Genomic DNA, 202,546 nt, shown 5'->3' on the forward strand with positions numbered 1-202,546 from the left:
CGCCATCGGGGCTGGTGGGCTCGTCGTTGCCGCAGGCGGCGAGCAGGAGCGCGCCGGCGCTGGCACCGGCGATACCCAGCAGCGATCTGCGGGAGAGGTGCGCGGTCATAGCCGTCCCTTCGAGGTACTGGCATGTACTCGGGTGCCGACCGTGGTCGGCCGTGGGGGATGAGCTGAGCAATACCGGTTCCGAAACTTTCAGCATCGAGCCGGTCGTTTTCAAATGATGGCGGGCACGTTACGACCCTTGTATGTCAACGGTCAAGGGCTGTTGCAATCGCGATGAGATCGCTATGGTGGGCGAGAATTCCGGGCGACCTCCTCCGAAACTTCCGGAGCCAGGTCGGAAGCAGGTACGTCAGAGGAGACTGAACATGTCGACCGACTTCGCAGACGTCGTGACGGCCGCGCGGTCCATCCGCAACCCGGTCCTGACCGGGTTCCACCCGGACCCGTCGATCCTGCGCGTGGGCGACGACTACTACCTGGCCACCTCGACGTTCGAGTGGTACCCCGGCGTACGCGTGCACCACTCCCGCGACCTGGTCCACTGGCGCCCGCTCGGCGGCATCATCAACGAGAAGCGCCTGCTGGACCTGCGCGGCTGCGGCGACTCCAACGGCGTCTGGGCCCCCGACCTCACCTGGCACGACGGCCTGTTCTACCTGGTCTACAGCGACGTCGCCAGCTTCGCCTCCGGCTTCTGGGACCCGCAGAACTACCTCACCACCGCGCCCAGCATCGACGGCCCCTGGTCGGACCCGGTCAAGCTGCACTCGCACGGCTTCGACGCGTCGCTGTTCCACGACCCCGACGGCACCACGTGGCTCCTGGCCATGTCGGCCGACTGGCGCCCCGGCCGCGACCGCTTCGGCGGCATCGAGATCCAGCGCTACGACCGCGACAAGCGGCAACTCGTCGGCACCGCCCAGATCATCTACACCGGCACCGACGCGGGCCTCACCGAAGGCCCCCACCTGCACCACCACGACGGCTGGTACTACCTGCTCACCGCCGAGGGCGGCACCAGCTGGCAGCACCAGGCCACCATCGCCCGCTCGCGCAACCTCCACGGCCCCTACCTCGCCGACCCCGGCGGCCCCCTGCTCACCTCCCACGGCCACCCCGACCTGGCCCTGCAGAAAGCAGGCCACGGCAGCCTCGTCCAGACCCAGAACGGCGACTGGTACCTCGCCCACCTCGTCGGACGCCCCTACACCCCGCTGGGCAACTGCGTCCTCGGCCGCGAGACGGCCATCCAGAAGGTCGACTGGCCAGCGGGCGGCTGGCCGTCCATCCCCGGCGGCATCCCCGCCGAGGAGATCCCGGCGCCGGACCTGCCGATCCACCTCTGGCCCGCGGAACCGGCCACCGATCACTTCGACGCGCCGACCCTCGGCCCGGCCTGGTCCACGCTGCGCCGACCCGCCACCCCCGACTGGATCGACCTCACCACCAGGCCCTCGCACCTGCGCATCCGGGGCGGTCAGTCACCCGTGGGCAGGCAGGCCCCGAGCCTGGTCGCCCGCCGGGTCGGTGCCACCCGCTGCGCACTGGAGACGGTCGTCGAGTTCGACCCGGCCGACCACCGCCACCTGGCCGGGGTCACGGCCTACTACAACACCGCCAACTGGCACCACGCCTACCTCACCCGAGCCGACGACGGCCGCCGCACTCTCGAACTGCTGACCTGCGACCACGGCCGCCTCACCGCGTATCCGCACCTCACCGTCGACACGAGCGAAGCCGGCGGCGTCGGCCTGCGCGCCACCTTCGACGGGCCCACCGTCCACTTCGCCTACAACCTGGGCGCGGGCTGGCACAGCATCGACCACCGGTTCGACGCCACGATCCTGTCCGACGAGCACGCCGCCACCGTCATCGACGGCGAACCCGCCGCCTGGGGCTTCACCGGCGCCTTCCTCGGACTCTGGGTCCAGGACCTCGGCAACGACGGCATCCACGCCGACTACGACCACGCCACCTACCACGAACACTGACGCACCAGGGGACACCCGGCAGTTTCGGGGAAAGTGCAGGAATCGGCGCCATGAATCCTGCACTTTCCCTGGAAGTGCACCAACCCACATCCGGAGCGGATCCATCGGCGGGCTGGGCCGGGTCCGCGTGATCGCCGACTTGCGGTCCATCAGGAAGGACATCCACATGAACGTCAGACGGTGGCTCACCGTCGGCGCCGTCGCCCTCGTCGCGGCCGGTGCCCTGAACGCCATGCCCGCCACGGCCGGCCACGTGACCGACCCCGCCGACCAGAGCCTGCGCACCCTCGGTATGCGCCACGACCTGTTCATCGGCACCGCCGTCGACATGGCGGCCCTGGCCGACCCGGCCGACCCGCAGTACCGGGAGAAGGTCGCCGCGGAGTTCTCCTCGGTCACCGCGGAGAACGTGATGAAGTGGGAGAGCCTGGAGCCCACCCGCGGCACCTACGACTGGGGACCGGCCGACGAGCTGATCGCCTTCGCCAAGCAGAACAGGCAGCGCGTGCGCGGGCACGTGCTGGTGTGGCACAACCAGCTCCCCGGCTGGCTGACCGCCGGGGTCGCCGACGGCACGATCAGCGACACCGAGCTGCGCGACATCCTGAAGAACCACATCACCAACGTGGTACGGCACTTCAAGGGCAAGATCTGGCAGTGGGACGTGGTCAACGAGGCCGTCAGCGACCCGTGGGACAACCCGCCGACGCTGCACTACAAGGGCTTCTGGGCCCAGCACCTGGGCGAAGGGTATGTCGCCGACGCGTTCCGCTGGGCGCGTGCCGCCGACCCGAAGGCGCTGCTGTTCTACAACGACTACAACATCGAGGCGTTCGGCTCGGGCAACCCGGCCGATGACAAGACCCAGTTCGTGTACGACATGGTCAAGCAGCTGCGCGACAGCGGTGTGCCGATCGACGGGGTGGGCAGCCAGGGCCACCTGGGCACCCAGTACGGCAACTACGACACCTTCCAGGTCGCCGACGCGCTCAAGCGGTTCGGTGATCTCGGTCTGGCCACGGCGTTCACCGAGGTGGACGTGCGCAGCCAGCTGACGGAGAAGGTGCGGGCGGGCGACTCCAACGAGATCAACCCGCGGCTGCAGGCCTCGGCGGGCAACTTCAGCGTGCTGCTGCAGGCATGCCTGTCCAGCCGGCACTGCCTCTCCTTCACGGTGTGGGGCTTCACGGACAAGCACTCGTGGGTGCCGACCTGGTTCACCGACCCGCCGGAGGGCCTGGCCACCCTGTACGACGAGAACTACCAGCCCAAGCGCGCGTACAACATCGTGAAGGCGGACCTGGTCTTCGCCGGCGCGCCGTACGTGCTGCCGCGCATCCCGCAGCGGCCCCGCCGCTGATCCGCTTCCGGTAGCTCGTGCGTCAGGCCGCCGTGGCGACTCGCCCGGCGGCCTGGACCGCGTGCCGTGATGAACCGAATAAGTCCTGATGGAGACGCCTTTTGTGCGATCAGGACGGACCGATACTTTTCCGGAAGTTGTTGACGCTGTTACGGGCTCGTGTTCAGAATGAGGTCCGCCGATCACATAGCCCGGTGTCCATGTTCGGGCTCGTCGGTGTGCGATGCGGTGACTCCCTACCGCCGCAGCGCGTCAATCCTCACTGCCCGAGGAGGTACCCATGTCATCCGCGCAGCTCCTGCGGCGGCGGGCGCTCGTCGCCCTCACCGCGGCCGCGACCGTCGCCGCGGGCGCGGTCGCCGTGCTGGCGACGGCCAGTCCGGCGGCGGCGGCCACCTGCAGCGCCGGATACGTCGCGCTCACCTACGACGACGGCCCGATCGCCGGGACCACCGGCAACCTGCTCAACGCGCTGACCGCCAACGGTGTGCGCGCCACGTTCTTCAACATCGGCCAGAAGGCTCAGGCCAACCCGTCGCTGGTGCAGGCGCAGAAGAACGCCGGGATGTGGATCGGCAACCACAGCTGGACCCATCCGCACCTGACCCAGCTGTCCACCGCCCAGATCACCTCGGAGATCAGCCAGACCCAGCAGGTGCTCCAGCAGGCCACCGGCGTCGCGCCGAAGCTGTTCCGGCCGCCTTACGGCGAGACCAACGCGACGCTGAAGTCGGTCGAGTCGCAGTTCGGGCTCACCGAGGTGCTGTGGAGCGTCGACAGCCAGGACTGGAACGGCGCGAGCACCGCCCAGATCGTGCAGGCGGCCGGGAACCTCGGCAACGGCGGCGTGATCCTGATGCACGACGGCTACCAGAACACGGTCAACGCGATCCCGCAGATCGTCGCCAACCTGAACAGCCGCAACCTGTGCGCGGGCATGATCTCGCCGAGCACCGGCCGGGCCGTCGCCCCCGACGGCAGCACCCCGCCCAGCGCCAGCCCCACGTCCGGGGGCGGCGGCGGTGGCGGCTGCACGGCGACGTACCGGGAGACGCAGCGGTGGGGGGACCGGTTCAACGGCGAGGTGACGGTCCGGGCGGGATCGACCGCGATCACCAGCTGGACCGCGACGGTGACCGTACGCGCGCCGCAGAAGGTGTCGGCGGTGTGGAACGGCAGCCCGAGCTGGGACAGCAGCGGCAACGTGATGACGGTCCGGCCCAGCGGCAACGGCAGCCTGCCCGCGGGCGGGTCCACCACGTTCGGGTTCACCGTGATGGCCAACGGCCAGTGGGCCGCGCCGACCGTCTCCTGCCGTACTCCCTGATGACCCGCCCGGTCGGCGGTCCGGTCCAGGACAGCGGACCGCCGACCGGGCGCCCCTGCCAGGAAAGGCCGATCATTATGCTCCTGCCGACCCGCGGTCTGCCACGTGCCGCGATCGCGCTCGGCGCGCTCAGCCTCGCGCTGGGTGCGGCCGGTCCCGCCGAAGCCCGCCCCCGCGCCACCGCCGACATCGTCGACACCGCGCGCGGACACGGCGACGTCGTCAGCTTCACCTTCGACGACGGGCCCAACCCCGCCGACACGCTGCGGCTGCTGGACGTCCTGCGCCGCCACCACGTCAAGGCCGTGTTCTGCCTGTGGGGCGACCACGTCGTCGAGCACCCCGACGTCGTACGCCGAATCGTCGCCGCAGGTCACACCCTGTGCAACCACAGCATGCACCACGACGACCTGAGCGCCCTGACGCCCGAGCAGATCGAGGCGGACCTGGCCGAGACCAGTGCGGCGATCCGCCGGGCGGTGCCGGGAGCGCGCATTCCCTACTTCCGCGCCCCGTTCGGCGCGTGGGGGCAGACGCCGGAGATCGCGGCGCGGCTGGGCATGCAGCCGCTCGGCTGGCGCCTGGCCATCAGCGACTGGGAACCGCCGGGCACGGACGTGCTGGTGCAGCGGCTGCGCGACGGCATCACGCCCGGCGCGGTGGTGCTGATGCACGACGGCGGCGGCGACCGCAGCCAGACCGTCGACGCCGTGGACCGCATCATCCCCGAGCTGCGCGCCGACCACTACCGCTTCACCCTGCCGCAGCCCCCCGGCCACGCCTCCTGAACCCGTCCGGGCGCGGACGGCCCTGCCCACCGCCCGCCCCCGGACGCCCCGCCCGCCCGGCCCCCGGTCGAGGGTGCAGTTTCGGGGAAAGTGCAGGAAAGGGGGCCAAGATTCGTGCACTTTCCCCGAAACTGCGGCGATCACGGGGACGGTGCGGCGATCACGGGGACGGTGCGGCGGGCGCGACGTGGCTGGGCGGGCGCGGGTGGAGGGTGGCGGGGGAGGGGCGGCGGTGGGCTACCGCGAAGGAGAGCAGGCCCATGAGCGCCGCGATCACCGCCGCCACGGCGTACACGGTGGGTAGTCGGACGCCCGCGGCCAGGACCGGGCCGACGCCGAACGCGGCGATGCCGTAGCCGAGCTGGTAGCAGGCGATGACGCCGCCCGCGACCGCACCGGAGATCGGGGTCAGCTCGGCCTGGCCGAAGCTGATGGTCAGCGGCAGCAGCGCCGAGCAGCCGATGCCCGCCATGCCGAACGCGAGCACCGCCAGCCCCGGCATGCCCGAAGGCAGCAGCGCGATCAGCACGAACACGGCCGCGAGTAGGAACGGCAGGCTGTGGTACACGGTCCGGGCGCCGATGACCGAGTGCGCGGCGGCGAAGCCGATCCGGCCGAGCGTGACCATCGCCCAGAACGCGGTCAGCGCGAGCGCCGCCGTGGTCGCCGACCCGCCCAGGCTGCCGGTGATGTCGAGGGTGGACCAGTTGCCGTTGACGGTCTCGCACATGCCGTAGAGCACGGCGAAGGCGGCGTACGCCCAGAACCGGGCCGGAACGGCCGACCGGCCGCCGGCCGCCGGTGCCGCGGTGGCGGTGCGCATCGGCAGCGGCAGGCTCACCAGCAGCAGGCCGACCAGCAGCAGGGTCGACAGCACGGGCAGGCCCCACCAGAAGCCGAGCCCGACGAACAGCGCCACGAACACCGGCGCCAGCGCGGTGCCCAGCCCCAGCAGCGCGTTGAGCACCAGCACCGCCGAGTCCACGCGGCCCGGGTGGAACGCGGCGGCCAGCGAGTTGAGCGCCGGGACGGCGAGGCCGAACCCGGCGCCCAGCGCGGCGGTGGCGCCCAGCAGCAGCGGGTACGCGCCCGCCTGGTGCATCACCGGGATGCTGGCCAGCAGCAGCACCATGGACAGCAGCGAGCAGCCCAGCCCGGCCAGGTACACCGGCTTGGTGCCCCAGCGGCGCGACAGCAGCGCCCCGAGCAGCGAGGCGGTGATGGCCAGCACCACCTGCGGCAGGAACATCCCGCCGTACCGGGTGCTGGACAGCCCGTACTCCGCGGGGTCGGTGAAGATGGTGCTCGCCGCCGGGATGGTGACCAGGACGATGCCCTGGACCACCCCGGCGATGTTGACGACCAGCCCTTCGGTCCGGGTGGCCATGGCGGGTCAGCGCACCTGGTCCTGACCGGCCGCCGTGGTGGCGGGTGCGGCGGCGCCCATCCGCTGCAGCAGGTGGTCGCCGACGCGCAGGGCGTTGGCCATCGCCGTCAGCGCCGGGTTGACCGCCCCGATGCTCGGGAAGCAGCTGGTGTCCACGACGTACAGGTTGTCCAGCTCGTGGGCCTTGCAGTTGGCGTCGAGCACGGAGCTGTTCGGGTCGTCGCCGAACCGGCAGGTGCCCGCCTGGTGCGCGACGCCCGCGATCGGGATGTCGCTCTTCATGTACGCGAACCGGTGGATCAGGTGCCCCGAGTGCATGCCGAGGTGCCCGAGCATCGACTTGAGCTGGTGGTACAGCCGCTCGGCGGCGGTCGGGTTGCTCTTGCGGTACGCCAGCCTGATGTTGCCGTCCGGCCCGAGCGTGACCCGGTTCTCGGCCAGCGGCAGGTCCTCGGTGGACAGCCAGAAGTCGACCGCGTGCCGGGCGACGTCGGCCAGCGCCCAGGTCGGGGCGAGCTTGGTGGCCAGCGGCTTCTCGCCGCGGAACATGTCCGGCTGCGACTTGCCGATCATCTGGATGTTGCCCATGGGGTAGTCGAAGTCCGGGCCCCGGAAGTAGAAGTCGTTGACGCCCAGCGTCTTCTGGAAGACGGTCGGGTTGGGCTCCTTCGACAGGGCCAGCACCGCCTGGCTGTCGTGGAACATGTAGTTGCGGCCGACCTGGTCGGAGCCGTTGGCCAGGCCGCGCGGGTGCTTGTCGGTGGCCGAGGCCAGCAGCAGCTTGGCCGAGTTGGCGGCACCGGCGGACAGCACCACGATGTCGGCGCTGTAGCGCTCCTCGTGGCCCTCGTGGTTGACGACGACAGTGGTGACGGACGTTCCGGCCGCGTTGGTCTCCAGCCGGACGACCTCGGCGTGGGTGAGCATCTCCACGTTCGGCTGCTCGAGCGCGGGGCGTACGCCGAAGACCTCGGCGTCGGACTTGGCGTGCAGCGGGCACGGGAAGCCGTCGCAGCTCTGGCAGCGGACGCAGACGCTGTAGGGCATGTTGTTCTCGATGAGGCGGATGCCGCACGGGGCGTGGAACGGGTGGTAGCCCGCCGCCGCCAGGTCGTCGGAGAGCTGCTGGATGCGCGGCTCGTGCGAGACGGCCGGGAACGGGTACGGCGCGCTGGCGGGCGGCTCGGTCGGGTCCTCGCCCCGGGCCCCGTGCACCTGGTACATCTGCTCGGCGAGCGTGTAGTACGGCTCGATCTGGTCGTAGCTGATGGGCCAGGCCGGCGACACCCCGTCGTGGTGCTGCAGCTGCCCGAAGTCCTCGCGGCGCAGCCGGTACAGCGCGGCGCCGTAGAGCTTGGTGGCCCCGCCGACGAAGTAGTGCACCTGCGGCTGGAACGGCTTGCCGTCCCCGCTGTACCAGGTGTCCGGCGAGATGTACCGGTTGTCGATGAAGACGTCGGCGGCGCTCCAGTTCTCCGGCTCGCGGGGCAGCCAGTCGCCGCGCTCCAGCAGCAGGATGCGCTTGCCCGAGCCGGCCAGGTGCCGGGCCAGCGTGCCGCCGCCCGCGCCGGTGCCGATGATGATGACGTCGTAGCTGTCCACGGTCATATCTCCTCGAGTAGCTCGGCCAGGATGATCCGCCCGGCCGCCTCGATGAGGGCCAGGTGGGAGAACGCCTGCGGGAAGTTGCCGAGGTGGCGGCCGGTGTCGACCTCGAACTCCTCGGCGTACAGGCCCAGCGGCGAGGCGACGGCCAGCAGCCGCTCCATCAGGTCGCGGGCGCGGTGCATGTCGCCGACCGCGGCCAGCGCCGACACCAGCCAGAACGAGCAGATGAGGAAGGTGCCCTCCTTGCCGCTCATGCCGTCGTCGGTCTCGTCGGTGCGGTAGCGCAGCACGAACCCGTTCTCGCTGAGCTCGTCGGCGATGGCCTCGACGGTCTTGCGCAGCCGCTCGTCCTCGGGCGGCAGGAAGCCGAACAGCACCGCGAGCAGGTTGGACGCGTCGAGGGCGTCGGTGTGGTAGTGCTGGCGCAGCACGCCGCGCTCGCTCACGCCGTTGGCGAGGATGTCGTCGCGGATCTGCTCGGCGACGTCGCGCCAGGCCGCGCCCTGCGCCTGGTCGCCGCGGATGTCGGCCAGGGTCGCCGCCCGGTCCAGCGCCACCCAGCACATCAGCTTCGACGACACGTAGTGCTGCGGTTCGCCGCGGGCCTCCCAGATGCCCTGGTCGGGCTGCTGCCACACCTTCGCGGCGCACTCGGCCTGGGACTGCACGATCGGCCACAGCCGCCTGGGCAGCCGCCGGCTGTGCCGGGTGTGCAGCAGGATCGAGGCGAGCACGGCGCCGTAGACGTCGTTCTGGCGCTGGTCGAAGGCGCCGTTGCCGATGCGCACCGGGCGGGCGCCGTCGTAGCCGGACAGGTCGTCGCGGGTGGACTCGGTGAGGTCGCGGCGGCCGTCGATGCCGTACATGATCTGCAGGGAGCCGTCCTCGGTCGCCTCGACGTCGGCGATGAACTGCATGAACTCGTCGGCTTCCCAGTTCAGGTTGAGCCAGTGCAGCGCCTTGAGGGTGAAGGTGGTATCGCGCATCCAGGTGTAGCGGTAGTCCCAGTTGCGCTCGCCGCGCGGGGTCTCCGGCAGCGAGGTGGTCAGCGCGGCGACGGTGGCGCCGGTGGGCATGTAGGTCAGGCCCTTGATGACCAGCGCGGAGCGCTGCAGCGCCTCGCGCCAGCGGTGGTCGGGCACCCGCGCCCCCGCCAGCCAGGTGCGCCAGTAGTCGGTGGTCTGCTCGACCATCTCGTAGGCGCGCTGCTCGCCGGGCAGGTCGCGGGTCGGTGCGCCCCAGGCCAGCACGCAGTACGCCTGCTCGCCCTGGTGCAGCACGTGGCGGCCGCGGACCCGGCCGCCCTCGATGCCCAGCGCGAGGTCCGAGCGCAGGCGCAGGGTCTGGCCGTGGCCGGCGGTCGCGGCGGTGGAGTCGTCCAGCAGCGTCCACGCGGCGGGGGTACGGCCGTAGTCGAACACCGGCTCGCAGATCAGCTCCAGTTCGACCTGCCCCTTGAGGCACCGCGCGGTGCGTACCAGCACGTGCGCGGCGTCGTAGTCGGCCGGTGGCCGGGTGTGTGGGGTGACCTCGCACTCACCGGTGCGCTCGGTGACCACCAGCGCGTCGGTGACCACCATCCAGCCCGACGGGGTGCGCCACGTCGTCTCCAGCACGAGCGTGCCGGGCAGGTAGTAGCGGGCCGACGGATGTGCGATGCCGTAGGGCGCGAACCGGAACGTGCCCGCCTCGCGGTCCAGCAGGCTGGCGAAGACGCTGGGCGAGTCGAAGCTCGGCACGCACAGCCAGTCGACCGAGCCGTCGGCGGCGATGAGCGCGCCGGTGTGGCAGTCGGACAGGAACGCGTACTCGGCGATCGGCGGGAACGGCGAGACCGCCGCGGCGGTCGGCTGCTCGGTGGTGGCTGTGTCGACCGCGGTCATCGCGGCCGCCTGGGGTCAGTGGTTCGCACGGCGCCAGCCTATGACCGCATATGACAGTTATTCAGAAGAACTGGGGCTTTGGTCGGACTCGCCGTGTGAGGATGGCGGGCAGGACCAGGGCACCAGTCTTCAACCAGTCACGGGGCGATGATGGATGCGGACGTGAGGGTAGTCATCGTGGGCGGCGGCTTCGCGGGCGTCGCCTGCGCCAAGCGGCTGGCCGACGAGTCCGGCGTACGGGTCGAGCTGCTCGACAAGGCCGGCTACCACCAGTTCCAGCCGCTGCTGTACCAGGTGGCCACGGCGGAGCTGACCTCCGACGACATCCGGTTCGACCTGTGCCACCTGTTCCGCGACAGCCCGAACGTCACCGTGCGCAAGGCCGAGGCGACCGCCGTCGACCCGCACTCCCGGACCGTCACGCTCGACGACGGGCAGCTGCTGGAGGCGGACTTCCTGGTGCTGGCGGCCGGTGCCCAGCCCGACTTCTTCCGCACCCCGGGCGCGGCCGAGCACGCGTTCCCGCTGTACAGCGTCGAGCAGGCCCGTGCCGTGCGCGGCCGGATACTGACCATCCTCGAAGACGTCAAGCAGCGCCCGGAGCTGGTGGACCAGGGCGCGCTGAACTTCGTCATCGTCGGCGGCGGCCCCACGGGCGTGGAGACCGCCGGCGCGCTGGGCGAACTCATCCACGACGTGCTGCCCCACGCCTACCGCGGGCTGCCGCTGGACCGCGCCCAGGTGATCCTGGTCGACGCCGGACCCGCGCTGCTGACCGCCTTCTCCGACCAGGCCGGCGGCTACGCCGCGAAGCAGCTGGCCAAGCGCGGCGTACGGCTGTGCCAGAACACCCGCGTCAAGCAGGTCGACCCGGACCAGGTCACGCTCTCCGACGGCGAGGTCGTCAAGACCAGGCTGGTGGTCTGGGGCGGCGGCGAGAAGGCCGCCGACGTCGCCGCGACGGGCGGTCTGCCGACCGGCCGGGGTGGGCGGGTCGACGTCGGCACCGACCTGACCGTGCCCGGCTTCCCGCGCGTGTACGCCCTCGGCGACGTCGCGAACATCCCCTCCGGCGGCGAGTCCGCGCTGCCGCAGCTGGGCAGCGTCGCGCAGCAGTCGGGCCGCTGGGCCGCCGACAACATCCTGGCCGAGGTGCGCGGCCGGTCGCCGCACCCGTTCCACTACCGGGACAAGGGCATCATGGCGATGATCGGCCGGAAGGCGGCGATCGCCGAGGTGGGGGCGCACCGGCACGAGATCCACGGCGACTTCGCGTTCGCGGCCTGGCTGGGCGTGCACATGCAGCTGCTGGACAGCATCGGCGCGCAGCTCAAGGCGTACGTCGCCTGGGCGCAGGAGTTCTACCTGCGCCCCGACCACCGCTCCGCCGAGCTGCTGGAGCCCTCCCGCATCGACAGCCCCCGCATCGACTGGGACCAGAAGAGCTGACCGGCGACGGTGACATCACTGGCGGAAGGAACGAAGACATGCGGGTAGTGGTGGACCTGACGAAGTGCGAGGGGTACGCGCAGTGCGCCTTCCTGGCGCCGGAGGCGTTCCGCATGGTCGGCGACGAGGCGCTGATGTTCGACCCGTCGCCCCCCGACGAGCTGCGGGAGAAGGTCCTGCGGGCCGCCGCGGCATGCCCGGTGCAGGCGCTGCAGGTCGACTTCGCCGATCTGCCGCCGCACTCCCAGGGCGAGTCGACGGCCTGGCACGGGGAGGGCAGGCTGGGGCAGGACGGGCGCGTCGTGATCGTGGGCGCGTCGCTGGCCGGCCTCAAGGCGGCCGAGCAGCTGCGCGCGGAGGGGTTCCCCGGCTCGATCACGATGATCGGCGACGAGCCGGAGGAGCCCTACGACCGGCCGCCACTGTCCAAGCAGGTGCAGACCGGCTGGGCCCACTCCGCGGACACCACGCTGCCCCGGCGCCGGGAGATCGACGCGGACTGGAAGCTCGGCGTCGCCGCGACCGCGCTCGACCTCGACCGCAAGACGGTGACCCTGGCCGACGGGCAGGAGGTCGGCTTCGACCGGCTGCTGATCTCCACCGGCGTACGGGCCCGGCCCTGGCACGTCCCGGAGGAGGCGGCGCTGGACGGCGTGTTCACCATCCGCACCCGCGCCGACGCGACGGGGCTGCGCGAGCGGCTGATGAGCAAGCCGAGCCGGGTGCTGGTGATCGGTTCGGGCTTCACCGGCTCCGAGATGGCGTCGGTCTGCGTCGAGCTGGGCATCCCGGTGCTGGTGGCCGAGGCGGGCCCGGCGCCGCTGGCCGGGGCGCTGGGCGGCGTGATCGGTCGGATCGCGGGCGGGATCATGCGCGAGCACGGGGTCGACCTGCGTACCAACACGATGGTCACCTCGCTGCAGGGCGAGGACGGCAAGCTGCGGCGGGCGCTGCTGTCCGACGGCACCACCGTCGACGTGGACGTGGCCGTCGTCGCGCTGGGCGGCATCCGCAACGTGGAGTGGCTGGAGAGCTCGCGCCTGGCCGTCGGCGTCTGGGGCGTGGCCTGCGACGCGGGCTGCCGCGCGTTCGACGCCAACGGGCTGGTCACCGACGACGTCTTCGTCGCCGGTGACGTGGCCCGCCAGCCGCAGCCGATGTTCGGCTACCAGTTCCTGGCCATGGAGCACTGGGGCAACTCGGTCAGCCAGGCCGAGGTCGCCGCGCACAACATGATCAGCGGCGAGAGCGACCGCTGGCCGCACCTGGAGGTGTCGGCGTTCTGGTCGCTGCAGTTCGGCAACAACATCAAGTCGGTGGGCGTGCCCGTGATCGCCGACCAGGTGGCGATCACGCAGGGGTCGGTGCAGAAGCGGCAGTTCGTCGCGGCGTACGGCTACAAGGGCCGGATCGTCGGCGCGGTCAGCTGGAACCAGGGCAAGTGGCTGGACTTCTACGAGCAGCAGATCGAGCAGGCCGCGCCCTTCCCGCCGCCGTACGACATGACCAACCCGCCCGAGGACCCCACGCCGGTGGCGGCGGAGTTCCCGGAGCGGACCTACCCGGGGCGCGAGGCCACCGTCATGGTCACCGGCCACGACCCGAGTGAGCGCCGCGCCACCCTCGTCCGCAACGCCCGCCGCCGCTGATCAGGAGCCGAGACCATGACCGAACCCAGCCTGTACGACCAGGTCCTCGACTACGAGAACCGGGCCAACCCGTGGCCGCTCTACGAGAAGCTGCGCTCGCAACCGGTATGGCAGGAGGCCGATGGCACCTTCGTCGTCAGCACCTACCGCGAGGCGCTCGCCCTGCAGCACGATCCGCGGGTGAGTTCCGACCCGGCCAACCTGCTGCCGGAGTTCGCCGCCATCCGCCCGCCGGGCGAGGGGGACGGGACCGCGACCGGCTTCATCCGCACGGATCCGCCCCGCCACGACGTGCTGCGCCGGATGGCGATGCGCCAGTTCGGACCGCCGCACCGCCCCGACTTCGTCGACAGCTTCACGCCGACTCTCCAGACCATCGTCGCGAAGCTGATCGACAAGCTGGCCGACCGGCAGCAGGCGGACATCGTCGACGACGTGGCGTACCCGCTGCCGGTGGCGGCCATCTGCCGGATGCTCGGCGTGCCGCCCGAGGACGAGCCCACGTTCAGCGCGTGGGTGGAGCCGATCGTCAACTCGCTGGGCAATCCCACGCCGGAGCAGTTGCAGGAGCGTACGCACGCGATCCAGGCCATGGCGAACTACATGTTCGAACTGGCCCAGCGCCGCCGGGCCGAACCCGGAGACGACATGATCTCGGGGTATGTGACCGACGACGGTCCGGACGGGCGGCTGGAGGGCGCCGACCTGTTCGGCACGCTGGTCCTGCTGCTGATCGCGGGGCACGAGACCACCGTCAACCTGATCACCAACGGCTGGCTGACCCTGCAGCGCCACCCCGAGGTCCTGCAGCGGCTGCGCACCGAACCCGCGTTCGTCATCCGCCTGGTCGAGGAGCTGCTGCGCTACGAACCGCCGGTGCACATCCTGCCGTTCCGTACGCCGACGAACGACATCGAGATCGGCGGGACGACCATCCGCAAGGGGCATCCGGTGGCGATCATGCTCGCCTCGGGCAACCGCGACCCGCACTGCATCCCGCACGCGGACCGGTTCGACCCCGACCGGGTCGGCAACGTGCACCTGTCGTTCGCCAGCGGCGTCCACTACTGCTTCGGCGCGCCGCTGGCCCGGCTGGAGGCGCAGGTGGCCCTGGTCGAGCTGGCCAAGCGGCTGGAGAACCCGCACCTGGTGGCCGACCCGCCGCCGTACCGGCCGAGTCCCGTGCTGCGGGGCCCGATCCACCTGCCGATCACCTACGACCGCGTCAGCCCGCGCTGACCCGAGGGCATGTCCGCAAACCGGAAAGGCACACCGTGATGAGCACCGCAGCGGCCCCGGCCGGCACCCCGGCCGACGTCTTCGTCATCTTCGGCATCAGCGGCGACCTGGCCAAGGTGATGACCTTCCACTCGCTGTACCGGCTGGAGGCGCGAGGCCTGCTCGACTGCCCGATCATCGGCGTGGCCGTCGACCCGTGGAGCGAGCAGGACCTGCGCGAGCACGCCCGGGCCGCGATCGAGACCAAGGGCGAGAAGATCGATGAGGACGCCTACGAGCGGCTGATGGGCCGCATGTCCTACCTCGCGGGCGACTTCTCCGACGCCGACACGTACGCCCGCGTCGAGGCCGCGATCGGCGACGCCCGGACCCCGGTCTACTACCTGGAGATCCCGCCCTCGCTGTTCGGCATGGTCATCAAGGGGCTGGCCGGCGCGAAGGTGATCCGGGACGGCCGGGTCGTGGTGGAGAAGCCGTTCGGTCACGACCAGCAGTCCGCCAAGGCGCTCGCCGACGAACTGCACCAGTACGTGGCCGAGCCGCAACTGTTCCGCATCGACCACTTCCTGGGCAAGATGGGCCTGGATGAGCTGCTCTACCTGCGGTTCGCCAACACGTTCCTGGAACCGGTGTGGAACCGCAACTACGTCGAGTCGGTGCAGATCACCATGGCCGAGGACTTCGGCGTGGAGGACCGGGGCCACTTCTACGACCCGGTGGGCGCGCTGCGCGACGTCGTCGTCAACCACCTGATGCAGGTGGTGTCGGCGGGCGCGATGGAGGCGCCGGCCGGACCGGACCCGGACACCATCAAGAACGCGCAGGTGGCGCTGTGGAAGGCGGTCGCCACCGCCGACCCGGCCCGGTATGTGCGCGGCCAGTACGACGGCTACCTGGGCATCGACGGGGTGGCGAAGGACTCGGCCACCGAGACGTACGCCGCGCTGCGGCTGGACATCGACAACTGGCGCTGGTCGGAGGTGCCGTTCTTCATCCGTACCGGCAAGTGCCTGTCGGTGACGCAGACGGAGTTCCGGCTGGTGTTCAAGAAGCCGCCCCGGCTGGGGCTGCGGCTGCCGTTCGAGCGCAAGCCGGAGGCCAACCAGATCGTGGTGCGCCTGGACCCGGGCACGGGCATCCGGTACCGGTTCGACGCCAAGCGCGCCGACGAAGCCGCCCCGCAGGCGGTCACCGCCGACGTCGAGTTCTCCCGCGAGGGCGGCGAGGGCGCCACCCCGTACGAGGTGCTGCTGCACGCGGCCCTGACCGGCAACAGCATGCGGTTCACCCGGCAGGACGGGGTCGAGGAGACGTGGCGGATCATGCAGCCACTGCTGGACTCGCCGCCGCCGGTGCACCCGTACGCCAAGGGCGGCATGGGCCCGCAGGCCGCCGACGCCCTGGTCGCCGACTTCGGCGGCTGGCGTGAGCCCTGGATGCCCTGACCTTCGGCATAACGGCCTCGGACAGTCCTTCTGTCTTTATTGTGTGGTTAAGGGCGAAAAGATCGCCCGGGGACAGGAGAGACGATGCGTGACTGGCTGCTTTCCGACCAGCCCGCGCAGCTGCTGCCCGCGCGCAGCCAGATGGCGTTCACGCTGATGTTCCACATCATCTTCGTGCCGCTGGGCGTGGCGCTGCCGGCGCTGATGCTGATCGCCAACTACAAGGGCCTGCGGCGCGGCGACCAGGTCGCACTGACGCTGGCCCGGCGCTGGTCGCACGTGGCGGGGCTGACCTTCGCGGTCGGCGCGGTGTCGGGCACCGTGCTCTCGTTCGAGATGGGCCTGCTGTGGCCAGGGCTGACCGGCGTGTTCGGCGACGTGTTCGGGCTGCCGTTCATGATCGAGGGCATCGCCTTCTTCCTGGAGGCGATCCTGGTCGCGATCTACATCTACGGCTGGCGGCGCCTCAAGCCCTGGACCCACTTCTGGCTCGGCCTGCCGATCCCGTTCATCGCCATCCTGGGCGCGTTCTCCATCATCGCGGCGAACTCGTGGATGAACACCCCGGCCGGGTTCACCATGGGCGCCGACGGCCTGCCGACGAACATCGACCCCGTCGCGGCGATCTTCACCGACGCACTGCCGTACGAGCTCTCGCACTTCCTGCTCGCCATGTACATGGCCGCCGGTTTCATGGTCGCCTCGGTGTACGCGGTCGGCTGGTTCAAGGGCCGCCGCGACCGCTACCACCGCCTCGGCTTCCTCATCCCGTTCACCGTCGCCGCGATCGCGACCCCGCTGCAGTTCATCGCCGGGGACACCATCGCCCGCTGGCTGGCCGGGGCGCAGCCGGTCAAGTTCTCGGCGATGGAGGTGGTGACCCAGTCCGGCACCGACCAGCCCGAGATCATGTTCGGCCGGTTCGACGCCGCGACCAACACCGTCACCGGCGGCCTCAGCATCCCGGGCCTCAACTCCATCCTCGTCGGGTTCAGCACGGACACCTACGTGCAGGGCCTCAACGCCGTACCCGCCGGCGACTGGCCGTCCAACGTCAACATCGTGCACTGGGCCTTCGACATCATGGTCACCATCGCCTCGCTGCTGGGGGTGCTCGCGCTCTGGTTCGCCTTCCTGTACTGGCGCAAGCGCGAAGTCCCCAGCAACAAGCTCTTCCTCTGGTGCGCCATCGCCGCGGCGCCGCTCACCGTCCTGGCGGTCGAGTCCGGCTGGATCGTCACCGAGGTCGGCCGCCAACCCTGGATCGTCTACAACGTCATGCGCACCGCGCAGGCGGTCACCCACGCCGAGGGCATCTGGATCAGCTTCACCGTGGTCGTGCTCCTGTACGCCTTCCTCGCCACCGCCACCATCACCGTGCTGCGCGTCATGGCCCGGCGCTGGCGCGGCACCCAGCACACCGACGACACCGCCGCCGTCTACGGTCCCCGGCCCGACCTGGACCGCACCGGGACCGCGTCGTGAGCGCCGCGGACGGCGTGGCGGCCGTACTCGTCCTGGTCATCACCCTGTACGCCTGGTCCGGCCTGGCCGACTACGGCGCCGGGTTCTGGGACCTGCTCGCCGGCGACCGCGCGACCGGGCGGCGCCCGCGCCAGCTCATCGACGCCGCGGTCACCCCGATCTGGGAGGCCAACCACGTCTGGCTCGTCTTCATCCTGGTCGTGGCCTGGACCGCGTTCGGCATCGCGTTCGCCTCGATCATGACGACGCTGTACATCCCGCTGTTCCTGGCGGCGCTGGGCATCGTGCTGCGCGGCGCGAGCTTCGCGCTGCGCAAGGACGCCGCCCGCGAGGGGCGCCGCCACGTGGCCGGATGGCTGTTCGGACTCGGCTCGATCCTCACCCCGTTCTGCTTCGGCACGGTGCTGGGCGCCCTGGCCGCCGGGCGCGTACCGGTCGGCAACGCGGCCGGCAACGAGATCACCAGCTGGTGGAATCCGGTGTCGATCCTGACCGGCGTGCTCGCCGTGGCCTCCGGCGCGTTCCTGTCCGCGGTCTACCTGGTCGCCGAGGCGCGCCGCCGGGACCTGCCCGACCTGGAGCGCTACTTCTGGACCCGCGCCATCGCGGCGGGGGCGGTCGGGCTGGTCGCCGGTGCCGCCGCCGCGATCGCGCTGCACGGCGACAACCCGCAGATGTTCGACCGCCTCGTCAGCCGCAGCATCCCGCTGCTGCTCATCGGGGTGATCGCGCTGGCCGCGACGATGTACCTGGCCCGCCGGGCGGTGGTGCGCGGACTGCGCGTGGTCGCCGCCGTCGGCGTCGCCGCGCTGATCTGGTCCTGGGCGGTCGCGCAGGCGCCGTACCTGCTGCCGTTCACGCTGACCATCGACGACGGCGCCGGGGCCGCCCCGACCCTGCGCTGGGTGCTCATCTGGACGGTGATCGCGCTGCTGGCGATCATCCCGGCGCTGGCCCTGCTGTACAGCCTCGACCAGCGCAGCACCGACCTCGGCGAGGACCCGGCCACGGCCCGTCCCGAAACCGACCTGAGCCGCTAGGCCGCCGCCATGGAGTCGCTGCGTACCGCCGGTTCGAAAGCCTGGTCGCTGGTCGGCATCGGACTGGTCCTCGCCGCGGTCGTGTTCCTGGTCATCCTGCTGAAGCCGCTGGCCATCGCGATCGGCGCCGCGCTGTGCGTGTCGCTGGCCCTCACCCCGGCGGTCGACGCGCTGGTCCGGCGGGGGCTCAAACGCACCCTGCTCGCCGCGCTCTCCATCCTGCTGCTGCTCGCGGTCGGTGCGGGCGTGCTGCTGCTGGTGGTCAAGGGGCTGGCCAGCCAGTGGGGCGAGCTGTCGGCGGCGGTGGCCAAGGGCGTCGACCGGCTGCGCGAGGTGCTCGCCTCGCTCGGCATGCAGGAGTCGATGGCCGAGGAGGCCCGCGAGTCGCTGAGTTCGCACGCCGGCAGCCTGATCTCCGGCCTGGGCCCGCCCCTGGACCACCTGCTCGGCGGCCTGGCCACCGTGTTCATCATCGGCTTCGTCTTCCTGTTCACCACGTTCTTCATGCTCAAGGACGGCCCCGGCATGGTGCGGACGGCGGTGCCGTGGGTGCCGCTGGGACCGGCGTGGCTGGCCCAGGTGGGCCGGATCATCCGGGGGTACGTGGTCGGGCTGACCCTGCTCGGGGCGTTCAACGCCGCCGTGGTCGCGCTGGGCGCCTTCGCCCTGGGCGTGCCGCTGATCGGCACCCTCGTCGTGGTGACCCTGCTCGGCAACTACGTGCCCTACCTGGGCGCGTGGGTCGCCGGGGCGTACGCGGTGCTGATCGCGCTCGCCTCGGGCGGCGCGCAGACCGCACTGATCATGATCCTGGTGGTGTGCCTGGCCAACGGCACCCTGCAGACCATGCTCCAGCCCTTCGCGTACGGCGCCGCCCTGCGCATGCACCCGCTGACCATCCTGCTGGCCACGGTCGTCGGCGGCCTGCTCGCCGGCATCATCGGCGTGATGATCGCCGCCCCCGTCGCCGCGATCATCCAGCACACGGTCCAGATGCTCCGCACCCCGCCGACACCGGTCTCGTCCCCCGAACCCGAGTGACCGCCCCGGCCAAACCCATCTCGGGCGGGTGGAGACGGCTAGGCTCGGCGGGACTGTTCCCGTTTTGGAGGCCGAGATGCAGGTATCCGGCGCTGCCGCGCTCGTCCCCAGCGGCACCGAACGACCGCTGGTGGTCTACCGCGACGAGGCCACCGGGGAGCGGGTCGAGCTGACCGCGGCGGCGCTGGCCGAGGGCGTGGCGCGGACGGCGGGCCTGCTGCGCGACGGGTGCGGCCTGGGGGCGGGCGACCGGATCGCCGTGCTGCTGCCGCCGCACTGGCAGACGGCGGCCGTGGTGCTCGGCGCCTGGTCGCTCGGCGTCGCGGTGTCCTACCGCTCCTGGGCGACGGCGGGTTTGAGCAGCTCCGACGGCGCGGAGCCGCTGGACGCCGCGTTCGTCGCGCGCGACCGGGTGGACAGCTGGCTGGAGACCGTGCCACCGGCCCGCCACCGGTTCGTGCTCGGCCTGGGCGCCCGCGGCGCCGCGCTGGCGGAGGTGCCTGACGGCTACCTCGACTACGCCGCCGAGCTCGGCCGGTACGCCGCGCACGCCCCGGCGTACCGGGCGGTGCTCGACACGGACGCGGCCACCCCCGACGGCACCACGTTCCAGGAGTGGGCGCGGGTCGCGGGCGGCATCGCGCACTGGCTCGAGCTGCGGTCCGGTGACCGCCTGCTCGTCGACGTGGCCAGGCACGCCGACCCGGTGAGCTGGCTGCTGGCACCGCTGGCGGCCGGGGCCACGCCGGTGATCGTCGCCAATCTCGACCGGGACGCCGTGGACCGGGTGGTCGCCGCCGAGGGCGTCACCCGCGTGCCCTGACCGGCCTCAGCCGAGCTCGACCCGGTACTGGTCGTGCCGGGCCCACAGCTCCACCCACTCGTCGTCGGTGAGGGTGCGGCCGGACGCCCCGATCTCGGCCAGCTCGCGGAAGTACTGCTCGCGGGGCGGCGCCGGGGCGAACAGCACCAGCATCGACGCGGGCTCGTCGGTGTCGTTGCGGAAGCCGTGCGCGACCCCCTCGGGCACGTGCAGGAAGTCGCCGCTGCGCGCGGTGACCCAGCGGGCGCCGTCGTAGACGGTCAGGGCTCCGGCCGTGACGTAGAACGACTCCGAGAACGTCCTGTGCAGGTGGGCGTCGGTGCCGCCGGTGCGGGGCGCCGCGACCCATTCGAACAGGCCGAACCGGCCCTGGGTGGCCGCGCCGGGCGCGACGAACCGGGCGGTGCTGCCCGTGGCCATCGTGACGCCCTCAGCGGCGTCCGACGGGTGGAACCCGGCCCGCGCCGGGTCGGTGAAGTCGGTCATCGTGGTCCTCCTGTTCGGATCGACTCTATTGGTTGCCGGGCGCCGGTTCGGCACCCGCCAGGTAGCCGGCCACGACACCGTCGAGGTGGCCGCGGCAGGCCCGGTGCAGGTACGGGCCGAAGCTGATGCGGGCCACCCCGAGCGCGGCCAGCCCGCGCAGCTCGCCCGCGTCCCTGGCCAGCACGTTGACCGGTGCTCCGGCCCCGGCCACGAACTCGGCGACGGCGGCGTGGTCGGACAGCCCGATCGGGTACACGCAGTCGGCCCCCGCGGCCCGGTAGCGCCGGGCGCGCTGCAGGGCCCCGTCCAGCAGCACGGTGGTGCCGCCCGCCGGGCGCAGGTACGTGTCGATGCGGGCGTTGAGCACCAGGTCGACGCCCCGGTCGCGGGCGGCGGCCCGCACCTCGGCCAGGAAGTCGGCCTGCCGCCCCGGGTCGACGAGTTCACCCGTCGCGGGATCGGAGTCCTCCAGATTGCACCCGGCCGCGCCGGTGGCGGCGAGCCGTTCGACCAGCTCGGCGGGGCGCATCCGGTAGCCGCGTTCCAGATCGGCGGTGACCGGGACCGGCACCGCCGCGGCGATGCGGGCGACCGCGTCGAGCAGCTGCCCGACCGGCGCCGTCTCGCCGTCGCGGTGGCCGAGGCTGTCGGCCATCGCGACGCTGCTGGTGGCGACGGCGGGCAGCCCGGCGGCCACGACCGCGTACGCCGAGGTGCAGTCCCACACGTTCGGCAGCAGCAGCGGTGTGCCGGGGCGGTGCAGGTCGCGCAGCACGGCGGCGTGCCGGTTGACCGTGGCGGCGGGGTCGCTGGTCTGCCCGCCCTCGGCGGCGGGGGACCAGCGGCCGGGCGGGGTCACGACAGCGGCCAGGGTCGGGCGGCGGCGCCGAGCCGGTTCCAGGCGTTGATCACCGTGATGGTCCACATCAGCTCGGCCAGTTCGACCTCGCTGAAGTGCTCGGCTGCCGCGGCGACGACCTCGTCGCCGACCGGGGCCTCGCTGAGGCGGGTCATCGCCTCGGTCAGCGCGAGGGCGGCGCGCTCGCGGCCGGTGAAGAACGGGGTGTCGGCCCACACCGGCAGCGCGTACAGCCGCCGGGGCTCCTCGCCGCCGGTCAGCGCGTCGCGGGAGTGGGTGTCCACGCAGTACGCGCAGCCGTTGAGCTGCGACGCGCGGGCGCGGACCAGCTCCAGCAGCCCGGCTTCCAGGCTGACCTCGCGGGAGGCGGCGTCGAGGGCGTTCATGGCCTTGTTGATGTGCGGGGCCAGCGTCCCGACGGCGACGCGGACGGGGATCTCGGTGCTCGTGTTCGTCATGACCTTCACGCTACGAGGCGAATGGCTCCATACTAAGGTCCACTTGTGTGAACATTGAGTGGGCCAATTCCGTCGATCTGCACCTCGACCTGGAGGCGGCGGGCGGGCGGCGGCAGGCGCTGGAGCAGGCACTGCGCGAGGCGATCCGGTCCGGACGGCTGGCGCCGCAGACCCGGCTGCCCTCCACCCGCGCGCTGGCGGCCGGGCTGCACCTGGCCCGCAACACGGTCGCCGCCGCGTACGAGCAGCTCACCGCTGAGGGCTATCTCAGCGCCCGGGTCGGTTCGGGCACCGAGGTGGCGGGCGCCCCGCCGCGGCCCGCCCCCGCGAGCGTGCCCGCGGCACCGGCCGCCCCCCGGTTCGACCTGCGCCCCGGCAGCCCCGAGGTGGGCACCTTCCCGGTCGACGCGTGGCTGCGGGCCACCCGCCGGGCGCTGGCCGGTGCGCCGGTGTCGGCGTACGACTACGGCGACCCGCGCGGCCGCCCCGAACTGCGCGCCGCGCTGGCCGACTACCTGGGCCGCGCCCGGGGCGTGCTCGCCGACCCCGAGCGCATGCTCATCTGCTCGGGGTACGTGCAGGCCCTCGGCCTGCTGGCCCGGACGATCGGCGGTCCGATCGCGCTGGAGGACCCGGGGCTGGCGTTCCATCGCGAGGTGGTCCGCCACCACGGCGCGGAGGTCCTCGCGCTGCCGGTCGACGAGCTGGGCGCCCGCACCGACCTGCTGGGCCGCGACGGGCTGCTGTCGGCGCGGGCGGCGGTGCTGACCCCGGCGCACCAGTACCCGATGGGCGTGACCCTGCATCCGGCCCGGCGCCGGGCGGCGGTCGCCTGGGCGCGGACACACGACGCGGTCGTGGTCGAGGACGACTACGACGGCGAGTTCCGGTACGACCGCCAGCCCGTCGGCGCGCTCCAGGCGATGTCGCCGGAGCATGTCGTCTACATCGGCACCGCGGCCAAGACGCTGGGCCCGGCGCTGCGGCTGGCCTGGATGGTGCTGCCCGAGCGCCTGATGGAGCCGCTGACGGCGGCCAAGCGCCTGGCCGACCTGCACACGGAGTCGATCGGGCAGCTCGCCCTGGCCGACCTGATCACCTCGCACGCCTACGACCGGCACATCCGCTCCTGCCGCCTGAACTACCGGCGCCGCCGGGACCTGCTGATCGACCGGCTCGGCCGCCGCCACCCGCTGGGGGGCGTCGCCGCGGGGATGCACGCGGTCATCGACCTGCCCGCCGGCGGCCCCGGCGAGGCCGATGTCGTGGCGAGCGCCGCCGCGCGCGGACTGGCCGTCGGGGCGCTCGGACCGCACTGGCACACCGCGCCCGCCGCGCAGGGCCTGATCATCGGGTATGCCACGCCGAGCCGGGCGAGCTATCCGGCCGCCGTCGACCTGCTCGCCCGCACCCTGCACGGGCGCTGACGGCCGTCAGCGGACGACGTGGAAGACCTGCTTCTGGATGCCGTTGGCGTAGGTGTCGTGCTCGACCAGCGCCAGCTTGCGGGTGTCGGTGTCGGCGGCGCTGAACAGGCGCTTGCCCGCACCGAGCAGGAGCGGGAACACCAGCAGGTGGTAGCGGTCGATCAGGCCGGCGTCGGACAGGCTGTGGTTCAGGGCGGCGCTGCCGTGCACGATGATCGGGCCGCCCTCGGTCTCCTTCAGCGCGGCCACGTCGTCCATCGAGCGCAGGATCGCGGTCTGGCCCCAGTCGGAGACCAGGTCGCCCTCGGCCAGGGTCGTCGAGACGACGTACTTCGGCATGGCGTTGTAGGCGGCGAACTCCGCCATGGTCGGCCACACCGGGCTGAACGCCTCGTAGCTGGTCCGGCCCAGCAGCATCGCGGCGGCCTCCTCCTGCTCCCGGCCCTTGAGCTCGTACGCCTCGGGGAGGAAGTCGACCTCCTTGAAGGTCCAGCCGGAGTTGCGGTATCCGGGCTCGCCGCCCGGACCCTCCATGACGCCGTCGAGCGAGATGAAGGCGGTGCTGATCAGAGTGCGCATGTCGGTCTCCTGAATCCGGTTCGCCGGGCGGTGCCCCGTGCAGGACTCAGCTTGCTACCGACAATAAAATTTGTCAAGGCACATTAAGTTGTCGGTGAGCCGCGGGGTCAGGCGGCGGGCGGGGGCGGGGCCAGGCGGGCCAGGATCTGGCGGGCCTGATCGGCGTGTTCGGAGGTGACGCTGATCGCGTACTGCCCGGCCTGCAGCGACTCGGCCGAGGTGAAGTCGCGGCGGCCCCGGGTCATCGCGTGCGCGACGGCGCCGAAGATCGCGCCCCAGATCGCCGCCACGACCACGGCGGTCAGCACGACCGCGAGCCAGTTCGCGCGGGCGAAGATGCCGAACAGCAGGCCGATGAACAGGCCGAACCAGGCGCCGGCACCGGCGCCGTACAGGGCGGCCCGGCCGGTGGTCATCCGGCCCAGGATCTTCTCGACCAGGCGCAGGTCGGTGCCGACGATGGCGGTGTGCTCGACCGGGAACCTCTGGTCGGACAGGTAGTCCACCGCCCGCTGGGCATCGCGGTACTCGGTGTAGCTGGCCACGGTCACCATCGCCCGGGTGGGGTCGGTGGGCCGGGTGGACGGCAGCGGTGTGGTCATGTCCTGATCTTCACACCTTCTTGCTGTATTACCCCGGTACATGGAGAAAGTCCATCGATGATCGGCGGGCAGCGGGCGGCCCCGGAGCCGTGGGAGGAGTGCACGGATCCGGGGCCGCCGCGCGGTCAGCGGTGCCCGCCGCCGTGTCCGCCGCCGAGCACCCCCGCCTGCGCGGCCTTCACGATGGCGTCGGCCTCCGCCTGCGTGAGCTTGCCGTCCTTGACCGCCTGGTCCAGCCGCTCCTTCAGCCGCGCCGCGCGGTCGGCCTGGGACTGCTCGCCGGTCCTGCCGTCGTCGCCGCGCTCGGAGCGCAGCTGCTCGCGTACCTTCGTCAGCGCGTCGGAGACCTTCTGCTCGTCGACGCCGAGCTCCTTGGCCAGCGCCGCGGCGAACGCCGCCTGCCGCGCGTCGCGGTCACCCGTGCCGGGCGACGTCGACGCCGAGGTGGACGGCGACGGGCTGGGGTCGGTCGCGTACGCCACCCCCGGCACCGCCACGCCGAGCGCCAGCACGCCGGCCGTCCCTAGCAGAGCCAGCTTCTTCTTCGTCGGTTTCACCATCGGAATCGCTTCCCTTCCCGATCGCCGGTCGATCGGCTCGCATCCGACGGTGACCTCCCAGCCTCGAAGAACTGCCTGGTCAACCTCAAAGGAGCCTGGCAACTGATCCTGATACGCACAGGTATGCACCTGTTGCCGCCGGGCAGCCGGGCGCGCATAGGCCAGGTGTGGCCTGGCGGCTCGCCGGGTACGGAAGTGGCGGAGGCACGATGACCGGCACCGATTTCGACGCCGTTGTGGTCGGCACCGGCCCGAACGGCCTGGCCGCCGCGGTCACCCTGGCCCGCGCCGGGCTGCGGGTGGCCGCGTACGAGGCGGCCGACAGCGTCGGCGGCGGGGCGCGTACCGAATGGCTGACCCTGCCCGGCTTCCGGCACGACCCGTGCTCGGCGGTGCACCCCCTGGGCGTCAGCTCGCCGGTGCTGCGCGCGTGGCCGCTGCACGACTACGGGCTGACCTGGCTGGACTCCGAGGTGGCGCTGGCGCATCCGTTCCCGGACGGGACGGCGGCGGTCCTGGACCGCTCCGTCGCGCGCACCGCCGCCTCGCTGGGCGCCGACGCGCAGCCGTACCGGCGGCTGGTCGCGCCGTTCCTCGGCCGCTGGGACGAGCTGGCGCCGGACGTGCTGCGGGCTCCGCTGGACGGCCTGCCCCGGCATCCGCTGCTGCTGGCGCGGTTCGGCACGCGGGCGGCGCTGCCGGTGGCGCTGCTGGCGCACCGGTTCGGCGGGCCCCGGGCCAGGGCGCTGCTGGCCGGGCTCGGCGCGCACGTGATGGCGCCGCTGACCTCGCCCGCGACCGGCGGGGTGGCGATGCTGTTCGCGCTGGCCGCGCACCGGTTCGGCTGGCCCGCGCCGCAGGGCGGGTCGCGGCGGCTGGCCGAGGCGCTGTCGAGCTACTTTCAGGTGCTGGGCGGCAAGGTCTTCACCGGCCACCTGGTGACGGCGCTGGACGAGCTGCCCACGGCGCGGGCGTACCTGCTGGACGTGTCGCCGCGCGCCCTGGCCGACCTGGCCGGGGACCGGCTGCCGGACCGGTTCGCGCGGCGGATGCGCCGCTACGAGCCGGGTCCGGGCGTCTTCAAGCTCGACTACGCGCTCGCGGGACCGGTTCCGTGGACGGCGCCGGCGTGCCGGCAGGCGGGCACCGTCCACGTCGGGCCGGGCTACGCCGACATCGACGCGTCCCTGCGTGCGGTACGCGGCGGCCGCGCACCCGAGCACCCGTACCTGATCGCGGCGCAGCCGAGCCTGGTCGACCCCACCCGCGCCCCGACCGGGCAGCACGTGCTCTGGGTGTACGCGCACGTGCCCAACGGCTGGACCGGCGACCTGACCGGGCCCATCGAGGCGCAGCTGGAACGGTTCGCGCCAGGGTTCCGTGATCTTGTACTGGCGCGGGTCGCGGCCGGTCCGGCCCAGGTCGCGCGGCGCAACCCGAACAACATCGGCGGCGACATCGCCAACGGGCGCGCCGACGGACTGCGGTTGCTGCTGCGTCCGACCGCGGCACCGGTTCCGTACGCCACCCCGGACCCCGCCGTGTTCCTCTGCTCGGCGGCGACCCCGCCCGGCCCCGGCGTGCACGGCATGTGCGGCTACCACGCGGCCCGCACCGCGCTGCGCCGCGTCTTCGGCATCGACCTCGACGGACCGTGACGGTGGACTGGTTCACCGCACCGGAGTACTGGTGGGGCAGGCTGCTGTTCCAGCGCGGCCTGGCCGGGCTCTACCTGGTGGCGTTCCTGGTGGTGGTGAACCAGTTCCGGCCGCTGCTCGGTGAGCGCGGGCTGACCCCGGTGCCGGACTACCTGGCCTACACGCCGTTCTCGCGCGCCCCGAGCCTGTTCCACTGGCGCTACTCCGACCGGCTGCTGGCGGCAGCGGCCTGGACGGGGACGGCCGTGTCGGCGCTGCTGCTGCTCGGCGTCGGCGACCTGGTCCCCGTCTGGGCCGCGATGGCGCTGTGGCTGCTGCTGTGGGCGCTCTACCTGTCCATCGTCAACGTCGGCCAGCTCTGGTACTCGTTCGGCTGGGAGAGCCTGCTGCTGGAGGCCGGGTTCCTGGCCGTGTTCCTGGGCAACGCGCGCGTCGGGCCGCCCGTGCTGGTCCTGTGGCTGCTGCGCTGGCTGCTGTTCCGGCTGGAGTTCGGCGCCGGGCTGATCAAGCTGCGGGGCGACCGGTGCTGGCGCGACCTGACCTGCCTGTACTACCACCACGAGACGCAGCCGATGCCCGGCCCGCTCAGCCGCCTGTTCCACCTGCTGCCGCGGCCGCTGCACCGGGTCGAGGTCGCCGCCAACCACTTCGTGCAGCTCGTGGTGCCGTTCGGCCTGTTCGCGCCGCAGCCGGTGGCGACCGTAGCGGCGGCCTGCATCATCGTGACGCAGCTGTGGCTGGTCGCCTCGGGCAACTTCTCCTGGCTCAACTGGATGGCGATCATCCTGGCCGCCTCGGTGCTGGACCTGTCGGCGGTGCTCGGCACCGGTCCGACCGCGGCCGCCCCCGCCTGGTACGCCGCCGTCGTGCTGGCGGTCACCGTCCTGGTGCTGGTGCTGAGCTGGCGCCCGGCCCGCAACCTGCTGTCGCGCCGGCAGCTGATGAACGCCAGCTTCGACCGGCTGCACCTGGTCAACACGTACGGCGCGTTCGGCAGCGTCACCCGGGTGCGCCGCGAGATCGTCATCGAGGGCACCGACGCGACCGAGCTGACCTCCGACACGGTATGGCGCGAGTACGGCTTCAAGGGCAAACCCGGCGACGCGCGCCGCCTGCCGCCGCAGGTCGCGCCGTACCACCTGCGGCTGGACTGGCTGATGTGGTTCGCGGCGCTGTCGCCCGCGTACGCCGAGCCCTGGCTGCCGCGGCTGCTGCACAAGCTGCTCGACGGCGACCGGCCGACGCTGCGACTGCTGCGCACCGACCCGTTCCCGGGCAAGCCGCCCGTGTACGTGCGCGCGCAGCTCTACCGCTACCGCTTCACCACCCGGGCCGAGCGCCGGGAGACCGGGCAGCGCTGGCAGCGCACCCTGATCGGGGAGTTCGTGCCCCCGATCGCCCTGAAGCAGGGCCGCCGCCGCGTCCGGTGAACCACGGGCGCCCCGGCCCGGCAACGGCGCGGCCGCCGGGTCCGGGTGGACACGGCGGCCGCGGGCTGCGGCGGGGGTCAGATGTCGGTGCGCTCCTCCACCCGGTACCCGGACGCCGAGTCGCGCGTGACGACGGGCTCGCGGGTCACCACGGTGCGGCGGTTGCGCGGACCCCAGATGAACGCGGTGAAGATCAAGCCCAGGGCACCGCCGATCATGAGGATCCAGCCGACGACGTCGATGTCCACGCCGCCGATGTGGAAGTCCAGGGCGAACGCGAAGATCGCGCCGAGAACGATGAGGAAGATGCTGGCGCCGATACCCATGGCGGCCTCCTTTGCTGACTGCGAGCGTGGTTTCGTCGTTGCGATACCCGCGTTCGCGGCCGGGAAACGGAGAAGCCGCCGCCGGTCACTCGGCCGAGGTGGGGGCCGGGGTGCGCGGCAGGCGCCCCGCCACGACGAGGGCGACCAGTGCCACCACGCCGAGCACGGCCATGGCCAGCCCGTACGACCGCTCCGGCGTCACGGTGATCCCGGCGACGAGGATGGTGCCCGCCACGGCGGTGCCCAGCGACGAGCCGAGGTTGGAGACGCTGCGCGAAAGTCCGGAGATCTCACCCTGCAGGCTGTCGGGGAAGGCCGACTGCACCACGTTCACCGACGGGGTCAGCATCATGCCCAGGCCCAGGCCGATGAGCAGCAGGCCGGGCGCGAACGCCCACGGGCTGGGCGAGCCGGTGACCAGCGCGAGCAGCGCGGCGACGCCGACCGCGGTCAGCACGAACCCGACCTGGATCAGCAGGCGCTGCGGGCGCCTGCGGGCGAGCCGCTCGGCGGCCAGCGACGAGGCGAGCAGACCGGCGGTGGTGGCGGTGAAGATGATGCCGGTCTGGATGGGGTCGTAGCCGCGGACGACCTGCAGGTAGGCCGAGACTACGAAGGAGGTGCCGGTGAGCAGCAGCCACTGCGCGTTCTGGGTGACCAGGCCCAGGTTGGAGGTGCGGTTGCGGAACAGCGCGGTCGACAGCAGCGGCTCCTGCCCGGCGCGCTCCTTGGTCCGTACCGAGCGGAAGAACAGCGCGAGCAGCAGCACGCCGGCGGCGATCAGGGCCACCATGACCCACAGGTTGTCGTCGGCGGCGAGGATGCCCGCGACGATCAGCACCAGGCCGAGCGCCGACAGCACCGCGCCCTTGGTGTCGAACGGCTTGGCCGGGTCCGGTGGCAGCGGGTCGTGGATCTTGCGGCTGAGCAGGACGATCGCGGCGATCACGGCCGCCTGGAACACGAACGCCCAGCGCCAGCCGAGCGTCGAGGCGATGAGGCCGCCGATGAGCGGGCCCGCGGCGGCGCCGATGCCGCCCAGCGCGCTGATCGCGCCGAACGCGCGGGCCCGGGTGGTGACGCCGGTGAACACCAGCGTGGTGAGGATGTAGACCGGCGGGATGAGCAGTGCGGTGCCGACGCCCTCGAAGATCGAGTTGCCGAGGATGAGCACGCCCAGGCCGGGTGAGACGGCGCTCATCAGGGCGCCGATGCCGTAGAGGATCAGCCCGGCGAGGAAGCAGCGCTTGCGGCCGTACTTGTCGGTGAGCTTGCCGCCCGGGATCATCAGCGCGGCCATCACCAGCAGGAAGATCGTGATGGCGATCTGGACGCCCTGGACCGTCGTGTTCAGGTCCTGGCTGATGTCGTTGATCATCACGTTCATGTTGGATCCGGCGAAGCTGCAGATGAACTGTGCCAGCGCCAGCGGCACCAGGATCTGGCGCAGCTCGGGGGAGAACCGCCCGCTCCGTACGGGCTCTGCCGCAGTCATGGCAACCTCACGGGTGAGCTGGTCTTTCGTCCAGCATCACCGCGAGACGTCCACTATGCCCCCCGAATACGCAATTTCCCGGCCAGCACCCCGGGGCTACCGGGACCGGTTCGCCGCGCGGCGCCGCTTGCGCTCCGCGGCCAGGATCTCCTTCGCCTCCGCCTGCGAGAGTCCCAGCTCGGTGAGCAGGCGCCGGTGCGGAATGATCAGCAGCGCGCCGATGCCGACGCCGAGCAGCGGGCCGACCCGGAAGTCCAGACCGGCGGCCACCAGCGCCGCCGCCAGCCCGAGGATGATCACGATCACGATCAGGGCGGCCAGCTTGAGCCGGCGGTTCGACTGGATCAGCCGGTCGAGGTCGACGGGGCTGAGTTCACGCATGATGGCCACGGCCTTTCGGTTCGGGTGCCCACGAGGGAGGCGGCTCGGGGCGAGTCCGCCGGTCGTGACGCTAGGTCGGGCGCCGTGCCGGGGCGGTCCGACGATCGCGGCGGTGACGGACCAGGCCCAGCTCAGACGGCCGCCGCCGGCATGCGGAAAGTCCCCGGTGCGGCCCGCCCCGGCAGCCCGGCGGTCGCGGTCGGATCGGGGCGGCCCGCCTAGAATCGTGATCGGACCGTCGCTGGAGGAGGATGTCGCAGGTGGGGCTGGTGCAGCACGGCGACGGCGAACCGGCCGACCCCCGGGCCGGGTTCGCGGCGGCGCTGGCGCAGCTGCGCGCACTCGTGCCCGACGCCTCCGACGAGGTGATCGCCAGGCGGGCCGGCTCGATCGCGCTGCCGTCGGGGCGGCGCGTCGCCGTCAACGCCCGCCGCCTCGGCGAATGGGTCAACGGCAGGTCGGTGCCGCGCGACTTCGAGCAGGTGCTGGCGCTGGTGCAGGCCGTCGCCGCGATGACCGGCGGCACGGCGGCCGGGGCGGCGCCGCTGCCGTCGCCGGAGCGGTGGCGGCGGCTGTGGCGGGCCGCGCACGAGCACCGTACCGAGCGCCCGGCGCCCCGCGCGCCCGCCACCGCCGATCTCGTCGTCGGCCGCCCGCCGAGCGACGCCGTGTCACTGCGGGACCGGACCGGGCTCGCCGCGGCGATCGACGCGGCGCTGGCCGACCCGGCCGTCCGGCAGGTGGTGCTGACCGGCCCCGGCGGCTCGGGCAAGTCGCAGCTGGCCGCCGCCGCCTTCCACCGGTCCCGGGGCGGCGGCGGGGTGTACGTGTGGGTCACCGCCTCCTCCCGCCAGGCCGTGCTCACCGCGTACGCCCGCGCCTGGCGCGCCCTGGCCGCCGCCGACCGCGAGCCCGGCTACGGCCACGACGAGGAGACCCAGGCCGACCTGCTCGTGGCGTGGCTGCGCGGAGCCCGGCGGCCGTGGCTGGTCGTGCTCGACGACGTCGACGACCCGGCCGACCTGGACGGGCTGTGGCCGATCGGCGACCGGGGCCGCAGCATCGTCACCACCCGCCGCCGCGACGCACAGGTGCTGCGCCCCGACGCCCGGGTGCTGCCGGTCGGCATGTTCAGCGCGGCCGAGTCGGTCGACTACCTGCGCAGCCGCCTGTCCGTACCGGCCGGTCCGGACGCCCCGAGCGACGCCGAACTGGCGGACCTGGCCGAGGCGCTCGGCCATTTCCCGCTGGCGCTGTCGCAGGCCGCGGCCTTCCTGATCGACAGCCGGACCGGGGTGGCGGCCTACCGGCGGCTGCTGGACGACCGGCGCGAGCGGCTGGCCGACCTGTTCCCGCCGTCGTCGCGGGCCGACGGGCACGACCGGACCGTGGCGAGCACCTGGCAGCTGGCCGCCCAGCGGGCGGCGGCGCTGGCCAGACCGGGCGCCGCCCTGCGGATGCTGGAGCTGGTGTCGGTGCTGGCGCCGGAGGGCGTGCCGCAGGACCTGCTGCTGACCGGCGCCGCCTGCGCCTGGGCCGGCGGCTCGCCCCGCGAGGCGCTGGCGGCGCTGCGCGCGCTGCACCGGCTCAGCCTGGTCACCCACGACGGCGCGACCGTGGCCACGCACGCGCTGGTGCAGCGGGCGGTGCTGGAGACGGTGCCGGAGCAGGCGGCGCTGGCCCAGGCCGCCGCCGACGCACTGGAGCAGCTGTGGGCGGCCGATGCCGGCAGCGGCCTGCCCGCGCTTTTCGACAGCGTCACGGCGCTGCGGCGCGCCGTCGGTGAGCAGCTGTGGCGCGACGGCATGCATCCGGTGCTGCGCCGCGTGGGAGAGCACCTGCTCGCCCTCGGCCGGACGGTCGCGGCCCGGGAGGTGGTCGGCGTGCTGCTGGCCCAGGCCCGCGAACGCCTCGGCGAGCAGCACCGCGACGTGTTGTTCCTGCGGATGCAGCTGGCGTGCGCCACCGGTGAGCTGGGCGAATCCGCGGCAGCCCACGCGGAGCTGGTGGTGGTGCGCCGCGAGGCCCAGCGGCTGCTGGGCGCCGTCCATCCGGACACCTTCGAGGCGCGGCTGAACGAGGCGCGGCACCAGGTGGATCTGGGCGACGCCGTGGCCGCCCAGGCCGACCTGGCCGTGCTGATCGACGAGGCGGCCGCCGCGCTCGGGCCGCGGCACCTGACGGTGCTGCTTGCCCGGCGCAGCCTCGCACTGTGCCAGGGCCTGTCGGGTGATGCGGACGCGGCCCGCGCCGGGTACGCCGCGATCACCGCCGACCTCGCCGAGTCGCTGGGACCCGCGCACCTGGACACGCTGATCGCCATGTCGCAACTGGGCAGGTGGGTGGGGGAGACCGGCGACGCCGAGGGCGCGGTGCGGACGTACACCGAGGCGGTGGCGGGAATGGCGGAGTCGGTCGGGCGGCTGCACCAGGAGACGCTGTTGGCCCGGCACAACCTGGCCTACTGGCGGGCGCTGGCCGGAGACCTGACCGAGGCGGTGTCGGAGTTCGCCACGGCCGTCGCCGACGCGCAGGCGGCGCTGGGGCCGCGGCACCCGACCACGCTGACGTGCCGGGCCAACCTCGCGTACTGGCGCGGCCGGTCCGGGCAGCCGGCGGAGGCGGAGCTGGCCGAGGTCGGGGCGGCGGTGGGCGAGGTGATGGGTCGGGACCACCCCCGTACGCTGCGGATCCGCCAGCAGCTGGCCGAACTGCGGCACGCGGGCGGGGACCCGGCGGGGGCGGTGGCCGACCTGACCGAGGTCCTCGCCGACATGCGGCGGGTCCAGGGGGCCGACCATCCGCGTACCCGCGAGGCGGTCGAGCTGCTGGCGTGCTGGGACTGAGGCCGGATCAGGTGGCCGGTGTGGTGACGCAGGCCCACTCATGCTGCGGCGCGGGAGCCCAGGGCGACACTCCGGCGGAGTTGCGTGCCCGGACCTTGAAGCACTTGTAGGTGCCGGGGGCCAGGCCGGTCCAGTCGAAAGTGGTCACGTTGGCGCCGACCGGCCTCGATTCGAGGCTGTCCATCACGCTGAACCCGTCCTCGTCGGACGAGTTGTCGACCCATCGCAGGCGGATCGTGCCCGAGTCCACCGCGGTCGCCGTCAGGTCGGTCGGCGCGGTCGGCCCAGAGCCGTCCAGGCTGACCGCGCAGACCCACTCGGTCTGCGCGGTCGGGAAGTACGGCGAGACGCCTGTGGCGTCGAAAGCGCGTACCTTGAAGCAGGAGCGGCTGGCCGGTGCCAGACCGGTCCAGTCGAGGGTGGTGATGTTCGCACCGACGTCCTTGGACAGCATGCCGTCGATGACGGTGAAGCCGCGTTCGCCGCCGGACCGGTCCTTCCACCGCAGCCGGATCGTGCTGGCGCTGATCGGCGTCGCGGTCAGGCCGTTGGGGGCGGTGAGCCCCGTCGCGGCGCTCGGCTTCGGGCTGGCGGCGCCGGGGCTCGGCACCGCGGTCGCGGGGCTCGGAGTCGCCGCGGCGCTGGTGGCGACGTCGACCGCCGCCGGGCTCACGGCCTCGGCGCTGGGACTGGGGCTGCTCGTCAGACTCTGCGGTGGTGCCTGCGCGGGGCGGTTGGCCACGAACGCGGTGACGGCGGTGGCCGCGACGACCAGACCGACGGCCGCGAAGACCAGCGGCCGCCTGGTGCTGCGCCGACCGGTGGCGGTCCGGCGGCCGGTGGGCACCGCCGCGACCGCCTGGGGCCGGGTGGGTGCGGTCGCCACGCCGGGCCGGTAGCGCGGCTGGTCCTGCGCCGACAGGCGGCGGGCCGCGTGGGCCAGGGCCTCGCCGGAGGGCCAGCGCCGGGCGGGGTCCTTGGCCATCGCCCGCTCCACCACCGCGCGGACGTCGGCGGGCACCTCCGGCGGCAGCGGCGGCGGGTCGTCGTGGACGTGCCGCATCGCGATCTCGACCAGGCTCTCCCCGGCGAACGGCAGCTGGCCGGTCAGGCACCGGTAGGCCACGACGCCGAGGGAGTACAGGTCGGACGCCGGGGTGGCCGGTCGGCCCATCGCCCGCTCCGGCGCCATGTATCCGGCGGTGCCGATCAGCAGCCCGGTCGTGGTGTGGCCGGTGGTGTCGGCCGAGCGGGCGATGCCGAAGTCGGTGACCAGCGCGCTGCCGTTCGGTCGCAGCAGCAGGTTGCCGGGCTTGATGTCGCGGTGGGTGACGCCCCGCTCGTGGGCGGCGTGCAGGGCCTCGGCGGCCTCGGCGACCAGCCGCATCGTCGCCGCCGGGCTCAGCCGGCCCTCGCGGGCCAGGGTGTGCGCCAGCGACTCGCCCTCGATGAACTTCATCACCAGGTAGACGCCGGTGGCGGGGTCGTCGCCGAAGTCGTACACCTCGACGACGCCGGGGTGGCTGACGGTGGCCATGATGCGGGCCTCGGCGCGGAACTGGTCGACGAAGCTCGGCTCGTCCGCCCCGCTCAGCAGGCACTTCACCGCCACGGTGCGGCTCAGCACGCGGTCGAAGGCCCGCCACACCTCGCCCATGCCGCCGCTGCCCACCCGCTGTTCGAGCTGATAACGCCCGGCCAGCACCGTTCCCGCACGGACCACCGCGACCACCTTCGCGAGCCGAATCCCTTCCCGACTCGCAGTAGGGTACGGCGCGGCCCCGCGTCCATCGAGGCGGGTCCCTGCCGCCTCAGGGCTGCTTCGACCTGGGCTGGGCGCGCAGGTGCGCCCGCTCGCCCTGCCGGCCGAACAGGCTGAGGAACTCGACCGGCTCGGACTCGGCCGGGCCGAACCAGTGCGGCACCCGGGTGTCGAACTCGGCCGCCTCGCCGGGGGCGAGCACCAGGTCGTGGTCGCCCAGGATCAGCCGCAGCCGTCCGTTCAGGACGTACAGCCACTCGTAGCCCTCGTGCGTGCGGGGGTCGGGTCCGCCGGACCGGTCGCCGGGCGCCAGCACGATCTTGTACGCCTGGATGCCGCCCGCGCGCCGGGTCAGCGGCAGCATGGTCATCCCGTGGCGGGTCACCGGCCGCAGGTGGATGCGCGGATCGCCGGTGGGTGGCGCGTCGACGAGCTCGTCGAGGGTCACCCCGTACGCGCGGGCCAGCGGGAGCAGCAGCTCCAGGGTGGGTTTGCGGGTGCCGGACTCCAGCCGGGACAGGGTGCTGACCGAGATGCCGGTCTCGGCGGACAGGTCGGTCAGCGTCACGTCCCGCTGGCGGCGCAGCGCCCGCAGGCGGCCGCCGACCGCGTCCAGGGCCTGATCAAGGTCGTGGTCCATGCCTCCAGTTTGCCAGATCAGCAAGAGCGTTTGCGGATTCGGTACGGCTCGCGCCAGGGTTGCCGTGGAGGTGGTCAGGATGACTGAGCAGCTGGCGGACAGCTATGACGTGGTGGTGGTCGGAGGCGGCGCGGCCGGGCTGAGCGGGGCGCTGATGCTGGGCCGGTCCCGCCGGTCGGTGGTGGTGCTCGACGCGGGGCGGCCGCGCAACGCCCCGGCCGAGGGCGTGCACGGGCTGCTGGCCCGCGACGGCATGCCCCCGGCGGAGCTGCTGGCCCGCGGCCGCGACGAGGTGCGCGGCTACGGTGGCCACGTGGTGCCCGGCGAGGTCGGGGCGGTCGCCAAGGGCGGGGACGGGTTCACCGTGACGCTGGTCGACGGGCGGACCGTCGCCGCGCGCCGCCTGCTCCTGGCCACCGGCCTGGTCGACGAACTGCCGCCGGTGCCGGGGCTGCGGGAGCGGTGGGGCCGGGACGTGGTGCACTGCCCGTACTGCCACGGCTGGGAGGTCCGCGACCGAGCCGTCGGCGTGCTGGCGGGCAGCCCGATGTCGGTGCACCAGGCGCTGCTGTTCCGGCAGCTCAGCGCCGACGTCACCTACTTCGCGGGGACGGTGCCGCTGGCCGGCGAGCAGGCCGAGCAGCTCACCGCGCGCGGTGTCACCATCGTGCCGGGCACGGTCGCGGCGGTGGAGACCGCCGACGACCGGATCGCGGGGGTACGGCTCGACGACGGCACCGTCGTCGCCCGCGAGGTGCTGGCCGTGTCGACCCGGATGGTGGCCCGCGCCGAGCTGCTCGCCGCGTTCGGGCTGCACGCGGTGGCCCATCCGTCGGGGATGGGCGAGCACGTCCCGGTGGTCGACCCGACCGGCCGCACCGAGGTGCCCGGCGTCTGGGCGGCGGGCAACCTCACCGACCTCAGCGCGCAGGTGGGCGCGGCGGCGGCCGCCGGCGCCCTGGCCGGTGCGGCGATCAACGCCGACCTGATCGCCGAGGAGGCCCGGGCGGCGGTCGCGGCGCTCAGGGGCTGACCGCGAGGGCGGCCAGGAACGCGTCGGTCAGCTCGGTCTGCCGTGCGGCGGTGAACCGGTCCGGGTCGAACAGCGCCTGCACGACCAGCCCGTGCGTGAACGACAGGGCGGTCGCGGCGACCTGGTCCGGGTCGCCCTCGGGCAGCTGGCCGAGCCGCTGGGCGTCGGCGGCGCAGTCGCGCAGCACCTGCCGGATGCGCTCGTAGCGGGAGGTCTGCGCGGCGAACAGGTCGGGGTCGGACAGCGCGACGTCCCAGGAGCCGACCCAGATCCGGTTCATCGCCGCCCCGTCGGGCGTCAGCGGCAGGATGTTGAGCAGGTGGGTGCGCAGCGCGGGCAGCCCGGGGGCGGCCGGGGCCGGGCGCGGCCGGTGCGCCGTGCGCGTCTCCAGGATGTCGAGGGCGTGGGCGATGAGTTCGCGCTTGCCGCTGAAGTAGTGGGTGACCAGGCCGGTGGAGGCGCCCATCGCGGTGGCCACCGCGCGCAGGGTCAGCCCGCCGAAGCCGTGCTCGGCCAGCACCTGCCAGACCGCGGCGGAGACGGCTTCGCGGCGGGAGTCGTGGTCGGCGCGGGCGGGTGGCATGCGTGCTAGCGTACATACCAAACGTTTGTTATGCACTTGAATGCCGCTCCGGAGGATCCGATGTTCGCGCTGCCCCTCACCGCCACCGCCCAGCTGCGCCCGCTGGAGCCATGGCACGCCGAGGAGTTCCTGGCCAACCTGGACCGGTGCCGCGACCACATCAGGCCCTGGGTGGGCGCGTCGTTCGTCGCCGACGACCTGCCCCAGGCCCGCCACGTGCTGGAGCGCTACGCCGACCGGCGCACCCGCGACGACGGCGGCATCTGGGGCATCTGGGAGGAGGACCGGCTCGTCGGCGGCGTCATGTTCGTGTCGCTGGACGCCAAGCGGGGCGTCTGCGAGGCGGGCTGCTGGCTGGAGCCCACCGCCGAGGGCCGCGGCCTGGTCACCCGGGCCGCCGAGCGCATTCTGGACTGGGCGATCCGCGACCGCGGCATCCAGCGCGTCGAGTGGCACGTGACAGCGGGCAACGTGCGCAGCATCGCCGTCGCCAAGCGGCTGGGCATGAGCCGCGACGCCGTGCTGCGCTCGACCCACCCCGACGGCCGGGGCGGGCGCAGCGACAGCGAGATCTGGTCCGTGCTGGCCCCGGAGTGGCTGGCCCGCCGGGCCGCCGGCGACGCGGACCGGGAAGAGCTCGACCGCCTGGTCGCGGCGTTCTTCGCGCTGTTCGCCAACGCCGACGGTGCCGTGCCGGACCTCGGCGCGATCCACCGCCTGTTCGTCCCCGGCGGCGTGATCGCCAACGGCGGGCCCGCGCGGCAGCTCTGCGACCTGGGCTCGTTCATCGCGCCCCGGCAGAAGCTGCTCACCTCGGGGGAGCTGACCGGATTCAGCGAGGAGGAGACGTGGTCGCAGACGGTGGTCTTCGGTGACGTCGCGCAGCGGCTGAGCCGCTACCGCAAGCGCGGGGTGCTGCGGGGCGAGCCGTTCACGGGCGGGGGGACGAAGAGCATGCAGTTCCTGCGTACCCCCGAAGGCTGGCGCTTCACCGCGGCGACCTGGGACGACGACCGCCCGAACGCCTGACCTGCCGGCCGGTCCAGGCGAGCAGCCGCGCCACCGGCCAGGTGTTGACGACCCGGTCGGCGGTGATGCCGCACCGGGCCGCCCGCTGGCAGCCGAAGGCCAGCCAGTCCAGCTGCACCGGGTAGTGGGCGTCGGAGTCGATGGCGAACAGGCAGCCGGTCTCGGCGGCCAGCCGCAGCAGCGGCTCCGGCGGGTCCAGCCGGTCCGGCCGCGAGTTGATCTCCACGGCCACGCCGTGGCGGGCGCAGGCCGCGAACACGGCCGCGGCGTCGAACGTGCTCTCCGGCCTGGTCTTGACCGTGGTACGGCCGCTGTCACGGCGCAGCACCCGGCCGGTGCAGTGGCCGAGGACGTCGGTGTGCGGGTCGGCGACCGCGGCGAGCATGCGCGGCGTCAGCACCTCGGCCGGTGCGCGCAGGTGGCTGTGCACGCTGGCGACCACCACGTCGAGCCGGTCCAGCAGCTCGGGGGTCTGGTCCAGGCTGCCGTCGGCGAGGATGTCCACCTCGATCCCGCTGAGCAGCCGGAACCCGTCACCGCCCCGCTCGGCGTTGTACGCGGCCACCACGTCCAGCTGCCGCGCCAGCTGTTCGGCGCTCAGCCCGCGGGCGATGGCCAGCCGGGGCGAGTGGTCGGTGAGCACCTGGTACTCCCGGCCCAGCGCCCGCCCCCTGTCGGCCATGGCCTCGATGCCGGCGTTCCCGTCCGACCAGTCGGAATGGGTATGGCAGTCGCCGCGCAGCTGTTCCAGCAGCTCCCGGGCGGCCGGTTCGAGCGGTACCCGCTCCTCCCGCAGCCGCACCAGGTACCCCGGCTCCTCGCCGGTCACCGCCTCGGCCACGACTCCCGCCGTCACCGGCCCGAGTCCCGGCAGCTCGGCGAGCGTCCCGGCGGAGATCCGGCCGACCAGTTCGACCTCGGTCAGCGCCCGTACCGCCTCCGCCGCCCGGTGGAACGCGCCCACCCGGTACCCGGCCCGCCCGAGGCGCTCCAGCTCATCGGCTATGCCGACCAGGCACGCCGCCGCCCGCTCGCGGCCCGCGGTCGCTGCCGTCACCGGCCACCTCCCTCCCGGTGATCTGCTACCCGCCCGTGGGGACGGGCAATCGGAGTGCCCGCCGCCGGGGACAGATATGGCGAATCGGTTTATTCCGGTGCGGGGTGGGAACCTGAACTGCCATGACTCAGACCCCGGAAGACGGCGCTGGTCAGCGCATACGTGAACGTGACGAACTCGATCCCCGCAGCTGGGACGCTCCTGGCCGGAGCACCGCGGTCGCCGATGACGAGCGGGATCCAGACCGGCGCGAACTGCGGGCCCTGATCGGCCAGTACGTCTCGCTGGCGGGCTTCCCGGCCGACGGCCGGCGGCTGGTTCAGTTCGCGGTGGAGCGGGACGCGCCCGAACTGGTACTGGAGCAGCTCGCCACGCTGGAGCCGGACCGGTCCTTCGAAACCGCCCGCGACCTGTGGCTTGCCCTCGATCTCGAAGCCGAGACCCGCTTCTGACAGGCGTCCGGCCCACCCGCCCTTGTTCCTGACCGCAGGTGGCGATCAACGGCCTCCTCGGCCCGTTGATCGCCACCTGCGGTCGCTCTGCGTACTTCAAAGCCACTGTTGGACCGCAGCCCGTGATCTACGGGGGGCGGGGTGGGAGTGATCGCAGGTTGCGGTCGCATTACGTGGCGGGGCAAGCCGCATGCGGGGCCAGCCGCGGGCCCGGTGCGGCTGGGTCTCGCCTTGTCCGTGCGGCGGAGCTTGATCGCTATTCCGGGACCGCGCCCGCGCCCGCGCGCGACGCGTAGACGCCGACCGGTCTCGGCACCGCAGCAGGGGCGTCTGTACGGCGGGCCGACCGCGGACCACGATCTTTCTGACTTGATCGCAGTCTGCGGTCGACTTCTCACCGGTTCTGGGCGGCGTGGCCGCGTCGTCTATCGGATCGGGCGTGCTGAACGTGGCGACTTCGTCGCCGGTCAGCATTTGCGGCCAGAGTGGGGCCTCTGGCACGGCGGGCTGACCGCGGATCGCGATCTTGCTGGCGTGATCGTAACCGGGGGGCGATCTCCTCACTCGGAGCGGGCGGCGCGTTCCTTGCTTGGAGCGGGCGGCGCGTTCCTTGCCTGGAGCGGGCGGCGCGTTTCTGCTTGCGGCGGGCGGTGCGGCGGCCTTGCGTATCGGGATCGGACGCGGTGAACGGGGTTCTGCGCGCTGATCGTCGGTTGTGGTCGTGGTGCGGCCTGGGGCCGGAGGGCGTTGCCGCAGAGCGTGATCTTCTCCGGGGTGACCGCTGCGGTCGGCTGGTCGGTCTGCGGGAGGTGGTCGCCCGACGGCCGGGTGGTCGACTCTTCGCGGGAGGAGCGGATCGGCCGTTCGGTCGTGCATCAAGCGGCAAATCGGAAACCGAAGTCCATCTCGACCGGGCGCCCAGACAAAGTCTTGAAACCCTAGCGGTTTAGTGGGATATTCATGGCGTGGTCGAGCCGGACCGCGCCGTCATCCGACGGATGCGCCCGGAGCGCGGCATCGGTGCTGCGTGAGGTACCTCGGTCGACCACCTGTACCTAGTCAGCCGTACCCCTTTCATTGCTGAAAAACCGACCGCGCCGGGGAACCGGTGGGGATCGGTGCGCTTCTGCGCGCCCCGAGGAGGACAGGTTCCGCATGAAGAACCGGATCAGAGCTACCGCCGCACTCGCCGTCGCCGTTGTACTGGCGCTGTCGGCGTGCGGTGGCAAGGACGACAACACCGGCACCCCGGCGTCCGACACCACCCTGCACATCGTCGGTTTCGCGGTTCCCGAGCAGGCCAACAAGGCGATCGCGGCGGAGTGGAACAAGACCGACGCGGGCAAGGGCGTCAAGTTCCAGACCTCCTACGGCGCCTCCGGCGACCAGAGCCGTGCCGTGGTCAACGGCCTGAAGGCCGACTACGTCCACTTCTCCGTCTCCAGCGACGTCACCCGCCTGGTGGACGCCGGTCTGGTGGAGAAGGACTGGAACGCCGGCCCGAACAAGGGCATCGTGTCCTCCTCGATCGTGGTGCTCGCGGTCCGGCCCGGCAACCCGAAGAACATCCAGGGCTGGGACGACCTGATCAAGCCGGGCATCGGCATCGTCACCCCGAACCCGGCCTCCTCGGGCGCGGCCCGGTGGAACGCGCTCGCCGCGTGGGGCCACATCACCGCCAACGGCGGCACCGACGCGCAGGCCACCGAGTTCCTGACCAAGCTGTTCGCCAACGTCGTCGCCCTGCCGGGCAGCGGCCGCGACGCCACCACCGCGTTCCTGGGCGGCACCGGCGACGTGCTGCTGGCGTACGAGAACGAGGTCGTCCTGGCCACCCAGGCCGGCGAGAAGTTCGACTGGGTCGTCCCGGCCACCACGATCCTGATCGAGAACCCGGGCGCGATCACCAAGAACGCCGACCCGAAGGCGAAGGACTGGCTGAGCTTCGTGCTGAGCAAGGACGGCCAGCGCCAGTTCGCCCTCAAGGGCTTCCGCCCGATCATCGAGGGTGTCGACACCTCCGGCATCAAGGGCGTCAAGGATGCGGCCAACCCGTTCCCGGCCCCGGCGAAGCTGCTCACCGTAAGCAAGGACTTCGAGAGCTGGTCGGCCCTGTCGAAGAAGTTCTTCGACGAGAAGGAAGGCATCATCGTCAAGATCATCGCGGCCTCGGGCAAGGCCAAGTGACGGCGACGGCCCTCACGACGGATCGGCCGGCGGTCTCCCGCCGGCCGATCCGGCATGGACGCCCCCTGACCTGGGTTTCCGGGGTCGGCTTCGGCGTCACGATGATGTGGTTCAGCCTGCTGGTGCTGATCCCGCTGGCCGCTGTCGTGGCCACCGCGGCAGCCGGCGGCTGGAGTAATTTCTGGGACGCTGTCACCAGCGAGCAGACGCTGGCCGCGATCGAGCTGACCGTCGGCACCGCGTTCGGGGTGACCGTGGTCAACGTGTTCATGGGCACCCTGATCGCCTGGGTGCTGGTCCGGGACCGCTTCTTCGGCAAGCGCGTGCTGGAGGTCCTGATCGACATCCCGTTCGCCCTGCCGACCATCGTCGCCGGCCTGGTGCTGCTGGCGCTGTACGGGCCGATCACCCCGATCGGCGTCGACATCGCCAACACCCGGGGCGCCGTCTTCCTGGCGTTCCAGTTCGTCACGCTGCCGTTCGTGGTCCGCACGGTCCAGCCGGTGCTGGCCGAACTGGACCGCGACGTGGAAGAGGCGGCGATGTCGCTGGGGGCGAGCCGGTTCACCGTGTTCCGCCGGATCATCCTGCCCAGCCTGACGCCGGCCATCGCGGCGGGCGCGGCCCTGTCGTTCGCCCGGGGGGTCAGCGAGTACGGCTCGCTCGTCCTGTTCTCGGGCAACCTGCCGATGAAGACGGAGGTCGCCTCGGTGCGCATCCTCAGCAGCATCGAGAACGACAACCTCGACAGCGCCGCCGCGGTCGCCACGATCCTGCTGGTGATCTCGTTCATCGTCCTGGTCGTCGTCGACACCCTGCAGCGGAGGCTGGTGCGCCGTGGCTGAGCTGTCCCACCACCGCACCCGCGCCCGCCGCGGTCCGATCGCCTACCTGATCCGCCTGCTCGTCATCGTGTACCTGTTCTTCCTGGTGGCGTGGCCGGTGTACCTGGTCGCCAAGAACACCTTCGCCGACGGTGTGGACAGCCTGACCGGCCTGCTCGAGGACCCGGACATCGTGCACGCCCTCGGCCTGACCGTGCAGGTGGCGCTCATCGCCGTGGTGATCAACACGGTGTTCGGCGTGGGCATCTCGATCCTGCTGGTCCGCTACGCCCTGCCGGGCAAGCGGTGGCTGAGCCCCCTGCTCGACCTGCCGCTGTCGGTGTCCCCGATCGTGGTCGGCCTGTCGCTGATCCTCGTCTACGGCGGCCGTACCGGCTGGTTCGGCCCGGCCCTGGAGGACGCGGGTTTCCAGATCATCTACGCCACGCCGGGCATCGTGCTGGCCACGGTGTTCGTGGCGCTGCCCCTGGTGATCCGCGAGGTCGTGCCGGTCCTCGAAGAGGTCGGCGAGGAGCAGGAGCAGGCCGCGCGCAGCCTCGGCGCCAACGCCCTGCAGACGTTCTGGCGCATCACCCTGCCGTCCATCAAGTGGGGCGTCATCTACGGCGTCGTGCTGAGCCTCGCCCGGTCGCTGGGCGAGTTCGGCGCGGTCAAGGTGGTCTCCGGCAACGTGCTCGGCGACACCCGTACCGCCACGCTGGTCGTGGAGGAGAAGTACCTCAACTTCGACAAGCCCGGCGCGTACGCCACCGCCTTCCTGCTCGCCCTCGTGGCGGTGGCCTGCATCATCGTCGTCTCCGCCCTCCGCCCTAAGGAAGACCGTTGAGCATCGAGATCACAGGAGTTTCCAAGCGGTTCGGGGACTTCGTCGCCCTCGACGACGTCTCCGTCAGCATCCCCTCCGGCGGGCTCACCGCCCTGCTCGGGCCCTCCGGCGGCGGCAAGTCGACGCTGCTGCGGATCATCGCGGGCCTGGAGACGGCCGACACCGGCCGGGTCGAGATCGAGGGCGTGGACGCCACCCGGCTGTCGCCGCAGAAGCGCAACGTCGGCTTCGTGTTCCAGCACTACGCCGCGTTCAAGCACCTCTCGGTGGCGCGCAACGTCGCGTTCGGACTGGAGATCCGCAAGAAGCCCAAGGAGGAGATCCGCGCGCGGGTCGACGAGCTGCTGAAGCTGGTCCACCTGTCGCAGTTCGCCGACCGGCTGCCCGCGCAGCTGTCCGGCGGGCAGCGCCAGCGCATGGCCCTGGCCCGGGCGCTGGCGGTGCAGCCCAGCGTGCTGCTGCTGGACGAGCCGTTCGGCGCCCTGGACGCCAAGGTGCGCAAGGAGCTGCGCGACTGGCTGCGCCGCCTGCACGACGAGGTCCACGTCACCACGGTCTTCGTCACGCACGACCAGGAGGAGGCGCTCGAGGTCGCCGACGAGATCGTCGTGATCAACGAAGGCCGCGTCGAGCAGGTCGGCTCGCCCGACGAGCTCTACGACCAGCCGGCCAACGACTTCGTCATGCGCTTCCTCGGCCCGGTCACCGAACTCGGCGACCGCCTGGTGCGCCCGCACGACCTGCAGCTGCTCACCGACAGCACCGACCCCGGCGCGGTGTCGGGCCGGGTCAAGCGGATCACCCGCATCGGGTTCGAGATCCGGGTGGAGGTGGCGGTCGGCGAGCAGGACGTGACGGTGACCCTCACCCGCAACGAGTTCCTGGCGCTGGACCTGCGGGTCGGGTCCGAGGTCCAGGTGCGCGTCGCGCCCGAGGTCGGCGCGGTCCAGGGCCGGCCGGAAGCGGTCGGCGCGGTCTGAGTCGCGAATGGAGTACGCGGGCCCGCGGGCCGGCGGTGGACGTTGGAGTCGCCCACCGACGAACCCGCGGGCCGCTTCGTGCGGCGCGCCGACCGGGCGTCAGCCGCTCGTCTCGGTCAGCCGCTCGAGCAGGTCGCGCAGCGTGGTGCCGTCCAGCATGCGGCCGGTCGCCGAATGCAGCGACTGCCAGAACCGCGGCAGCGCCCGAGCCGCTCCGACGTAGGTGATCGAGCTGGCCGGGCGGCCGCGGATGCTGCTCAGCTCGCCGCTGACCGCGCGCATGACGTCGCCGACGGAGATCCGTTCCGGGGGCCGGGCCAGGCAGTATCCGCCGTCGGTGCCGGCCCGGCTGCTGAGCAGCTCGGCCCGGCGCAGGTCGTACAGCAGCGGGGCGAGGTAGGTCGCCGGGATGCCCTGCAGCGCGGCCAGTTCGCCGGTCGTCACGTGCCCGCCGCCGACCGCGGCGATGGCGAGCATCGCCTGCACCGCGTAGTCGTGCCTGGCCGTGATATGCACTGCTCCGCACATTCCCGTTCGGACGGTCGGAAGTATTCCTACTATTTCTATAGATTATATGGGTTGCCTGGCCCCGCGGGCAATGGCGCAGCCCGTATGTCAGGGGAATGTAATTAACATTTCGCCCGAAGTATCTTCGCCACCCGCTAACAACGACTGATCAGCATGTTCGACATGCATCGATTCAACCGCCGGATGGTCGCAGGTCTCGTCGTCGCGAGCCTCACCGCACTGGCAGCCTGGAACCCCACCCCCGCCGCCGGCACCGACCAGCCCGGTGACGGCGCCCCGCTCGCGGCCGCGACCCCGCCCAACATCGTGCTGGTCCTCACCGACGACCTGGCCTGGAACCTGGTCCAGTACATGCCGCAGGTCCAGCGGCTGCAGCAGGACGGTATGACGTTCACCAACTACACCGTCACCGACTCGCTGTGCTGCCCGTCCCGCTCGTCCATCTTCACCGGCGAGTTCCCGCACGACACGGGCGTGTTCACCAACGGCGGCACCGACGGCGGCTTCGCGGTGTTCAAGGGCCGGGGCAACGAGGACCGCACCTTCGCCACCGCCCTGCAGAGACAGGGCTACGCGACCGCGATGATGGGCAAGTACCTCAACGGCTACCTGCCCGGCGACACCCAGGGCGGGGCCCTGCCCTACGTTCCGCCCGGCTGGTCGGACTGGCGGGTCGCGGGCAACGGCTACCCGGAGTACGACTACGACCTCAACGAGAACCACACGGTCGTCCACTACGGCAGCTCACCCGCCGACTACCTCACCGACGTCGTCTCCGGCAAGGGCCGCGCCTTCATCCGCGACTCGGTCGCGGCGGGCAAGCCGTTCCTGCTGGAGATCGCCACGTTCGCGCCGCACGGGCCGTTCACCCCGGCGCCGGAGGACCTGACGGACTTCCCGGGGCTGACCGCACCGCGCACCCCGGCGTTCAACAAGCTGCCCGCCGATGCCCCGTCGTGGCTGGCCGGCAACGAGCCGCTGACCGCCGCCGAGAAGACCGCCATCGACACCAACTTCCGCAAGCGCGCCCAGTCGGTGCAGGCCGTCGACCGGCTCATCCGGGACGTGCGCACGCAGCTGGCGGCCAGCGGCGTCGCCGGCGACACGTACCTGGTGTTCACCTCCGACAACGGGTTCCACATGGGGGAGTACCGGCTCACCCAGGGCAAGATGACCGCGTTCGACACCGACGTCCGGGTGCCGCTGATCGTGATCGGACCCGGCGTCGCCGCGGGCAGCACCCGGCCCGAGATCGTGCAGAACATCGACCTGGCGCCGACGTTCCAGCGCATCGGTGCGGCCGCGGTCGACCCGAACATCAACGGCCGCAGCCTGCTGCCGCTGCTCAACGGAGAGCCGGCCACCGGGTGGCGCAACGCCTCGCTGATCGAGCACCGCGGCCCGAACCAGGCCGCCGACGACCCCGACCTGCAGGCGGTGCGCGCCGGCAACCCGGTCACCTACTCGGCGCTGCGCACGGCGAGCTACACCTACGTCGAGTACACCGACGGCGAGCGGGAGTACTACGACCGGACGGCTGACCCGTACCAGCTGAACAACCTCGCGGGGACGCTGACCGCGACGCGCCGCGCGGCCCTGCACGCGGCGCTGGACGCGCTGGTGAACTGCCACACGCAGAGCGCCTGCTGGACCGCCGGGCACGTGACCGCCTGACCGGCCGCCGGTGCGGGACCGCCCCGGCCGTCCCGCACCGGCGCTGTAGCGACCTTGTACCCCAGGTGTAGTGACCAGGGCTACGGTCGGCCCGACATCGACGCGGGCGGGTCCGGACCGGGCTCGCCCAAGCTGTTGGGGAGGCCCGATGCTTACGAGAAGACGCCTGGTCACGGCTGGGGTGACCGCCGTCCTGGCCGCCGGGGCATGGACGGCGCCGGCGCGGGCCGCGCTGCCCACGGTCGACATGGAGGCGGTGGTGAAGGCCGCGCAGATCGACCCGCGCCGCGCCGACACGGCCATCACGCCGGGCAGCAAGGACAGTGTGCTGCTGGTGGAGCGGGCGCTGCGGGATCTGGGCCTGCTCGCGGCGACCTATGTCGACGGGCACTTCGGCACCAGGACGATCGAGGCGTACGCCGCCTACCAGCGGTCGCTGGGCTACACCGGGCTGGACGCGACCGGACTGCCCGGCCCGACCTCGCTGCGGCTGCTCGGCGAGCAGCGCTACACCGTGATCAGGTCCATCTCGCCCGGGGCGCAGTCGACCTTCCGGGGTGTGCCCGTCAACGCCCGTACCAAGGCGATGGTGCTGGAGGCCGAGCGGCTGCTCGGGTTCCAGCTGGCGTTCGACCAGGGCTCGTACAGCCCGGGCAACGATCCGACCTCGGCGGGGACCCACGACGGCGGCGGGGCGCTGGACGTCTCCGTCGCCGGGATGACGGCCGCCCAGCGGACCACCGTGGCCAGGCGGCTGCGGCAGGTCGGCTTCGCGGCCTGGGTGCGTACGCCCGCGCAGGGCGACTGGCCGTACCACATCCACGCGATCGCGCTGGCCGACACGGACCTGTCCACCCCGGCCCGCAACCAGGCCGGCGACTACTACCTGGGCCTCAACGGGCTGGCCAACCGGGCGCCCGACGACGGTCCGGCGGTGACGCCGAAGCTGACCTGGGAGGAGTACCAGCGCCTCTGACGGTCGTCAGCCCGGTTCGACCTCACCGGCCACCCACGCGAGATAAGCGGGGTGGCCGGCCGTGACCGGCAGGCACAGGATCTCGGGCACGTCATAGGAGTGGTTCTCCCTGATGACACCCTCCAACCGGGGGTACGCGGCCGCGCTGGTCTTGAACGTGATCCGCCACTCCTCGGCCGTCTCCACCGCCCCCTGCCACCGGTAGGTGCTCGTGACCGGCCCGTCCACCTGCGCACAGGCCGCGGCGCGCGCCTCGACGCCCGCGGCGGCGAGCGCGTCCGCGGCCGCCCGCGAGTCAGCGGTCGTGACGACCTGAACGAAGTGATCCACCGCGACATCCTGCCACGATCGGCCCCCGCCGGCCGCGACCGATACGACCTACGGCCCTCAGGATCTCGCCGGGCGGGCGGCGGCCACCGGGGTGGTGGGCCAGGCTCGGGCGGCTTCGGCGCTCATGGGGCGGGCGAACAGGTAGCCCTGGCCGTAGGGGCAGCCCGCGCGCAGCAGCTGGTCGAGTTCGGACTGCTGCTCGACGCCCTCGGCGACCGCGTCGAGGTTCATCGTGCGGGCCAGGGTGACGATGCCCGCCACCAGGTCGGCCTGGTGCTGGGAGGTGGTGCTGCCGCTGGTGAAGACCCGGTCGAGTTTGAGCACGTCCAGCGCGGTGTGGCGCAGATAGTTCAGGGCCGAGTAGCCGGTGCCGAAGTCGTCGATGGCCACCCGTACCCCCGCGTGCCGCAGGCTGGCCAGGTCGTGCCAGACCTGCTCGTCGTCGCGCAGCAGCAGCGTCTCGGTGATCTCCAGGAGCAGGCGCCGGGCGGGCAGGCCGGTCACCTCGAGCGTGTGCAGCACGTGGCCGGCGAACCCGGCGGCGCGGAACTGGCGGGCCGAGACGTTGACGCTGACGTACGGCGCGGTGCCGTCCAGGCCCGTGGGCCAGGTCGCGGCGGCGGTGGCGGCCTCGGTCAGGGCCCAGTTGCCGATGGCCACGATCGCACCGGTGTCCTCGGCGATCTCGATGAACCGGCCCGGCATGAGCCTGCCCCGGGTGGGGTGGTCCCAGCGCAGCAGCGCCTCGAAGCCGACGGTGGCGCGGTCGGCCAGGCGCACGATCGGCTGGTATTCGAGCAGGAACTCGCCGTTGGGCAGGGCCTGCTCCAGCTCGGCGCGCAGCTGCAGGCGTTCGGCGGTCTGCGTGTCCAGGCTGGGGTCGTGCCGCAGCCACCGGCCCTTGCCCTGGGCTTTGGCGGCGTACAGGGCGACGTCGGCCTGGCGCAGCAGGTCCGCGGCGCTGTGCCCGTCGGCGGTGAACGCGACGCCGACGCTGGCGCGGCCGGAGACCAGCCGCCCGTCGAGGTCGAACGGCCGGGCCAGGGCGGCCACGATGCGGTCGGCGACGGAGTAGACCGTCTGCGGCGCGGTCGCGTCCTCCACCAGCACCGCGAACTCGTCGCCGCCCAGCCGCGCGGCGACGTCGTACGGCCGCAGCTCGCCCACGATGCGCTCGGCCGCCAGGCGCAGCAGCCGGTCGCCGGCCTCGTGCCCGAGGCTGTCGTTGACCAGCTTGAAGTCGTCGAGGTCGAGGTAGAGCACGCCGGCGTGGGAGCCGAGGCGCTGGGCCCGCGCGGTGGCCTCCGACAGCCTGCGCCGGAACGCGGTGCGGTTCATCAGCCCGGTCAGCGAGTCGTGGTAGGCGTGGAACTCCATCTCGCGCTGCAGCCGCCGCTGCACCGTCACGTCGCGCAGGGTCACCACGATGCCCGCGATGGCCGGTTCGCCCCGCAGGTCCCGGCAGATCGCCTCGGCCTCGACGCGCTGGCCGTCGCAGCGCAGCACGGTCCAGTCGGCGACGCTGCCGGTCGGGCCGCCCGGGGCGGTCTTGAGCTGCTCGCGTACGGCGGCGCGGCCGTCGGGGCCGGTCTGCTCGACCAGGTCGGCGCCCAGCAGCTCGCACTGGCCGAACATGCTGGGCGCCGACGGGCTGGCGTAGCGGACGCGCAGGTCGTCGGCGTCGAGGATGAGGATGACGTCGGTGGCGTTCTGCACCAGGGCGCGGAAGTACTGCTCGCTGTCGCGCTGGGTGATCTGCCGGGCCAGGGTGACCCGGTCGAGTGCGAGCGCGGCCTGCGCGGTCAGCGTCTCGACCGGCGCCTGGAGCAGCTGCAGCAGCTCCAGGTCACCGCCGACGAGCACGGCGCCCTCCTCGGCGCCGCTGTCGCCGTCGCGGTCCAGCCGGATCGGGCAGGCCAGCGCGTGGCTGAACGGCGCGATCGCGGTCGCGGCGACGGGCGGCAGGGTCGCGGCCTCGACGAGGTCGCAGGTGGCGGCGATCCGGTCCAGGTCGGGCCGCCCGCGCGGCCCCATGATCATGCGGAAGGTGTGCGGGCTGCCCCGGGCCAGGCGGTGCACGGCCGTGGCCAGCGTGTCGCGCACGCTGTGCGCGTCGTGGGCGGAGACCAGCCCGGCCGAGGTGGTGCGCACGATGTCGGCGCGGGCCGCGTAGTCGCGGCGGTCACTGATCATGGTGGAGACCCGGGCGGCGACCAGCAGCGTGGTGATGCTGGCGCAGACGGCGATGGCGGGGGTGTGCAGGACGCCGCCGCGGGCGGCCTCGTACACGAGCAGGGCCGAGGGCAGTAGGGCCGCGCCCAGCAGGGAGAACTGGCGGGCGGTGCTGAGCCGGCGCGGTGCGGGCAGCGGCCGGCCGAGTTCGACCATGGACGGGTGCAGGGCGGCGGCCGCCCAGCCGCCGTAGAACAGCAGCCAGCCGAGGTCGACGGGCCCGCCGACGGGTCCGTGGCCGCGCAGGCGCGACAGCGCGTACACCAGATCGGTGACCAGCAGTCCGGCGGCGCCGACGGTCATCAGCAGCACCGCCGGGGTGAACCGGCGTACCACGATGAGGCGGCCGATGGTGGCCAGGACGAGCACGTCGCCGACCGGGTAGGCCACCGACAGCAGGCGCTGGCCGGTCGACAGGCTCGGGTCGGCCAGGTGCGGGGTGACCAGGAAGACCCACATGAGCAGCCCCAGGCCGCTGACGAGGATCATCGTGTCCAGCGGGACGGCGGCGCGGGTGCGGCGTCGGCCGGGCCGGGCCAGGCCGAGCAGTCCGGCGGCCAGCGCCGGGTACATGGCCAGGTAGAACAGGTCGGCCGAGGACGGGAAGAGCTCCGCCGCGTGCCGGTAGCCGAGCACCAGGTCGTAGTCGGTGTCGCCCAGGAACAGCAGCGTCACCGCCAGGCACAGCAGCCACCAGGGCCGGGCCGGCTCCGGTCGGTTGCGCAGCACGCCGTAGCCGATCGCGGCGGCCGAGAGCGCGCCGATCGCGGCCCATACGACGTCGTCGAAGGGGCTGGGCAGGGCGAAGAAGCCCACCATTCCCATGATCCACAGTCCTGCGTAGATCATGACGGGTTTCGGGAGCATCGTCCCTCCCTGGCGCGGGGGTGTGGTGCGCTGATCGCCGCCCGTGCCCCACGCCGTCCGGTTCCGGGCGCTTCTGACCTGCGCCGCTGCCTAAAGCAGGCGTCAACCTCTACCTGCGATAACTGAGAGTTACCTGAACATCGCCATCAGCAACCGCCCACCCGCTACCCCGTGCGGACCGTGGTGCAGTTTCGGGGAAAGTGCGGGAATCTTGGACCGTTTTCGGGCAGTTTCCCCGAAACTGCACCCTCCCGGTTCACGCGTGGGTGGGGGCGGGGGCGGGGTGGTGGTCGGTGCGCAGTGCTGCGTACGCGGTGGTGGGGTCGTCGGCGAAGAAGCGGATCGTGTGCACCTCGACCTGGCGGCCCAGCGGGCGGGTGGCCGGCACGGGTGCGGAGAGTTCGACGACCAGGTTGGTCTGGCTGTTGACGGCCAGCGCGAGCACGCCGTCCTCGACCCGGAGCATGCCGGTCTCGTTGCGGTTGACCCGGTGCCGCGCCGCCTTGACCAGCGTGCGGGGGATGCGCAGGTCGAAGAAGGCGCCGTGCCGGATCCGGATCTCGTCGGCGGAGACCACGTGCGGGCGGGTGACGTAGCAGGCGATCACGGCGAGGGCGATCAGGATGCCGTACGCGTCGATCCCCAGCACCACGGCCCGCAGCCCGCCGGGCGCGTGCCACGAGCGCAGCAGGATCTCGACGCCGACCAGCTCGATCACCGACGCCGTCAGGAAGCCGAGCATCAGCACGGTGACCTCGCGGTAGTACGACACCGCGGTCGCGCCGGGCGGCACCCCGTGGCGGCGCCGGGTCACCCACAGCACCAGGCTGACCATGCCCTGGGCGTCGAAGCTCATCAGCCGCCGCACCTGCACCGGCACCAGCTGCTCGTACGCCCCGCGCAGCGCGGCCCGCGGATCGTCGCCGCCGCGCCGCCGCGTGCGGTACACCTGCCACAGGGCGGCCGCCTCCAGCAGGAGCACCCCCAGGACCAGCACCTCGACAGCCGTCACGACCGGCGGCGGCAGCGCCACCCCGGACACGAGCAGCACCATGATCCCCGCCTCCAGGGGCAGCGCCGTGTACAGGGCGGCGCGGGCGGTCCGCAGCATCATGCGCGCTCCTTCAGGGCGGTCACCATCAGCCGCAGCACCTCGGCCTGGGCGGGGGACAGCTCGGTGCTCATCAGCTCGAACCAGCGGCCGTGCTCGGGGTCGTCCAGGCTGGCCACCGCGGCCGCGGCCATCTCGGCGGGCAGGTGCGCGGCGAGCTCGGCCGCCAGCGCGGCCACCCGGGGATCGGCCGGGTCGGCGTCGGCCAGGGCGTCCATCCGGGCGGTGAGCGCATGCCCGCGCTCACGGGCGCCGGGCTCGGTGAGCGGCTGGAACATGGCCAGGACCTGTTCGCGTACGGCCGGATCGGCGCCGGTGTCGATCAGCGAGATCACATCGCGGTCCAGCGCCGCGAACGCCGAACCGGCCGGGTGCAGGTCGCGCAGCGCGTCGGCCAGGTCCGGCGCCACGGTCGCGTCGGGGTCGAGGTCGCCGTCGGCCAGCAGCGCGGCCAGCCGGGCCCGGCGCACGGTGATCGCCTGCTGCTGGCGGGCCAGGTCAGCGTCGAGCTCGGTCAGCACCTCGCGCAGCTCCCGCCCCCGGTCGTCGGCCAGCACGTCGCGGATCTCGTCCAGCGACAGGCCCAGCTCGGCCAGCCGCCGCACCCGGGCCAGCGCGACGGCGTCCCGCAGCCGGTATTCGCGGTAGCCGGCGGGGGTCCGCTCGGGTTCGGGCAGCAGCCCGAGGTGGTGGTAGTGGCGCACGGTCCGAGTGGTGACCCCGACCAGCGCGGCCAGCTCGCCGATACGCATGGCCACCATTAGAGACGTTGACGCTACGTCAAGGTCAAGTCGGCCTGCCCGCGCGTTTCGTGCAGTCTCGGGGAAAGTGCGCGAAAGTGGCCCCAAGATTCCAGCAGTCTCCCCGAAACCGCACGCCACGGGCCGCGGCGCGCGGCCGCGCGGGGATGTCGGTTGCCGGTCGCGGCGCGTGCGGGTACGGTCGGGGGCGATGTGAGCCGTTGACACCTTCCCGCACCCGCGCCCGAGGCACCGCCCGGCGGGTGATCGAACCGACCTTCCTCGGTGGTGTCAACCATGTCCGCGCCCCTGCTCGCCCATGATCTCGTCCGCACCCTCGGCACGCGCCGGGTGCTGGACGGCGTCAGCCTCACCGCCGCCCCCGGCCGCCGCATCGGCCTGATCGGGGAGAACGGCACCGGCAAGTCCACGCTGCTGCGCCTGCTGGCCGGGGTCGACGAACCCGACGGCGGCACCGTCGTACGCCCCGCCGACCTCGGCTTCCTGCACCAGGAGATGCCGTTCGAACCGGCGGCGACCATCGCCGCCGTGCTCGACGACGCCCTGCGCGAGGCGCGCGCCGACCTGGCCGCCCTCGACCGGCTCACCGCCGAGATCGCCGCCACCGCGCCGGACGCACCCGGCTACCCCGAGCTGCTGGCCGCGTACGGCGAGCGGCTGGACAGCGCCCAGCGGCACGACGCCTGGGACGCCGACCGGCGCGCCGAGCTGGTGCTGGCCGGGCTGGGGCTGGGCGCGCCGGCTCACGACCGTGCCCTGGGCACCCTGTCGGGCGGCCAGCGCGGACGCCTGGCCCTGGCCGCCCTGCTGGTACGCCGCCCGGCCGCGCTGCTGCTCGACGAGCCCACCAACCACCTCGACGACGAGGCTGCCGCCTTCCTGGAGGGGCAGCTGCGCGCGCTGCCCGGCACGGTGGTGGTGGCCAGCCACGACCGGGCGTTCCTGGACGCCGTCTGCACCGACCTGATCGACCTCGATCCGTCGGCCGAAGGCCCGGTCCGCTTCGGCGGCGGCTACACGGCGTACCAGGCGGAGAAGCGCGCCGAGCGGGACCGCTGGCAGCGGCGCTTCGAGGCCGAGCAGGAGGAGCTGACCCAGCTGCGCCGCGCCGTCGACGTCACGGCGCACCAGGTCGCGCCGGGCCGGGCCAGGCGCGACAACGAGAAGATGGGGTACGGCCACACCGCCGGCCGGGTGCAGAACCAGATCTCGCGCCGGGTCCGCGACGCCGCCCGCCGCCTCGACGAGCTGGAACGCGTCCAGGTCCGCAAGCCGCCGACGCCGCTGCGGCTGCGCCCCGGCGGGCTGGCCGCCGCGTCGGCCGACGGGCTGCTGCTGTCGCTGCGCGACGTCGCCGTGCCCGGCAGGCTGCGGCTGGACCGCCTCGACCTGCTCGCCGGTGACCGGCTGCTGGTCACCGGCCCGAACGGGACGGGCAAGTCGACGCTGCTGGCGGTGCTGGCCGGGCGGCTCGACGCGGCCGGGGCGGTCACCCGCCGGCGCGGGCTGACCGTGGGCCTGCTGACGCAGGACACGGCCGTGGACCACCCCGACCGGCCGGTGCAGCGGGCGTACGAGCTGGCGCTGGGGCCCGAGCGCGCGGAGGCCGTACCCCTGCGCAGCCTGGGGCTGCTCGCCCCGCGCGATCTCGGTGCCCGGGTCGGCGACCTGTCGGTGGGGCAGCGGCGGCGGCTGGCGCTGGCGCTGCTGGTGGCCGACCCGCCGGAGTTGCTGCTGCTGGACGAGCCCACCAACCACCTGTCGCCGCGCCTGGCCGACGAGCTGGAGGACGCGCTGGGCACCGGGCCGGGCGCCGTCGTGGTGGCCAGCCACGACCGGTGGCTGCGCCGCCGCTGGGCAGGCCGCGAGCTGCGGCTGGACCGGTAGCGGCGGTCCGTGCCGGGTGGTCGGCCTTGGCCCCGGAAGTCCGGATGCGAGGCCGCGGTCTGGCCCGCTGCGGCGGTGGATTCGCTGGTTGGCGACCGGTTCCCAGGTTCGGGGGCGATGCTGTGGGCATGGCCGACTACGAAGAACCCGAGGTCGTCACGCATCCGGTCAAGCCGCCTCCGGCACCGCCGCCACCGCCCGCGGCCGCGGCCGCGCCGGTCCCGGTCCACCGGCACTGGGCGCTGCCCGCGGTGCTGGCGGGCCTGCTCGGCCTGGTGCTGGGCTGCCTGCTGGGCGCCTGCCTGATCGGCGCCCTCGCGCACATGCACGGCCGCTACGGCGACCGCGACGACTACCGCCACCAGGACCGAGAGCACTACCGGTACGACGACGAGCGGCGCGGCCCCGGCTACCCGGGACAGCCCGGCTACCCCGGCGGCTACGGCTACCCGGGCGAGCCCGGCTGGCGCATGCCGCCCAACCCGCAGGGCCCGCGGATGCCCGCCCCGCAGCAGCCCGCCCCGCAGCAACCGGCCCCGCAGCAACCGTCGCCGTCCCCGTCGGCCCGCTGACCGCCCGGTCGGGCGCGGCAACCGGAGCCTGGGCGGTACGCGCCGATAATGACCTATATGTACGGCAGGACGGGATGGGACGAACGGGAACGGGAGCTGGCCGCGGCGCTGTACGCCGAGATCGACGTCATCCGCCGCGGCACTGAGCTGACCCAGCGGCTGTGCCGGGTCCGCTTCGCGGTCGAGCGCATGGAGCGCGTCCTGGTGGCGCTCTCCGGCCGCGACGGCCCCCTGGCCGCCGCGTGCCAGGCCGCCATCGACGAGGGCAACCTGCGTGCGCTGGGCGACCTGGCCGACGACTTCTGGTCCGATCAGGTGCTCTACCAGGCGCACCCGAATCTGGACGCGGAGCTGGCGCTGGCCGAGCGGCGCCTCGACTGCTTCATGCGCCTGCTGGCGGACGCGGCCGCCCTGGCGGGAGCGCCGCCGAGTTGACGGCTCAGGAAGCCGGGCCGGGCGCGGCTGAACGGGCGTAAAGTGATCAAGCGCAGGAACCGCCCGGATCGCAGCGAGGGGAGCCGGACATCGGCCCGGACGTCACCGACGAGGTCGTCGCGGCCATAGCCGACTGCGACTCGGCGATGCGCGCCTGCAACACGGTCGTCTCGGTGCTCAACGCCCGCACCCGCGCCCCGGTCGACGTCCTGCTCCTGAACGGCGGCCACCTGTCGCTGGTCGCCAGCGGCGGCGCCTGGCAGGCCCCGCACAGCGTGCCGGTGCACTACGGCATCGTCGGCCGGGTGCTGGCCACCGGCCGTACCGTCTCCATCGGCGACGCGTCCATCGCCTACGCCGGCCTGCACCACCGCCGCCCCGTCGGCTCCGTGGTGTGCGCCCCGATCAGCTGCCCGTCGCTGGGCCCGATGGGCGTGCTCAACCTGGAGTTCGACCGGCTGGTGCCGGGGCTCGGCCGCTGGCGCGGGGAGCTGACCGAGATCGCCCTGCGGCTGGGCGCGCGCATCGCCGAACTCGGCGGTCCGCCCGCCGAATCCGGGGCCGAGCGGCTGCTGCGCCACACGCTGGCCTTCGCCGCCGCGCAGGACCGGCGAGTGCTCGCCGAGCTGGCCTGCCGGGCGGCCGTCGAGACCTCCGGGCTGTCCAGCGCGGCGCTGCTGGTACGCCGGGTCGCCGACACCAGCACCTGGCTGTCACCGGATCTCGCCCTCGGCATGAGCTACACCGTCCCCGGGGGCGCGCCGCTGACGGAGCACCTGGCGAAGCTCGACCGGCGCGGGCTGTCGGAGATGATCGACGCGGTGTGCCGCCACGGCGCCTCGCAGACGCTGGGCGACCCGAGCCTGATCGACGCGCGCGGGTTCGAGCAGCTGGTGGACGCGGGGGTGCGCACCCTCATCGCCGTGCCGGTACGGGGCATCGGCGTCAAGAGCCCGCTCGCCGACGCCGCGATGCTGGTGATGGACCAGCTCGCCATCGGGGTCGACCCGACCGTGGTGAGCGTGCTGGAGCTGCTCATGGCCAACGCCGCGATGTGCTACGAGCGCCTCTACCACCTGGCGCGGCTGCGGGATCTGGCCGACTCGGACCCGCTGACCGGCCTGCCGCACCTCGGCCCGTTCACCGAGCGGCTCGCCGCGGCCAGCGCCGGGCGCACCGCGCTGCTGGTGATCGACGTCGACGACTTCAAGCAGGTCAACGACACCCTCGGCCACGCCGCCGGGGACCAGCTCCTGATCCGGCTCGCCGATGCGCTGCGCGACGCGCTGCGGGCCGGGGACGAGGTGTTCCGGGTCGGCGGCGACGAGTTCGTCGCGGTGCTCGACGTGCCCGACGAGGCGGAGGCGGTGCGCATCGCCCGGCGGCTGGCGGCCGCCGCGCACGGCGTCGGGAACGGCATCAGCGTCGGGGTGGCCCTGCGCCGCCAGGACGAGCCCGCCGAGGCGACGCTGCGCCGCGCCGACGAGGCGATGTACCTGGCCAAGGAGGACGACCAGGTCGAGGTGCGGCTGGCGGTCTGAGCCGGCCTAGCCGGTCGGCGGGCCGCCCTGGGGATCGGCCGGGGCGGGCGGGTGCTCCGGCGGCAGCGGGGTGCGCAGCTCGACCAGGACGGCCTTGACGGTGGCCGCGATCGGGATCGCCATCAGCGCGCCGACCAGGCCCAGCAGCCCCGCCCCGAGCAGGCTGGCCAGCAGCACCGCCAGCGACGGCATGTCCAGGCTGCGCTTCATCACCCGGGGCACGATCCAGTAGTTCTCGATCTGCTGGTACACCAGCAGCCAGCCGACGATCCCGACCGCCGTCGGCCACACGCCCGCGGCGATCGCGGCGACGATGCCGCAGACCGCGGTGCCCAGGGTCGCGCCGATCAGCGGGATCAGGTCGGTCACCGCCACGACCAGCGCCAGCGGCAGCGCGAACGGCACCTGGAGCAGCACCAGGCCGAGGTAGGCGACGATGCCGGCGATCAGCGAGATGAACAGGTTGCCGATCATGTACGAGCCGACCTTGTCCACCGTCGTGTCGACGATGCGCCGGGTGCGCTCGCGGTAGCGGTCGGGCGCCATGAGCTGTACCCGGCGCCGCAGCCGGGGCATGTCGGCCAGGAAGTACAGCGACAGCACCAGCACGGTCAGCGCGGCGGCCAGCCCGCCGAGGAACGTCTGGAACAGGCTGAGCAGGCTGGTGCCCAGCCGTTCGGGCACCGACGCGGCCAGTTCGTTGAGCCGGTCGCCGAGGCCGTAGCGGGCGCTCAGCTCGCGGAAGGCCCGCGAGCGCTCGTCGAGGGAGTCGATGTAGCCGGGCAGGTCCGTGCCCAGCTCGCCGGCCTGGCGCGCCAGCGGCGGTCCGATCCCGGCGAGCAGCGCGCCGACGAAGGCGAGCACGGCCAGCAGGATCACGGTAACCGCGTACGGGCGGCGCACGTGGTGGCGGACCAGCCAGCGCACCGCCGGATCCAGGCTCACCGCCACGAACAGCGACACCAGGACCAGGACCAGGATGCCGCGTACCGCCCAAATCGCGGCCAGGCCGAGCCCGACCAGCGCCACCCCGCAGGCGGCGGCCACCGCCCAGCCGAAGACGTCAGACCGGGTGATCCGTCGTCGGTTCGTCACCGAGTGTGGTTTCCCCGGCCGGGCCGCCGCCCAAACGTGGGCGGCGGTGCCGCGGGCCGGGGCACCGCGGCACCGGCCCGGATCAGGTCAGGCAGTAGCCGACCTCGGAGTGGTCGTAGACCCAGGCGCCGTAGGTGCCGATCCAGACCCACTTCTTGATGTGCCAGTAGTGGTAGTCGTACTCCAGGTACCAGGACAGGAACGGGACCAGGCCGGTGCGGGAGCCGACGTACTGCTCCAGCACGGTCGAGGTGGTGCCGGGGCAGCGGTCGGCGTTGCCGCTGGTCGGGTTGAGGTCGGCCGACCAGGCGATGGTGTCGCCGCTGCAGCGTACGACGTAGCTGCGCTGGTAGAGCTCACCGCCGGTCGGCAGCACGACGTGCCAGTAGCGGTAGCTGCCGACGGTGCCGACCAGCCAGAACGTGGTGGGGGTGCCGCCGATGACCCGGCTGTAGCTGCCCGCGGCGGAGCAGGCGATGGAGTCGGGGGCGGCGTTGGCGGCGGCGGGCGCCACGAAGATCGAGACGAGCACCGCGGCGGCGGTGGCGAGGGCGATTCGCAACTTCATACCCGTCGATGCTATGGCTGAGGCCGGCGACCGCCCGCCGCCGAGACGCCATGCCGACACCGCCTCAGCGGATCAGCCCGGCGAACAGGTTGATCGCGCCCGCCACGATCACCACCCCGAACAGGTACGACAGCAGCGAGTGCACGATGATCGTGCGCCGGATGCGCGGATCGCGGATCGCCGTGTCCGACACCTGGTAGGTCATGCCGATGGTGAACGCGAGGTAGGCGAAGTCCAGGTAGGTGGGGTGCGCGCCGGTGCTCGGGCCGAAGTCGATGCCGGTGCTGTCCGGCGAGTACTGCAGGTCGGCGTAGCGCAGCAGGAAGACGGTGTTGACCACCACCCACGACAGCAGGATCGTGACCACCGCCAGCGCGATCAGCGCACCCTTGCGCGGGCCGTGTTCGTCCGCCGCCGAGGGCAGGGTCGCCGCGACGCCCAGGATGCTGCCGACGCTGGCCGCCAGCAGCACCAGCGTGGCCGCGGTGCGGGTGTCGTCCTCACGGGAGGCCATCTCCTCGGTGGCGTGCGCGTCCGAGGTGAGCACCATCGGCCAGACGGCGGCGAGGAAGGCCAGCGCGGTGGCGTCCCAGCCGCAGACCAGGGCGATCCGCCACGTCGCGACGGTCATGACCGTCGCCGCCGTGGCGACCCCGAGGCAGACGGCCGTGAAGGCGCGGCGCAGCGCCGGTGCGTGGCGGCCCATCAGCCGGTGCGAGGCCCTCATGCGCCGCTGACCTGACCAGCCTCACCAGAACGTCTGCGGCCGCGTCGGCAGCATCCGGCGCAGCAGCGGCCGGGCCGCCTCGACCACCACGCGGCGGTCGTAGGTGAGCACGTAGTCGAACGAGCCCTCGTCCCGCTCGGTGCCGAACAGGCCGCCCGCGAAGTCGGCGCCCAGCACGACCACCGTCCACTCACGGGTCAGCGGGTCGTCCTCGGTCAGCGGGACGCCGCTCAGGTCGTCGTCGAGCGTGTCGGCCAGCCCGCCCGCGAACACCGCGGTCAGCGCCGACCGCTCGGCCAGCGGCGCGTACCTCTCGCGGGTCGGCTGGTCGAAGCGGTCCGCGTGCTGGAACGCGGCCAGCAGCACGGGCGGCTCGGTCAGCCGGAGGCACTGGTTCTCCAGGTGGCGGCTGAGGTGGTATAGGTTGTCGCGGTCGGTGCGGTGGACGGGCCGCTGCCCGGCGGCCGCCGTGAACGGCGTGTTCGCCGCCGCGCCCACCGGCACCCGGGACAGGTCGCGGCCCGGCGCGGGCAGCTCCTCCGGCAGCGGCTCGGGCCGGCCGAAGAACCAGCCCTGGCCCAGCGTCGCGCCCATGGCCCGGGCCGTGGCCAGGTGCTGCTCCGACTCGATGCCCTCGGCGACCACCGTCGCCCCGGTCCGCTCGGCCTCGGCGAGCACCGCGTTGACCACGGCCGACACCGTGGGCGTGGTGCGGTCCTGGACGATGGCCCGGTCGAACTTGATCACGTCCGGGCTGAGCAGCGGCAGCATGGCCAGCGCGCTGTCGTCGCCGACGTCCTCCAGCACGACGCGCAGGCCCGATTCGCGTACCCCCGAGATCGCCGCGAGCAGCCCGGCGGGGTCCTCGGCCAGCGACCGGGCCGAGATCTCGACCACCACCTGCAGCTGCTCGGCCGCCGCCTGGAACGTCTCGGCGAGCTGGGCGGGGGCCGGGGTGGCCAGCGCGGCCGGTTCGGTGTTGACGAACAGCGGCACGTGCGGCGGCAGGCAGGAGGCGATGGCGGCCCGGCACACCGCGGCGCGGCAGATCCAGTCCAGCTCGGCCAGCCGACCCGCCTTGGCGCCCTGCCGGAACAGCCGCTCCGGCGTGGCGAAGGCGGTGCCGGAGGGCCCGCGGATCAGCGCCTCGAAGCCGACGGTGTCGCCCGTGCCCAGGTCCACGACCGGCTGGAACACGGGGTAGAGCGCGGCGCGGGAGATGACCGCGTCGAACTCGGCCTCCGAGGATCGACCCTCGGCCATAGACGACTCCCCAGGGGCGTGCCCGCCCGGTCGGCGACAAAGTTGATCTTTCTTGCGGTGCTCGTGTCTCAGGGTAGTGGGGGGTTCGTATGGTTTCGGGGAAAGTGCGCGAAAGCGCCGCATTATTCGTGCACTTTCCGCGAAGCCGCACGTCGCGCGGCGGGTGCGGGGCACATACCGACCGGTCAGTATTGACAGGGCGGCGCCTGCGGGGTGGGATCGGAGGCGTCACCGGCCGGACTCCTGGGAGATGCCGCAGATGAGCCACTACCGCAGCAACGTGCGCGACCTCCGCTTCAACCTGTTCGAGGTGCTCGGCACCGGAGCCGCCCTCGGGCACGGCCGGTTCGCCGAGCTCGACGGGCAGACGGCCGCGACGATGCTGGACGAGGTCGACCGGCTCGCCACCGGCGTCATCTCCGACTCGTACGCCGACGGCGACCGCAACCCGCCCCGCTACGACCCCGCCACCTACTCGGTGACCATGCCCGAGTCGCTGCGCCGGGCCTACCGGGCCTACATGGACGCCGAGTTCTGGCGGCTGGACCTGCCGGTCGAGGCGGGCGGCACCGCCGCGCCCCGGGCCCTGTGGTGGGCCCTGATCGAGCTGGTCCAGGGCGGCAACGCACCCGTCTACATGTACGGCGGCGGCCCCGCCTTCGGCGGCCTGCTGCACACCATGGGCACCCCGGACCAGCGCCGCATCGCCGAATACATGATCGAGAACGGCTGGGGCGCGACCATGGTGCTGACCGAGCCCGACGCGGGCTCCGATGTCGGCGCCGGGCGCACCCGCGCGGTCCCGCAGCCCGACGGCTCCTGGCACATCGAGGGCGTCAAGCGGTTCATCACCTCGGCCGAGCACGACATGGCCGACAACATCATGCACTTCGTGCTGGCCCGGCCGGTGGACACGCCCGGCGCGGGCGGCCCGGGCACCAAGGGGCTGTCCATGTTCCTGGTGCCCAAGTTCCACGTCGACCCGCAGACCGGCGAGCTGGGTGAGCGCAACGGCGTGTTCGTCACCAACGTCGAGCACAAGATGGGCCTGAAGGTCTCCACCACCTGCGAGCTGACGTTCGGCGCGCACGGCGTGCCGGCCAAGGGGTGGCTGGTCGGCGACGTGCACGACGGCATCGCGCAGATGTTCAAGGTGATCGAGTCGGCCCGGATGCAGGTCGGCGTCAAGGCGATCGCCGCCCTGTCGACCGGGTACCTCAACGCGCTCGACTACGCCCGCCAGCGGGTGCAGGGCGCCGACCTGACCCGGATGACCGACAAGACCGCCCCGCGCGTCACCATCGACCACCACCCCGACGTGCGCCGCATGCTCATGCTGCAGAAGGCGTACGCCGAGGGCCTGCGCGCGGTCTACCTCTACACCGCCGACTGGCTCGACCGCGGCCACGAGCTCGGCGCCAGCGTGAACGACCTGCTGCTGCCCATCGTCAAGGGCGTGGGCTCGGAGCGGTCCTACGAGCTGCTGTCGCTGTCGCTGCAAACCCTCGGCGGCTCCGGCTTCCTGCAGGACTACCCGATGGAGCAGTACCTGCGCGACACGAAGATCGACACGCTGTACGAGGGCACGACCGGCATCCAGGGCCAGGACTTCTTCTTCCGCAAGGTGGTGCGCGACCGGCGGGTCGCCTTCGACCTGGTCACCGGCGAGATCGACGAGTTCGTGAGCGGGCTGGAGCAGCGCGGCGAACTCAAGACCGAGGCCGCCGCGCTGCGCGAGGCGCTGGCCGAGGTGCGGGCCATGGCCGCGACCATGCTCGGCTGGACGCGCGACTCCGCCGAGAGCCCGACCGAGATATACCGCGTCGGTCAGAACACCACCCGGCTGCTGCTCAGCTTCGGCGACCTGCTCATCGGCTACCTGCTCACCAGGCAGGCGGCCGTGGCGGGTGCCGCGCTGGCCGCGGGCGGCACCGAGACCGCCTTCTACACCGGCAAGCTCGCCGTGGCCCGGTTCTTCGCCACCACCGTGCTGCCGGAGCTGTCCGCGCGGCGGGCGGTGCTGGAGCGGACCGACAACGCCCTGATGGACGTACCGGCGGACGCCTTCTGATGGACGACGCGCGCTCGCGCCTGGTCGCCGCCGCCATCAGCGTCTTCGCCGAGGCGGGCTACGACGGCGCGTCCGTGCAGCAGGTCGTCAACCGGGCCGGGGTCACCAAGGGCAGCTTCTACTACTACTTCCCGTCCAAGGAGGAGCTGCTCTTCGAGATCTACGGCTCGGTGCTGGCGGCGCAGCTCGCGGGTTTGGAGGCGATCCTGGCCCGCGGGCTGGCGCCGGAGGCGGCGCTGCGCGCGATCGTCGCCGACGTCGTGGCCAGCACCGCCGAGCACATCACCGCCGCCACGATCTTCAGCCGGGAGTCCAGCCGCCTGGACCACGCGCACTGGCAGACCCTGCGCGACCGCTGGCGCCGCTACCTGGACCTGGTCCGCGAGGTCATCCGCGACGGGCAGCGGCGCGGCGACTTCTCCGCCGAGGCGTCCCCCGAGACGATCTCGTGGATGATCTTCGGAGTCACCACGAGCATGCCGACCTGGTACCGCGCGGACGGCCCCAAGACCCCGGCGCAGATCTCGGCCGAGATGTGCGCGGTGGTCTTCACCGGCCTCACGCGCGGACCAGCAGCTCCGGCGTGAGGTCGGCCAGGGACGCGCACCCGGCCAGGGCCATGGTCAGGTCCAGTTCGGCGCGCAGGTTCCGGATCACCTCGCGTACGCCCTGCTCCCCGGCCAGTGCCAGGCCGTAGAAGTAGGGGCGGCCCACGCACACCGCCCGCGCGCCCAGCGCCAGCGCCTTGACGACGTCGGCGCCGCCGCGCACGCCGCTGTCGAACAGCACCGGCACCCGCCCGCCGACCGCGTCCACGATCCCGGGCAGCGCGTCCAGCGAACCGGTCGCGCCGTCGACCTGCCGTCCGCCGTGGTTGGACACGATCACACCGTCCATCCCGGCGTCGAGGGCCCGGCGGGCGTCGTCGGGGTGCTGCAGGCCCTTGAGCACGATCGGCAGCTTCGTGCGCGCCCGCAGCCGCGCCAGATCGCCCCAGGTCAGATCCTGGCGCGAGAAGAGGTCCAGGAACGTCTCCACGGCCGCCCTGGGCAGCGGCGACACGAGATTGCGCAGGGTGGGGCCCGGATGGCGGCGGGCGATCGAGACCAGCGAGCCGATCGCCGCCGGGGTGACCCGCGGCGCCGGGCCGGTCTTCGGCTGGGCGGCCCGCTCGGCGGCCAGCCGCCGGAACACCGGATCGCTCGTGTACTGCGCGATGCCCTGCCCCCGGCTGAACGGCAGCGACCCGAGGTCCAGGTCGCGGGCGCGCCAGCCCAGCAGCGTGGTGTCGAGGGTGACCACCAGCGCCTCGCACCCGGCCGCCTCGGCTCGCGCCAGGAAACTGCCGACCAGCTCCTCCGACCGGCTCCAGTACAGCTGGAACCAGCGCGGCGCCGCGCCCGTCGCCGCCGCGACCTCCTCCATCGGCCGCGACGCCTGCGTGGACAGGATGTAGGGGACTCCTTCGGCGGCGGCCGCCCGCGCCACCGCGACGTCGGCCCCGGTGTGCGCCAGCTCCAGCACCCCGATCGGGGCCAGCAGCAGCGGCGATTCGAGCCGCCGACCGAGCAGCTCCACCGAGGTGTCCCGGGCCGACACGTCGCGCAGCATCCGGGGCACGATCCGCCACCGGTCGAACGCCGCGCGGTTGGCCGCGTCGGTGGACTCCATGCCGGCACTGCCCGCCGCATAGGCGTACGCCTTGCGCGACAGCATCCGCTCGGCCCGCTCCCGCAGTGCCGGGTAGGCGGTCGGCACCGCCGGGGTCCGGCCGCTGACGCCGTCGCGGTAGACCGCGCCCTGGCGCTGCCTGCCGAAACCGCCGCCGGGCAGCGCCGGGTCGGTGGGAGAGGGGTCGGTCATGGCTGTTCCTCGCTGGCGGCGGGTGGGGCGGTCATGGTAACCGGGGCAGTACGCAGTAGGCGACCGTCGCGTCGTCGGGGGCCGCGCCACCTGGGCGGCGCTCGGCCTCCCGTACCCGGTCGACGACCTCGGCCGGGCCGTGCGTGCCGAGCAGGCTCAGCACCTCGGGCCAGTCGGCCAGGGCGTACCGGTCGGCGATGCGGCTGGCCCCGTTGCTGAGCAGCGCCGCGGCGGTCAACCCGGTCACCGGCAGGCTGCCGGTGACCGCCTCGGCGGCCGCGCCCGGCTCGTCCTTGGCCACCCAGAAGCCGCCCGGGTGGTTGCGGTTGGCCCGCATCACGGACACCCCCTCCGCCCGCACCCGCTCGTACGCGGCCGAGCCCGGCTCGTGCGCGCCGAGCGCGTCCAGCAGCGGCTGCCGGAACTCCACCTCCCGCCGGTCGGTGACGACCAGGGGCTCGCGGCCGATCCGGTCGAGCAGGATCACACTGTCGCCGAGCAGCAGGTATTCGACCTGTTCGGCGTCGAAGCGCAGCATGGCCACGGTGGCCGACGGGCTGCTCGGGTCGGTCACGTCGCAGGTGTCGCGGTGCGCGTCGGTCAGCTCGCCGATCGCCTCGGCCAGCAGCTCGGCCAGGTCGCGGCCGTCGTCGACCGACAGGCGGTGCAGCAGCGCGCCGCCCAGGCGGTGGGTGTACCAGGCGACGCCGTGGCGGCAGATCGCCTCGGCGCCCCGGATCCCCGCCCCGTCGAGCAGCACCACGGCGTGCGCGACCGCCCCGGCGAAGTCCTCATTGACCCGGCCGGGCTCCTGGCCGCTGGTCGCCATGCCCACCTGTACGGCCGCTCCCGCGCGCCGCCGCCCGGGACCGCCGGGTCCAGACACGTCGTACCCCTCTCCGCACGTCGAGGCGGAGGTGAGCATACCGTCGATGTCTCGCCTGACAGGCACCCTCGGTTCGGGTAAATGTCCGATTACAGTAATATGTTCCGAATGGACCTTACGGGGGAATATGTGCCGGGTACCTGGGCGAGCTCGGCGAAGCAGGTCGCCGCGTATGAGGCCAGCGACGGTGCCAAGGGCAACAAGCTCATGGGCAAGCCCGTGGTCATCGTGACGATGCGGGGCGCCAGGTCCGGCAAGATCCGCAAGACCCCGCTGATGCGCGTCGAGCACGACGGCAGCTACGCCCTGGTCGCGTCGGTCGGCGGAGCCCCGAACAACCCGGACTGGTACCACAACATCGCGACCAACCAGACGGTCATGCTGCAGGACGGGCCGGTACGCAAGGAGTACAAGGCGCGCCTGGTCAGCGGGGCCGAGCGGGACCAGTGGTGGCGCCGGGCCGTCGAAGCCTTCCCGACCTACGAGTCGTTCCGGAAGAAGACCGGCCGCGAGATCCCGGTCTTCGTCCTCGACCCGTCCTGAGCCGCGTCCGTCGGACCCGGCCCCTATCCTGTGCCGCATGGAGCTGCGATTCGAGGGCGAGATCTGGTTCTGGCGGGGCCCGGCGCCGTGGCACTTCGTCACCGTGCCGGACGAGCAGTCGGCCGCGCTCGAAGCGGCCTCGGCACAGGTGACCTACGGCTGGGGCATGATCCCGGTCACCGCGCGGATCGGCGCGACCGACTGGACCACCTCGCTGTGGCCCAAGGACGGCGGCTACCTCGTCCCCGTCAAGGCCTCGGTGCGCCGGGCCGAGCGGCTGGAACTGGGCGACACGGTCACCATCCGGCTCGGCGTCGACATCTGACGCGGCCCAGGATAGCGGCCGGGTGTCGTCATCGGACATCCGGTCGGAGTGACCTGTTCAACCCGCGCGTTCATTGACGTCGCCGCCTGTCGGCCCACACCATGGACCGTGGCCTCGATCCAGTTCGGGGCCACTGTGCGACGGGAGAGGCAGTGGAGCAGCAGGGCGGCATGCAACGCGGCATGCAGCGGCCGGGCCAGGACATGCCCGTGCCGGAGGGGGCAGCCCAGCGGCTGGCCGTGGTGGCGGAGTCGGCGGCGGGCGAGACCCGCGTGGCGGCGACCCCGGCGACGGTCAGAGCGCTGGTGGACCTCGGGTACGAAGTGGAGGTCGAATCCGGCGCCGGTGCCCGGGCGAGCTTCGCCGACGAGGCGTACACCGCCGCCGGCGCGAAGATCTGCGACCGGGACGAATGCTGGCAGGCCGACGTCATCGTCAAGATCGACCCGCCCACGCCCGACGAGATCGCCAGACTGCGCCCTGCCACGACCCTGATCAGCCTCATCGGCCCGGCGATCCGTCCCGAGCTGGTCGACGCCCTCGCCCGGCGCCCGGTCACCGTGCTGGCCATGGACGCGGTGCCGCGCATCTCCCGGGCCCAGTCGATGGACGTGCTCAGCTCGATGGCCAACATCGCGGGCTACCGGGCCGTGGTCGAGGCCGCGCACGCGTTCGGCCGCTTCTTCGCCGGCCAGGTGACCGCGGCCGGCAAGGTCCCGCCGGCCAAGGTCCTGGTCGCCGGGGCCGGGGTCGCCGGGCTGGCCGCGATCGGCGCCGCCAAGAGCCTCGGCGCGATCGTCCGCGCCACCGATCCGCGCCCCGAGGTCGCCGAGCAGGTCCGCTCGCTGGGCGGTGACTTCCTGACCGTCGCCGCCGCGCAGGAGTCCAGCACCGACGGCTACGCCAAGCAGACCTCCGCCGAGTACGACCGCCGCGCCGCCGACCTCTACACCGAGCAGGCCGCCGACGTCGACATCATCATCACCACCGCGCTGATCCCGGGCCGCCCCGCCCCGAAGCTGATCACCGCCGAGCAGGTGGCGAGCATGCGGCCCGGCAGCGTCATCGTCGACATGGCCGCCGCCCAGGGCGGCAACGTCGCGGGCACGGTCGCGGGCGAGGCCGTCGTCACCGCCAACGGCGTCACCATCATCGGCTACACCGACCTGGCCGGGCGCCTGGCCACCCAGGCCTCGCAGCAGTACGGCACCAACCTGGTCAACCTGATGAAGCTGCTCACCCCCGGCAAGGACGGGCGGCTGGCGGTCGACTTCGACGACGTGATCGTGCGCGGCATGACCGTCGTGCGCGACGGGGAGAAGACCTGGCCCCCGCCGCCGGTGCAGGTCTCGGCCGCACCCGCCGCGGCCCCGCCCGCGCCGCAGCCGGCGGCCGTGCCCGCCCGGAAGCCGTCGCGGACGTACACGCTGGTCGGAGTGGCCGCCGCCGGGCTGTTCGCGGTCACCGCGTTCGCGCCGCGCGAGTTCGCCGGCAACTTCACCGTCTTCGTGCTCGCCGTGGTCATCGGCTACTACGTCGTCGGCAAGGTGCACCACGCGCTGCACACCCCGCTGATGTCGGTCACCAACGCCATCAGCGGCATCATCGTGGTCGGCGCCCTGCTGCAGATCGGCCACGGCGACCCCACCGTCACCGTGCTGGCCTGCGCGGCCATTCTGCTGGCCACCATCAACATCGTCGGCGGGTTCGCCGTCACCCGGCGCATGCTCGGCATGTTCTCGAAGGGCTGATCACACCATGACCGCCGCCACCGCGGTGCAGGCCGCCTGCATCGTCGCCGCTCTGCTGTTCATCCTCAGCTTCGCCGGACTGTCCCGGCACGACAGCGCCCGCGCCGGGGTCGTCTTCGGCATCAGCGGCATGGCCGTCGCTCTCATCGCGACGGTCGCGCTCGCCTCCCGCAGCATCGACGCCACCGCCGGAGCCGTGCTCGCCGCCGCCATGCTCGTCGGCGGTGCGATCGGGCTGTGGCGCGCCCGCGTCGTGCAGATGACCGGCATGCCCGAGCTGATCGCCATCCTGCACAGCTTCGTCGGCCTGGCCGCCGTGCTGGTCGGCTGGAGCGGCTACCTGGAGGTCGAGGCCGCCGACCACACCGAGCTGGCCGGGGCGATGCTGCGCATCCACCACGGCGAGGTGTTCGTCGGGGTGTTCATCGGCGCCGTCACATTCACCGGCTCGATCGTGGCGTACCTGAAGCTGTCGGCGCGCGTGTCGTCCAGCCCGCTGATGCTGCCCGGCCGCAACCTGCTCAACCTCGGCGCCCTGGCCGGATTCGCGGTGCTCACCGGCTTCTTCGTGGCCGGGCCGACACTCGGGCTGCTGATCGGGGTCACCGTGCTGGCGCTGGCACTGGGCTGGCACCTGGTCGCCTCCATCGGCGGCGGCGACATGCCGGTGGTGGTGTCGATGCTCAACAGCTACTCCGGCTGGGCCGCGGCGGCCTCCGGCTTCCTGCTGAACAACAACCTGCTCATCATCACCGGGGCGCTCGTCGGGTCGTCGGGCGCGTACCTGTCGTACATCATGTGCCAGGCCATGAACCGGTCCTTCATCTCCGTCATCGCGGGCGGGTTCGGCATCGAGGCCGGGCCGGCCGACGACACGGACTACGGCACGCACCACGAGACCAGCGCGATCGAGACCGCGGCCCTGCTGGGCGACGCGACCTCCGTCATCATCACGCCGGGGTACGGCATGGCCGTCGCCCAGGCGCAGGGGCCGGTCGCCGAGCTGACCCGGCTGCTGCGTGCCCGGGGGGTGCAGGTGCGCTTCGGCATCCACCCCGTCGCGGGGCGGCTGCCCGGACACATGAACGTGCTGCTGGCCGAGGCGAACGTGCCGTACGACATCGTCCTGGAGATGGACGAGATCAACGACGACTTCGCCAGGACGTCCGTGGTCCTCGTCATCGGCGCCAACGACACCGTGAACCCGGCCGCGGCCGACCCGGGCAGCCCCATCGCCGGGATGCCGGTGCTGCGGGTGTGGGAGGCCGAGCACGTGGTCGTGTTCAAGCGGTCCATGGCCGCCGGGTACGCGGGCGTGCAGAACCCGCTGTTCTTCCGCGACAACACCTCGATGCTGTTCGGCGACGCCAAGGCGCGGGTGGAGGACATCGTCCGGGCCCTCGGCCCGGCGGTGGCGACCCAGCGCGACGCGGCTGAGCCGGAGCGCAAGAAGGCGCTCGCCGGAGTCGGCTGAGCCCGGATTCCCTCATCCGGGCCCGGCCGCGGGCTATCGTCGAGCACATGGCCGAATCGGTGTGGGACTACCCGCGTCCGCCGCGCGTCGAGCACGCGCCGCGGCACATCGTGGTGACCCACGCCGGTCAGGTCGTGGTCGACAGCCGGGACGCGGTGCGGGTGCTGGAGACGTCGCACCCGCCCGTGTACTACGTGCCGCCCGGCGACGTCCGGGTGCCGCTGCGCCGCCTCGACCACGCGTCGTTCTGCGAGTTCAAGGGCGCGGCGACGTACTGGGATGTGACCGTGGGCGACGAGGTGGTGCGCCGGGCGGCGTGGTCGTACGAGCGTCCCGCGGCCGGATACGAGCAGCTGGCCGGGCTGCTCGCGTTCTACCCGTCGAAGTTCGACCGGTGCACCGTCGACGGCGAGCCGGTGACGGCGCAGCCGGGCGACTTCTACGGCGGCTGGATCACCGCCGACCTGGTCGGCCCGTTCAAGGGCGCGCCGGGCACCATGGGCTGGTGAGCGACGTGCCTTCCGTGATGTCCGGGCTGGTCCTGCTGCACGGATACGGCGACGACCGGGACGGGCTGCTCGCGCTGGCGGAGCTGCTCAGCGCCCCGGACCGGCTGGTGGTCGTCCCCGACGCGCCGCAGCCCAGCCCGGTCGGCGGCCGCCAGTGGTGGCCGCTGGACGGCGACGACCGGCCGACCTGGGCCTGGCACGGCACCCCGGCCGCCCCCGGCCCGCGCCACCGGGGCGTCGAAGCCGCCCGCGCCCGGGTCCTGGAACTGGTCACCGACCTGCGCCACCGGTACGACGTACGCCAGGTGTCCCTGGCCGGGTTCTCGCAGGGCGGCATGCTGGCCTTGGACGTGGCGCTCGGGCCCGGTTCCGGTGTGGACCGGGTCGCGGCGCTGTCGGCGGTGCTGCTCGCCGACACCGAGCGGCACCTGGACGACGGCGGCCGCCCCAGAATCCTGCTGGCGCACGGCGAGTCAGACGACCAGATCCCGTTCGCGGCGGGGCAGAGCACCCGCGACCTCCTGGCCGGGCACGGGCACACCGTCGACTGGCTGCCGTTCCCCGGCGGCCACGACATCCCCGACGAGGTCGTCTGCGCGCTGGCGGCGTTCCTGGCGCTGTGACCGCCGCGGTCAGGGCGGGGTCGGGCGGCTCTCCGCGATCGCCGTCGTGTCGGAGGATGTCGCGGCAGGGCTTCTTGACGCGGGTCGTGGCGGCGCATACGGTACGCGCGACAACCGAATATCTCGCTGAACGAACCACGGCGGGAGAGTCCCGGCACCACCGGGACGCCGAAGGAGCAACTCTCCCCGGAATCTCTCAGGCCCATGTACCGCCGCGGCGAGGCGAACTCTGGAAAGTCGGGACCCGACGGTCCCGCGCCCACGGTGCAAACCGTCCTGTGACGGTGAAGCTCTCAGGCTCCGATGACAGAGGGGGAGGCCCACCATCACGGTGCCGCGTGCGCGGCACCCGGACCAGGGAGCCTCCCGTGAGCGCTGTCGCGCCACCCGCTGCCCTGCCCTGCTCCGAGCAGGGCGCAGCCGGGTCTGAACCTGTCGCCCGAACCACTCCGCTGCATGAGGCGCACGTCGCGCTGGGTGCGGTGCTCACCCCGTTCGCGGGGTGGACGATGCCGCTGCGCTACGGCAGCGAGCTGGCCGAGCACCACGCCGTACGCGGGGCCGCAGGGCTGTTCGACCTCAGCCACATGGGCCAGCTCGAGATCGACGGGGCCGACGCGGCCGCACTCCTCGACCACGCGCTGGTGGGCCGCCTGTCGGCGGTCCAGCCGGGCCGGGCCCGGTACACGATGATCTGCGCGCCCGACGGCGGCATCCTCGACGACCTGGTGGTCTACCGGCTGGAGCCGCACCGCTACCTGGTCGTCGCCAACGCCGCCAACACCGCCGCCGTGTTCACCGCGCTGACCGAGCGGGCCGCCGGCTTCGCGGCCGAGGTGCGCGACGTGTCGGCGCGGTGGGCGCTGATCGCGGTCCAGGGGCCGCGCGCCGCCGCGATCCTCGCCCCGCTGACCGGTGCCGACCTGGGGTCCCTGCGCTACTACGCGGTCGACCCGGCCTGGCTGGCCGGGCGGCCGGTGCTGCTGGCCCGTACCGGTTACACCGGCGAGGACGGGTTCGAGATCTACTGCGCGCCCGAGGACGCGCCCGGCATCTGGGCGGCGGTGGCGGCGGCGGGCACCCCGCACGGGCTGGTCCCGGCTGGGCTGGCCTGCCGGGACACGCTGCGGCTGGAGGCGGGCATGCCGCTGTACGGCAACGAGCTGACCGCGCGGGTCAGCCCGTACGAGGCGGGGCTGGGCCGGGTGGTGGCGCTGGACAAGCCGGACTTCGTCGGCCGGGCGGCGCTGGCCGCGCGCCGCGAGCAGGCGACCGAGGTGCTGGTCGGGCTGGTGTCGGGCGGACGCCGCGCGCCCCGGCACGACTACGCGGTGCTCGATCCGGACACCGGTGCCCGCGTCGGCACCGTCACCAGCGGCGCCCCGTCGCCGACGCTGGGCCGCCCGATCGCCATGGCGTACGTGGCCGCCGACCGCAGCGCCACGGGCACCGTGCTGGCCGTCGACGTACGCGGATCCCGCGAGACGGTAACCGTCGTGGAGCTGCCGTTCTACCGCCGTACCCAGGAAGGGCGCTGACCATGATCCCGCAGGAGCTGAAGTACACGCGCGAGCACGAGTGGCTGGCCGCCGACGGCGGTGAGGCGACGGTGGGCATAACCGCGTTCGCGGCCGACGCGCTCGGCGACGTCGTCTACGTCGAGCTGCCGCGCCCCGGCCAGGCCGTGGCGGCGGGGCAGCCGTGCGGCGAGGTGGAGTCGACCAAATCGGTCAGTGAGCTGTACGCCCCCGCCGACGGCGAGGTGGTCGCGGTCAACGAGGCGGTCGTGGCCGACCCGGGGCTGCTCAACTCCGACCCGTACGGCCAGGGCTGGCTGTTCCGGCTGCGCCTGGCCTCGGCGCCGGAGCTGCTCGACGCCGCCGCCTACGCGGCGCTGACCGGGGAGGCGGCATGAGCGTGCTGGACCGGCCGCTGGCCGACTTCGACCCCGAGGTGCACGCGGCGCTGCGCGCCGAGCTGGACCGCCAGCGCGACACCCTGGAGATGATCGCCAGCGAGAACTTCGCGCCGCTGGCGGTGCTGCAGGCGCAGGGCTCGGTGCTGACCAACAAGTACGCCGAGGGCTACCCGGGCCGCCGCTACTACGGCGGCTGCGAGCACGTCGACGTGGTCGAGCGGCTCGCCATCGAACGGGTCAGGGAGCTGTTCGGGGCCGGGTACGCCAACGTGCAGCCGCACTCGGGCGCGCAGGCCAACGCGGCGGCGATGATGGCGCTGATCCAGCCCGGCGACACCATCCTGGGCCTGGACCTGGCGCACGGCGGGCATCTCACCCACGGCATGCGGATCAACTTCTCCGGCCGCCTGTACCGCGCGGTCGGCTACCGGGTCCGCGCGGACGACGGGCTGGTCGACTTGGACGAGGTGGCCCGGCTGGCGCGTGAGCACCGGCCCGCGCTGCTGATCGCGGGCTGGTCGGCGTACCCCCGGCAGCTGGACTTCGCGGCGTTCCGGGCCGTGGCCGACGAGGTCGGGGCGCGGCTGATGGTGGACATGGCGCACTTCGCGGGGCTGGTCGCCGCGGGCCTGCACCCGAACCCGGTGCCGTACGCCGACGTGGTGACCACCACGACCCACAAGACCCTGGGCGGTCCGCGCGGCGGGGTGATCCTCACCGACCACGAGGACGTCGCCCGCAAGGTCGACAGCGCCGTCTTCCCCGGTCAGCAGGGCGGACCGCTGGAGCACGTGGTGGCGGCCAAGGCGGTCGCGTTCCGGATGGCGGCCCAGCCGGAGTTCGCCGACCGGCAGCGCCGCACCCTGGCCGGGGCCAGGCTGCTGGCCGCGCGGCTCACCGCACCCGACGTCACCGGGGCCGGCGCGGCCGTGCTGACCGGCGGCACCGACGTGCACCTGGTCCTGGTCGACCTGCGCCGGTCGGAGCTGGACGGGCGCCAGGCCGAGGACCGGCTGCACCGCGTCGGCATCACCGTCAACCGCAACGCGGTGCCGGGCGACCCCCGGCCGCCGATGGTCACCTCGGGCCTGCGTATCGGCACCGCCGCGCTGGCCGCGCGCGGGTTCGGCGACGAGGCGTTCGCCGAGGTCGCCGACATCGTCGCGGCGGCGCTGCTGCCGACGTACGACGAGGTGTCGGCGGGGGCGCTGCGGGCGCGGGTCGCCACGCTGGCCGCGGCGTACCCGCTGTATCCGGGGCTGTGACGCGACGGGCCGGGCCGTGGCGGGGCACCCGCCACGGCCCGGCCCGGCTAGGGTGTTCGCGGTGCGTAGACCATTGGACCGCATCGCGCTGATCTCCGACGTGCACGGCAACCTGACCGCCCTGGAAGCCGTGCTCGACGACATCGACGCCCGCGGCATCACCCGGATCTTCAACCTCGGCGACTACGTCGGCAAAGGGCCGCGCGGCCGGGAGGTGATCGACCTCTGCCGGCAGCGGTGCGAGGTCAACATCCTCGGCAACTGGGACGATTTCCTGCCCGACCCGGACCGCGCCCTCGACTCCCCGGCGCTGGCCTGGTGGCTGGCGCAGCTGGCGCCCGGGCAGGGCGAATGGCTGCGGGCGCTGCCGTTCAGCCACGACTTCACCATCAGCGGCCGACGGGTGCGGCTGTTCCACGCCTCGTCCGCCTCGGTGCACACCCGCATCCGGTTCGACCACGACGAGCAGCAGTTCCTGTCGCTGTTCGCCAACACCCCGGCCACCGGCGACGGCCCGGAGCCGACCGTGGTCGGCTACGGCGACACCCACGACCCGTACTACGAGGTCGACCGGGCGCGGCGCACCGTCTTCAACACCGGCAGCGTCGGCAACAGCATGGACGACCCCACTCCGGTGTACGTGATCCTCGAAGGCGTCTACGGCTCCGAGGCCGAAGCGCCGTTCTCGATCCAGTTCGTGCGCGTGCCCTACGACGCCGAGGCCGAGCTCGCCGCCGCCCGCGACCTGGGCATGCCCGAGTACGGCGGCTACGAGTCCGAGCTGCGCCACGGCATCTACCGGGGCGAGAAGGGCGAGCCGACGTACCACCGCCAGCCGTACCCGGGGTAGAAAAACCGTCCTGCGGCACAACCGGTCGCCGGGGTGCCCCGATCGAAGGGTGGAGTGAGCAGAGGAGTCGTATGCGGGCAGAGCACGAACGGGCCTTCACCGAGTACGCGCAGGGCCGGGCCCTGGAGCTGCGGCGCACCGCGTACCGGCTGTGCGGCAGCTGGGACGAGGCGCACGACCTGCTGCAGAACGCGCTGGTGCGGCTCTACCGGCACTGGGAGCGGGTGTCGGCGGCCGACTCGCCCGACGCGTACGTGCGCCGGATGCTGGTCAACGTCTACCTGGAGCAGCGGCAGTCCTGGTGGTCGCGGGTGGTGCGCGCCTACGCCGAACCGCCCGACCGGCCCGCCCCGCCCGACGGGGTCGACGGGCGCCTGGACCTGATGGCGGCGCTGGCCAGGCTCGCCCCCGGCCAGCGGGCCGTGCTGGTGCTGCGCTACTGGGAGGGTCTGGACGTGGCGGAGACCGCCAACGCGCTGGGCTGCTCGACCGGCACCGTCAAGAGCCAGTCCGCGTACGCCATCGCCGCGCTGCGGCGGCTCATGCCCGACTATGTGGGAGGCGGCAAGTGAACGACCAGCAGCTCACGGACCTGTTCGCCGCCGCGGCGCCCGTCGTGGAGCCGCCGCTGCCGCCGGGCCACACCGAGCAGGTGCTCGGCGCCGCCCGCCGCGACCGGCGCCGCCGCCGGGCCACCGCCGCGCTCGCCGCGGTCGCGGCCCTGGTGCTCGGCGGTGCCGCGACCCTGCTCGGACCGGGGCTCGGCGGCACCGCCGTCGACCCGGCCGGGGGCAGGCCGGGCCTGCCCGACCGGATCGCGGGCTACTCGCCGCTGACCGGCAGCGTCAGCGACGCGCCGCCCGGCCGGGCGCTGCTGCTCTACGGGTACGGCAACGGCGAGCTGTTCCACACCTTCCAGGCGCTGGTGCTCGGCGCCGACGGCGACGTCTACCGGCAGCTCGACGCCGCGCCCGACCAGTCCGGGTCGTGGCTGCTGGCACCCGACGGACGCAGCGTCGTGCTGGCCGATTCGAGCCGCAAGTCCTCCTCGGTGCGGATCGTCGACCTCGCGACCGGCCGTGTCGACTCCGTGCCGCTGGGCCGGACCGGCGGCGTCTACCCGCTGGCGCTGTCGCCGGACGGGCAGACCCTCGCGTACGGCATCGTCGACACCCCGCAGCTCGACCAGGATCTCGCGCAGGGCGTCGGCAACGCCATCACCTCCTACGGCTCAGGCTTCGGCACGCTCGTGCTGCTGAACCTGCGTACCGGTCAGTCGGTCGCGACCGACGTCACTCCGGTCACGGCGGTGGCGTTCTCGCCGGACGGCGGGCGCATGGCGGTGCAGACACGGCTGGAGACGTGGCTGGTGGGGGCGGACGGGCGCCGGGTCGAGCAGGTGCGGGTGCCGCAGGGGTACGGCATCACGCCGCACAACGCCTGGTCGCCCGACGGCACTCTGCTGGCTCTGACCTGGTGGCATCGGGACTCCTGGAGCACCGGCGGCGGGGGCGTCGGTGAGGCGTTCTACCCCGACGTGTCCGTGGCCGAACCGTTCGGCGTCGTGCGGCTCGACCAGCCGGACCGGATGATCGTCAAACCGGACCGGGTGGAGACGTTCCTGGGCTGGCTGTCCGGTACGGAGCTGCTGAGCCTGTCCTGGGACTACGGTGCCGATACGGGCGCGCTGTGGGCCACGCCGGTCGACGGCGGGGCGGCTCGCCCGGTCAGCCACTTCGACAGCGGCCACCGCTGCGAGTACGGGACCCAGCGCTGCGTGCCGTACGACGTGATGGTGGCGTCGCGGCTGCTCGACGGGGCCTCGGTGCGGGTGGCGGGCGGGCCTGACCGGGGACCGTGGCCGGTCGGCTTCCGCTGGGCGGCCGCGGTGCCGGTGCTGGCCGCACTCGGCCTGGTCCTGTTGATCCGCCGCCGCAGGCGCCGCCGCTCGCGGGGCACCCCGGCCTGACCCGCGGTCCGGGCCCCGCCCGCCCCGCCCGCCGCCCCGCTTTGTATTGACGCTGGCCTATCCAGAGCACGGATTTCGCGAAACCGTCCTCTGGATAGGCCAGCGTCAATGCTAAGGCGGGTGTGGCTCGGACTGCTGGGCTGGGGCGGGGCGCCCGTCGGGCGCGGATTCCGGGCGGTGGTGCGATGCTGGGGCGATGGCACGGATTCGATCGGTCGTACTGCATGTCGGCGACATTCCGAGGGCGGCGGCGTTCTGGACGCGGGCGCTCGGCTATGAGGCCGCACCGGACAACCCGGCGTTCCTGAGCCCGACCGACGGCGACGGCCCGGCACTGCACCTGGACGAGGACGACCGCACCCACCTCGACCTGGAGGTGGCCGACGCGCAGGAGCAGCGCGCCGAGGTCGAGCGGCTGATCTCCCTCGGTGCGACGAAGGTCGAGTGGGACTACCCCGACGACGCGGACTTCGTGGTGTTCGCCGACACCGAGGGCAACCTGTTCTGCGTGGTCGACACCAGCGCGTGAGAAAGGCCCCGGACGTCGCCCGGGGCCTGGTGCGGTGCGAGTCGTCAGCAGGTGGCGAGCATGCCGTTGAGGGCCGCCTTCTCCGCGCTGTCCACGGAGAGGTTGTAGTAGTACTTCACCTGGATCCAGGCACGGGCGTAGGTGCAGCGGAACGATGCCAGCGACGGCTGCCACTCGGCCGGGTCCTTGTCGCCCTTGGACTGGTTCACGTTGTCGGTGACCGCCCACAGCTCCGGTCCGCCCAGGTCGTTGGCGTAGGTCTGCCGCTTGGCGGTGGTCCACGCCCAGGCGCCCGACGCCCAGGCCTCGGCCAGCGGCACCATGTGGTCGATGTCGATGTCCGAGGCGTTGGTCCAGGTCGCGCCGTCGTACGGGCTGTACCAGGAGCCGGAGGTGGCCGCGCAGCTGCTGTCGACGACCACGCCGCTGCCGTCGCGCTTGAGGACCTGCTCGCGGGTGTTGCACGCGCCGCTGATGGTGATCCAGTGCGGGAACAGGTCGCGGTTGTAGGTCGAGCCGTGCGACTCGGCGGCGACGGTCAGGGTGGCCAGTCGGCTGACCGCGGTGCTGTACGACGGGATGTTGGGCGGGGTGGCGTGGGCGGGGCTCGCCGGGGTGAGGACCGCGACGGCGACGACGGTCGCCGCGACGGCCACGGCCGCCCTGAGGGTGCGGACCACGGGGGACTCCTGACTGTCCGCCGTCGCGGCCGGTGAGGGTGGCCGGCAGGGGGCACGACAGGCGGGACGGATAGACGATCCCGTATACCGGCGATCCGAGCACGATCTTGTTATGAAATTGGCACGAACGTCGTGTGAAGACAGAACCTGATCGCGGCGGCCCTGCGCGGTATCTCCGTTGCCGCGTACGGGCCGGGCTGGGAGCATCGACGCGGGCCGGTGGCCGAGTCAGGTCGATGGCGAGCCCCGGGTCGTTGGCCGTGCACGCACGGCGACCCGGGGCGTGTGGGGGTAGCTGGCGTGCCGGTCCCCACCGCGGGTTCGAATCCCGTCCGGCCCGCTTCAGCTACCGCCCGCGTTCGGGTGGGCCAGGGCCGAGGGCGTCCGGCAGCCCACGATGGCCGGCGCTTCGTGGACCAGGCGGTCGTTCTCCAGCGCCGCCACCATGAACAGCGCGAAGTCCACGCGGCGGGTGATGTTGCTCCTGAGCGGGGGATCACCGACGTGCCGGCTCCATACGGGCAGGCCCTGGCTCTCGCCCTCCTCCAGGTCGCTGCCGCGGACCACCGTCCACCGGGTGTCGCTGGCGAACACCCGTCGGCATGCCTCTATCTGATCGTCGATGTCGGCGAAGCGGGCCGCTCGCGCCACCACACCGAAGACCTTGGCGAACGCTCTGAGCGTCCAGCGGTAGACGTCCTGGCCGTCGCGTGTGATGTGCCAGCCGCACGAGAAGACCAGGCGTGCGCCTCGGGGTGCGAAGTCCAGCACCGCCTGCGCCGTTCCCGTCGAGTAGCCGTGCACGCCCCACGGGACCAGGACGGTCAGGACACCGTCGCAGCCGGCGACCGCACGTCGGATGACGTCACGGTCGTCCGTCGGGCCCGCGACGACGGTGATCCGCTCCTTGACCGGGTCCAGCTTGCCCACGCTGCGCGCGCGGCACACGCCGACCACCTCGTAACCCCGGTCCAGGGCGTGCCGCACCATGTACCGGCCGAGCTTCCCTGAGGCCCCGACGATACAGACCTTTTTGATCACACGACTGTCCGATTCGATCTCTGGCATCTCAATCCGTCCCCTCGTTCGCGGACGGCTCCTCGGGGTACTGGAAGACCTGGTCCAGCGGCACGCCGAAGGCTCGGGCGATCTGGAAGGCCAGCTCCAGGGACGGTGAGTAGCGACCCTGCTCGATAGCGATGACCGTCTGCCGCGTGACGCGGATGCGTTCGGCGAGTTCGGCCTGCGTCATCTCGCCGTGGGCGAAGCGCAGGGCGCGGATGCGGTTGGTGACCCGCGTGGGTTTAACCATGGAAGGTGCCGTGATAGGCGCGGATCTTGGCGATGGACCCGAGCGTCGCGCCGACCGAGCCGATCAGGAACAGCGCGTTGCCGATCCAGAAGTGGTCGGCCTCGACCATGACGAGCACGAGGACGGCGGCGGTCCCGAAGGCGGTGACGGACTGGGCCAGCCGGTCACCGTGGCGGTCGATCTGCTTGTCGCGCACGTCCTCGCCGGACTCGAGCACACCGCGGTTGGCGATGCCCGAGGCGATGGAGACGAGGATGAAACCGATGATGGTACCGACCATCGTGGCGCCGATCGTCCACAGCATCGGCGCCACCCAGGACACCTCTGCCGCGGGCTGGACGCGCAGCCGCGGGAGGACCACCGCGAAGTAGGCGATGGTGGCCGCGGGCATGACGAACGCGGCCACCCACGCGTTCCGCTGTCCGAACGTCATGGCGACGCGTTCTTCCCGGGGAGTGTCGGGGGTCATCTTCCCACCTTCCATGTCAAACATTATTGACACATCGAAGGTAAGGTATTGCCGACACCGAGTCAAGAATTCCTTACACCAATCTGGATGGCCGGACAGTCCGATGCGGTCGGTCCGTATTCCCGCGGACTTCTTCCATCGGGCGCAGTCGCCGTCGGTGAACGGTGCTGGCCAGCGTGTGCCGCCGGGTGCGCGCCGCCGCGCATCACCGAAGAACACGCGCGGGCGCGCGGCCGGTACTTGTGGACGTACACCCCCAACCCCCAAGTGAGGGAGTACACCGTGCACAGGCGAACACTGATGGCCGCGGCACTGGCCGTACCGGTCGGGGCCGTCGTCGGCGCCGAAGCTGCTCAGGCGCACCGTCCCGGACCCCGCCTCCCGGCCACCATCGCCCTGCCCGACGGCTTCTGCCCCGAGGGCATCACCCACGGCACCGGCGGCAAGGCGTACATCGGCTCGATGCGCGACGGCGCGATCTACTGCGCCGACCTGAAGACCGGCCACGGCATGCCGCTGGTGGCGGGCACCGAGGGCGGCAAGGCCACCGGTCTGGCATTCGACGCCGAATGCCGGATCTGGGCCGCCTGCGGCACGATGGGCGGCACCGCCGTCTACGACGAGTCCGGCACCTGCCTGGCCATGTACCACCTCGGCGGCAACGTCCACGGTGTCGCCGCCACCTCGAAGAACGTCTTCTTCACCGACGCCGACCAGGGCAACGTCTACTGCGTCGGCCTCGGCCGGCACGGCAGCCTGCCCGGCGGCGACGCCGTCATGACGCTGGCCCTGCCCGGCGGCCTCGGCGAGGCCGGGGCCTGCAACAAGGGCATCGTCGCGGCGTGGAACGGCTGCCTGATCATCGTGCAGGCCGCCGCCAACCGCCTGTACGCCTTCGACCCGACGACCCGCATGGCCAAGCGCATCGACATCGGCCGCGCCTCGGTGGCCGGCGCCGACGGCCTGCTGCTGCGCGGCCGCACCCTGTACGTCGTGCGCCCCGGCAAGGACCGGGTGTCGAAGTTCCACCTGAGCCACGACCTGTCCCGGGCCACGCTGGTGGACCGGATCACCGACGCCGACCTGGACTGCCCGTCGACGGTCACCGCCTTCGGCGGCTCGCTGTACGCGGTCAACGCCCGGTTCAGCACCCCGCCCGCGACCAGCACCGAGTACTGCCTGGTCCGCCTGCGCGACTGATGACTCGGCGGGGGTCACCCGGGCCGTGGCCCGGGTGACCCCCGCCGACTACGGCAGCTCCGCCAAGTAGGTCCGCAGGGCCCGCGCGAACGCCTCAGGCTCCTCGATCCAGGGCAGGTGCCCGGCGGAGGGGAACGTCACCCGGTGCACCCGCGGCAGTGCCCGGAACAGCGGGTCGACGGCGTCCCGGGGCCTCGGGTCCTGCGCGCCGTCGAGGATGAGCGTCGGCACGGCCAGCCGCCCGCACCGCGCCAGCAGTCCGCTCTCGTCGAGCCGTCTCACCTCGGCGCCCAGGGCCCGGTTGCACTCCCAGTTGATCGGGAACCAGGGGGTGGCCAGCTCCTCGGCCCGGCGCCGCGCCGTTTCGGGTACCGCGAAGTCGACCGTCCAGGACAGGACGGCCAGTTCGCGGTCCTCCGCCTCGGTGCGCTCGCGGCCTTCGAGGTCCGCGAGCCGGGCGGTGGCGGGCTCGTCCCGCCGCGCGGCGACGTTGGCGTGCCACTGCTCCTTCCAGCCCTGCCCGGTGCCGACGCCCGACACGTAGATCAGAGCGCGCACGCGGTGCGGTAAGGACAGCGCGTAGAACAGGGCCAGGCTGGCGCCCCACGAGTGGCCGAGCAGCACGACCGGGCCGTCGGACACCGAGTCGATGACCTGGTCGAGGTCGCCGGTGAACCGGTCGATCGTGTACGGCCCGGTGCGTTCGGAGCGGCCGCAGCCGCGCTGGTCCCACCGTACGACGTGGGTGTGCCCGTCGAGCAGCGCCGCCACCGGGCCGAGGTAGTCGGCCAGGCCGGGGCCGCCGTGGCACAGGACGACCGGGTCACCCGTGCCGGTGCGCTCGGTCCAGAGGCGGCAGCCGTCCTCCGTGACCACGTCTGTCTGCGGCATCGGGCCAGTGTCGCACCGATGCCCTGCCGCCGCCCGGCAGCCGGAGCGCGGTCTGGGACAGTGCAGGGATGCGGATCGTATCGCTGCTGCCCGCGGCCACTGACATCGTCGCCTCGCTGGGTGCCGTGGACCGGCTGGTGGGGCGCACCCACGAGTGTGACTGGCCGCCGGGGCGGCTCGACGGCGTGCCGGTGGTGACCCGGACGGGGCTGGCGCACGGGCTGGCCATCCGGGAGATCAATCTCGCGGTGGCCGGGGCGCACCGCGGCTCGGGCATCTACGACCTGGACCATGACGCGATCGAGGCGCTGCGGCCGGACCTGATCCTGACCCAGGACCTGTGCGACGTCTGCGCGGTGTCGTACCAGACGGTCAACGAGGCGGTCCGGGTGCTGCGGCTGGACACGACCGTGGTGTCGCTGCAGCCCCGGACGATCGAGGAGATCCTCACCGCGGTCACGACCGTGGGGGACCTGATCGGTGCGGCGGACGCGGCGGCCGGGGTGGTGGCCGGGGCCAGGCGGCGGCTCGCGGCCCTGCCCGGGCCGGATCCGCAGGGGCCCCGGGTGCTGTTCGTGGAGTGGCTGGAGCCGCTGATGCCGGGCGGCCACTGGGTGCCGGAGCAGATCGCGTACGCCGGGGGCCGGTCGCTGCTCACCTCGCCGGGCGAGCACAGCACGCCGTACCCGCCGGAGACGGTCGCGGGGCTCGACCCGGACGTCATCGTGGTCGGCCCGTGCGGTTTCGCGCCCGAGCAGACCCGCGCAGAGCTGGCCGTGCTCGCCGACTCGCCGGGATGGGCGGACCTCGCCGCGGTCCGCTCCGGCCGGGTGCACGTGGTGGACGGCCCGGCCTACTTCAACCGCCCCGGCCCCCGCGTCGTCGACGGCGCCGAGCTCCTGGCGCGCCTGCTGGCGCGCTGAGCGTGCAGTTTCGGGGAAAGTGCGGGAAATCCGGCCCGGCATTCGTGCACCTTCCCCGAAACTGCACCAACCCCGGGCGGTGCGGAGAACGGGCCTAGGGAAAATGACACACGCGTGTTATTTTCTCGCGCATGTCGATCGGGACCCTCGCCGCGCCGCCCACGAGTTGGCGTACCAAGGTCGCCTACGGCTGGGGGAGCCTGGGCAACAACATCGTGTACGGCTTCATCGCCACCTACCTGGCCGTCTTCTACACCGACCACTACGGGCTCGCCCCGGGCGACGTCGCGCTGCTGTTCTTCCTGGTACGCACCGCCGACGCGCTGCTCGACCCGGTCATGGGCGCGCTGGTGGACCGCACCCGCACCCGCTGGGGCCGGTTCCGGCCGTACCTGGTCTTCGTGCCGCCGGTGCTCGCGGCCGCGACCGTCGTCTGCGTCAGCGCCCCGCAGCTGGGCGGCGGTGGCAAGCTCGTGTTCGCCTACCTCAGCTACCTGCTGTGGGGGATGGCCTTCACGGCCATGGACGTGCCGTACTGGTCGATGTCGGCGGCGCTGAGCACCGACGCGCAGGACCGCACCGCGATCGTGATGGTGCCGCGCACCCTGGCCAGCGTCGGCTACATCGGCGTCAACATCGTCACGCTGCCGCTGGTCGGACTGTTCTCCGGCGGCGGCGAACTGCGCGGCTGGCTGCTGGTCGCGGTGGTCTACGGCGCCGCCGCGACCGCGCTGACCTGGCTCACCGCCGCCTCCGTCCGCGAGCGCCCGGCCCCGCCCGCGCAGCCGTACGGCCCGCGCACCATGCTGCGGCTGCTGGGCGCCAACCGGCCGCTGCAACTGGTGCTGGCCGCGATGCTGGTCACCGAGCTGGTCTTCGCGGTACGCAGCATCGTCCCGATCTACTACCTGACCTACAACTTCGACGCCCCGGGCCTGGTGCCCGCCTTCATCGGCGTGTTCGCGGTCGCGACCATCATCGGTTCGCTGGCCAGCCCGCTGCTGGCCCGCCGCTTCGGCAAGCGCCGCCTCGCCGTGGCGGGCATCGCGCTGACCTCGCTGACCTCGATCGCGGCCTGGTTCACCGGGTACGCCACGCTCGGGCCGGTGCTGGCCTGGACGGCGGTCGGCGGCGTCGGGTTCGGGCTGGCCAACATCACGCTGCTGTCCATGCTCACCGACACCGTCGAGTACGGGCAGTGGCGCACCGGGCGGCGTACCGAGGGCCTGGTCTTCTCCGTGAACATCGTCAAGACGAAGATCGCTTCGGCGCTGGGGGCCGGGCTGTCGCTGGCGGTGCTCGGCGCGGTCGGGTACGTCGCAAACCAGGAGCAGACGCGGGCGGCGCTGGACGGCCTGCACCTGCTGATGACGCTGGCACCGGGGCTGGGCGGCCTGCTGGCCGTCGCGTTCCTGGTCCGGTACCCGCTCAGCGAGCAGCAGCACGCCGACCTGGTAGCCGAGCTGCGGGGCCGGGAGGCCGTCGGAGGGGTAGCCGAGCTGCGGGGCCGGGAGGCCGTCGGAGGGGTAGCCGAGCTGCGGGGCCGGGAGGCCGCCGCGTGAGCGGCTGGCGGGACGCGCTGCGCCGCGACGTGGAGGATCCGGCGACGGTCGGCCGGGGCAGGCTGCCCGCCCGCGCCGACACCGAGTGGACCGACGCCGCCCGGTGGACGGTCGAACTGGACGGGCGCTGGCCTTTCCACTGGTCACCGCGGCGTGACCAGGTCCCCGAGGGCTTCGAGGCGCCGGAGTTCGACGACGGCGGCTGGGGCACCGTGGCGGTGCCCGGCGTGTGGGAGCTGCAGGGCTACGGCACGCCGTACTACCTCGGGTTCGGGTTCCCGCCGTCGCTGGGCGTACGCGGGCGGCGGCTGGGCACGATCGATCCGGCCGACAGCCCCACCGGTGCGCACCGCACCTGGTTCCAGGTGCCGCCGCAGTGGTCCGGCCGCCGCGTCGTGCTGCGCTTCGGCGGGGTGAAGGCCGCGATGCACGTGTGGGTCAACGGGGTGCCGGTCGGCTACAGCGAAGGGTCGATGACGCCGGCGGAGTTCGATGTCAGCGGGCTGGTGCGCCCCGGCGCGAACCTGCTCGCGGTGCTGGTGCACCGCTACTGCACCGGTTCGTTCCTGGAGGGCCAGGACATGTGGTCGCTGTCCGGGATCACCCGCGGGGTGACGGTGACGGCCGAGCCCGCGTACGCCCCCTGGGACCTCGCGGTCGAGGCCGACCGCGACCCGGCCGGCGGCGACGGCACGCTGGCCCTGACCGTGACCGGCGGCACCGGCCGGTGCCGGGTGCTGCTGACCGACCGCGGCACCGGCGCCACCGCGGAACTCGGCACGGCCGACCTCGACGGAGCGCAGACCCTGCTGCGGTACGCGGTCGCCGGTACGGCCCCGTGGAGCGCCGAGGCGCCGCACCTGTACGACCTGACCGTCGAGCTCGTCCGCGCGGGCGAGGTGTGGCGGGCGACCCGGGCCGTCGGCTTCCGCCGCGTGGAGATCGCCGGTACGGAGATCCGCGTGAACGGCCGGCCCGTAATCTTCCACGGCGTGAACCGGCACGACTTCCACCCGCGCCGGATCTGGGACGTGCCCTCGGCGGTGCGCCGCCAGGACTTCACCCTGATGAAGCGCGCCAACGTCAACGCCGTGCGGATGTCGCACTATCCGAACCCGACCGAGGTCTACCGGCTCTGCGACGAGCTCGGCCTGTACGTGGTGGACGAGGCGGAGATCGAGTCGCACGGGGTGCGCCGCCGGGGTCTGCCCGGCGCCGATCCCCGCTGGCACGCCTCGGTCGCCGACCGGATCGAGCGCATGGTGCGGCGCAGCCGCTCGCACCCGAGCGTGGTGATGTGGTCGCTGGGCAACGAGGCGGGCGACGGCACCGCGTTCGACCTGGCCCGGCGGACCGTGCTGGCGCTGGACCAGACCCGGCCGGTCCACTACGAGGGCGACACCGACCTGCGCAACAGCGACGTGCTGTCCATGATGTACCCGACCCCCGACGACGAGCGCGTCCTGGGCGAGCGGCGCGACCTGCGCATCACCCTGGTGCAGCGGGCGCTCAACGTGATCGCGGCCGACCACAAGTCCTTCCGCGCCGACCAGTACGCCGACCGCCCGATCCTGGCCTGCGAGTACGCGCACGCGATGGAGAACAGCCTGGGCAACCTCGCCGAGCACGTCGAGAACTTCCACCGCTACCCGAACTGGGCGGGCGGGTTCATCTGGGACTGGGTCGACCAGACCATCGACGTGGACCTGCCCGACGGGCGGGTGCGCCGCGCATACGGCGGGGACTTCGGCGACCGGCCCAGCGACCGGTACTTCTGCGCGAACGGCCTGGTGGCGGCCGATCGTGAGCCGCATCCGGCGCTGGCCGAGGTGGCGCGGGTGTACCAGCACGTCGTCTTCGAGCACGGCGACGGCGGGCTGCGGCTGCGCAGCCGGTACGCGTTCGACGACCTGTCCGGGTTCGTGCTGCGCTGGCGGGCCGACCGGCACGGCGAGCCGCTGCTGCGCGGCGAGGTCCCCGACGTCCGCACCTGCCCGGGCGGGCAGCTCCTGGTGGCGCTGCCCGAGCTGCCCGGCGACGCCACGACGCTGACCGCGAGCCTGGTGCACCGGGGCGCGACGGCGTGGGCCGAGGCCGGGTTCGAGCAGGCGTGGGCGCAGTTCCGGCTGGGCGATCCGGCACCGGCACCGCTGCCGCTGGTCGCGGCGGCCGAAGACGCGGGCGGCTGGGAGCTGAGCCGGGCGGGGCATCTGATCACACTGTCGCGCGGGCCGCGGAGCATCACGTTGGACACCGCCGCCGCGAGGATCACCGCGCTGCGGCTCGGGGGCCGCGAGCTGCTGACCGAGCCGCTGCGGCTCAACCTGTGGCGGGCCGAGACCGACAACGACCGGGGCTGGGCGAACTTCAAGCCGGTGCTGGCACCGCTGATCCCGGCCCGGCGCTGGCGGCGGGCCATGGACCGGGTACGCGGCCGCCGGGCGCGGGTGCGGCGCGACGGCGCCGATCACGAGGTGGTGGTGCGGCTGGCCGTGCCCGGTGCGCGGGGGCGGCTCAGCGTCGCGACCCGGGGCGGTGAGCTGCTGCTCGGCCTGGAGCTGGTGCCCCGGCGCGCGCCGGTGCGGGTGGGCTGGCTCGGCACGTTCGCCCCCGAGCTGACCGACGTCGACTGGTACGGCCGCGGGCCGCACGAGAACCACCGCGACCGCAGCACCGGGGCGCGGCTGGGGCGCTGGTCGGCGCCGGTGTCGCAGCTGCCGCACGGGTACGCCCGGCCGCAGGAGAACGGCAACCGCACCGACCTGGACTGGCTGCTGCTGCACGGGGGCGGGCTGGCGGTCGGGTTCGGCCGGGTCGAGGGGGAGCCGTTCGAGGCGTCGGTGCGGCCGTACCCGCAGGAGCTGCTGGCGGCCGCCGAGCACGCCGACGAGCTGCCGGTCGCGGGGCCGCCGACGGTCTCGCTGGACATCGCGCAGCGCGGGGTGGGCGGCGACCAGCCGGGCGAGTTGGCGCTGCGGGAGTACGCGCGGCTGCCGGCGGGGCGGCGCTATCGTCTGACCATGGCGCTGCACTGGCAGGAGTCGGCGTGACCGCCGTCCGTTCCGAGGTACGGCCCCCGGTGGAGAACGCCCGGCTGCGCGCCCGCCGCCGGGCCGACCTGCTGGCCGCCGCGCGGGCGCTGTTCCTGGCGCACGGGGTGGACGCGGTCACGGTCGAGCAGATCGCCGACCACGCCGCGGTGACCCGGCGGACCGTGTACCGCTACTTCCCGAGCCGGGACCACCTCGCGCTGGCGATCGAGGCCGAGATCCTGGAGCGCTGGGCGGGGCTGGCCGAGCAGGCCGCGCAGGCCCTGGCCGGTGACGGCGCGCAGCGGCTGGCCGGGTACCTGGGCCGGGTGGAGGCGCTGGTGGACGGGGCGGCCGAGGAGATCGGCTTCACCCGGGTGTTCGACGCGACGGCGCTGGGCGTGCGCGAGGACTGCGCCGAGGCGGCCGCGTACGCGGCGGCGATCCGGCGGCTGCAGGCACCGCTGGTCGGCATCCTGCGGACGGGGGCCGCCGACGGCAGCCTGGCGGTGCCGGAGCCGGTCGAGCTGACCGCGGCGACCATCGCCAACGGGTACCTGGCGCTGGCCCAGCGGGTGCACGGGCGGGGCGAGGCGATCACGGGTGAGCAGGGGGTGGTGGCGCGCGACATGCTCACGGCGTACGCGGCGCTGATCCGGCGAGGGCTGAGGCCCTGACCACTTCGCATAGTAGCCTGGCGGTGACCGTGTGTGACGTCGGCTCGTCCGGCGGCTCAAGGAGGGCCAGGGGTTATGGATCTCAAGTTCGAAGCGGTGGTCATCCCGGTATCGGATGTGGATCGCGCGAAGGCTTTCTACGCCGACACGCTGGGCTGGCGCGAGGACATCGACTACTCGGCGGCGAGCTACGGCGAGGCCATCGGCTTCCGCAACCCCGGCGCCGACAGCTACCGGATCATCCAGCTGACCCCGCCCGGCTCGGCCTGCTCGATCCACATCGGCAAGGGCGTCAGCCGCGCCGAGCCCGGCTCGTTCAAGAACATGCACCTGGTCACCTCGGACCTGGAGGCCACCCGCGAGGACCTGGTCAAGCGCGGGGTGGCCGTCAGCGAGCCGTTCCACTTCGGACCTGAGGGCAGGACGCCCGGGCTCGAACCGTCGCGCGCCGACTACAGCAGCTACCTGACCTTCGACGACCCGGACGGCAACACCTGGGTGGTGCAGGAGATCGTCAAGCGGCTGCCCGGCCGGGAGTGAGACCGCGCGGTGGAGTTCCTCGTCGTAGACGGTCGCACGGACGCCGTAGGTTGAGCGGCTATGCGCAGCGAACCGGTCCGCGACCTCGGACTCACCCTGCCCGTGCTCGCCGCGCCGATGGCGGGCGGCGCGGGCACCCCGGCGCTGGTCGAGGCGGCCGCCCGCGCCGGCGGGCTGGGCTTCCTGGCCGCCGGATACCGTACGCCGCAGCAGCTCGCCGAGCAGATCACGGCCACCGCCGCGACCGGGCTGCCGTTCGGGGTGAACCTGTTCGCCCCGAACCCGCTGCCCGTCGACCCCGCCGCCCTGCGCCGCTACGCCGAGCTGATCGCCGTCGAGGCCGACCGGCTCGGCGTCGCGCTGGACACGGCGGCGCCTCCGGTCGAGGACGACGACGGCTGGCAGGGCAAAGTCGACGTGCTGCGGGCGCAGCCGGTGCCCGTGGTCAGCTTCGCCTTCGGCATCCCGCCCCGGGCCGACCTGGCGGCGCTGCGCCGTACGGGTGCGCTGCTGGTGCAGACCGTCACCACCGCGGCCGAGGCCCGCGCCGCCGCCGAGGCCGGGGTGGACGCCCTGGCGGTGCAGGCGCCCGTGGCGGGCGGCCACTCCGGCACCCTGACCCCGACCCGGCCGCCGGCCGACATCGCGCTGGACGACCTGGTCGCGGCGGTGCGCCACGCGGTCGACCTGCCCGTGATCGCCTGCGGCGGACTGGCCACACCCGAGGCGGTTGCCGCGGCGGTACGGGCCGGGGCGCAGGCTGTCGCCGTCGGCACCGCGCTGCTGCGCAGCGACGAGGCCGGCACCTCGGCGGCGCACCGGGCCGCCCTGGCCGAGCCGGACCGGACCACCGTGCTCACCCGCGCGTTCACCGGGCGTCCCGCCCGCGCGCTGCGCAACGCCTTCACCGACCGGTACGGCCCGGCCGCCCCCTACGGCTACCCCGCGCTGCACCACCTGACCGGCCCGATCCGCCGGGCCGCCGCGGCGGCCGGGGACGCCGAGCGCCTGCACCTGTGGGCCGGGACCGGGTTCCGCCACGCCGCCGCCCAGCCGGCGGCCGTGATCCTGCGACGCCTCGCCGACCAGCTGTGATTCCGCACCGACAGTCACGGAGAACGCCATGAGCAGCCAAGAGCACGAGATCCTGCGGCCGCTGCTGGAGCGGTGGCAGTCCGGGGTGGACGGGCACGAACCGGACGCGATCGCGGCGGTCTTCACCGACGACGCGATCTTCCAGGGCCTGCACCCGTACAGCGTCGGGCCGCGGGGCGTGGCGGCGTACTACGCCGCGCAGCCGCCGGGGCTGAGCGTCACGTACCAGGTCCGGGAGGTCCGGCGGCTGGCCGAGGACGTGGTGCTGGGCTACCTGGCCGCCGAGTTCGCCTTCACCGACGGCCGCGAGCCGCTGCCGGTGCACCTGTGCGTGATCGCACGCCGTACCGGTGCGGGCTGGCGCCTGGCCCATTACCAGGTGTCCCGGCTGAACTGACAGTGCCGGGCGCGAACAGCCACTCATCCGAATGAAGCATGTTTGCCCGATATCGACATCTCGTGTGGACACACCCTAGATTTCCGGTATGGCGACGGAGATGCAGCTACGCAAACTGGACAAGGCCTTCAGCCACCTGGACGCCGACGGCAGCGGCTATGTCGAGCAGCAGGACCTCAACAACCTCGGCGTACGGCTGCTGGCGAACTTCGGCGTGGTCCACGACGCGCCCAAGGCCCAGCGCCTGGCCGAGGACTTCGGCACGTTCTGGCAGGAGCTGGCCAAGGTGCTCGACGTCGACCACGACCGGCGGCTCAGCCCGCAGGAGTGGCGCGACGGGATGACCTCGGCGTTCGTACACGGAGACGCCTTCGACCGCAGTTTCCGCCCCGGCGCGCTGGCGGTGCTGCGGCTGGCCGACACCGACGACGACGGGCGGGTCAGCCGCGACGAGTTCGCCACCATGCAGCGCGCCTTCGGCACCCCCGTCGGCGAGATCAACATCGCCTTCGACAAGCTCGACGCCGACGAGGACGGCTACCTCACCATCGACGAACTGATGACCGGCGTACGCCAGTTCTACATCGGCGCCGACGAGACCGCCCCCGGCAACTGGTTCTTCGGCACCATCTGAACCCGAGCCGAGTCGAAGACCGCTCAAGTCGCCCGGCGATCGGGGGTGTCCTGGTCCGGATACCCCGATCGCCGGGCGACTCCGGCCTGGTCATGGGCTTGGCGGCCGGGGCGGGCCCTAGGATGGGGCGGGTGTGGACGATCGAAGGGCGGGGGCGCCGTGACGCGTGCGGCCGACGAGCACCGGACTGTCGCCGGTGCCTTCACCGATCGCGTGCTGGGCGCGGCACCGTCGGCCTGGGACGCTCCCGCGCCCTGCGCCGGGTGGGCGGCCCGCGACGTGGTGCGGCACCTGGTCGAGTGGTTCCCCGCGTTCCTGCACGCCGGTGCGGGGGTCGACCTGCCGAAGGGCCCGTCGGCGGACGAGGACCCGGTGGCCGCCTGGACCGTGCACCGCGACGGTGTGCAGGCGCTGCTGGACGACCCGAGCACGGCCCGGCGGACCCTGACCAACCCGCACGTGGGCTCGCTGCCGCTGGATCAGGCGATCGACACGTTCTACACCGGCGACGTCTTCCTGCACACGTGGGACCTGGCCCGGGCCACCGGCCAGGACGAGCGGCTCGACCCGGCCAGGTGCGCGCGGATGCTCGACGGCATGCTGCCGATGGACCAGGCGCTGCGCGAGAGCGGCCACTACGGACCCCGGGTCGAGGTGCCCGCCGACGCCGACGCGCAGACACGGCTGCTCGCCTTCATCGGGCGGGTCGTGTGATCCCACCCGACCGCCGGTGACCGCCGGACTGGCCGCGCCGGTCCAGGCCGGCGCCGGGGCCACCGGGGTGGCCGTCGACCTGTTCCTGGTGTGCGGGCAGGTCGGCGAGCTGTCGGCGGCCGCCGCGCTGCGGGCGGCGACCGGGTACGCCCAGGCCGCCGAGGCCGCGGGCTTCGACGGCGTATGGCTGGCCGAGCACCACTTCATCAGCTACGGCGCCTGCCCCTCGGCGGTGGCGCTGGCGGCCTTCCTGCTCGGCCGGACCAGCCGCATCCGGGTGGGCACCGCCGCCGCGATCCTGTCCAACCGCCACCCGGTCGCGCTGGCCGAGGAGGCGATCCTGCTGGACGTCGTCTCCGGCGGCCGGTTCGGCCTCGGTGTCGGCCGCGGCGGCCCCTGGGTCGACCTGGAGGTGTTCGGCACCGGGCTGGACCGGTACGAGCGCGGCTTCACCGAATCGCTGGACCTGCTGCTACGGGCGCTGTCCGGGGACGGCGCCGTCGGCGCGGCCGGGCCGACGTTCGCGTTCCGGCCGGTGCCCGTGGTGCCCGCGCCCGTGCGGCCGGTGCCGGTATGGGTGGCCGCCACCTCGCCCGCCACCGCCCGGACGGCGGCGCAGCGGGGGTTGCCGCTGCTGCTCGGCGTGCACGAGGACCTCGCCGGGCGCCAGAGCATGCTCGCGGAGCACGCCCGCCACTGCGGCACCCCGGTCGAGCACGTGTCGGCGCACCTGGCCCTCACCGGCGATCCGGCGCGGGCGCGGCACACCCTGACCGCCTGGCTGCGGCGCACCGGCGAGTACGTGCGCCTCGCACCGTCCGCGACGGCCGCCCGCGACCTCGACGCCTACGCCGACCGCCTGCTCGACCTGCACCCGCCCGCGCCCGCCGCCGGGCTGGCCGAGCGGCTGGCCCTGGCCGCCGAGGCCACCGGCGTGCGGCGGCTGATGCTGATGGTCGAGGCGGCGGGCGACCCGGCCGAGGTCGCCGACGTGATCGGTGAGCTCGGCGGCGAGGTGCTGCCGGTGCTGCGCGCCCGCCGCACCTGACCCGGTCCTACGGCTGGAGTGAGGCCAGGTCCGGCGGCACGTCCACCGCGTGCGGCCGCAGCACCTCCAGCGGGATGATCTCCAGTGCCCGCTCGTTGGTCGAGGCGAGCACCACCGGCGCCGCCGCGCCGTCCTTGAACGCCTGCAGCCAGCGCACCGCCACCACGCACCAGCGGTCGCCGGGGCGCAGGCCGGGGAAGTCCCACTCCGGCCGCGGGGTGATCAGATCGTTGCCGACCCGTTGCTGGTGGGCCAGGAACTCGGCGGTGACCACCGCGCACACGGTGTGGCTGCCGATGTCCTGCGGCCCGGTGGTGCAGCATCCGTCCCGGTGGAAGCCGGTCATCGGATCGGTGCCGCACGGTTCCAGCTCGCCGCCGAGCACGTTGCGATCGGTCATGCCTGCAAGCTTCCCATCCGGATCAACCCCGGCGGAAAGGGCATCCCGGTCGGTGCGCCGAAGCTGGGCCGGGCGGGCCGACGCAGCCCCTGATCAGGGCCGTCGGGCCGAGCGGGGCCACGCCGATGGAGAGCACGAACGAAGGCGCCCGTCGCCGGCGCGGTCCGCCGCGATCGCCACGCCACGGTGGAGTCGTGGGCGGCGACCGCGGCGGGTGGTCAGACGGCGGCGGCGACCGCGGCGGCGATGAAGAGGACCTGCAGGACCGTACGCTGCGGCAGCGGGGTGACCGGCTTGCCGCCGAGGCTGAGTCCGCGGCGGGCGGCCGACACGTTGGCCGGGAACATCGCCGCCATCAGCAGCGCCAGCCCGGCGGCGGCCAGCGGGGCGGTGCGGGGGACGAGCAGCCCGGCGGCCCCGGCGAGTTCGAGCACGCCGGTGACGGTGACCAGCAGGTCCGGGCGGGGCAGTCGCGACGGGACCATCGCGATCATGTCGCGGCGCCAGGAGGGTATGAAGTGGACCACCCCGGTGGTCACGAACATGAGGGCCAGTCCGCCGCGCAGTGCGGGCTGCCAGGCGTCGAGGGCGTCCACTCCGGACAGGCCCAGCAGGCGCAGCAGCACGGTCCCGGCGACGAGTGCGATGAGGGGAGCCATTGCCTTCTCCAATCTTGTCGTTGACAAGATTGCGCTCTCCATCCCATCTTGTCAACGACAAGATTGGTGAGCCGCGACACGGCGGCCGGGATGCGGCGGGCCGGAGCTCCGAAGTGGGAGGTCCGGCCCGCGCGGTCAACCGCGGATCAGTAGGCGATGGTGCCGTAGATCGGCCGCCCCACCGGGCCGCCGAGCAGCTTCACCTTGAACGCCGCGCCGTTCGGGATGCCGGAGCCGCCGCTGGGGACGACCCAGCTCGTGCCGACGCTGGTGTAGCTCGAGCAGTCGGACTGCCCCTGGTACGTGCGGATCACGCAGGCGCGGAACGCGGAACTGGTGGTGTGGATGTTCACGTCGTTGCAGTGCGTCGACCCGTACAGGGTCGGAGTGAGCACGTAGTCGCTCGACGTGTCGACCATGAAGCCCAGCGGGTAGGTCACGGCGGTGTAGCAGTCGCCGGCCAGGGTGGTGGCGCCGCCCGCGGAGGCGGGTGCGGCCAGGCCGGTGAGGGCGAGGGCGGTCGCGGCGGCGACGCCCAGGACGCGCTTGATCATTCTGTCTCCCTCGTGTGGTGGCGATGTGCCGCGCACGACGTTTCCACGGGCGGCCTGGGCCGACAACGCCCGCTCAATCGACATGCATAGATGTTCCGAACTGCCGCCCGGAACTGCCGCCTGGGCGGCGTACGGGCAGGTCGGCAGTGATCTGCCGGTCAGCCCAGGCGGCTGCTCGCCTCGTCCGCGCGAGGATGCCCGAGCTGGTCGAAGATCTCCCACGCCGCCCGCCACGCCGAGCGGGCAGCCGCGCCGCGCCCGGCGGAGGCGTACGCGTCACCCAGGTGGAGCAGCACGTCCGCCTCGTTGAACCGGTCCCCGGCGGACCGGAACACCGCCAGGGACTGCCGCAGGCAGCGCACCGCCTCGGTGTGCTCGCCCAGGCGGTGGTGGGCCACGCCCAGGCTGTCCCAGATCGCACCCCGGCCGTACCCGTCGTCGACCTGCTCGTTGCGGGCCAGCGCCTGCCGGCACAGGGCGAAGCCCTGGGCGACGTCGCCGAGGTTGAGGTGGGCCCAGCCCACCGCGTTGAGGGTCCGGGCCTCGCCGATCCCGTGGCCGCGTCGGCGGTAGAGCGCCAGCGCGGTCTGCCGCTGCCGCAGCGCCCGCTCGTGGTCGCCGTGCATCTCCGCCATCCAGGACAGGCTCATCAGGGTATGGGCGTGCCCGACCGCGTCGTCGAGGTCGGCGTAGCACCGCGCGGCGGCCCGGTAGTGGTCCGCGGCTTCGGCGTACCGCTCCAGCTGCGTGTAGCCGCGCCCGAGGATGCGGTGGGCGTAGGCCTCGCCGCGCCGGTCGCCCGCGCGTACGGCCGCCCGCAGGGCGATCTCCTCCACCGCGATCCAGTCCGTCCAGTGGCCCTGATGGTCCAGGTAGTCCAGCAGGGACCAGGCGAGATGCCAGGCCTGCCGGTCCTGGCCCAGCGCCTCGGCCTGCGCCACCGCGGCGACCAGCGTCGGATGCTCGGCAGCGAGCCACGCCATCGCCGCGTCGGCGTCAGCGGGCTCGGCCGGGACCGGGCCGGCGCCCTCCGCGCCGATCGGCTCCCGGTGCGGCTCCACCAGCACCGCCGCCCGGTGCGCGGTCGCCTCGTACCAGGCCAGCACGCGCAGCGCCGCCGCCGTACCCTCCTCGGCGGTCAGCAGCTGCCGGGCATACGCCCGAAGCAGGTCGTGCAGCCCGAATCGGCCCGGCGCCACCTCACTGACCTGATGCGCGCGCACCAGGTCCTCGATCACCGCCCGCGCGCGCGGCACTGGCCAGCCGGCCAGCGCGGCCGCCCCGGCGGCGGTGAAGTCCGGGCCGGGATGCGCGGCGGACAGCCGCAGCAGGCGGCGCGCGTCGGCGTCCAGGCGCGCGTACGACCAGTCGAACGCCGCCCGCACCGCGCCGAACTCGTGCCCGCTCGCGTGCAGCTGCTCGGCGACCAGCCGCAGCGGCACCTCGGGCCGTCCGGCCGCACGCGCGGCCACGACGCTGATGGCCAGCGGCAGCCGGGCGCAGTTGGCCGCGATCTGGTCGGCCGCGGCCGGGTCGCCGGCCACCCGCTCGGCGCCCAGGCGCCGCGCGAGCAGGTCGCGGGCCTCGCCGGGGGACAGCAGCCCGACGGTGATCGGGGCGACCCCGGTCGCCGCCGTCAGGTCGATCAGCTGGTCGCGGCTGGTCACGATGGTCCGGTTGCCGGGGCCGCCGGGCAGCAGCGGCAGGAGCTGCGCGCCGTCGCGGGCGTTGTCCAGCACGATCAGCACCCGCCGGTCGGCCAGCAGGCTGCGCAGCAGCCCGGTCTGCCCGTCGACCCGGGCCGGGACGCGTTCCGGGGCGACGCCCAGCGCGTCGAGGAACCCCCGCAGCACCGTCTCGGGCGCGACCGCGACCGCGTCCGGCGTGTACCCGCGCAGGTCGGCATAGAGCTGGCCGTCGGGGAACGAACCGCGCTCGCGCTGCGCCCAGTGCACCGCCAGGGTGCTCTTGCCGACCCCGGCGCTGCCGACCACCAGCGACAGGGTCTCGTCCTCGTCGAGGCGCTTGAGCAGGTCCTTGCGGCCGACGAAGCCGGTGACCGCGGCAGGCAGCTGCGCCGGCAGCGGCCAGGCCGCCGCGGCCGGAGCCCGCCCCAGGACCTGCGCGTACGTGTGCTGCAGCTCGTCGCCGGGTTCGGCGCCCCACTCGTCGGCCAGCCGACCCGTGATCTCCGCGTACGCCAGCAGGGCGCCCGCGCGGTCGCCGAGCTCGGCCAGCGCCGCCATCAGCGCGGCGTGCACCTGCTCGTGCAGCGGAACGTCCCGGGCCAGCGCCCGCAGCGGCTCGGCGGCGGCCGGGGCGTCCAGCGCGGCCAGCGCGAGCGCGGCCGCGATACGGCGCTGGTTCAGCGCCGCCGCGGCCGGATGGTTGCGCAGTGCCCCGCCGAGCAGCACGGGTCCCCGCCACAGGTCCAGCGCGGCGGCCAGCGCGGCGGCGGCCGCCGGCGCGGGCTGTCCGTCGGCCTGGCGGACCAGGGTGTCGAACCGGGCGGCGTCCAGGTGCGGCCCGGCGGCGAGGGCCGGTCCGCCGCCGTCCCCGGTGACGCGGGACCCGTCGAGCAGCCGGTCCAGCGCGGTGATGGCGGCGCGGACCTGCCTGGCGGCGCTGCGGGGCGGGGCGGTGCCCCAGTGCGCGGCGGCGATGTCGGCGACCGGGACGGGTTCACCGGCACGCAGTGCCAGCAGTGCCAGCAGCGTCCGGTGCAGGGGCGGTCCCAACTCGACGGCGGCCCCGCCGCGGCGGGCGCGCAGCGGCCCCAGGATCTCCACCTGCACGGGCCCGGTGCTCGCGGGCGGGGCGAGCGCCTCGTGCTCGGCGGCGGTCAGGCCCAGCGTCTCGGCCAGCCGCCGCACGGTCGCCGGGCGCGGGTGCGCGCGGCCGTTCTCCACATCCCGGATCGCCCGCAGGCTCAGACCGCTGCGCGCCGCCAACTCCTGCTGCGTCATGCCTGCCCGGCGGCGGTGCTCCCGCAGGCGCCCGCCCGCCCCGGGCGGCTGGACAGTGCCGCTCACGGTGATCCTCCCCGCCGGGAAGCCTACCCGCGCGCGGCACCGTCGACTGCCCGCTCCGTCCGGGATGGACGGAGCGGAGAGGTGGTCCGGGCACCGGCCGGCGCCCGGACCACACTGCCGGTCACGGCAGGGCGTACTTGGACTTCAGGTAGTTCTGGGTGGAGACGCGGGCGGCGTCGGTCAGGGCGCTGGAGTAGACCAGCAGCTCGGCCAGGTCGCCCTGCATGAAGTACGACGAGTAGTACGCGCCGATCTGGTTGATCGCCCAGCCGCCGCTGGCCGACCCCGACGTGGTGCTGTAGAGCGTCCCGTCGCGGTAGACCTTGAGCGTGGCGCCGTCGTACCGGATCACCAGGTCGTGGAAGACCCGGGTGTTGCCGATGGTGGTCGTGGCCGTCGGCAGGCCGTTGGAGCCGTAGACCAGCGCCTGGGTGCCGTTCTCCCAGCGCAGCTGGTTGTTGGCGCTGTCCCCGCCCGGCCCGAGGATCATGCTGAACGACTCGGTCGTCTTGGTGTTCTTGCCGACCACGAAGATGGTGAACGCCGACGGGTTGATCGCGGTCAGCGCCAGCGACTGGCTGCCGCCGAAGCGGATGACCGGCTTGCCGTTGACGACGCCGCTGACCACGGTGGGCTGGCGGGCGGCGACGGTCATGCTGGCGTGGTGCGCGGTGCCGCTCTGGTCGGCCCAGTTGCTGACCTTGCCGGCGCTGCTGGTCACGCCCGCGTCGGCGCGCAGCCAGACCAGGCTGCCCGCGACCGGCCCGGTGGCGCACGGGTCGGTGCCGACCACGTTGACCGCGGCCCAGGCCAGGTGCACGGCCTTGTGCTCGGTCGAGCAGGCGCCGTAGAGGTCGGCCGCGGCGGCCAGGGTGTGCGTGCGGGCCTGCGCGTACGTCTCACTGGTCACGAAGTACACGTCCAGCGCCCGGTACCAGATCTTCTCCGCCTTGGCCCGGCCGATGCCGGTCACCGCGGCGGCCGACCCGCAGATCGGGCTGGTGCCGTACGCGGTGGCGCCGGTGCCCTCGGCCAGGTCGAAGTAGAAGTGGTTGGCCACGCCGGAGGAGTAGTGCGGGTCGGCGCTGCCGATGCCGGAGAACCAGCAGCCGTACGACGAGCCGTCCAGCGGCGGGTTGTACATGTAGCGCAGCGGCGCCCCGGTGCCGAAGATGTCGATCTTCTCGCCGACCAGGTAGTCGCCCGGGTCGGCGGCCACGCCGGCGTAGAACTCCACCATGTTGCCGAAGATGTCGCTGGTCGCCTCGTTGAGGCCGCCGGACTCGCCGGAGTAGACCAGCCCGGCCAGCGCCTCGGTCACGCCGTGGCTCATCTCGTGGCCGGCCACGTCCAGCGCGGTCAGCGGCCGGAGGTTGCTCGAGCCGTCGCCGTAGGTCATCTGGGTGCCGTCCCAGAAGGCGTTGACGTAGTTGCTGCCGTAGTGCACCCGCGAGGTGACCCCGGCGCAGGCGCCCAGGATGCCGCAGCGGCTGTGCACGTTCTTGAAGTAGTCGTAGGTCTTGGCGGCGCCGAAGTGGGCGTCGACCCCGGCGGTCTGCGGGCTGCTCGTCGCGCCGTTGCCCCAGATGTTGTCGGCGTCGGTCATCACCGCGCAGGTGCCGCCGGTGAGGTTGCTCATGCTGCAGACCTTGTTGTTGCCGTGCGACGGGTCGATCAGCGAGTACACCACCGGCGACACCGAGGTCTGCGTGGTGTCGATCGAGACGGTCCCGGAGTACTGCGAGTAGCCGGTGCCCAGCACGGACTCGACCTCGTCGAAGCTGCCGCGCACGGTGCCGGTCAGCGCGTCGGTCAGGACGTGCAGCACCGAGGGGGTCTGGCCGTCGGGCGCCCACCCGCGTACGACGGTCTCCCAGGCCAGCCGCGGCGCGGCCGGGGTGCTGGCGTCGACGAACAGCTCGCTGCCGCCGACGGAGGTGATCCGGCCCTCGAACGCCTTGGCTGCGGCGGTCTGCGCGGCGGCCGCGGTGACCTTGGGCAGGACGCCGAGGGTCAGCGGCGCGGTGAGGCCGGTCGCGGCGCCCGCGAAGGCGCCGTTCGGGGCGGTGTGCACCACCAGGTCACCGCCGTAGACCCGCAGGCCGTGGTAGCTGCGCTGGTAGCGGACGTGGCCGGCGCCGGAGGTGTCGGCGATGACGCGCCCGGCGGTGTACGTCTCGGCGTCGGTGCCGTGGATCACGTCGCGGTGCTGTGCCAGCGCGGCGGCGGCAGTGGCGGCCAGGCTCGGCGCGCCGGTGGGCGCGGCGGCGGACGCGGCCGCCGGCAGCGGGGTGAGCAGGGCGGCCAGCAGGACTGCGCCGGCGGCACCCGCGAGGGTACGTCTCATGTGTGTCCTCTCCAACTCGTCAACCGCCGCCGATGAATTGACGGCAGTTGATATCTATCGAAGAAAACGACAGTTGTAAATATAGATGAATGGCGCTCACTCAGCCTCGGGTGGCGGCGGGGCCGGCAGTGCCGGACCCCGCCGCCACGGCTCAGCGGTTGCCGGTGCGGTCGAGGCTGAGCTCGGCCGCGGCACCGGTGAGCGGGCCGGCGGCCGACACCTCGACGGCCCGGCCGCCACTGGCGGGCAGCGCGCCGCGCTGGTGGCGGCCCGGTCGCGACGGCCACCAGAACCGCTGCCCCAGCAGCATGGCGATGGCCGGGACGACCAGGGTCCGCACCAGCAGCGTGTCCAGCAGTACGCCGATGCCGACGATGACGCCCAGCTGGGTCAGCACGATCACCGGCAGCACGCCCAGCACGGTGAACACGGCCGCGAGCAGCACGCCCGCCGAGGTGATCACTCCGCCGGTGGCCGACAGCGCCTTCAGCATGCCGGCGCGGGTGTCGCCGCGCTGCTCGGTCTCCTCCCGGGCCCGGGTGACCAGGAAGATGTTGTAGTCGACCCCGAGCGCCACCAGGAACAGGAACGCCAGCAGCGGGACGCTGGCGGCCAGGGCCGGGATGTCGAGCAGCTGGAACACCAGGCTCGCCGCGCCGAGGCTCGCGGCGTAGCTGACCACGACGGTGAGCAGCAGCAGGAGCGGGCCGACCAGCGAACGCAGCAGCACGATCAGTACCAGCAGGACCACGGCCAGGACCAGTGGGGCGACGACCATGTCGTCGCGGGTGTTGGCGTCGCGCTGGTCCAGATCGGCGGCCGGCTGCCCGCCCACCAGGGCCTGCGCGCCCGGCACGGCGGCCAGCCGCTGGCGCAGCGCGGTGACGGTGCGGTCGGCGGCGGCGGTGCCGGACTCGTCGGCCAGCTGGATCGAGAACTGCGCGAGGGTGCCGTCGAGCGAGACCTCGGTGCGGCCGACGGCGGTCACTCCCGGCGTCTGGCGGGCGGTGTCGGCCGCCGCCGGGGCGGTCTGGGCGGTGGTCACGGCGACCACGGGCTGCGCCGATCCGGCCGGGAAGTGCCGGGCCAGCGTCTGCTGCGCGCGTACCGACTCGACCTCGGTGCGGAACTGCTCGGTCTGCGACAGCCCGATCCGGGTGGTGAGCAGGCCGGCGGACAGGGCCGTGAGGATGACGACGGCGACGGCCAGGACCGCTGCCGGGCGGCGGCTGACTAGCCGGGCGATACGCGCCCAGAGCCCCGACTCGGTGGTGTCGGCGCTGCCGGGGGTGGGCGTACGCGGCCAGAACGCACCGCGCGGCACGCAGGCCAGCGCGGCGGGCAGCACGATCAGCCCGAACAGCAGCGCGACGGCGACCCCGGCCGCGGCGGCCACGCCGAGCGTGCGGTTGCTGGTCAGCACCGCGGTGAGCAGGGTGAGCAGCGCCAGGATGACGGTGCCGGCGCTGCCGATGATCGCGGGTCCGGCCGACCGGACGGCGGTGGCCAGCGCCGCGCGCCGGTCGGGGGTGCGGCGCAGCTCCTCGCGGTAGCGCGAGATGAGCAGCAGCGCGTAGTCGGTGCCCGCGCCGAACACCAGCACCGAGACGATGCCCGCGACGGAGGCGTCGGTCGGTTCGCCGATGAGTCGCCCGATGCCGGGCAGCAGCTTGGCGGTCACCTGGTCGGCCAGGCCGATGACGGTGAGCGGGATGAGCCACAGGATCGGGCTGCGGTACGTGATGAGCAGCAGCACGGCCACGACCGCGGCGGTGGCGGCCAGCAGCGTCACGTCCGCGCCCTCGAACGCGGCCGAGATGTCGCGCCCGAACGCCGCACCGCCGGTGACCTGCGCGCTGACCCCGGTGGGCAGGCCGTCGCCGGTGCTCAGCCGCGCGCGCACCTGGTCGACGGTGGCGTTGACCGTGTCGCGGTCCAGGTCCGGTGTGAAGGGCAGCACCACCAGGGCCGCCCGGCCGTCGTCGGAGTACCGCGCGGGCGGTGCGTCGCCGATGCCGTCGAGGCCGGTCAGCGCGGTGGCGGTCGCGGCCAGCGCGGTGCGGTCGGCCTCGGTGAGGGGACCCTCGGGGCGTTCGAACACGACGATGGCGGAGGTGGCGCGGCCGCTGGCGAACCGGTCGAGCAGCGCGGTCACGCGCGTGGACTGCGCGCCCTCGGGCAGGCCGTCGGTGGGGCTCGCCTCGGGCTGCGCCGGTGTCATGAGCAACGCCAGTGTCGACAGGGCCACCGTGGCCAGCAGGACGAGCACGGCTCCGATCCGGCTGGTGATCCAGGTGGCGATGCGCTCACCCATGATGTGTGCACTCCTCATATTTATTCGCTGAACGAAAGGTTCGATCGCCGAAATGATAGACTCACCGCCATGGTGCGGCAACCTGAGCCCCCGGCCGAGCGACCGGCGGCGCTGGCGGAGCTGATCTCGGCCCTGCGCGAGAGCAGCGTGGAGAGCGACGTCTTCGTGGACGTGTTCGCGCGGGCGCACCGGCTCGGCCGCAGCGACCTCAACGCCGTCATGTGGATCACGTCGGCGGCGCAGGAGGGCACCCCGCTGACCGCCGGGGAGCTGGCCGCGCGCCTCGGGCTGGGCGCCCCCGCGACGACTTCGCTGATCGACCGGCTGGAGGCGTCCGGGCACGTGGAACGCACCCGCGACCCGCACGACCGGCGCCGCGTCACGCTGGCCATGAAGCCGTCGGCGCTGCTGATGGCGTACGACTTCTTCCAGCCGCTGGGCGCCCGGATCGAGACCGCGCTGACCGACCTGCCCACCGCCGACCTGCTGGTGGCCGCCGCGGTGCTCAGGCGGATGACCGCCGCCATCGTCGAGTCGCGCGAGGCCGCACGCGCCTGAACCGGCCGCGTCTGGACGACGCGCCCCCCGCTGCCCACACTGGAGCCCGGCTGAGGAGGGCCGCATCGTGCTGTGGGTGAACTTAGCGGTCAGCGGGCTGGCCGCGCTGGCGGTGGTGCTGGCGGCGTTCGCCGTCGGCGTCGGCAAGGGCCTGCACCGGGTGGTGGACGTGGCCTGGGGCCTGGGCTTCGCCGCGGTGGCGGTCACGACGTACGCGCTGTCGGCCGGGCACGGCGATCCGGTCCGGCGGGCGCTGGTGACGGTGCTGACCGTGGTCTGGGGTGTCCGGCTGGCGGCGCACATCGCCTGGCGGGGGCGCGGCCACGGCGAGGACCCGCGCTACGAGAAGCTGCTGTCGCGGGCCCGGGGCAGCCGCACCTGGTACGCGCTGCGGACGGTGTACCTGCTGCAGTGGGCCATCATGTGGTTCGTCTCGCTGCCGGTGCAGGTCGCGCAGTACGACGCCGATCCGCCGACCTGGTGGCTGGCGCCCGGCGCGGCCCTGTGGGCGGTCGGGCTGTTCTTCGAGGCGGTCGGCGACGCGCAGCTGGTGCGCTTCACCGCGGACCCGGCCAATCGCGGCAAGGTGCTGGACACGGGCTTGTGGCGCTATACCCGGCACCCGAACTACTTCGGGGACGCGTGCGTGTGGTGGGGGCTGTGGCTGCTGGCCGCCGCGAGCGGCTGGGCCGGGGCGGCCACGGTGCTGTCGCCGCTGCTGATGACGTGGCTGCTCGCGGCCAAGAGCGGCAAGCCGCTGCTGGAGGCCGGGCTGCTGCGGCGGCGGCCGGGCTACCGCGAGTACATCGAGCGGACCAGCGGCTTCGTGCCCCGGCCGCCCCGGCGGCGGTAGGTTGCCGGGTGCCCGGGTGCGGAGCAGCCGCGCTAGCGTGTGCGGGTCTGTCTCCTTCCACGATCGGTATTGCGATGAGCCAGCTCGAAGACGTAGGCGACCAGGACGGCTGGCGCTGCTGGGTATGCGACGAACGGGTCGACCCCGGGGTCTCGGTGAACGACCCGCGCGGGCCGAGTGTCGACAGCAGGACCGCGAACCCGAAGTCGGCGAAGAAGGGCGGCGGTGACTACGCGGGCGGGGAGCGGCTGGCCCACCGCGCCTGCAACACCCGCAAAGGCGCGGTGACCGCGGTGATCCCGTGGCCGGTGGAGCTGATCGTGTTCGACCCGGCGCCGCTGACGTCGGTGGCCGAGCGGCTGGACCGCAAGGGCGGCCGCGAGGTCGTCGCCCGGTGCGCGGACCGCGCCGACGCCCAGCGGGTGGCCGACTGGCTGGTCGACCGCTTCTCCCGGCTGGCGCCCGCGCTGGACGTCAGCGCGAGTGTCGACCCGGGCGGCGGCCAGTTCCTGGTCGCCCTGACCACCGGCCGCCGCCGCTGATCCCACTCGTCTCCACCCGCTCACGTTGAACCCGTCGAGCGTTGAGAAGGGTCCCTTCTACGTCGGATTCCGATAAGAAGGGACCCTTCCTTCGTGTGCGGCGGGGGTCAGGGGCAGGGCTCGGAGGTGATCTCGTAGTACGAGGTGTAGGCGCCCCAGTGGTAGCTGGGGTCGCCGGGGCACTCGCTGAAGGTGGAGGCGCCGACGAGGTTGCTGTGCGCCGCGTCGTCGAAGTACGCGACGAAGACGATGTTGCCGTTGGCCTGGGCGGGCGTGGCGCCGGCGACCAGGCCGAGTCCGGTCACCGCGGCGATGGCGGCGAGTCGTACGGCGATCCGGGTGCGGGTTCGTGACCTGCGCATTGGTGCCTCCTGAAGGCAGACGGATAGCCAATCATACATTCAAGTACGCCGATGCGCATGGTGGATCAGGCGGCGCGCTTGTGCTCGGCGGTGGCGGGGGTGCCGGAGTGGACCCGGACCGGCAGCGGCAGCACCGGGGCGAGCGGCCCCTCGTCGTCGGGCCCGGTGTCGCCGAGCCGCCAGGAGCTCCCCGGGCGGCGCAGGCTGCCCGGCGGCCGCCGCCCGCCGAACCGGGGCAGGTTGAGCAGCAGCAGGAGCGCGTACCCGGCCAGCACCAGGCTGTGCGAGAGGATCCGGGCCGCCTCGACCCGGCCGAAGACGGCGTCGTTGGCGGTGAGCAGTCCCAGCACGACCACGAACGCCGTCATCACCGGCAGCAGCCCGTTGGGCCGGGTACGCCGCCAGGCCAGCCAGGCCAGCGCCGCGCCGATGGCGACGTTCCAGGCCGCCGACTCGTGCCACAGGTGCCCGGACGACACCGATCCGAACCCGGCGTGGTGCGCGTCGGCGGCGGCGAGGCTGCTGATCTGCGCCACCCCGAGCAGGAACTGCGCCAGGCCCACGGCCAGCAGCGCCAGGCGCAGTGCTCTCTCGGCCAGCGGGCTGCGCCGGGTGGATCCGGTCGCCGGGGGCGCGACCGGGGCCGCGGCCAGGATCGTCGCGAGTGCGTCGGGGCCGAGCGCGGGGGCGGGGAGTGCGGCGGCGGTACGGGTCAGGCGGGTCACCTGGTCGGCCCGCTCGGCCCAGGCCGTACAGCTCGCGCACCCGGCCGCGTGCGCGTCGACCGCCGCCGAGGCGGCCGGGTCGTGCTCGCCGTCGAGGCGGGCCGACAGCTGCTCGCGTGCCTGCGCACAGTCCATCCCCACTGCCATGCCCCCCATTGTCGTACCTGCCCGCCGAAAAGTTCCCAGCCGGGCGTGTGACCTGCGCTGCCGCCGCGACCCGGCCCATCGCATCGACGACCGTCCAACGATACGATTCCCGGCATGTCCTACGGCGCCCACGACGACCAGACCACGGCCCTGGCCCTGGCCGCCCGCGCGGGCGACGTACGGGCGGCCGAGGCGTTCGTCGCCGCGACCCAGCGCGACGTCATCCGGTTCCTGGCGCACCTGGCCGGTCCGGCCGACGCCGAGGACCTGGCCCAGGAGACGTTCCTGCGCGCCATGCGGGCGCTGCCCGGGTATGAGGGCCGCTCGAGCGCCCGCACCTGGCTGCTGTCCATCGCCCGGCACACGGCCATCGACCACCTGCGCGCGCTGACCCGCCGTCCCCGGACCGCGGACCTGTCCGACTGGGCCGCCACCGCCGACGCGGCCCGGACCGCCCAGGGCCCCCGGTTCGACGAGCAGGTGCTGATCAACCGGCTCATCAGCCAGCTCGATCCGGACCGGCGGGAGGCGTTCGTCGCCACGCAGGTCCTGGGCCTGTCCTATCTCGAAGCCGCCGAGGTGGTCGGCTGTCCGGTCGGGACGATCCGCTCGCGGGTGTCGCGTGCCCGCGAGGACCTGGCCGCCGCGCTGGCGGCAGACAACGCTCCGCACCGGCATCTGCGGGCCGTCTGACCGGCCGGCAGCCCGCCGGGCGGCGGGCTGCCGACGCGCGGTCAGGCTGCCGCGGGCCTGCGGCGTACTGCCACGACCAGCGCGGCGAGGGCGACGACCAGCGCGGCGATGCTGAGACCGAGGGGCCAGCCGTCGCCGTCGTCGCCGGTCGCGGGGCTCGCGACGGCCGCCGCGGTCGGGGCGGCCGAGGCGGGCGCGGCGGGCTTGGGCAGCACCTTCAGCACCGGCGCCGGGTGGTCGACCTCCTCGCCGGGCTTGGCCTCGTCGATCCAGCGGACGACCTCGCCGTCGGAGTACGTCTGCAGCGCCTTGAACACGATCTGCGGCACGTCCGGCACCGGCCCGGCCGAGACGTCGAACTCCTGGAACTGGCCCGGCTTGATCGCCGACGCGGCGTCCGCCGTCCAGATGATCTTCGAGACGGCCTCGGTGATCTCGGAATCGTGGCTCTTGATCGGCGTGGCGAGCTGCCGCTTCTCGACCGTCGCGGTCCAGCCGGGGACGGGCTTGACCGACACGCTCGCGAACGGCGCGTCCTCCGGCAGCACGACCTCCAGCTTCACCGTCGAGGCGGCGGGCTTCTCATTGGGTACGCGGAAGGTCAGCTTCGCGTAGCCACCGACGGTGGCCTCCTTCGGGTTGACGGTCACGTGCGCGGCGGCGGGCACTGCGGCGAGTGCGACGATCGCCGCGACCAGGGCGGTCACGACGCCGGCCCGCCGACGGGCGGTTGCACCGAACTTCATCGGCTGTCCTTCGCGAATGGGGGGACGGGGCACGCGGAGGTGCCCCGGCGGGCCGTAACGGCCCGCGACCACACGTGTCGACCGCGGCCGGGCTCCGGTTCCCGCTGTGCGGGCCGTCACTCGCGGTTCGCGGGACTGCGGCGGCCGGGCTGCCGTCACCGCCGTACACGATGGTGCTGCTCGGTCGTTCTTCTCGGAAGTCGGAGGCGGTCGGAGCTTTTTCGGGCCGGGATGTCGATCTGCGGCGGGCCGGTTCGACTGACTGTTGGAGAGGGCCGTGCGTGCGGCGCTGAACAGGGGGAGATTGTGATGGGTAAGGTCACCTGCGACATCTCGGTGTCGGTCGACGGATACGCGGCCGGTCCGAACCAGCGGCTGGAGGCGCCGCTCGGTGACGGCGCGGAGCGCCTCCTGCACCGGTGGATGTTCGAGGACGTGGAGAGCAACCAGGCGGAACTCGCGGCGATCACGGCGGCGGGCGCCTTCATCATGGGCCGCAACATGTTCGGCCCCGGCCGGGGCGAGTGGGACCTGGACTGGACGGGCTGGTGGGGCGCTGAGCCGCCGTACCACGCGCCGGTGTTCGTGCTGACCCACCACGAGCGGGACTCGGTGCCGATGCGGGGCGGCACGGTCTTCCACTTCGTGACCGGCGGGGTCGGCGAGGCGCTGGCGCGGGCGCGGGACGCGGCGGGCGGGCAGGACGTGGCGGTCGCGGGCGGTGCCGCCACGGTGAACCAGTTCCTGGCCGCCGGGCTGCTCGACGAGCTGCGGCTGCACGTCTCGCCGGTGCTGCTCGGTCGCGGCGAGCGGCTGTTCGAGGGCCTGGGGCGGACGGAGCTGGTCCAGGTGGGGGTACGCCACACCGACCTGGTCACGCACCTGCGCTACGAGCCCGTGCGCGGGTAGCCGCTGAGAACTATCGGTCCCGGGAACCGATAGTTTCCGGAATATGTTGACGCTTCGCGATGTCCTGCTCGACCCTTGGACATGCCATGGCATCCGTGTCTGTCTATCACGCATGCCGCTTCCACTGCCCGGAAGGAGGCTTCCATGTTCATCAGCCCGGACCGCGCCCGCATCCGATCCGCGATCGTCGCACTCACGGTGTCGGCGATCGCGTTCGCGGGCGCGGTGACCCTCGCCCGGTCCACCACCGCCGCCGCGGCCGCGCCCCTGGCCGCCGGGGTCGAGGACGAGGGCGCGGACTGCGCCGTCAACCTGCCCGGCACCACCACGGCCGGCGCCAAGCTGCCCGATCCGTTCAAGAGACTGGACGGCACCCGCGTCACCACCAGATCCGACTGGCGCTGCCGCCGGGAGGAGATCAGGAAACTGTCCGAGCGGTACGTCTACGGCACCAAACCCGCCCGCCCGGCCGGCGTCACCGGCACCGTCTCGCGGACCGGCATCACCGTGAACGTGTCCGACGGCGGCCGCAGCGCCGGCTTCTCGGCCACCGTCAGCGTGCCCGGCGGCACCGGACCGTTCCCGGCCGTCGTGGTCGTCGGCGGGCTCGGCGCCGACACGGCCACCATCCTGGCGGCCGGGGTCGCCGTGATCAACTACGACCCGCTCGCGGTCGGCAAGGAGGGTACGGCCCGCGGTAACAAGCAGGGCGCCTTCTACTCCGTTTACGGCGCGACGAGCAGCACCGGGCTGCTGGCCGCGTGGGCGTGGGGCGTCAGCCGCATCATCGACGTCATCGAGCAGTCGGGCGGCACCGTCCTGAAAGCCGACTCGCTGGGCGTCACCGGCTGCTCCCGATACGGCAAGGGCGCCTTCGCCATCGGCGCCTTCGACCAGCGCATCGCGCTGACCATGCCGATCGAGTCGGGCAGCGGCGGGGTGCCCGCCTTCCGCGCCATCGCGGGGGAGTCCGGCGCCCAGCCGCTGAGCAGCGCGTACTCGGAGCAGCCGTGGCTGGGGGACGCGTTCGGGCCGTACACCGGCAATCCGGCCGGGCTGCCGGTGGACCAGCACGAGACGGTGGCCATGATCGCCCCGCGCGGGCTGTTCATCATGGAGAATCCGCGCATCGACTGGCTGGCGGCCCGCTCCGGCAGCGTGTCGGCGCTGGCCGGGGCCGAGGTCTACAAGGCGCTGGGCGCGGGCGACAACATCACCTACTGGTCCGACGTCGCGGACGGAACCCATTGCGCGGTACGGCCGGAGTGGCGCACCCCGCTGCAGCAGCACCTGCAGAAGTTCCTGCTGCGTACCGGCAGCGCGGCGGGCACCTTCCGGATCTCCAGCCTGAAGGCGGGCAACCTGGCCGAGTGGCGCGACTGGCAGACGCCGGTGCTGACCGATACCCCGCCGTCCTCGCCCCCGCCCTCGCCGTCGCCGTCCGGGGCCTCGCCCTCGCCGTCCAGGCCGCCCTCGCCCTCGCCGTCGGCGTCCTCGTCGCCGCCGCCGACCGGCGCCTGCGTGGCGGCGTTCCGGACCGTCAACTCGTGGCCGGGAGGGTTCCAGGGTGAGGTGACCGTGACCGCGGGCGCCTCGGCGATCAGCGGCTGGACCGCCGCCTGGACGCTGGGCGGCGGTCAGAGCATCAGCCAACTGTGGAACGGCACGCTGACCGTGACCGGTTCGGCGGCCACCGTGAAGAACCTCTCCTGGAACGGGGCGCTCGGCGCGGGCGCGTCGACCGCGTTCGGGTTCCTCGGCACCGGCAGCCCGGCCGCCTCCGGCCTGGCCTGCACCAGCCCCTGACCGCGGACGGGCCGTCCCGCCCGGCGCGGCGACGGCCCGTCCACCGGACTCGCGTACGGCCGATACCGTGCGCCGACGTCCGTCGACGAGACCACCGCACGAGCGACCGCCGGGCGGCAGCGGGACGCGGCGGGCGCCGCGACGGCCGCTAGGATCCTCCCCGTGGATCTGGACGACATCGCCGCTCGCCTCGCAGTCCCCGTCGCGGAGGTCGAGCGCGTGCACCGGCTCGCCGGGGACCTGCCCTCGGCCCCGTTGCCCGCCAAGGCCGACGCGCCCGCGATCCTCGACCGGCTCGCGGTGCACCCGGACGATGCCGCCGAGATCATGGCCGGCTGGCCCGATCCCGACTCTCCGCTGTGGACCCCCGAGCTGCGCTGGCTGCTCGACCGAGTGATCGCCCTGGTCCGCGCCGATCTGGGCGGCCACGGCTGGCTGCCGCCCGGTCCGGAGCTGCCGCGCGAGCGCGGCCACGCCTGGCGGCACCTGTACGTGTACGCGTACCTGGCCCTGGCCGACGTCGCCATGGGATACCACCGCGACCACGGCATCTCCGCCGACGTGTCCTGGACGACCCTTGCCGACCTGGGCCGCAACCTCGCCGTCGACCGGCGGATGAACGGCGAGGGCTGGCCGGTCATGCAGAGCTGGCTGACCCTGCACGCGCGCGGCGGCCTCTACGAACTGGGCCGGCTCCAGCACCATCGCGGCGACACCGACATCAGCCTGCACATCCCCGACGCGGGGCCGCTGACCCCGGAGGCGGTCTCCGCCTCGCTCGACCAGGCCCGCGCGTTCTTCCCGCGCCACTTCCCCGACGAGCACTACACGCACTTCGCCTGCGGTTCCTGGCTGCTCGACCCGCAGCTGCTGGAGTACCTGCCGGAGGACTCCAACATCATCCGGTTCCAGCGGCGGTTCGAACTGGAGCCGTACGAGGAGCCCGAGGGGCTGGACCCCGACGTGGAGGTGCTGCGCTTCGGGTTCCGCACCCTCACCACGCCGCTGGACCAGCTGCCGCGCCGCACCGCGCTCCAGCGCGCGATCATCGACCACCTGCGGTCCGGCCGGCACTGGCACTGGCGCCGGGGCCGCTTCCCGATCTGACCGTCCGTCCTAGCCGCGCAGCTCGTCCATGTGCCGACCGGCCGCGCCGACCGCCTCGTCGGCGGACCTGCCCTCGGCCCGCGCCACGATGTACGGCGCGTACCAGTCCGACCAGTGGTGGGCGGGGGCGACGGCCTCGTACGCGCCGTGGTGCTGCTCTGCCTCGCGCAGCAGCTCACTGAGGGTCGCAACGTCCATGGTGACCTCCTCGTCGCGGCGACACGGCCATTGTCGCCGGTCGGCGGCGCGCGGCGGCGGCTTATCGAGCAGCAGGCCCGTCCGGCGCGAGCGCGGGTCAGCTCTGCCGTCGGGCCCGGTCGAGCACCTTCGTGGCGAACTCCAGCGCGTGCTGGGCGCTGGTCAGCGATTCCCCGGCGCACTGCTCGTCGACCTGGCGGGCCCGCTGCCGGGGCAGGCCGAGGCTCTCCCGCATGGTCCGGGCGAACTCCTCGACCGATACCAGGTTGACCTGGTTCGGCGTCGGGGACAGGTAGCCGAGCTTGAAGAAGGAGCCGGGCAGCCGGGCCGCGCAGCGGTAGAGGCAGGTCAGCAGGGGCAGCCGGTAGTTGTAGAGGCGGCGGGCGCGCTCGGTGGCCAGCAGCGCGTGCAGCGACCACTGCTCGATCCGGCGGGACAGGTCGCGGATGTCGCGGCTGGTCGACTTGTCGCCGCCGTTGCCGCCCGACATGCCGGTGGCCCGGTCCCACAGCCGGGCGAAGCGCTGCGACAGGTCCAGGTCCCGCGCCTGCCACGACTGCGGGTTGGCCCGGGAGCTGTCGCTGAACTCCTCCAGGCTCTCGGTGGAGGAGTCGCGCATGAAGTGCCACAGCTCGTCGTAGCTGGTGCGGAACCGGCTGGTGCCCAACCGGCCCACCCGCAGCAGCCAGCCGAGCATCAGCAGCGCGGAGGCGAGCAGCAGCGCGCCGAGGAACAGGCTCAGCCCGGCCGACCAGGCGGCCACGCCCTCGGTCGCCAGCCAGGACACCGGCTTCATGTCGACGGTGGCGTCGGCGACGGTGACGACACCGACCAGGGCGATGCTGATGCCGAACAGCATGCTCGCCCGCTGCAGCGCGTCGCCCTCGCGGACCCGGCGCTCGTCGAAGGCCTTGGTGATCGCGTCGAGCAGGCTCTGGTAGTTGCGCTGCACCACGATGGCCTGGGCGGCGACCTCGTCGCTGCCGCGGACCAGCTTGCTGATCAGGCCGGTCTCGGTGAGGGCCGCGCGTACGCCGCCGGTCTGGCCGGTCAGGTGCCGCTCGGTGATCGCGTCGTCGTAGATGTCGCCGAGCTCCGCGGCGGTGGCGCTGACCTGGGCCCGGCAGCTCTGGGTCAGCCCGGCCAGGTGGGACAGGTCGGCGATGCCCTGCAGCAGCACCTGGTGCATCAGGTCCATCGACCCGTGCACCTTGCCCAGCTTGCGCCACTGCAGCACCGGCAGGTGCGTGGCCAGCGAGTCCCACAGCCGGGCGCCGCGCCCGGCGACGGTCTGGTACACGTCGAGGTGGTTGCGCCAGACGTAGAGGTCGTGCTGCACGTCGTCGAGCAGGTCCCCGGCGCGCGCCTCCAGGTCGGCGAGCTTGAGGACCAGCCGGTGGACGCCGTGCTCGACATCGGCGTCAGCGCCGCCGCAGGCGGCCGGGACGATCAGGTACAGCGGCGCGTACTCGGGGTCGTTCGGGCCGGGCTTGCGGCTGATGCGGCGCAGGGTGAGGAAGTCGCCGTTGAGCACCGAGGTGGTGACGACGTCGTCGCGCATGTCGCCGACCATGAGGACCTTGCGGGTCAGCTCGTTGATCGTGCTGCTCTGGATCGGGTCGCAGACGTAGTCCGCCGGATCGGCGGCCGTGTTCGCCGGTACGCCGATCCAGAAGTCGGCCTGCAGGTAGGTGCGGTCCAGGACCCGGAACGTCGCGTGGTCGAGGAATTCGCGCAGCAGGTCCTCGGCCTTGCGGGCGGCGCGGGCGAACCGCTGGCGGCATTCGGCGGCCGAGCCGCTGACCGGCTGCGCGCCGCCGTCGGCGAGCTCCTGCGGGCGGTGCTGCGGGTGGTGGGGCAGCCTGCTGTCGACGGAGATGCTCGCGTGCCAGCGCAGGTCGGTGCGGATCTGGTACAGGCGCAGGTCGAAGGTCACGTACCGGATGTCGGGGTGGGTGTCGACGCCGGTGAGGGCGGCGAACCTGGTCGCGTCCATGAACACCCGGTGCCGCAGCTGGGCCACGGCGGTGTGGGTGTCCTGGACCGAGTCGCCGCCCGGCAGCTTCGCGAGCAGGGTGCGCAGCTGGTCGGTGAGCCGGTCGACCAGGGTGTCGGCGTCCTCGCCGCTGAGGTAGGGGACCGGGGCCGGATCATCGGTGCCGACGCGGGGGTCGGCGCAGATCCAGGCCTGGCCGTGCGGGCTGCCGTGCAGCAGGCGCTGCAGCAGCTCCCGCAGCCGCGACGGCGGGTCGCCGCCGGTGACCCCGTCGCCGGAGACGAGCCAGGCCGAGGTGGCGACGACGGTCAGCCGGCGCAGGGGGCTGGTCGTCGTCGCGGCGGTGGAGTCCATGCTGGCCCGTCCCTATCGCGCTCGGGTAACGACATGAGCGCTCATAGTAACGACGGGTGTCCACGCGGCCGCATCGCCGGATCGTTTGTGGACGGTCGACCGGAAGGTCAGTCCTCGGCGACGACGATGACGCTGTCCTCGGCCGTGAAGGTGACCAGGTCCGCCTTTGCGGGGTTGAGCACGACGCGGTCGCCGGACTCGGTGTCGGCGCGGGCGATGCGGTAGCCGATCGGGGTCTCGTTCCGGCGCCGCGCGGCCTCGATCACCGTCGCGTACGTGACGGGCGTGCCCGCGGTGATGTAGTCGGCGGCGGGCTTGAGGTGGATCTCGGAGCCCTCGGGGTCGAACAGGTCGGCGAAGACCGACAGCAGGTGCGGGTTCTCCGACAGCTGGGTCATCAGCAGGCTGATCAGCCGCGCCGAGACGATGAAGTCGTCGGCGCGGGTGACCTGGGCGACCTCGCGGTTGGAGTCGTCGTTCATCTCGGTCACGATCGAGTACGGGTCGCCCAGCCGGTCCTCGATGTCGCGCAGGTGCAGCAGCGTGACCAGCGTCCGGTCGTCGGCCCGGTCCGGGTCGGCCGAGTCGTCGGCCAGCACGACGATGCGGGTGTAGCCGCCGGGGTCCAGGGTCTCCAGCGAGCGGCGGCTGGCCGGCTCGCAGCGCTTGTACCCCACGGTCAGGTGCTTGAGCTGGTCGAACGTGTTCTCCGGCGGCTGCGGCGCGGCGACGTCCACGATGGAGTCGGGGATCGCGTTGCGGTCCAGCAGGTTGATGATCTTCTCGGCCCGGTCGTTCCAGCCGATCAGCAGCGTCCGGTCGGGCTGGGCCCGGCCGACCGGCTCGGCGACGATCGCGCCGGTGTCGACCGGCACCGGCTCCAGCGCCGGTTTGATGAGCAGGTCGTCCTCGGCGATCAGCACGATCTGGTCGCCCGCCTCGACCGCGGTGTCCATCGGCGGATTGAGCACCACGTCGCCGTCGGCCCGGCACAGGCCGATCGGCGCGCCCAGCTCGAAGTAGTCCAGCGCCTCGCCGTAGGTCCGGCCCGCCAGCCGCGGCTCGGCGCGCAGGTAGATCTCGTTGCCGGCGAAGTCGAGCAGGTCGGTGCAGACCGCCGACAGGCCCGACTGCCGGTGGGACTGGGCGACCAGCCGTACCGCGATGTCGTCGGCGTCGATGATGTGCGCGAGCGGGCCGCCGGCCAGGCGCGCGGCGGCGATGTTGGCCGACTCCTGCACCGCGGCGATCACATGCGGTCGGGCGGTCGGCCACGGGCGGTTGTTGAGCAGCAGCAGGACCTTGATGACGTCGATGTCGGGGTCGCGGCCGGGCGGCGTCATCACGATCACCGAGCGGGCCGTGTCCAGGCTGGTCAGGTCCAGCGCCGCGCGCTTGAGCGGGCTGCCGGAGCGGCAGATGACCCGGGTGCGCCCGGTGTCGCCGACCCGCACCCGCAGCTGCTCCTCCATGTCTAGCTTGTCGTGGTCGGCCAGGACCACCACCGCCGACCTGGTCCGCCCCGCGTTGGCCCGCGCCAGCTCGGCGATGACCGTGAACACCTGGTCGGACCAGCCCAGGATGACGGTATGGCCGCGCTCGATCACCCGCGACCGCCCCCGGCGCAGCTGGGTGATCTGGTTGTCCAGCCCGGTGGTGAGCACCCCGATCAGCGACGACACCAGGAAGATGCCGCCGATGGTCACCACCAGCATCAGCGCCAGGAACGGCGCGCTGCCCGTGTCGGCGCCCATCGTGCCCGGGTCGAGCGTGCGCAGCAGGCTCATCCACAGCACGCCCAGCCAGCCCTTGTTGGCCGCGACGTCGTCGCCGGTCAGCAGCCAGGCAGCGAACGTGACCACGACGATCAGCGCCAGCGACGCGATGCCCAGCCAGCCGATCAGGGCCGGGGTGCCGCGGTCCATGGTGGAGTCGAACCACGACCGCAACCGGTCACGCGTCCGCATCTTCACGTCGCCTCCCACGCCTTCCATGCCGGCAGTGCCGGAGGAGTCCAGGCGCGCCACGACCGCAAGAACCTATCAACCCGCGCGGCGGCGGCGAAGCGGCCGGTACGGTTCTTCCTTCCGCCCTACCGTCCACTCTGGATCGCCGCTCCGGTCCCGCGCCGGGGCGGTTGGGAAGGGACCCTTCTTCGTCATGAAGCGATAAGAAGGGTCCCTTCCTTACCCCGGGGCGGGGCGAGTGTCGTCGTGGCGACTCCGGGAGCGGTGCGGCAGATCATGGCCATAGGGTGCGGTGACCCATCGTCATCGCACCGAAGGACACCACCCATGCCGCACCCCCGCCGGCGCCCCGTACTCCTGCTGCTCGCGTCGACTCTGCTGCTGAGCCCGCTGGCCGCCTGCAAGAAGACCGACGAGCCCGCCGCCGCGCCGTCGGCGGTCACCGTGGTCAGCCAGCCGCCCGCCGCGAGCCCGGCCGCGCCGAAGGTGCCCGCGCCGACCTGCGCCGAGGTCCGCGACGCCGTGGTACGCGGCCTGATCGACCCCTACTACGCCTTCGGCGACGACGGCGCACCGCTGCAGGAGGGCCAGCACGCGGGCGAGGACGGCCTGGTCCTGGCCGTGCAGCAGCCCTGCGCCACCGGAGACCTGGGCGGGGAGCTCGGCGACGTCACCGTCGGCACCATCATGAGCAGCGTGGTCGACACCACCGGCCGCTTCTGGGCGGTCATGGTCTGCACCAAGCCCGCCGACCGGGCGCAGTGCACCGTGCACTTCATGCTCGACGACCGCGACCCGATCGAGTCCGTCGCCATCGCCGACCACAAGCTCACCCTGGTGTACCTCACCCGGCCCGCCGACGGGGCCTCGGCCGGGGTCGCCGTGAAGCGGACCGCCGTGTACGCGGTCGAGGGCAGCATCCTCAAGGAGCTGTCGCACACCGACGAGCCGTACACGCCGTGACCGGGTGCGGCCCGGCAGGCCGTCGGGGCGTGCCGGGCCGCGTTCGCGCGGTGCCGCTACCGTGAGCGCATGCCGGTGCGCCACTCCCACTGCTCGTACTGCGGAAACGCCTTCACCGCCGACCTGCCCTGGCCGCGCCGGTGCGCCGGGTGCGAGCAGGTCAGCTACCTGAACCCGGTACCGGTGGCGGTCGCCGTGCTGCCCGTCGGCGACGCGCTGCTCGGCGTGCGGCGCATCATCCCGCCGGGCGCGGGGCGGGTGGCGCTGCCCGGCGGCTTCATCGACTTCGGCGAGGCGTGGCAGGACGCGGTCGTGCGCGAACTGTGGGAGGAGACCGGCGTACGCGCCGACGCCCGCGACGTCAGCCTGTACGACACCCTCAGCGCGCCCGACGGCACCCTGCTGGTCTTCGGCCTGCTGCCCCGCCGCGAACCCGTCGACCTGCCGCCCTCGGCGGCCAACGCCGAATCGGCCGGCTGGGAACTGGTCACCCCGGCGACCCCGCTCGCGTTCAGCCTGCACACCGCGGTCGCGGCCCGCTACTTCGCCGGTACGCCGGAGTCCGGCCCCGCGCAGGCGGCGGCGTAGGCGGCCGGTGCCATCCCGACCGTGGCCGTGAAGTCGCGGACCAGATGCGCCTGGTCGCTGTAGCCCAGCTCGGCGGCGAGTCCGGCCCAACTCGCCGCCGGCGCGGCCTGCGCCAGCGCCTCGTGGATCCGGTACCGCAGCAGCACCCACTTCGGGCCGACGCCGACCCACGCCACGAACAACCGCTGCAGCGCGCGGACCGACAGGCCGGCGACGTCGGCCACCTGGTCTACCCGGCGCAGCGTACGGTCGGTGCGAATCCGCTCCACCAGCGCCGTCGCCGACGCGGCGGCCTCCGATGCCACCGGACCGACCCCGCGCAGCAGGCTGTCGAGCGCGCGGGCCCGGCCAGGGTCGTCGGCCGCCGCGACCACCGCGGGCACCGCCGCCTCGGCCGTCGGCAGCTCGTCGCGCAGCGGCACCCGCCGGTCGGTCAGCGCTGCGGGCGAGCGACCCGAGAACGGCCGGAAGCCGCCGGGCCGGAACTGCACGCCGCGCACCCAGCCGCGCCCCGCGAGGGTGATCGAGAACGTGCCACGGACGACCCCGGCCACCTCGGCGCTCACCTGCGGGTTGCCGTCCGCGCCCAGCAGCACCAGGTTGACCGACGGGTGACCGAGGACCAGCTGCTCCCGGGGTACGGCCAGGTCCCAGTCGATGAACCAGTAGTGCTCCACCAGTTCGGCCAGCTCCCGGGCCGGGGCCGCCCGCCGGAACGAGACCCGGTCCAGCAGGCCGCCCGGGTCGACGATGCCCCGGGTGTCGCGGCGCGGCTGTCGCATTTCTTCAATAACTCCTGCCCGGTACGAGGTTAACGTGGTCCGATGACGACCGTAGCGAACCTGCTGCGCCGCAGCGCCGACGCGGCCCTGCCGGTCCTGCGCGGCATCGGCGACAACCAGCTGGACCTGCCGACGCCGTGCGCCGAGTACCGGGTGGGGGCGCTGATCGACCATCTCTTTCTCGTGGTGGTCAACTTCCAGGGGCTGGCGCGGCGCGAGCCGGTCGACTTCTCCGCCACCCCGGATGTGCTCGGCACGCCGTGGCGCGACCGCTTCGCGACCGAAGCCGAGGCGCTGGTCGGGGCGTGGTCCGAACCGTCCGCGCTGGACGGGGTCTCGCCGGGGATGGGTCTGCCGCAGCCGGTGGTCGGGCAGATGGCCCTGCTCGACCTGACCCTGCATCCGTGGGACCTGGCGGTGGCCACCGGGCAGCCGTACCAGCCGGATCCGGGGGCGGTCGCGCAGCTGCACGAGCTGGTCGACCTGATGGGCGACCGGGCCCGCCAGATGAAGGTGCTCGGCGCCGAGGTGCCGGTCGCGGCCGATGCGGGGCCGTTCGAGCGCCTACTCGGCCGCGCCGGCCGCGACCCGGACTGGACCGCGGCCGCGTAGCCCGCGACCGAGCCGGCCACCAGCCCCCGTTCCTCGCTCGACGATCATCGCCACCGGAGCCTCGAAGATCCCAGTTCTGGGTCAGATCGGCGCTGCCGGGCCGCGCTTTCGACCCGAGACGGTGATCATGATTCGCTGCCGTGGTCAGGAGGGGCAGGTGGCCGGGATGCCGCGGTGGATCGGTGCGGCCGGGTGGGGCGGCTTCGGCGGCCTGCGGGTCGTGGCGGCGGCGGTGACCAGGCGCGGGATGTCGCCGGCCGGGACGGCGGGGGAGAGGAGCCAGCCCTGCATCAGGCCGCAGCCTGCCGCGCGCAGCCGCTCGCGGGTCTGGACGTCCTCGATGCCCTCGGCGACGGTACGCAGGCCGAGCGTGCGGGCGAGCGCGATGACCGAGGTCACGATCGCGTCGTCGTGCCGGTTCGTGGTCATACCGCTGACGAAGGATTTGTCGATCTTGATTTCGTCGAGCGGGATGCGCCGCAGGTGCTGCAGCGACGAGAAGCCGGTGCCGAAGTCGTCCAGGGCCAGGCCGACCCCGATCTCGCGCAGCGCCATGATGGTGCGCATGGCGCGGGTCGGATCGGCCATCAGCGCGCTCTCGGTGATCTCCAGCTGCACCGAGCCCGCCGGCAGCCGGTGCGCGGCGGCGCTGCGGCGCAGGTTGGCGACCAGGTCGTCGCGGAACAGGTCGCGGATGCTGACGTTGACCGAGGTGCGCAGCTCCAGCCCGGCGGCGCGCCAGCGGGCGGTCTGGGCGAACGCATCGTCGATGACGCGGTCGGTGAGCTGGTGCATGACCGGGCTGTGCTCGATCATCGAGATCAGCACGTCCGGCGGCACGGGCCGCCCGTCCGGGCCGGTCCAGCGCAGCAGCGCCTCGACGCCGACGATCTCGCCGGTGCTCAGGTCGGCCTGCGGCTGGTAGTGCAGCGCGAAGGCGGTGCGGTCATCGGTCGAGATCGCGTGCCGGACCTGGTCCAGCACCTCCAGGCGCTGGGCGTGGCGGTCGGTGCCGGGCAGGTACAGGGCCACGCCGCCGTGGTCGCGCTTGGCGTCGTACATGGCGATGTCGGCGTGGCGCATCAGGGAGGCGAAGTCGTCGCCGTGCTGCGGGCTGACCGCGACGCCGACCGCCGCCGCCACCTCGACCTCGAGGCCGCCGAGCTGCACCGGCCCGTTGACCGCGGCGCTGATCGCCTCGGCGGTGCGGCGGGCCCTGCCCGCGTCCGACTCGCGCAGCAGCACGCCGAACTCGTCGCCGCCGAGCCGGGCCGCGAGCGCGCCCTCGGGCAGGGCGGCGGTCAGCCGCTGCGCGACGGCGGTGAGCATCTGGTCGCCGGTGTCGTGGCCCAGGGCGTCGTTGACGTACTTGAAGCCGTCCAGGTCCATGAGCAGCAGGGACGGGCCGCGGCGGTGGCGGGGCCGGTCGGCCCGGATCCGCGCGAACGCCGTCTGCAGGCTGGCCCGGTTGCCCAGGCCGGTCAGCGCGTCGGTGTGCGCGGCGCGCTGGCGGTCCTGGGAGAGCCGGGCCATCCGCTGCACGGCGTACAGCGGCACGATGACCAGGGGCACGAAGCCCAGGCTGACGTGGCCGGTCACGGCGAGCACCGGGCTGAGCATGGTCAGCGCGGTCAGGTGCACGGCCGGGTCCTTCAGCCCGGCCAGGCGCTCGCGCACGCCGCCGGTGCTCGGGGAGCGCGGTCCGCCGGCGAGCACCGACCAGCCGTACGCGGCGGTGAAGACGAGCGACGCGATGCTCACGGCGGCGGTGTCGTTGGCCAGGTCGGTCAGCGAGGAGCTGTGGAAGGGGTCCGGCTCGCCGATGAGCAGCACGAGGTAGGCCGCGCCGAGCGCGACGAGGTAGCGGGCGCCGCTGAGCACGGCCTCGGGCAGGCTCTGGCGGGCCCGGATCGCGATGATCGCGACGGTGAGCGCCTGGATCGCGATGGCGGGACCGAGGTCCCAGCAGAGCAGGATCGCGAAGGTGAAGCAGAGCGACGGGCTGACCACCATGCCCCGGATCGGCCGGCCCGGCGGCAGGTAGGTGACCGCCGCGGCGGCCAGCGCCAGCGCTGTCATGACCCAGAACGGGGTCTCGTGCAGTGCCGCCGGCACCTGGCCGATCGTGGCGATGGTCAGGGTGATCGCGGTGGCGACCAGGGCGATCGGGATCGCCGCTCGTCGCAGGGCTGCCATTCGTCCCGTTAGTGGCGTCAGCGCCACTGGCAGCGGAGTCACATCGCCTCCTCCGGCGTCGGCTGGTGGCACACGAAGCCGCCAGCTTATCCGACAAAAACCTGAAAACGAGCAATTCCCACGTATCGGACATCGATTCTGGCGGGTGGAATGCGCCTGTATTCCGTTTTGCCCGAGTAGTTGATGGGCAGTACATAGGCTCTGCGACATGGGGGCCTGGCTCAAGGGCCACTCCGGCGACGCTTCCGTTCGTGCTGCGGGAGTCGAGATCTCCGCGCGGTACGCCGCTGGCGGCCGCCCTCGTCGTGTTCGGTCCGCCTCGACTCCGGTCGTCGGCTACGTCCTCGATGAGGACGGCGGCTGGTTCACGGTGATGCTGGAGGACGATCGGCGGGTGGTGACCATACCGGCGGCGCAGATCGCGCAGCGGGAGCCGTGTTCGCGCGGAGACGAGCGGACGCCGCTGGTCCTGCTGGTGCGGCCGAGGGCGGCGGAGTACCCGGACTGCTGAGCGGGCGCGGGGTGCCGCGCCGGCGGCGGACTGCCCGCCGGCGCGGCTACCCGGGTGTGCCTATCCGGTCAGCACCAGCCGTTGATCGGGCCGTTCAGGCCGGTCCAGGCGAAGGCGTCGCTGATCCAGGTGCCGTCGGACATCTTGTTCCACAGCGCGGTGGTGCCGTACCGGCCGGTGTGCGAGGTCCCGTTGGCCGAGCACGCGACGGTGAAGGTGGCGCCGTCGGCGATCGAGCCGACCACCCCGTAGCCGGTGCCCGGACCGGACCGGCGGTTGACCGTGCCGCCGCCGAACGCGTCGACCAGGCCCTGGTTCAGGCCGAGGGCGCCGTAGTTGTACAGCGCGCCGCCCGCGTTCACCTGGACGCTGCCGTGCAGCGCCGAGCCGGCGTACGCGGAGCCGCCCTGGTTGAGGACCCACTTGCCGTAGTTGTGCCCGGTGACCGCGACGTACGCGGAGTTCTGGCGCAGGGCGAAGTGGACGTGGGCGCCGTTGGCCGAGCCGCCGCAGGAGACGTCGGTGCCGGTGTTGCCCAGGAAGGTGCCCTCGGACACGGCGAGCCCGTTGGCGGCGATGTTGTTGAACAGGTGGTAGTAGTCCGTCGCGTAGCCGCGGTCGTGGATCACCCGGATCCAGCCGCGCCCGCTGGCGCACATCGTGTACGCCGTCCCGGCCCGCGCCGCGAGCACCCGGCCGTCGCCGCCGGACAGGTCGATCGAGCTGTACGGGGTGTCCGACCCGCCCCAGCCGTGCGGGCCGCCGCCCATGTACCAGGACTGGCCGACGGTGAACGGCAGCCGCATGCCGGTGCGGAAGTCGCCGCCGGCGAAGGCGGGCGCGGCCCCGCCGAGCTGGCCGAGCAGCCGCTTCTCGGTGCCGTCGGTCAGCGGCGTCTGCCGGCTGAGCTGTGCGAACGCCGGTTCGCCTTCGAAGGCGACCTGCCACGTCCGGCCGTCGCGGCGGGCGACGAACAGCCAACCGAGCGGGTGGGCGTCCGCGGTGTGCGGTGCGGTGAGCACGGCCGAGCCGAAGGCCCAGCCTGAGGCGCTCTGGCGCAGCAGGTTGACCTGCGTGGTCGCGGCGAGGCCGCGCTGGTCGGCGGCCGCCGCGTAGGTGTGCAGCTTCGCGGTGACGGCGCCGCCGAGGTCGGTCGGGGCGGCCTGGGCGGCGGGTGGCGCCATGGCGATGAGGCAGGCGGCGAGCAGGCCGCCGATGCTCAGTCGCAGGGTGGGGGTCATGGGGTGGCCTCCTTCTCGCCGGGCGCTGGGGTGGGTGGCCCGGCCTGGCGGTCGGCGGTCGCCGACACTGGGGAAAGCCATAATCTTAAAAACATAGATTTAACGATGCAATATATGCGGGTACGGGCGTACCGGGGCAGGTCGTGGCGGGCCCGGTGCGTAGCATGGCGCCGCAGTTCTTAGCTCCCGCTTCGCGTCCTCTTAGCCGCGGCGGCGAGGATGTGGCTGGCCCGAGGAGGACGGCGTGCGGATCTTGGTGGTCGACGACGACGCGGCGGTCCGCGACTCCCTCGCGCGCAGCCTGCGCTTCGAGGGCTACGCGGTGGAGACGGCCGCGGACGGCACCGCCGCGCTCGCCGCGATCACCGCCGCCGAACCCGACGCGGTCGTGCTGGACGTCATGATGCCCGGCACCGACGGCATCCAGGTGTGCCAGACGCTGCGTGAACGCGGCATCGTCGTGCCCGTCCTGATGCTGACCGCCCGCGACAGCGTCGGCGACCGGGTGGCCGGACTCGACGCGGGTGCCGACGACTACCTGGTCAAACCGTTCGCGCTGCAGGAGCTGCTGGCCCGGCTGCGCGCCCTGCTGCGCCGCGCCGTGCGCACCGCCGCGGGCGCGGCCGAGGAGGTGCTGCGCTTCGCCGGGCTCGCCATGAACCCGGTCACCCGCGAGGTGGTCTTCGCGGGGCAGCCGCTGCGGCTCACCCGTACGGAGTTCAGCATCCTGGAGGTGTTCCTGCGCCACCCGCGCCAGGTGCTCACCCGCACCGCGCTGTTCGAGCAGGTGTGGGGCTACGACTTCGGCGAGGGCTCCAACAGCCTGCACGTCTACCTCGGCTACCTGCGCCGCAAGCTGGAGGCCGACGGGCAGGACCGGCTGCTGCACACCGTACGCGGGGTCGGCTACGTGCTGCGGGAGACGCCGCTGTGAACCTCACGACCCGCCTGGGCACCATCGCCGCCGGGGCTGTCGCCGTCGCCGTGGTCGGAGTCGGCGCGCTGGCGTTCGTGCTGGTGCGCGAGGAGCTGTACCGGCAGCTCGACACGCAGCTGGCCAGCGACGCCCGGACCGTGGCCGCCCAGCCGGAGCGCTGGATCACCCGGGTGCCCGGCCCCGGCCCCGGCCCCGACCCCGGCCCGCTGCCCGTGCCGTCGCGGCAGCGCCGCGGCTTCAACGAGAACGACCTCGGCCCCCGCTGGCAGGTGCTCAGCCCGGACGGGCGCCCCTACAGCGCGGCGCTGCCGGTCACCGACGGGGCGCTGGCCGTGGTGGCCGGGCGGGCGGGGCGCCGGGTGGAGAACGTACACGTCGAGGGCGAGCAGCTGCGGATGATGACGCTGCCGATGACCGGCGGCGGGGCCGTCCAGATGGCGCAGCCGCTGGAGCCCGTACACCACACCCTGGCCCGGCTCGCGGCGCTGCTGGCGGTCGGCTGTCTGGGCGGGGTGGCGCTGGCGGCGCTGCTCGGTCGCAGCGTGGCCCGGGCCGGGCTGGCCCCGATCCACCAGCTGACCGGGGCGGTGGAGCGGGTCGCCCAGACCGGCGACCTGGCCGTGCCGATCCCGGTGCGCGGTCAGGACGAGGTGGCGCGGCTGTCGCGGGCGTTCAACGGGATGCTCGGCGCGCTGACCGAGTCGCGGGCGGCGCAGCGGGCACTGGTCGAGGACGCCGGGCACGAGCTGCGTACGCCGCTGACGAGTCTGCGTACCAACATCGAGCTGCTGGCCCGTGCCGAGCAGGAGCCGGCCTCCGGGCGGGTGCTGCCCCCGGCGGACCGGGCCCGGCTCATGCAGGACCTGCAGACCCAGGTGGTGGAGCTGACCCAGCTCACCAACGAGCTGGTCGACCTCGCGCGGGAGGAGACCAGCCCCGAGCGGGCCGAGGCGCTCGACCTGGCCGAGGTCGTCGCCGCCGCGGTCGACCGCTGCCGGGTACGCGCCAGCGTACCGATCGACGCCGACCTGGCCCCGGCCGGGCTGCTGGGCCGTCCGGCGGCGCTGGAGCGCATGGTGCTCAACCTGCTGGACAACGCGGCGAAGTGGAGCCCGCCCGGCGGCCGGGTCGCGGTGCGGCTGCGCGCGGACGCCGAGCTGGTCGAACTGACCGTCGCCGACGCGGGGCCGGGCATCGACGAGGCCGACCGCCCGCGAGTGTTCGAGCGGTTCTACCGCGCCCCGGCGGCCCGGTCGATGCCGGGGTCGGGCCTGGGGCTGGCCATCGTGGCGCAGACGGTGGCCCAGCACGGCGGCACGGTCACCGCCGAGGCCGCCACCGGCGGTGGCGCGCTGCTGCGCGTGGTGCTGCCGTCGGATTCATCGCGTTTTCTTAGCCGGGAGGGTGGCGCGATTTAGTTCGCCGCGCGAGCCTGTGCTGCGTGACATCCTCCCCGCCCTAAAGGACGGGGATTCCCTTGGTCGCCCTCGGGTGTTCCTGTTTCGCCGACGACTGCCCCGTCCGAGAGGATTCTCGTTGAGGTCTTACATCGTCTCCGCAGGCTGTCACCGCCAGTCCGGCGGCCAGGATGTTGCGTGCGGCGTTGACGTCGCGGTCGTGGAGGGCCCCGCAGCGGCAGGTCCATTCCCGTACGTCCAGGGGCATCGGTTGTGCGAGTGCGCCGCAGGTCGAGCAGAGTCGGGTCGAGGGGAACCAGCGGTCCACGGCGATCAGGGTGCGGCCGTGCCAGGCCGTCTTGTACTCCAGCATGGTGCGCAGTTGCCGCCAGGCCGCGTCCGAGATGGCGCGGGCCAGGCGGTGGTTCTTGACCATGTTGCGCACGGCGAGGTCCTCGATCACGATCGTTTGAGTTTCACGAACGAGCCGAGTCGTCAGTTTGTGCAGGTGGTCATGTCTGCGGTCGGTGATGCGGGCGTGGATGCGGGCGAGTTTGATCCGGGCTTTGGCCCGGTTGGCCGAGCCTTTCTGCTTGCGGGCCAGGTCGCGTTGGGCGCGGGCCAGCCGTTTGCGGTCGGCGCGTTCGTGCCGGGGGTTGGTGATCTTCTCGCCGGTGGACAGGGTGAGCAGGCTGTCGATGCCGGCGTCGATCCCGACCGCGCCGGCGGCGGGGGTGGGGGTGATCGTGTCGTCGCAGAGCAGGGACACGAACCAGCGTCCGGCCGCGTCCTGCGACACGGTCACCGTCGAGGGCGTACAGCCCTGCGGCAGCGGCCGCGACCACACGACGTCGAGGGGTTCGGTCATCTTGGCCAGGGTCAAGGTGCCGTCGCGCCACCGGAACGCGCTGGCGGTGTACTCCGCCGACCGGCGCGAGCGCTTCTTGGACTTGAACCTCGGATGCTGGGCGCGTCTGGCCCAGAAGTCGGTGAACGCGGTCTGCAGGTGCCGCAGCGCCTGCTGCAGCGGCACGGACGAGACCTCGTTGAGAAACGCCAGTTCGTCGGTCTTCTTCCACGCGGTGAGCAGGGCCGAGGTGGCGTTGTAGTTGATCCGTTCCCGGCGCAGGGTCCATGCCTCGGTCCTGGCCTGCAAGGCCATGTTGTAGACCAGCCGGACGCACCCGAACGTCCGCGACAACTGCGCGGCCTGCGCGTCGGTGGGGTAGAAGCGGAACTTGAACGCCCGCTTCACCGCCCTGGTCACACCGAACATCCTAAAAGGACAGACGGCGAACCTCGGGGCGAGGTGTGGGTGGACGCCGGTCCGCCATGGCGGCGGATCGGCTTTGCCTGTCCTGCTCCGCAGGGGCTCCGTTTCCTCTCCGGCCTGAAGGCCGGAGTATCCACGGAAGGAATCTGATGACGACAGAGCCTGAGAAGGCAGCAGACGAAGACCCCACCGAGGTGGCGGCGCCCGCCCCGCCGCCCGCCGCCGAGCCCGTCCGCCCGAGGACCTCGCGGCGTCCGTCCGGCCGGATCGTGCTGGCGCTGGCCGGGGCGTTCCTGGCCGGAGCGGTCTGCACCGGGTGCGTCGGGGTCGCCCTGGTCGCGGTGGCCCACCACCACGGCCACGAACGCGGCGACGACTTCCGGCGGCACGACCGCGGCGACGACCGCTTCCGACGCGACGGCGACGAGCGCGGACCCCGCCGGGTGTATCCGGTGCCGGAGGGTCGGCCGGGCCGCCCGTTCCCGCCCGGGACCGAGGTCTGGCCGGTGCCCGGCGACCGGCTGCCGCAGCTGCCGCAGGACCCGAACGGCCCGACGACCGTGCCGGCGCCCTCACCGTCCTGACCGGACGGTAGTGCCACCAACGAGCGCCGGATCCGCCGCCACCTGGCCGGTTCCGGCGCTCGCGCCGGTGGGAACGCGTTTGCGCCGGTGGCGCGCGGCGTGCAGGATGCCGCCCGTGATCCGCAAGTCGTGGCCCTGGCCCTCCCTGCTCCTGCTCAGTCTGGCCGTCTTCGTGTCGGTGACCACCGAACTGGTGCCCACCGGGCTGCTGCTCGGCATGAGCCGGGACCTGGGCGTGTCCCCGTCCCGACTCGGCCTACTGGTCACCGGGTACGCGGCGATGGTGGCGCTGTTCGCGGCCCCGCTGGGCACGCTGACCGCGCGGATGCCGCGCAAGCAGCTGCTGGTGGCGGCGCTGGCGGCGTACACGGCCAGCAACGCGATCATGCTGGTCGCCCCGAACTACCCGGTCGCGTTCGGCGCGCGGCTGCTCGGCGGGGTCACCCACGGGCTGTTCTGGGCGGTGGTCAGCGGCTTCGCCGCGCGCCTGGTCAGCCCCGACCGGCTCGGCCGGGCGGTCACCATCGTCTCCTCGGGCGGCAGCATGGCGGTGCTGGTCGGGGTGCCGACGGCGACCAGCCTCGGCACCGCGCTGGGCTGGCGGGCCGCGTTCGCGCTGCTGACCGCGCTGGCGGTGGGGCTGACGCTGCTGGCGTGGCGGCTGCTGCCGCAGGTGCCGGGCAGCAGCGCGCCGGTGCGCACGCCGATGCGCGAGGTGCTGCGGGTGCCGAGCTTCCCGCCGCTGGTGGTGATGACCGCGGTGACCATGCTCGGGGCGTACCTGATGATCACCTATATCGCGCCGCTGCTGCAGCACGCCGGGCTGCGCGAGACCCAGATCGCGCCGGTGCTGTTCGTGAACGGCCTGGCCGGCACGCTGATGCTGCCGGTGGCCGGGTGGGTCGCCGACCGGCATCTGCGTACCGGCGTGGTGGTCGCGGGAGGGCTGCTGGCGGCGTCGCTGGCGCTGCTGTGGTGGCAGGGGACCTCGGCCTGGGCGGCGGTGACCGCGGTGGTCCTGTTCGGGGTGGGCATGGGCCTGCTGCCGATCCTGATGCAGGCCGCGACGCTGACGGTGGCACCGCAGTACACCGAGCAGGCGTCGGGGATCAACGCCAGCGCGTACAACGTCGGCGTCGCCGGCGGCGCCCTGGCCGGTGGGTTGACGCTGGACGCCTGGGGTCTGGGCGGGATCCCGCCGCTCGGCGTCGGCCTGGTCGCGCTCGGCATGGCCCTGTACGTGCTGGGCACCAGGCGGCCGGTCGCGCCCGCGGCCGCCTGACCCGCGCGCCCGTCACTCGACGATGACCACGACCTTGCCCGGCGCGTGCCCCTGCTCGACGAAGCGGACCGCGTCGGGCAGCTCGGTGAACGGGTAGCGGCGGGCGACCACCGGGGTGACCGCGCCGCTGTCGAACAGCGGGGTCAGCTCGGTGAGGTCGCGGGCGCTGGCCGCGCCGATGCGGACGGCGGTCACGGCCACCGGCTGCCGGGAGAGCTTGCCCATGAGGGCGGCCCCGATCATGTGGTCCACCGGCCGGACCCAGCGTCCGGCGTCGCCGCCGACCACGATGTATCCGCCGCCGGGCCGCAGCACCCGGCGGGCCGCCCACACCGACGGGCTGCCGGCCACGTCGATCAGCGCGTCGAAGCCGCGGGCGGTACGGGTGAAGGCCTGGGCGGTGTAGTCGATCACGTGCGCGGCGCCGATCGACCGGACCAGCTCCACGTTGCGTCCACTGCAGACGCCGGTGACCTCGGCGCCGAAGGCCCGGCCGAGCTGCACCGCGAACGTGCCCACGCCACCGGAGGCCCCGTTGACGAGGATCCGCTGCCCGGCTGCCGTCCTGGCGTCGTCGCGCAGCGCCACCAGCGCGGTCACCGCCGCCATCGGCACGGCGGCGGCCTGCTCGAAGGTGAGGCTCTGCGGCTTGGCCGCCAGGTGCTCCTCGGCGACGAGGACGTACTGCGCGAAGGCGCCGTGGGGGACGAGCGCGTAGACCGGGTCGCCGGACCGGAAGCGGGTGACGCCGGGGCCGACCGCCTCGACCTCGCCCGCGACGTCGCAGCCGAGGATCGGATGCCCGGGGCGGTGCCCGAGCCCCTTGTCCATGAACCGGGCGATGACGGGCTCGCCGCGCATGTGGTGCCAGTCGTACGGGTTGATCGAGGTGGCCCGGACCCGGACCAGCACCTCACCCGGGCCGGGCGACGGCTTCTCGGCCTCGCCGAGCCTCAGGTTCTCCGGCGGTCCGAACGAGTCGAGCAGGTACGCCTTCATCGAGCACTCCAACCTTACGTCGTAAGTCTTACGCTGTAAGGTAGCCTTACGCCGTAAGGCGGTCAAGGAGTGCGCCGTGCCGACCTAGATGCCGCAGGTGGAGGCGGTCAGCGCAGGCGGTCGAGGCCGTCGAGGATGATGTCCAGCCCGAACTCGAACTCGGTCTGGTCGTCGCACCAGCCGACAGTCGAGTCGGGATCGTCGTGCACGACCTCGGCCAGCATGCCCATCAGGTTCGGCAGCCGGGGAGCCATCGCGACCGCGACCGGGTCCGGCTCACCCGTGGCCGGGCCGTCACCGGGGGCGAACAGCTCCTGGGTGAAGCCCAGGGCGCGGCTGCCCAGCGCGTGCATCGCGTGGTGGGCCAGGTCGTTGGAGAAACCGCCCGCGCGCATGATGCCGATCAGGCCGTCGAAGTAGAGCAGCGCCTCGGCACTGGTCGACTTGCGCGACTCGAACACCGCCGGTGCCCAGGGGTGGCGCAGCATCACCAGCCGGGCGGTGAGGATGCGCTCGCGCGCCGCGGCCTTCCAGCCCGCACCGGTCGCGGGCGGACGCAGGCGCGAGACGGCTTCGTTGATCTCGGCGGTGACCGCGTCGACGACGCCGTCCAGGATCTGGTCCTTGTTGGCCACGTGGTGGTACAGCGACATCGCCTCGGCACCCAGCTCCTCGGCCAGCCGGCGCATCGTCACGGTCCCGAGGCCGCCCTCGTCGGCGAGCCGGACCGCGGTACGCAGCACCAGGTCCCGGCTCAGCGGTGTCCGCGACTCGGCGCGCCTGCCACGGGTAGCCAACGACATCAGACCCTTCACTCGCAGGTCATCGTACAAGGCGGGCGGGCGGTGGCCGGGGTGCCGGGCGATCAGGCGGCCGGCGGCTCCTCCGGCTGCGGCTTGCGCAGCAGGTAGGCCAGGCCGTTCTTCGCCGAGTCGACGGCGACGGCCCCGGCCACGCCCAGCGCCAGCCAGCGACCCGGCACGCTGGCGGTGACCGCGTTCCACAGCGCCAGGCCCGGCTGGGCGAGCAGGTCGGTGAGCCAGGCGAACAGGCGGCTGACCGCGTCGTCGCCGTAGAACTCGGCCACCCGCGTGGACAGCGCCCCGGGCGACAGCCGGGCCCCGGCGTCCCACCAGGACGCGAGGTCGTCATCGGACCCGGCGCGCCCGAATCCGAACGCCACCGCCAGCGACGCCAGCAGGGCCAGGGCGAGCGTACGCATGATGGCGCGGGCGCGCGGGGTGACGGTCACGGCGACGAGTATGGCGGGTGCCGGCAGTCGGCCGATCGGTGGCGGCCGCGTGCCGCATCGGACACCGCCCACTCAGCCGATCGAGTACTGGCCACACCTGGTGCGGCGGCTACGCTTCACGATCACCATGACCCCTCTTGCCTCGGCGCCCCCGACCTCGCGGCGCTCACCCCTGCTCCGGCCCGAGTCGCGGGCCAGTGCCGCGGCCGTCTCCGTCGTCCTGGCGATCGTCGCGGCGGGTGCCGCACTGGACCCGTCCGGCCTGCTCTCGACCATCGGCGGCCGCGGACTGCCGCTGGCGGGCGCCGGCGGCGCGTACCAGTGGACGCCGCTGGCAGTCGGCCTGCCGATCCTGCTCGGGGGCACGGCCGTGCCGATCGCCGTGCTCGCCGGCCGGGCTGCGGCGACCGCCCGCTGGGTCTTCGCGGCGGCCTGGGCGGCCGTGGTCGGCGCCGCCGCGACGGCCGCCGCCGCCACCGGCTTCGCCGCCTGCCTGCCGCTGCTCGGACCGCACCTGTCGGCCGAGGCGGCACTGCGGTTCGCCCTCGCCGCCGGCGGCTTCGCCGCCATCAAGTTCCTGCTGGTCGGCCCGCTCGTAGCCGGAGCCGCCGCGCTGGCGTTCCGGATCGGGCCCCGCCGCGCGGCCGAGCCCGACCAGGATGAGGCGAGCGGGGCGACCGGGACCGCCGTGATGGCCGCCGCGACCGTGACGGCCCTCGTCGCGGCCGAGTTCGGTGCGGGGTGGTGGCGCGGCGGCCCGGTCGGCTACGCGTTCACCGGCCCGCTGGTCGCGCCCACCGCGGCCGCCGGGGTGCTCGGGTTCCTCGGCGGCGCCGCACTGTTCGTCGCCGTCCTCTGGGTGACCGTGCGAGCGCTGCACCGGCGGCTGGCCGCCGCCTCGGCCCCGGCCGTGGCGGCCTCGGTCTGGCTGGCCGCGATCGTGGCCGGACTCGCCCTCGGGGTGGTGGACGCGCTGGTCGCCGCGCTGGCGACGGACGCGCCGCCGCAGGCCGGGCCAGACGACTGGTGGATCGCCACCACGCTGCTCAGCGTCGGCACCGGGCTGGGCTTCGGCGCCACGGTCGGACTGTTCGCCGGGCCGCTGGCGGGCCTGGTGCGGCGGCTGGAGCCGCGGCCGCGCCGTACCCCGCGCGCGTGGCAGGCGGGCGTGCTGGCCGTGGTCCTGGTCGCGCTCGTGCTGGTGGCCGGCGCGACGCCCGCGCCCGGACCCGCCGCCGCCGCGACGGCGGCACCCTCGGGCGGCCTGGAGCGGCTGCGGCTGCTGCCGGGCCGGGACTGGACCGGCCTGCCGGTGATCGGCGACGCCGCCGGGCGCCAGGTGGTGCTGCGCGGGGTCAACGTGAACCAGCTCATCGACTACTACCTGCGCGACCCGGGCAAGCCCGCCACCCAGGCACTGACCGACGACGACTTCGCGCAGATGGCCGCGATGGGCTTCAGCGTGGTACGGCTGGGCATGTCGTGGTCGCGGCTGGAGCCGCAGCGGGGCGTGTTCGACGAGGCCTACCTGCGGCAGATCGCCGCGGCGGTGGCCTCGGCCAAGGCGCACGGCATGTACACGGTGCTCGACCTGCACTCCGACGCGTGGGGCAACGCGCTGGCCAAGCCGGGGCAGCAGTGCGACGGCGGCACCTCGCCCACCACGGGCTGGGACGGCGCGCCCGCCTGGGCCACCATCACCGACGGCACGCTGCACTGCCAGTTCATGGCCCGCGACCTGGCCCCGGCGGTGGCCACGGCGTACGCCAACTTCTACACCGACCGCGACGGGATCCAGTCCGAACTGGTGCGCACCTGGGCCCGGGTGGCCAAGGAGTTCGCGAACGAACCGGCCGTGGCGGGCTTCGACCTGCTCAACGAGCCCGGCATCGGGGCACTGCCGCCGACCACATCGGGGCTGCTGCTGGGCCGCTACTACGACGCGGCCATCACCGCGATCCGGCAGGCCGAGCGCGACGGCGGCGGATTCGCGCACCTGGTCTTCTTCGAGCCGAGCGTGCTCTGGTCGGGGCTGGCCTTCGACGTGACGCCGCCGCCCGGGTTCACGCAGGACCGGCAGCTGGTGTTCGCGCCGCACCCGTACAGCGAGTCGATCACGATGGACCAGAGCCTGGGCCTGACCATCGCCTCGATCGAGCGCAACCTCACGGTCTCCTCGCACGCCGCGCGCTCCTACGGTGCGGCGCTGTGGACCGGTGAGTGGGGCTGGTTCGGCGATCCGGCCGTGGACGGTGCGAAGGTGCGCCGGTTCGCCGCCGCGCAGGACCGGCTGGGCATCGGCGGCGCGTTCTGGGTATGGCGGCAGGGCTGCGGCTCGCCGGAGACCGGAGACGATGCGGTGACCTCGGGAAACCTGGTCAAGGTGGACTGTGCCACGGGTGCCTCGCTCGCACCTGCGGCCGGGTTCGCGCAGCCGCTGTCGCGGGCGTACCCCCGGCTGTTCCCCGGCCACGCCGATCGGTGGGAGTCCACCGGCGACGGACGCGGCCTGGCCTTCACCGCCGTCGCCGACCCGGACGCGGACTGCCACCTGGAGGTCTGGGTGCCCGGTGACGCGGCGCCGAGCATCTCCGCGGCCGGGGTCGACGAACTCGCCACGGTGCGGGTGCCCGGCGGCTGGCGGCTCACCGGCTGCGCGCACGGCCGGTACTCGGTGACCGTCACGTCCTGAGCGTGCCGACCTGGCGAACGTGATCCACTATGGAGCCATGACCGAACCCACCCCTACCCCGTGGACCGCACCGGCCGAGGTGCGGCCCCCGCGGCCCGCCTCCGGTCGTCGCGCGCTGCTCGCGCACGGCGCCTGGGAGGCGCTGCTCGCGGTGGCCGCCCTCGGCCTCTGGGCATACCTGCTGATCAGCAACGATTCGAACCGGCTGCTGCCGAACCTGCTGGCCGTGGCTGGCACCAGCGGCCTGATCGCCTGCGCGGTGGCGCTGTCGCTGCGCACCGGCACGCCGAACCTGGCGGTCGGATCGCTGGCCGCGGCCGCCAGCGTGATCACCGCACAGCTCCTCGCCGACGACCGCCCGGTCGCCGTGGCGCTGCTGCTCGCGGTGCTCGCCACCGCTGCCATCGGGCTGCTGACCGGGGTCGCCGTCGCGCTGCTGTCCGTCCCGGCCTGGGCGGCGACGCTGGCCACCGCCGCGATCGTCGACGCCGTGCTGCTGGGCACGACGGACGCCCGGTTGATCGCCGCGACCGGGTTCGACCTCGACAGCTCGCTGTGGTTCGCGGTGTTCGTGCTGGTCACGCTGGCCGGTGGGGCGCTGTGGCTGGTGCCCGGCGTGCGGGCCGGGCTGAGCGGCGCCCGCGGGGCGGCCGCGGTGACCGGGCGCTGGGCCGGGGTCCGGCCCGGACTGGGCGCACTCGTCGGACTGGCCGGCTCCGGGCTGCTCGCCGGGGTGGCCGGGGCGGCGCTGACCACCCGGCTGCACGCCAGCCTGGTACCCGGCAGCGGCCTGTCGCTCACCCTCGGCGGGTTGGCGGCCGCGGCGCTCGGCGGGGTGAGCCTGTTCGGGCGGCGTGCCGGGGTGACCGGCACGCTGTTCGCCGTGCTGCTGCTGACCGCGGTGGGCCAGCTGCTGGCGCTCGAGGGCGTCGCCTACTGGGTGCAGGCGCTCGTGCTCGGCCTGGCCCTGCTCGTCGGCCTGCTGGTGACCCGGGTGATCGAGAGCGTCGGCGGGCCGCTGCCGCTGGCGGCGGCCCCGGTGCCGGCCGACCCGCTGCCTGCGCCGACCTCACCTGTCCAGCCTGGACAGAGCTGACCGGAATCGAAACCCCGTGCCCGGACCGAGTGGTCCGGGCACGGGGCTGTGCGAGTGACTCCGGCGAGGTCCGGCTCAGCTCGCGGTGCAGCGTACGGTCGGCGTCTCGTTGGCGGTGTTGTTCCAGCTGGCGAGGAAGCCGAACGAGGTGGACGCCCCGGCCGCCAGGGTGCCGTTGTAGCTCACGTTGCGAGCGGTCACGGTCGCCCCGCTCTGCGTGATGGCGGCGTTCCACGACTGGGTGACCTGCTGGCCGTTGGCGTACGTGAACACGGCCGTCCAGGCCGACAGGGTGGCCGCACCGCTGTTGCGTACGGTCACCTCGCCCTGGAAGTTGCCGCCCCACTGCGAGCTGACCTGGTAGGTCGCAGTGCAGGCGGCCCCGCCTGAGGTCGGCGACGCCGACGGCTTGGGACTGGCCGACGGCGACGGGCTGGCCGACCGGCTCGGGGAAGGGCTGGCGCTGGCCGTCGGGCTGGGGGTCGTGCCGCCCAGCACCCGGGCCAGTGCCGGGTAGAAGCGGTTGGCCATCTTCTGGTAGCCGGTGTTGTTGGGGTGCACCCCGTCGCCGGTGTCGACGGCGGCGTCGAAGCCCGTCCACTGGTCCACCAGCGTGATGGGCGACTGGGCGGTGGTCAGGCCCGCAGCCCAGGCCGGGAGCGCGCTGTTGAACTCGACGATGTCGGCCGGGCAGGTCGAGCAGGCCGCGGCGGTCATCGGGATGATCTGCGAGACCAGGATCTTCACGTTCGGGTTGTTGGCCCGCATCTGCCCGACCAGCTTGGTGAACGCGGTCAGCTTGGTCGCGGTGGGGATGTAGTGGCCCCACATGTCGTTGGTGCCCAGGTGCACCAGGACGATGTCGGGCCGGGCGGCGGTCAGCCAGGGCGGCAGCTGGTTGTTGTCGGCGATGCCGGTGGCCGAGTAGCCGCCGTGGCCCTCGTGGTCGAAGTCGTAGCTGTAGCCGGGGTTGCAGCCGCCGCCGTCGGACACCCCGCCGACGAAGTCGATGTTCGTGTACCCGGCGAGCTGGAGCTGGTGCCAGAGCATGGCCCGCCAGCAGCCGGTGCCGGCGGTGATGGAATCGCCCAGCGGCATGATCCGCACCGGGACGGGCGCGGACAGGGCGGGGCGGGCGAGTGCGAACGTGGCCGCGACGAGCAGCGTGGCCAGGGCCGCGACGAGGGCGGCGGACAGGGAGGACTTGCGGAGCATGGCGACCCCTCCAAGGAGCGGGACCGGATGGGGGGAGCGGCCCGGCACGGGTGGTCCGTGCCGGGCCGTCTGTTCAGGTGCTGACCTGGCTCAGCTCGCGGCGCAGGTCACCGCGGGGACGCTGTTGGTGCCGTTCCACGAGCCCAGGAAGCCCCAGGCGGCGCTGGCGCCCGCCGCCAGACTGCCGTTGTAGCTGACGTTGCGCGCGGTCACGGCGGCGCCGGACTGGGCCACCGTGGCGCTCCAGAACTGCGTGACGGTCTGGCCGTTGGCGTAGGTCCAGGTCACGGTCCAGCCGGTGATCGCCGACGAACCCGCGGTCACCTTCACTTCGGCCTGGAACCCGCCCTGCCAGGAGTTGAGGATCGTGTACGTCGCGGAGCACGTCCGTCCGGGCAGCGGGCTCGTGCTCGGCGACGGGCTGGCCGACCGGGACGGGGACGGGCTGGGCGAGGCCGAGCGGCTGGGCGACGGGCTCGGGGAGGCCGAGCGGCTGGCCGACGGCGACGGGCTGGCCGTACCGCCGTAGATCGTGGCCTCCTTCGAGGTGGCCGTGATGCCGTTCGGGCCGTTGAAGATCCGCAGACCCCAGGTGCTGAGCTGGGCGGGGTCGAAGTTGTTGGTCATGTCCAGGTACGGATCGTTGTTGCCCGCCCAGGACCAGCCCAGGTAGCCCAGGCCGCGGGCGTTGGCCTCGGCCAGGATGGTCTGGTCGTCGACGTTGTTGGACGAGCGCTGCCAGCCGAACTCGCCGATGACCAGCGGCCAGTTGTTGGTCTGGAACCGGTTGAGGTAGTCGGTGATCGAGGCGGCGGTGTTGAACACGTCGTACATGTGGATCGACAGGACCGTGTTGTGCTTGGTGTCGGCGTCGAGCACGGTCTGCGCGTTGTCGCGCATCACGTACTGCCAGTCCTGGCCCCAGTTCGGCGCGTCGACCATCAGCAGGTGCTCGAAACCGTTGGTGCGCATCTTCTGGATCGCGCCGACGGTCGCGGCGGTCCACTGGGCGGCGTTGGTGTTGCCGATCGGCTCGTTGCCGATGTTGATGACGACGTAGCTCTCCTGGCCGACCAGGTTCGCCTTCTGGCTGATCCAGTAGTTGACCGCCTCGTCGAGCGAGGCGGCGGCGCTGTCCTCGCCGTACCCGGTGGTGTCGTGCACCTCCAGGACGCAGATCAGCTTGTTCTGCTTGCACAGGGTGATGATGGCCGGGACGTCGTTGGACGGCCCCCACCGCTTGCCGCTGCCGAGCACGACGCGGACGGAGTTGGCGCCCTTGGCCTTGATGTTGGCGAACGAGCTGGTCTGGCCGGTGAACCAGACGTGCTCGTGGTTGACGCCGCGCATGACGAACTTCTGGCCGTTGGCCTCGACGATGTCGCGGCCGCTGGTGTGCAGGCCGACGGCCGCGCTGGCGGGGCTGACGGCGACCAGTACTGACGCGGCGAACGCCACGACGGCGACGCCGGTGGCGGTGAGCAGTCTTCTCATGACCTACCTCAGGCAGGAAGGCCCCAGGACAGGGGCTGGACGTGTGACGGAGCCAAGGCGTGAACGCCTGACCGCTGGTCGCTGCCCAACTCACCCGCGCGCACCTCAGCCTAGGTCTATTCGTATGGACGCGCAACTTTGTCGCCGGCTGCTCCGGCTGCCGGTCGGCGCCGCGTCGAGGAGCACCCGGTTCGGCGGAGCACTCAGCACATTCCCAGCCGGCGGTCCCCCCGATTCCACTCCGGACCGGTAGCTTCGGCTTGTGACGCAAGAACAGACCGAGAAGCGCAAGAAGTCGGGTTCCTTCTGGCGGGAGCTGCCGGTCCTGCTGGTCGTCGCCCTGGTCGTGGCGTTCGGGGTGCGCCAGTTCGTGGTCCAGACCTTCTACATCCCGTCGGAGTCGATGGAGCACACCCTCGACCGCTACGACCGGGTGCTGGTGAACAAGCTGGTCTACGAGTTCCGGGCGCCCGAAGAGGGCGAGATCATCGTCTTCGAGTCGCCCGAGAGCTGGCGCAACTCGATGGAGGAGAAGGACTTCATCAAGCGCGTCATCGGCGCTGCGGGCGACCACGTGGTCTGCTGCGACCCGCAGGGACGCATAGAGGTCAACGGCCATGCCCTGGACGAGCCGTACGTGTACCCGGGCAACAAGATGGCGCCCTCCGCATTCGACATCACCGTGCCCGCGGGCAGGCTCTGGGTGATGGGCGACCACCGGGAGGCCTCCAGCGACTCGCTGGCCAACTACAACAGCCACGGGCACGACCTGCAGCAGGCCACCATCCCGGTGGACGCGGTGATCGGCCGTGCCTTCGTGCTGTTCTGGCCGTTCGACCGGTCGACTTGGCTGACCAGGCCGGAGACGTTCGACGGGATACCGCACTGACCCCATGCGGTCGCGGCTGAACCTCCCTCGCGGCGGTGCACCCCGGTCGTCTTTGGACGCGGTATAGACTCCCGGGTCATGCGCGACACCCCGCGCTTCGTCGGCCGGAACCCGGAGCTGCAGGCCCTGCACCTCGCCTGGGCGGCAGCCCGACAGGGCCAGCCCAGGGTCGTCGCGATCGAGGGCGAAGCCGGAGTCGGCAAGACCGCGCTGCTGCGCCACTTCCTGACCACCGCCGGGCCGCGCGGGCGCCGCTGGGCCTCCGGCGACCCCGACGAGGCCACCCTGCCGTGGGCGATGCTCGGGCAGCTCGTCCCCGGGATCGAGGCGGCAGACGTCGCGTACGCCGGCCGGGCACTGGCCCGCGAACTCGACCGGGCCGGGGAGCTGCTGCTCGTCGTCGAGGACACGCAGTGGGTGGACGAGCCGTCGCTGACCGCGCTGCGGCTGGCCGTGCGTGCCATGGTGAGCGAGCCCGTCCTCGTGATCGTCACCAGCCAGCACGACGCGGGCTGGGCCGCCGACGACGGCTGGCGCCGGCTGATCGACGGCGAACGCGGGCAGCGGCTGGCGCTGCGGGGACTCGACGTGGCGGAGCTGACCAGGTTCGCGCTGGCCTGCGGGCATCCGGACCTGTCCCCGGCGGGCGCGGCCCGCCTGCACGAGCACACCGCCGGGCATCCGCTGCATGCCCAGCACGTGCTGGACCGGGTGCCGCCGCACGTGCTCGCCCACGGCGACGGGCCGCTGCCCGCCCCGGCGGGCGTGTCGGCGGTGATCGCCGAACGGGTCGCCGTCCTCACCCCGGCCGCGCGGCGGCTCGTCGAGGCCGGTGCGGTGCTGGGTACGGAGTTCCCGCTGCACCGGGCCCGGGAGGTGTCCGGCGTCTCCCCGGCGGCGCCCGCGGTGGCCGAGGCGGTCGCGGCGCGCCTGCTCAGCGAGATCCCGGGGACCGGCGGGCGGGAACTCGCCTTCACCGCGACGTTGACGCGGGCAGTGGTCTACCAGGCGCTGGACCCGCGAGAGCGCCGTGAGCTGCACCGGCGGGCGGCTGAGGTGGACCACGTCCGCGCGGTGGCCCACCTGATCGCGGGCGCGGACGGCCCGGACGAGCAGCTGGCGCAGCGGGTGGCCGCGCAGGCGGCGGTGCTCGCGGCCGAGGGGCGGGCCCAGCAGGCGGCGGCGTACCTGCGGCACAGCGCCGATCTCACCCCGCCGGGCCCGGCCCGCGCGCCGATCCTGTTCGCGGCGTGCGAGGCGCTGCTCGTGACCGGCGACCTGCGGGGTGCCGACGGGTACGCGGCTGAGATCCAGGCGTCGCCGCGCGGCCCGTGGCGCGACTATATTTGCGGATACCACGCGCTGGTCAGCGGTCGCACCGCCGAGGCCACCCGACTGCTGACGCGGGCGCTGGCCGAGGCCCCGCCGGAGCTGACCGCCCGCGTCGCGGCCCAGCTGGCGATCATCGCCATCCTCGACACCGACTACGACGCCATGGTCGGGCACGGGCAGGCGGCGCTGGCGGCGGCCCGCGAACCGGCGGTGGCCTCGTTCGCCTGGTTCGCCCGCGCGGTCGGGCTGACGCTCAGCGGCCAGGGGCAGCGTGCCCTGGCCGAGCTCCCGCCGGATCCGCCGGGGCTGGACGGGCTGGTGGCCCGGGGGATGGTCCGGCTGTGGACCGACGACCTCGACGGCGCGTACACGGACCTCAGCGGCGCGGTCGAACGGGCCGTACGCGGCGAGCCGCTGCGCGTCGGGCAGGCCCTGGCCTACCTCGGCGAGACGGAGTACCGGCGCGGCAACCTGGCCGAGGCGGCGCTGCACACCGCGCTGGCGGTCGGCGACGCCGAGGCCAACGCCCGGGTCTGGGACTATTCGCTGGTCCATGCCCTGGCCACGTATCCGCTGGCCGCGCAGGGCGATCCGGGCGCGGTGCGGCACCTGGAGCAGGCGCGGGACTGGTCCCGGCGGATCGGCTCGCGCGCGGCGCTGACCTACGCGGCGCTGGCGCAGGCAGCCGTGTGCGACGCGGCCGGGGACACCGACGGGCTGCTGGCGGCCGCGACCGCGTTCGAGGAGGTCTACGACTGCCGCGAACCGGGGACCCACCTGTTCGGACCGCTGCTGGCCGACGCGCTGGCCCGCGCGGGGCAGGCGGTCTCGGCGCAGGAGGCCCTGGACAGGTTCACCGCCCGGCCGGTCGCGCGGGTGTCGGCGCGGGCGGCGGTCGCCCGCGTACAGGCGATGATCTGCGCCGGGCGCGGCGACCTGGCGGAGGCGGCGGCGCAGTGTGCCGCCGCGCGATCGCTGGCCGAGGCGGCGGGGCTGCCGCTGGAGGCGGCGCGGGCCGCCGCGCTGGGCGCCGGATTCCTGGCCGCGGTCGGGCGCCGCGCCGCCGCCGAGCGGGCCTGGCGCTTCGCCCACGACCGCTACGCCGACCGGGGCGCGCACGCTTTCGCCGCCCGGGTAAGGGCCGACGCCGACGCGGCCGGGCTGCCCCTGACCGAGGGCGTGACCTGGCCCAACCTGACCCCGGCCGAGCGGGCCGTGGTCAACCTGGTCTGCGCGGGACTGTCCAACCGCGAGATCGCGGCCCGCCTGGTGCTCAGCCCCAAGACCGTCGAGACGCATCTGAGCAGCGCCTTCCGGCGCCTCGACGTGACCGGAAGGGCCGAGCTGCGCGCGCTGGCCGCGGCGACCCCAGGGTGGTCGGCGCCGAACTCCGGGGTCTGACCCTGAGGCACGCATCGGCTGCCGTCCCTACGCTGCCGGGCATGCATATCTCTGCCAGAGTACTGTCACCGCTGGTCGCCGCCGTGCTGGCGGCGGGCGCGGTCACGGTAACGCCCACTCCGGCGGCCGCCGGGCACCGGCCGGCGCCCACCAACGGATTCTCGCGGTCGGGTCCGTGGAACACGAAGCTGCCGCGCAACGTCGCGCTCGATCCGCGCTCGGCGCAGATCGTGCACAACATCCAGCTCGACAAGGAGAACAACTACGGCACCTGGGCCGTCAACACCGACACCTACTCCACGCCGATCTTCACCGTCGACCGGCGTACGCCGCGGACGCGGTGGACGTTCTCGGACTGCCTCGGCATACCCGAGGCGGGACCGGTGATCGCCGACAGCCTCGCGGCGGTGCCGACCCCACCGGACCTGTTCGCCTCGCTGGGCACCGACGCCGCGATCACCATCTACGAGCCCGACACCGACACCTACTGGGACTTCTGGCGGGCCGAGAAGGACGCGGCGGGCAACTGGTCCGCGTGCTGGGGCGGCAAGATCTCGCACTACTCGCGCAACCCCGGGATCTTCCCGAACCCACTCGGCGCGACCGCCACCGGGCTGCCGATGGGCGCGTTCACGATCCGCCTCGACGAGCTGCGGCGCGGCCGCATCGACCACGCGATCAACATCGCCACGGTACGGACCAAGGCGGGCTGCCACTCGTGGCCCGCGACCCGCGACGACGGCAACACCGTCGGCGAGGACCTGCCGTGTGAGGGGCAGCGGTTCCGGCTCGACCCGGACTTCGACGTGGACACGCTGCTCAGCCCGGCCGCACGCACCATCGCGCGGGCCATGCAGGAGTACGGCGTCATCATGACCGACAAGGCCGGGGCCGTGGTCACCTACGCCGAGGACCCGCGCATCGAGATGGCCGCCAACGGCGGGATCGACCCGTACACGCTGCTCATCGACCCGGACAACCTGGTGCCGGACGGCCTGGAGAAGTACTACCTGTTCTACGACCTGCCGCTGGAGCGGCTGCAGGCGCTGCCGCTGGACTACGGCAAGCCCTGCCCGTGATCCGGTCGCCGGCGGCGCGTGATCAGTCCAGGTAGGCGCGGAGCCGCTCGGCCGGACCGGCCGGGCGGCTCCGCGACCCGGCCGGACCGTCGGCGGCTCGCGCGTCGCGCGGTTCACATGACGGTGCCGGCGCGCGCCGCTCGGGCGTAGTCGCGCAGCTCCTGCGGCGCGTCGCGGTTGCGGGCCAGCCAGCGGTCCACTATCGCGGGGACGTGCTGCGGCACGTGGCGGTGGGCGTGGCCCAGCCCGTGCAGGGCGGCCCGCTGGCAGGGGACCGACTCGAGTGCCAGCACGTCCTCCATGACGTCCAGCACGGTGTCCTCGGCCAGGTCGACGGGTGCGATCTCGAAGAACATGAAGCACACGTACTCCAGGTCCGACCGGCCCTCGACCTGCTCGACGAGGATCCGCGGGGCGAACACCTCGGCGAACAGCGTGGTGATCGCGCGCAGGCCGCGGGTGCGCAGCACCGTCGGCACGTCCCTGCCGCCGAGCACGTGGATGTCGCCCCCGCCGACGAGTTGGACCAGACCCCGGCCGACCTGCTCGTCGCGGTAGCCGCCGAGCAGCGTGCCGGCCTGCCCGAACAGGTGCAGGATCCGTTCGGCGACGGCGACCGGGGTGTCGTGGTGGGCGTACCGCTCCAGCCACTCGGGCTCGGGTTCGTCCCACGGGGCGCCGCGTCGGTGGTACTCGTACTCGAACAGGTACGTCATCCAGGCGTCGAAACCGTCCACGGATGTCGATTGAACTGCGCGGACCCGGGTCTGTCGAGGCGATTGCGCCCGGTTGGGCCCGCGGCTGGGCCGCCCCGATTCTGTCCCAGACGCCGGAATCGGGCCCTACGGAGCAATTTGGAAGACGTCGCGGGCGCGACGGGCATGAAGAATTCATTAAAAGATTTCACGAGAGGTGGCGATAAATGTCTGTGACCGCGCTGGAGTCCTCCGGTGTCCAGGAACCCTGGCTCAACCTCGGTGGGTACGAGCTGACCTCGCGGCTGCTGGTCGGCATCGAGCAGTACACGTCACCGAGCCTGGTGCGGCAGGTGCTGGAGGCGAGCGGTTCGCAGATCTTCATCACGACCGTCGACCCCGACAACAACCGGCCCAGCCTGCTGCTGTCCGATCTGGAGGACGAGCTGCCGCTGGAGCGCTACCTGTGGATCGGGACCACGTCGTTCGCCCGGTCGGGGGCCAGCGCCCTGCACACCGCGCACATCCTGCGCGACTCGTACGGCATCGACATCCTGAAGCTCGACGTCCGCGACGACGGCAACCGCCCGGACAACAAGACCACCATCGAGATCGCCGAGGTGCTGCGCGCCGAGGGGTACAGCGTGCTGCCGTTCATCCTGCCGGACCTGGACGACGCCCGGGCGCTGCAGGACCTCGGCTGCTCGGCGCTGCGGATCATGGCCGCCCCGGTGGCGTCCGGCCGGGGCATCCCGGAGCCGCGCCGCATCCGCGAGATCATCGACGGGGTCGACCTGCCGGTGATCGTCGAGGGCGGACTCGGCACCGCGCGGCACGTCACGCTCGCCATGGAGATGGGCGCGGCCGGGGTGCTGGTCAACACCGCCCTGGTCGACGCGAAGGAGCCGCTGCTGATGGCCGCCGCGATGCGCGCGGCCGTCGAGGCGGGCCGCCTGGCGCACCTCGCGGTCGCGATGCCCGGCGACGAGGACTCGGTCGGGGGTGACCGGTGATGGAGGTCCTGGTCGAGATCCCGACGGTGTTCCTGTCCCACACCAACGGCTCCAAGCGGGTCACCGCGTACGGCGGCACGGTCGCCGAGGTGCTGGCCGACCTCGACTCGCGGCACCGGGGCATCCGGTCGCGGGTGGTCAACGCCGACGGCACCCTGAAGCGGTTCGTCAACGTGTACGTCAACGAGAAGGACGTCCGCGCCGCGGACTCGCTCGACACCCAGGTCGCCGACGGCGACTCCATCCTCATCCTGCCCGCGGTCGCGGGCGGGTGAGCGCACCGCTGTTCGACAGCGCCCTGTTCGACCTGGACGGGGTGCTGATCGACACGCAGGACGCGATCGTCGCGCTCTGGCGCGACCTGGCCGCCGGCCACGGATTCGAGCTGAGCGGGCACGACGTCGACAGCCACGTGCTGGGCTGCTCGCCGGAGCACACGGTGCGCGCGGTCTTCGGCGGCCTGGACGACGGCGGCCGGGAGCGGGTGCTGGCCGCGGTCCGCGCCGCCGAGCCGGAGCTGGCGTTCAAGCCGGTGGCCGGGGCCGCCGAGCTGGTCACCGCGCTGCGCGCGGCCGGGGTGCGGCTGGGCCTGGTGACGGGCGCCTCGGCGTACCGGGCCGGGCGGGTGCTGGCCGAGCTGGGCGTGCGGGACGCGTTCGGGGCGTGGGTGACCTGGGGCGAGGTCGAGCACGGCAAGCCCGCCCCCGACTGCTACGAGCTGGGCGCGCGCCGGCTGGGCTGCGTACCGGCGCGGTGCCTGGTGTTCGAGGACGCGCCCAGCGGGGTGACCGCGGCGGTGAGCGCGGGCGCGGTGTGCGTCGGCGTCGGCGCCGATCCGCGCCTGGCCGCCAGCGGCGCGGTCTGGACGGTGCCCGACCTGGCCGCGGTCGGCACCCGGCCGGGCGATCAGGGCGTGGTCCTGGCGCTGTCGGCGGTGCCGGTGGCCGTGCTGCGCCGCGAAGGAGCGGGGGCGTGAGCCGCGAGGTGCGCGGCCGGACCGGACCGCTGCGCGTCCACTTCGCCACATCGGAGGTGTTCCCGCTGGTAAAGGTGGGCGGCCTGGGCGACGTGGCGCAGGCGCTGCCCAAGAGCCTGGCCCGGCGCGGGCACCGGGTGGACCTGTTCCTGCCCCGGTACACCGGCCTGCCCGCCGGGCGCCGGGTCGCTGCACTCGACGTCGCCGCGGGCACCGCGCGGGCCCGGTTCGAGGTCGCCGACCAGGGCGAGCACGACGGCGTCCGCTACTACACCGTCGGCACGGCCGAGCAGCTCCCGTGGGACCGCCCCGAGGGGTACGTGGAGAAGGACCTCGCCTCGTTCGTGCTGTTCTCCCGGGCCGTGGCCCGGCTGGCGGCCGACTGGCGCCCCGACGCGGTGCACTGCAACGACTGGCACGTCGGGCACGTCCCGGCCTACCTGCGCACCCTGAACGCGCCCTGCCGCAGCGTGCTCACCATCCACAACCTGGCCTACCAGGGGCTGTTCCCGCACAGCATGGCGGGCGAACTGGGGCTGACCGAGTACGGCACCGGCAACCTGCTCGCCCAGGGCATCACCCACGCCGACGCGGTCACCACGGTCAGCGACCGCTACCGCGACGAGACGCTGTCGCCGCTGCGCGGCTGCGGCCTGGACGGGCTGCTGCGGGAGCGGGGCGGCGCCTACTCGGGCGTGCTGAACGGCGTCGACTACGACCAGTTCGACCCGGGCGCCGACCCGCACCTGCCGGCCCGCTACGACGTGGGCGACCTGGCGGGCAAGGCGGTCTGCAAGGCCGAACTCCAGCGGACGAGCGGCCTGCCCGTCGACCCGGCGGTGCCGCTGGTCGCGTTCGTCGGCCGGCTGGTCAAGCAGAAGGGCGTGGAGCTGCTGCTGGAGGCCGTCGACGAGCTGGCCGCGCTCGACGCGCAGTTCGTCTTCGTCGGCCGGGGCGACCGCTTCGAACGGGCCTTCGCCCGCGCGGCCCGCTTCTACCCGAACGTGGCGTTCCACGCCGACAGCCGGGAGCCGGTCGCCCGGCTGGCCTACGCCGGCTCGGACATGTTCCTGGCCCCGTCGGAGTTCGAACCGTGCGGGCTGGCCCCGCTGATCGCGCTGCGCTACGGGTCGGTGCCGCTGGTGCGGCGGGTGGGCGGGATGGCGCAGACGGTGGCCGACCCCGGCCTGGGCCTGTCGTTCACCGGCAACGACCGGGCGCAGCTGCTGGGCGCGCTGTGGGACGGCATCGAGCGCTACCGCGGCGGCCAGGGCTGGGCGCGGCTGCGCGAGCGGGCGATGCGGGCACGGTACACCTGGGACGAGGCCGCGGCGAGCTACGAGCGGCTGTACCGGCCGCCGGCCGCCGACCGGGAGAAGGGGCATCGGCGTTGAGTCTGGTCCGACGCAGCGGCATCCTGCTGCACCCCAGTTCGCTGCCCGGCCGCTACGGCATCGGCGAGTTCGGCCCGGCCGCCGCCGAGTGGCTGGAGTTCCTGGCCGGGGCCGAGCAGTCGGTATGGCAGATGCTGCCGCTCAACCCGGTCGACGGCGACGGGTGCCCGTACCAGTCGTACGCGACGATGGCCGGGAACACGCTGTTCGTCAGCGTGGACCGGCTGCTGGACGCCGGGCTGCTCGACCGGTCCGACCTGGCCGACCTGCCGTCGCTGCCCGGCGGCGCGGTGGACTATCCGGCGGCGGCGCAGGTCAAGGACAAGCTGCTCGCGCGGGCGTTCGCGAACTTCACCCCGACCGCCGACAGCGAGCGGTTCGTACGCGAGCAGAGCTGGTGGCTGGACGACTACGCCCACTACATGGCGCTGCGGCGCCGGTACGGCTGGGCCTGGACGCAGTGGCCGCAGCCGCTGGCCCGCCGCGACCCCGGCGCGCTGGCCCGCTCGGCCGAGGAGCTGGCCCGCGAGCTCGACTACCACCGGTTCACCCAGTACCTGTTCGGCAGCCACTACGCGGCGCTGCGGGAGCAGGCCCGGACGCTGGGCATCGAGATCCTGGGCGACGTCGCCATGTTCGTCGGCACGCACAGCGCCGACGTGTGGGCCCGGCCGGACCTGTTCCAGCTCGACGCCGCCGGTCGGCCCACCTTCGTGGCCGGCTTCCCGCCGGACGAGTTCAGCCGCGACGGCCAGGTCTGGGGCAACGCCCTGTACCGCTGGGACGCGATGGCGGCCGAGGACCACCGGTGGTGGATCGACCGGGTACGCCGGATGGGGGACCTGTTCGACATCGTGCGGCTGGACCACTTCCGCGGCTTCCACCGCTACTGGGCGGTGCCCGTGCCCGGCGACGCCACCCAGGGCCACTGGCAGGACGGTCCGGGCGGCGACCTGTTCACGGCGATCCGCAAGGAGCTCGCCGACATCGACATGATCGCCGAGGACCTCGGCCCGCCGTCGCAGGACGTGCAGCGGATGCGCATCGACGCGGGCATCCCCGGCATGCGGCTGCTGCAGTTCGCCTTCTCCGGCGACGAGAACCAGCACCTGCCGCACCACTACCCGGCCGACTGCGTCGCCTACACCGGCACCCACGACAACGACACCACCACCGGCTGGTGGGACACGGCCACCGCCGACGAGCGCGACCGGGTGGAGCTGTACCTGGGCGGGGTCGGCGACGGCATCTGCTGGTCGTCCGCGCGGGCGATCTTCGGCTCGGTGGCGTACCTGGCGGTGCTGCCCATGCAGGACGTGCTGCAGCTGGGCAGCGAGGCCCGGCTGAACACCCCCGGCCGGGCCGCCGGGAACTGGCAGTGGCGGCTGGACGAGCGGTCGCTCACGCCCGGGGTCGAGTTCCGGCTGCGCCGCCTGACCGAGGTGTACGGCCGCGACCGGCTGGCCACGCAGCGGCGGGCGCGGGGGTTCACCGGCTGATGGCGGCTCCCTCCTCGACCTACCGGCTCCAGTTCGGACCGCACCTGAGCCTGACCGGGGCCGCGCCGGTGGCCGACTACCTGGCCGCGCTGGGCGTCGGCGCGCTCTACAGCTCGCCGCTGCTGGCCTGCGCGCCGGGCTCGACACACGGCTACGACCTGGTCGACCCGGCGCGGACCGACGCCGACCGGGGCGGCGACGACGCCCGGCGCGACCTGGCCGACCGGCTGCGCCGGGCGGGGCTGGGCTTCGTGGTCGACGTCGTCTGCAACCACATGGGCATCGCCGACCCGCCCGCCAACCCGTGGTGGTGGGGTGTCCTGCGGGACGGCCGCGACTCGCCGTACGCGGGGTTCTTCGACATCGACTGGGCGGCGGGGCCGCTGCTGATCCCGGTGCTGGCCGACGACGGCGACGGCGGGGCGGCCGCCCTGGCCGACCTCGCGGTCGACGGCGATGAGCTGCGCTACTACGAGCACCGGTACCCGCTGGCGCCCGGCACCGGCGGCGGCGCCCCCGGGCAGGTGCACCAGCGCCAGCACTACCGGCTGGTGTCCTGGCGGCGCGGCATGGCCGAGCTGACGTACCGGCGCTTCTTCAACATCGACACGCTGGCGGGGCTGCGGACCGAGGATCCGCGCGTCTTCGCCGCGGTGCACGCCGAGGTGCTGCGCTGGGTGCGCGAGGGCCAGGCCACCGGCCTGCGCATCGACCACCCCGACGGCCTGGCCGACCCCGGCGGCTACCTGCGCCGCCTGCGCGCCGCCGCGCCCGGCGCCTGGATCGTGGTGGAGAAGGTCACCGCCGTCGGCGAGCCGCTGCCCGCCTCCTGGCCGGTCGACGGCACGACCGGCTACGACGCGCTGCGCGAGGTCTGCGGCGTCTTCGTCGACCCCGGCGGCCGCGACCTGTTCGAGGCCAGGCAGCGGGCCTCGGCCGCCGAGGTGGACGCGGCCTGCCGCCGGCAGATCGCGCTGACGCTGCTGCCGATGGAGGTGGGCCGCGTCGCCGGGCTCATCGGCGCCCTGCTGCCCGGCGAACCCGCGCCCCGGTGCCACGACGCCGCGCTGGAGCTGCTGACCGCGTTCCCGGTCTACCGCAGCTACCTGCCCGAACACCGGTGGGCGCTGGACCGGGCCGTCGCGACCGCGCGGGGCCGCCGCCCGGACCTGGCCCCGATCCTGGCGGCCGTCGCCGCGCGGATGACCGCCGAGCCGACCGGCGAGCTCGCCGTCCGGATCCAGCAGACCACCGGCCCGATCATGGCCAAGGGGGTCGAGGACACCGCCTTCTACCGGTACCACCGCCTGGTCTCGCTCAACGAGGTCGGCGGCGACCTGGAGCGCTTCGCCGTGCCGCCGGGCGAGCTGCACGCGGCCAACACGGCCCGCCAGGCCACCTGGCCGCACACCATGACCACCCTGTCCACCCACGACACCAAGCGCTCGGAGGACGTACGGGCCCGGCTGGCGGTGCTCAGCGAGGTGCCCGGGCAGTTCCTCGCCGCGATGGACGGCTGGGAGGCGCGCTGCCCGCTCGGCTACCCGGAGCTGGCGCCGCTGGCCTGGCAGACCCTCGTCGGCGCCTGGCCGATCGAGCCCGAGCGGCTCAGCGGCTTCCTGTTCAAAGCCGCCCGCGAGGCGCGGCAGCACACCGACTGGACCGATCCCGACCCGGACCTGGAGCGCGCGGTGACGGGCTGGCCCCAGCGGCTGGCGGCGCACGCCGAGGTGGCCGCCGACGTCGCCCGGTTCGTCGACCGGATCCGGGACGCGGGCTGGTCGAACTCGCTCGGGCAGAAGCTGCTGCAGCTGGCCGGGCCGGGCGTGCCCGACGTGTACCAGGGCACCGAGCTGTGGGACTGGTCGCTGGTCGACCCGGACAACCGGCGCCCGGTGGACTTCGCGGCCCGCCGCGAGCTGCTGGACAAGCTCGACAGCGGCTGGCGGCCCGACGTCGACGACACCGGCGCGGCGAAGCTGCTCGTGGTCGCCACCGTGCTGCGGCTGCGCCGCGACCGGCCCGAGCTGTGGCCCGGCTACGCACCCGTGTACGCCGAGGGCCCGGCCGCCGGCCACCTCGTCGGCTTCGCCCGCGGCCCGCGCCGCGACGTGGTGGCCGTGGCGACCCGGCTGCCGGTGGGGCTGTCGGCGGCGGGCGGCTGGGCGGACACCGTGCTGCCGCTGCCGTACGGCACCGGCGAATGGACCGATCTGATCAGCGGCGAACCGGTCGACACCGACCCGCCCCGGGTCGCCGAGCTGCTGCGGCGATACCCGGTGGCCCTACTGGTACGGGGGAAGCATTGACGACGACGACCACCACCCGGCTCGCGGTGCCGGACACCCGCCGCCGACCGATGGCGGTGCTGTTCACCGGCTCGGCCGCCACCAACGTGTCCATGGTGGGCGCCAGCACGGTCAGCACCCTGCTCGGCGCGCAGCTGCTCGGTCCGGTGTGGAGCGGCATACCCAACGCGGCCGGGGTCATCGGCTCGGCGGTCGGCACGCTGACCCTGGCCGCGGTGATGGCCCGGCACGGCAGCCGGATCGCGCTGGTGGTCGGGTACGCGGTCGCGGTCGCCGGGGCGGTGGTCGCCGGGTACGCCGTCGCGGCCGACTCGGCGACCGTGCTGATGACCGGCATGCTGCTGCTCGGCATCGGCAACGGCGGCGCGCAGCTGTCGCGCTACTGCGCGGCCGACCTGTACCCGCCGGACCGCAAGGGCTTCGCGGTCGGGCTGCTCGTCTGGGGCGGCACCGTCGGTGCGCTGATCGGCCCGAACCTCATCGAGCCGCTCACCCGGCTGGCCGGTGGGCTGGGGCTGCGGCCGTACGCGGGACCGTATCTGCTGGCACTGGTCTGCGCCGCGGTGGCGGGCCTGGCCTCGACGGCGCTGCCCGCCACCCGGACCCGCCGCGGCGGCGTGGCGGCCGGACCGGCCCCCGCCCGCGTCTGGCGCCTGCCGGTGGTGCGCGCGGCGATCGTGTCGATGGCCGGCGGCCAGGTCGCCATGGTCGGCGTGATGACCATGACGCCGCTGCAGATGGAGATGCACGGCCACGGGCTGGGCGCGGTCGGCGCGGTGCTGAGCGCGCACCTGCTGGGCATGTTCGCGCTCGCGCCGCTGTCCGGGCACCTCGCCGACCGGTTCGGCGCCCGGACCACGATCGTGCTGGGCATCGGGGTGATCCTGGCCTCGGCCGCGGCCGCGCTGTGGCCCGCGACGGCCGCGCTCTACGTGGCCCTGTTCCTGCTCGGGTACGGCTGGAACCTGACCTTCGTCGGCGGCAGCAGCCTGCTCACCCAGGCGCTCACCCCCGACGAGCGCCTGCACGTCCAGGGCGGCGTCGACGCGATCGTGTGGACCGCCTCGGCCGTGTCCAGCATCGGCGCCGGCATGCTGCTCGGCGTGGTCGGCTACCCGGCCGTGGTCGCCTGCTCGGCGGCGGTGGTGCTGCTCCCGCTGCTGTTCCTGTTCGGCCACCGGGCCAGCGCCCCGGCGGCGGGCCGATGACCAGCGCACCGGAAAGGCCGGGGACGGAGGACACGGTGACGGCGCGGACGTACAGGTTCTCGGTATGGGCACCGCTGCCCGCCCGCGTGGCCGTCCGGGTCGCCGGGCAGGACCACGCCATGGCCGCCGGCGCCGACGGCTGGTGGCACGCCGACGTGCCGGACGTGCCCGCCGACGCGGACTACGCGTTTCTGCTCGACGACGACCCCACCCCGCTGCCCGATCCCCGCTCGGCCTGGCAGCCCGACGGCGTGCACGGCCCGACCCGCCGCTACGACCACGGCGCCCACCGGTGGCAGGACGCGCACTGGCACGGGCGGCCGCTGGCCGGCGGCGTCGTCTACCAGCTGCACGTGGGCACCTTCACCGAGCAGGGCACCTTCGACGCCGCGGCCGAGCGCCTGGACCACCTGGTGCGGCTGGGCGTCGACTTCGTGCAGCTGCTGCCGGTCAACGCGTTCGAGGGCGAGGCCGGCTGGGGCTACGACGGCGTGCTCTGGTTCGCCGTGCACCAGCCGTACGGCGGCCCCGACGCGATGAAGCGCTTCGTCGACGCCTGCCACCGGCACGGCCTCGGGGTGCTGCTCGACGTGGTGCACAACCACCTCGGCCCGGCGGGCGCCTACCTGCCCAGGTTCGGGCCCTACTTCGCCGACCAGACCAAGTGGGGACCGGCGCTGAACCTCGACGGCCCCGGCTCCGACGAGGTCCGCCGGTACGTGCTGGACAACGCGCTGGCCTGGCTGCGCGACTTCCACCTCGACGGGCTGCGCCTGGACGCCGTGCACGCGCTGCGCGACGGCCGGGCCGTGCACCTGCTGGAGGAGCTGTCGGTCGCCGTCGACGCGCTGTCGGCGCACCTCGGCCGCCCGCTGGCGTTGCTGGCCGAGTCCGACCAGAACGACCCGCGCCTGGTCACCGCGCGCGAGGCGGGCGGGTTCGGGCTGACCGCGCTGTGGAACGACGACGTGCACCACAGCCTGCACGCCGCGCTGACCGGCGAGCGGCACGGCTACTACGCCGACTACGGCCCGCTGCGGGACCTGGCCGACGCGCTGCGACAGGTGTTCCTGTTCACCGGGCGGCACTCGACGTTCCGCGGGCGCGGCTACGGGCGGCCGGTGGACACGGCCCGCATCCCGGCCAGCCGGTTCCTGGTCTACGTGCAGTCGCACGACCAGGTCGGCAACCGGGCCGAGGGGGACCGGATCGGGGCGGCGCTGTCGCCGGGGCTGCTCGGGTGCGCGGCGGCGATCGTGCTCTGCTCGCCGTACACGCCGATGATCTTCATGGGGGAGGAGTGGGGCAGCCGGGGGCCGTGGGAGTTCTTCGTCTCGTTCCACGACGAGGGGCTGCGCGCCGCGGTCCGCCAGGGGCGGCGGCGTGAGCTGGGCGCGACCTGGGGGCTGGAGGTCTCGTCGGACCCGGGCGACCCCAAGACGTTCCTGGCGTCGAAGCTGCGCTGGTCGGAGCTGGCCGAGCCGGAGCACCAGCGGATCGCGGAGCTGTACCGCGACCTCATCGCGCTGCGCCGCGCCCGCCCCGAACTGACCGACCCCAGGCTGGACCGGGTGGGCGTGGACGTCGACGAGGCGCGGCGGTGGCTGGTGGTGCGGCGGGGTGCGGTGAGCCTGGTGTGCAACCTCGCCGCCGAGCCGCAGCGGGTGCCGCTGGACGCGCCCCCGCGCGAGCTGCTGCTGTCCTCCGGGCCGGCGGACTGGCACGGCAGTGGGCTGGAGTTGGCGGCCGAGTCCTTCGCGGTGGTGGTGACCGGGGTCGCGTGACCGCCTGGCGGTCGGACCGGCGTGCGATGCTGGGTGGATGAACCGGGACGATCTCGTCCGGCTGCGCCGGGCCCGCGACCGGATGGACCGCGACTTCGCCCAGCCGCTGGACGTGCCCGCGCTGGCCCGCGAGGCGCTGATGTCGGCGGGCCACTTCTCCCGCAGCTTCCGGGCCGCCTTCGGCGAGACGCCGTACAGCCACCTGATGACCAGGCGGATCGAGCGGGCCAAGGCGCTGCTGCGCCGGGGCGACCTGAGCGTCACCGACGTGTGCTTCGCCGTCGGCTGCACCTCGCTCGGCTCGTTCAGCTCCCGCTTCACCGAACTGGTCGGCGAGTCGCCGAGCGCGTACCGGGCGCGCGAGCATGACACCGGGTCGGCGATCCCGGCCTGCGTGGCCAAGATGATGACCCGGCCGGTACGCGGCGGGCAGGCTCCCGCCGGGTCCTGACGCCGTATGGTGAGCTGCGTGGACATCAGGGTTTCGCACTGCTTCATCACCGTGGACGACCATGAGCGGGCGCTCGGCTTCTACCGTGACGCGCTCGGGCTCGAAGTCCGCAACGACGTCAGCTTCGAGGGCATGCGCTGGGTGACGCTGGTGCCGCCGAGCCAGCCGGAACTCCAGATCACGCTGGAGACGGTCGGCGCCGGACCGGGCGCGTCGCCCGACGACCGGCGGCGGATGTCGGAGCTGCTCGCCAAGGGTCTGCTGCGGGGGCTCATCTTCGCCACCGACGACGTCGACGCCGCCTTCGACCGCATCCAGGCCACCGGCGCCGAAGTCCTCCAGGAGCCGATGGACCAGCCCTACGGCGTACGCGACTGCGCCTTCCGCGACCCCGCCGGCAACATGGTCCGACTCAACCAGACCAAGTAACCACCCCGCACCCAGGATCGGGCGTGCAGTTTCGGGGAAAGTGCGCGAATCTCGACGACGATTCCTGCACTTTCCCCGAAACTGCCGCAACCTACGCGCCGCTGACGGTGCGGAAGTCGGCGCAGTAGGCGGGCCAGGCGGGGCGGTCCTCGTCCTTCCAGGGCAGGACGCCCGTGGTGGCGGCGCTGAGGACGTCGGCGTGGGTGACGTAGGCCAGGGGCGGCCGGTCCGCCGTCGGGGCGCAGCGGATCCGGCCGGTACGCAGCAGGTACACCGCCTCGTACGCGCTCAGGCGCGGTGCCGCGAACGAGGTGCCGTGGCTGCCGGGCAGCAGCGCGGACGGCCCCTCGCCGTCGAGCCTCACCTCACCGGAGTTCGAGTACGGCATGATCCCGCCGGCCGGGTTCGCCGCGCTGACGCTGACCACGCCGTCCCACAGGGCCGGGGCGAACGGGAACCGGAACGACGCCCGGCGCTCCTTGCCGCACCGGATTCCGTTGCCCGCCGCGCCGACCGCGACCACCGCCTGCGCGTCCTTCGACTGGCCGACCGAGTTCTGGAACCGGGCCCAGGCCGCGTCCTCGACCAGGCGACGGCCGATCGGGCTCTCGCCGAGCTTCTGGCCCCGCTCGACCGCCCGGTAGACGCCGTCGACCAGGCAGCCGCGCAGCGGCCCGAGCCGCGGCTCGGTCAGCACCGCCTTGTCCACGTCCGACGTCCGGCGGCTCAGCGCCGCCAGGTCGAGGCCGTCGGCCGGGATGCCCAGCGCGTCCGACAGCCCGGCGAGCAGCTCCGGATCGGCCGCGGCCAGCTCCAGGTACGACTCCAGCAGCGCCCGCTGGTCCGTTCCGGTCAGCAGCGCCAGCGGGTCGCAGGGCAGCACCACGAAGCTGAGGTTCAGCACGAAGCGGTGGAAGCCGTCCTCGGCCAGCTTGCCCAGCATGTCCTGCAGGCCGCCGACGACGTCGGCGGTGGTGTGACCGGGGGCGTCCACGGCGACCAGCCGGATCCGGTAGTCCCGCCCGCCCTCGGGCAGCTTCCACTCGGCGCTCGTCTCGACCGTGCGCGGCGACCCCTTGGGCAGGGCCGGGGCCGGTTCGGTCGTGGTGACCGGAGCGGTGCTCACCGAGGCGTCGAGGGAGTCGCGCAGCGTACGGTAGACCAGCTCGCCATGGGTGACGGCGGTCAGCGGCAGGTCGTCGCCGGCGCCGCCGGAGCCGACCACGTTCGCGCCCACGGCGCAGTTTTCGGCGGGTCCGCCCGGCGGCGACGTCGCCGGGCCGGTCAGCTGGAAGTCGTCCACCACCAGCACCGCCACGTCGGCCGGGCTGCGCTCGGCGGGCTTGGGGCCCGGTGAGGTCCGGTCGGCGGGGGTGCCGCTGGGGGTGCAGGCGGTCAGGCCCAGCGCGAGCAGTGCCGCCAGGGCCGCGGTACGGGATCTGCGCTTGTGCATGTGTGTCCTCCGTGATGGGTGGCGGGCGCCGGGGTCACCGGTTGGCCCGGACGTGCAGTTCCGCGCGCCAGGCGGCGACCTGCTGCTGGAGCGCGGTGTCCTCCGGCTGGGCGGCCTGGAGGCGGTCGAGGGCGTGCAGGGCGTCGCGGGTGCGGCCGAGGGCCGGGCTGACCGAGACGAGGTCGCGGCAGGCGCGTTCGCGCAGCGCGGCCAGGTGCTGCGCGCCGGCGCGTACGAAGTCCTGGTCGTGCAGGCCGAGCAGCGGCCGCTCCCGCCACAGGCCCAGGGCCTGGATCAGCAGGTCCACCGCGACGTTGTCCCAGCCCGCCCCGGCGCGCCAGACGAGGTCCTCGAACCGGTGGATGTCCACCTGGTTCGGGTCCAGGATCAGGCGGTAGCCGGTCGTGGCGGCGCGCTCGGTGAACAGCACCTCCTGCGGCGCCCGCCCGCCCGCGGCCAGGCACATCCGGATCATGTGGATCCGCTTGTGCACCGCGACCCGGTGCTCGCGGCGCATGATGCGGACGGGGTCGGGCCAGCAGTCGCGGTAGAGGGTGTCGGCGTGCACCAGCCCGCCACGGGCCAGCACCAGCCGGGCCAGCACGGTGGTGGCCAGCGGCGGCAGCGGCGAGGCGGCCCCGTCGACCTCGGTGCGGAACCGGCCGAAGGCGTGCAGCCGCACCGCGACCGGCTGCGGCGCCCGCCGCGCCTCGGCGGGCTTGGCGGCGGGCACCGGTCGGCCGAGGTGGTTGTCTGAGTACATCTGGGGCCTCCCTGGCATCGCTTTCGATGCCAGGGTCGCGGCCCGCCCGCGCCGTCGCCAGGTCCGGCGGCCACTTGCCGAGAGTCTGCCGACGGTGCCGACAGATTGCCAACGGATCGCCCGTCCCGGTGCCAGATTGGCGATTGACAGCGCCCGCTGCGTGACTGTCCGGGCGGGTACTGTCTGGTTCGCGTCCAATGTGCTGTCCGCTATCGATGGTCGCGTTGACCGGGCAGCTGAATGGGGTCATCGTCGTAATCCGACAGATTCTAGGGCCGCGCGGAGCATCGACGGGGGCGAAGATGGCCGACTACACGAAGCGCTGGTGGCCCGCTGACGGCCCGGTGCTGGAGCTGCTGTCGTACCTGGACAAGCTGCACGCCTCGGCCGGTCGGCCGACGATGGTCGCCATCGCCCGCGCGGTGCACCTGGAACCGGCCACCGTGCACCAGTTCTTCACCGGCAAGCGGCTGGTCGGCCAGGCGCACCTGCGCAACCTCGCCCTGCACCTGGACGGCGACCCCGAGCTGGCCGAGCAGCTGCGCCGCGCCGCGGTGCCCGCCTGGCAGGACCTGCGCGCCGGGCGGCCGCCGGCCGAGCCCGCGCCGCCGGCGCACCAGGAGCGGGGGACGCGCGGTTGGACGGTCGCGCCAGACAGCACCGAGGGCAGCGAGGTCATCTTCTACGAGGCGGCGGTGAACCGGCCCAACCGGCCGCGGCTGCTGGTCGGCCGGGCCGACCTGATCGAGGCGGTGGGCGGGCGGCTGGACGCGGGGGCGCGGCTGCTGCTGCACGGCCTGGGCGGCAGCGGCAAGACCGCGCTGGCGGCCACCATCGCCGACCGGCGCATCGAGGCGGGCAAGGGGCCGTACCTGTGGGTACGGGTCGGCACCACCGGCGCCGACCTGGTGCTCGACGCGATGGCCCGCTGCCTGGCCACGGTCACCGGCCGCCGCTGGACCGGCACCAGCGCGGGCGACGGCAGGCTGCTGGCCGTGGCCGGCGCCATCACCGCCAGCGGCGCCACCCTGTGCGTGCTGGACGACGCGTGGGAGGCGGGCACCCTGCACACGGTGCTGCAGGCGGTGCCCGACCACGTCGGCGTGCTGGTCACCTCCCGGTTCCGGATCGGCGTGGCCGACCAGGTCGCCGTCGACGGGCTGGACCCGGTCGCGGCGGCGGGGCTGCTGGCCCACCACGCCCAGCAGGACTCCTACACCGCCCGCCCCGACTCCTACGAGCTGTGCGCCTACCTGGCGTACCAGCCGTACCTGATCGAGATCGCGGGTCACCGGCTGCGGCAGTACGCGCTGACCCCCGCCGAGCTGCGGCGGCAGCTGGAGACGCCCACCGAGATCGAGATGCCGGCCGGGTTCGCCGCGCCGGGCCGGGAGAACGGGCGGCGCCTGCTCGACACCACCTACGAGGCGCTGCCGCCGGACGCGCGGGCGGTGCTCGGCGCGGTCGGCGGCCTGTTCAGCGGCGTGGTCACGCCGGGTCTGGTCGAGCGCTGCCTCGGCTTCGGCGCCAACCGGACCCTGGCCGCGCTCAACGCCCTGGTCGACGCGAGCTTCGCCAAGCGGGCGGCGGGGACCGCGGCGTACGCGTTCCACGACCTGACCGTCGGCTACGCCCGGGTGGTGCTGCACGGCGACCGCGACCCGGGCGCCGCGATCACGGCGGTGCGGGCGTTCGTCGAGGCGTACCGGGCCGAGCACCAGGTCATCGCCCTCGACCTCGACAACGTGATCGCGGCCGCCGAGCGTGCGCAGAGCGCGGCGGTCGAGGACTTCCTGGCGATCGTGACCACCCTGGCCGAGGGCGGCTACCTGGACACCTACGGCCACCTTGCCCTGCTGAACCTCGTGGACGCCGCGATCGCCCGGCTGTGGGAGCGCCACGACGTGCGGCGGCTGCACCTGCTGCTGAGCAAGCGGGGCAACGCCTGCTACAACCAGCGCGAGTTCGCGCAGGCCGTGCACTACTACCAGCAGGCGCTGGCGCTGGCGCCCACCCCGGCCCGCCGGGCGGTGCTGCTCAGCGTCATCGGCAAGTCGTACGCCGAATCCGGGCAGCGGGCCGAGTCCGACGAGGCGTTCGCGCAGGCGTACGCGATCGCCGCGGCGCAGGACGACGAGGCGGCCCGGGTGCGGGTGCTGGAGGCGCACACGGTGGCCGCGTTCCGCCAGCGCGACTACGACCGGGTGCGTGAACTGGCCGAGCGGGGGGTGGCGCTGAGCCGGCAGTCCGGCAACCGCGCGTCGGAGGCGTACTTCCTCAACAACCTGGGCACCGCCCACTTCCACCTCGGCGTGGAGGCCAGTCTCGGCTACCACCGGATGGCTATGGACATCGGCACGGAGCTGGACAACCAGCGGGTGCTCGCCCTCACCCACTACAGCGTCGGGATCGACCACCACGCGCTGGAGGACTTCGACGAGGCGCGGGCCCACCTCACCGAGGCCAGGCGCCTGCACGAGCGGCTCGGCGAGACCGGCGCGTCTGCGGATCTGCGAGCGGTGATGCAGCGGTTCGGCTACCTGAACTGATCCGCGCGATCGAGGCCGCCCGACCGGATCCCGGTCGGGCGGCCGGATCGGCGGGTTACCGCTTCGGGTTGCCGTTCACGGGCGGCTCGTCGGCGCCGACGTAGGCGGCCGCGGCCGCCTTGCCGAGCACCGCGACGTCCAGGGTGCAGGCGTCGAGCACGGTCGGGGAGTCCTTGACCCCGGCCTCCAGGCAGATCGCGCGGGCCCTGCCGCGCTCCTCCTGGTCGAGGTCGCCGGCGAAGAACGGCCGACCGGGGTTGCCCTCCTCGGTGACCTTGCCGCAGTCGTTCAGCAGCGACTCCTCGGCCCTGACCCGCCAGCTCTCGCCGTACTTCCAGTACAGCTCCTCGAAGGTCAGCGGGGTCTGGTACACGCTGCCGTCGCGGCCCTGCAGCAGCTGCGGCGAGTTCTCCGGGTTGGCGAGCAGCCCGCGCACCTGGGTCGGCCACTTGCCCAGGCCGACGTCGGCGTTGATCCAGGTGCTCTCGTTGATCGTCGCGGTGACGCTGTTGCCGTGCTCGTCGACGATCGTGTACGTGTCGCCGGACCGGTCGATGCTGACGCCGTCCCGGTAGATCGCGGTGCCGCTGGTGACGTGGACGGGGCTGCCGTTGACGAACAGCTGGTCCTTGTCCGACGCGCAGACCGCGACCCGGGTCGGGCCCATCTGCGCGGCCACCGCGCTGTTGTATGAGGCGTCCGGCCAGCGCGGCGCGCTGGAGATCTGCCGCGACTGGACGGTGAACTCCGGGTCGGCCTGGGCGAGCAGGAAGTCGCCGGTGGCCTGGAAGTCGTAGTACGTCCCGCCGAAGGTGCGCAGGTGGGTGTCGCCGATGGCGGTGGCCTGGGTCGCGCAGTTCGGCGTCGAGCTGCCGGCGGTGTTCTCCACGAACATCAGGGCCGGGCCGGGCGGGGTGGGGCTGGGCGGGGTGGTGGTGAAGCCGAGGTTGTTGGTCTCGCCGGTGAAGCCGCGCGCGACGCAGTCGGGCTTCTCGGTGCCGCCGTACAGGATGCGGGTCCGCACCGAGATCGACGCGCCCGGGTTGAAGGTGGCCATGCCGCCGCCGTCGCTGTTGCCGCCGTAGCCGAAGACGTTGAACTCGGCGGTGGTCCAGCCCCCGGCCGCGCGGACGGCGTTGTCGCCGACCGCGGTGTAGCTCGTGGGCCCGACGTACATCGTGACCGAGTCGCCGGTCGGCGTGGCCGCGCCGGCCAGCCGCAGGTTGGCCAGGTTGGTGATCGGCTGGAACGGGACCGCCACGCCGGTCGGGGCGTTGCGCCAGCAGTAGATCGTGCTGCTGCCGGTGAACGAGAACTGGTTCCAGAGGATGCCGCCGCCGGTGGGGCAGGACGCGTTGTACTCCAGCAGCCAGTACTGGATGAACGCCACGCCGCTGGTGCCGTCGTTGGCGAAGATGAACTGCTCCCAGCCCAGGCAGCCGGGGTTCGGCGAGCCCGCGCAGGCCGGGGTGGCGAAGTAGTCGGTGTTGAGCTGCAGGGTGTACGCGTTGGCGACCGGCCCGCCGGTGTTGCCGATCGGGGAGCTCTCGCTCAGCACGCCAGAGACCGCGTCGAACGAGCCGACGCCCAGGCTGATGTTGCCGCTCGGCGCCTTCGCGGACAGGCCGGTGCCGCTGCCGATGACGTGGGGTGTGCGCGGGGTCCCGGGCTGCCGGGGCAGCTGCGGCAGGTTCGGCGGCGTCTTGCACGACGCCGACTGCCACACCAGGCGCGGGTACACCGTGGAGGCGCAACTGGTCGCGGGCGGCGGCTGCTGCGGCAGCTGCACCCGCCACTCCTCCTGGGTCAGCGGCGGCGGGACCGGCACCGCCCAGGCGTCGGATCTGCGCGCGAGGGCACCGGCGGCGGCCACGGCCGCCAGCACGGCGACCAGGGCCCAGACTCTGCCGAGTCTGCGCGCGGAGGTTGCAGAGGTGGTCATCGGAAGTCCTTTCCGGACTGGACGGCAGCCCCGGGTGAGGCTGCCCGCAACCAGAGGACGGCTCGACGCGCTACCCGGACAACATCCGTGCCGCTTCCGAATCAGCTCCGGCCTGGTCGTCAATCCGACGAACCGCGACAATGACCTTGCTGTCAGACATCCGGCGAACCCTTGGAGCGACGATGCACGACGACCGCCTACTGGCCGAGGGTCGGCTCAAGCGGGTCCTGGAGGAGCGCATCCGACCGGCGATCCACCCCGAGTCGGTGCCGCTGCGGGTGACCGTCTGGACCGCCCCGGGCGAGCCCGTCCCGGTGGCCGAGGGCCTGGCCGCCCCGCGTACGCCGGTGCGGGTGGGGGACCGGTGGGGCGCGCCCTGGGGCACCAGCTGGTTCACCGTCTCCGGCACCGTGCCCGCCGCCTGGGCGGGCCGTACCGTGGAGGCCCTGCTCGACCTCGGCTTCGACCCGAACCGGCCCGGGTTCCAGTGCGAGGGCCTGGTGTACCGCCCCGACGGCACCCCGGTGAAGGGCCTGCAGCCGCGCAACCAGTGGGTCCGCGTCGGCGCGCCGGTCGCCGGCGGCGAGGAGGTGCTGCTGCACATCGAGGCGGCGGCCAACCCGATGATCCTGGACTACCAGCCGTTCAAGCCCACCGAACTCGGCGACCGCGACACCGCCGGGGACGAGCCGCTGTACCGGCTGGAGCGGATGGACCTGGCGGTGTTCGACCCCGAGGTGTGGCACCTGGTCCAGGATCTGGAGGTGCTCGGCGAGCTGATGGCCGAGCTGCCGGTCGAGGGCGCCCGCCGCTGGGACGTACTGCGCGCCGTGGACCGCGCCCTGGACGTACTCGACCTGCAGGACGTCAACGCCACCGCCGCGGCCGCCCGCGCGCGGCTCGCCGGGGTGCTCGCCGCACCGGCCGAGCCGTCGGCGCACCGGATCAGCGCGGTGGGGCACGCGCACATCGACTCGGCCTGGCTGTGGCCGCTGCGGGAGACCGTACGCAAGGTGGCCCGGACCGCGGCGAACATGACCGCGCTGCTGCGCGACGAGCCCGACTTCGTCTACACGATGTCGCAGGCCCAGCAGTACGCCTGGATCAAGGAGCACCGGCCGGAGATCTACGCGCAGGTCAAGGCGGCCGTCGCGGAGGGCCGCTTCGTGCCCGCGGGCGGCATGTGGGTGGAGTCGGACACGAACATGCCCGGGTCGGAGGCGATGGCCCGCCAGTTCGTCCACGGCAAGCGGTTCTTCCTGGACGAGTTCGGGATCGAGAACGAGGAGGCGTGGCTGCCCGACACGTTCGGGTTCGCCGGCGGCCTGCCGCAGATCATCAAGGCCGCGGGCTCGAAGTGGCTGCTGACGCAGAAGATCTCGTGGAGCCAGGTCAACAAGTTCCCGCACCACACGTTCCTGTGGGAGGGCATCGACGGCACCCGGATCTTCACGCACTTCCCGCCGGTGGACACGTACAACTGCTCGATGCTGGGCCGGGAGATCGCGCACGCGGCCCGCAACTTCAAGGACAAGGGCCGAGCGCGGCACTCGCTGGCGCCTACCGGCTGGGGCGACGGCGGTGGCGGCACCACCCGCGAGATGATCGCCAAGGCGGCCCGGATGCGCGACCTGGAGGGCTCGGCGGTGGTGCGCTGGCAGCGCCCGGCGGAGTTCTTCGCGCAGGCGCAGGCGGAGTACCCTGATCCGCCGGTGTGGGTGGGGGAGCTCTACCTGGAGCTGCACCGGGCCACGCTGACCAGCCAGGCCCGCACCAAGCAGGGCAACCGCCGCTGCGAGCACCTGCTCTACGAGGCCGAGCTGTGGTCGGCGACGGCCGCGGTGCGGGTCGGGCTGGACTACCCGTACCAGGACCTGGACCGGCTCTGGAAGACCGTGCTGCTGCACCAGTTCCACGACATCCTGCCGGGGTCGTCGATCGCCTGGGTGCACCGGGAGGCCGAGGCAGCCTACGCCGCGGTGACCGCCGAGCTGTCGGCGCTCGTCGACCGGGCCCAGCGCGCGCTGGCCGGGGACGCCGTGCCGGGCGGCGAGGTGGTCTTCAACGGCGCCCCGCATGCCCGCGCGGGCGTACCCGGCCGGTCGGGCCGCCGCGCGCCCGCCGGGGCGGCCGGCTGCTCGGTGGCCGAGCTGCCCGGCGGCGGCTGGCTGCTGGACAACGGCCTGCTGCGGGTACGGGTCGACGCCCGCGGCCTGGTCGTGTCCGTGTACGACGTCGCCGCCGACCGGGAGGCGGTGCCCGCCGGTGCCGCCGCGAACCTGCTGCAGCTGCACCCGGACTTCCCGAACAAGTGGGACGCCTGGGACGTGGACCAGTTCTACCGCAACTCCGTCACCGACCTGACCGGCCTGGACGAGATCGCCGTCAGCGCCGGCGGACCGGACGCGGTCGCGCTGCGGCTGGTCCGCTCGTTCGGCGCCTCGTCAGTGGTCCAGACGCTCACCCTGGCCGCCGGGCAGCGGCGGCTGGACGTCGAGACCGAGGTGGACTGGCACGAGCGGGAGAAGTTCCTCAAGGTCGCGTTCCCGCTGGACATCCACACCGACCGCTACGCCGCCGAGACCCAGTTCGGCCACATCTTCCGGCCGACGCACACCAACACCAGCTGGGAGGCGGCGAAGTTCGAGGCGTGCAACCACCGGTTCGTGCACCTGGCCGAGCCGGACTGGGGCGTCGCGGTCGTCACCGGCTCGACCTACGGCCACGACGTCACCCGCACCGTGCGCGCCGACGAGGGCACCACCACGACCGTGCGGCTGTCGCTGCTGCGCGCCCCGCGCTTCCCCGACCCCCGCACCGACCAGGGCCGGCACCGCTTCTCGTACGCGCTGGTGCCGGGCGCGGACATCGGCGACGCGGTCCGCGAGGGCTACTCGATCAACCTGCCGCCGCGGCGGGTGCCGGGCAGCGCCGACGTGGACGCGCTGCTGACCGTCGACGCGGACGCGGTCGTGGCCACCGCGGTCAAGCTCGCCGACGACCTGAGCGGCGACGTCGTGGTGCGCCTGTACGAGTCACGGGGCACCCGCGCCCGCGCGACGCTCACCCCGTCCTTCGACCTCGCCGCCGTGACCGCGTGCGACCTGCTGGAGCGGCCTGTCGGGAACGCTGGCGTCCAGCTCGCCGACGGCGCGGTCCGGCTGCGGCTGCGGCCCTTCGAGCTGGTGACCCTGCGCCTGCGCCGATCCGCCGAGCGCCGCTGAACCCCGGCTGAGCCGCGACGGCGGCCGTGCGGACGCATGCCGTACGGCCGCCCTCAGTCCACTGTGGCCATTCGATCCGGGTGGCGGGGCAACCCGCGTCCGGCCCTCAAGCATCAACTTGTGGGCGGTTTGTCGCGTGGACGGGGGACAAGGGTGGAGTACCGGCTGCTGGGTCCGGTCGAGGTGGTCGCGGGGGCGGCCCAGGTGCCGCTGGGCGGGCTCAAACCGCAGACGCTGCTGGCCGCCCTGCTGCTGGAGCACGGCCGGGTCGTGCCGCTGACCCGGTTGATCGACATCCTGTGGCCGGGGGATCCGCCCGAGACCGCCAAGGCGGCGATCCACACGTACGTCAAGTCGCTGCGGCAGGCGCTGGCCCGGCACGGGGCCGACGGCGTGATCGTCACGCGGGCGCCCGGCTACCTGGTCGAACTGGCCCCGGACTCGCTCGACCTGCACGTGTTCGAGCAGCTGCTGGCCGGGGCGCACCGGGCCGAGGCCGCCGAGGAGGTCTCCCGGCTGCTGACGGCCGCGCTGGCGCTGTGGCGCGGCCCCGCGCTGGCCGGCCTGGGCGACTCCCTGCTGTCGGGCGAGGCCGAGCGGCTGGAGCAGCTGCGTCTCGGCGCCACCGAGCGGCGCGTCGCGGCCGATCTGGTGCTGGGACGCCACGGCCAGGTGGTGGCCGAGCTGGCGGCGCTGGTCGCCCGGCATCCGGCCAACGAGCGGCTGCGCGGCCAGTACATGACCGCGCTGTACGGGGCGGGCCGCCAGTCCGACGCGCTGGCCGCGTTCGAGGAGGGCCGTGCCGCGCTGAGCGAGGAGCTCGGCGTCGACCCCGGCCCGGAGCTGACCTCGCTGCACCGGGCCATCCTGCGCGGCGACCCGGCCCTGATGCCGCCGGCGGCGCCCGACCGCCCGCAGCGCACCGCTCCGGCGCAGCTGCCGGTGGCCCCGGCCGACTTCACCGGACGCGCCGACCAGACCGACGCCCTGATCGCCGCGCTGACCCCGGCGCCCGGCGCTGCCGTCCACGTGATCGCGGGCCGGGGCGGCAGCGGCAAGTCCGCCCTGGCCGTGCACGTCGCCCACCAGGTGAAGGCGTCCTTCCCCGACGGCCAGCTCTACGCCGAGCTGCGCGGCATGGGCGACGCCCCCGCCGAACCCGGTGAGGTGCTGGGCCGGATGCTCAAGGCGCTGGGGGTCGAGTTCACCGCGATGCCCGCGGCCGCCGCCGAGCGGGCCGAGCTGTACCGCAGCCTGCTGGCCGGGCGGCGGCTGCTGGTGGTGCTGGACGACGCCGCCGACGAGCAGCAGGTCCGGCCGCTGCTGCCGGGCGACCCCGGCTGCGCGGTGCTCGTCACCGGGCGCAACCGGCTCGGCGGCCTGTCCGGCGCCCGCCGGATCGACCTCGACGTCCTGGGGCCGCAGGACGCGCTGGACCTGCTGGGCCGCATCGTCGGCGCCGACCGGGCCGCCGCGGAGCCGGCGGCCGCGCAGGCCATCGTCGAACTCTGCGGTCACCTGCCGTTGGCCATCTGCATCGCGGGCGCCCGGCTGGCCACCCGCCAGCGGTGGCCGCTGCGGCTGCTCGCCGACCGGCTGGCCGACGAGCAGCGCCGGCTGGACGAGCTGACCATCGCCGACCTGCAGGTCCGGGCCGGGTTCGAGCTCAGCTACCGGGGGCTGGACGAGCCGGCCCGGCGGGCGCTGCGGCGGCTGGGCTACCTGGGCGTGCCGGAGTTCTCGTCGTGGATCCCGGCCTGGCTGACCGACACCGCCGAGACCGCGGCCGAGGACGTGGTCGAGCAGCTGGTGGACGCGCACCTGGTCGACTTCAGCCATGTGGACGGCCTCGGCCGGCTGCGCTACCGGCTGCACGAGCTGGTGCGGCTGTACGCGCGGGAGCGGGCCGAGGCCGAGGAGTCGGCCGGCTCGCTGTCGGCGGCGGTGAGCCGGGTGCTCAGCGGCTGGCTCACGCTGGCCGACCAGGTCACCGCGGACGCCCCGGCGGACGCGATCGGCTGGGCCCGTCCGGTGATCGAGGCGCGGCCGATGGACGCCGGGCTGCTGGCGCAGGTGCGCTCCGCCCCGCACACCTGGTTCGATCTGGAGCACGCCGCCCTGGTCGTCGGCCTGGAGCGGGCCGCCGTGCTGGGCCTGCACGATCTGGTCTGCCTGTTCGCCTCGGCCCGGCTGGGGCCCTCGTTCCTCGGCGTGAACCGCTTCGAGGCCCGGGAACGGATCAACCAGGCGGCCCTGGCGGCGGCGGTGTCGGCGGGCGACCGGCGCGGTGAGGCGATCATGCTGGCGGAGCTGGGCCATCTGCGCTATCTGCAGGACCGGTTCCCGGAGTCGCGGCAGCACTTCACCGAGGCGCTGGCCGCCTTCCGCGAGCACGGCGACGGGCGCGGCATGGCGGTGGCCCTGATCGGACTCGGCGCCGGCTGCCGCGAAGCCGGGCGGCTGGTGGAGGCGCTGCACTTCCTTGACCAGGGCGGTGACCGGGTGCGCGAACTCGGCGACGACATCGCCCTGGGCTACCTGCACCGCCTGGCCGGGTCGGTGCGGCTGGAACTCGGCGACTACGAGCAGGTCCGCACCGACCTGAAGGAGTCGCTGGCCGCCTACCAGCGCGCGGGGAGCCAGCGGGGCGAGGGGCTGACGCTGCGCACGCTGAGCATGTACCACCGGGCGGTGGGCGAGTACGAGGAGGCGGTCGAGACCGCGATGCGGGCACAGGAGATCTTCACGGAGCTGGGTGACGCGCTGATGGAGGCGTACGCGGTGCGTTCGCTGGCCAAGGCCCGGCTGCGCAGGGGTGAGAGCGCCGGGGTGCTCGCGCAGCTGGAGCACGTGCTGACGGTCTGCCACGCGATGGGCGACCGCCTCGGCCACGCGGTGACGATGCGGACCGTCGGCGAGCTGCACCTGGCCGAGGGCCGCCTGGACGAGGCGTACGCGCTGCTGGACGCGGCGCTGCGGCAGTGCGAGCAGATGGATGTGCCGCTGTGGCAGGCGCGCACCGAACGCGACCTGGCCCTGCTGCACGAGGCCCGGGGCGAGTCCGAAGCGGCCGCCGCGCTGCGGGCCAAGGCGGTCAGGACGTTCCGCGCCTTCGCCGCGCGCGAGTCCGAGGAGCTCACCGGTGGTGTGAAAACGTACTGAAACGGTGCCCCAGCTCGTTTTCAGAGCGATTTCAACGACGGGTTCGAATCTTTCATCGCAAGGGAGAAAGCCTCCCGCGATGAAAGGAAGACGTCATGAAACTGAACCGACTGGTCTCCGGGGCGCTCGCGGTCGCGCTGGCGGCGGGTGTGGGCGTGGCGATGGCCGTGGCCGGTTCGGCCGCGGCGCCCGAGGCGGCGCACGCCGCCTCCACCCTGGGCAGTCCCATCACCCGATCGGAGGTGATCAGCCGAGCCGCCTACTGGAAGAGCACCAACCCGGTCACCTACAACACCAACGCGACCGACAAGTGGGACAGCGGCTACACCAGACAGTACCGGCGGGACTGCTCCGGACTGATCGACATGGCCTGGCACCTCAACTCGGACCCGAACTCGGTGGCGCTGGGCAGCTCCACCTACTCGGCCCCGATCGCCAAGACGAAGCTGAAGCCCGGTGACATCCTCACCTGGGGCGGCTCGGGGGCCAGCGGGCACGTGGTCCTGTTCGCCAAGTGGGCGCCGGTCTACCCGAACTTCGAGTACTACTCCTTCGGCAGCGACGACATCAAGTACCGCTCGGCGAGCCTGACCTCGGGCACCATCGACAGCCACACGGCGGTCGACTACAGCGCCTACCGGTACAAGAACATCATCGACGACCTGGGCGGCGCCGAACTCGGCGTGCTGGACTTCCTGATGTCGGACAGCCGGACCTCGAATGTCGCGACCCGGTCGACGATCGCCTACGGCAACAGCCCGATGATCGCCATCTCCGGTGACTGGGACGGCGACGGCACCGACACCCCCAGCGCGTACGACCCGCGCAGCGGCACCTTCCTGCTCAGCAACACCCCGCAGACAGGCGCCGCGCAGTACCAGTTCGTCTACGGCGACGCCTGGGCCGTGCCGCTGGTCGGCGACTGGGACGGCGACGGCAAGGACAACGTCGGCGTCCGGATGGGCTTCAACTCCTACCTGCGCACCAGCCCCGTGACCAGCGCGACCGAGACCACCTCGGTGGTGGCGTTCGGCAACGCCAACGACACGCCGGTCGTCGGCGACTTCGACGGCAACGGCCGGGACGAGGTCGGCGTCTACCGCCCCGCGAACTTCACGTTCTACCTGCCCAACGCGACGCTGGCCTACGGCGACCCGTACGCCACGCCGGTGGTCGGCGACTGGGACGGCGACGGCAAGGACAACATCGGGGTGCGGATGGGCAACGTCTTCTACTTCCGTACCGGTGCCGTGACCAGCGCGACCGAGGCCACCGAGTCGGTCGCCTACGGCAACGGCGGGTCGGAGATGCCGCTGATCGGCGACTGGGACGGCAACGGCAAGGACAGCCAGGCCGTCGTCGGCTGACGGCCGCAGGGACCTCCGGGAACTGGCCCGGGGACGAGAAGCGCAGAACCGCCGTGGTGCCGGTGACGACCTCGTCACCGGCACTGCGGTGGTTCCGGGAAAGGAAGGGGTCGTATGGAGGGAAAATGACGCCGCCCGAGGAGCCGGCCGCCGTCGAGGTGCACGAGTGCGGCGAGCCCCTCGTCGATCTGCGCGGCATCAGCGCGCTGCTGGTGGCCCCGACGGCGGCCGCGACGCTGGTCCGGGTCGGGGTGGCCGACCGGCTGGTCACCGCCCAGACGCTGCTGCCGATCGGGGTGCGGCTGCTGGTGGTGTCCGGAGGCTGCCCGAGCGGGTGGCATGCCACCGGCGCCGCCGCCGATCTGCGGATCTGCACCGTGGACGGCGGCGACGTCGCGGCCGAGGCCGGGGGCGCTGACCCGCTAGGCGCCGCACTCGCGGCAGCGGGCCTGGTCAACGACCCGCAACGGCCGTGGCACTGGTCCTACGGGGACCGGGCCTGGGCGCGCCACCGGGGCATCCGCCAGGCCCGGTACGGGCCGATCGCCGCGCTCGGCATCCGGTAGGGCGAAAGAAGGTCGGCGAGGGCGTCCTCCCTCGCCGACCCGCACCACCCGGCGGCCTACCCGGAACCCGGTGCTGAGGGCTGGTCCCCGTCGGCAAGGCGCCGGGTGAGCGCCCTCAACTCCCTCACCTCCGCCCGCAGGAGGCTGAGCTCGTTGAGCACCGAATCGTTCGACGCCGTCGGCTCCGCTGCCGCCTGCTCGGGCTCGAGGCCGAAGAAGCTGGCCAGCGAACCGGCGAGCAGGCCGAGCAGGGCGACGCCCATGAACATGATGGCCGCCCCGTCGAACCGTCCGGCGGTGGTGATGGGCACGATGTCGCCGTAGCCGACCGTGGTCAGGGTGACGGTCGCCCACCACAGCGAGTCGCCGAAGGTGGCGAACTCCGGATTCGTCGGGTGCTCGGCGTAGTAGGCCATGGCCGCGCCCACGAACAGCACCGCCGCCGCGATGATCGCGACCCGGCCGAGCCGGGCGAACAGCCGCCGGACGCCCTTGGTGGCGATGATGAGCCGACCGAGCCTGGCCAGCCGCAGCACCACCACGAAGCCCGCGGCCGGCGCCCCGGCGAGCAGGAACCACGGTGCGGTGAGGACCACGATCGCGAGGTCGAACCGGCCCAGGTGGGTGCCGAGGTAGTTGACCATCAGCCGCTGGTGGACGAGGAAGTCGGCGAGGAACACCAGCCACGAGCCGACGCCGACGGCCACCGCGACCCAGTTCCCCTGCTCGGGCACGATGATCAGGGGCAGTACGGCAGACAGGATGATCGGCACCCGGGCGCGCCGGTCGTACTTCTCCAGCGCCGCCGCGGCCGCCGCGTCCCGCGGCTGCCCCCGTCGCGGCGGGGTGCGGTCAGTCCCTTCTGTCGCCTTCACGCTGCAGATACTGCCCGGTGCGGGCTGCGGACGCCGGGAACCGACGTCTCCGCTGCCGCGTGTTGCCGGTGCCGGGACCCGGGCGGTGCGGCCGGGCGGACAGTTTCGAAACTGATTGATGTATGTCGACGTGTGCGTACGCTCCTGGAAGAAGTCTCGTGGGAGCCCTCCCACGAGAGTCCGCCGTGCCCGCGGCGATTCCGTCCGCTCTGAGGGAGTACCACCATGAAACGGCGACTCCGCCCACTCGCCCTGGCCGTCGCACTCGGCACCGCCGTGGCGGCCAGTGTGCTGACCGTGGCCGCCACTCCGGCCGCCGCCGCCCCGATCATCTGCGACCAGTACGGCACCGCGCCGGTCCAGGGCGGCAAGTACATCGTGCAGAACAACCGCTGGGGCGCGAGCACCACCCAGTGCATCGACGTCTCCAACGCCGGGTTCACCGTGACCCAGGCCGACCACAACAACGCGACCAACGGCCCGCCCGCGTCGTACCCGTCGATCTACGCCGGCTGCCACTACGGCGCCTGCACCGCCGGCAGCGGCCTGCCCGCCCGGGTCAGCTCGCTGAACAACCCCCGCGCGACCTTCAACATCTCCACGCCGAACTCCGGTGAGTGGGACACCGCGTTCGACATCTGGTTCGACGCCAACCCGAACCCGCCGGGGCAGAACTACGGCGCCGAGGTGATGATCTGGACGAACCACCGCGGTCGTCCGCAGCCGATCGGCAGCCGGATCGCCACCGTGAACCTCGAGGGCGGCACCTGGGACGTCTGGTTCGGCAACATCGGCTGGAACGTCATCTCCTACGTCCGTACCGTGCCGAACAACTCGTTCCCGAACTTCAGCCTCAAGGCGTTCATCGACGACTCGGTGTCGCGCGGCAAGATCAGCACGGCCTGGTACATGACCAGCGTCCAGGCGGGCTTCGAGCCGTGGATCGGTGGCGCGGGCCTGGCCGTGAACCTGTTCGACTTCAACGTCAACGGCAACGCGGCAGGCGGCGGCGGCACCGGCGGCACCTCCGTCATCCGGGGCGTGGCGTCCAACCGCTGCGTCGACGTGGACGCCTGGGGCAAGAATGACGGCAACGTCGTGCACCTGTGGGACTGCTTCCCGAACAACGCGAACCAGCAGTGGCGCCGGGTCGGCAACACCTTCGTCAGCGTCGACTCCGGCAAGTGCCTGGACGTCTCGGGCGGCCGCACCGCCAACGGCAGCGTGGTGCAGCTGTGGACCTGCCTGAACAACGGCGCCCAGCAGTGGGTCGTCAACAGCAACGGGTCGATCGTCAACCCCAACTCGGGCAAGTGCCTGGACGCCGTCGAGTTCGGCACCGGCAACGGCACCCGCCTGCAGATCTGGGACTGCGGCAACCCGCTGGGCGGCAACCAGCAGTGGCGCCTGGGCTGATCCCGCCCGTCGTCTGAGCAGCAGCCCTCCCGCCGCCGACGGGAGGGCTGCCCGCCGTCGGGCTGCCCGGAGTGACCGGGGACCGCGATCTTGGGGCGCTCACCTGAACCTGATCGCTGTCCACGGTCAGGAAGTCGCCTGCAACCGGCTGTTTTGGCCGCTGGCGGCGATCAAACACCACCCAGGGCGTCGCCGCGCCGTCGATGTATCGAAAAGCGGCGGTGTTTCGCGGCATCGTTCGTAGCCTGGCGGAATCCGTCCCCCTTTCGCCCGGAAGGTTCCCGTGAGACGTCTCGCGATCCACCTCACCAGCGTCCTGCTGGTCGCGGCCGCCCTGGCCGCCGTCGGCCCGGCCGCCTCGGCCAGTGCCTCGACCTTCGCCCCCGCCAACGGGCGGCTGCTGTTCATCGGCCAGTCCACCCAGGCCGCCTACAACGACTACACCAGCTTCGCCGCCCCGCCCGCGGGCGGCTCGGTCTACTACGAGGTCAAGTCCGGCACCTGGGTCAACAACGGCCACCGCGACTACGCCACCGCCCTGGCCCAGCAGGGCAGGATGGTGCAGGTCGGGGTGAGCTGGAAGGACAACCCGCCCGGTTTCACCGGCGGCGACGAGAACGCCAAGGCGGCCCGCTCCCGCGCGGTCACCCAGGAGCTGGCCAACGGCCAGTGGGCGTCCCAGTTCACCAATCTGATCAACTTCATGAACGCGTACCCGCAGGCGAAGTTCTTCCTGCGCCTGGACTACGAGGTGTCCAGCTTCTACCACTGCACCGACGCCACCTGCTCCTCGTACAAGAACGCCTTCGCGCGGCTGCGCAGCCTGATCAACGGGGCGAAGGCGAACGACAACGTGACCTACGTCTTCCACCCGGTACGCGGCGAGTACGAGAAGCTGTACCCCGGTGACTCCGTCGTCGACTGGATCGGCGTCTCGGTGTTCGCGCACGAGCTGTGCCTGCCGATCTACGACAACGGCTACCTGTACAACGGCACCCCGCCGCAGAACTACGACACCGGTGCCCTGCAGTGCCGCAACGCGTACATCGGCAAGGACGCCAACGGCAACGACGCGGCGGTCTGGCGCAACTGGGACTACGACGGCAACGTGCTCAAGATGATGAAGTTCGCCAAGGACCACGGCAAGCCGATGATCGTGTCGGAGTCCGGGATGATGAACTTCACCGACGACGGCGGCAACACCTCCGGGCTGGAGGCGGCCCGGGGCGACACCTGGGTGCGCCGCCTGTTCGGCCTGATGAACTACAGCGGCCCGATCCCGAACCTGTCCGGCTCGTACGACCTCAGCGGCGTCATCAAGGCGGCCGTCTACATCAACCTGGACTTCCGCTACGGCTGGGACGGCATCGACGACGGCAGCTTCGACTTCCCGGTCAACTCGACCTGGTTCGTCGACGGCAAGCTGTCGCACTACTCGGGTGCGCGGACGTCGTTCTGCCAGGGCCTGGTCGACCGCGGCTTCACCACGACCTGCGCTGGCGGCGGTGCCCAGGTGCGCACGTTCGTCAACGTCGGCTCGAACCGCTGCCTCGACGTCTCCGGCGGCCGCACCGCCGACGGCACCAAGGTGCAGCTGTGGGACTGCCTGAACAACACCGCGCAGCAGTGGCGGGTGGAGTCGAACGGCTCGCTGGTCAACACGAACTCCAACAAGTGCCTGGACGTCGCGGGCGGCTCGACCGCCAACGGCGCGATCGTGCAGCTGTGGACGTGCCTGGGCAACGGCGCGCAGAAGTGGACGGTCAACGCCAACGGCAACATCGTGAACCCGGCGTCGGGCAAGTGCCTGGACGCCGACGGCTGGGGCACCGCCAACGGCACCCAGATGATCCTCTGGACCTGCGGCAGCCCGGTCCAGTCCAACCAGAACTGGCGCTGATCCCGCGACCCGGCGCCGATCGACCTTCTGGCCGGCGCCGGGTCCCGGGCAATGGCGCCGCTCAGGCGGGCGGTGCCGCCTTCGACCTCACCGGCACCCGCCAGAACCCGAGGCGGATCCATCCCCACAGGAGCATGGCCAGTGCGGCGGCCCCGGCGAGGATCTCCCGCCACCACCAGGACCACCAGGCGGTGCTCAGCCCGAACGGCCACCCGTGCGCCTCGCCCGCCAGCGCGTCGGACGCCCAGACGAGGCAGGTGGCCGACAGGTCCGGATCAGCGGCCACCACCTGGCGCGGGCCGTCGGGCCGCAGCAGCGCGGTGGAGGCGGTTCCGCCGTCATCGCTGCGCAGCATGAGCGGCATGGCCGCGACCTCTCCCGCCCAGCTCGATCCGCACGGGACCCACACGTCGTCGACCGTGGTCACGCCGAGCTCGGTGCCGTCGCGCAGCGAGAACCTGCGCACCTCGCCCCGGTCGCCGGTCAGGTAGCCCGTGAGCAGCAGCTGGTCACCCGTCGGCGAGGCCAGCCCGGACCACTGGTTGAGCCCGCCGCCTCCCGGCCAGGCGTCGCTGGGGCGCAGCGTCACGGTGGTGACCGGCGTGCCGGTCAGGTCGGTGGTCGTCGCGGTCACCTTGTACTCGGACCGGCCGTCCGCGCCCGAGACCTTGACCCACACCGGCCGGTCGGCGGCCGCCCAACCGGCGGGGAAGCCCAGGTCACCGGGGACGCTGCGTACCGACCCGGTCAGGTCGACGATCAGTCCGGCCGGCGGCGTGCCGTCGGCGGTGCGCTCACCGCCGGAGAGCAGCAGGTGCGCTCCGTCTGGTGACCAGAATGTGGGGGTCTGGTCACCCACCCAGTACCGGGCGGGCAGGCCGATGGTGCCTCCGCTGATGGAGGGGATGCGCAGCTGCGTGCCCTCGACCAGGTCCCGCAGCACGTACGGGCCTTCCTGCGCGGCGAGGTAGCCCAGGCGGCGTCCGTCCGAGGACAGCGCCGGCCAGTCGCCGGTGCCGATGCCCTGGGGAAGCCGCCACTGGTTGCCGTGCTGGGACAGCGCGCGCCAGCCGAAGGTGTCGGGGCCGTTGATCTCCACGAGTCCGGCGAGCGGGCCCGGCCGGTCCGGCAGGTCGCTGAGCCACCACTGGTGCGTGATGCGCTGCGGATAGCCCGTGGCGCGGGCGTCGGTGCCGGCTGGTCCCAGCGTCTGCGGGATGACCGGCCAGGGCGCGATCAGGGCCAGCACGGCCGCGGCGGCCAGGGCCAGGCCGCCGGTGGCGGCCAGGCGGCGGGTGCGGCGGCGGCGTCCGGCCCGCCAGGCGGTACGGCCGAGGTCGTCGCCGACCACGTACGGGGCGACGTCGGCGCTCAGGTCGTCGAACGCGTCGCGCAGATCGCTGGTCATCGTGCCTCCACCGGGGTGCCGGGGCCGAACAGGTCGGCGAGTTCGGGGGCGAGCTGCCGCAGCCGCTCCAGCGCGTGCCGGGTCTGCGACTTGACGGTGTTGGGCGAGCAGTGCAGCGCCTCGGCGGTCTGCACCTCGGTCAGGTCCTCGTAGAAGCGCAGCACCAGCACCGCGCGCTGGCGCTGGGTCAGCCGGGCCAGCGCGTCGCGCAGCACCAGCCGCCGGGTCACCGTGTCGGCGTCGTCGGGTCGGCCACGCAGCTCAGGGCGCTGCCGGGCCTCGGTGGTGTCGAGCGCGGCGCGGCGCTGCCGGCCGCGCCAGCCGTCGATCGCGCGGGTGTACAGCATGCGCCGCACGTACGGCTCCGGATCGCCGCCGCGCGACACGGCCGTCCAGCGCTCGGCCACCCGCGCCAGCGTGTCCTGCAGCAGGTCCTCGGCCTGATGCCGGTCGCCGGTGAGCAGGTACGCGGTCCGGGCGAGCGCGGTCGAGCGCGCCCGGACGAACCCTTCGAAGTCCTCCACCATGCCTCCTCGACCGGGTACACGTCTGCCACCGCCTCGGCGGGTGGAACCCCGGTGCCGGGGCGGAGAGCATATTGCGCCCGCGCAGGTGAAGCCGTTCCAGGGGCGATGCGGGTTTCCGTCGACGACCGGACCTAACACCTTCCACGTCATATAACGGCGAACGTGCCATGAAGGCGGTGTCGGGTCGGGGCGCGACCGGCCCCGACCCGACGACGTACGACCGCGGTTACAGGCTGACGACCCGCCCGCCGATGGTCACCACGAGGCGGCCGTCAGAGGCGAACGACCAGGCCAGCGAGCCGGTGTACGACGCGCACCGGGAACCGTTGCCGCCGGTCCAGAACTGGTTGGAGCTGTCGGCGTCGCCGATCGTCTTGTCGTTCGAGCCGCTGCCGCTGCGGCAGGAGGTGTTGCCGCGGTATACGTGCGTGCCCGCGTCGAACGAGAAGTTGCGCTCGGTGTTGTCGATGCTCAGGTTGCTGGACATGGTGATGCTGCCCGGGTTGCTGTTGTAGGTGAACCCGTGCTTGCCGTTGCGGAAGGCGATGCTCCGGCGTACCACGTGGTTGACCTTGATGTCCTCGCCGCCCAGCTTGTAGCCGTTGCGGTCGCCGTTGGTGTTCACGGTGCCGTTGCTGAGCGTGCCGTTGTTGTAGGACAGCGAGTCCTCGATGGTCACCGGGCCGATCGGGCCGGTGTCGGTCTTGGTGTACAGGTCCCAGCCGTCGTCGATGTTGTTGTGCGAGACGGCGTAGCGGAACACGTTGCCGGTGCCGATGGTGAGCTTGGCGGCGAAACCGTCGGCGTCCTCACCGTCGGAGTCGGCGTTGTCGTGCGACTCCGCGCTGAGGATGAGGTTGTTGGCGGGCCACAGGCTCTGCGGGGTGTCCGAGGCGGTCCGGGACAGCTGCAGCCCGCTGTCGCGGTTGAAGCGGGTGATCGTACGCTCGATGATGTTGTTGCTGCCGCTGACGAAGATGCCGTTGTCACCGGCCCGCTCGACGATCAGGCCGTAGACGTGCCAGTAGTTGCCGTTGAGCGCCAGCCCCCGGTTGGCCGGGTCCTCGGCCTGGGCCGAGAAGTTCAGCACCGGCGTCTCGCCGGAGTAGGCCGACAGCTTCTTGCGGGCGCTGGAGGTGCCGTTGTTGCCTGTCGCGATGGTGACCGTGGTGGAGTAGTTGTACGTGCCGCCGCGCATGTAGATCGTGCCGCCGGCGGCGATACGGGTGATCGCCGAGGTCAGCGTGGTCGGGCTCGACACGGTGCCGGGCGCGCTGTCGCTGCCGCCGGGGGCCACGTACAGCGCCGACGACGGCGGCGTGCTCGGCGACGGTGACGGCGAGGTGGGCGACGAAGGCGACGGTGACGGGCTGGCGGACCGGGACGGGGACACCGTCGGCGTCGGCGAGCTCGCCGACGCCGACGGCGACGGGGTGGTGCCGCCGGTGGTCACCGTGACGTTGTCGAAGTTCGCGCTCGAGTAGGCCGTCTGCAGGCCGATGCGGCCCTTGGCGACCACGCTGCTGGTGCCGGTGGCGACCGTGGCGCCGTTGACGGCGCCGCTGATCTGCGTGCCGCTGACGGTCAGCGACAGGGTGTACCAGGTGCCGGTCGCGACGGTGCGCGAGACGCTGCCGAGCACGGTGACCGACCCGCTGTTGACGGCCTGGAGCTGCACCACGTTGCCCGGCAGCAGTGCCAGCCGGTAGAAGGTGGTGGAGCTGGACGCGCGGGCCAGCAGTCCGACGAAGCCGCCGGAGCCGAGCGACAGCGGCTTCACGCTGGCCTGCACGGTGTAGTCGGTCCAGGCCGCGTCACCGGCGAACTCGCGGGCGTTCTCGCTGGTGGCGTTGGACTGCTGCAGCACCTTGCTGCCGTCGGTGACGACGGCCCAGGTGCCGCCGGACTTCGACCAGCCGCTGGTGCTGCCGTCCTCGAAGGTGGCGCTGAAGACGGTGGCGGCGAACGCGGCCTGGGTGGCCGAGAACAGGCCGAAGGCGAGCAGGGCGCTGGCGCCTGCGGCCAGCCACCTGCGTGTTCGCGGACTTGTCGAGGAAAGAGAGCGCATTGGGGTCCTCCTGAGAGCGGGGGTTGCGCCGCCGGGCGCGGGTCCGGATGGACTTGTGGGTACGGCGACGTGCGCTCGCGCCGTACCGGGGCAGGGGGAGACCGTCCCGGGCGAGATGGCTCGACCTGCATCGATGGGGACATCGTAAGGAAAGCGCTTTCCTAGGAACAAGGCTTCCCGTGTGCAGGTTTGTTGCAGTCCCTCACCCCGACCAGCCGCAGACCTACCTCCAGCCGCCCTGCGGCACACCGCGGGCAGACCGCGGGGGTCACTAGCCGGCGCGTGCGGTCTATTCGCGAGGTCACGCCTACGGTGATCGGCATTCGGTGTCGCAACCTCGGTCGTAGGGCCTGGTTTTGACCTCGAAGGCCGATCATCGACCGGACCGGAGCCGAATTTGCGGTCGACTCGTCCGAGACGGCTACTCGCGGTCGAGTTCGCGGAGGTTGGTCTTGGCGAGGTCGAAGATCTCGTCGGCGTTGCCGGACAGGACGGTGCGGGTCGCGTACAGGGTGAAGCCCTTGAGCTGCGCGAGCGTGATCTTCGGGGGCAGTGAGAGCTCCTGTCGGCTGACGCGCACGTCGACCACGGCGGGGCCGTCGTACGCGAAGGCGGCTCGCAGCGCGTCGCCCAGGTCACCCGCGCGGTCCACCCGGACCCCGAACAGCCCGACCGCCTGAGCCACCTGCGCGAAGTCCGGGTTGTCCAACCCGGTGGCGTACGTGACGATGCCCGCCGCCTTCATCTCCAGCTCCACGAACGACAGCGCCCCGTTGTCGAAGACCACGACCTTCACCGGCAGCCGCTGCTGGCGCAGCGTGATCAGCTCACCGAGCAGCATGGCCAGCCCGCCGTCGCCGGACAGCGCGACCACCTGCCGGCCCGGCTGCGCGGCCTGCGCCCCGATGGCCTGCGGCAGCGCGTTGGCCATCGACCCATGGTTGAACGAGCCGACCAGCCGTCGCCGCCCGTTCATCCGCAGGTAGCGGGCGGCCCAGATGCACGGGGTGCCGACGTCGGCGGTGAAGATCGCGTCGTCGGCGGCGAGCTTGCTCACCATCGCGGCGACGTACTGCGGGTGCAGTGGGGAGTCGGTCACCCGGCTCTCGGTGAGCTTGTCCAGCCGCTGCCGGGCCCGGTCGTAGTGGGCGAGCATCCGGTGCAGGTGGGCCGAGTCCGTCTTGGCGACCAGGTACGGCAGCAGCGCGTCGACCGTGTCGCGCACGGTGCCGACGAGCGGCACGTCGACCCGCACCCGGCGCCCGATCTGCTCGCCGCGTACGTCGACCTGCACCACCGGCACCCCGTCGGGGTAGAACTGCCGGTAGGGGAAGTCGGTGCCGAGCATGAGCAGCGCGTCGCAGTGCTCCATCGCCCGGTAGCCGGAACTGAACCCGATCAGGCCGGTCATGCCCACGTCGTACGGGTTGTCGTACTCGACGTGCTCCTTGCCGCGCATCGCGTGCACCACCGGCGCCTGCAACCTCTCGGCGGTGCTCAGCAGCTGGTCGTGCGCCCCGGCGCAGCCCGCCCCGGCCAGGATGGTGACCCGGTCGGCGGCGTTCAGTACGGCCGCGGCCGCGGCCAGCGACTGCTCGTCGGGCCGCATGACCGGCTCGGGGAGCTGGACGGTGACCGGCGCGGCGCCGTCGGGGGCGTCGGCGAGGAACACCTCGCCCGGTACGACGATGACCGAGACCCCGCGGCGCGCCAGCGCGGTGCGCATGGCGATCTCCATGGTGCGGGGGAGCTGGCTGGGGGTGGTCACCAGTTCGCAGTAGACGGAGCACTCGCGGAACAGCTCCTGCGGGTGCGTCTCCTGGAAGTAGCCGGACCCGATCTCGTCGCGCGGGATGTGCGCGGCGACGGCGAGCACCGGCACGCGGCTGCGGCTCGCGTCGAACAGGCCGTTGATCAGGTGCAGGTTGCCGGGGCCGCAGCTGCCGACGCAGACCGCGAGTCCGCCGGTCACCGCGGCCTCGCCGGCGGCGGCGAACGCGGCGGCCTCCTCGTGGCGCATCAGCTGCCAGCCGAGGTCGCCGTCGCGGCGCAGCGCGTCGGTCAGCCCGTTGAGCGAGTCGCCGGGAACTCCGTACATCTGGCGTACGCCCGAGGCTTTGAGCGTCGCGACCATCAGGTCCGCCACCGTGCGCGCCATCATCGGCCCCCTTTGCCCGGCTCGCCCCCGATTATCGCGAGCCGGACGCCCGCCACGCCCGGGAACGACCTGGATCGGCAGGCTGCGGTTTCGGGGAAACTGCAGGAATCAAGGACCGGATTCCAGCAGTTTCCCCGAAACTGCACGCACCCTCAGCGTCCGCGCGCCGCGCGGACGCGTCGGCGTCACTGGTAGGTGGGGTCGGTCCAGCGGCCGATGCTGCGGGAGCGGACCGGCTCGACCAGCCGGGGCGCGGCGCTGTGCGGGTTGGCCGGGCCCCAGTTGGTGGCGTCGCCCTCCATCACCACGCGCGCGTTGTCGGTGTACCAGTCGACCAGGTCGCTGTCGGAGCGGACGAGCCAGGTGCAGCCGACCTCGTCACCGGCGGTGAAGTCGCCGTGGCGCACCAGCGGCGGCCGCCAGAAGTACGTGCCCGGCCACATCTTGCCGAAGTTGTAGTCGAACGCGCCCTCCAGGCAGTACGCCTCCTCCGAGCAGGGGTGGTGCGCCAGCGGCACCTCGCGCCAACCGGGCTTGGCCTTGATCAGCCGGGTGTAGAAGCCGGTCTTCTCATCCCGGTGCAGCAGCTTGATGTAGAGGCCGGGCACCGGCGTGCCGCCGAGGTCGAAGCGCATGGGGCTGCCGTCCTTGACGTCGATCCACGGCATCTGCGCGCTGTCGAGGACCACCAGGACCTGGTCGGGGCGGACGAACTCCCGGTCGGCGTCGGCGAGGTCGAAGTGCCAGTCGCCGTACTCGCGGTACAGCAGGATCTCGGTGCCCTCGGTGACGGTGATCGCGGGGGTCCACACGCCCTTCGGGGCGGTCCAGTAGCCCTGCTCGCCCAGCACGGTGTCGCCGATGGTCACCTGGCCGGACAGGACGTACCACTCGGTGTCGGCGTGGTGGGTGCCGGCGGGGCGGGACCAGTCGCTGGTGAAGCGGACCTTCAGCGAGGCGGAGCCGTCCTCCTCGTCGTAGCTGAGGTTGCGCTGCTCGGCGCTGCCGCTGGCGTGCTGGAACTCCGCGACGTGCCAGATGAGGTCGCGTTCATCGATGATCTCCACATGCGGGCGCATGGCCGCCTCCTCCGGGCCGGAACAATTTCCAGTGCGGAATGTATCGCTTAACTTTTTCAAGTACAAGATGTAGCGTTAACCCTGTGAACCGACCTGGCCGCCCCACCGGGCCCACCGCCGACACCGCGACCGTGGTGCTCACCTCGGCGCTGGAGCTGCTCCTGTCCGAGGGCGCCGCGGCGCTCACCGCCCAGCGCCTGCACCAGGCCACCGGCGTGTCCCGCTCCACGATCTACCGCCACTGGCCCACCCCGGCCGCGGTGCTGGCGGCCCTGATCGAGGTCGCGCCGCTGCCGCCCGTCGAGCCCTCCGGCGACCTGGCCCGCGACCTGCACGCCGAGGTCGACCAGCTGTGCAACCGGCTGCGCGACCGGCCCGTCGGCGCCTTCCTGCAGGCGCTGGTCGTCGCGGCGGCGGCCGACCCCGCCGCCGCCGAGCTGCGCCACCGGTACGTGGGCGACCTGCTGGAGCCGTTCCACGCGGTGCTGCGCGCGGCGGGTGTGTCGGCGACCCAGCGCGAGGACGCCGTCGCGGTCATCGCCTCGCCGCTGCTGCTGGACGCGCTGCTGCTGGACCGGCCCACCGCCCGCACCCGGGCGCACCGCATCGTCGACGACGTCGTGCACACGCTGGCCCGCGCATGACCAACGCCGTCGGGCCGCGCGCCGTCTTCGGCGTCATCGTGCCCAGCACCAACACCGTCGTCGAGCACGACTACTGGACCGCCGGGGTGCCCGGCATCGCCTACCGCGCCGGATCGATGTACATCCCGAACCCGGTCATGGGCGACGACGCCGACTTCGAGGCGCTGCTCGGCCAGATCCGGGCCTCGATCGACACCGCCGTGCGCGACGTGCTCACCGCCGAGCCGGACCGGATGGTCATGGGCATGTCGGCCGAGACGTTCTGGGGCGGGGTGGAGGGCAACGCCGCGTTCGAGCGGCGGCTGCGCGAGCGCACCGGGCTGCCGGTCACCACCGGCGCGAGCTCGTGCCGGGCGGCGCTGCGGGAGCTGGGCTGCCGCCGGATCGCCGTCTTCTCGCCGTACCAGCCGATCGCCGACCGCGAGGTCGGCCGCTTCTTCACCGAGGCGGGCTTCGACGTCGCGGCCGTCACCGGACTGCGGTGCCCGACCGCGATGGACATCGCCCGGGTGCCCGACGACCGGCTGCGCGAGACCGTGGCCGCGCTGGACGGTCCGGACGTGGAGGCGATCGTGCAGGTCGGCACCAACCTGTCCTTTGTGGCGCTGGCCGACCGGCTGGAGCAGGAGCTGGGCAAACCGGTGATCGCGATCAACGCCGCGACGCTGTGGCACGCGCTGCGCGAGCACGGGCTGGCCGACCGGGTGGCGGGTGCGGGGCGGCTGCTGCGCGAGCACTGAACGCTGTTTCCTCTATCGAAACAGCGTTTCTTTTGCTTATCCTGATCGTCTCTGACGCCCGCCCCGGAAGGCGCACTCATGACGGTCAGCGCAGCAACGGACGAGACCACCGAGGTGACCGCCTTCGCGGGCAGGCCGCCGGTGACGGTGCGGCGCGGCCGCGCGGCGCCGTTCGGGTGGTGGCCCGCGGTGTGCGTGGCCCTGGTCGCGCTGGTCGACCGGGTCGAGTACAACCTGCTCGCCGGGTCGCTGCCGCAGATCCAGCGCGAGTTCGGGTTCAGCGACGGCGCCGCCGGGGCGATCGCCACCGCCGGTGCCGTCGCGGCCGTGCTCCTGCTGCTGCCCGCCGGGCGGCTGGCCGACACCGGCCGCCGCACCTGGACGATCGCCGCGGTGGTGGCGGTCTGGGCACTGCTGACCCTGGGCACCGGCCTGGTCGGTTCCTACGCGGCCCTGTTCGGGGTACGGGTGCTGCTGGGCTCCGCCGGACAGCTCTACAACCCGCCCGCCTCCAGCCTGCTCGGCGACCTCTACCCGGGCACGGGCCGCACCCGTGCGTTCGGCCTGGAGCGGGCCGCCTACTTCGCCGGGCTGCCCATCGGCGTCATCGCCGGCGGCGCCCTGGCCCAGGCGTACGGCTGGCGCACCGGCTTCTTCCTGGTCGCCGTGCCCGGCGCGATCATCGCGCTGCTGATGCTGACCGTCCGCGAACCGGTGCGCGGCATCGGCGACCGGCTGACCGCCTGGTACGGCGGCGCCGCCGCGACCTCGGCCGCCCCGGTCGCCGCCCCGTCGGCGCCGCTGCTGCGGCAGGTGCGCGAGCTGTGGCGGGTGCGTACCCTGCGCTCGGTCGTGACCGGACTGAGCATCCTGTTCTTCGGCCTCGGCGGCCTCTTCTTCTGGATGCCGTCCTACTACCAGCGCGAGTTCGGGCTCGACGAGGCGGCGGCGGCCGCGGTCGGCGGCGGGGCCGGGCTGGTCGGCATCCTCGTCGGCATGGGCCTGGGCAGCTGGCTGGGCGACCGCGGGCACGGGCGCCGGCCCGGCTGGCGGGTGCTGCTCGGCGGCTGGTCGCTGGTGCTGGGCTCCGTCGCGCTCGCCGGGGCGGTCGCGCTGACCGACCTCGGGCCGCAGGTCGCCTGCTTCGCACTGGCCAACGTGGGCTTCGCGGGCGCCATCGCGAACCTGACCGCCGCCAACGCCGACGTGGTCGCCGCGCACCGGCGCGGCCTGGGCTTCGCCGTGCTGCAGATGCTGGTCACCCTCGGCGGGGCGCTGGGGCCGTGGCTGATCGGCGAGGCCTCCGACGCGACCGGGTCGCTGCGCGCGGCGTACGCGGTGGTGCTGGCTCCGCTCGCGATCGGCTGCCTGATCGTGCTGCGCTCGTGGCGGGCCTACGACGCCGACGCGGCCGCCGCACTGGCGGCGGCCGACCAGGCGGACTGAGCGGTCAGCGGCCGATCATCCCGGCGGACAGGTCGATGTCCGCCCCGGTCAGGCCGGGCATCCGCAGCATCGCCACGACCGCCGCGCCGACCTCGGCCTCGGTGACCATCCGGCCCAGGGCCGAGCGGGACACGAACGCCTGCTCGGCCTGCTCGTAGGTGGTGCCGGTGCGCTGCGCCTCCAGCCGGAAGTTGCGGTGCATCCGGGGGCCGTCGACCGGGCCGGGCGACAGGCAGTTGACGCTGATCCCGTACGGCCCCACCTCGTGCGCCAGCGTGAACGTCAGGCCGAGCACCGCCATCTTCGAGGCGGTGTAGGGCGTGCGGCGGGCCAGCGGGCGCTTGCCGCTGACCGAGGCGAGGTTGACCACGTCGCCGGCCCGGCGCTCGATCATCGCGGGCAGGAACTCGCGGCACATCAGGTAGACGCCGCGGACGTTGACCGCGAACACCTCGTCCCAGTCGTCGGGCTGGACGTCGACCAGCTCGGCCACCGGTCCGGCGATGCCCGCGTTGTTGACCAGGATGGACACCTGCTCGTCGGCCAGCTCGCGGCCCAGGGCCCGCACCTGCTCGGGCAGGGCCGCGTCGCACGCCGCCACCCGCACCCCCGCCGGGGCTTCCCGCAGCTCGTCGGCCACGGCGTCCAGGGTCTGGCGGGTGCGGCCGACCAGGATCACCCGGGCCCCCGCCCCGACCAGGGCGTGCGCGGTGGCCCGCCCGAGTCCGTTGCCCGCGCCGGTCACCAGCGCCGTACGTCCGGTCAGCTCCGTCATCGGGCTACCTCCACTCGTGCGCTGACCAGGGCAGCGGGTCCCCGGCGTACTTGGCCGCGCGCACGTCGCCGGAGCGCGCGTGCCCCTCGAACAGCTCGACCCGGCTGGCCCGCCCGCACAGGCGGCCCAGCTCCACACTGGCCTGCGGATCGACCACCTCCTGGTAGGTGACGGTCTTGAGGTACCGGCCCACCCAGAGCCCGCCGGTGTAGCGGGCGCCCTGCCTGGTCGGCAGCGTGTGGTTGGTCCCGATCACCTTGTCGCCGTACGACACGCAGGTGCCCTCGCCCAGGAACAGCGCGCCGTAGTCGCGCATCCGCTCCAGCGCCTCGCGCGGCTGCCGGGTCAGCACCTGCACGTGCTCGAACGCGAACTCGTCGGCCAGCCGGTACGCCTCGTCCAGGTCGTCGACGACGATGACCTGGCCGTGGTCGCGCCACGCCGGTCCGGCGAAGTCGCGGGTCGGCATCGTCGGCAGGATCTGCTCGATGTGCGCCAGGACCTCCTCGCCCAGCGCGCGCGAGGTGGTGATCAGGACGGCGGGGGAGTCCGGGCCGTGCTCGGCCTGGCTGAGCAGGTCGACGGCGGCCACGAAGGGGTCGGCGTACTCGTCGGCGATGACCAGGATCTCGGTCGGCCCGGCGAGCAGGTCGATGCCGACCTCGCCGAACAGCTGTCGCTTGGCCTCGGCGACGTAGGCGTTGCCCGGTCCGGCGATCATCGCGACCGGGGCGATGGACTCGGTGCCCAGGGCCATCGCGGCCACCGCCTGTACGCCGCCGACCAGGTAGATCTCGTCGGCCCCGGCCAGGTGCATGGCCGCGACGGTCGCCGCGGGGATCTCGCCGCGGATCGGCGGGGTGCAGGCGGCGACGCGTTCGACCCCGGCGACCTTGGCGGTCACGATGGTCATGTGCGCGGAGGCGACGAGGGGGTAGCGGCCGCCGGGGATGTAGGCGCCCGCCGCCGCGACCGGGATGCTGCGCTGGCCGAGCAGGACGCCCGGGGCGGTCTCGACCTCGAAGTCCCGCAGCGACCGGCGCTGGTGCTCGGCGAAGGCGCGTACGTTGGCCTGCACCGTGCGGATGTCGTCGAGCACCTGTCCGGGCACGCCCGCCACGATGTCGGCGATCTCGTCGGGGTCGAGCCGGAACCGGGCCGGACTCCACGAGTCGAACCGGACGGACAGCTCGCGTACCGCTTCGTCGCCGCGCCGCCGTACATCGGCGATGATCTGCGCGACGGTCTCGCTGACGTCTGCGGGGGCACTCGCCGACAGTGGTGCGGCGCTCTTGAGATGCTCAGGCATGTGCTGCCTCCGGTCGCCGCTGGGGTGGGCTGGGCGCCGAGCGTATCAAACTGGAAACGCTGTTTCCATCCGGCGTGATCGGGTTGCCGGGTCGGCGAGATCTTGTGCGTCTTCTGCCGCTGGAGCGACGGAGAACGCACAAGATCCGGATCGGACGATCGAGTGGGGGCAGCCGGATCGGGGCGTGTTGCGGCCGGCTCTGGGCGATACGGGATGATTTAGACTGTCTGCTCGCGCGGCCGCCTCGGTTCCTCGTGCCGCTGACAGCTCTGTCCGCCGCAGCGGGTGATTCGCGTTCGCCGGCGGGTAGGCCGTCGGTACGGTGCTGTCGAGGAGGGAGCGGGGATGGCCGACCGCGAGGCCCCCGGCCCGGGGCCGGGACTCGGGGCGGTGCCGGCCGCCTCGGAGAGCGTTCGCACGGTCGTGGTGGCGCTGGTGGCCAACACCCTGATCGCGGTGGCCAAGTCGGGCGCGGCCGTGATGACCGGCTCGGCGTCGCTGGCGGCCGAGGCCGCCCACTCCTGGGCGGACACCGGCAACGAACTCTTCCTCGTCGCCGCCGGTCGCCGGGCGGCCCGCCCGCCGGACGCGGGGCACCCCCTCGGCCACGGCCGGGAGGCCTACGTCTGGTCCCTGTTCGCGGCGATCGGCCTGTTCGTCGCGGGCGGCGCGATCTCGGTCAGCCACGGCGTGCAGGAGCTGCTGCACCCCGAACCGGCCGAGCACTTCGCCATCGGCTACGCCGTGATCTCGTTCGTGCTGGAGGGCATCTCCTATCTGCGCTCGGTCAAGCAGGCGCGCGAGGCGGCCCGGCTGCTGAACCGGGACGTGCTCGAACACGTCATGGCCACCTCCGATCCGACGCTGCGCGCGGTGTTCGCCGAGGACGCGGCGGCGCTGATCGGCCTGGTGATCGCCACGCTGGGCCTGGCGGCGCACCAGCTGACCGGGTCGGCCGTACCGGATGCGATCGGCTCGATCCTGGTCGGTGTGCTGCTCACCGCGGTGGCGTTCGTGCTGATCAATTCGAACCGGCGCTTCCTCGTCGGTCAGCAGGCGGGCCCCGAGGTGGTCGGCTCGGTGGCGGAGCTGCTCGCGCGGCAGCCGGACGTGGACCGGGTGACGGCGCTGCGGGTGGAGGTCGTCGGCCCGCTGATGTTGTCGGTCATCGGCCGCGTGGACCTCGCCGGCGACGAGGTGGAGTCGCTGCTGGCCGTGCGGTTGCGCGCGGTGGAGGCGCGGCTGCGGGAGGCGTCGCCCGTGATCGTCGCCGTGGTGCTGGGGCCGTCCGCGCCGGACGAGCCGCCGCTGTCCGGCCCGACCCGGCCACAAGCCTCTTGAGCTGCTGAAACGCGCTCAGTCGACGCGGCCGGGCGGACCGGCCACGGGTGGGCTGTGCTCGATGGACGAGCGGTAAGTCGGAATCCGTCGTTAGAAGGGTGCAAAGTCCGACAGATACGGGTCCGAAGGCGAAGCGGAAATGATGACAGACGGTTGTGTGCGGAGGGGTGCGGACCGATGACCTCGCGCCCCACGCCCCGTTCGCGGCGCACCCCGCCGCCTGCCGACGGACAGCGTCCGAGCACCGAGCCGACCCGGGCGATCGGACGCGCGAGCGTCGGCGGTGCGGGCGTACCCCCGACCGGAGCCGACGGCGACGCCGCGGCGGCGGGCGCCTCCCCGGGCGGTCGCAAGCGCCCCCGGCGGTGGCGCAGCATGCTGGTCGCGGCGTTCGCGGTGCTGATCCTGCTGGCCGGGGCCGGTCTGATCGGCGGGGCCTACTTCTACGACTCGGTCCCCGAGCCCGCGGACTTCAGCTCCAACGAGAACACCTTCGTGTACTCGGCCGACGGCGTCCGGATCGCCAAGCTGGGCGGGGAGAACCGCGAGATCGTCGCCATGTCCACCCTGTCCGACCAGGTGAAGTCGGCGCTGATCGCGGGCGAGGACAAGAACTTCTTCACCCACAGCGGCATCGACCTGTGGGGCGTCGCCCGCGCGGCGTGGAACAACCTCACCGGCGGCGAGACCCAGGGCGCCTCCACCATCACCCAGCAGTACGCGCGCAACGCCGCCCGGGACCTGGAGGTCAGCTACGCCCGTAAGCTGCGCGAGGCGGTGATGGCGCGGCGGCTGGAGCAGGAGCACACCAAGGACGAGATCCTCGGCTACTACGTCAACACCGTGTGGTTCGGCCGGGCCTCGACCGGTGTCGGCGCGGCCGCCAAGGCGTACTTCGGCAAGTCGGCCGGCAAGCTGACGGTCGAGGAGGCCGCGGTGCTCGGGGCCGTGCTGAAGCAGCCGGAGCCCAACGACGCCGACGGCTCCAAGGGCTACGACCCGCACTTCAACCCCGACGCCGCCCGCAGCCGCTGGGGCTACGTGCTCGACAACATGGTCGAGATGGGCAAGCTCACCGCGCAGCAGCGGGCGGGCATGGCGTACCCGGAGAAGTCGCTGCGCAAGTACTCGGCCAGCGCCGGGGAGACGGGGATCCAGGGCACCGGCACCGGCTTCGTGATCCAGAAGTACGTCGAGCGGGAGCTGGCCGCCTGGGGCATCCAGGACTGGCGCGACAAGGGCTACCGGATCACCACGACGATCGACTCGCGTGCGCAGAAGGCGCTGGAGGCGCAGCTGTTCCGCACGTTCGAGTGGAAGGAGACCTGCACCGGCAAGGGCGAGCAGCGCCGGTGCGTCCACGACGTGGTCAAGGCGGTCGACCACGAGGTCGACGGCAAGGACACGAAGATCAAGGGGTATCCGAAGAACGTGATCGCGGCCGGGGTGGCGATCGACCCGAGCAACGGCCGGGTGCTGGCGTACTACGGCGGTGCCGACGGCACCGGCATCGACTACGCCGGAAAGATCAACGAGGGCACGATCTGGGAGGACGGCGGCCACCCGCCCGCGTCCTCGTTCAAGGTGTACGCGCTGGCCGCCGCGATCGACGCCGGCATCTCGCTCAGGTCCACCTGGGACCCGACCCCGATCACCGCCACGGGCCGGAAGAGGAACTGCGACAAGTACCAGGCCTGCCCGTACGAGGTGGAGAACGCGGGCCGGTCGCAGGGTGCGATCAAGTGCAAGCGCAAGTGCACCCTGGAGGAGGTCACGAAGATGTCGCTCAACGTGCCCTTCTTCAAGATCGCGAAGAAGATCGGCCCGGACAAGGTCGTCGCCATGGCGCACGCCGCGGGCGTCAACACGATGTGGGCCCTCATCGACGGCAAGGCCCGCCACCTCGACGACCCCGACACGGACATCAGCCGGGCCTCGTTCGACTACCAGGTCGGCTTCGGCCAGTACCCGATCACGGTGCTGGACCACGCCTCGGGCATGGCGACGTTCGCCGACCGGGGCATCTACCACAAGCCCCACTTCGTGGTCCGGGTGGAGAAGAAGGACGAGCAGACCGGCCGGTACCACCTGGTGCCCAACACCGGTGAGGTGGTCACGGGCGAGCGGCGGATCCGGACCGAGGTGGCCGACGAGGTCACCGGAGTGCTCAAGCAGATGCCCGGCTACTACTACCACCCGCTGACCGGCCGCCAGGCCGCCGCGAAGACCGGAACCTGGGAGAGCAAGGCCATCAAGGGCGGCAACTCCAACGTCTGGACGGTCGGCTACACCCCGCAGATCGCCGCGGCGATCTGGGTGGGCAACGTCAAGAACGCCTCCGACCCCATCTACATGCCCAAGTCCCGGGGCGGCGGCAACATCCTGAGCGTCGGCCTGCCCGCCGACATCTGGCAGGGGTTCATGAACACCGCCCACGCGGAGATGAAGCTCGCGCCGCAGCCGCTGGCCAACGGTACCGGCGGCAAGCTCGGCGAGACCAAGGGCGTCGGTGACGGCGTCGAACCCTCACCGAGCCCGTCGCCGCGCAAGCCGCCGCCGGACTGCGTGGTCGACCTGCTCTGCCCCGACGAGGAGCCCGAACCGGCGGCGTCGCCGCTCGGCGCGTCGCCGGGCGGCAGCCTACCGCCGAGCCCGGCCCCGTCCGAGCCGGACGAGGACCCCGGCGACTTCCACTGAGCGGCCGCTCCGACGCGGCCTGCGCGCTCTGTCGATCGCCGTCTTCGGTCACAGCCCCGGCATCCAGCCGGGAATCTGGCCGAAGACGGCGATCGACTTGGTTCTCGGCTGCTCAGAGGCCCAGGAACGCGGCGATGCCGCGGGCGTGGCCGCGGGCGGTGGCCGTGATGAAGTCGGCGCGCTTGAGCAGGTTGGCGTTGGCCACCGTGTCGATGAACAGGTTCTCGGTGAGCACGGCGGGCATCGCGCTCTCGCGCAGGACGTGCAGGTCGGCGGCCTTGAGCCCGCGATCGGTGATGGCGGAGATCGTCCGCATCTGGGCGATCACGTTGGAGTGCACCGTGCTCTGCAGGCGCTGGGTGGTGGCGCCGACGCCCGGGTAGCGGTAGCTCTCGAAGCCGGTGCCGCCACCGGCGTTGATGTGGATGCTCACGAAGATCGCGGCGCCCCAGGCGTTGGCGTCGTCGGTGCGGTAGGCGAGGCTGCGCGTGACGTCGGTGGTGCGCGACATGCGTACGTCGACGTTCCAGTTCGCCTTCAGGATGTCGCGGGTCTGCAGGGCGATGTTGAGGGTGAGCGTCTTCTCCTGCAGTCCGTTGGCCACGGCCCCGGCGTCGGTGCCGCCGTGTCCGGGGTCCAGGTAGACCTTGGGCGCGGCCGCGAGGGCGGGGCTGGCCGCGAAGGGCGCCGCGGCCAGGCCGACGGCCGCGGCCAGCAGCGTACGGCGGCGCGCGCCGGATGTGCCGATCATCTGTGCACCTCTCGGGGGGAAGAGGGGGATGGTGACGGCATGAACTTAACGCATGTTCATCTTTCTATGAAGATGTCTTGCGGAAAATGTTTCACCACTGGTGGAAATCTTCAGGGGCGGCACCGCCGGCGGCCGTTACGCGGTCGCGGCCGGCGCGGCGGCGCCAGTTCAGGCGCCGGGTCTGGCCGGGGCTGGGCGCCGCGGCCGGGCGCTGGCGGTGGCGGGGCGGGGGCAGCGCCGCCAGGCGGTGACGGGCAGGCGGCGGCCGGTGGCGGCGTCGCTCGGGGCGGCCGGCACCAGGTCCGCGACGTGGGCCGCCAGCACCCGGCGCAGGTGCGGCGGCGGGTCGGTCAGCCCGAGTTCGGCCTGGGCGTGTACGGCGTGGTCGCGGCAGCAGGCCAGCGCGACGGCCCCGGCCGGGTCGATGGTGTGCACCTCGGCCAGGTCGATGGTGATCCGGCGCGGCCGCAGGCGGTGCAGCGCGAGCGTGACGGCGCGGACCAGGCCGTCGGCGGTGCTGGCGTCGAGGCTGCCGTCGGCGGTCAGGTACAGGCCGAGCGGGCTGGAGTAGAGCCGCAGGCGCAGCGGTTCGGTCAACGCGGGCCTCCGGCGGGGTTCAGCGGACGGCGGGGACGGCAGACGGTGCCGGTGTGCGGGCGGTGCAGCCAGGTGTGCCGGGGCACCACCGGGGGCGGCAGCAGGCTCGCCGCGCCGTGGCGGGCGAGGCTGTGCCGGGCGGGCGCGGAGCAGGCGCTGATGGTGAAGGCGATGGCGCGGCGGGCGGCCTCCCGGGCGCAGAGCCGCACGGCGGCGGCGCCGACGCCGTCGAGGCGGCTGACCGCGGCCAGGTCGAGCTCGATCGCGGTGATGCGGTGGCGGCGCAGCACCGCGATCACGACCTTGGGCAGCCGGTGGGCGTTGGCTTCTAGCAGCGCGCCGGCGAGGGCCAGCCGGAGCACCCCGGGTGTGCCGGTCAGGCGCAGGGCGATGTCGTCGGTCATCGGTCGAGGGCCGTGCCTTCTCGTCTCGGGCGGCCGGTCAAGGGAGCCGGGCCGCCGGTTCGTCGCTGTCACCGGGCAGCACCTGCAGGACCCGGTCGACCCGGGCGAGTTTGAGGTTGCGGCGGGCCCGCTGCGAGGGGGAGCGCAGGGTGACCGCGCCGCCGTCGCGCAGGGCCCGCCGGTGCGCGTCGAGCAGCAGCAGGATCCCGGCCGCGTCGATCACCTCGCACTCGGCGAGGTCGATGACCAGCTGCCGCGGGTGCAGGGCCAGCGCCTCCTGCAGTACGTCGTGGATGCGCGCGGCCGAGGCGGAGTCGAGGTCGCCGCGGACCTTCACCTCCACCATCGGCACCGCCGTCATGGGCTCGGTCATCAGCCGCCTCCTCGTCGTCGAGGTGTCCCAAACTTCCCCCGCCGTTTCGCGGCCGCCCCGCGAACTCGTGACAGTTGTGTGACAAAAACCCTGCGGATCCGGCCCGGGGTGGCAGCGGCACGCCGGTGCGGGCGATGATGCGCCGATGGTTGCCGTACTAGTGATCGAAGACGACGACCGCATCCGCCTGTCGCTGGCGATGGCGCTGGAGGACGAGGGCTACACCGTGCACACGGCCGCCACGGCCGAGGAGGGCCTGGTCCGGCAGCGGCGCGAGCCGGCCGACACGGTGCTGGTCGACCTGATGCTGCCCGGCATCGACGGGTTCGAGTGCATCCGCGAGCTGCGCCGCCATGACGAGGTGCCGATCGTCGTGGTCAGCGCCCGCGACGACACCCATGACATCGTCGCGGCGCTGGAGGCCGGGGCCGACGACTACGTGGTCAAGCCGGTGGCGACCAAGGAGCTGTCGGCGCGGCTGCGGGCGCTGCGGCGGCGGACCCGTCCGGCGTCGGTCGCCGAGCCGCGCCCGACCGTGCTGGGCGAGCTGGAGCTGCGGCCCTACGCCGGGGAGGTGCTGCTGCGCGGGGAGCTGCTCGCGCTGACGCGGACCGAGTTCCGGCTGCTGTGCGAGCTGGCCGAGCACGCCGGGCAGGTGCTGTCCCGGCAGCAGCTGCTGGCCCGCGTGTGGGAGTACGACTACGGCGACGAGCGGCTGGTGGACGTGCACGTCGGGCGGCTGCGCCAGAAGGTGGAGGACGATCCGGGCAATCCGGTGCGGCTGGTGACCGTACGCGGCATGGGCTACAAGCTGCAGCGCCCATGAGGCGCCCCGGGCTGCGGGCACGGGTGACGGCGGGGTTCGCCATCGGGGCGCTGTGCGTGTCCACGGCCGTGGCGCTGCTGTCGTACCAGATCACCGAGCGCTACCTGCTGGCCGAGCGGGAGAGCACCGCCAGGCGGGCGGTGCTGTTCGACGCGGACCTGGTGCACGCCGGCCTGTCCGCGGACCCGGCCGACCCCCTCGGCGCGATCCGGCCGCTGGACACCGGCAGCAACCGGCGGGCCTTCCTGCGCCGGGCCGGGGAGTGGTACTCGACCAAGGTCGACGCGGGCAACACCACGGCCGACATCCCGGTCGGCCTGATCGCCCTGGTGGCGCAGGACAAGGCGGGGGTGCAGCGGGTCCGGGTGGGCGGGGTGCCCGCCATGGTCATCGCGGTGCCGCTGGACGAGGGCACCGCCCTGTACGAGGTCGACTTCATGAACGAGCTGGACCGGTCGCTGCGGGTGCTGGCCCTGGTGCTGACCATGGTCGCGGTGGGCACCACCGGCGGCGGAGCACTGCTGGGGGCCTACGCGACCAGGCGGGTCCTGCGCCCGCTGGCCTCGGTCGCCGACGCCGCCCGCGAGATCGCCGCAGGCGACCACAGCACCCGCCTCGACCCGGCCGCCGAACCGGAGCTGGAGCGCCTGACGACCTCGTTCAACCGGATGGTCGACCAGCTGCAGGCCCGGATGGAGCGCGACCGCCGCTTCGCCGCCGACGTCAGCCACGAGCTGCGCTCGCCCCTGCAGACCCTGGCGGCGGCGGCCAGCGTCCTGTCCCGCCGCCGCGAGCAGCTGGACGAGCGCAGCGCGACCGCGGTGCACCTGCTCACCGAGGAGGTCGACCGGTTCCAGGACCTGGTCACCGACCTGCTGGAGCTGGCCCGCGGCGACCAGCCCGTCCAGCGCGCTCCGGTCGACGTCGGCGCCATGGCCGTGCAGCTGTGCCGCAGCCGGGGCTTGGCCGAGGACGTCGTGGCGGCCGACCCGTGCAGCGTCTGGCAGGTGGAGCGGCGACGGCTCGAACAGATCCTGGCGAACCTGCTCGACAACGCCCACGTCCACGGCGGCGGCGCGGTCGCCGTGGTGGTGCGGACGGCCGGATCGACCCACGAACTGCTCGTCGACGACTCCGGGCCGGGCGTCGGCCCCGCCGACCGCGAGGTGATCTTCGACCGGTTCGTGCGCGGCCGCGCCGCCGGGGCCCGGGGCGACAGCGAGGGGACCGGCCTGGGCCTGGCCCTGGCCGCCCAGCACGTCACCGCCCACGGCGGCACCATCACCGTGGCCGACCGGCCCGGCGGCGGCGCCCGCTTCCGCGTCACCATCCCGCTGGAGGCGCCGTGAGAAGGCCGCTCGCCCTGGTCACCGCGGTATGCCTGCTGGCGGCCGGGTGCGGCGTCCCCGAGGAGGACACCGCCCGGGAGATCGACCGCAGCCGCCATCCGCGCGTCGTGGACACCGCCCCTACGGCGCAGCCGTCCGGACCGGCCAGCGAGCGGCTGTTCCTGGTCCGCGACGGGCAGCTGGCCTCGGTGCAGCGGCGGCTGCCGTCCGAACCCGACGCCCAGGCGCTGCTGGCCGACCTGCTGCGCGGCCCCACCGACGCCGAGCAGCAGCAGGGCCTCGGCAGTGCGCTGATCGGCAGCGACGCGGCCGCCACGGTGACCGTCGTCGACGGCACCGCCACGGTCGAGCTGCCGGTCGCGATCGAGGGCACCGGCCGCAACGACGACGTGCTCGCGTTCGGACAGATCGTGTGCACGCTGACCGGCCGCCGCGACATCCTCCAGGTCGTGTTCACCCGGCAGGGGCAGCGGATCGGCGTGCCCCGGCCCGACGCGCCGCTGACGCAGCAGCCGCTGCGCGCCGACGACTACGCCAGCCTGCTGCCTGGCGAGTGACGGCGGCACGACCCGCCGCCGCGGCAACAGGTGGACAGTCGCAGCCGTGCCGTGAGGCGATGGACAGCCGACGCTATCCTTGCGGCGCGTGGCTGATCATCGCGATCCAGGGAGGCTGATGGCGTTGGCTACCGATGACCCGCGGCCGGGCCTGGCCCCGCTGTCCACCCGCGACCCGCGCACGGCCGGGCCGTACCGGCTGCTCGGTCGGCTGGGGCAGGGCGGCCAGGGGATCGTCTACCTGGGCGTGGACGGCGACGAGCGGCAGGTCGCGGTCAAGATGCTCAGCATCGACCTGGAGCACGACCCGAAGGCCAAGGCCCGGTTCGGCAAGGAGATCGCGGCCGCCCGGCGGGTCGCCGCGTTCTGCACCGCCCAGGTGCTGCACGCCGACCTCGACGCCGAGCAGCCGTACGTGGCCAGCGAGTTCATCGACGGCCCGACGCTGCACCGGCAGGTGCGCGACCGCGGCCCGGTCACCGGCAACGCCCTCTACCGGCTCGCGGTCGGCACCGCCACCGCCCTGGCCGCCATCCACCAGGCCGGGATCGTGCACTGCGACATGAAGCCCGACAACGTGATCCTGGGCCTGGACGGCCCGCGCGTCATCGACTTCGGCATCGCGCGGGCGCTGGGCACGCACACCCTGACCGGCAACGTGATGGGCACGGTGCCGTACATGGCGCCGGAGCGGTTCCAGAACATCGACGTCGGCCCCAGCTGCGACGTGTTCGGCTGGGCGGCGACGATGGCGTTCGCCGCCTCGGGCCGGGGACCGTTCGGCCACGACTCGCTGGCCACCGTGATGGCGCGGGTGCTGCACGAGCCGCCGGACCTGGCCAACCTGTCCGGCACCCTGCTCGACGTGGTGCGGCAGGGCCTGGACAAGGACCAGCACGCCCGCCCGACCGCCGAGCAGCTGCTGCTGCGCCTGCTCGGCCACGCCGACCGGTCCGCGCCGGAGATCTCGCTCGGCACCGCCCTGCGCGCCGGCAGCGACGCGGCGGCCACCACCGTGCTGCCCGCCCCGGCCGCGGCCGCCGGCATCGCGACCGAGACCGCGCCGTCGGTGCCGGTGCCCGCACCGACCCGGGCGGCGGCGACCGAGGTGGCCGCGGTCGAGGCGGTCTCGCCCCGGACCGGCTGGCCGCGCAGGCTGGGCCGCCAGGCGGGCGACCCGGTCGGCATCTCGGCCGCGATCGTGCTGGGCGCGGGCGGCTTCGCGGCGGGCAACCTCGCCTCCGCCGACACCGGCACGGCCGCGAAGGTCGGCGCGCTCGCGTTCGGCGCCGTCTACGCCGTCCGGCTGGTCGTCGCCGCCGCGCTGGACCGCGGCACCGAGCAGGACCCTTCCGAGCGCTGACCGCGCACCCCGCAGCACAGGAGGAACGCATGGCCCCGGGTCCGACGACCGCCCGCAGGTGGCTGCCCGTCGCCGTCGCCGTCGTGGTCGGGCTCGCCGTCATCGCGGGCTCGTACCTGTACGTACGCCTCGACGGCGACCGCTCCGACTGCACGGCGCTGGACGTGGTCTCCTCCACCGAGAAGAACGTGCTGGTGGCGCAGCTGGCCGAGCGCTACAACGGCAGCGGCCGCCGGTTCGGCGGGCAGTGCGCGAACGTCAGCGTGGCCGGGCTGACCTCGGGCAAGGCGATGGAGGCGCTGGCCGGCGACTGGGCCGCGGTGGCGGGCGCGAAGATCGCCAAGCCGCAGGTGTGGCTGCCGACGTCGAGCCTGTGGACCGGGCAGCTGCGGCTGCGCGACCGGGCGGCCAAGCGGGCGGAGCAGACGCCGGGCACGTACCCGTCGATCGCCAACAGCCCCCTGGTCATCGCGGTGCCCGCGACCAAGGCCCGGGTGCTGCAGCAGCAGGGCGGCCTGGGCTGGGGCGACATCCTCGGCATGTCGGGCGACCGGGGCTGGGGCACCTTCGGCAAGCCGGAGTGGAAGCGGTTCACGTTCGGCAAGGACAACCCGCGGCTGTCCACCTCGGGGCTCGCGGCGACGATCGCGGCGTACTACGCCGCCACCGGCACGTCCAGCGACCTGACCAAGGAGGACGTCGGACGCCCGGAGGTCACCCAGTACGTGCGGCGGATCGAGGCGAACGTGTCGCACTACAGCGACGACGTGGTCGACCTGCTCAAGTCGCTGGCCGCCGCCGACCTGTCCCGCGTCGACGGCGCCGGCTCGGACCTCAGCGCCATCGTGACGCAGGAGGAGCTGGTCTACCTCTACAACCAGGGGCAGCTGAGCCCGAACCCGGGCGACAAGCCGCACGAGCCGCTGGTCGCGCTGTATCCGAAGGAGGGCACGTTCAACCTCGACCACCCGTACGTGGTGCTGCCGGGCGCGAGCCAGGCCCAGCAGGCCGCCGCCGCGGACTTCCTGGCCTTCCTGCAGGACGAGCCGCAGCAGCGGGCCTTCGCCGAGCTGGGCTTCCGCGACCACGAGCGGGTGGCCGCACCCGACCTGATCGACGTGGTCGGCGGGCACGAGGCGACCCGGAAGGAGCCCTTCCTGCCGCCGTCGCCCGACGTGGTGCAGGAGATCCTGAACAGCTGGGCCACCCTGCGCAAGAAGGCCAACATCCTGATGACCCTCGACGTCTCCGGGTCGATGGTGTCGCACAAGGTCGGCTCGCGGACCCGGCTGGCGGCGGCGACCGACGCCGCGGCCAAGGGGCTGCAGCTGCTGAACTCCGAGGACCAGGTCGGGCTGTGGTCCTTCTCCTCCGAGAAGCAGGGCTCCCACGACCTGCCGTACCGGCAGCAGATCGGCCTGTCCCGGTTGGACAGCCGCGCCTTCGCCGACCGGCTCGACGGGCTCCAGGCGGGCGGGGCGACCGCGCTGTACGCGACCGTGCGCGCCGCCCACCGGTACATGCTGGACCACTACGACCGCAACCGGATCAACGCGGTGGTGGTGCTCACCGACGGCGAGAACGAGTACGACAAGGACGACGACCTGGCGCGGCTGCTCAGGGACGTCGCACTCGACCCCGACCGGCCGGTGAAGATCTTCTGCATCGCCTTCGACGAGGGCTCGGATCTGGACACGCTGAACGCCATCGCCAAGGCCACCTCGGGCAAGACCTTCGACGCGCGGGACCCGCGCCTGCTCGACGAGGCGTTCGTGAAGCTGCTCAGCAGCTTCTGACCGGCGCGGCCCCCACCGGCTGGCGCGGGTGCTCTAGGCTGCCGCGAGTGTTCGGCATCATCCGACCCTGCGCGCACAGCCTGACCGAGCGGCTGCACGCGCAATGGCTGGGTCACCTGTGCGGCCTGTGCCTGGCGTTGCGCGACGAGCACGGGCAGGCGGCCCGGATCGTCACCAACTACGACGGCCTGATCATCTCGGCGCTCACCCAGGCGCAACTGGGTACGGCGCAGCAGCGCACCGCCGGGCCGTGCCCGCTGCGCGGCATGCGCACCGCGACCGTGGCCGACGGTGTGGGCGCCCGCCTGGCCGCCACGGTGTCGCTGGTGCTCGCCTCGGCCAAGCTGTCCGACCACGCCGCCGACGGCGACGGCCTCTACGCCCGGCGCCCGGTCGCCGCGGGCGCGCGGGTGGTCGCCCGGCGGTGGGCCGCCCGCGCCCACCGGTCGGGGCTGGACCTGGGTATGGACACCTCGGTCCTGCTGGCCGCCGTGGCCGGGCAGCGGGCGGTCGAACTGGCGGTCACCAGCGGCGCGTCCCTGCTGACCGTCACGGAGCCGACCGAGCTGGCGACCGCGGCCGCGTTCGCGCACACGGCGGTGCTGGCCGGCCGGCCGGGCAACGCCGAGCCGCTGGCCGAGGCCGGCCGGTTCTTCGGCCGCATCGCGCACCTGCTCGACGCGGTCGAGGACCTGGCCGCCGACCGGGCCGCCGGGGCGTGGAACCCGCTGGCCGCCACGGGCGCGTCGTACGCGCAGGCCGGGGTGCTGGCCCGGGACGCCGCCGCGGGCATCCGGCTGGCCCTGGACGAGGTGGCGTTCACCGACGCCAAGCTCGTCCACCGCCTGCTGGTGCACGAGGTGGAGCACGCCATCGAACGCACCTTCGCCCACGCCGACCCCGACTACTACCCGCCGGTCGTCCAGCCTGGCCGCAAGCCGAAGGCGCCGCGCCCGCCGGGCAGCGGTTCGTGCTTCTGGCCCCACGTCGAAGCGCCGCCGCGCTCGCGCGGGCCGCTGCTCGGGTGCGCCGTCGGCACCTGGATGTGCTGCACCTGCCAGGTGTGCTGCCGCGACCCGTACCCGGGTCCGTGGAGCGGCCTGCCGCGCGAGGGCTGGTGCACCAACTGTGACTGCGGCAACTGCGACTGCAGCGGCTGCTGCGACTGCGTGAAGTGCTGCAAGCATTGCGACTGTGACTGCTGCGGTTGTGACTGCTGAACCCGGCCGGTGCCGGACGTGAGCCCCGGACGGGTGCGCTGGGCGGCGGGCGCGGCCGTCGCCGCGGCGACGGCGGGCACCGGCGCGGTGGTGTACGCGCTCGGCGCGCTGCCCGAGCCGTGGCTGCGCGGCTACGTCAGCGAGGGCGGCGTCGCGTCCAGCCCCCGGCACCTGGTCTACCGGGCCGGCATCGTGCTGGTCGCCGCCGCGCTGGTGCTGCTGGGCACGGCGCTGCGGCGGCTGGTCCCGTTCGTGTTCGCGCTGCTGGTCATGGCCGGCGGCTTCGGCGCGGTGTCGGCGGCGGTGTCCTGCACGCCGGGGTGCCCGCTGCCGCCGTACGAGGCGTCGACGGCGAAGGACCTGGTGCACGCCGGGGCGAGCGTCGGCGCCGTGGGCCTGGCGATGGTGGCGATGGGCGCGGTGGCGCTGATCGCGCTCCAGCCGGCGCTGCGGCGTACCGCGCGGGTGTTCTTCGCCGTGTCCCTGCCCCTGATGCTGGCGCTGGTGTTCGGGCTGCTGGCGATCGGGCGTGGCCTGTTCACCAGCGTGCTGGAACGGGTGGCGCTGGTGCCGCCGGTGCTGTGGATCGCGGTCACCGGCCTGCTGGCGCTGCGGGTGATTGACATCGACCGTCGTGAGCGTGATCCTGGGTGACCGGGTGCGGCGGCGCGCTCCTGCACAGGCTGTCTGTCGAGATGGAGCCGTCATGCCGTACACCCGCCGCCAGGTCCTTCGCCTGGGCACCGCGACCCTGGTCGTCGCCGCGGCGCCCGCGCTGCCGCTGCCCGCCCTGGCCGCCGCCGTCGTCACCGCCGACCTGGTGGTCTACGGCGCCACCTCGGCCGGGATCGCCGCCGCGGTGACCGCCCGGCGGCTGGGCCGCACCGCGCTGATCATCGAGCCGGGCACCCACGTCGGCGGCCTGTCCACCGGCGGGCTGGGCATGACCGACAGCGGGGTCAAGGCCGCCATCGGCGGCCTGGCCGGGGAGTTCTACCGGCGGGTGTACGGCAGGTACAACGGCACCCCCGTCACCCCGACCTCGCCGGGCCGCTTCACGTTCGAGCCGCACGTCGCGGCCGCCGTCTTCGACGAGATGCTGGCCGAGGCGGGCGTGCCCGTCTACCTGAGCACCCGGCTGGCCGGCGCGGTCAGATCCGGCAATCGGATAACCGAGCTGACCTGTGACAACGGCCAGGTGTTCCGGGCGCCGATGTACGTCGACGCGACCTACGAAGGCGACCTGATGGCGGCGGCCGGCGTCGGCTGGACCTCGGGGCGGGAGGCCAACAGCGTCTACGGCGAGACCATCAACGGGGTACAGCTGCGCGGCGGCCACCAGTTCAACCGGGTCGTCGACCCTTATGCCACACCGGGCAGTCCCGCCAGCGGGCTGCTGCCCGGCATCTCGAACACCCCCGTCGCGCCCGCGGGCAGCGGCGACGCCCGCATCCAGGCGTACAACTTCCGGATGTGCCTGACCCAGGCCGCCACCCGGATCCCGTTCGCCAAGCCGAGCGGCTACGACCCCATCCGGTACGAGCCCCTGGCGCGCTACGTGCAGGCCGGCTACACCGGCCCGTTCTTCACCACGCACGCCGTCGGCGGCGGCAAGACCGACTCCAACAACGACGGCGCCTTCTCCACCGACTTCATCGGCGCGAACTACGCATACCCCACGGCGTCGTACGCCGCCCGCGCCGCCATCGTCGAGGAGCACCGCGTCTACCAGCAGGGGTTGATGTGGTTCCTGGCCAACGACCCCCGCCTGCCCGCCTCCGTCCGCACCGCCACCGCCGCCTGGGGCCTGGCCCCCGACGAGTTCACCGGCAACGGCGGCTGGCCCACCCAGCTCTACATCCGCGAGGCCCGCCGCATGCTCTCGGCGTACGTGATGACCGAGGCGGACTGCCGAGGCGGCCGGGTGCCCGCCGACTCGGTCGGGCTGGCCAGCTACACCATGGACTCGCACAACTGCCAGCGCGTGGTCGTGTCCGGTGCGCTGAAGAACGAGGGCGACGTGCAGATCGGCGTGCCGCAGCCCTACCCGATCAGCTACCGGTCCATCACGCCGTACGAGTCCCAGTGCGCGAACCTGCTGGTGCCGGTGTGCCTGTCGGCCAGCCACATCGCGTACGGCTCGATCCGGATGGAGCCCGTGTTCATGATCCTGGCCCAGTCCGCGGCGACCGCCGCGCACGTGGCGATCACCGCCGGGTCGTCCGTGCAGCAGGTGCCGATCGCGGCCCTGCAGGCCCGGCTGCGCGCCGACGGGCAGCTGCTGACCTGGCCGCCGACCACCCCCGGCGAGATCATCGTCGACAGTTCGACCTCGGCCGGGGTGACCCGGGCCGGCACCTGGCTCAGCTCGACGTCGGTGAGCGGCTACTGGGGGACCGACTACGAGCACGACGACAACGCCGGCAAGGGCGTCAACCGGCTGCGGTTCACCCCGACGATCCCGGTCACCGGGACGTACCAGGTGTTCCTGCGGTGGACCGCGCACGCGAACCGGGCGAGCAATGTGCCGGTCGACGTGTGCGCGGGCGGCACGGTCAGCACCAGGACCGTCGACCAGCGCGCCGGGGGAGGGCAGTGGAACTCGCTGGGCACCTTCACCCTGCCCGCCGGGACGTCCCCGACCGGCGCCAGCGTCCTGATCCGCACCGAGGCCACGAACGGCTACGTCGTCGCCGACGCGGCCCGCTTCGTCCCGCTCTGAGCACGGCGTGGTCGCTGCAGTTTCGGGGAGAGCGCGCGAATCGTGGCGCGCCTTCGTGCAGTCTCCCCGAAACTGCTCACCAGGGGGCGGGGACGGGATCCGTGCTACGTTCGGGTAATGCGCCGGACCGGTTTCATCGACGCGGTCGACGGACTTGGCCGCCACGATCACGTGTGCTGGGCCTTCGACGGCCCGGACGAGTTCCGGCGCGCGGCGGGGCGCTTCCTCACCGACGGTCTGGCCGCCGGCCAGCGCGTGATCTACCTCGCCGAGGGAGCGGGCCAGACCGACCTCGACCATGTCGAAGGATTCGCGCAGGCCCGCGCCGAAGGCGCCGCCTACGTACAGGACCTCGGCATCTACGACCACAGCCTGCTGGCCGACCCCATCCTGCAGGTGGGTGCCTACGCCCGCGCGACCGAGCAGGCGCTCGCCGACGGGTACGACGGCCTGCGGGTCGCCGCCGACGCCACCTCGCTCGTGCGCACCCCGGACCAGCTCGCCGCCTTCGCCCGGTACGAACACCTCGTCGACGTGTACATGACCGGCAACCCCTTCGCCGCGATGTGCGGCTACAACCGCCGCGAACTGACCTCGGCCGCCATCGCCGAGGTCGCCTGCATGCACCCGCTGGCCCGGACGTCCTCGGCCCCGCTGCGCCTGTTCGCCTCCATGCGGCCCGGCACCCGCGCGGCCCTGGCCGGCGAGATCGACATCGCCGGGCACGCGCTGCTGCAGACCGCACTCGAGCGCGCGGCCGTCGCCCCGGTCGACGGTACGGTCGCCATCGACGCGCGCGAGCTGTCCTTCATCGACCACCGAGGGCTGTTCCACCTGGTCGACCACGCCCGCAGCCGGGGCGCCACCGCGGTGCTGCACACCGCCGGGCGCGGCCCGGCCCGGGTGCTGGCGGACCTGCTGCGCCTGCCGGATCTCCAGGTGACGGAGTCATGAGATCCGGGCCCGCCGCCGGGCACGACGGCATCCTGCACGAAGCCGCGTTCTACGACTCCGACGAGCAGTTCCTCGCCGTGGTGCTGCCGTTCCTGCGCGACGGCGTCGCGGCGGGTGAGCCGACCGTCTCGCTGTTCGGCGAACGCAACCAGGACCTGGTACGCAAGGCGATGGGAACCGACAGCGGCGTCGTCTTCATCGACGGCGGCCCGCACTACCTGCGCCCCGCCGTCGCGATCAAGCGGCATCGGCAGATGCTGTCCGACTACGTGGCGGCGGGAGCGGTGCAGATCCGCATCGCCGGCGACGTGCCGCACCCCGGCGTCGGGGTGCCGTGGGAGTGGTGGGCGCGCTACGAGGCCGCCGCCAACGAGGTCTACGACGACTTCCCCATGTACGGGCTGTGCCCGTACGACACCAGGACCGCGCCGCCGCAGGTGCTCGAGCAGGCCCGGCGCACGCACACCCACCTGGTGAGCGCTGACGGCCGCCGCGAGGCCAGCAGCACGTACCAGGAGCCGCGCGACTTCCTCGCCAACGCGGTGACTCCGTGGACGCAGCCGCTGGAGGCGCAGCCGCCGCTGGTGGAACTGCGCGACCCGGAGGTCGGCCAGGCCCGGCGCGCGGTCATCGCGTTGCAGGCCACGGCCCTGCTCGCCGACGACGATCTGAACGGGCTGGTGGTGAGCACCAGCGAGGCCGTCACCAACGGGCTGCTGTACGGCCGGGGGCCGGTGCTGGTCCGGGCGTGGGCGGTGCCGGGCCGCATCGTCGTGACGGTCACCGACCGGGGACCCGGTCCGGCGGATCCCGCCGCCGGGCTGCTGCCCGGTCCCGGTCCCGGCGGTCTCGGGCTGTGGCTGGCGCATCAGCTCTGTGCGTACGTGTCCCTGCGCCGCGGCCCTGATGGATTCACACTCGCGCTGGTCGCGGGCGAATCGGTCGCCTGAAGCAACGCCGCCGGACGCGAGGTTTCCTCGCGGCTTGGACACCGGTGGATGATGTGACCGGGGACAAGCCACCCCGATTTGCATGGCGCCTACG

The 202,546-nt window shown here is 73.1% G+C and carries 175 protein-coding genes, 1 tRNA gene, 1 pseudogene and 1 riboswitch; of the genes and pseudogenes, 108 read left to right on the top strand and 69 right to left on the bottom strand.

Going from position 1 to position 202,546, the window contains the following annotated elements; translation table 11 throughout:
- Positions 1-374 precede the first annotated feature (374 nt).
- The 4 genes from QEZ54_RS23550 (at position 375) to QEZ54_RS23565 (ending at position 5,475) form a co-directional block, all read left to right on the top strand.
- The gene (locus tag QEZ54_RS23550) at positions 375-2,000 is read left to right on the top strand and encodes a glycoside hydrolase family 43 protein (RefSeq protein ID WP_281306884.1); all 1,626 of its coding nucleotides are present in this window, start codon (positions 375-377) and stop codon (positions 1,998-2,000) included.
- A 166-nt stretch (positions 2,001-2,166) separates the two neighbouring features.
- A complete protein-coding gene (locus tag QEZ54_RS23555; RefSeq protein WP_281306885.1) occupies positions 2,167-3,360 on the top strand; it encodes an endo-1,4-beta-xylanase in 1,194 nt (397 codons plus the stop codon).
- 280 nt (positions 3,361-3,640) lie between these two features.
- Positions 3,641-4,687, top strand: coding sequence for a polysaccharide deacetylase family protein (locus tag QEZ54_RS23560; RefSeq protein ID WP_281306886.1), 1,047 nt, complete (start codon positions 3,641-3,643; stop codon positions 4,685-4,687).
- A 77-nt stretch (positions 4,688-4,764) separates the two neighbouring features.
- Positions 4,765-5,475, top strand: a complete 711-nt coding sequence (locus QEZ54_RS23565; RefSeq protein ID WP_281306887.1) for a polysaccharide deacetylase family protein — start codon at positions 4,765-4,767, stop codon at positions 5,473-5,475.
- 160 nt (positions 5,476-5,635) lie between these two features.
- Here the strand turns inward: QEZ54_RS23565 and QEZ54_RS23570 are convergent, their stop codons facing one another.
- The 3 genes from QEZ54_RS23570 to QEZ54_RS23580 are packed head-to-tail and all read right to left on the bottom strand — an operon-like array spanning position 5,636 to position 10,353.
- The gene (locus QEZ54_RS23570) at positions 5,636-6,862 is read right to left on the bottom strand and encodes an MFS transporter (RefSeq protein WP_281306888.1); all 1,227 of its coding nucleotides are present in this window, start codon (positions 6,860-6,862) and stop codon (positions 5,636-5,638) included.
- Positions 6,863-6,868: 6 nt separating this feature from the next.
- Positions 6,869-8,470: a GMC family oxidoreductase gene (locus tag QEZ54_RS23575; protein ID WP_281306889.1), complete on the bottom strand. Its 1,602-nt coding sequence runs from the start codon at positions 8,468-8,470 to the stop codon at positions 6,869-6,871.
- Entirely contained in the window at positions 8,467-10,353 is a 1,887-nt protein-coding gene (locus QEZ54_RS23580) for a glycoside hydrolase family 15 protein (protein ID WP_281306890.1), read from the bottom strand. The genes QEZ54_RS23575 and QEZ54_RS23580 overlap by 4 nt, the downstream gene beginning before the upstream one ends.
- Positions 10,354-10,515: 162 nt before the next feature.
- Between QEZ54_RS23580 and QEZ54_RS23585 the strand changes: the two genes are divergently transcribed.
- The 8 genes from QEZ54_RS23585 (at position 10,516) to QEZ54_RS23620 (ending at position 20,524) form a co-directional block, all read left to right on the top strand.
- Positions 10,516-11,802, top strand: coding sequence for an NAD(P)/FAD-dependent oxidoreductase (locus QEZ54_RS23585; protein ID WP_281306891.1), 1,287 nt, complete (start codon positions 10,516-10,518; stop codon positions 11,800-11,802).
- A gap of 38 nt (positions 11,803-11,840) precedes the next feature.
- Positions 11,841-13,451 carry an FAD-dependent oxidoreductase gene (locus QEZ54_RS23590; RefSeq protein WP_281306892.1) on the top strand — a complete coding sequence of 537 codons (1,611 nt, stop codon included), beginning with the start codon at positions 11,841-11,843 and terminating at the stop codon, positions 13,449-13,451.
- Between the two features lie 15 nt (positions 13,452-13,466).
- Positions 13,467-14,690 (top strand): cytochrome P450, encoded by a 1,224-nt coding sequence (locus QEZ54_RS23595; protein ID WP_281306893.1) that lies wholly within the window; start codon positions 13,467-13,469, stop codon positions 14,688-14,690.
- 38 nt (positions 14,691-14,728) lie between these two features.
- Positions 14,729-16,135 (top strand): glucose-6-phosphate dehydrogenase, encoded by a 1,407-nt coding sequence (zwf, locus tag QEZ54_RS23600; protein WP_281306894.1) that lies wholly within the window; start codon positions 14,729-14,731, stop codon positions 16,133-16,135.
- 84 nt (positions 16,136-16,219) lie between these two features.
- On the top strand, positions 16,220-17,620 hold the full coding sequence (locus QEZ54_RS23605; protein ID WP_281306895.1) for a cytochrome ubiquinol oxidase subunit I: 1,401 nt from the start codon (positions 16,220-16,222) through the stop codon (positions 17,618-17,620).
- On the top strand, positions 17,617-18,660 hold the full coding sequence (locus QEZ54_RS23610; RefSeq protein WP_281306896.1) for a cytochrome d ubiquinol oxidase subunit II: 1,044 nt from the start codon (positions 17,617-17,619) through the stop codon (positions 18,658-18,660). The genes QEZ54_RS23605 and QEZ54_RS23610 overlap by 4 nt, the downstream gene beginning before the upstream one ends.
- 9 nt (positions 18,661-18,669) lie before the next feature.
- Entirely contained in the window at positions 18,670-19,701 is a 1,032-nt protein-coding gene (locus QEZ54_RS23615) for an AI-2E family transporter (protein WP_281306897.1), read from the top strand.
- Between the two features lie 76 nt (positions 19,702-19,777).
- Positions 19,778-20,524 carry a TIGR03089 family protein gene (locus QEZ54_RS23620; protein ID WP_281306898.1) on the top strand — a complete coding sequence of 249 codons (747 nt, stop codon included), beginning with the start codon at positions 19,778-19,780 and terminating at the stop codon, positions 20,522-20,524.
- Positions 20,525-20,530: 6 nt separating this feature from the next.
- Here the strand turns inward: QEZ54_RS23620 and QEZ54_RS23625 are convergent, their stop codons facing one another.
- Genes QEZ54_RS23625 through QEZ54_RS23635 form a run of 3 tightly spaced genes read right to left on the bottom strand, consistent with a single transcriptional unit; the run spans position 20,531 to position 22,327 of the window.
- Positions 20,531-21,010: a cupin domain-containing protein gene (locus tag QEZ54_RS23625; protein ID WP_281306899.1), complete on the bottom strand. Its 480-nt coding sequence runs from the start codon at positions 21,008-21,010 to the stop codon at positions 20,531-20,533.
- A gap of 25 nt (positions 21,011-21,035) precedes the next feature.
- Positions 21,036-21,869, bottom strand: coding sequence for an isocitrate lyase/phosphoenolpyruvate mutase family protein (locus tag QEZ54_RS23630; protein WP_281306900.1), 834 nt, complete (start codon positions 21,867-21,869; stop codon positions 21,036-21,038).
- Positions 21,866-22,327 (bottom strand): carboxymuconolactone decarboxylase family protein, encoded by a 462-nt coding sequence (locus tag QEZ54_RS23635; RefSeq protein WP_281306901.1) that lies wholly within the window; start codon positions 22,325-22,327, stop codon positions 21,866-21,868. Before QEZ54_RS23635 ends, QEZ54_RS23630 begins: the two co-directional genes overlap by 4 nt.
- A 47-nt stretch (positions 22,328-22,374) precedes the next feature.
- On the opposite strand from QEZ54_RS23635, the gene QEZ54_RS23640 reads away from it, so the two are divergent.
- The gene (locus QEZ54_RS23640; protein WP_281306902.1) at positions 22,375-23,754 is read left to right on the top strand and encodes a PLP-dependent aminotransferase family protein; all 1,380 of its coding nucleotides are present in this window, start codon (positions 22,375-22,377) and stop codon (positions 23,752-23,754) included.
- A gap of 6 nt (positions 23,755-23,760) precedes the next feature.
- Here QEZ54_RS23640 and QEZ54_RS23645 read toward each other — a convergent pair whose 3' ends face one another.
- The 3 genes from QEZ54_RS23645 to QEZ54_RS23655 all read right to left on the bottom strand — a co-directional run bounded on the left by QEZ54_RS23645 (position 23,761) and on the right by QEZ54_RS23655 (position 25,495).
- Positions 23,761-24,333: a dihydrofolate reductase family protein gene (locus tag QEZ54_RS23645; protein ID WP_281306903.1), complete on the bottom strand. Its 573-nt coding sequence runs from the start codon at positions 24,331-24,333 to the stop codon at positions 23,761-23,763.
- Between the two features lie 107 nt (positions 24,334-24,440).
- The gene (locus tag QEZ54_RS23650) at positions 24,441-24,935 is read right to left on the bottom strand and encodes a general stress protein (RefSeq protein ID WP_281306904.1); all 495 of its coding nucleotides are present in this window, start codon (positions 24,933-24,935) and stop codon (positions 24,441-24,443) included.
- Positions 24,936-25,060: 125 nt separating this feature from the next.
- Positions 25,061-25,495, bottom strand: coding sequence for a hypothetical protein (locus QEZ54_RS23655; RefSeq protein WP_281306905.1), 435 nt, complete (start codon positions 25,493-25,495; stop codon positions 25,061-25,063).
- A gap of 209 nt (positions 25,496-25,704) precedes the next feature.
- On the opposite strand from QEZ54_RS23655, the gene QEZ54_RS23660 reads away from it, so the two are divergent.
- A complete protein-coding gene (locus tag QEZ54_RS23660; RefSeq protein ID WP_281306906.1) occupies positions 25,705-27,153 on the top strand; it encodes an NAD(P)/FAD-dependent oxidoreductase in 1,449 nt (482 codons plus the stop codon).
- A 2-nt stretch (positions 27,154-27,155) separates the two neighbouring features.
- Positions 27,156-28,583, top strand: a complete 1,428-nt coding sequence (locus QEZ54_RS23665) for a lipase maturation factor family protein (RefSeq protein ID WP_281306907.1) — start codon at positions 27,156-27,158, stop codon at positions 28,581-28,583.
- A gap of 77 nt (positions 28,584-28,660) precedes the next feature.
- Here the strand turns inward: QEZ54_RS23665 and QEZ54_RS23670 are convergent, their stop codons facing one another.
- The 3 genes from QEZ54_RS23670 to QEZ54_RS23680 all read right to left on the bottom strand — a co-directional run bounded on the left by QEZ54_RS23670 (position 28,661) and on the right by QEZ54_RS23680 (position 30,785).
- On the bottom strand, positions 28,661-28,909 hold the full coding sequence (locus QEZ54_RS23670) for a DUF6458 family protein (RefSeq protein ID WP_281306908.1): 249 nt from the start codon (positions 28,907-28,909) through the stop codon (positions 28,661-28,663).
- A gap of 85 nt (positions 28,910-28,994) precedes the next feature.
- A complete protein-coding gene (locus tag QEZ54_RS23675; RefSeq protein ID WP_281306909.1) occupies positions 28,995-30,404 on the bottom strand; it encodes an MFS transporter in 1,410 nt (469 codons plus the stop codon).
- A gap of 96 nt (positions 30,405-30,500) precedes the next feature.
- On the bottom strand, positions 30,501-30,785 hold the full coding sequence (locus QEZ54_RS23680) for a hypothetical protein (protein ID WP_281306910.1): 285 nt from the start codon (positions 30,783-30,785) through the stop codon (positions 30,501-30,503).
- Positions 30,786-31,036: 251 nt separating this feature from the next.
- Here QEZ54_RS23680 and QEZ54_RS23685 point away from each other — a divergent pair, with 251 nt between their 5' ends.
- Positions 31,037-33,631 (top strand): tetratricopeptide repeat protein, encoded by a 2,595-nt coding sequence (locus tag QEZ54_RS23685; RefSeq protein WP_281306911.1) that lies wholly within the window; start codon positions 31,037-31,039, stop codon positions 33,629-33,631.
- A 7-nt stretch (positions 33,632-33,638) separates the two neighbouring features.
- Here the strand turns inward: QEZ54_RS23685 and QEZ54_RS23690 are convergent, their stop codons facing one another.
- Together QEZ54_RS23690 and QEZ54_RS23695 are read right to left on the bottom strand one after the other, a co-directional pair.
- Complete coding sequence (locus tag QEZ54_RS23690) at positions 33,639-35,354, bottom strand: protein kinase (protein WP_281306912.1); 1,716 nt, start codon at positions 35,352-35,354, stop codon at positions 33,639-33,641.
- Positions 35,355-35,442: 88 nt separating this feature from the next.
- On the bottom strand, positions 35,443-36,033 hold the full coding sequence (locus QEZ54_RS23695; protein ID WP_281306913.1) for an XRE family transcriptional regulator: 591 nt from the start codon (positions 36,031-36,033) through the stop codon (positions 35,443-35,445).
- A gap of 79 nt (positions 36,034-36,112) precedes the next feature.
- On the opposite strand from QEZ54_RS23695, the gene QEZ54_RS23700 reads away from it, so the two are divergent.
- Positions 36,113-37,066, top strand: coding sequence for an NAD(P)/FAD-dependent oxidoreductase (locus tag QEZ54_RS23700; protein ID WP_281306914.1), 954 nt, complete (start codon positions 36,113-36,115; stop codon positions 37,064-37,066).
- On the opposite strand, the gene QEZ54_RS23705 is transcribed toward QEZ54_RS23700, so the two are convergent.
- On the bottom strand, positions 37,056-37,649 hold the full coding sequence (locus tag QEZ54_RS23705) for a TetR/AcrR family transcriptional regulator (RefSeq protein ID WP_281306915.1): 594 nt from the start codon (positions 37,647-37,649) through the stop codon (positions 37,056-37,058). The genes QEZ54_RS23700 and QEZ54_RS23705 overlap by 11 nt on opposite strands.
- A 60-nt stretch (positions 37,650-37,709) precedes the next feature.
- On the opposite strand from QEZ54_RS23705, the pseudogene QEZ54_RS23710 reads away from it, so the two are divergent.
- Positions 37,710-38,258, top strand: a pseudogene (locus QEZ54_RS23710) (GNAT family protein); the annotation flags it as partial.
- Between the two features lie 379 nt (positions 38,259-38,637).
- Here QEZ54_RS23710 and QEZ54_RS23715 read toward each other — a convergent pair.
- Positions 38,638-39,735 carry a PHP domain-containing protein gene (locus QEZ54_RS23715; RefSeq protein ID WP_281306916.1) on the bottom strand — a complete coding sequence of 366 codons (1,098 nt, stop codon included), beginning with the start codon at positions 39,733-39,735 and terminating at the stop codon, positions 38,638-38,640.
- Between the two features lie 122 nt (positions 39,736-39,857).
- Here QEZ54_RS23715 and QEZ54_RS23720 point away from each other — a divergent pair, with 122 nt between their 5' ends.
- From QEZ54_RS23720 to QEZ54_RS23740, 5 genes are all read left to right on the top strand, one after another.
- Complete coding sequence (locus QEZ54_RS23720; protein WP_281306917.1) at positions 39,858-40,187, top strand: DUF2795 domain-containing protein; 330 nt, start codon at positions 39,858-39,860, stop codon at positions 40,185-40,187.
- A gap of 1,155 nt (positions 40,188-41,342) precedes the next feature.
- A complete protein-coding gene (locus tag QEZ54_RS23725) occupies positions 41,343-42,374 on the top strand; it encodes a sulfate ABC transporter substrate-binding protein (protein WP_281306918.1) in 1,032 nt (343 codons plus the stop codon).
- Positions 42,371-43,219, top strand: coding sequence for a sulfate ABC transporter permease subunit CysT (gene cysT, locus QEZ54_RS23730; protein WP_281306919.1), 849 nt, complete (start codon positions 42,371-42,373; stop codon positions 43,217-43,219). The genes QEZ54_RS23725 and cysT overlap by 4 nt, the downstream gene beginning before the upstream one ends.
- Positions 43,212-44,045 carry a sulfate ABC transporter permease subunit gene (locus tag QEZ54_RS23735; protein WP_281306920.1) on the top strand — a complete coding sequence of 278 codons (834 nt, stop codon included), beginning with the start codon at positions 43,212-43,214 and terminating at the stop codon, positions 44,043-44,045. The genes cysT and QEZ54_RS23735 overlap by 8 nt, the downstream gene beginning before the upstream one ends.
- Complete coding sequence (locus QEZ54_RS23740) at positions 44,042-45,025, top strand: sulfate ABC transporter ATP-binding protein (protein ID WP_281306921.1); 984 nt, start codon at positions 44,042-44,044, stop codon at positions 45,023-45,025. Before QEZ54_RS23735 ends, QEZ54_RS23740 begins: the two co-directional genes overlap by 4 nt.
- Before the next feature lie 99 nt (positions 45,026-45,124).
- Here QEZ54_RS23740 and QEZ54_RS23745 read toward each other — a convergent pair whose 3' ends face one another.
- Complete coding sequence (locus QEZ54_RS23745; protein WP_281306922.1) at positions 45,125-45,541, bottom strand: Rrf2 family transcriptional regulator; 417 nt, start codon at positions 45,539-45,541, stop codon at positions 45,125-45,127.
- A gap of 174 nt (positions 45,542-45,715) precedes the next feature.
- On the opposite strand from QEZ54_RS23745, the gene QEZ54_RS23750 reads away from it, so the two are divergent.
- Together QEZ54_RS23750 and QEZ54_RS23755 are read left to right on the top strand one after the other, a co-directional pair.
- On the top strand, positions 45,716-47,227 hold the full coding sequence (locus QEZ54_RS23750) for a sulfatase (RefSeq protein ID WP_281306923.1): 1,512 nt from the start codon (positions 45,716-45,718) through the stop codon (positions 47,225-47,227).
- A 148-nt stretch (positions 47,228-47,375) separates the two neighbouring features.
- Positions 47,376-48,203: a peptidoglycan-binding domain-containing protein gene (locus tag QEZ54_RS23755; RefSeq protein WP_281306924.1), complete on the top strand. Its 828-nt coding sequence runs from the start codon at positions 47,376-47,378 to the stop codon at positions 48,201-48,203.
- 6 nt (positions 48,204-48,209) lie between these two features.
- On the opposite strand, the gene cutA is transcribed toward QEZ54_RS23755, so the two are convergent.
- The 4 genes from cutA to QEZ54_RS23775 form a co-directional block, all read right to left on the bottom strand.
- Positions 48,210-48,533 carry a divalent-cation tolerance protein CutA gene (cutA, locus tag QEZ54_RS23760; RefSeq protein WP_281306925.1) on the bottom strand — a complete coding sequence of 108 codons (324 nt, stop codon included), beginning with the start codon at positions 48,531-48,533 and terminating at the stop codon, positions 48,210-48,212.
- Positions 48,534-48,590: 57 nt separating this feature from the next.
- Complete coding sequence (locus QEZ54_RS23765; protein WP_281306926.1) at positions 48,591-51,632, bottom strand: EAL domain-containing protein; 3,042 nt, start codon at positions 51,630-51,632, stop codon at positions 48,591-48,593.
- A gap of 256 nt (positions 51,633-51,888) precedes the next feature.
- Positions 51,889-52,746: a hypothetical protein gene (locus QEZ54_RS23770; RefSeq protein ID WP_281306927.1), complete on the bottom strand. Its 858-nt coding sequence runs from the start codon at positions 52,744-52,746 to the stop codon at positions 51,889-51,891.
- Positions 52,743-53,495, bottom strand: coding sequence for a MerR family transcriptional regulator (locus tag QEZ54_RS23775; RefSeq protein WP_281306928.1), 753 nt, complete (start codon positions 53,493-53,495; stop codon positions 52,743-52,745). The genes QEZ54_RS23770 and QEZ54_RS23775 overlap by 4 nt, the downstream gene beginning before the upstream one ends.
- A 285-nt stretch (positions 53,496-53,780) precedes the next feature.
- On the opposite strand from QEZ54_RS23775, the gene QEZ54_RS23780 reads away from it, so the two are divergent.
- The 4 genes from QEZ54_RS23780 (at position 53,781) to QEZ54_RS23795 (ending at position 57,939) form a co-directional block, all read left to right on the top strand.
- The gene (locus QEZ54_RS23780; protein WP_281306929.1) at positions 53,781-55,391 is read left to right on the top strand and encodes an ABC-F family ATP-binding cassette domain-containing protein; all 1,611 of its coding nucleotides are present in this window, start codon (positions 53,781-53,783) and stop codon (positions 55,389-55,391) included.
- A gap of 128 nt (positions 55,392-55,519) precedes the next feature.
- Positions 55,520-55,963, top strand: a complete 444-nt coding sequence (locus tag QEZ54_RS23785) for a hypothetical protein (RefSeq protein WP_281306930.1) — start codon at positions 55,520-55,522, stop codon at positions 55,961-55,963.
- A 57-nt stretch (positions 55,964-56,020) separates the two neighbouring features.
- Positions 56,021-56,398, top strand: coding sequence for a hypothetical protein (locus QEZ54_RS23790; RefSeq protein ID WP_281306931.1), 378 nt, complete (start codon positions 56,021-56,023; stop codon positions 56,396-56,398).
- 146 nt (positions 56,399-56,544) lie between these two features.
- Positions 56,545-57,939, top strand: coding sequence for a GGDEF domain-containing protein (locus QEZ54_RS23795; protein WP_281306932.1), 1,395 nt, complete (start codon positions 56,545-56,547; stop codon positions 57,937-57,939).
- 6 nt (positions 57,940-57,945) lie between these two features.
- Here QEZ54_RS23795 and QEZ54_RS23800 read toward each other — a convergent pair whose 3' ends face one another.
- The 4 genes from QEZ54_RS23800 to QEZ54_RS23815 form a co-directional block, all read right to left on the bottom strand.
- Positions 57,946-59,034, bottom strand: a complete 1,089-nt coding sequence (locus QEZ54_RS23800; protein ID WP_281306933.1) for an AI-2E family transporter — start codon at positions 59,032-59,034, stop codon at positions 57,946-57,948.
- A gap of 82 nt (positions 59,035-59,116) precedes the next feature.
- Positions 59,117-59,602 (bottom strand): hypothetical protein, encoded by a 486-nt coding sequence (locus tag QEZ54_RS23805; protein ID WP_281306934.1) that lies wholly within the window; start codon positions 59,600-59,602, stop codon positions 59,117-59,119.
- Between the two features lie 64 nt (positions 59,603-59,666).
- On the bottom strand, positions 59,667-60,329 hold the full coding sequence (locus QEZ54_RS23810) for a DUF1345 domain-containing protein (RefSeq protein ID WP_281306935.1): 663 nt from the start codon (positions 60,327-60,329) through the stop codon (positions 59,667-59,669).
- A 21-nt stretch (positions 60,330-60,350) separates the two neighbouring features.
- Positions 60,351-61,592, bottom strand: coding sequence for an EAL domain-containing protein (locus QEZ54_RS23815; RefSeq protein ID WP_281306936.1), 1,242 nt, complete (start codon positions 61,590-61,592; stop codon positions 60,351-60,353).
- 259 nt (positions 61,593-61,851) lie between these two features.
- On the opposite strand from QEZ54_RS23815, the gene QEZ54_RS23820 reads away from it, so the two are divergent.
- Positions 61,852-63,663, top strand: coding sequence for an acyl-CoA dehydrogenase (locus QEZ54_RS23820; protein WP_281306937.1), 1,812 nt, complete (start codon positions 61,852-61,854; stop codon positions 63,661-63,663).
- Positions 63,663-64,250: a TetR/AcrR family transcriptional regulator gene (locus QEZ54_RS23825; protein WP_281306938.1), complete on the top strand. Its 588-nt coding sequence runs from the start codon at positions 63,663-63,665 to the stop codon at positions 64,248-64,250. Before QEZ54_RS23820 ends, QEZ54_RS23825 begins: the two co-directional genes overlap by 1 nt.
- Here the strand turns inward: QEZ54_RS23825 and QEZ54_RS23830 are convergent.
- Positions 64,222-65,526, bottom strand: coding sequence for an alpha-hydroxy-acid oxidizing protein (locus QEZ54_RS23830; protein ID WP_281306939.1), 1,305 nt, complete (start codon positions 65,524-65,526; stop codon positions 64,222-64,224). The genes QEZ54_RS23825 and QEZ54_RS23830 overlap by 29 nt on opposite strands.
- A gap of 31 nt (positions 65,527-65,557) precedes the next feature.
- The gene (locus QEZ54_RS23835) at positions 65,558-66,355 is read right to left on the bottom strand and encodes a protein phosphatase 2C domain-containing protein (RefSeq protein WP_281306940.1); all 798 of its coding nucleotides are present in this window, start codon (positions 66,353-66,355) and stop codon (positions 65,558-65,560) included.
- Positions 66,356-66,520: 165 nt separating this feature from the next.
- Between QEZ54_RS23835 and QEZ54_RS23840 the strand changes: the two genes are divergently transcribed.
- From QEZ54_RS23840 to QEZ54_RS23900, 13 genes are all read left to right on the top strand, one after another.
- Positions 66,521-66,955, top strand: a complete 435-nt coding sequence (locus tag QEZ54_RS23840; RefSeq protein ID WP_281306941.1) for a nitroreductase family deazaflavin-dependent oxidoreductase — start codon at positions 66,521-66,523, stop codon at positions 66,953-66,955.
- A 37-nt stretch (positions 66,956-66,992) separates the two neighbouring features.
- The gene (locus QEZ54_RS23845) at positions 66,993-67,280 is read left to right on the top strand and encodes a DUF1905 domain-containing protein (RefSeq protein WP_281306942.1); all 288 of its coding nucleotides are present in this window, start codon (positions 66,993-66,995) and stop codon (positions 67,278-67,280) included.
- Between the two features lie 203 nt (positions 67,281-67,483).
- Complete coding sequence (locus QEZ54_RS23850) at positions 67,484-69,031, top strand: Re/Si-specific NAD(P)(+) transhydrogenase subunit alpha (protein ID WP_348650564.1); 1,548 nt, start codon at positions 67,484-67,486, stop codon at positions 69,029-69,031.
- A gap of 7 nt (positions 69,032-69,038) precedes the next feature.
- Positions 69,039-70,505: a Re/Si-specific NAD(P)(+) transhydrogenase subunit beta gene (pntB, locus tag QEZ54_RS23855; protein ID WP_281306944.1), complete on the top strand. Its 1,467-nt coding sequence runs from the start codon at positions 69,039-69,041 to the stop codon at positions 70,503-70,505.
- A gap of 47 nt (positions 70,506-70,552) precedes the next feature.
- Entirely contained in the window at positions 70,553-71,014 is a 462-nt protein-coding gene (locus QEZ54_RS23860; RefSeq protein WP_281306945.1) for a DUF427 domain-containing protein, read from the top strand.
- A complete protein-coding gene (locus QEZ54_RS23865; protein ID WP_281306946.1) occupies positions 71,011-71,637 on the top strand; it encodes a hypothetical protein in 627 nt (208 codons plus the stop codon). Before QEZ54_RS23860 ends, QEZ54_RS23865 begins: the two co-directional genes overlap by 4 nt.
- 131 nt (positions 71,638-71,768) lie before the next feature.
- A riboswitch (glycine riboswitch) is annotated at positions 71,769-71,859 on the top strand.
- Positions 71,860-72,005: 146 nt separating this feature from the next.
- Positions 72,006-73,175 (top strand): glycine cleavage system aminomethyltransferase GcvT, encoded by a 1,170-nt coding sequence (gene gcvT, locus QEZ54_RS23870; RefSeq protein ID WP_281306947.1) that lies wholly within the window; start codon positions 72,006-72,008, stop codon positions 73,173-73,175.
- A 2-nt stretch (positions 73,176-73,177) separates the two neighbouring features.
- The gene (gene gcvH, locus QEZ54_RS23875) at positions 73,178-73,552 is read left to right on the top strand and encodes a glycine cleavage system protein GcvH (RefSeq protein WP_281306948.1); all 375 of its coding nucleotides are present in this window, start codon (positions 73,178-73,180) and stop codon (positions 73,550-73,552) included.
- A complete protein-coding gene (gene glyA, locus QEZ54_RS23880; RefSeq protein WP_281306949.1) occupies positions 73,549-74,820 on the top strand; it encodes a serine hydroxymethyltransferase in 1,272 nt (423 codons plus the stop codon). The genes gcvH and glyA overlap by 4 nt, the downstream gene beginning before the upstream one ends.
- A gap of 61 nt (positions 74,821-74,881) precedes the next feature.
- The gene (locus QEZ54_RS23885; RefSeq protein ID WP_281306950.1) at positions 74,882-75,670 is read left to right on the top strand and encodes a metallophosphoesterase family protein; all 789 of its coding nucleotides are present in this window, start codon (positions 74,882-74,884) and stop codon (positions 75,668-75,670) included.
- A 71-nt stretch (positions 75,671-75,741) separates the two neighbouring features.
- Positions 75,742-76,242 (top strand): SigE family RNA polymerase sigma factor, encoded by a 501-nt coding sequence (locus QEZ54_RS23890; protein ID WP_281306951.1) that lies wholly within the window; start codon positions 75,742-75,744, stop codon positions 76,240-76,242.
- Positions 76,239-77,639, top strand: coding sequence for a hypothetical protein (locus tag QEZ54_RS23895; RefSeq protein WP_281306952.1), 1,401 nt, complete (start codon positions 76,239-76,241; stop codon positions 77,637-77,639). Before QEZ54_RS23890 ends, QEZ54_RS23895 begins: the two co-directional genes overlap by 4 nt.
- A 196-nt stretch (positions 77,640-77,835) precedes the next feature.
- Complete coding sequence (locus QEZ54_RS23900) at positions 77,836-78,168, top strand: VOC family protein (protein WP_281306953.1); 333 nt, start codon at positions 77,836-77,838, stop codon at positions 78,166-78,168.
- A gap of 44 nt (positions 78,169-78,212) precedes the next feature.
- On the opposite strand, the gene QEZ54_RS23905 is transcribed toward QEZ54_RS23900, so the two are convergent.
- On the bottom strand, positions 78,213-78,848 hold the full coding sequence (locus tag QEZ54_RS23905; protein WP_281306954.1) for an HNH endonuclease family protein: 636 nt from the start codon (positions 78,846-78,848) through the stop codon (positions 78,213-78,215).
- 213 nt (positions 78,849-79,061) lie between these two features.
- Here QEZ54_RS23905 and QEZ54_RS23910 point away from each other — a divergent pair.
- Positions 79,062-79,188: transfer RNA gene (locus tag QEZ54_RS23910), tRNA-OTHER, on the top strand.
- A gap of 2 nt (positions 79,189-79,190) precedes the next feature.
- Here the strand turns inward: QEZ54_RS23910 and QEZ54_RS23915 are convergent.
- From QEZ54_RS23915 to QEZ54_RS23925, 3 genes are read right to left on the bottom strand one after another with little or no spacing between them, the layout of a single operon-like run.
- Positions 79,191-79,916, bottom strand: a complete 726-nt coding sequence (locus QEZ54_RS23915) for an NAD(P)H-binding protein (RefSeq protein ID WP_281306955.1) — start codon at positions 79,914-79,916, stop codon at positions 79,191-79,193.
- A 1-nt stretch (position 79,917) separates the two neighbouring features.
- Positions 79,918-80,160, bottom strand: a complete 243-nt coding sequence (locus QEZ54_RS23920; protein ID WP_281306956.1) for a helix-turn-helix transcriptional regulator — start codon at positions 80,158-80,160, stop codon at positions 79,918-79,920.
- The gene (locus tag QEZ54_RS23925; RefSeq protein ID WP_281306957.1) at positions 80,153-80,629 is read right to left on the bottom strand and encodes a hypothetical protein; all 477 of its coding nucleotides are present in this window, start codon (positions 80,627-80,629) and stop codon (positions 80,153-80,155) included. The genes QEZ54_RS23920 and QEZ54_RS23925 overlap by 8 nt, the downstream gene beginning before the upstream one ends.
- A gap of 282 nt (positions 80,630-80,911) precedes the next feature.
- On the opposite strand from QEZ54_RS23925, the gene QEZ54_RS23930 reads away from it, so the two are divergent.
- Entirely contained in the window at positions 80,912-81,829 is a 918-nt protein-coding gene (locus tag QEZ54_RS23930; protein ID WP_281306958.1) for a hypothetical protein, read from the top strand.
- A 48-nt stretch (positions 81,830-81,877) separates the two neighbouring features.
- On the opposite strand, the gene QEZ54_RS23935 is transcribed toward QEZ54_RS23930, so the two are convergent.
- A complete protein-coding gene (locus QEZ54_RS23935; protein WP_281306959.1) occupies positions 81,878-82,720 on the bottom strand; it encodes an alpha/beta hydrolase in 843 nt (280 codons plus the stop codon).
- Between the two features lie 68 nt (positions 82,721-82,788).
- Here QEZ54_RS23935 and QEZ54_RS23940 point away from each other — a divergent pair, with 68 nt between their 5' ends.
- The 10 genes from QEZ54_RS23940 (at position 82,789) to QEZ54_RS23985 (ending at position 93,339) form a co-directional block, all read left to right on the top strand.
- Entirely contained in the window at positions 82,789-83,643 is an 855-nt protein-coding gene (locus tag QEZ54_RS23940; RefSeq protein ID WP_281306960.1) for a cobalamin-binding protein, read from the top strand.
- Between the two features lie 131 nt (positions 83,644-83,774).
- The gene (locus QEZ54_RS23945; RefSeq protein WP_281306961.1) at positions 83,775-85,205 is read left to right on the top strand and encodes a glycoside-pentoside-hexuronide (GPH):cation symporter; all 1,431 of its coding nucleotides are present in this window, start codon (positions 83,775-83,777) and stop codon (positions 85,203-85,205) included.
- A complete protein-coding gene (locus QEZ54_RS23950) occupies positions 85,202-88,255 on the top strand; it encodes a glycoside hydrolase family 2 TIM barrel-domain containing protein (protein WP_281306962.1) in 3,054 nt (1,017 codons plus the stop codon). Before QEZ54_RS23945 ends, QEZ54_RS23950 begins: the two co-directional genes overlap by 4 nt.
- Complete coding sequence (locus QEZ54_RS23955; protein WP_281306963.1) at positions 88,252-88,911, top strand: TetR/AcrR family transcriptional regulator; 660 nt, start codon at positions 88,252-88,254, stop codon at positions 88,909-88,911. Before QEZ54_RS23950 ends, QEZ54_RS23955 begins: the two co-directional genes overlap by 4 nt.
- 75 nt (positions 88,912-88,986) lie before the next feature.
- A complete protein-coding gene (locus QEZ54_RS23960) occupies positions 88,987-89,451 on the top strand; it encodes a VOC family protein (protein WP_281306964.1) in 465 nt (154 codons plus the stop codon).
- Positions 89,452-89,511: 60 nt separating this feature from the next.
- Positions 89,512-90,546, top strand: a complete 1,035-nt coding sequence (locus QEZ54_RS23965) for a nitronate monooxygenase (protein WP_281306965.1) — start codon at positions 89,512-89,514, stop codon at positions 90,544-90,546.
- A gap of 28 nt (positions 90,547-90,574) precedes the next feature.
- Positions 90,575-90,943, top strand: a complete 369-nt coding sequence (locus QEZ54_RS23970) for a nuclear transport factor 2 family protein (RefSeq protein WP_281306966.1) — start codon at positions 90,575-90,577, stop codon at positions 90,941-90,943.
- A gap of 88 nt (positions 90,944-91,031) precedes the next feature.
- Positions 91,032-91,577: an EF-hand domain-containing protein gene (locus QEZ54_RS23975; RefSeq protein ID WP_281306967.1), complete on the top strand. Its 546-nt coding sequence runs from the start codon at positions 91,032-91,034 to the stop codon at positions 91,575-91,577.
- Positions 91,578-91,736: 159 nt separating this feature from the next.
- Positions 91,737-92,291, top strand: a complete 555-nt coding sequence (locus tag QEZ54_RS23980; RefSeq protein WP_281306968.1) for a TIGR03086 family metal-binding protein — start codon at positions 91,737-91,739, stop codon at positions 92,289-92,291.
- Between the two features lie 16 nt (positions 92,292-92,307).
- Positions 92,308-93,339, top strand: coding sequence for an LLM class flavin-dependent oxidoreductase (locus tag QEZ54_RS23985; RefSeq protein ID WP_281306969.1), 1,032 nt, complete (start codon positions 92,308-92,310; stop codon positions 93,337-93,339).
- Between the two features lie 7 nt (positions 93,340-93,346).
- On the opposite strand, the gene QEZ54_RS23990 is transcribed toward QEZ54_RS23985, so the two are convergent.
- The 6 genes from QEZ54_RS23990 to QEZ54_RS24015 all read right to left on the bottom strand — a co-directional run bounded on the left by QEZ54_RS23990 (position 93,347) and on the right by QEZ54_RS24015 (position 102,645).
- On the bottom strand, positions 93,347-93,739 hold the full coding sequence (locus QEZ54_RS23990; protein ID WP_281306970.1) for a DUF2237 domain-containing protein: 393 nt from the start codon (positions 93,737-93,739) through the stop codon (positions 93,347-93,349).
- 218 nt (positions 93,740-93,957) lie between these two features.
- Entirely contained in the window at positions 93,958-94,398 is a 441-nt protein-coding gene (locus QEZ54_RS23995; protein WP_281306971.1) for a DoxX family protein, read from the bottom strand.
- A 146-nt stretch (positions 94,399-94,544) separates the two neighbouring features.
- On the bottom strand, positions 94,545-94,952 hold the full coding sequence (locus QEZ54_RS24000; RefSeq protein WP_281306972.1) for a hypothetical protein: 408 nt from the start codon (positions 94,950-94,952) through the stop codon (positions 94,545-94,547).
- 158 nt (positions 94,953-95,110) lie between these two features.
- A complete protein-coding gene (locus tag QEZ54_RS24005) occupies positions 95,111-97,984 on the bottom strand; it encodes a BTAD domain-containing putative transcriptional regulator (protein WP_281306973.1) in 2,874 nt (957 codons plus the stop codon).
- Positions 97,985-98,105: 121 nt separating this feature from the next.
- Entirely contained in the window at positions 98,106-100,331 is a 2,226-nt protein-coding gene (locus QEZ54_RS24010; RefSeq protein ID WP_281306974.1) for a M4 family metallopeptidase, read from the bottom strand.
- A 151-nt stretch (positions 100,332-100,482) separates the two neighbouring features.
- Positions 100,483-102,645 carry an MMPL family transporter gene (locus tag QEZ54_RS24015; RefSeq protein ID WP_281306975.1) on the bottom strand — a complete coding sequence of 721 codons (2,163 nt, stop codon included), beginning with the start codon at positions 102,643-102,645 and terminating at the stop codon, positions 100,483-100,485.
- A gap of 69 nt (positions 102,646-102,714) precedes the next feature.
- Between QEZ54_RS24015 and QEZ54_RS24020 the strand changes: the two genes are divergently transcribed.
- From QEZ54_RS24020 to QEZ54_RS24030, 3 genes are all read left to right on the top strand, one after another.
- Complete coding sequence (locus QEZ54_RS24020) at positions 102,715-103,203, top strand: MarR family transcriptional regulator (RefSeq protein WP_281306976.1); 489 nt, start codon at positions 102,715-102,717, stop codon at positions 103,201-103,203.
- Positions 103,204-103,279: 76 nt separating this feature from the next.
- Positions 103,280-104,056: a DUF1295 domain-containing protein gene (locus QEZ54_RS24025; protein ID WP_281306977.1), complete on the top strand. Its 777-nt coding sequence runs from the start codon at positions 103,280-103,282 to the stop codon at positions 104,054-104,056.
- 74 nt (positions 104,057-104,130) lie between these two features.
- The gene (locus QEZ54_RS24030) at positions 104,131-104,598 is read left to right on the top strand and encodes a hypothetical protein (RefSeq protein WP_281306978.1); all 468 of its coding nucleotides are present in this window, start codon (positions 104,131-104,133) and stop codon (positions 104,596-104,598) included.
- Between the two features lie 107 nt (positions 104,599-104,705).
- Here the strand turns inward: QEZ54_RS24030 and QEZ54_RS24035 are convergent, their stop codons facing one another.
- Positions 104,706-104,960: a DUF6289 family protein gene (locus QEZ54_RS24035; protein WP_281306979.1), complete on the bottom strand. Its 255-nt coding sequence runs from the start codon at positions 104,958-104,960 to the stop codon at positions 104,706-104,708.
- 65 nt (positions 104,961-105,025) lie between these two features.
- On the bottom strand, positions 105,026-105,832 hold the full coding sequence (locus tag QEZ54_RS24040) for a zf-HC2 domain-containing protein (RefSeq protein WP_281306980.1): 807 nt from the start codon (positions 105,830-105,832) through the stop codon (positions 105,026-105,028).
- 114 nt (positions 105,833-105,946) lie between these two features.
- Between QEZ54_RS24040 and QEZ54_RS24045 the strand changes: the two genes are divergently transcribed.
- Positions 105,947-106,525, top strand: coding sequence for a sigma-70 family RNA polymerase sigma factor (locus QEZ54_RS24045; protein ID WP_281306981.1), 579 nt, complete (start codon positions 105,947-105,949; stop codon positions 106,523-106,525).
- A 41-nt stretch (positions 106,526-106,566) separates the two neighbouring features.
- On the opposite strand, the gene QEZ54_RS24050 is transcribed toward QEZ54_RS24045, so the two are convergent.
- Entirely contained in the window at positions 106,567-107,271 is a 705-nt protein-coding gene (locus QEZ54_RS24050) for a YcnI family protein (RefSeq protein ID WP_281306982.1), read from the bottom strand.
- A gap of 309 nt (positions 107,272-107,580) precedes the next feature.
- Here QEZ54_RS24050 and QEZ54_RS24055 point away from each other — a divergent pair, with 309 nt between their 5' ends.
- From QEZ54_RS24055 to QEZ54_RS24065, 3 genes are all read left to right on the top strand, one after another.
- A complete protein-coding gene (locus QEZ54_RS24055; RefSeq protein WP_281306983.1) occupies positions 107,581-108,180 on the top strand; it encodes a dihydrofolate reductase family protein in 600 nt (199 codons plus the stop codon).
- Positions 108,181-108,324: 144 nt separating this feature from the next.
- Complete coding sequence (locus QEZ54_RS24060) at positions 108,325-109,986, top strand: cellulose binding domain-containing protein (RefSeq protein ID WP_281306984.1); 1,662 nt, start codon at positions 108,325-108,327, stop codon at positions 109,984-109,986.
- A 162-nt stretch (positions 109,987-110,148) separates the two neighbouring features.
- Positions 110,149-111,093 carry an acyltransferase domain-containing protein gene (locus tag QEZ54_RS24065; protein ID WP_281306985.1) on the top strand — a complete coding sequence of 315 codons (945 nt, stop codon included), beginning with the start codon at positions 110,149-110,151 and terminating at the stop codon, positions 111,091-111,093.
- A 9-nt stretch (positions 111,094-111,102) separates the two neighbouring features.
- On the opposite strand, the gene QEZ54_RS24070 is transcribed toward QEZ54_RS24065, so the two are convergent.
- From QEZ54_RS24070 to QEZ54_RS24080, 3 genes are all read right to left on the bottom strand, one after another.
- Positions 111,103-111,291 (bottom strand): bleomycin resistance protein, encoded by a 189-nt coding sequence (locus QEZ54_RS24070; RefSeq protein ID WP_281306986.1) that lies wholly within the window; start codon positions 111,289-111,291, stop codon positions 111,103-111,105.
- Between the two features lie 97 nt (positions 111,292-111,388).
- The gene (locus tag QEZ54_RS24075) at positions 111,389-113,641 is read right to left on the bottom strand and encodes a hypothetical protein (protein WP_281306987.1); all 2,253 of its coding nucleotides are present in this window, start codon (positions 113,639-113,641) and stop codon (positions 111,389-111,391) included.
- A gap of 107 nt (positions 113,642-113,748) precedes the next feature.
- The gene (locus QEZ54_RS24080; RefSeq protein ID WP_281307058.1) at positions 113,749-115,608 is read right to left on the bottom strand and encodes a hypothetical protein; all 1,860 of its coding nucleotides are present in this window, start codon (positions 115,606-115,608) and stop codon (positions 113,749-113,751) included.
- A 327-nt stretch (positions 115,609-115,935) separates the two neighbouring features.
- On the opposite strand from QEZ54_RS24080, the gene QEZ54_RS24085 reads away from it, so the two are divergent.
- Positions 115,936-116,571 carry a hypothetical protein gene (locus tag QEZ54_RS24085; protein WP_281306988.1) on the top strand — a complete coding sequence of 212 codons (636 nt, stop codon included), beginning with the start codon at positions 115,936-115,938 and terminating at the stop codon, positions 116,569-116,571.
- A 69-nt stretch (positions 116,572-116,640) separates the two neighbouring features.
- Positions 116,641-117,159, top strand: a complete 519-nt coding sequence (locus QEZ54_RS24090) for an NUDIX domain-containing protein (RefSeq protein ID WP_281306989.1) — start codon at positions 116,641-116,643, stop codon at positions 117,157-117,159.
- Here the strand turns inward: QEZ54_RS24090 and QEZ54_RS24095 are convergent.
- The gene (locus tag QEZ54_RS24095) at positions 117,111-117,941 is read right to left on the bottom strand and encodes a DUF6597 domain-containing transcriptional factor (protein WP_281306990.1); all 831 of its coding nucleotides are present in this window, start codon (positions 117,939-117,941) and stop codon (positions 117,111-117,113) included. The two genes, QEZ54_RS24090 and QEZ54_RS24095, sit on opposite strands and share 49 nt — an antisense overlap.
- 42 nt (positions 117,942-117,983) lie before the next feature.
- Between QEZ54_RS24095 and QEZ54_RS24100 the strand changes: the two genes are divergently transcribed.
- Positions 117,984-118,553 (top strand): TIGR03086 family metal-binding protein, encoded by a 570-nt coding sequence (locus QEZ54_RS24100; RefSeq protein ID WP_281306991.1) that lies wholly within the window; start codon positions 117,984-117,986, stop codon positions 118,551-118,553.
- Between the two features lie 144 nt (positions 118,554-118,697).
- On the opposite strand, the gene QEZ54_RS24105 is transcribed toward QEZ54_RS24100, so the two are convergent.
- Positions 118,698-120,749: a bifunctional diguanylate cyclase/phosphodiesterase gene (locus tag QEZ54_RS24105; protein ID WP_281306992.1), complete on the bottom strand. Its 2,052-nt coding sequence runs from the start codon at positions 120,747-120,749 to the stop codon at positions 118,698-118,700.
- Positions 120,750-120,957: 208 nt separating this feature from the next.
- Between QEZ54_RS24105 and QEZ54_RS24110 the strand changes: the two genes are divergently transcribed.
- Entirely contained in the window at positions 120,958-121,260 is a 303-nt protein-coding gene (locus QEZ54_RS24110; RefSeq protein WP_281306993.1) for a hypothetical protein, read from the top strand.
- Positions 121,261-121,328: 68 nt separating this feature from the next.
- Here QEZ54_RS24110 and QEZ54_RS24115 read toward each other — a convergent pair whose 3' ends face one another.
- Positions 121,329-122,501, bottom strand: coding sequence for a peptidoglycan DD-metalloendopeptidase family protein (locus QEZ54_RS24115; protein ID WP_281306994.1), 1,173 nt, complete (start codon positions 122,499-122,501; stop codon positions 121,329-121,331).
- A 244-nt stretch (positions 122,502-122,745) separates the two neighbouring features.
- On the opposite strand from QEZ54_RS24115, the gene QEZ54_RS24120 reads away from it, so the two are divergent.
- Both QEZ54_RS24120 and QEZ54_RS24125 read left to right on the top strand, forming a co-directional pair.
- Positions 122,746-123,435, top strand: coding sequence for a response regulator transcription factor (locus QEZ54_RS24120; RefSeq protein ID WP_281306995.1), 690 nt, complete (start codon positions 122,746-122,748; stop codon positions 123,433-123,435).
- A complete protein-coding gene (locus QEZ54_RS24125; protein ID WP_281306996.1) occupies positions 123,432-124,856 on the top strand; it encodes a HAMP domain-containing sensor histidine kinase in 1,425 nt (474 codons plus the stop codon). Before QEZ54_RS24120 ends, QEZ54_RS24125 begins: the two co-directional genes overlap by 4 nt.
- 40 nt (positions 124,857-124,896) lie before the next feature.
- Here the strand turns inward: QEZ54_RS24125 and QEZ54_RS24130 are convergent, their stop codons facing one another.
- Complete coding sequence (locus QEZ54_RS24130; protein ID WP_281306997.1) at positions 124,897-126,102, bottom strand: RNA-guided endonuclease TnpB family protein; 1,206 nt, start codon at positions 126,100-126,102, stop codon at positions 124,897-124,899.
- Between the two features lie 155 nt (positions 126,103-126,257).
- Here QEZ54_RS24130 and QEZ54_RS24135 point away from each other — a divergent pair, with 155 nt between their 5' ends.
- Together QEZ54_RS24135 and QEZ54_RS24140 are read left to right on the top strand one after the other, a co-directional pair.
- Positions 126,258-126,692 (top strand): hypothetical protein, encoded by a 435-nt coding sequence (locus tag QEZ54_RS24135; RefSeq protein ID WP_281306998.1) that lies wholly within the window; start codon positions 126,258-126,260, stop codon positions 126,690-126,692.
- 115 nt (positions 126,693-126,807) lie between these two features.
- Entirely contained in the window at positions 126,808-127,974 is a 1,167-nt protein-coding gene (locus tag QEZ54_RS24140; protein ID WP_281306999.1) for an MFS transporter, read from the top strand.
- A 12-nt stretch (positions 127,975-127,986) separates the two neighbouring features.
- Here QEZ54_RS24140 and QEZ54_RS24145 read toward each other — a convergent pair whose 3' ends face one another.
- From QEZ54_RS24145 to QEZ54_RS24155, 3 genes are all read right to left on the bottom strand, one after another.
- Complete coding sequence (locus QEZ54_RS24145; RefSeq protein ID WP_281307000.1) at positions 127,987-128,973, bottom strand: NAD(P)-dependent alcohol dehydrogenase; 987 nt, start codon at positions 128,971-128,973, stop codon at positions 127,987-127,989.
- Positions 128,974-129,080: 107 nt separating this feature from the next.
- Positions 129,081-129,776: a TetR/AcrR family transcriptional regulator gene (locus QEZ54_RS24150; RefSeq protein ID WP_281307001.1), complete on the bottom strand. Its 696-nt coding sequence runs from the start codon at positions 129,774-129,776 to the stop codon at positions 129,081-129,083.
- Between the two features lie 62 nt (positions 129,777-129,838).
- On the bottom strand, positions 129,839-130,225 hold the full coding sequence (locus QEZ54_RS24155; protein WP_281307002.1) for a hypothetical protein: 387 nt from the start codon (positions 130,223-130,225) through the stop codon (positions 129,839-129,841).
- Positions 130,226-130,352: 127 nt separating this feature from the next.
- On the opposite strand from QEZ54_RS24155, the gene QEZ54_RS24160 reads away from it, so the two are divergent.
- Positions 130,353-132,917 (top strand): cellulase family glycosylhydrolase, encoded by a 2,565-nt coding sequence (locus tag QEZ54_RS24160; RefSeq protein ID WP_281307003.1) that lies wholly within the window; start codon positions 130,353-130,355, stop codon positions 132,915-132,917.
- A gap of 37 nt (positions 132,918-132,954) precedes the next feature.
- Positions 132,955-134,013, top strand: a complete 1,059-nt coding sequence (locus QEZ54_RS24165) for a hypothetical protein (RefSeq protein WP_281307004.1) — start codon at positions 132,955-132,957, stop codon at positions 134,011-134,013.
- Between the two features lie 75 nt (positions 134,014-134,088).
- Here QEZ54_RS24165 and QEZ54_RS24170 read toward each other — a convergent pair whose 3' ends face one another.
- Together QEZ54_RS24170 and QEZ54_RS24175 are read right to left on the bottom strand one after the other, a co-directional pair.
- Positions 134,089-135,228 (bottom strand): cellulose binding domain-containing protein, encoded by a 1,140-nt coding sequence (locus QEZ54_RS24170; protein WP_281307005.1) that lies wholly within the window; start codon positions 135,226-135,228, stop codon positions 134,089-134,091.
- 90 nt (positions 135,229-135,318) lie between these two features.
- On the bottom strand, positions 135,319-136,722 hold the full coding sequence (locus QEZ54_RS24175) for a cellulase family glycosylhydrolase (RefSeq protein WP_281307006.1): 1,404 nt from the start codon (positions 136,720-136,722) through the stop codon (positions 135,319-135,321).
- Between the two features lie 262 nt (positions 136,723-136,984).
- On the opposite strand from QEZ54_RS24175, the gene lepB reads away from it, so the two are divergent.
- The 3 genes from lepB to QEZ54_RS24190 all read left to right on the top strand — a co-directional run bounded on the left by lepB (position 136,985) and on the right by QEZ54_RS24190 (position 141,423).
- The gene (lepB, locus tag QEZ54_RS24180; protein ID WP_281307007.1) at positions 136,985-137,611 is read left to right on the top strand and encodes a signal peptidase I; all 627 of its coding nucleotides are present in this window, start codon (positions 136,985-136,987) and stop codon (positions 137,609-137,611) included.
- 78 nt (positions 137,612-137,689) lie between these two features.
- Positions 137,690-140,344 carry a LuxR family transcriptional regulator gene (locus tag QEZ54_RS24185; protein WP_281307008.1) on the top strand — a complete coding sequence of 885 codons (2,655 nt, stop codon included), beginning with the start codon at positions 137,690-137,692 and terminating at the stop codon, positions 140,342-140,344.
- A gap of 41 nt (positions 140,345-140,385) precedes the next feature.
- Entirely contained in the window at positions 140,386-141,423 is a 1,038-nt protein-coding gene (locus QEZ54_RS24190) for a hypothetical protein (protein WP_281307009.1), read from the top strand.
- A gap of 113 nt (positions 141,424-141,536) precedes the next feature.
- Here QEZ54_RS24190 and QEZ54_RS24195 read toward each other — a convergent pair whose 3' ends face one another.
- Positions 141,537-142,160: a hypothetical protein gene (locus QEZ54_RS24195; RefSeq protein WP_281307010.1), complete on the bottom strand. Its 624-nt coding sequence runs from the start codon at positions 142,158-142,160 to the stop codon at positions 141,537-141,539.
- Positions 142,161-142,345: 185 nt separating this feature from the next.
- On the opposite strand from QEZ54_RS24195, the gene QEZ54_RS24200 reads away from it, so the two are divergent.
- From QEZ54_RS24200 to QEZ54_RS24245, 10 genes are read left to right on the top strand one after another with little or no spacing between them, the layout of a single operon-like run.
- On the top strand, positions 142,346-143,131 hold the full coding sequence (locus QEZ54_RS24200) for a thiamine biosynthesis protein ThiG (RefSeq protein WP_281307011.1): 786 nt from the start codon (positions 142,346-142,348) through the stop codon (positions 143,129-143,131).
- Positions 143,131-143,406, top strand: a complete 276-nt coding sequence (locus tag QEZ54_RS24205; protein ID WP_281307012.1) for a MoaD/ThiS family protein — start codon at positions 143,131-143,133, stop codon at positions 143,404-143,406. Before QEZ54_RS24200 ends, QEZ54_RS24205 begins: the two co-directional genes overlap by 1 nt.
- Positions 143,403-144,107, top strand: a complete 705-nt coding sequence (locus QEZ54_RS24210; protein ID WP_281307013.1) for an HAD family phosphatase — start codon at positions 143,403-143,405, stop codon at positions 144,105-144,107. Before QEZ54_RS24205 ends, QEZ54_RS24210 begins: the two co-directional genes overlap by 4 nt.
- The gene (locus tag QEZ54_RS24215) at positions 144,104-145,501 is read left to right on the top strand and encodes a glycogen/starch synthase (RefSeq protein WP_281307014.1); all 1,398 of its coding nucleotides are present in this window, start codon (positions 144,104-144,106) and stop codon (positions 145,499-145,501) included. The genes QEZ54_RS24210 and QEZ54_RS24215 overlap by 4 nt, the downstream gene beginning before the upstream one ends.
- Positions 145,498-147,000, top strand: a complete 1,503-nt coding sequence (gene malQ, locus QEZ54_RS24220) for a 4-alpha-glucanotransferase (protein WP_281307015.1) — start codon at positions 145,498-145,500, stop codon at positions 146,998-147,000. Before QEZ54_RS24215 ends, malQ begins: the two co-directional genes overlap by 4 nt.
- The gene (treY, locus tag QEZ54_RS24225; RefSeq protein WP_281307016.1) at positions 147,000-149,309 is read left to right on the top strand and encodes a malto-oligosyltrehalose synthase; all 2,310 of its coding nucleotides are present in this window, start codon (positions 147,000-147,002) and stop codon (positions 149,307-149,309) included. The genes malQ and treY overlap by 1 nt, the downstream gene beginning before the upstream one ends.
- Positions 149,306-150,517 carry an MFS transporter gene (locus QEZ54_RS24230; protein ID WP_281307017.1) on the top strand — a complete coding sequence of 404 codons (1,212 nt, stop codon included), beginning with the start codon at positions 149,306-149,308 and terminating at the stop codon, positions 150,515-150,517. The genes treY and QEZ54_RS24230 overlap by 4 nt, the downstream gene beginning before the upstream one ends.
- A 35-nt stretch (positions 150,518-150,552) precedes the next feature.
- Positions 150,553-152,301: a malto-oligosyltrehalose trehalohydrolase gene (gene treZ, locus QEZ54_RS24235; RefSeq protein WP_281307018.1), complete on the top strand. Its 1,749-nt coding sequence runs from the start codon at positions 150,553-150,555 to the stop codon at positions 152,299-152,301.
- A 37-nt stretch (positions 152,302-152,338) separates the two neighbouring features.
- Positions 152,339-152,752 carry a helix-turn-helix transcriptional regulator gene (locus QEZ54_RS24240; protein WP_281307019.1) on the top strand — a complete coding sequence of 138 codons (414 nt, stop codon included), beginning with the start codon at positions 152,339-152,341 and terminating at the stop codon, positions 152,750-152,752.
- 18 nt (positions 152,753-152,770) lie between these two features.
- Positions 152,771-153,181, top strand: coding sequence for a VOC family protein (locus QEZ54_RS24245; RefSeq protein WP_281307020.1), 411 nt, complete (start codon positions 152,771-152,773; stop codon positions 153,179-153,181).
- Between the two features lie 91 nt (positions 153,182-153,272).
- On the opposite strand, the gene QEZ54_RS24250 is transcribed toward QEZ54_RS24245, so the two are convergent.
- Both QEZ54_RS24250 and QEZ54_RS24255 read right to left on the bottom strand, forming a co-directional pair.
- Positions 153,273-154,634: a hypothetical protein gene (locus tag QEZ54_RS24250; RefSeq protein ID WP_281307021.1), complete on the bottom strand. Its 1,362-nt coding sequence runs from the start codon at positions 154,632-154,634 to the stop codon at positions 153,273-153,275.
- Between the two features lie 34 nt (positions 154,635-154,668).
- Entirely contained in the window at positions 154,669-155,397 is a 729-nt protein-coding gene (locus QEZ54_RS24255; protein ID WP_281307022.1) for a bacterial transcriptional activator domain-containing protein, read from the bottom strand.
- Positions 155,398-155,699: 302 nt separating this feature from the next.
- Between QEZ54_RS24255 and QEZ54_RS24260 the strand changes: the two genes are divergently transcribed.
- The gene (locus tag QEZ54_RS24260; RefSeq protein WP_281307023.1) at positions 155,700-157,946 is read left to right on the top strand and encodes a tetratricopeptide repeat protein; all 2,247 of its coding nucleotides are present in this window, start codon (positions 155,700-155,702) and stop codon (positions 157,944-157,946) included.
- 55 nt (positions 157,947-158,001) lie between these two features.
- Here the strand turns inward: QEZ54_RS24260 and QEZ54_RS24265 are convergent, their stop codons facing one another.
- On the bottom strand, positions 158,002-159,888 hold the full coding sequence (locus tag QEZ54_RS24265) for a VWD domain-containing protein (protein ID WP_281307024.1): 1,887 nt from the start codon (positions 159,886-159,888) through the stop codon (positions 158,002-158,004).
- A gap of 182 nt (positions 159,889-160,070) precedes the next feature.
- Here QEZ54_RS24265 and QEZ54_RS24270 point away from each other — a divergent pair, with 182 nt between their 5' ends.
- The 4 genes from QEZ54_RS24270 (at position 160,071) to QEZ54_RS24285 (ending at position 168,207) form a co-directional block, all read left to right on the top strand.
- On the top strand, positions 160,071-163,112 hold the full coding sequence (locus QEZ54_RS24270; protein ID WP_281307025.1) for a glycoside hydrolase family 38 C-terminal domain-containing protein: 3,042 nt from the start codon (positions 160,071-160,073) through the stop codon (positions 163,110-163,112).
- A 153-nt stretch (positions 163,113-163,265) separates the two neighbouring features.
- Positions 163,266-166,274 (top strand): AfsR/SARP family transcriptional regulator, encoded by a 3,009-nt coding sequence (locus QEZ54_RS24275; protein ID WP_281307026.1) that lies wholly within the window; start codon positions 163,266-163,268, stop codon positions 166,272-166,274.
- A 95-nt stretch (positions 166,275-166,369) separates the two neighbouring features.
- A complete protein-coding gene (locus QEZ54_RS24280; RefSeq protein ID WP_281307027.1) occupies positions 166,370-167,641 on the top strand; it encodes a hypothetical protein in 1,272 nt (423 codons plus the stop codon).
- Between the two features lie 125 nt (positions 167,642-167,766).
- On the top strand, positions 167,767-168,207 hold the full coding sequence (locus QEZ54_RS24285) for a hypothetical protein (protein ID WP_281307028.1): 441 nt from the start codon (positions 167,767-167,769) through the stop codon (positions 168,205-168,207).
- 56 nt (positions 168,208-168,263) lie between these two features.
- Here the strand turns inward: QEZ54_RS24285 and QEZ54_RS24290 are convergent, their stop codons facing one another.
- Entirely contained in the window at positions 168,264-169,082 is an 819-nt protein-coding gene (locus QEZ54_RS24290; protein WP_281307029.1) for an ion transporter, read from the bottom strand.
- A gap of 225 nt (positions 169,083-169,307) precedes the next feature.
- Here QEZ54_RS24290 and QEZ54_RS24295 point away from each other — a divergent pair, with 225 nt between their 5' ends.
- Together QEZ54_RS24295 and QEZ54_RS24300 are read left to right on the top strand one after the other, a co-directional pair.
- Positions 169,308-170,498 carry an RICIN domain-containing protein gene (locus tag QEZ54_RS24295; protein WP_281307030.1) on the top strand — a complete coding sequence of 397 codons (1,191 nt, stop codon included), beginning with the start codon at positions 169,308-169,310 and terminating at the stop codon, positions 170,496-170,498.
- A 283-nt stretch (positions 170,499-170,781) separates the two neighbouring features.
- On the top strand, positions 170,782-172,398 hold the full coding sequence (locus QEZ54_RS24300) for an RICIN domain-containing protein (RefSeq protein WP_281307031.1): 1,617 nt from the start codon (positions 170,782-170,784) through the stop codon (positions 172,396-172,398).
- Between the two features lie 61 nt (positions 172,399-172,459).
- Here QEZ54_RS24300 and QEZ54_RS24305 read toward each other — a convergent pair whose 3' ends face one another.
- The 5 genes from QEZ54_RS24305 to QEZ54_RS24325 form a co-directional block, all read right to left on the bottom strand.
- The gene (locus tag QEZ54_RS24305; protein ID WP_281307032.1) at positions 172,460-173,806 is read right to left on the bottom strand and encodes a hypothetical protein; all 1,347 of its coding nucleotides are present in this window, start codon (positions 173,804-173,806) and stop codon (positions 172,460-172,462) included.
- Positions 173,803-174,333, bottom strand: a complete 531-nt coding sequence (locus QEZ54_RS24310) for a SigE family RNA polymerase sigma factor (protein WP_281307033.1) — start codon at positions 174,331-174,333, stop codon at positions 173,803-173,805. The genes QEZ54_RS24305 and QEZ54_RS24310 overlap by 4 nt, the downstream gene beginning before the upstream one ends.
- A gap of 226 nt (positions 174,334-174,559) precedes the next feature.
- The gene (locus QEZ54_RS24315; protein WP_281307034.1) at positions 174,560-176,401 is read right to left on the bottom strand and encodes a family 16 glycoside hydrolase; all 1,842 of its coding nucleotides are present in this window, start codon (positions 176,399-176,401) and stop codon (positions 174,560-174,562) included.
- Positions 176,402-176,822: 421 nt separating this feature from the next.
- Entirely contained in the window at positions 176,823-178,559 is a 1,737-nt protein-coding gene (gene poxB / locus QEZ54_RS24320) for a ubiquinone-dependent pyruvate dehydrogenase (RefSeq protein WP_281307035.1), read from the bottom strand.
- Between the two features lie 185 nt (positions 178,560-178,744).
- Positions 178,745-179,638, bottom strand: a complete 894-nt coding sequence (locus tag QEZ54_RS24325) for a DUF4437 domain-containing protein (protein WP_281307036.1) — start codon at positions 179,636-179,638, stop codon at positions 178,745-178,747.
- Between the two features lie 83 nt (positions 179,639-179,721).
- Between QEZ54_RS24325 and QEZ54_RS24330 the strand changes: the two genes are divergently transcribed.
- From QEZ54_RS24330 to QEZ54_RS24340, 3 genes are all read left to right on the top strand, one after another.
- Complete coding sequence (locus QEZ54_RS24330; protein WP_281307037.1) at positions 179,722-180,282, top strand: TetR/AcrR family transcriptional regulator; 561 nt, start codon at positions 179,722-179,724, stop codon at positions 180,280-180,282.
- On the top strand, positions 180,279-181,022 hold the full coding sequence (locus QEZ54_RS24335; protein WP_281307038.1) for an arylmalonate decarboxylase: 744 nt from the start codon (positions 180,279-180,281) through the stop codon (positions 181,020-181,022). Before QEZ54_RS24330 ends, QEZ54_RS24335 begins: the two co-directional genes overlap by 4 nt.
- Positions 181,023-181,100: 78 nt before the next feature.
- Positions 181,101-182,468, top strand: coding sequence for an MFS transporter (locus tag QEZ54_RS24340; RefSeq protein ID WP_281307039.1), 1,368 nt, complete (start codon positions 181,101-181,103; stop codon positions 182,466-182,468).
- A 4-nt stretch (positions 182,469-182,472) separates the two neighbouring features.
- Here QEZ54_RS24340 and QEZ54_RS24345 read toward each other — a convergent pair whose 3' ends face one another.
- Both QEZ54_RS24345 and hisD read right to left on the bottom strand, forming a co-directional pair.
- Complete coding sequence (locus tag QEZ54_RS24345) at positions 182,473-183,243, bottom strand: SDR family oxidoreductase (RefSeq protein WP_281307040.1); 771 nt, start codon at positions 183,241-183,243, stop codon at positions 182,473-182,475.
- 4 nt (positions 183,244-183,247) lie between these two features.
- Positions 183,248-184,552, bottom strand: a complete 1,305-nt coding sequence (hisD, locus tag QEZ54_RS24350; protein WP_281307041.1) for a histidinol dehydrogenase — start codon at positions 184,550-184,552, stop codon at positions 183,248-183,250.
- A 345-nt stretch (positions 184,553-184,897) separates the two neighbouring features.
- Here hisD and QEZ54_RS24355 point away from each other — a divergent pair, with 345 nt between their 5' ends.
- Entirely contained in the window at positions 184,898-185,893 is a 996-nt protein-coding gene (locus tag QEZ54_RS24355) for a cation diffusion facilitator family transporter (RefSeq protein WP_281307042.1), read from the top strand.
- 177 nt (positions 185,894-186,070) lie between these two features.
- A complete protein-coding gene (locus tag QEZ54_RS24360; protein WP_281307043.1) occupies positions 186,071-188,590 on the top strand; it encodes a transglycosylase domain-containing protein in 2,520 nt (839 codons plus the stop codon).
- A gap of 112 nt (positions 188,591-188,702) precedes the next feature.
- Here QEZ54_RS24360 and QEZ54_RS24365 read toward each other — a convergent pair whose 3' ends face one another.
- The 4 genes from QEZ54_RS24365 to QEZ54_RS24380 all read right to left on the bottom strand — a co-directional run bounded on the left by QEZ54_RS24365 (position 188,703) and on the right by QEZ54_RS24380 (position 190,715).
- On the bottom strand, positions 188,703-189,341 hold the full coding sequence (locus QEZ54_RS24365; protein WP_281307044.1) for an N-acetylmuramoyl-L-alanine amidase: 639 nt from the start codon (positions 189,339-189,341) through the stop codon (positions 188,703-188,705).
- A 168-nt stretch (positions 189,342-189,509) separates the two neighbouring features.
- A complete protein-coding gene (locus QEZ54_RS24370) occupies positions 189,510-189,938 on the bottom strand; it encodes an STAS domain-containing protein (protein ID WP_281307045.1) in 429 nt (142 codons plus the stop codon).
- A complete protein-coding gene (locus QEZ54_RS24375; protein ID WP_281307046.1) occupies positions 189,935-190,342 on the bottom strand; it encodes an STAS domain-containing protein in 408 nt (135 codons plus the stop codon). The genes QEZ54_RS24370 and QEZ54_RS24375 overlap by 4 nt, the downstream gene beginning before the upstream one ends.
- A gap of 37 nt (positions 190,343-190,379) precedes the next feature.
- On the bottom strand, positions 190,380-190,715 hold the full coding sequence (locus QEZ54_RS24380; protein WP_281307047.1) for an STAS domain-containing protein: 336 nt from the start codon (positions 190,713-190,715) through the stop codon (positions 190,380-190,382).
- Between the two features lie 145 nt (positions 190,716-190,860).
- Here QEZ54_RS24380 and QEZ54_RS24385 point away from each other — a divergent pair, with 145 nt between their 5' ends.
- The 10 genes from QEZ54_RS24385 (at position 190,861) to QEZ54_RS24430 (ending at position 202,452) form a co-directional block, all read left to right on the top strand.
- A complete protein-coding gene (locus tag QEZ54_RS24385; RefSeq protein WP_281307048.1) occupies positions 190,861-191,541 on the top strand; it encodes a response regulator transcription factor in 681 nt (226 codons plus the stop codon).
- Positions 191,538-192,890, top strand: coding sequence for a HAMP domain-containing sensor histidine kinase (locus tag QEZ54_RS24390; protein WP_281307049.1), 1,353 nt, complete (start codon positions 191,538-191,540; stop codon positions 192,888-192,890). Before QEZ54_RS24385 ends, QEZ54_RS24390 begins: the two co-directional genes overlap by 4 nt.
- A complete protein-coding gene (locus tag QEZ54_RS24395) occupies positions 192,887-193,447 on the top strand; it encodes a GerMN domain-containing protein (protein WP_281307050.1) in 561 nt (186 codons plus the stop codon). The genes QEZ54_RS24390 and QEZ54_RS24395 overlap by 4 nt, the downstream gene beginning before the upstream one ends.
- 118 nt (positions 193,448-193,565) lie before the next feature.
- On the top strand, positions 193,566-194,810 hold the full coding sequence (locus QEZ54_RS24400; protein WP_281307051.1) for a serine/threonine-protein kinase: 1,245 nt from the start codon (positions 193,566-193,568) through the stop codon (positions 194,808-194,810).
- A gap of 29 nt (positions 194,811-194,839) precedes the next feature.
- The gene (locus tag QEZ54_RS24405) at positions 194,840-196,606 is read left to right on the top strand and encodes an extracellular solute-binding protein (protein ID WP_281307052.1); all 1,767 of its coding nucleotides are present in this window, start codon (positions 194,840-194,842) and stop codon (positions 196,604-196,606) included.
- Between the two features lie 47 nt (positions 196,607-196,653).
- Complete coding sequence (locus QEZ54_RS24410; protein ID WP_281307053.1) at positions 196,654-197,826, top strand: DUF5685 family protein; 1,173 nt, start codon at positions 196,654-196,656, stop codon at positions 197,824-197,826.
- Between the two features lie 18 nt (positions 197,827-197,844).
- Entirely contained in the window at positions 197,845-198,480 is a 636-nt protein-coding gene (locus tag QEZ54_RS24415; protein WP_281307054.1) for a DUF998 domain-containing protein, read from the top strand.
- A 52-nt stretch (positions 198,481-198,532) separates the two neighbouring features.
- Positions 198,533-200,548 (top strand): FAD-dependent oxidoreductase, encoded by a 2,016-nt coding sequence (locus tag QEZ54_RS24420; protein ID WP_281307055.1) that lies wholly within the window; start codon positions 198,533-198,535, stop codon positions 200,546-200,548.
- A gap of 117 nt (positions 200,549-200,665) precedes the next feature.
- On the top strand, positions 200,666-201,502 hold the full coding sequence (locus QEZ54_RS24425; RefSeq protein ID WP_281307056.1) for an MEDS domain-containing protein: 837 nt from the start codon (positions 200,666-200,668) through the stop codon (positions 201,500-201,502).
- Complete coding sequence (locus QEZ54_RS24430) at positions 201,499-202,452, top strand: sensor histidine kinase (RefSeq protein WP_281307057.1); 954 nt, start codon at positions 201,499-201,501, stop codon at positions 202,450-202,452. The genes QEZ54_RS24425 and QEZ54_RS24430 overlap by 4 nt, the downstream gene beginning before the upstream one ends.
- Positions 202,453-202,546 lie beyond the last annotated feature (94 nt).

This window comes from Catellatospora sp. KI3 (genome assembly GCF_029948125.1).
Lineage (GTDB): Bacteria > Actinomycetota > Actinomycetes > Mycobacteriales > Micromonosporaceae > Catellatospora.

Bases quoted from the DNA above. Each gene is read 5' to 3' on its own strand.
- QEZ54_RS23550 (WP_281306884.1), top strand. From the start codon at position 375: ATGTCGACCGACTTCGCAGACGTCGTGACGGCCGCGCGGTCCATCCGC.
- QEZ54_RS23555 (WP_281306885.1), top strand. From the start codon at position 2,167: ATGAACGTCAGACGGTGGCTCACCGTCGGCGCCGTCGCCCTCGTCGCG.
- QEZ54_RS23560 (WP_281306886.1), top strand. From the start codon at position 3,641: ATGTCATCCGCGCAGCTCCTGCGGCGGCGGGCGCTCGTCGCCCTCACC.
- QEZ54_RS23565 (WP_281306887.1), top strand. From the start codon at position 4,765: ATGCTCCTGCCGACCCGCGGTCTGCCACGTGCCGCGATCGCGCTCGGC.
- QEZ54_RS23570 (WP_281306888.1), bottom strand. From the start codon at position 6,862: ATGGCCACCCGGACCGAAGGGCTGGTCGTCAACATCGCCGGGGTGGTC.
- QEZ54_RS23575 (WP_281306889.1), bottom strand. From the start codon at position 8,470: ATGACCGTGGACAGCTACGACGTCATCATCATCGGCACCGGCGCGGGC.
- QEZ54_RS23580 (WP_281306890.1), bottom strand. From the start codon at position 10,353: ATGACCGCGGTCGACACAGCCACCACCGAGCAGCCGACCGCCGCGGCG.
- QEZ54_RS23590 (WP_281306892.1), top strand. From the start codon at position 11,841: ATGCGGGTAGTGGTGGACCTGACGAAGTGCGAGGGGTACGCGCAGTGC.
- QEZ54_RS23595 (WP_281306893.1), top strand. From the start codon at position 13,467: ATGACCGAACCCAGCCTGTACGACCAGGTCCTCGACTACGAGAACCGG.
- zwf (WP_281306894.1), top strand. From the start codon at position 14,729: ATGAGCACCGCAGCGGCCCCGGCCGGCACCCCGGCCGACGTCTTCGTC.
- QEZ54_RS23605 (WP_281306895.1), top strand. From the start codon at position 16,220: ATGCGTGACTGGCTGCTTTCCGACCAGCCCGCGCAGCTGCTGCCCGCG.
- QEZ54_RS23615 (WP_281306897.1), top strand. From the start codon at position 18,670: ATGGAGTCGCTGCGTACCGCCGGTTCGAAAGCCTGGTCGCTGGTCGGC.
- QEZ54_RS23620 (WP_281306898.1), top strand. From the start codon at position 19,778: ATGCAGGTATCCGGCGCTGCCGCGCTCGTCCCCAGCGGCACCGAACGA.
- QEZ54_RS23625 (WP_281306899.1), bottom strand. From the start codon at position 21,010: ATGACCGACTTCACCGACCCGGCGCGGGCCGGGTTCCACCCGTCGGAC.
- QEZ54_RS23635 (WP_281306901.1), bottom strand. From the start codon at position 22,327: ATGACGAACACGAGCACCGAGATCCCCGTCCGCGTCGCCGTCGGGACG.
- QEZ54_RS23645 (WP_281306903.1), bottom strand. From the start codon at position 24,333: ATGCGCACTCTGATCAGCACCGCCTTCATCTCGCTCGACGGCGTCATG.
- QEZ54_RS23650 (WP_281306904.1), bottom strand. From the start codon at position 24,935: ATGACCACACCGCTGCCGTCCACCCGGCCCACCGACCCCACCCGGGCG.
- QEZ54_RS23655 (WP_281306905.1), bottom strand. From the start codon at position 25,495: ATGGTGAAACCGACGAAGAAGAAGCTGGCTCTGCTAGGGACGGCCGGC.
- QEZ54_RS23660 (WP_281306906.1), top strand. From the start codon at position 25,705: ATGACCGGCACCGATTTCGACGCCGTTGTGGTCGGCACCGGCCCGAAC.
- QEZ54_RS23670 (WP_281306908.1), bottom strand. From the start codon at position 28,909: ATGGGTATCGGCGCCAGCATCTTCCTCATCGTTCTCGGCGCGATCTTC.
- QEZ54_RS23675 (WP_281306909.1), bottom strand. From the start codon at position 30,404: ATGACTGCGGCAGAGCCCGTACGGAGCGGGCGGTTCTCCCCCGAGCTG.
- QEZ54_RS23680 (WP_281306910.1), bottom strand. From the start codon at position 30,785: ATGCGTGAACTCAGCCCCGTCGACCTCGACCGGCTGATCCAGTCGAAC.
- QEZ54_RS23685 (WP_281306911.1), top strand. From the start codon at position 31,037: ATGTCGCAGGTGGGGCTGGTGCAGCACGGCGACGGCGAACCGGCCGAC.
- QEZ54_RS23695 (WP_281306913.1), bottom strand. From the start codon at position 36,033: ATGGACCACGACCTTGATCAGGCCCTGGACGCGGTCGGCGGCCGCCTG.
- QEZ54_RS23700 (WP_281306914.1), top strand. From the start codon at position 36,113: ATGACTGAGCAGCTGGCGGACAGCTATGACGTGGTGGTGGTCGGAGGC.
- QEZ54_RS23705 (WP_281306915.1), bottom strand. From the start codon at position 37,649: ATGCCACCCGCCCGCGCCGACCACGACTCCCGCCGCGAAGCCGTCTCC.
- QEZ54_RS23720 (WP_281306917.1), top strand. From the start codon at position 39,858: ATGACTCAGACCCCGGAAGACGGCGCTGGTCAGCGCATACGTGAACGT.
- QEZ54_RS23725 (WP_281306918.1), top strand. From the start codon at position 41,343: ATGAAGAACCGGATCAGAGCTACCGCCGCACTCGCCGTCGCCGTTGTA.
- QEZ54_RS23750 (WP_281306923.1), top strand. From the start codon at position 45,716: ATGCATCGATTCAACCGCCGGATGGTCGCAGGTCTCGTCGTCGCGAGC.
- QEZ54_RS23755 (WP_281306924.1), top strand. From the start codon at position 47,376: ATGCTTACGAGAAGACGCCTGGTCACGGCTGGGGTGACCGCCGTCCTG.
- QEZ54_RS23765 (WP_281306926.1), bottom strand. From the start codon at position 51,632: ATGCTCCCGAAACCCGTCATGATCTACGCAGGACTGTGGATCATGGGA.
- QEZ54_RS23770 (WP_281306927.1), bottom strand. From the start codon at position 52,746: ATGATGCTGCGGACCGCCCGCGCCGCCCTGTACACGGCGCTGCCCCTG.
- QEZ54_RS23775 (WP_281306928.1), bottom strand. From the start codon at position 53,495: ATGCGTATCGGCGAGCTGGCCGCGCTGGTCGGGGTCACCACTCGGACC.
- QEZ54_RS23780 (WP_281306929.1), top strand. From the start codon at position 53,781: ATGTCCGCGCCCCTGCTCGCCCATGATCTCGTCCGCACCCTCGGCACG.
- QEZ54_RS23785 (WP_281306930.1), top strand. From the start codon at position 55,520: ATGGCCGACTACGAAGAACCCGAGGTCGTCACGCATCCGGTCAAGCCG.
- QEZ54_RS23790 (WP_281306931.1), top strand. From the start codon at position 56,021: ATGTACGGCAGGACGGGATGGGACGAACGGGAACGGGAGCTGGCCGCG.
- QEZ54_RS23795 (WP_281306932.1), top strand. From the start codon at position 56,545: ATGCGCGCCTGCAACACGGTCGTCTCGGTGCTCAACGCCCGCACCCGC.
- QEZ54_RS23805 (WP_281306934.1), bottom strand. From the start codon at position 59,602: ATGAAGTTGCGAATCGCCCTCGCCACCGCCGCCGCGGTGCTCGTCTCG.
- QEZ54_RS23810 (WP_281306935.1), bottom strand. From the start codon at position 60,329: ATGAGGGCCTCGCACCGGCTGATGGGCCGCCACGCACCGGCGCTGCGC.
- QEZ54_RS23815 (WP_281306936.1), bottom strand. From the start codon at position 61,592: ATGGCCGAGGGTCGATCCTCGGAGGCCGAGTTCGACGCGGTCATCTCC.
- QEZ54_RS23820 (WP_281306937.1), top strand. From the start codon at position 61,852: ATGAGCCACTACCGCAGCAACGTGCGCGACCTCCGCTTCAACCTGTTC.
- QEZ54_RS23825 (WP_281306938.1), top strand. From the start codon at position 63,663: ATGGACGACGCGCGCTCGCGCCTGGTCGCCGCCGCCATCAGCGTCTTC.
- QEZ54_RS23830 (WP_281306939.1), bottom strand. From the start codon at position 65,526: ATGACCGACCCCTCTCCCACCGACCCGGCGCTGCCCGGCGGCGGTTTC.
- QEZ54_RS23835 (WP_281306940.1), bottom strand. From the start codon at position 66,355: ATGGCGACCAGCGGCCAGGAGCCCGGCCGGGTCAATGAGGACTTCGCC.
- QEZ54_RS23840 (WP_281306941.1), top strand. From the start codon at position 66,521: ATGGACCTTACGGGGGAATATGTGCCGGGTACCTGGGCGAGCTCGGCG.
- QEZ54_RS23845 (WP_281306942.1), top strand. From the start codon at position 66,993: ATGGAGCTGCGATTCGAGGGCGAGATCTGGTTCTGGCGGGGCCCGGCG.
- QEZ54_RS23850 (WP_348650564.1), top strand. From the start codon at position 67,484: ATGCCCGTGCCGGAGGGGGCAGCCCAGCGGCTGGCCGTGGTGGCGGAG.
- pntB (WP_281306944.1), top strand. From the start codon at position 69,039: ATGACCGCCGCCACCGCGGTGCAGGCCGCCTGCATCGTCGCCGCTCTG.
- QEZ54_RS23860 (WP_281306945.1), top strand. From the start codon at position 70,553: ATGGCCGAATCGGTGTGGGACTACCCGCGTCCGCCGCGCGTCGAGCAC.
- gcvH (WP_281306948.1), top strand. From the start codon at position 73,178: ATGATCCCGCAGGAGCTGAAGTACACGCGCGAGCACGAGTGGCTGGCC.
- glyA (WP_281306949.1), top strand. From the start codon at position 73,549: ATGAGCGTGCTGGACCGGCCGCTGGCCGACTTCGACCCCGAGGTGCAC.
- QEZ54_RS23890 (WP_281306951.1), top strand. From the start codon at position 75,742: ATGCGGGCAGAGCACGAACGGGCCTTCACCGAGTACGCGCAGGGCCGG.
- QEZ54_RS23900 (WP_281306953.1), top strand. From the start codon at position 77,836: ATGGCACGGATTCGATCGGTCGTACTGCATGTCGGCGACATTCCGAGG.
- QEZ54_RS23915 (WP_281306955.1), bottom strand. From the start codon at position 79,916: ATGCCAGAGATCGAATCGGACAGTCGTGTGATCAAAAAGGTCTGTATC.
- QEZ54_RS23920 (WP_281306956.1), bottom strand. From the start codon at position 80,160: ATGGTTAAACCCACGCGGGTCACCAACCGCATCCGCGCCCTGCGCTTC.
- QEZ54_RS23925 (WP_281306957.1), bottom strand. From the start codon at position 80,629: ATGACCCCCGACACTCCCCGGGAAGAACGCGTCGCCATGACGTTCGGA.
- QEZ54_RS23935 (WP_281306959.1), bottom strand. From the start codon at position 82,720: ATGCCGCAGACAGACGTGGTCACGGAGGACGGCTGCCGCCTCTGGACC.
- QEZ54_RS23940 (WP_281306960.1), top strand. From the start codon at position 82,789: ATGCGGATCGTATCGCTGCTGCCCGCGGCCACTGACATCGTCGCCTCG.
- QEZ54_RS23945 (WP_281306961.1), top strand. From the start codon at position 83,775: ATGTCGATCGGGACCCTCGCCGCGCCGCCCACGAGTTGGCGTACCAAG.
- QEZ54_RS23960 (WP_281306964.1), top strand. From the start codon at position 88,987: ATGGATCTCAAGTTCGAAGCGGTGGTCATCCCGGTATCGGATGTGGAT.
- QEZ54_RS23965 (WP_281306965.1), top strand. From the start codon at position 89,512: ATGCGCAGCGAACCGGTCCGCGACCTCGGACTCACCCTGCCCGTGCTC.
- QEZ54_RS23970 (WP_281306966.1), top strand. From the start codon at position 90,575: ATGAGCAGCCAAGAGCACGAGATCCTGCGGCCGCTGCTGGAGCGGTGG.
- QEZ54_RS23975 (WP_281306967.1), top strand. From the start codon at position 91,032: ATGGCGACGGAGATGCAGCTACGCAAACTGGACAAGGCCTTCAGCCAC.
- QEZ54_RS23990 (WP_281306970.1), bottom strand. From the start codon at position 93,739: ATGACCGATCGCAACGTGCTCGGCGGCGAGCTGGAACCGTGCGGCACC.
- QEZ54_RS23995 (WP_281306971.1), bottom strand. From the start codon at position 94,398: ATGGCTCCCCTCATCGCACTCGTCGCCGGGACCGTGCTGCTGCGCCTG.
- QEZ54_RS24000 (WP_281306972.1), bottom strand. From the start codon at position 94,952: ATGATCAAGCGCGTCCTGGGCGTCGCCGCCGCGACCGCCCTCGCCCTC.
- QEZ54_RS24010 (WP_281306974.1), bottom strand. From the start codon at position 100,331: ATGAGACGTACCCTCGCGGGTGCCGCCGGCGCAGTCCTGCTGGCCGCC.
- QEZ54_RS24015 (WP_281306975.1), bottom strand. From the start codon at position 102,645: ATGGGTGAGCGCATCGCCACCTGGATCACCAGCCGGATCGGAGCCGTG.
- QEZ54_RS24020 (WP_281306976.1), top strand. From the start codon at position 102,715: ATGGTGCGGCAACCTGAGCCCCCGGCCGAGCGACCGGCGGCGCTGGCG.
- QEZ54_RS24030 (WP_281306978.1), top strand. From the start codon at position 104,131: ATGAGCCAGCTCGAAGACGTAGGCGACCAGGACGGCTGGCGCTGCTGG.
- QEZ54_RS24035 (WP_281306979.1), bottom strand. From the start codon at position 104,960: ATGCGCAGGTCACGAACCCGCACCCGGATCGCCGTACGACTCGCCGCC.
- QEZ54_RS24040 (WP_281306980.1), bottom strand. From the start codon at position 105,832: ATGGCAGTGGGGATGGACTGTGCGCAGGCACGCGAGCAGCTGTCGGCC.
- QEZ54_RS24045 (WP_281306981.1), top strand. From the start codon at position 105,947: ATGTCCTACGGCGCCCACGACGACCAGACCACGGCCCTGGCCCTGGCC.
- QEZ54_RS24050 (WP_281306982.1), bottom strand. From the start codon at position 107,271: ATGAAGTTCGGTGCAACCGCCCGTCGGCGGGCCGGCGTCGTGACCGCC.
- QEZ54_RS24055 (WP_281306983.1), top strand. From the start codon at position 107,581: ATGGGTAAGGTCACCTGCGACATCTCGGTGTCGGTCGACGGATACGCG.
- QEZ54_RS24060 (WP_281306984.1), top strand. From the start codon at position 108,325: ATGTTCATCAGCCCGGACCGCGCCCGCATCCGATCCGCGATCGTCGCA.
- QEZ54_RS24070 (WP_281306986.1), bottom strand. From the start codon at position 111,291: ATGGACGTTGCGACCCTCAGTGAGCTGCTGCGCGAGGCAGAGCAGCAC.
- QEZ54_RS24075 (WP_281306987.1), bottom strand. From the start codon at position 113,641: ATGGACTCCACCGCCGCGACGACGACCAGCCCCCTGCGCCGGCTGACC.
- QEZ54_RS24080 (WP_281307058.1), bottom strand. From the start codon at position 115,608: ATGCGGACGCGTGACCGGTTGCGGTCGTGGTTCGACTCCACCATGGAC.
- QEZ54_RS24085 (WP_281306988.1), top strand. From the start codon at position 115,936: ATGCCGCACCCCCGCCGGCGCCCCGTACTCCTGCTGCTCGCGTCGACT.
- QEZ54_RS24090 (WP_281306989.1), top strand. From the start codon at position 116,641: ATGCCGGTGCGCCACTCCCACTGCTCGTACTGCGGAAACGCCTTCACC.
- QEZ54_RS24095 (WP_281306990.1), bottom strand. From the start codon at position 117,941: ATGCGACAGCCGCGCCGCGACACCCGGGGCATCGTCGACCCGGGCGGC.
- QEZ54_RS24100 (WP_281306991.1), top strand. From the start codon at position 117,984: ATGACGACCGTAGCGAACCTGCTGCGCCGCAGCGCCGACGCGGCCCTG.
- QEZ54_RS24105 (WP_281306992.1), bottom strand. From the start codon at position 120,749: ATGGCAGCCCTGCGACGAGCGGCGATCCCGATCGCCCTGGTCGCCACC.
- QEZ54_RS24110 (WP_281306993.1), top strand. From the start codon at position 120,958: ATGGGGGCCTGGCTCAAGGGCCACTCCGGCGACGCTTCCGTTCGTGCT.
- QEZ54_RS24115 (WP_281306994.1), bottom strand. From the start codon at position 122,501: ATGACCCCCACCCTGCGACTGAGCATCGGCGGCCTGCTCGCCGCCTGC.
- QEZ54_RS24135 (WP_281306998.1), top strand. From the start codon at position 126,258: ATGACGACAGAGCCTGAGAAGGCAGCAGACGAAGACCCCACCGAGGTG.
- QEZ54_RS24145 (WP_281307000.1), bottom strand. From the start codon at position 128,973: ATGAAGGCGTACCTGCTCGACTCGTTCGGACCGCCGGAGAACCTGAGG.
- QEZ54_RS24150 (WP_281307001.1), bottom strand. From the start codon at position 129,776: ATGTCGTTGGCTACCCGTGGCAGGCGCGCCGAGTCGCGGACACCGCTG.
- QEZ54_RS24160 (WP_281307003.1), top strand. From the start codon at position 130,353: ATGACCCCTCTTGCCTCGGCGCCCCCGACCTCGCGGCGCTCACCCCTG.
- QEZ54_RS24165 (WP_281307004.1), top strand. From the start codon at position 132,955: ATGACCGAACCCACCCCTACCCCGTGGACCGCACCGGCCGAGGTGCGG.
- QEZ54_RS24170 (WP_281307005.1), bottom strand. From the start codon at position 135,228: ATGCTCCGCAAGTCCTCCCTGTCCGCCGCCCTCGTCGCGGCCCTGGCC.
- QEZ54_RS24175 (WP_281307006.1), bottom strand. From the start codon at position 136,722: ATGAGAAGACTGCTCACCGCCACCGGCGTCGCCGTCGTGGCGTTCGCC.
- QEZ54_RS24185 (WP_281307008.1), top strand. From the start codon at position 137,690: ATGCGCGACACCCCGCGCTTCGTCGGCCGGAACCCGGAGCTGCAGGCC.
- QEZ54_RS24190 (WP_281307009.1), top strand. From the start codon at position 140,386: ATGCATATCTCTGCCAGAGTACTGTCACCGCTGGTCGCCGCCGTGCTG.
- QEZ54_RS24200 (WP_281307011.1), top strand. From the start codon at position 142,346: ATGTCTGTGACCGCGCTGGAGTCCTCCGGTGTCCAGGAACCCTGGCTC.
- QEZ54_RS24205 (WP_281307012.1), top strand. From the start codon at position 143,131: ATGGAGGTCCTGGTCGAGATCCCGACGGTGTTCCTGTCCCACACCAAC.
- treY (WP_281307016.1), top strand. From the start codon at position 147,000: ATGGCGGCTCCCTCCTCGACCTACCGGCTCCAGTTCGGACCGCACCTG.
- QEZ54_RS24240 (WP_281307019.1), top strand. From the start codon at position 152,339: ATGAACCGGGACGATCTCGTCCGGCTGCGCCGGGCCCGCGACCGGATG.
- QEZ54_RS24250 (WP_281307021.1), bottom strand. From the start codon at position 154,634: ATGCACAAGCGCAGATCCCGTACCGCGGCCCTGGCGGCACTGCTCGCG.
- QEZ54_RS24255 (WP_281307022.1), bottom strand. From the start codon at position 155,397: ATGTACTCAGACAACCACCTCGGCCGACCGGTGCCCGCCGCCAAGCCC.
- QEZ54_RS24260 (WP_281307023.1), top strand. From the start codon at position 155,700: ATGGCCGACTACACGAAGCGCTGGTGGCCCGCTGACGGCCCGGTGCTG.
- QEZ54_RS24265 (WP_281307024.1), bottom strand. From the start codon at position 159,888: ATGACCACCTCTGCAACCTCCGCGCGCAGACTCGGCAGAGTCTGGGCC.
- QEZ54_RS24270 (WP_281307025.1), top strand. From the start codon at position 160,071: ATGCACGACGACCGCCTACTGGCCGAGGGTCGGCTCAAGCGGGTCCTG.
- QEZ54_RS24280 (WP_281307027.1), top strand. From the start codon at position 166,370: ATGAAACTGAACCGACTGGTCTCCGGGGCGCTCGCGGTCGCGCTGGCG.
- QEZ54_RS24285 (WP_281307028.1), top strand. From the start codon at position 167,767: ATGACGCCGCCCGAGGAGCCGGCCGCCGTCGAGGTGCACGAGTGCGGC.
- QEZ54_RS24295 (WP_281307030.1), top strand. From the start codon at position 169,308: ATGAAACGGCGACTCCGCCCACTCGCCCTGGCCGTCGCACTCGGCACC.
- QEZ54_RS24305 (WP_281307032.1), bottom strand. From the start codon at position 173,806: ATGACCAGCGATCTGCGCGACGCGTTCGACGACCTGAGCGCCGACGTC.
- QEZ54_RS24310 (WP_281307033.1), bottom strand. From the start codon at position 174,333: ATGGTGGAGGACTTCGAAGGGTTCGTCCGGGCGCGCTCGACCGCGCTC.
- QEZ54_RS24315 (WP_281307034.1), bottom strand. From the start codon at position 176,401: ATGCGCTCTCTTTCCTCGACAAGTCCGCGAACACGCAGGTGGCTGGCC.
- poxB (WP_281307035.1), bottom strand. From the start codon at position 178,559: ATGGCGCGCACGGTGGCGGACCTGATGGTCGCGACGCTCAAAGCCTCG.
- QEZ54_RS24325 (WP_281307036.1), bottom strand. From the start codon at position 179,638: ATGCGCCCGCATGTGGAGATCATCGATGAACGCGACCTCATCTGGCAC.
- QEZ54_RS24335 (WP_281307038.1), top strand. From the start codon at position 180,279: ATGACCAACGCCGTCGGGCCGCGCGCCGTCTTCGGCGTCATCGTGCCC.
- QEZ54_RS24340 (WP_281307039.1), top strand. From the start codon at position 181,101: ATGACGGTCAGCGCAGCAACGGACGAGACCACCGAGGTGACCGCCTTC.
- QEZ54_RS24345 (WP_281307040.1), bottom strand. From the start codon at position 183,243: ATGACGGAGCTGACCGGACGTACGGCGCTGGTGACCGGCGCGGGCAAC.
- hisD (WP_281307041.1), bottom strand. From the start codon at position 184,552: ATGCCTGAGCATCTCAAGAGCGCCGCACCACTGTCGGCGAGTGCCCCC.
- QEZ54_RS24355 (WP_281307042.1), top strand. From the start codon at position 184,898: ATGGCCGACCGCGAGGCCCCCGGCCCGGGGCCGGGACTCGGGGCGGTG.
- QEZ54_RS24360 (WP_281307043.1), top strand. From the start codon at position 186,071: ATGACCTCGCGCCCCACGCCCCGTTCGCGGCGCACCCCGCCGCCTGCC.
- QEZ54_RS24365 (WP_281307044.1), bottom strand. From the start codon at position 189,341: ATGATCGGCACATCCGGCGCGCGCCGCCGTACGCTGCTGGCCGCGGCC.
- QEZ54_RS24375 (WP_281307046.1), bottom strand. From the start codon at position 190,342: ATGACCGACGACATCGCCCTGCGCCTGACCGGCACACCCGGGGTGCTC.
- QEZ54_RS24380 (WP_281307047.1), bottom strand. From the start codon at position 190,715: ATGACCGAGCCCATGACGGCGGTGCCGATGGTGGAGGTGAAGGTCCGC.
- QEZ54_RS24385 (WP_281307048.1), top strand. From the start codon at position 190,861: ATGGTTGCCGTACTAGTGATCGAAGACGACGACCGCATCCGCCTGTCG.
- QEZ54_RS24390 (WP_281307049.1), top strand. From the start codon at position 191,538: ATGAGGCGCCCCGGGCTGCGGGCACGGGTGACGGCGGGGTTCGCCATC.
- QEZ54_RS24400 (WP_281307051.1), top strand. From the start codon at position 193,566: ATGGCGTTGGCTACCGATGACCCGCGGCCGGGCCTGGCCCCGCTGTCC.
- QEZ54_RS24405 (WP_281307052.1), top strand. From the start codon at position 194,840: ATGGCCCCGGGTCCGACGACCGCCCGCAGGTGGCTGCCCGTCGCCGTC.
- QEZ54_RS24420 (WP_281307055.1), top strand. From the start codon at position 198,533: ATGCCGTACACCCGCCGCCAGGTCCTTCGCCTGGGCACCGCGACCCTG.
- QEZ54_RS24425 (WP_281307056.1), top strand. From the start codon at position 200,666: ATGCGCCGGACCGGTTTCATCGACGCGGTCGACGGACTTGGCCGCCAC.
- QEZ54_RS24430 (WP_281307057.1), top strand. From the start codon at position 201,499: ATGAGATCCGGGCCCGCCGCCGGGCACGACGGCATCCTGCACGAAGCC.